Source organism: Rubrivirga marina (assembly GCF_002283365.1).
In the GTDB taxonomy this organism is placed as follows: domain Bacteria; phylum Bacteroidota; class Rhodothermia; order Rhodothermales; family Rubricoccaceae; genus Rubrivirga; species Rubrivirga marina.
Map to the genome: position 1 here is coordinate 889,484 of NZ_MQWD01000001.1, position 213,240 is coordinate 1,102,723.

At 73.2% G+C, this 213,240-nt stretch carries 195 protein-coding genes, 1 tRNA gene, 1 pseudogene and 1 riboswitch (1 of these 198 running past the window's edge); of the genes and pseudogenes, 111 read left to right on the plus strand and 86 right to left on the minus strand.

The genetic code is table 11. The annotated features are described in order from the left end of the window. Together BSZ37_RS03525 and BSZ37_RS03530 are read left to right on the plus strand one after the other, a co-directional pair. On the plus strand, positions 1–579 hold the 3' portion of the coding sequence (locus tag BSZ37_RS03525; protein ID WP_095509211.1) for a ferritin-like domain-containing protein. Its footprint begins 123 nt before the window's first position; the window shows 579 of its 702 coding nt (coding positions 124–702); its start codon lies off the left edge, out of view; it ends in the stop codon at positions 577–579. Positions 580–638: 59 nt separating this feature from the next. Further along, on the plus strand, positions 639–1,448 hold the full coding sequence (locus tag BSZ37_RS03530) for a ferritin-like domain-containing protein (RefSeq protein WP_095509212.1): 810 nt from the start codon (positions 639–641) through the stop codon (positions 1,446–1,448). Positions 1,449–1,553: 105 nt separating this feature from the next. Here BSZ37_RS03530 and BSZ37_RS03535 read toward each other — a convergent pair whose 3' ends face one another. The 3 genes from BSZ37_RS03535 to BSZ37_RS03545 form a co-directional block, all read right to left on the minus strand. After that, positions 1,554–2,051 (minus strand): DUF4126 family protein, encoded by a 498-nt coding sequence (locus tag BSZ37_RS03535; protein WP_095509213.1) that lies wholly within the window; start codon positions 2,049–2,051, stop codon positions 1,554–1,556. Next, positions 2,048–2,263, minus strand: a complete 216-nt coding sequence (locus BSZ37_RS03540) for a hypervirulence associated TUDOR domain-containing protein (protein WP_095509214.1) — start codon at positions 2,261–2,263, stop codon at positions 2,048–2,050. The genes BSZ37_RS03535 and BSZ37_RS03540 overlap by 4 nt, the downstream gene beginning before the upstream one ends. Positions 2,264–2,384: 121 nt before the next feature. Continuing rightward, positions 2,385–3,920, minus strand: a complete 1,536-nt coding sequence (locus BSZ37_RS03545; RefSeq protein ID WP_095509215.1) for a S8 family serine peptidase — start codon at positions 3,918–3,920, stop codon at positions 2,385–2,387. 474 nt (positions 3,921–4,394) lie between these two features. On the opposite strand from BSZ37_RS03545, the gene BSZ37_RS03550 reads away from it, so the two are divergent. The 4 genes from BSZ37_RS03550 to BSZ37_RS03565 all read left to right on the plus strand — a co-directional run bounded on the left by BSZ37_RS03550 (position 4,395) and on the right by BSZ37_RS03565 (position 8,122). Then, positions 4,395–4,853, plus strand: coding sequence for an OsmC family protein (locus BSZ37_RS03550; protein ID WP_095509216.1), 459 nt, complete (start codon positions 4,395–4,397; stop codon positions 4,851–4,853). Between the two features lie 140 nt (positions 4,854–4,993). Then, positions 4,994–6,580, plus strand: a complete 1,587-nt coding sequence (porX, locus tag BSZ37_RS03555; RefSeq protein ID WP_095509217.1) for a T9SS response regulator signal transducer PorX — start codon at positions 4,994–4,996, stop codon at positions 6,578–6,580. A gap of 73 nt (positions 6,581–6,653) precedes the next feature. Next, the gene (locus BSZ37_RS03560; protein ID WP_095509218.1) at positions 6,654–7,511 is read left to right on the plus strand and encodes an FAD-binding oxidoreductase; all 858 of its coding nucleotides are present in this window, start codon (positions 6,654–6,656) and stop codon (positions 7,509–7,511) included. 89 nt (positions 7,512–7,600) lie between these two features. Further along, positions 7,601–8,122 carry a hypothetical protein gene (locus BSZ37_RS03565; protein WP_095509219.1) on the plus strand — a complete coding sequence of 174 codons (522 nt, stop codon included), beginning with the start codon at positions 7,601–7,603 and terminating at the stop codon, positions 8,120–8,122. 2 nt (positions 8,123–8,124) lie between these two features. Here the strand turns inward: BSZ37_RS03565 and BSZ37_RS03570 are convergent, their stop codons facing one another. Together BSZ37_RS03570 and BSZ37_RS03575 are read right to left on the minus strand one after the other, a co-directional pair. Further along, positions 8,125–9,516, minus strand: coding sequence for an endonuclease (locus tag BSZ37_RS03570; RefSeq protein WP_095509220.1), 1,392 nt, complete (start codon positions 9,514–9,516; stop codon positions 8,125–8,127). Next, on the minus strand, positions 9,513–10,775 hold the full coding sequence (locus tag BSZ37_RS03575; RefSeq protein ID WP_095509221.1) for a zinc metalloprotease: 1,263 nt from the start codon (positions 10,773–10,775) through the stop codon (positions 9,513–9,515). Before BSZ37_RS03575 ends, BSZ37_RS03570 begins: the two co-directional genes overlap by 4 nt. A gap of 394 nt (positions 10,776–11,169) precedes the next feature. On the opposite strand from BSZ37_RS03575, the gene BSZ37_RS03580 reads away from it, so the two are divergent. Together BSZ37_RS03580 and BSZ37_RS03585 are read left to right on the plus strand one after the other, a co-directional pair. Beyond that, the gene (locus BSZ37_RS03580; RefSeq protein ID WP_095509222.1) at positions 11,170–12,540 is read left to right on the plus strand and encodes a M16 family metallopeptidase; all 1,371 of its coding nucleotides are present in this window, start codon (positions 11,170–11,172) and stop codon (positions 12,538–12,540) included. 66 nt (positions 12,541–12,606) lie between these two features. Further along, positions 12,607–14,046 (plus strand): M16 family metallopeptidase, encoded by a 1,440-nt coding sequence (locus BSZ37_RS03585; RefSeq protein WP_095509223.1) that lies wholly within the window; start codon positions 12,607–12,609, stop codon positions 14,044–14,046. Between the two features lie 104 nt (positions 14,047–14,150). Here BSZ37_RS03585 and BSZ37_RS03590 read toward each other — a convergent pair whose 3' ends face one another. Both BSZ37_RS03590 and BSZ37_RS03595 read right to left on the minus strand, forming a co-directional pair. Next, positions 14,151–16,934: a S8 family peptidase gene (locus BSZ37_RS03590; protein ID WP_095509224.1), complete on the minus strand. Its 2,784-nt coding sequence runs from the start codon at positions 16,932–16,934 to the stop codon at positions 14,151–14,153. 159 nt (positions 16,935–17,093) lie between these two features. Then, positions 17,094–18,350, minus strand: coding sequence for an amidohydrolase family protein (locus BSZ37_RS03595; RefSeq protein WP_095509225.1), 1,257 nt, complete (start codon positions 18,348–18,350; stop codon positions 17,094–17,096). Between the two features lie 97 nt (positions 18,351–18,447). Between BSZ37_RS03595 and BSZ37_RS03600 the strand changes: the two genes are divergently transcribed. The 6 genes from BSZ37_RS03600 (at position 18,448) to BSZ37_RS03625 (ending at position 23,137) form a co-directional block, all read left to right on the plus strand. Next, positions 18,448–19,836 (plus strand): MBL fold metallo-hydrolase, encoded by a 1,389-nt coding sequence (locus tag BSZ37_RS03600; RefSeq protein ID WP_095509226.1) that lies wholly within the window; start codon positions 18,448–18,450, stop codon positions 19,834–19,836. 103 nt (positions 19,837–19,939) lie between these two features. Further along, positions 19,940–20,269, plus strand: coding sequence for a hypothetical protein (locus BSZ37_RS03605; protein ID WP_095509227.1), 330 nt, complete (start codon positions 19,940–19,942; stop codon positions 20,267–20,269). A 97-nt stretch (positions 20,270–20,366) separates the two neighbouring features. After that, positions 20,367–20,708, plus strand: coding sequence for a hypothetical protein (locus tag BSZ37_RS03610; RefSeq protein WP_095509228.1), 342 nt, complete (start codon positions 20,367–20,369; stop codon positions 20,706–20,708). A gap of 194 nt (positions 20,709–20,902) precedes the next feature. Beyond that, positions 20,903–21,760, plus strand: a complete 858-nt coding sequence (locus BSZ37_RS03615; RefSeq protein WP_095509229.1) for a hypothetical protein — start codon at positions 20,903–20,905, stop codon at positions 21,758–21,760. 140 nt (positions 21,761–21,900) lie between these two features. After that, complete coding sequence (locus tag BSZ37_RS03620) at positions 21,901–22,650, plus strand: SDR family oxidoreductase (protein WP_095509230.1); 750 nt, start codon at positions 21,901–21,903, stop codon at positions 22,648–22,650. A gap of 34 nt (positions 22,651–22,684) precedes the next feature. Continuing rightward, positions 22,685–23,137 (plus strand): DUF488 domain-containing protein, encoded by a 453-nt coding sequence (locus tag BSZ37_RS03625; RefSeq protein ID WP_095509231.1) that lies wholly within the window; start codon positions 22,685–22,687, stop codon positions 23,135–23,137. Between the two features lie 65 nt (positions 23,138–23,202). Here BSZ37_RS03625 and BSZ37_RS03630 read toward each other — a convergent pair whose 3' ends face one another. The 7 genes from BSZ37_RS03630 to BSZ37_RS03660 form a co-directional block, all read right to left on the minus strand. Beyond that, a complete protein-coding gene (locus BSZ37_RS03630; RefSeq protein ID WP_218830386.1) occupies positions 23,203–23,919 on the minus strand; it encodes a PIG-L deacetylase family protein in 717 nt (238 codons plus the stop codon). 84 nt (positions 23,920–24,003) lie between these two features. Beyond that, positions 24,004–24,270, minus strand: a complete 267-nt coding sequence (locus tag BSZ37_RS03635; protein ID WP_095509233.1) for a (2Fe-2S)-binding protein — start codon at positions 24,268–24,270, stop codon at positions 24,004–24,006. Position 24,271: 1 nt separating this feature from the next. Beyond that, positions 24,272–25,372 carry a YncE family protein gene (locus BSZ37_RS03640; protein WP_095509234.1) on the minus strand — a complete coding sequence of 367 codons (1,101 nt, stop codon included), beginning with the start codon at positions 25,370–25,372 and terminating at the stop codon, positions 24,272–24,274. A gap of 15 nt (positions 25,373–25,387) precedes the next feature. Continuing rightward, positions 25,388–27,262, minus strand: coding sequence for a TonB-dependent receptor plug domain-containing protein (locus BSZ37_RS03645; protein ID WP_095509235.1), 1,875 nt, complete (start codon positions 27,260–27,262; stop codon positions 25,388–25,390). A 97-nt stretch (positions 27,263–27,359) separates the two neighbouring features. Next, positions 27,360–27,596, minus strand: a riboswitch (cobalamin riboswitch). Between the two features lie 110 nt (positions 27,597–27,706). Next, positions 27,707–29,155, minus strand: coding sequence for a glutamate synthase subunit beta (locus BSZ37_RS03650; protein ID WP_095509236.1), 1,449 nt, complete (start codon positions 29,153–29,155; stop codon positions 27,707–27,709). A 316-nt stretch (positions 29,156–29,471) separates the two neighbouring features. Continuing rightward, complete coding sequence (gltB, locus tag BSZ37_RS03655; RefSeq protein ID WP_095509237.1) at positions 29,472–34,007, minus strand: glutamate synthase large subunit; 4,536 nt, start codon at positions 34,005–34,007, stop codon at positions 29,472–29,474. 475 nt (positions 34,008–34,482) lie between these two features. After that, positions 34,483–35,841: an NAD-dependent succinate-semialdehyde dehydrogenase gene (locus tag BSZ37_RS03660; RefSeq protein ID WP_095509238.1), complete on the minus strand. Its 1,359-nt coding sequence runs from the start codon at positions 35,839–35,841 to the stop codon at positions 34,483–34,485. Positions 35,842–36,010: 169 nt separating this feature from the next. Here BSZ37_RS03660 and rnc point away from each other — a divergent pair, with 169 nt between their 5' ends. Together rnc and gcvP are read left to right on the plus strand one after the other, a co-directional pair. Next, positions 36,011–36,835 (plus strand): ribonuclease III, encoded by an 825-nt coding sequence (gene rnc / locus BSZ37_RS03665; RefSeq protein ID WP_095509239.1) that lies wholly within the window; start codon positions 36,011–36,013, stop codon positions 36,833–36,835. A gap of 215 nt (positions 36,836–37,050) precedes the next feature. Beyond that, positions 37,051–39,900, plus strand: coding sequence for an aminomethyl-transferring glycine dehydrogenase (gene gcvP / locus BSZ37_RS03670; RefSeq protein WP_095509240.1), 2,850 nt, complete (start codon positions 37,051–37,053; stop codon positions 39,898–39,900). A 47-nt stretch (positions 39,901–39,947) separates the two neighbouring features. On the opposite strand, the gene BSZ37_RS21810 is transcribed toward gcvP, so the two are convergent. Together BSZ37_RS21810 and BSZ37_RS03675 are read right to left on the minus strand one after the other, a co-directional pair. Beyond that, on the minus strand, positions 39,948–40,109 hold the full coding sequence (locus BSZ37_RS21810; RefSeq protein ID WP_179299459.1) for a hypothetical protein: 162 nt from the start codon (positions 40,107–40,109) through the stop codon (positions 39,948–39,950). A gap of 88 nt (positions 40,110–40,197) precedes the next feature. Next, positions 40,198–40,713, minus strand: a complete 516-nt coding sequence (locus BSZ37_RS03675; RefSeq protein ID WP_095509241.1) for a HEAT repeat domain-containing protein — start codon at positions 40,711–40,713, stop codon at positions 40,198–40,200. A 338-nt stretch (positions 40,714–41,051) separates the two neighbouring features. Between BSZ37_RS03675 and BSZ37_RS03680 the strand changes: the two genes are divergently transcribed. The 16 genes from BSZ37_RS03680 to BSZ37_RS03755 all read left to right on the plus strand — a co-directional run bounded on the left by BSZ37_RS03680 (position 41,052) and on the right by BSZ37_RS03755 (position 60,335). Continuing rightward, positions 41,052–41,960 (plus strand): AraC family transcriptional regulator, encoded by a 909-nt coding sequence (locus tag BSZ37_RS03680; RefSeq protein WP_143537552.1) that lies wholly within the window; start codon positions 41,052–41,054, stop codon positions 41,958–41,960. 173 nt (positions 41,961–42,133) lie between these two features. Beyond that, positions 42,134–43,258: a selenium-binding family protein gene (locus BSZ37_RS03685; protein ID WP_218830387.1), complete on the plus strand. Its 1,125-nt coding sequence runs from the start codon at positions 42,134–42,136 to the stop codon at positions 43,256–43,258. A gap of 4 nt (positions 43,259–43,262) precedes the next feature. After that, the gene (locus BSZ37_RS03690; RefSeq protein ID WP_095509244.1) at positions 43,263–44,342 is read left to right on the plus strand and encodes a serine hydrolase domain-containing protein; all 1,080 of its coding nucleotides are present in this window, start codon (positions 43,263–43,265) and stop codon (positions 44,340–44,342) included. After that, positions 44,342–46,039 carry an amidohydrolase gene (locus tag BSZ37_RS03695; protein WP_095509245.1) on the plus strand — a complete coding sequence of 566 codons (1,698 nt, stop codon included), beginning with the start codon at positions 44,342–44,344 and terminating at the stop codon, positions 46,037–46,039. Before BSZ37_RS03690 ends, BSZ37_RS03695 begins: the two co-directional genes overlap by 1 nt. Then, the gene (locus tag BSZ37_RS03700) at positions 46,039–47,127 is read left to right on the plus strand and encodes an amidohydrolase family protein (RefSeq protein WP_218830388.1); all 1,089 of its coding nucleotides are present in this window, start codon (positions 46,039–46,041) and stop codon (positions 47,125–47,127) included. Before BSZ37_RS03695 ends, BSZ37_RS03700 begins: the two co-directional genes overlap by 1 nt. 2 nt (positions 47,128–47,129) lie before the next feature. After that, positions 47,130–49,277, plus strand: a complete 2,148-nt coding sequence (locus BSZ37_RS03705) for a prolyl oligopeptidase family serine peptidase (protein WP_095509246.1) — start codon at positions 47,130–47,132, stop codon at positions 49,275–49,277. Between the two features lie 162 nt (positions 49,278–49,439). Then, the gene (locus tag BSZ37_RS03710; RefSeq protein ID WP_095509247.1) at positions 49,440–50,765 is read left to right on the plus strand and encodes an aminotransferase class V-fold PLP-dependent enzyme; all 1,326 of its coding nucleotides are present in this window, start codon (positions 49,440–49,442) and stop codon (positions 50,763–50,765) included. A gap of 115 nt (positions 50,766–50,880) precedes the next feature. Then, positions 50,881–51,321: a GNAT family N-acetyltransferase gene (locus BSZ37_RS03715; protein ID WP_095509248.1), complete on the plus strand. Its 441-nt coding sequence runs from the start codon at positions 50,881–50,883 to the stop codon at positions 51,319–51,321. 180 nt (positions 51,322–51,501) lie between these two features. Continuing rightward, a complete protein-coding gene (locus BSZ37_RS03720) occupies positions 51,502–52,569 on the plus strand; it encodes a serine hydrolase domain-containing protein (RefSeq protein ID WP_179299461.1) in 1,068 nt (355 codons plus the stop codon). 264 nt (positions 52,570–52,833) lie between these two features. Next, positions 52,834–54,222: a chromate efflux transporter gene (gene chrA / locus BSZ37_RS03725; protein WP_095509250.1), complete on the plus strand. Its 1,389-nt coding sequence runs from the start codon at positions 52,834–52,836 to the stop codon at positions 54,220–54,222. Between the two features lie 147 nt (positions 54,223–54,369). Beyond that, positions 54,370–57,075 carry a DUF5916 domain-containing protein gene (locus BSZ37_RS03730; protein WP_095509251.1) on the plus strand — a complete coding sequence of 902 codons (2,706 nt, stop codon included), beginning with the start codon at positions 54,370–54,372 and terminating at the stop codon, positions 57,073–57,075. A gap of 133 nt (positions 57,076–57,208) precedes the next feature. Then, positions 57,209–57,667: a GNAT family N-acetyltransferase gene (locus BSZ37_RS03735; RefSeq protein ID WP_218830389.1), complete on the plus strand. Its 459-nt coding sequence runs from the start codon at positions 57,209–57,211 to the stop codon at positions 57,665–57,667. Positions 57,668–57,730: 63 nt separating this feature from the next. Next, positions 57,731–58,150, plus strand: coding sequence for a DUF3224 domain-containing protein (locus tag BSZ37_RS03740; RefSeq protein WP_095509252.1), 420 nt, complete (start codon positions 57,731–57,733; stop codon positions 58,148–58,150). A 99-nt stretch (positions 58,151–58,249) separates the two neighbouring features. Then, positions 58,250–59,365 (plus strand): DmpA family aminopeptidase, encoded by a 1,116-nt coding sequence (locus tag BSZ37_RS03745; protein WP_095509253.1) that lies wholly within the window; start codon positions 58,250–58,252, stop codon positions 59,363–59,365. A 78-nt stretch (positions 59,366–59,443) separates the two neighbouring features. Then, positions 59,444–59,689, plus strand: coding sequence for a hypothetical protein (locus tag BSZ37_RS03750; protein WP_143537554.1), 246 nt, complete (start codon positions 59,444–59,446; stop codon positions 59,687–59,689). Between the two features lie 97 nt (positions 59,690–59,786). Continuing rightward, positions 59,787–60,335 carry a dihydrofolate reductase family protein gene (locus BSZ37_RS03755; RefSeq protein ID WP_095509255.1) on the plus strand — a complete coding sequence of 183 codons (549 nt, stop codon included), beginning with the start codon at positions 59,787–59,789 and terminating at the stop codon, positions 60,333–60,335. Between the two features lie 42 nt (positions 60,336–60,377). Here BSZ37_RS03755 and BSZ37_RS03760 read toward each other — a convergent pair whose 3' ends face one another. Beyond that, positions 60,378–62,288 (minus strand): ABC transporter ATP-binding protein, encoded by a 1,911-nt coding sequence (locus BSZ37_RS03760; RefSeq protein WP_095509256.1) that lies wholly within the window; start codon positions 62,286–62,288, stop codon positions 60,378–60,380. A gap of 151 nt (positions 62,289–62,439) precedes the next feature. On the opposite strand from BSZ37_RS03760, the gene BSZ37_RS03765 reads away from it, so the two are divergent. Then, complete coding sequence (locus BSZ37_RS03765) at positions 62,440–62,973, plus strand: hypothetical protein (RefSeq protein WP_095509257.1); 534 nt, start codon at positions 62,440–62,442, stop codon at positions 62,971–62,973. A gap of 116 nt (positions 62,974–63,089) precedes the next feature. On the opposite strand, the gene BSZ37_RS03770 is transcribed toward BSZ37_RS03765, so the two are convergent. The 3 genes from BSZ37_RS03770 to BSZ37_RS03780 form a co-directional block, all read right to left on the minus strand. Next, complete coding sequence (locus tag BSZ37_RS03770; protein ID WP_095509258.1) at positions 63,090–63,935, minus strand: glycoside hydrolase family 16 protein; 846 nt, start codon at positions 63,933–63,935, stop codon at positions 63,090–63,092. Positions 63,936–64,042: 107 nt separating this feature from the next. Then, positions 64,043–64,489, minus strand: coding sequence for a cupin domain-containing protein (locus tag BSZ37_RS03775; protein ID WP_095509259.1), 447 nt, complete (start codon positions 64,487–64,489; stop codon positions 64,043–64,045). Positions 64,490–64,532: 43 nt separating this feature from the next. After that, positions 64,533–66,095 carry a sulfatase family protein gene (locus BSZ37_RS03780; protein WP_095509260.1) on the minus strand — a complete coding sequence of 521 codons (1,563 nt, stop codon included), beginning with the start codon at positions 66,093–66,095 and terminating at the stop codon, positions 64,533–64,535. Positions 66,096–66,183: 88 nt separating this feature from the next. Between BSZ37_RS03780 and treA the strand changes: the two genes are divergently transcribed. The 3 genes from treA to BSZ37_RS03795 all read left to right on the plus strand — a co-directional run bounded on the left by treA (position 66,184) and on the right by BSZ37_RS03795 (position 70,918). Continuing rightward, positions 66,184–67,803: an alpha,alpha-trehalase TreA gene (gene treA / locus BSZ37_RS03785; RefSeq protein WP_095509261.1), complete on the plus strand. Its 1,620-nt coding sequence runs from the start codon at positions 66,184–66,186 to the stop codon at positions 67,801–67,803. Positions 67,804–67,868: 65 nt separating this feature from the next. Continuing rightward, a complete protein-coding gene (locus tag BSZ37_RS03790) occupies positions 67,869–69,197 on the plus strand; it encodes a sugar porter family MFS transporter (protein ID WP_095509262.1) in 1,329 nt (442 codons plus the stop codon). A 77-nt stretch (positions 69,198–69,274) separates the two neighbouring features. Continuing rightward, positions 69,275–70,918, plus strand: coding sequence for a carboxylesterase/lipase family protein (locus BSZ37_RS03795; protein ID WP_218830390.1), 1,644 nt, complete (start codon positions 69,275–69,277; stop codon positions 70,916–70,918). Between the two features lie 62 nt (positions 70,919–70,980). Here the strand turns inward: BSZ37_RS03795 and BSZ37_RS03800 are convergent, their stop codons facing one another. Then, entirely contained in the window at positions 70,981–71,346 is a 366-nt protein-coding gene (locus tag BSZ37_RS03800) for an FKBP-type peptidyl-prolyl cis-trans isomerase (protein ID WP_095509263.1), read from the minus strand. A gap of 78 nt (positions 71,347–71,424) precedes the next feature. Between BSZ37_RS03800 and BSZ37_RS03805 the strand changes: the two genes are divergently transcribed. The 3 genes from BSZ37_RS03805 (at position 71,425) to BSZ37_RS03815 (ending at position 76,373) form a co-directional block, all read left to right on the plus strand. Continuing rightward, positions 71,425–73,287, plus strand: coding sequence for a glycoside hydrolase family 13 protein (locus tag BSZ37_RS03805; RefSeq protein WP_095509264.1), 1,863 nt, complete (start codon positions 71,425–71,427; stop codon positions 73,285–73,287). Between the two features lie 154 nt (positions 73,288–73,441). Beyond that, positions 73,442–73,915 carry a hypothetical protein gene (locus tag BSZ37_RS03810; RefSeq protein WP_143537555.1) on the plus strand — a complete coding sequence of 158 codons (474 nt, stop codon included), beginning with the start codon at positions 73,442–73,444 and terminating at the stop codon, positions 73,913–73,915. 130 nt (positions 73,916–74,045) lie between these two features. Then, positions 74,046–76,373: a M1 family aminopeptidase gene (locus tag BSZ37_RS03815; RefSeq protein ID WP_095509266.1), complete on the plus strand. Its 2,328-nt coding sequence runs from the start codon at positions 74,046–74,048 to the stop codon at positions 76,371–76,373. 93 nt (positions 76,374–76,466) lie between these two features. Here BSZ37_RS03815 and BSZ37_RS03820 read toward each other — a convergent pair whose 3' ends face one another. The 3 genes from BSZ37_RS03820 to BSZ37_RS03830 form a co-directional block, all read right to left on the minus strand. Continuing rightward, positions 76,467–77,867, minus strand: a complete 1,401-nt coding sequence (locus tag BSZ37_RS03820; protein ID WP_095509267.1) for an alpha/beta hydrolase — start codon at positions 77,865–77,867, stop codon at positions 76,467–76,469. Positions 77,868–77,983: 116 nt separating this feature from the next. Further along, complete coding sequence (locus tag BSZ37_RS03825; RefSeq protein ID WP_218830391.1) at positions 77,984–79,657, minus strand: DUF885 domain-containing protein; 1,674 nt, start codon at positions 79,655–79,657, stop codon at positions 77,984–77,986. Between the two features lie 59 nt (positions 79,658–79,716). After that, entirely contained in the window at positions 79,717–80,727 is a 1,011-nt protein-coding gene (locus BSZ37_RS03830) for an LLM class flavin-dependent oxidoreductase (protein WP_095509268.1), read from the minus strand. A gap of 522 nt (positions 80,728–81,249) precedes the next feature. On the opposite strand from BSZ37_RS03830, the gene BSZ37_RS03835 reads away from it, so the two are divergent. Continuing rightward, a complete protein-coding gene (locus BSZ37_RS03835; protein ID WP_143537556.1) occupies positions 81,250–81,783 on the plus strand; it encodes a hypothetical protein in 534 nt (177 codons plus the stop codon). Positions 81,784–81,785: 2 nt separating this feature from the next. Here BSZ37_RS03835 and BSZ37_RS03840 read toward each other — a convergent pair whose 3' ends face one another. The 4 genes from BSZ37_RS03840 to BSZ37_RS03855 form a co-directional block, all read right to left on the minus strand. Further along, entirely contained in the window at positions 81,786–84,308 is a 2,523-nt protein-coding gene (locus BSZ37_RS03840) for a serine/threonine-protein kinase (RefSeq protein WP_095509270.1), read from the minus strand. Positions 84,309–84,441: 133 nt separating this feature from the next. Next, entirely contained in the window at positions 84,442–86,535 is a 2,094-nt protein-coding gene (locus tag BSZ37_RS03845) for a M3 family metallopeptidase (RefSeq protein WP_342761213.1), read from the minus strand. A 184-nt stretch (positions 86,536–86,719) separates the two neighbouring features. Beyond that, positions 86,720–87,607 carry a DUF5715 family protein gene (locus BSZ37_RS03850; protein WP_095509272.1) on the minus strand — a complete coding sequence of 296 codons (888 nt, stop codon included), beginning with the start codon at positions 87,605–87,607 and terminating at the stop codon, positions 86,720–86,722. Positions 87,608–87,681: 74 nt separating this feature from the next. Next, the gene (locus BSZ37_RS03855) at positions 87,682–88,050 is read right to left on the minus strand and encodes an FKBP-type peptidyl-prolyl cis-trans isomerase (protein ID WP_095509273.1); all 369 of its coding nucleotides are present in this window, start codon (positions 88,048–88,050) and stop codon (positions 87,682–87,684) included. A gap of 566 nt (positions 88,051–88,616) precedes the next feature. On the opposite strand from BSZ37_RS03855, the gene BSZ37_RS03860 reads away from it, so the two are divergent. After that, positions 88,617–88,703 (plus strand) — tRNA-Ser (locus BSZ37_RS03860). A 321-nt stretch (positions 88,704–89,024) separates the two neighbouring features. On the opposite strand, the gene BSZ37_RS03865 is transcribed toward BSZ37_RS03860, so the two are convergent. The 3 genes from BSZ37_RS03865 to BSZ37_RS21815 are packed head-to-tail and all read right to left on the minus strand — an operon-like array spanning position 89,025 to position 92,861. Further along, positions 89,025–89,927 (minus strand): hypothetical protein, encoded by a 903-nt coding sequence (locus BSZ37_RS03865; protein ID WP_095509274.1) that lies wholly within the window; start codon positions 89,925–89,927, stop codon positions 89,025–89,027. A gap of 39 nt (positions 89,928–89,966) precedes the next feature. Beyond that, positions 89,967–90,794, minus strand: coding sequence for a hypothetical protein (locus tag BSZ37_RS03870; RefSeq protein ID WP_095509275.1), 828 nt, complete (start codon positions 90,792–90,794; stop codon positions 89,967–89,969). Positions 90,795–90,833: 39 nt separating this feature from the next. Continuing rightward, positions 90,834–92,861, minus strand: coding sequence for an Ig-like domain-containing protein (locus BSZ37_RS21815; protein ID WP_179299462.1), 2,028 nt, complete (start codon positions 92,859–92,861; stop codon positions 90,834–90,836). Between the two features lie 82 nt (positions 92,862–92,943). Between BSZ37_RS21815 and BSZ37_RS03880 the strand changes: the two genes are divergently transcribed. The 3 genes and pseudogenes from BSZ37_RS03880 (at position 92,944) to BSZ37_RS03885 (ending at position 96,019) form a co-directional block, all read left to right on the plus strand. Next, positions 92,944–95,115, plus strand: coding sequence for a BTAD domain-containing putative transcriptional regulator (locus tag BSZ37_RS03880; RefSeq protein WP_095509276.1), 2,172 nt, complete (start codon positions 92,944–92,946; stop codon positions 95,113–95,115). 266 nt (positions 95,116–95,381) lie between these two features. After that, positions 95,382–95,726: pseudogene (locus tag BSZ37_RS22835) on the plus strand (DinB/UmuC family translesion DNA polymerase); the annotation flags it as partial. Positions 95,727–95,776: 50 nt separating this feature from the next. After that, on the plus strand, positions 95,777–96,019 hold the full coding sequence (locus BSZ37_RS03885; protein WP_095509277.1) for a hypothetical protein: 243 nt from the start codon (positions 95,777–95,779) through the stop codon (positions 96,017–96,019). A gap of 207 nt (positions 96,020–96,226) precedes the next feature. Here the strand turns inward: BSZ37_RS03885 and BSZ37_RS03890 are convergent, their stop codons facing one another. Together BSZ37_RS03890 and BSZ37_RS03895 are read right to left on the minus strand one after the other, a co-directional pair. Beyond that, positions 96,227–96,499 (minus strand): GlsB/YeaQ/YmgE family stress response membrane protein, encoded by a 273-nt coding sequence (locus BSZ37_RS03890; protein ID WP_245838596.1) that lies wholly within the window; start codon positions 96,497–96,499, stop codon positions 96,227–96,229. A gap of 748 nt (positions 96,500–97,247) precedes the next feature. After that, the gene (locus BSZ37_RS03895; RefSeq protein ID WP_095509278.1) at positions 97,248–97,487 is read right to left on the minus strand and encodes a hypothetical protein; all 240 of its coding nucleotides are present in this window, start codon (positions 97,485–97,487) and stop codon (positions 97,248–97,250) included. Between the two features lie 345 nt (positions 97,488–97,832). Here BSZ37_RS03895 and BSZ37_RS03900 point away from each other — a divergent pair, with 345 nt between their 5' ends. The 8 genes from BSZ37_RS03900 (at position 97,833) to BSZ37_RS03930 (ending at position 105,435) form a co-directional block, all read left to right on the plus strand. Beyond that, positions 97,833–98,093, plus strand: coding sequence for a hypothetical protein (locus tag BSZ37_RS03900; protein WP_095509279.1), 261 nt, complete (start codon positions 97,833–97,835; stop codon positions 98,091–98,093). Positions 98,094–98,313: 220 nt separating this feature from the next. Further along, the gene (locus BSZ37_RS03905; RefSeq protein ID WP_095509280.1) at positions 98,314–99,771 is read left to right on the plus strand and encodes a TolC family protein; all 1,458 of its coding nucleotides are present in this window, start codon (positions 98,314–98,316) and stop codon (positions 99,769–99,771) included. 70 nt (positions 99,772–99,841) lie between these two features. Further along, entirely contained in the window at positions 99,842–101,272 is a 1,431-nt protein-coding gene (locus tag BSZ37_RS03910) for an HlyD family secretion protein (RefSeq protein WP_095509281.1), read from the plus strand. Positions 101,273–101,327: 55 nt separating this feature from the next. Further along, positions 101,328–102,062, plus strand: coding sequence for an ABC transporter ATP-binding protein (locus BSZ37_RS03915; RefSeq protein WP_095509282.1), 735 nt, complete (start codon positions 101,328–101,330; stop codon positions 102,060–102,062). A 129-nt stretch (positions 102,063–102,191) separates the two neighbouring features. Then, complete coding sequence (locus BSZ37_RS22615; protein WP_281253009.1) at positions 102,192–102,320, plus strand: hypothetical protein; 129 nt, start codon at positions 102,192–102,194, stop codon at positions 102,318–102,320. Between the two features lie 222 nt (positions 102,321–102,542). Then, positions 102,543–103,184, plus strand: a complete 642-nt coding sequence (locus BSZ37_RS03920; RefSeq protein WP_095509283.1) for a MarC family protein — start codon at positions 102,543–102,545, stop codon at positions 103,182–103,184. Positions 103,185–103,225: 41 nt separating this feature from the next. After that, complete coding sequence (locus tag BSZ37_RS03925; protein ID WP_095509284.1) at positions 103,226–103,798, plus strand: hypothetical protein; 573 nt, start codon at positions 103,226–103,228, stop codon at positions 103,796–103,798. An 86-nt stretch (positions 103,799–103,884) separates the two neighbouring features. Further along, positions 103,885–105,435, plus strand: coding sequence for a beta-N-acetylhexosaminidase (locus BSZ37_RS03930; protein ID WP_095509285.1), 1,551 nt, complete (start codon positions 103,885–103,887; stop codon positions 105,433–105,435). Here the strand turns inward: BSZ37_RS03930 and BSZ37_RS03935 are convergent, their stop codons facing one another. Beyond that, the gene (locus BSZ37_RS03935; RefSeq protein ID WP_095509286.1) at positions 105,436–106,191 is read right to left on the minus strand and encodes a winged helix-turn-helix domain-containing protein; all 756 of its coding nucleotides are present in this window, start codon (positions 106,189–106,191) and stop codon (positions 105,436–105,438) included. It abuts the gene before it with no gap. A 150-nt stretch (positions 106,192–106,341) separates the two neighbouring features. Here BSZ37_RS03935 and BSZ37_RS03940 point away from each other — a divergent pair, with 150 nt between their 5' ends. After that, positions 106,342–107,334, plus strand: coding sequence for a hypothetical protein (locus tag BSZ37_RS03940; protein WP_095509287.1), 993 nt, complete (start codon positions 106,342–106,344; stop codon positions 107,332–107,334). Positions 107,335–107,459: 125 nt separating this feature from the next. Further along, the gene (locus BSZ37_RS03945; protein WP_179299463.1) at positions 107,460–109,946 is read left to right on the plus strand and encodes an alpha/beta hydrolase-fold protein; all 2,487 of its coding nucleotides are present in this window, start codon (positions 107,460–107,462) and stop codon (positions 109,944–109,946) included. 58 nt (positions 109,947–110,004) lie between these two features. Here the strand turns inward: BSZ37_RS03945 and BSZ37_RS03950 are convergent, their stop codons facing one another. Together BSZ37_RS03950 and BSZ37_RS03955 are read right to left on the minus strand one after the other, a co-directional pair. Beyond that, positions 110,005–110,637 (minus strand): YbhB/YbcL family Raf kinase inhibitor-like protein, encoded by a 633-nt coding sequence (locus tag BSZ37_RS03950; protein WP_095509289.1) that lies wholly within the window; start codon positions 110,635–110,637, stop codon positions 110,005–110,007. Positions 110,638–110,742: 105 nt separating this feature from the next. Further along, positions 110,743–111,660 (minus strand): SDR family NAD(P)-dependent oxidoreductase, encoded by a 918-nt coding sequence (locus tag BSZ37_RS03955; RefSeq protein WP_095509290.1) that lies wholly within the window; start codon positions 111,658–111,660, stop codon positions 110,743–110,745. Between the two features lie 102 nt (positions 111,661–111,762). Here BSZ37_RS03955 and BSZ37_RS03960 point away from each other — a divergent pair, with 102 nt between their 5' ends. Next, the gene (locus BSZ37_RS03960) at positions 111,763–112,017 is read left to right on the plus strand and encodes a MoaD/ThiS family protein (protein ID WP_095509291.1); all 255 of its coding nucleotides are present in this window, start codon (positions 111,763–111,765) and stop codon (positions 112,015–112,017) included. Positions 112,018–112,054: 37 nt separating this feature from the next. Here BSZ37_RS03960 and BSZ37_RS03965 read toward each other — a convergent pair whose 3' ends face one another. The 9 genes from BSZ37_RS03965 to infC all read right to left on the minus strand — a co-directional run bounded on the left by BSZ37_RS03965 (position 112,055) and on the right by infC (position 120,669). Beyond that, the gene (locus BSZ37_RS03965) at positions 112,055–112,414 is read right to left on the minus strand and encodes a TerB family tellurite resistance protein (protein ID WP_095509292.1); all 360 of its coding nucleotides are present in this window, start codon (positions 112,412–112,414) and stop codon (positions 112,055–112,057) included. A 17-nt stretch (positions 112,415–112,431) separates the two neighbouring features. Beyond that, positions 112,432–114,147: a ribonuclease Y gene (rny, locus tag BSZ37_RS03970; RefSeq protein WP_095509293.1), complete on the minus strand. Its 1,716-nt coding sequence runs from the start codon at positions 114,145–114,147 to the stop codon at positions 112,432–112,434. 477 nt (positions 114,148–114,624) lie between these two features. Beyond that, positions 114,625–114,966 carry a cell division protein ZapA gene (locus BSZ37_RS03975; RefSeq protein WP_095509294.1) on the minus strand — a complete coding sequence of 114 codons (342 nt, stop codon included), beginning with the start codon at positions 114,964–114,966 and terminating at the stop codon, positions 114,625–114,627. Further along, positions 114,963–115,295: a hypothetical protein gene (locus tag BSZ37_RS03980; RefSeq protein WP_095509295.1), complete on the minus strand. Its 333-nt coding sequence runs from the start codon at positions 115,293–115,295 to the stop codon at positions 114,963–114,965. The genes BSZ37_RS03975 and BSZ37_RS03980 overlap by 4 nt, the downstream gene beginning before the upstream one ends. A gap of 95 nt (positions 115,296–115,390) precedes the next feature. Beyond that, complete coding sequence (gene pheT / locus BSZ37_RS03985; protein ID WP_095509296.1) at positions 115,391–117,973, minus strand: phenylalanine--tRNA ligase subunit beta; 2,583 nt, start codon at positions 117,971–117,973, stop codon at positions 115,391–115,393. A gap of 12 nt (positions 117,974–117,985) precedes the next feature. Next, entirely contained in the window at positions 117,986–119,041 is a 1,056-nt protein-coding gene (gene pheS / locus BSZ37_RS03990; RefSeq protein WP_095509297.1) for a phenylalanine--tRNA ligase subunit alpha, read from the minus strand. A 235-nt stretch (positions 119,042–119,276) separates the two neighbouring features. Beyond that, positions 119,277–119,624, minus strand: a complete 348-nt coding sequence (gene rplT / locus BSZ37_RS03995) for a 50S ribosomal protein L20 (RefSeq protein ID WP_095509298.1) — start codon at positions 119,622–119,624, stop codon at positions 119,277–119,279. A 94-nt stretch (positions 119,625–119,718) separates the two neighbouring features. After that, complete coding sequence (rpmI, locus tag BSZ37_RS04000) at positions 119,719–119,913, minus strand: 50S ribosomal protein L35 (RefSeq protein ID WP_095509299.1); 195 nt, start codon at positions 119,911–119,913, stop codon at positions 119,719–119,721. 201 nt (positions 119,914–120,114) lie between these two features. Continuing rightward, complete coding sequence (gene infC / locus BSZ37_RS04005) at positions 120,115–120,669, minus strand: translation initiation factor IF-3 (protein ID WP_342761214.1); 555 nt, start codon at positions 120,667–120,669, stop codon at positions 120,115–120,117. 239 nt (positions 120,670–120,908) lie between these two features. Here infC and BSZ37_RS04010 point away from each other — a divergent pair, with 239 nt between their 5' ends. Next, positions 120,909–121,184 (plus strand): hypothetical protein, encoded by a 276-nt coding sequence (locus BSZ37_RS04010; protein WP_095509301.1) that lies wholly within the window; start codon positions 120,909–120,911, stop codon positions 121,182–121,184. Positions 121,185–121,233: 49 nt separating this feature from the next. On the opposite strand, the gene BSZ37_RS04015 is transcribed toward BSZ37_RS04010, so the two are convergent. Continuing rightward, a complete protein-coding gene (locus BSZ37_RS04015; RefSeq protein WP_095509302.1) occupies positions 121,234–122,367 on the minus strand; it encodes a DmpA family aminopeptidase in 1,134 nt (377 codons plus the stop codon). Positions 122,368–122,413: 46 nt separating this feature from the next. Continuing rightward, entirely contained in the window at positions 122,414–123,172 is a 759-nt protein-coding gene (locus BSZ37_RS04020) for an aspartate/glutamate racemase family protein (RefSeq protein ID WP_095509303.1), read from the minus strand. A gap of 165 nt (positions 123,173–123,337) precedes the next feature. Between BSZ37_RS04020 and ruvB the strand changes: the two genes are divergently transcribed. From ruvB to BSZ37_RS04035, 3 genes are all read left to right on the plus strand, one after another. After that, positions 123,338–124,387, plus strand: coding sequence for a Holliday junction branch migration DNA helicase RuvB (gene ruvB / locus BSZ37_RS04025; protein ID WP_095509304.1), 1,050 nt, complete (start codon positions 123,338–123,340; stop codon positions 124,385–124,387). Positions 124,388–124,439: 52 nt separating this feature from the next. Then, complete coding sequence (locus BSZ37_RS04030) at positions 124,440–124,913, plus strand: DinB family protein (RefSeq protein ID WP_095509305.1); 474 nt, start codon at positions 124,440–124,442, stop codon at positions 124,911–124,913. Positions 124,914–124,978: 65 nt separating this feature from the next. Further along, positions 124,979–125,911 carry a hypothetical protein gene (locus BSZ37_RS04035; protein WP_143537557.1) on the plus strand — a complete coding sequence of 311 codons (933 nt, stop codon included), beginning with the start codon at positions 124,979–124,981 and terminating at the stop codon, positions 125,909–125,911. Here the strand turns inward: BSZ37_RS04035 and BSZ37_RS04040 are convergent. The 4 genes from BSZ37_RS04040 to BSZ37_RS04055 form a co-directional block, all read right to left on the minus strand. Next, positions 125,908–127,128 (minus strand): MDR family MFS transporter, encoded by a 1,221-nt coding sequence (locus tag BSZ37_RS04040; RefSeq protein WP_095509307.1) that lies wholly within the window; start codon positions 127,126–127,128, stop codon positions 125,908–125,910. The genes BSZ37_RS04035 and BSZ37_RS04040 overlap by 4 nt on opposite strands. 64 nt (positions 127,129–127,192) lie before the next feature. Next, positions 127,193–127,435, minus strand: coding sequence for a hypothetical protein (locus BSZ37_RS04045; RefSeq protein WP_095509308.1), 243 nt, complete (start codon positions 127,433–127,435; stop codon positions 127,193–127,195). Positions 127,436–127,487: 52 nt separating this feature from the next. Continuing rightward, a complete protein-coding gene (locus BSZ37_RS04050; RefSeq protein WP_095509309.1) occupies positions 127,488–127,733 on the minus strand; it encodes a CsbD family protein in 246 nt (81 codons plus the stop codon). Positions 127,734–127,829: 96 nt separating this feature from the next. Further along, complete coding sequence (locus BSZ37_RS04055; RefSeq protein WP_095509310.1) at positions 127,830–128,558, minus strand: hypothetical protein; 729 nt, start codon at positions 128,556–128,558, stop codon at positions 127,830–127,832. Positions 128,559–128,648: 90 nt separating this feature from the next. On the opposite strand from BSZ37_RS04055, the gene fdxA reads away from it, so the two are divergent. The 6 genes from fdxA (at position 128,649) to BSZ37_RS04085 (ending at position 134,433) form a co-directional block, all read left to right on the plus strand. Beyond that, positions 128,649–129,011, plus strand: a complete 363-nt coding sequence (gene fdxA, locus BSZ37_RS04060) for a ferredoxin FdxA (protein ID WP_095509311.1) — start codon at positions 128,649–128,651, stop codon at positions 129,009–129,011. A gap of 9 nt (positions 129,012–129,020) precedes the next feature. Continuing rightward, positions 129,021–129,332 (plus strand): hypothetical protein, encoded by a 312-nt coding sequence (locus tag BSZ37_RS04065; RefSeq protein ID WP_095509312.1) that lies wholly within the window; start codon positions 129,021–129,023, stop codon positions 129,330–129,332. A 222-nt stretch (positions 129,333–129,554) separates the two neighbouring features. Continuing rightward, complete coding sequence (locus BSZ37_RS04070) at positions 129,555–130,418, plus strand: ATP-grasp domain-containing protein (protein WP_095509313.1); 864 nt, start codon at positions 129,555–129,557, stop codon at positions 130,416–130,418. A gap of 259 nt (positions 130,419–130,677) precedes the next feature. Further along, on the plus strand, positions 130,678–132,408 hold the full coding sequence (locus tag BSZ37_RS04075) for an aldehyde dehydrogenase family protein (protein ID WP_095509314.1): 1,731 nt from the start codon (positions 130,678–130,680) through the stop codon (positions 132,406–132,408). A 63-nt stretch (positions 132,409–132,471) separates the two neighbouring features. Next, positions 132,472–133,800, plus strand: a complete 1,329-nt coding sequence (locus BSZ37_RS04080; protein WP_095509315.1) for an MATE family efflux transporter — start codon at positions 132,472–132,474, stop codon at positions 133,798–133,800. A 123-nt stretch (positions 133,801–133,923) separates the two neighbouring features. Then, positions 133,924–134,433 carry an ankyrin repeat domain-containing protein gene (locus BSZ37_RS04085; protein WP_095509316.1) on the plus strand — a complete coding sequence of 170 codons (510 nt, stop codon included), beginning with the start codon at positions 133,924–133,926 and terminating at the stop codon, positions 134,431–134,433. Positions 134,434–134,487: 54 nt separating this feature from the next. Here BSZ37_RS04085 and BSZ37_RS04090 read toward each other — a convergent pair whose 3' ends face one another. The 7 genes from BSZ37_RS04090 to BSZ37_RS04120 form a co-directional block, all read right to left on the minus strand. Further along, on the minus strand, positions 134,488–136,089 hold the full coding sequence (locus BSZ37_RS04090; protein WP_095509317.1) for a bifunctional GNAT family N-acetyltransferase/carbon-nitrogen hydrolase family protein: 1,602 nt from the start codon (positions 136,087–136,089) through the stop codon (positions 134,488–134,490). Between the two features lie 93 nt (positions 136,090–136,182). Further along, positions 136,183–136,692: a DinB family protein gene (locus BSZ37_RS04095; RefSeq protein ID WP_095509318.1), complete on the minus strand. Its 510-nt coding sequence runs from the start codon at positions 136,690–136,692 to the stop codon at positions 136,183–136,185. Between the two features lie 57 nt (positions 136,693–136,749). After that, positions 136,750–137,475: a YebC/PmpR family DNA-binding transcriptional regulator gene (locus BSZ37_RS04100; protein WP_095509319.1), complete on the minus strand. Its 726-nt coding sequence runs from the start codon at positions 137,473–137,475 to the stop codon at positions 136,750–136,752. 112 nt (positions 137,476–137,587) lie between these two features. Then, positions 137,588–139,393 (minus strand): endonuclease/exonuclease/phosphatase family protein, encoded by a 1,806-nt coding sequence (locus BSZ37_RS04105; protein ID WP_095509320.1) that lies wholly within the window; start codon positions 139,391–139,393, stop codon positions 137,588–137,590. A gap of 115 nt (positions 139,394–139,508) precedes the next feature. Further along, positions 139,509–140,543 carry an LA_2272 family surface repeat-containing protein gene (locus BSZ37_RS04110; protein WP_095509321.1) on the minus strand — a complete coding sequence of 345 codons (1,035 nt, stop codon included), beginning with the start codon at positions 140,541–140,543 and terminating at the stop codon, positions 139,509–139,511. 112 nt (positions 140,544–140,655) lie between these two features. Next, positions 140,656–141,006 carry a P-II family nitrogen regulator gene (locus tag BSZ37_RS04115; RefSeq protein ID WP_095509322.1) on the minus strand — a complete coding sequence of 117 codons (351 nt, stop codon included), beginning with the start codon at positions 141,004–141,006 and terminating at the stop codon, positions 140,656–140,658. A gap of 1 nt (position 141,007) precedes the next feature. Next, positions 141,008–142,273 carry an ammonium transporter gene (locus tag BSZ37_RS04120; protein ID WP_095512309.1) on the minus strand — a complete coding sequence of 422 codons (1,266 nt, stop codon included), beginning with the start codon at positions 142,271–142,273 and terminating at the stop codon, positions 141,008–141,010. 719 nt (positions 142,274–142,992) lie between these two features. Between BSZ37_RS04120 and BSZ37_RS04130 the strand changes: the two genes are divergently transcribed. Further along, complete coding sequence (locus tag BSZ37_RS04130; RefSeq protein ID WP_095509324.1) at positions 142,993–143,415, plus strand: DUF1801 domain-containing protein; 423 nt, start codon at positions 142,993–142,995, stop codon at positions 143,413–143,415. On the opposite strand, the gene BSZ37_RS04135 is transcribed toward BSZ37_RS04130, so the two are convergent. Continuing rightward, positions 143,403–144,005 (minus strand): TetR/AcrR family transcriptional regulator, encoded by a 603-nt coding sequence (locus BSZ37_RS04135; RefSeq protein WP_179299464.1) that lies wholly within the window; start codon positions 144,003–144,005, stop codon positions 143,403–143,405. The two genes, BSZ37_RS04130 and BSZ37_RS04135, sit on opposite strands and share 13 nt — an antisense overlap. An 87-nt stretch (positions 144,006–144,092) precedes the next feature. On the opposite strand from BSZ37_RS04135, the gene BSZ37_RS04140 reads away from it, so the two are divergent. Genes BSZ37_RS04140 through BSZ37_RS04155 form a run of 4 tightly spaced genes read left to right on the plus strand, consistent with a single transcriptional unit; the run spans position 144,093 to position 146,109 of the window. Continuing rightward, positions 144,093–144,359 carry a hypothetical protein gene (locus BSZ37_RS04140; RefSeq protein ID WP_095509326.1) on the plus strand — a complete coding sequence of 89 codons (267 nt, stop codon included), beginning with the start codon at positions 144,093–144,095 and terminating at the stop codon, positions 144,357–144,359. 3 nt (positions 144,360–144,362) lie between these two features. Next, complete coding sequence (locus BSZ37_RS04145) at positions 144,363–144,809, plus strand: hypothetical protein (RefSeq protein ID WP_095509327.1); 447 nt, start codon at positions 144,363–144,365, stop codon at positions 144,807–144,809. 14 nt (positions 144,810–144,823) lie between these two features. After that, on the plus strand, positions 144,824–145,615 hold the full coding sequence (locus BSZ37_RS04150) for an SDR family NAD(P)-dependent oxidoreductase (protein ID WP_095509328.1): 792 nt from the start codon (positions 144,824–144,826) through the stop codon (positions 145,613–145,615). Between the two features lie 2 nt (positions 145,616–145,617). Next, a complete protein-coding gene (locus BSZ37_RS04155; protein ID WP_095509329.1) occupies positions 145,618–146,109 on the plus strand; it encodes a DUF4188 domain-containing protein in 492 nt (163 codons plus the stop codon). A gap of 7 nt (positions 146,110–146,116) precedes the next feature. On the opposite strand, the gene BSZ37_RS04160 is transcribed toward BSZ37_RS04155, so the two are convergent. Beyond that, on the minus strand, positions 146,117–146,986 hold the full coding sequence (locus BSZ37_RS04160) for a S1C family serine protease (RefSeq protein ID WP_095509330.1): 870 nt from the start codon (positions 146,984–146,986) through the stop codon (positions 146,117–146,119). Between the two features lie 96 nt (positions 146,987–147,082). Beyond that, on the minus strand, positions 147,083–147,664 hold the full coding sequence (locus BSZ37_RS04165; RefSeq protein ID WP_095509331.1) for a helix-turn-helix transcriptional regulator: 582 nt from the start codon (positions 147,662–147,664) through the stop codon (positions 147,083–147,085). Positions 147,665–147,841: 177 nt separating this feature from the next. Here BSZ37_RS04165 and BSZ37_RS04170 point away from each other — a divergent pair, with 177 nt between their 5' ends. Beyond that, positions 147,842–148,384: a DUF3592 domain-containing protein gene (locus BSZ37_RS04170; protein WP_179299465.1), complete on the plus strand. Its 543-nt coding sequence runs from the start codon at positions 147,842–147,844 to the stop codon at positions 148,382–148,384. Between the two features lie 33 nt (positions 148,385–148,417). Here BSZ37_RS04170 and BSZ37_RS04175 read toward each other — a convergent pair whose 3' ends face one another. The 4 genes from BSZ37_RS04175 to BSZ37_RS04190 all read right to left on the minus strand — a co-directional run bounded on the left by BSZ37_RS04175 (position 148,418) and on the right by BSZ37_RS04190 (position 150,395). After that, complete coding sequence (locus tag BSZ37_RS04175) at positions 148,418–148,993, minus strand: hypothetical protein (RefSeq protein ID WP_095509333.1); 576 nt, start codon at positions 148,991–148,993, stop codon at positions 148,418–148,420. A 106-nt stretch (positions 148,994–149,099) separates the two neighbouring features. Beyond that, complete coding sequence (locus tag BSZ37_RS04180; RefSeq protein ID WP_095509334.1) at positions 149,100–149,348, minus strand: hypothetical protein; 249 nt, start codon at positions 149,346–149,348, stop codon at positions 149,100–149,102. Beyond that, positions 149,345–149,554 carry a hypothetical protein gene (locus tag BSZ37_RS04185; protein ID WP_095509335.1) on the minus strand — a complete coding sequence of 70 codons (210 nt, stop codon included), beginning with the start codon at positions 149,552–149,554 and terminating at the stop codon, positions 149,345–149,347. The genes BSZ37_RS04180 and BSZ37_RS04185 overlap by 4 nt, the downstream gene beginning before the upstream one ends. Before the next feature lie 82 nt (positions 149,555–149,636). Continuing rightward, the gene (locus BSZ37_RS04190) at positions 149,637–150,395 is read right to left on the minus strand and encodes a tryptophan-rich sensory protein (protein ID WP_095509336.1); all 759 of its coding nucleotides are present in this window, start codon (positions 150,393–150,395) and stop codon (positions 149,637–149,639) included. Between the two features lie 105 nt (positions 150,396–150,500). Here BSZ37_RS04190 and BSZ37_RS04195 point away from each other — a divergent pair, with 105 nt between their 5' ends. Then, on the plus strand, positions 150,501–151,094 hold the full coding sequence (locus BSZ37_RS04195) for a hypothetical protein (RefSeq protein WP_095509337.1): 594 nt from the start codon (positions 150,501–150,503) through the stop codon (positions 151,092–151,094). On the opposite strand, the gene BSZ37_RS04200 is transcribed toward BSZ37_RS04195, so the two are convergent. Next, the gene (locus BSZ37_RS04200; protein WP_095509338.1) at positions 151,091–151,855 is read right to left on the minus strand and encodes an ABC transporter ATP-binding protein; all 765 of its coding nucleotides are present in this window, start codon (positions 151,853–151,855) and stop codon (positions 151,091–151,093) included. The two genes, BSZ37_RS04195 and BSZ37_RS04200, sit on opposite strands and share 4 nt — an antisense overlap. Before the next feature lie 81 nt (positions 151,856–151,936). After that, the gene (locus BSZ37_RS04205; protein WP_095509339.1) at positions 151,937–152,284 is read right to left on the minus strand and encodes a histidine triad nucleotide-binding protein; all 348 of its coding nucleotides are present in this window, start codon (positions 152,282–152,284) and stop codon (positions 151,937–151,939) included. A 153-nt stretch (positions 152,285–152,437) separates the two neighbouring features. On the opposite strand from BSZ37_RS04205, the gene BSZ37_RS04210 reads away from it, so the two are divergent. Further along, the gene (locus BSZ37_RS04210; RefSeq protein ID WP_095509340.1) at positions 152,438–153,943 is read left to right on the plus strand and encodes a sensor histidine kinase; all 1,506 of its coding nucleotides are present in this window, start codon (positions 152,438–152,440) and stop codon (positions 153,941–153,943) included. 51 nt (positions 153,944–153,994) lie between these two features. On the opposite strand, the gene recG is transcribed toward BSZ37_RS04210, so the two are convergent. Then, on the minus strand, positions 153,995–156,130 hold the full coding sequence (recG, locus tag BSZ37_RS04215; protein ID WP_095509341.1) for an ATP-dependent DNA helicase RecG: 2,136 nt from the start codon (positions 156,128–156,130) through the stop codon (positions 153,995–153,997). Positions 156,131–156,292: 162 nt separating this feature from the next. Between recG and BSZ37_RS04220 the strand changes: the two genes are divergently transcribed. The 3 genes from BSZ37_RS04220 (at position 156,293) to BSZ37_RS04230 (ending at position 157,986) form a co-directional block, all read left to right on the plus strand. Further along, positions 156,293–156,694, plus strand: coding sequence for a hypothetical protein (locus BSZ37_RS04220; RefSeq protein ID WP_095509342.1), 402 nt, complete (start codon positions 156,293–156,295; stop codon positions 156,692–156,694). Positions 156,695–156,813: 119 nt separating this feature from the next. Then, entirely contained in the window at positions 156,814–157,050 is a 237-nt protein-coding gene (locus tag BSZ37_RS04225) for a hypothetical protein (protein ID WP_095509343.1), read from the plus strand. Between the two features lie 78 nt (positions 157,051–157,128). Next, entirely contained in the window at positions 157,129–157,986 is an 858-nt protein-coding gene (locus BSZ37_RS04230; protein ID WP_095509344.1) for a CsgG/HfaB family protein, read from the plus strand. A 24-nt stretch (positions 157,987–158,010) separates the two neighbouring features. Here the strand turns inward: BSZ37_RS04230 and BSZ37_RS04235 are convergent, their stop codons facing one another. Continuing rightward, complete coding sequence (locus BSZ37_RS04235; RefSeq protein WP_095509345.1) at positions 158,011–158,829, minus strand: hypothetical protein; 819 nt, start codon at positions 158,827–158,829, stop codon at positions 158,011–158,013. Next, positions 158,829–159,293 carry a DinB family protein gene (locus tag BSZ37_RS04240; protein WP_095509346.1) on the minus strand — a complete coding sequence of 155 codons (465 nt, stop codon included), beginning with the start codon at positions 159,291–159,293 and terminating at the stop codon, positions 158,829–158,831. Before BSZ37_RS04240 ends, BSZ37_RS04235 begins: the two co-directional genes overlap by 1 nt. A 153-nt stretch (positions 159,294–159,446) precedes the next feature. Between BSZ37_RS04240 and BSZ37_RS04245 the strand changes: the two genes are divergently transcribed. Beyond that, complete coding sequence (locus BSZ37_RS04245) at positions 159,447–159,692, plus strand: hypothetical protein (RefSeq protein ID WP_095509347.1); 246 nt, start codon at positions 159,447–159,449, stop codon at positions 159,690–159,692. A 23-nt stretch (positions 159,693–159,715) separates the two neighbouring features. Further along, complete coding sequence (locus BSZ37_RS04250; protein WP_095509348.1) at positions 159,716–160,066, plus strand: hypothetical protein; 351 nt, start codon at positions 159,716–159,718, stop codon at positions 160,064–160,066. A 312-nt stretch (positions 160,067–160,378) separates the two neighbouring features. Here the strand turns inward: BSZ37_RS04250 and BSZ37_RS04255 are convergent, their stop codons facing one another. Beyond that, complete coding sequence (locus BSZ37_RS04255) at positions 160,379–160,759, minus strand: PRC-barrel domain-containing protein (RefSeq protein ID WP_095509349.1); 381 nt, start codon at positions 160,757–160,759, stop codon at positions 160,379–160,381. Between the two features lie 192 nt (positions 160,760–160,951). On the opposite strand from BSZ37_RS04255, the gene BSZ37_RS04260 reads away from it, so the two are divergent. The 4 genes from BSZ37_RS04260 (at position 160,952) to BSZ37_RS04275 (ending at position 166,639) form a co-directional block, all read left to right on the plus strand. Then, positions 160,952–161,596 (plus strand): M23 family metallopeptidase, encoded by a 645-nt coding sequence (locus BSZ37_RS04260; protein ID WP_179299466.1) that lies wholly within the window; start codon positions 160,952–160,954, stop codon positions 161,594–161,596. A gap of 97 nt (positions 161,597–161,693) precedes the next feature. Next, on the plus strand, positions 161,694–163,352 hold the full coding sequence (gene pgm / locus BSZ37_RS04265; RefSeq protein ID WP_095509351.1) for a phosphoglucomutase (alpha-D-glucose-1,6-bisphosphate-dependent): 1,659 nt from the start codon (positions 161,694–161,696) through the stop codon (positions 163,350–163,352). 302 nt (positions 163,353–163,654) lie between these two features. Further along, a complete protein-coding gene (locus tag BSZ37_RS04270; RefSeq protein ID WP_218830393.1) occupies positions 163,655–165,184 on the plus strand; it encodes an SMP-30/gluconolactonase/LRE family protein in 1,530 nt (509 codons plus the stop codon). 108 nt (positions 165,185–165,292) lie between these two features. Then, the gene (locus BSZ37_RS04275; protein WP_095509352.1) at positions 165,293–166,639 is read left to right on the plus strand and encodes a GntP family permease; all 1,347 of its coding nucleotides are present in this window, start codon (positions 165,293–165,295) and stop codon (positions 166,637–166,639) included. A 266-nt stretch (positions 166,640–166,905) separates the two neighbouring features. Here BSZ37_RS04275 and BSZ37_RS04280 read toward each other — a convergent pair whose 3' ends face one another. Beyond that, the gene (locus BSZ37_RS04280; protein ID WP_095509353.1) at positions 166,906–167,277 is read right to left on the minus strand and encodes a DUF2237 family protein; all 372 of its coding nucleotides are present in this window, start codon (positions 167,275–167,277) and stop codon (positions 166,906–166,908) included. Positions 167,278–167,412: 135 nt separating this feature from the next. Between BSZ37_RS04280 and BSZ37_RS21820 the strand changes: the two genes are divergently transcribed. Together BSZ37_RS21820 and BSZ37_RS04290 are read left to right on the plus strand one after the other, a co-directional pair. Beyond that, complete coding sequence (locus BSZ37_RS21820; protein ID WP_179299467.1) at positions 167,413–168,129, plus strand: hypothetical protein; 717 nt, start codon at positions 167,413–167,415, stop codon at positions 168,127–168,129. 27 nt (positions 168,130–168,156) lie between these two features. Next, positions 168,157–169,113 carry a hypothetical protein gene (locus tag BSZ37_RS04290; protein WP_095509354.1) on the plus strand — a complete coding sequence of 319 codons (957 nt, stop codon included), beginning with the start codon at positions 168,157–168,159 and terminating at the stop codon, positions 169,111–169,113. A 36-nt stretch (positions 169,114–169,149) separates the two neighbouring features. Here BSZ37_RS04290 and asd read toward each other — a convergent pair whose 3' ends face one another. The 4 genes from asd to BSZ37_RS04305 form a co-directional block, all read right to left on the minus strand. Then, positions 169,150–169,974, minus strand: a complete 825-nt coding sequence (gene asd, locus BSZ37_RS04295) for an archaetidylserine decarboxylase (RefSeq protein ID WP_095509355.1) — start codon at positions 169,972–169,974, stop codon at positions 169,150–169,152. Between the two features lie 78 nt (positions 169,975–170,052). Next, positions 170,053–170,208, minus strand: a complete 156-nt coding sequence (locus BSZ37_RS21825; protein ID WP_179299468.1) for a hypothetical protein — start codon at positions 170,206–170,208, stop codon at positions 170,053–170,055. 171 nt (positions 170,209–170,379) lie between these two features. Next, a complete protein-coding gene (locus tag BSZ37_RS04300) occupies positions 170,380–170,751 on the minus strand; it encodes a rhodanese-like domain-containing protein (RefSeq protein ID WP_095509356.1) in 372 nt (123 codons plus the stop codon). A 104-nt stretch (positions 170,752–170,855) separates the two neighbouring features. Next, positions 170,856–171,623 carry a nucleotidyltransferase family protein gene (locus BSZ37_RS04305; protein ID WP_095509357.1) on the minus strand — a complete coding sequence of 256 codons (768 nt, stop codon included), beginning with the start codon at positions 171,621–171,623 and terminating at the stop codon, positions 170,856–170,858. Positions 171,624–171,728: 105 nt separating this feature from the next. Here BSZ37_RS04305 and BSZ37_RS04310 point away from each other — a divergent pair, with 105 nt between their 5' ends. Continuing rightward, the gene (locus BSZ37_RS04310) at positions 171,729–173,396 is read left to right on the plus strand and encodes a glycosyltransferase (RefSeq protein WP_095509358.1); all 1,668 of its coding nucleotides are present in this window, start codon (positions 171,729–171,731) and stop codon (positions 173,394–173,396) included. Between the two features lie 32 nt (positions 173,397–173,428). Here BSZ37_RS04310 and BSZ37_RS04315 read toward each other — a convergent pair whose 3' ends face one another. The 4 genes from BSZ37_RS04315 to BSZ37_RS04330 form a co-directional block, all read right to left on the minus strand. Continuing rightward, positions 173,429–173,821, minus strand: coding sequence for a BLUF domain-containing protein (locus tag BSZ37_RS04315; protein WP_179299469.1), 393 nt, complete (start codon positions 173,819–173,821; stop codon positions 173,429–173,431). 83 nt (positions 173,822–173,904) lie between these two features. Beyond that, positions 173,905–174,201 (minus strand): cupin domain-containing protein, encoded by a 297-nt coding sequence (locus BSZ37_RS04320; RefSeq protein WP_218830394.1) that lies wholly within the window; start codon positions 174,199–174,201, stop codon positions 173,905–173,907. Beyond that, complete coding sequence (locus BSZ37_RS04325) at positions 174,176–174,778, minus strand: pyridoxamine 5'-phosphate oxidase family protein (protein WP_095509360.1); 603 nt, start codon at positions 174,776–174,778, stop codon at positions 174,176–174,178. Before BSZ37_RS04325 ends, BSZ37_RS04320 begins: the two co-directional genes overlap by 26 nt. Positions 174,779–174,790: 12 nt before the next feature. After that, positions 174,791–175,189 carry a BLUF domain-containing protein gene (locus tag BSZ37_RS04330; protein ID WP_095509361.1) on the minus strand — a complete coding sequence of 133 codons (399 nt, stop codon included), beginning with the start codon at positions 175,187–175,189 and terminating at the stop codon, positions 174,791–174,793. 54 nt (positions 175,190–175,243) lie between these two features. Here BSZ37_RS04330 and BSZ37_RS04335 point away from each other — a divergent pair, with 54 nt between their 5' ends. Further along, positions 175,244–175,792: a histidine phosphatase family protein gene (locus tag BSZ37_RS04335; RefSeq protein ID WP_095509362.1), complete on the plus strand. Its 549-nt coding sequence runs from the start codon at positions 175,244–175,246 to the stop codon at positions 175,790–175,792. On the opposite strand, the gene BSZ37_RS04340 is transcribed toward BSZ37_RS04335, so the two are convergent. Continuing rightward, positions 175,752–177,092, minus strand: a complete 1,341-nt coding sequence (locus BSZ37_RS04340; protein WP_095509363.1) for a glycerate kinase type-2 family protein — start codon at positions 177,090–177,092, stop codon at positions 175,752–175,754. The two genes, BSZ37_RS04335 and BSZ37_RS04340, sit on opposite strands and share 41 nt — an antisense overlap. A gap of 157 nt (positions 177,093–177,249) precedes the next feature. On the opposite strand from BSZ37_RS04340, the gene tssB reads away from it, so the two are divergent. From tssB to BSZ37_RS04465, 25 genes are all read left to right on the plus strand, one after another. Further along, positions 177,250–177,768, plus strand: a complete 519-nt coding sequence (gene tssB / locus BSZ37_RS04345) for a type VI secretion system contractile sheath small subunit (protein ID WP_095509364.1) — start codon at positions 177,250–177,252, stop codon at positions 177,766–177,768. Between the two features lie 77 nt (positions 177,769–177,845). Beyond that, positions 177,846–179,375, plus strand: a complete 1,530-nt coding sequence (tssC, locus tag BSZ37_RS04350; RefSeq protein ID WP_095509365.1) for a type VI secretion system contractile sheath large subunit — start codon at positions 177,846–177,848, stop codon at positions 179,373–179,375. Between the two features lie 166 nt (positions 179,376–179,541). Beyond that, the gene (tssD, locus tag BSZ37_RS04355; RefSeq protein WP_095509366.1) at positions 179,542–180,018 is read left to right on the plus strand and encodes a type VI secretion system tube protein TssD; all 477 of its coding nucleotides are present in this window, start codon (positions 179,542–179,544) and stop codon (positions 180,016–180,018) included. Between the two features lie 62 nt (positions 180,019–180,080). Further along, positions 180,081–180,518: a type VI secretion system baseplate subunit TssE gene (tssE, locus tag BSZ37_RS04360; RefSeq protein ID WP_179299470.1), complete on the plus strand. Its 438-nt coding sequence runs from the start codon at positions 180,081–180,083 to the stop codon at positions 180,516–180,518. A 77-nt stretch (positions 180,519–180,595) separates the two neighbouring features. Beyond that, a complete protein-coding gene (gene tssF / locus BSZ37_RS04365; protein WP_095509368.1) occupies positions 180,596–182,368 on the plus strand; it encodes a type VI secretion system baseplate subunit TssF in 1,773 nt (590 codons plus the stop codon). Then, positions 182,365–183,384, plus strand: a complete 1,020-nt coding sequence (gene tssG, locus BSZ37_RS04370) for a type VI secretion system baseplate subunit TssG (RefSeq protein ID WP_095509369.1) — start codon at positions 182,365–182,367, stop codon at positions 183,382–183,384. The genes tssF and tssG overlap by 4 nt, the downstream gene beginning before the upstream one ends. Before the next feature lie 12 nt (positions 183,385–183,396). Then, the gene (gene tssH / locus BSZ37_RS04375; protein WP_095509370.1) at positions 183,397–186,171 is read left to right on the plus strand and encodes a type VI secretion system ATPase TssH; all 2,775 of its coding nucleotides are present in this window, start codon (positions 183,397–183,399) and stop codon (positions 186,169–186,171) included. A 2-nt stretch (positions 186,172–186,173) separates the two neighbouring features. Then, positions 186,174–188,378 (plus strand): type VI secretion system Vgr family protein, encoded by a 2,205-nt coding sequence (locus tag BSZ37_RS04380; RefSeq protein WP_095509371.1) that lies wholly within the window; start codon positions 186,174–186,176, stop codon positions 188,376–188,378. Between the two features lie 11 nt (positions 188,379–188,389). Further along, positions 188,390–188,842 (plus strand): hypothetical protein, encoded by a 453-nt coding sequence (locus BSZ37_RS04385; protein ID WP_095509372.1) that lies wholly within the window; start codon positions 188,390–188,392, stop codon positions 188,840–188,842. A gap of 14 nt (positions 188,843–188,856) precedes the next feature. Next, positions 188,857–189,876 (plus strand): DUF2169 family type VI secretion system accessory protein, encoded by a 1,020-nt coding sequence (locus BSZ37_RS04390; RefSeq protein ID WP_095509373.1) that lies wholly within the window; start codon positions 188,857–188,859, stop codon positions 189,874–189,876. Positions 189,877–189,878: 2 nt separating this feature from the next. After that, a complete protein-coding gene (locus tag BSZ37_RS04395) occupies positions 189,879–190,340 on the plus strand; it encodes a DUF4150 domain-containing protein (RefSeq protein ID WP_095509374.1) in 462 nt (153 codons plus the stop codon). Continuing rightward, complete coding sequence (locus BSZ37_RS21830) at positions 190,340–191,455, plus strand: hypothetical protein (protein ID WP_095509375.1); 1,116 nt, start codon at positions 190,340–190,342, stop codon at positions 191,453–191,455. Before BSZ37_RS04395 ends, BSZ37_RS21830 begins: the two co-directional genes overlap by 1 nt. Positions 191,456–191,459: 4 nt before the next feature. After that, positions 191,460–192,311: a hypothetical protein gene (locus BSZ37_RS04405; RefSeq protein WP_095509376.1), complete on the plus strand. Its 852-nt coding sequence runs from the start codon at positions 191,460–191,462 to the stop codon at positions 192,309–192,311. A 9-nt stretch (positions 192,312–192,320) separates the two neighbouring features. Continuing rightward, positions 192,321–192,902, plus strand: coding sequence for an imm11 family protein (locus tag BSZ37_RS04410; protein WP_095509377.1), 582 nt, complete (start codon positions 192,321–192,323; stop codon positions 192,900–192,902). Continuing rightward, positions 192,902–193,684: an immunity 49 family protein gene (locus tag BSZ37_RS04415; RefSeq protein WP_095509378.1), complete on the plus strand. Its 783-nt coding sequence runs from the start codon at positions 192,902–192,904 to the stop codon at positions 193,682–193,684. Before BSZ37_RS04410 ends, BSZ37_RS04415 begins: the two co-directional genes overlap by 1 nt. Further along, positions 193,677–195,071, plus strand: a complete 1,395-nt coding sequence (locus BSZ37_RS04420; RefSeq protein ID WP_095509379.1) for a HEAT repeat domain-containing protein — start codon at positions 193,677–193,679, stop codon at positions 195,069–195,071. The genes BSZ37_RS04415 and BSZ37_RS04420 overlap by 8 nt, the downstream gene beginning before the upstream one ends. Positions 195,072–195,172: 101 nt before the next feature. Continuing rightward, positions 195,173–196,987 (plus strand): type VI secretion system contractile sheath domain-containing protein, encoded by a 1,815-nt coding sequence (locus BSZ37_RS04425; RefSeq protein WP_095509380.1) that lies wholly within the window; start codon positions 195,173–195,175, stop codon positions 196,985–196,987. Then, positions 196,977–198,761, plus strand: coding sequence for an FHA domain-containing protein (locus tag BSZ37_RS04430; RefSeq protein WP_095509381.1), 1,785 nt, complete (start codon positions 196,977–196,979; stop codon positions 198,759–198,761). The genes BSZ37_RS04425 and BSZ37_RS04430 overlap by 11 nt, the downstream gene beginning before the upstream one ends. A 35-nt stretch (positions 198,762–198,796) precedes the next feature. Next, positions 198,797–199,606 (plus strand): PP2C family protein-serine/threonine phosphatase, encoded by an 810-nt coding sequence (locus tag BSZ37_RS04435; RefSeq protein ID WP_095509382.1) that lies wholly within the window; start codon positions 198,797–198,799, stop codon positions 199,604–199,606. A 78-nt stretch (positions 199,607–199,684) separates the two neighbouring features. Continuing rightward, positions 199,685–201,742: a serine/threonine-protein kinase gene (locus BSZ37_RS04440; protein ID WP_095509383.1), complete on the plus strand. Its 2,058-nt coding sequence runs from the start codon at positions 199,685–199,687 to the stop codon at positions 201,740–201,742. A 12-nt stretch (positions 201,743–201,754) separates the two neighbouring features. Beyond that, positions 201,755–202,879 (plus strand): hypothetical protein, encoded by a 1,125-nt coding sequence (locus BSZ37_RS04445; protein WP_095509384.1) that lies wholly within the window; start codon positions 201,755–201,757, stop codon positions 202,877–202,879. A 44-nt stretch (positions 202,880–202,923) separates the two neighbouring features. After that, positions 202,924–204,201, plus strand: coding sequence for a CsgG/HfaB family protein (locus tag BSZ37_RS04450; RefSeq protein ID WP_095509385.1), 1,278 nt, complete (start codon positions 202,924–202,926; stop codon positions 204,199–204,201). After that, on the plus strand, positions 204,198–205,862 hold the full coding sequence (locus tag BSZ37_RS04455; protein WP_095509386.1) for a T9SS type A sorting domain-containing protein: 1,665 nt from the start codon (positions 204,198–204,200) through the stop codon (positions 205,860–205,862). The genes BSZ37_RS04450 and BSZ37_RS04455 overlap by 4 nt, the downstream gene beginning before the upstream one ends. Beyond that, positions 205,859–206,995: a hypothetical protein gene (locus BSZ37_RS04460; RefSeq protein WP_095509387.1), complete on the plus strand. Its 1,137-nt coding sequence runs from the start codon at positions 205,859–205,861 to the stop codon at positions 206,993–206,995. Before BSZ37_RS04455 ends, BSZ37_RS04460 begins: the two co-directional genes overlap by 4 nt. 144 nt (positions 206,996–207,139) lie before the next feature. After that, positions 207,140–208,039: a phospholipase C/P1 nuclease family protein gene (locus BSZ37_RS04465; RefSeq protein ID WP_095509388.1), complete on the plus strand. Its 900-nt coding sequence runs from the start codon at positions 207,140–207,142 to the stop codon at positions 208,037–208,039. A gap of 69 nt (positions 208,040–208,108) precedes the next feature. On the opposite strand, the gene BSZ37_RS04470 is transcribed toward BSZ37_RS04465, so the two are convergent. The 5 genes from BSZ37_RS04470 to flhA are packed head-to-tail and all read right to left on the minus strand — an operon-like array spanning position 208,109 to position 213,193. After that, on the minus strand, positions 208,109–208,876 hold the full coding sequence (locus BSZ37_RS04470; protein WP_095509389.1) for a sigma-70 family RNA polymerase sigma factor: 768 nt from the start codon (positions 208,874–208,876) through the stop codon (positions 208,109–208,111). Positions 208,877–208,878: 2 nt separating this feature from the next. Then, a complete protein-coding gene (locus tag BSZ37_RS04475) occupies positions 208,879–209,061 on the minus strand; it encodes a hypothetical protein (RefSeq protein WP_095509390.1) in 183 nt (60 codons plus the stop codon). 18 nt (positions 209,062–209,079) lie between these two features. Further along, positions 209,080–209,868 carry a MinD/ParA family ATP-binding protein gene (locus tag BSZ37_RS04480; RefSeq protein WP_095509391.1) on the minus strand — a complete coding sequence of 263 codons (789 nt, stop codon included), beginning with the start codon at positions 209,866–209,868 and terminating at the stop codon, positions 209,080–209,082. Positions 209,869–209,901: 33 nt separating this feature from the next. Further along, positions 209,902–211,104, minus strand: a complete 1,203-nt coding sequence (locus tag BSZ37_RS04485) for a hypothetical protein (RefSeq protein ID WP_095509392.1) — start codon at positions 211,102–211,104, stop codon at positions 209,902–209,904. A gap of 19 nt (positions 211,105–211,123) precedes the next feature. After that, on the minus strand, positions 211,124–213,193 hold the full coding sequence (gene flhA, locus BSZ37_RS04490) for a flagellar biosynthesis protein FlhA (RefSeq protein WP_095509393.1): 2,070 nt from the start codon (positions 213,191–213,193) through the stop codon (positions 211,124–211,126). Positions 213,194–213,240: the final 47 nt, after the last annotated feature.

Consider the following 213,240-nt stretch of genomic DNA (forward strand, 5'->3'; position numbering starts at 1 on the left):
GACCCCATCGACGGCGACGTCGTCACGCTCAACTTCGCCAACGACTTCGGCGTGCTGAACTACGCCTACGCCCTTGAGCAGCTCGAGGCCGGCTTCTACGCCACCGTCATCGGTGACGCCGCGTTCAACGCGACGTTCAACGCCGACGAGCGGGCCATCTTCCAGGACCTCGCCGCCCACGAGGCGATCCACCGCGACTTTTTCGAGGCCGCGATCATGGGCGCCGGCGGCAACCCGATCCCGGACCTCACGCCGGACTTCTCGTCGATCGACTTCTCCGACCGGAGCAACGTGCTCGCCGTCGCGCAGACGTTCGAGGACCTCGGGGTGAGTGCGTACAACGGCGCCGGCAAGTACATCCAGAGCGCTGCCTACCTCACGCTCGCGGGCAAGATCGTGTCCGTCGAGGCCCGCCACGCCTCGGTCATCGCCGGCCTCATCACGCCGAACTCGATCGCCGCCAGCGGCCAGATCGACGCGAACGGGCTCGACAAGGCGCTGGAGCCGAGCGCCGTGCTCGCCGCCGCCGGTGCCTACATCCAGGACGACATCGCCCTGACCAACGTCCCCACGGTCTAGCGCGCCCGCTCGCCGTCCATCGCCCGCGCTCTGTGGGCTCCCTTCCGATTCCCCCTCCGATGAACTCCCTCCTCACCTTCTTCGACACAGAGACGGCCGTGCAGTCGCGCCGCAATGCCCTCGGCACCGTCGGCAAGCTCGGCCTCGGCGCCGCGCTCGCGTCCGTCCCGTTTCTCAAGCCGGGCGTGGCCCGCGCGCAGTCCGGCAGCGGCGACGTCGCCATCTTGAACTACGCGCTCACCCTCGAATACCTCGAGCGCTCGTTCTATCGGCAGGCCCTCGACTCGGGCACGATCCCGGGTGACGTCCGCCCGCTGTTCCAGACGATCTACGACGACGAGGCCGCGCACGTCGACTTCCTCCGCGGCGCGCTTGAGGGCGCCGGCGCCAACCCCGTCGACTACACCGACAGCGACTTCGCGTTCGGCGACTTCGTGACCTCGTTTGCCGGCATCGCCGCGCTCGCGCAGGGCCTCGAGGACACGGGCGTCCGCGCCTACAAGGGGCAGGCCGCCGCGATCTCGACGCCGGCCTACCTCCAGGCCGCGCTCCAGATCCACTCGGTCGAGGCCCGCCACGCCGCGGCGATCCGCCGGCTCAGCCAGAGCCCGGCCGCCCAGGGGTGGATCCCGAACAGTCAGCCCGACGCGCCGGCCCCCATCGCGCCCGTCTACGGCGCTGGCTCCCCCGCGTCGCAGTTCCCCGCCGAGGGCAACACGACCCAGGGTGGCGTCCAGCTGACGACCGCGCTCTCGGGCTACTCCGCCACGGAGATCTCGGCGGCCTTCGACGAGCCCCTCGACATGGACACGGTGCTCGGCATCGCCGGCCAGTTCATCACGGGTAGCGAGGGCGACGGGAACGACTAAGCCCCTGGTCCAGCCGATACACCGAGCGCCCGGCTTCTTCGGAGGCCGGGCGCTCGTCTGTCGTGCCTTCCGACTCCTTCCGCCTCGGCGCCGAGGCGGAGGTGGCTAGCCGACGGCGTCGCGTGCCGCGATCACGCTGATCCCGATGGCGAGTGCGTCCTCGACGATGGCGACCGCCGGGTCCGGCAGGTCGAACTGTTCGCCGGCCCGCTTCCGCAACTCCATCATCGCGAACGAGGAGCCGGCCGCGCTGGCGGCACCGACGAGCGCGGGGAGAATCGGGTTCTGGCGGCGGACGGCGGCGACGGCGGCCCCGGCGAGCGCGCCCGACCCGATCCGGCCGAGGAGCGGCGCGACGTCCGTTCGGGCCGGCGTGATCGGGAGCTTGTCGCCGATGAGCTCGCCGGCTGCGGCCAGCGGGAGAAGCGACGCCGCGCGGTCGGAGCCTAGCGCGGCGGCCGGCTGGCGGCGGCGGCGGGCGAGCTGCGGGATGCGGGGCGTCGACCCGGCGAGCGTCCGGGAGAGGACGGCGAGCGGCATCATGCTGCGCATGCCCGAGGCCCAACCGAGCGCGGCGGCGAGGACGGAGGTCGGCGCGCTCATGCCTTCGAGAGCTCGCTCTCGGACTTCAGGACGTGGTCGCCGTCGTCCTGTTCGACGAGGTAGGCAGGGTTGTCATCGTCGGCGTCGCGGGTGACCTCGGTGCCCTGGAGAGTCCGGGTGACCCGATCGGTGAACGACTCCTGGACGGTGCCCGTCCCGGTGCCGTCGCCCCAATTCCATTGGACCTTGTCGCCTGTGCTGTATGCCGGCATGGTGGGTGTGAGAGTTCGCCCCTCGGACCCGGCGCGCACGGTCGGAGGTCCGCGGCCCGAAACGAATCAGGGCCGGCCCCACGACGGAGCCGGCCCTGACGAGCGGTTCGCCGAGGCGGAGTTACTCGCTGCGGCGGGCCGGCATGGAGGCGCCCGACCGCTGGGCCGCCAACTGGACCGCCGCCGCTGCGTTGACGACGCCGCCGGTCACGGAGAGCGTCGTAAAGGGCACGGCCTCGTCGGCGCCCGGCCGCGTGGCCTCCACCTCGTACGGCGTGACCGAGTCGAGGAGGATCTGGCGGACGTCTTCGGCCGAGAGTTCGGGGAAGTAGGCCATCACGAGCGCCGCGACGCCCGCCACGATCGGCGAGGCGAAGCTCGTCCCGTTGGCCGTCTGGATCCCGCCCCCCGGCTTGAGCGACGTCACGCCCTCACCCGGCGCGAACAGGTCGACACCCGTCTGGCCGTAGTTCGAGAAGCTGGCCGCGAGGGCCGCGTCGCTGGGCGTGCTCGCGCCGACCTCGAGCCAGCCGCCCGAGACCGTCCCGTCGAGGAGCGTCCGCGTCGGGTAGTTGTCCTCGACATCGATGTCCTCGCCCGAGTTGCCAGCGGCGTGGACGAGCAGGACGCCGTTCTCGACGGCGTAGGCCACGGCCGCGTCGACGGCCGCCTTCTGGGGCGAGTAGGCCTTGCCGAAGCTCATGTTGACGACGTCGGCGCCGTTGTCGACGGCGTAGCGGATGGCGTTGGCGACGTCCTTGTCGCGCTCGTCACCGCCGGGCACGGCGCGGAGCACCATGATCCGGGCCGGTGCGATGCCGTCGATGCCGAGGTCGTTGCCGCGCGCGGCGGCCACGAGGCCGGCCACGCCTGTGCCGTGGTTCGGGTCCGGCCCGGCCACGTCGGCGTTGCCGTAGAGCCGCTCCGCGACGTCGGCGTAGTCGTCGCCCACGACGCCACGCGGGTCGTAGTCGGGGTTGAGCCCATACTCGAGCCGGCTCTCGATGCTCTCGGCAAAGTCCTCGAGGTCGGAGAGGCTGGCGCCCTGCTGGGCGAGGAAGGACAGCGCGCGGACGTCGTCGTCTTCGTCGGCGTCGCTGAGGGTGTAGTCGTCGCCGTGCTTCTCGCGCATCCGGGCGTCCTCGGCGCGGGCGGTCGTGAGGAGCGGGCCGAGCTGGACGGCCTGCTGGGCGAGCGGCCGGCGTTCCTCTTCGAGCGCGGCCTCGAGCGTGTCGCAGTCGGAGTAGGTCGCGTCCGGCGTGCCGGCGCGGCAGAGCGCCACGAGGCGGGCGAGCTCGTACGTGTCGTGCTCGACGTTCTCGCCGTCGGCGCCCCCGAGGAAGCTCCACCCGTGGACGTCGTCGACGTAGCCGTTGCCGTCGTCGTCGACGCCGTTGCCGGCGACCTCGTCATCGTTCGTCCAGAGGACCGGCACGAGGTCCGGGTGCGTGACGTCGACGCCGGAGTCGATGATGGCGACGACGACCTCGGAGGGCGCGCGGTCGCCGAGGGCCGCGTAGGCCGCGTCGAGGCTGATGCCGGCGACGCCGTCGGCGTCGCGGTCGAGGAGGTGCCAGTTCTCGGGCGGGGCGTCCTGGGCGAGGGCGGCCGGCGCGGCCAGCGCGAGGGCGCCGAGGACGAGGGATCGGAAGCTCATGGGGTAAGGAGCGAGAGTCGGGAGGCGCCGGCCGCGTCACGGGCGGCGGCGCGCGGAGCACACACAACGGGGCCCCGGCGCATCTGTTACGTGCGCCGGGGCCCCGGAAGATCGCGCCAGACGTCGCCTCCGACTCCGCCCGCCTCGACGTCGAGGCGGGCGGAGTCGGACAGTGGCTTCACCAAATCTGCTCGGTCGTGACGGCTGGTGCCCGGCGTAGCCTTGCCTCATGACCCGCCCCGCTGCTCTCATCGCCTCCACGACCGACCGCCTCGCGGCCGGCATGGCGATGATGTGTCGTGGGATGATGGCCCCCCCGGGGCTGCGCGGGTAAGGGCCGACCGGCCCCGTCATTTTTGGCGCCTGCGCTCCCGGCCGAGCGTGGGCGCTGTCGTTTGATACGGGAGCGGTCATCGAGTCGGTCAGGATCGGAGGCGTCGCCTTCACCCCACACCGCCCGCGAGGGCCCGACCGATGTCCGACCTCCTCACCTTCGCCGTCCGCGGGACGGCCGACACCGCCGCGCGCACGACCGTCCGCGCCCGCGACTTCTCCCTCGTCGTCGACGAGCCGCCGTCGCTCGGCGGCGACGACCTCGGCGCCAACCCCGTCGAGTACCTCCTGGCCGGGTTCGCCGGCTGCCTCAACGTCGTCGGGCACCTCGTGGCCCAGGAGCAGGGGCTCACGATCCGATCGCTCGACGTCGAGGTGTCGGGCCCGCTCGACCCGGCCCGCCTGTTCGGCCAGGACACCGAGGCCCGCGCCGGCTTCCAGCACATCGAGGTCGCGCTCCACGTCGACGCCGACGCCGACGAGGCCGCGCTCGAGCGGTGGGTGCGGACGGTCGAGGAACGGTGCCCCATCTCCGACAACCTCCGCCAGCCGACGCCGGTCCACCTCGGTGTCGTCCGCACGGCCGGCGCGCCGGCCTGACCTGCCGACCCCGCCCGCCTCGACAGCGAGGCGGGCGGACTCGTGGGGGCCGGGCACTCTCCCGGCGGTTGCGGCGTTGAGCCCCCACACTGCCCCCGCGCCTCTCGCTCGTCGCTACGCCCTTCACCTCTGCCAGCCGCATGCCCCGCATCCTCTGGGCCGACGACGAGATCGACCTCCTCAAGCCCCACGTCCTCTTCCTCGAAGCCAAGGGCTACGCCGTCGATACGGTGTCGAACGGCGCCGACGCCGTCGACCGTGTGAAGGCGGGCGGCGGGTACGACGTCGTCTTTCTCGACGAGCAGATGCCCGGCCTCGGCGGGCTCGACGCGCTCCAGGAGATCAAGGGGGCCCGCCCCGAAACGCCCGTCGTGATGATCACGAAGAGCGAGGAGGAGCACATCATGGAGGACGCGATCGGCCGCCAGATCGCCGACTACCTCATCAAGCCGGTCAACCCGAAGCAGATCCTGCTCTCGGTCAAGAAGATCCTCCAGGGCGCCCAGATCCGCGGCGAGGCCGTCCAGCGCGACTACCTCCAGGGCTTCGGCCAGCTCTCCGCCCGGATCGGCGGCGACCTCGACGCGACCGAGTGGACCGAGGTCTACGAGCAGCTCGTCCGCCACGACCTCGACCTCGAAGGCGCCGACGAGGGCGTCCGCCAGATCCTCGATGACCAGTACCGCGAGGCCAACGACCGCTTCGCCGGGTTCGTCGAGGACCGCTACCCGCGCTGGATCGAGGAGGCCCGCGCCGGCGAGAAGCCGCGCCGCGACCGACCGACGCTGAGCCACGAGCTGCTCCCGAGCAAGGTTCTCCCCCACCTCGGCGACGTCGGCAAGAAGCCCGAGCGGCCCGTCGTGTTCTTGCTGGTCGACTGCATGCGGTACGACCAGTGGCTCCTCTTCGAGCGCCACCTCCACGGGCTCTACGACGTCGAGCGCGACTGGCACTTCGGGCTGCTCCCGACGGCCACGCCGTTCTCGCGCAACGCCATCTTCGGCGGGATGCTCCCCATCGACCTCGCCAAGCGGTTCCAGAGCTACACCGTCGACGAGCGCCAGGACGAGTCGTCGCTCAACGCGCACGAGGACGAGTACCTCCAAGACCTCCTCGACCGGAAGCACCGCGGCGACGTCCGCCTCCGCTACGACAAGCTCATCAGCCAGGCCGACGGCGTGTCTTTCGCCGACCGCGTGGCGGACTACCTCCAGCACGACCTCTCGGCCGTCGTCGTCAACTTCGTCGACATCCTGGCCCACTCGCGGAGCGACACGAAGATCCTCAAGGAGATCGCGCCGGACGTGCCGGCCTACCGCGCGCTCACGGGCGCGTGGTTCGAGCACAGCTGGCTGCTGGCGGCGCTCCAGGAGTTCGCCCGCCACGACTGCACGATCGTCGTGAGCACCGACCACGGCGCCGTCCGCGCGCTCCACCCCACGAAGGTGATCGGCGACCGCGAGACGTCCACGAGCCTCCGCTACAAGCACGGCCGGAACCTCAAGGTCGACGGCGACGACGCCATCTTCGTCAAGGAGCCGGAGACCTACGGCCTGCCGCGGCTGGGCATCAACGAGAACTACATCTTCGCCAAGGGCGACTCGTACTTCGTCTACCCGACGAACTACAACCGGTACGTGAACCAGTACCGCGACACGTTCCAGCACGGCGGCGTGACGATGGAGGAGTGCCTCCTCCCAGTGGTCACGCTCCGGCCGAAGGGCTGACCGACCCCGCCCGCCTCGGCAACTCTCCCGAGGCGGGCGGATCGAGACGACGCGCCGTGCCCTACGTTGCGGCATGGACGCCCCGCCTCCCGGCTACCTCGCGGCGACCGTCGAGCGACGCCTCGACGTCACGGACGACCTCGCTGTCTTCTGGCTCCGTCCGCCGGAGCCGCTCGCGTTCCGGCCCGGCCAGTACGTCACGCTCGCCGCGCCGGGCGACGCCGGCCGGCCCGTCAAGCGGGCCTACTCCGTCGTCTCCGCACCGCACGAAGCCCTGGTCGAGCTCGTCGTCGAGCTCGTCCACGACGGGGCGCTGACGCCCGACCTGTGGCGGCTCCGCGCGGGCGACGTCGTGTGGGTCCGGAAGAAGGTCGTCGGGCAGTTCCTCCTCGACGCCGAGCGGACGCGCCATGTCATGGCGTGCACCGTGACCGGCATCGCCCCGTTCCTGTCGATGATCCGGGCCCACGCCGCCGCGCGCGATGCCGGTGCCGAGGTGCCCGACCACCGGTTCCTGGTCGTCCACGGCGCGAGCCGGTCGGTCGAGCACGGCCCGTACCGCGACGAGCTGATGCTGTGCGCCGAGGGCGGCTGGGTCACGTGTGTCCCGACCGTGAGCCGGCCGTGGGAGGACCCCGAGTGGGCGGGCGAGGTCGGCCGGGTCGAGGACGTCCTCCGCAAGCACCTCGACGGCCTCGGGTGGCCGGCGGGCGAGGTCGCCGGCTACGCCTGCGGCAACCCCAACATGATCGAGACCGCGCTCGGCGTCCTCCGCCGGGCGGGCGTCGATCCAGCGCACCTCCACGAGGAGAAATACTTCACCGTCGCCGAGCCCGCGCCCGAGGCGGTGCCCGCTCCGCCGCCGGCGCCCTCGCCGTCCGGGCGCGGACCGGGCTCGATCACGCTCAAGGCCGTGCCCCGCACGCCGTGAGCCCCGTGCCGGCGCGCCGCCGTGGCGAGCAGCCCTTGGAGGCCGCCCTCTCCGAGAGGCATCTTCTCCCCCCTGACTCCCGCCAGCCCATGCGCCTTCTCGCCCTCGCCCTCCTGCTCCCGGCCGTCTCGGCCCAACCGCAGGTCGGCGCACGCCAGCCCGCCGCCGACCCCGCCGACGTGTCGACGCTCGACGGCATCGTCGCGGCCTACTACGAGGTCGTCTCCGGCCCGGCGGGCCAGCCGCGCGACTGGGCCCGCGACAGCACGCTCCACCACCCGGACGCCCTCATCCTGATCCCCGGCACCGACGCCGACGGCGCGACGACGCTGGAGGCGACCGACCTCGCCGGCTACCACGCCCGGAGCGGCGGGATCGCGGAGGCGGGCTTTTTCGAGCACGAGATCGCGCGGCGGGTCGAGCGGCACGGCGCCGTCGCCCACGTCTGGAGCACGTACGAGTGGCGGCAGGCGGCGGACGGCCCCGTCGGCGGGCAGGGCGTGAACAGCATCCAACTGGTCCACGACGGGGCGCGCTGGTGGATCGTGTCGTGGATGTTCGACGGGCGGCGAGACGCCCCGCCGGTGCCGGAGCCGTACCTGCCGCAGTAGCCTCAGCGGCCGGGCGTCGCCGGGGCGAGCCGCCAGCCGCCGGCGGTCCGCTGGAGCGACTGCCCGCGCGGCGTGTCCGGCCCTTCGGCCGCGCCGAGGTCCATCGAGCGGAGGCCGAAGGCCGGGCCGTCCGTGCCCTCGAACGCGCCCTCGTAGCTGAGGAGCTCGGCGACGGCGCCGTCCGGCCCGACGAGCGCGACGCCGTCGGGCGAGCCGTTCTGGAGGCCGGGCGTGTCGGCCCACACCGCGCCCGAGGCGGGCAGGGCGCCGGCCAGCGCGACCTCGTCGTAGACCCGTCCGCCGTTCCCGTTGTAGAGGACGAGCCGCCAGCCGTCGAGCGACGTGCCGGGCGGGCCGGCCACCTCAACCCCTTCGCCGGCGTCCTCGCCTGCGTTGTCGTAGTGGATCTCGGTGATCCGGAGCGGACCCCTCGACTCGCCCGGCCTCGGCGCCGAGGCGGGGGGAGCCGAGGCACCGAGTTGGGATCCGCCGGTCGGGGTCTGCCCTCCCCCGCCCCAGAGCCGGTCCGCCAGCGACGGGTCGAGGACGAACGGGTTCTCCGTTCCCTGGAGCGAGGCGACCCAGGCGCTCCGGGCGCGCTCCCCGGCGTCGGGCGGGTCGAGGCGGTTCCAGGTCAAGAGGTCGGCCTCCATGGCGCGGAAGAAGCTGGGCTCCGCGAGCTCGGGGTAGACGGCCGCGACGTAGAACACGGCCCTCGCCACGTCTCCTTTCTTCGGTTCGGGCGGCTCGAAGCGGCCGGCGCCGCGCTCGGCCCAGGCGTCGCGCTCGGCGTCGGGCGGGCGCGACTGGCTCTGGTCGCGGAGGTACCACGCGTCGGAGTCCTCGTCGTCGATCTCGCCGAACGGGAGGTTGCCACGCGACGAGTTGACGGTCTGGCGGGCCGGAAACAGGTGGTGGAGGTCGCTCTTGAGCGGCTCGGTGCGCGCGCCCATCGACTGCGGCCAGACGTGCTCGGCGTTGATCTCGAGCCGCATCGCCTCGGCCGACGGGTCGCCCGGGGGCAGCGTCACGCAGTAGGCCGAGTAGACGCCACAGAGCGTGCCGGTCGTCTCCTGCTCGTGCGCGTAGAGGACGTCGCGGGCACGCGTGTAGCCGAGCGTCCCGGTGGGGGAGTAGTCGCGGTCGATCGCCGCCGCCAGCGCCTCGGCGCCGAGGCCGGGGAAGAGGCCGCCGTCGACCGCCGCGGGGGCGTCCGCCTCGGTGCCGAGGCGGGCCGAGTCGTCGAACGAGCCGGCCGTCGAGACGCCGTCGTCGCGGAAGGGGCCGGCCGTCTGGGCGCCGTCACCGCCGCAGGCGGCCAGCGCCACGGTCCACAAGCCGAGGGTCGCGGCCCGGCCCCAGGCCCTCCCGCTCATGCCGAGTGCCCCGCTCACGTCTCCTCGTCCACGTAGGCCACGTGGCGGAAGTACGTCTGGTCCTCGAAGCTGCCGCCGAGCGCGCCGACGCCGAGGCCGAGCGCGGCGACGAAGCCGGCGAACGCGAGCACGTCGTCGTGCCCGACCGGGTGCCCCAGCGAGGCGGCCCAGCCGTCGAGGATCGGAGCGTCGAAGAAGAGGGTCCGCAGGACGAGCGTCGTGCCGAAGAGGAGGCCCCACGTCGTGCTCATGCCGAGGCCGAGCGCGAGGAGGATCGAGACGGCCTGGACCACCTGCTGCTCGGTCCGCGCCTGGCCATGACGGCGGGCGAGGAGTCCCTGTTTGCGGACGAGGTACGCGCTCGTCCCGACGATCGCGACGGCGGAGAGGGCGCCGACGAGCGCGAGCGGCTGGCGCGTCCCGAGGTCCCACGCCTCGGCCGTCATCACGAGCACGACGAGCGTCGAGAACGCGGCCGTCGTGAGCTTCGAGAGCTGGAACGGGAACCGCCAGGGCCGGATCTGGACGACCGTGTCGGCGATGTCGGCCCAGTTGAGGAGGACGGCCTTCACGACGAAGGCGGCGTCACTGAGCCGCTCGAACGCCGTCTCCTCTTCCATCCGGGGGTCGGCCACGTCGTGGAGCTCGGCCTCGATCTCGGACCGGTTGGGCTCGGTGAACGAGAGCGACGAGAGGTCGAGGTCCGACGGCGAGCGCGGCGCGTGCATGACGGCGTCCTCGCGGAGTTCGTGGTCGAGCCCGTTGAGGTGGCCGAAAGCGTGGAGCGCGAGGGCGGCCAGCCGGTGGCCCATCCGCTCGGTGCGCTCGGCGTCGGTCATGCCGGAATCGCGGACGCCCGGGTCGATGCGGGCCATCGAAAGGGCGGCCGTGTCGAGCGCCTGCGCCGGCGTCGCGAGGGCGAACGGGCGGAACCGGGCGCGGAGGTCGGTGGCGGTCACGACGAGCGCGAAGTCCCATCCGGCCACGCGACGCTCCGTGACGCCCGCGTCGAGGAGGTCGACCGGCTCAGCCTCGGCGCCGCCCGTCCCGAGGTCGCGGCGGCGGAGGAACGGGAACGACCACGCGAACCCGGGGAGCTCGCGCTGGAGCGCCTCGCGGACGAGCGCGCGGGCCCGGTTGAACGCGTCGCGCTGCGTGTCGTCGAGTGGCCCGGCCTGGACCCACCCCACGACGACGTCGGGCACGTGCAGTGCGGCCGGTGCCGCCGCGTCGACCGCCGCTGCGTCCGCGGGCGTTTCGGGGGGGCTCTTGCTCATGCCCGCAAGATCGCACCGTCGCCCGCCCTCGCCTGCCGGACGCAACCTCACGCCGCCGCAGCCGAATCGCCCGGGTCCATCCGTTCCCACTAGCGAACGCCCGCCACCGGCGGGACCTTCCGACCGTTGGCGGTCTCGACCTCGACGCCGAGGCGGGCCGACCCGGCCTCCTCCCCCCCCCCCGTCTAACCCCTCTCATCCTGAGCAGAGCCGCGAAGTGGCGGAGTCAACCGCAAAACGACGGCGCAGCCACGGGTCCCCGTCGCACACCGCGCTTGGCGACCTCCCTAGGGTCGTGCCCGGCGGAGATCCTTCGACTCGCTCCGCTCGCTCAGGATGACACGCGGAAGGGCCCGTCGCCTTCCTCTTCGGTCGCCAACTCTCTCCTCCATCGATGCGCCGATTGCTCCTTGCCCTTCTCTTCGCCCCGCTAGCGGCTCTCGCCCAGCCGGCGATCTCCGTCGACTACGAGCGGTTCCGGCTCGACAACGGGCTCGACGTGATCCTCCACCGCGACGCCTCCGTCCCGACGGTCACCGTCAACACGTGGTACCACGTCGGGAGCGGGCGCGAGCAGCCGGGGCGGACGGGCTTCGCCCACCTTTTCGAGCACCTCATGTTCGAGGGCTCCGGCCACGTCCCGGAAGGCGCGATCGACACGTGGCTCGAAGAGGCCGGCGGCGGCGCCAACGGATCGACCACGCGCGACCGGACGAACTACACGACCGACGCCGCCGCGAACGGCCTCGAACTGGCGCTCTACCTCGACGCCGACCGGATGGCCTCGCTCCTCGACGCCATGTCGCCCGAGAGCGTCGACGGCCAGCGCGACGTGGTCAAGAACGAGCGGCGCCAGAGCTACGAGAACCGCCCCTACGGGATGGCCTTCTCCGTCCTCGGCCAGACGCTCTACCCGCCCGGCCACCCCTACCACTGGCCCACAATCGGCGCGATGGAGGACCTGACGGCGGCGAGCTACCAGGACGTCGTCGACTTTTTCCGGACCTACTACACGCCGAACAACGCGAGCCTCGTCGTCGCCGGCGACATCGATCTCGAGCAAACGCGCCAGTGGGTCGAGGCGTGGTACGGGGCGATCCCGCGCGGCCCGGAGCCGCCGCTCCAGCCCATCGCCACGCCGACGCTGGAGCGAGAGCGCCGGCTCGTGCTGGAGGACGCCGTCCAACTCCCACGCCTCTACCTCGCGTGGCACAGCCCGGCCCGCTTCGCGCCCGCCGACGCGGCGATGGAGGCGCTCGCGGGCGTGCTCGCGGGCGGCAAGAACAGGCGGCTCTACAAACGGCTCGTCTACGACCTTGAGATCGCGCAGGACGTCTCGGCGTTCCAGAGCGGTGACCTCCACTCGGGCGAGTTCTACGTCATCGCCACGGCCCGTCCGGGCGTCGACCTCGACGAGATCGAGGCCGTCATCGCCGAGGAGATCGCCCGGCTCCAGGCTGAGGCGCCGGACGGCCGCGAGCTTCAGCGGGTCGTGAACGGCGTCGAGGCCGGCTTCCTCGACGCCCTCGAAACCATCGACGGCTTCGCCGGGAAGGCCGACCAGCTCAACAGCTACCTCTTCTTCACCGGCACGCCGGACTACTTCGAGGAGGACCTCGCCCGGTTCCGCGCGCTCGCCCCACGCGACCTCTCGGATGCTGCGTTGACGTTCCTGACGGACGCCCGCGTCGCGCTCTCCATCGTGCCGGAGGGGGCGGCGGCTCTCGCCCTCGACTGCTCCGAGACCGCCGTCCCGCTCTTCTAGCCTCCCCCGCCTCGGCCCCGAGGCGGGCCGGGTCGCCTCTCGATTCCACTGTTCCGAATCCGTCTGATGCGCGCTCTCCTCCTCGCTCTCCTCCTGGCCGGCCCCGCCGTCGCGCAGCCGGCGGCACCCAACTGGGACACGCGCCCGGCGCTTGCCGAGGCGCCCGCCTTCGCCCCGCCCCTGCCCGCCGGGCACTCGCTCTCGAACGGCCTGCCGGTCCTGTTCGTCCAGAAGCCCGGCGTCCCGCTCGCCCAGATCAACCTCCTCGTCAAGACCGGCTCCGTCGACGACGGCGACCTCGACGGGCTGGCCGACTTCGCCGCCGACATGATGGACGAGGGAGCCGGCGAGTACTCGGCCCTCGACCTGGCCGACGCCGTCGACTTCCTCGGCATCAGCCTGGGCACGGGCGCCGGGCTCCACAGCCTGAGCGTCCAGCTCCACGCGCCGCTCTCGAAGCTGGACGAGGGCCTCGCGCTGATGGCCGACGTGGCCCTCCGCCCGACGTTCCCCGAGGCCGACCTGGAGCGCGTCCGCACGAGCCGAATCACGGCGCTCGAGCAGCGGCGCGACGAGCCGCGCGCCGTGGCGGGCGTCGCTCTCGCGCAGGCGCTCTACGGCGACGACCACCCGTACGGCCGCCTCGGACTAGGCGAGCCCGCGACCGTCACCGCGATCTCGCGAGCCGATCTCGTCGCGTTCCACGAACGCGTGCTCCGGCCAGGCAACGCTGCGCTCGTGGTCGTCGGCGCGGTCGACTGGGCGGGGCTCCAGCCGAAGCTGGAGGCCGCGTTCGGCGCCGCGGCGTGGCCAGCGGCCGAGGCCGTGCCGGGCGTGACGGTGCCAGACGCGCCCCAGGTCGGCCCGCGGTCCGTGACGCTCATCGACAAGCCCGGCGCGGCACAGTCCGTCGTCCGAATTGGGCGGATCGGCGCGGCGCGGTCGACGCCCGACTACTACGCGCTGGAGGTCCTCAACACGATCCTCGGGGGGAGCTTCACGAGCCGGCTCAACCAGAACCTTCGCGAGCGGAACGGCTACGCCTACGGTGCCCGTTCGACGTTCGAGTACCGCCCGGCCGCCGGCCCCTTCATCGCCTATGCCGACGTCCAAACCGACGTGACCGCGCCGGCGCTGGCGGAGTTCTTCAACGAGTTCGAGGCCATCGCTGAGGACGTGCCCTCTAGCGAGCTGGCGAAGGCGCGCGACTACCTCGCGCTGTCGTTCCCGGAGCCGTTCGCGACGGTCTCGGGGACGGCGGCCATGGTCGGGAGCCTCTGGCTCTACGGCCTCCCGCCTGACACGTACGCCGAGTACACCACGGGCGTCCAAGCCGTGACCGCGAGCGACCTCGCCCGCGTCGCCCACGAGTACGTCGACCCCGAGCGCGTCGACGTCATCGTCGTCGGCGACCGCGCGGCCATCGAGGCCGACGTTCGGGCCCTCGACCTCGGCCCGGTCACAACGCTGACGATCGCGGACGTGCTCGGCCCGGCCGCCGAGTAGCTCCGCCTCGACATCGAGGCGGGCGGGGCGGCCAGGCGGGCGCACAAAGAAACGCGGGGCGCGACCCGACGGCCGCGCCCCGCGCCTGGCGTCTCGGGGGGAGACTAGCGGGCGACCGTCAGGCGCCCGGTCCGGCTCTCGGCGCCGGCCGTGAGGCGGTAGACGTAGGCGCCCGCGGCGAGGCCCGCGGCGTCGAACGACGCCGTCTGGCGGCCGGCCGGGACCTCGCCGTCGACGAGGACGGCGACCTCGCGGCCGAGCACGTCGTAGACCGCGAGCCGCGCCGCGCCGCCCCGCGTCGAGAACGCGATGCGCGCGCGTCCGGCGACCGGGTTCGGCGCGGCGCCTTCGAGTTCGAGGGTCTCGTCGGCCGCCGTCGCCAGCGCGGGCGTGCCGAGCAGGCTCTCGCCGGCCGGCTCGTACGCGGCGGGGTCCGCGGCGTCGTAGATGCCGAACAGGCGGACGGCCGCGGCGGCGTACTCGGCGCGCGTCACCGCCTTACGGGGCGAGAACGTGGCCGTGATCGTCGGCTCGAGGTCGAACGGGCCCTGCTCGACGGCGAACTGGGCGTTCATCAGGCCGGCGTCGAGCGCGAGCTGGACGTAGCCGCGAAGGCCCGGCGCGATGGCGTTGACGTCGCCGAGCGCGATCCGCTCGCCGTTGAACGTGGCGAACACGGCGCCCTCGTAGTCGGCCGCGACGCCGTGGAGGCCGAGCGCGGCGACGAGGCTGTAGGCCAGTTCCTCACGGCGGACGCGGGTCTCGGGGGCGAACGCGCCGCCGTCGAGGCGGACGAGCCCGGCCGCCTGGCCGGCCTGGTCCTTGAGCGCGGCGCCCTGCGCGGCGACGGCCGCGGCGAACGGCCGGAGGTCGGCCGCGACGTCGCCGAAGGCCGGCACGTCGCCGGGGACGGGCTGGCGGACGCCGGCGCCCATCACGAGGTACTCCGCTAGCTCGCCGCGGACGAGCGCGCGGTTTGGGAAGAAGCGGGTCGGCGAGTCGCCGTCGGCGAGCCGGTCGAGCACGGCGGCCTCGACGAACGCCCGGGCCGGGTGGCCCACGAGGTCGTTGATCCCCGAGAACCCGCCGGTCAGGACGAGTGAGATGGTCGCGTCGACCGTGCCCGGCACAGCGTAGCCGTTCGTCACGCCGAGCGGGTCGACGTCCTGGCCGGAGACGCCGCCGATGCCGCTCACGGAGTACGTCCAGGTGCCGGCCTCGCCCGGCGCCACGACGGCCGCGATCTCACCGAGGACCGGGAGCGTGATGCCCGAGCCGTAGCGCGTGCCGGAGGGCGACGTGAGCACGATGGCGACCGTGTTCTCGGGGACGGTCGCGCGGGCCTTCACGAGCGCCACGTTCTCGCCCACCTCGAACGTCACCGTCTCCGGCTCACCGACGGGCGAGAAGAACACCGAGGCTTCGAACGACGGGCCGTCGACGAGGAGCGCGTTCGCGTCGAACGTCCGGAAGCCGTTGACCGTGGCGCGCGCGCCGGCCGGCTGGCCGAGCACGTGGGCCACGGCGGCGTACGCGTTGACGTAGCCGGCGCCGGTCTCCCAGATCTCGCGGCCCGGCATGTTCGTCGCCGTCGTCTCGAGGATCCGGCGGACGTCGTAGACGTCGAGCGTCGGGTCGGCCTCGAGCATCAGCGCGACGATGCCGGAGACGTGGGGGCACGACATCGACGTCCCGCTGAGCGACGTGTAGAACGGGGCCTGACCCGGCGGGAGGCTCGTCTCGGGCGTCCCGTCGCCGAGCGAGGCCCGCGTCGAGATGATGTCGACGCCCGGCGCCGTGACCGTCGGCCGGTCGGCCCACTCGTAGGTCTCGCCGTCGACGGTGACCGTCCCGCCGTTGCCCGCGAGGCCGCGGCTGGAGAAGTCGGCGAGCGCGCCGAGGTCGTCGCCAGCGCCGACCATCACGACCCACGGGGCCTTCTTGAAGTTGCCCGTGATCGTGCTCTCGCCCGGGCCCGAGTTGCCGGCCGAGAACACGACGACCACGCCGCGGTCGGCGAGCGCCTTCGTCGCGACGTTCGTCGGGTCGTCGGGGTTGAAGTCGGTCCCGACGTCGCCGGTGTTGCCGAACGAGTTCGACACGACGCGGATGTTGTACTCGAACTGGTGGGTCAGGGCGTAGTCGAACCCGCCGATCGTGTCGAGGATGAAGAGCGCGGCGCCCGAGCCGTAGCCGATGAGGTCGGCGCCGGGGGCGACGCCCTCGAACCGGCCGGCGCTCTGCGCGCCCGTCCCGCCGATGATGCCGGCGACGTGCGTCCCGTGCCCGCCGCCGACGTCGGTGTTCGGGTTGTTCTCGACGTGGGTCACCGGGAGGAGCGACGAGAGCGAGTTGAGGTTGATCTGGGCCGAGACGTTCTGGACGACGTGGTTCGGGAACTGGATGTCCGGGTGCGTCCCGTCGACGCCCGAGTCGTTGATGAGCACGCCAATGCCCTTGCCCGAGAACGGGAGGCCAAGCGCGGTCCGGAGGTCGGGGTCGGTCCGGAGCCGGTCGACGCCGGTAAGCGCGGTGGCCCCGTCGTTCTCGTAGTCGAGCCGGTCGTTGTGCCACACCGATCGGACGCCCGGGAGGCCTGCGATGAGCCCGACCTGCGCCGGCGTCGCCAGGACGCCGGCGATGGGCAAGCTCTCCATCGTTACGCCGACCACGCCGACGCTGGCGAGGCGCGTGCGCTGGAGCGCTGTGAGGGGGCCGTCGCCGTCGAACGTGACGATGACTTGGAGCCGCTCGGTCACGAGCGCGTCGGAGAGGGCGTCCTGAAGCGATGGGCCGAGCACGGCCTGCGCGCGGGCGCCCCCGGCGAGGAGGAGGACGAGGAGGGGGAGGAACAGGGCGCGGAGTGCGCCGGCGTATCGGGAGTCCATCCAGGCAGAGGGAGGTGGTGAGAGGGAGTCCTCCCAAGGACTTGTTCTGCCCTCTCGCCTGCCAGCGGCCGCCGCCGGAGGCCGCCGTCGGAAGAACGGCGTGGGTCCGTGTAAGACTTTTCCTACCCTGGCCGGTCCCGTCTCGGCCCCGAGGCGGAGCTAGTCGCGGCGCACGACCGCGCCGCCCTTCATCACAAACCGGACGTCGCGGAGCGCCGCGACATCAGCCAGCGGGTCGCCCGCGACGGCGACGAGGTCGGCGAGGAGACCGGGGCGGACGGAGCCGATCCGGTCGGCCATCCGCAGCATCTCGGCGTTGCCGGCCGTCGCGGCGCGGAGCACGTCGAGGACGGGCATTCCGTAGGCGGCCATCAACTCAGCCTCGACGGCTTGGTCGCCGTGGTCGAACACGCCGACGTCGGAGCCGACGCACATCGGCACGCCGGCCGCGAGCGCTGCGGTGACCTGGCGTCGCTTGACGACGATCCGCGACGGGGCGGGCTCGGAGCCGTCCCACCCCTGGTAGCGCGAGATGGCGTCGACGGCGCCGAGGGTGGGGCAGAGCCAGACGCCGCGCGCGGCCATCTCGGCCCAGACCTCCGGCGTCCCGCCGTCGCCGTGCTCGACCGTCCGGACGCCGGCCCTCACGGCGCGCAGCATCCCCTCGGCCGTGGCCGCGTGGGCCACCACGTCGCGGCCCGACGAGGCCGCGGTCTCGACGATGGTCCGGATCTCGTCCTCCGAGAAGGTCGGCCGGGCCTCGCCGTTGGGCCCCCAGCGGTAGTCGGCGTAGACCTTGACCCAGTCGGCCCCGCCGCCGATCTGCTCGCGGGTCACGCGGACGAGGTCGGCGCCGTCGGCCTCCTGGGCGCCGAGCGGGACCTCCATGTCGGGGCGGAAGCCCTTCGGCCCGTACGAGCCCGTCGCGACGATGGCCGGCCCGGCCACGAGCAGCCGCGGGCCCAGCACGACGCCCTTCTCGATGGCGTCGCGGAGGCCGACGTCGGCGTAGCCGGCGCCCTCGCTGCCGAGGTCGCGCGAGGTCGTCCAGCCCGCCATGAGCCCGGCCTCGGCGTGGACGACGCCCCGCGCCACGCGCTCGGCGACGGACTCGTTGAGGACCTGCTCGGTCCACCCCGTCTCGTCGTACGGGTGGAGCAAGAGGTGGCTGTGGCCCTCGATGAGGCCCGGCATCAGCGTCGTGCCGGCGAGGTCGACCACGTCCGCCTCGGGCGCGCGGGGGAGGGAGCCGGCCGGCCCGACGGCCGCGATCGTGTCGGCGCGGACGAGGACGGCCCACCCCTCGTGCATCGCCTCGCCGTCGAACACCCGGTCGGGGCGGAGGAGAACGGACTGCGCGCTGGCCGACGCGGCGAGCGTGACGAGGAGGAGACCGAGGCGGAGGGGGCGGGCCATGGGCGGGTGGGGGCAGGCCGGAGAAACGTAGCGCCGCCCGGCGGAGCCGATCGGTCTGGGCCCGGTATGTTGCCGCGCACCTCTCCCGCCCGTCCCCATGACCCTCACCTTCTGGGGCGCTGCCCAGACCGTCACCGGCTCCCTCCACTACCTCGAGCTGGATGACGGCACGCGGCTTTTCCTCGACTGCGGGCTGTTCCAGGGCCGCCGCTCGGAGGCCAAGACGCTCAACGCCGAGTGGCCCTGCGAGCCGTCCTCGGTCGACGCCGTGCTCCTCTCGCACGCCCACATCGACCACGCCGGGCTTCTCCCGAAGCTCTGGCGCGACGGCTTCCGGGGCACCGTCTACGCGACGCACGCCACGCGCGACCTCTGCGCGATCATGCTCCGCGACTCCGCCCACATCCAGGAGTCCGACGCCGACTTCTTCAACCGGAAGATCCGCAAGAAGGGCCAGCCGCCGGTCGAGCCGCTCTACGACCAGGAGGACGCCGAGGGCATCATGTCGTGCTTCCACGGCGTCCCCTACGGGACGCCGTTCAAGGTGCCCGGCGGGGTCTCGGTGACGTACCGCGACGCCGGCCACATCTTGGGATCGGCGACGATGACGCTCGACCTGCCGGGCGACAAACGGCTCGGCTTCACCGGCGACCTCGGCAATCCCGGCCGGATCATCCTCCGCGACCCGCAGCCGCTCCCGCCGGTCGACTGGCTGATCTCGGAGAGCACCTACGGCGGGAAGGAGCACGAGCCGGTGGACCGGGCCAAAGAGCGGCTGGCCCAGATCATCACGGAGACGGCCGCGCGCGGCGGGCGCGTCGTGATCCCGGCCTTCGCCGTCGGGCGGACGCAGGAGCTCGTCCACAACCTCGACCAGCTCTGGAACGAGGGCCGGATTCCCCGCATCCCGGTGTTCGTGGACAGCCCGCTGGCGGTCAACGCGACGGCCGTGTTCCAGACGCACCCCGAGTGCTACGACGCGGACCTCCTGGAGTACATGCTGGAGGACCCGAACCCGTTCGGGTTCGAGCGGCTCGAGTACGTCCGCGAGGCGAGCCGGTCGAAGGAGCTCAACGGGCTCCGCGTGCCGTTCGTGGTCATCTCGGCGTCGGGGATGTGCGAGGCCGGGCGGATCCTCTACCACCTCCGCAACACGGTCGAGAGCGACAAGAACACGGTCCTCATCGTGGGCTACCAGGCCGAGCACACGCTCGGCCGGCGGATCGTGGAGCGGCGCGACGAGGTCAAGATCTTCGGCCAGCCGCACCCGCTCCGGGCCCGTGTCGAGGTCATGAACACGTTCTCGGCCCACGCCGACGAGCCCGGGCTCGTGGACTTTATCGGCGCGCTCGACGGGGACCGGCTGAAGACCGTCTTCCTCGTCCACGGCGACCCCGAGCGGCAGGCGGCCCTCACCGACGCGCTCGCCGAGGCGGGCGTCCACGACGTGCAGTCGCCGGCGCGGGGGCACGCGGTCGCGCTCTGAGCGCGACTGCGCGGCCCGGTTCAGTCGGGGGGAGAGGGGGCGATGCCGGAGGCAGCGTTCGCCGCTCGTCCTGCTCGCACCCGGCGGCCTGCCCGCTCTGCCCATGTCCGGAGTCGACCCTCTCCTCCTCGCCCTCGCCAACGTCGCCTCCCTCGCGTTCTGGGGCATCCTGCTGTGGATGCTGGTCCGCCACCTCACGCGGGCCGACCGGGAGGCGAGGGGCCGGGAGGCCGACGCGCTCCGGGCGTCGTTGGCCGCGCTCGAGGCGGACCGCGACCGGCTGACGGCCCGGACGGAGGCCATCGAGGCCATCGTGACGAGCGAGGGGTTCGACCTCGATCGGTCCGCGCGCGAGGCCGGCCTCCTCGACGCCCTCGGCGCGACGCTCGCGGAGGGGCGTCGGCCGGCGGGCCGTGCGCGGGACCGCGTGTGACCGGCGTGCGGCGGCGGCGGCTCCCGCTGCACATCGTCGGATGCGCGCCCTGCCGACCCCGGCGCCGTACGTTTCCGGGTGCGCCACCGATCGACCGATGGAATACGTCGCCTTCATGCCGTTCCTCATCCCCATTGTCGCCATCCTGGCGGGGACGTACTACAACATCGCGAAGATGAAGAGCGAGGCGGCCCGTGAGCTCGGCAAGGCCACGGACCACCTCGAAGACGAGCTCGCGGAGGCCAAGGCCGAGCGTGACCGGCTCCGCCAGCGGCTCGAGGCCGTCGAGGCCATCGTCACGAGCGAGGGGTTCGACCTCGAGCGCGAGGCGCGGCGGGCCGGCATCGCAGAGGCGGCTGACCGGATCGACCAGGCGCTCCTCAACCTGCCCGAGCCCGATGACGTGCGGGCGGCGTCAGACCGTCGCCGCGTCCGGTAGCCCCGCCTCGGCGGCTCCCCGGGCGAAGCCGCCGGCCCCGAGCCTGCCACTTGCCCGAGCCTGTCGAAGGGAGGGGCCGAGGCGGAGGGACCCGGCCACAGAAGTGGGACGGAGGCCGGGCCGAATCGCGACAGATCCGACACAATAGCCGGGTCCCTGCTCCCCACTTTGGCGTCGCACACCCCCGACCCGCCATGACCCGTCTGCTTCCCCTCGCCGCGCTGGCCCTCCTCCTCGCCGCCTGCGACGCCACCGACACGTCCAGCCCGGCCCTCTCCGACGCCGACCTCGACGACGCCGCCACCGTGCTCGCCAGCGCCATCGCCCTGGACGCGGGCGGCCTCCTCGAAGACGTCGCCGCCAGCGCCTCCCTCGCCGCGCCCGCCAGCGGCGACGCCCGGCACCCCGGCCCCGACCGCCCCGGCTGCCGCGCCGACCGGACCTACGACGAGGCCGACGGCCTCTGGACCGCCGTCTTCGACTGCGAGCGCGGCGACCCGCAGGGCCGGTTCTACGCCTCCTTCGAGCGGACCGCGACCTACCGCTTCCTCGACGCCGCCGGCCAGCCGCAACCGGAGCGGGCCGGCGCCGCCTCCGCTGAGTACGCCGTCCTCTCGGCCGAGAACCTGTTCCGCTCGCCCCGTGGCGTCCACGCCCTCCAGTCGCTCACGTCGGACTTTACCGTGACCGACCTCGACACCGAACTCGTGACGGTCAACGGGACTGTCCAGCGGGCGGCGACCGACACGCTCCGCGGCCGGCGCGGCGAGCGGACCCTCGCCTACGAGCTCGACGCCACGCTCGACGACGTCCGCGGCCCGCGCGTGGCGCCGCGCCGCTGGCGCCAGGCCGTCGAGGGCACGATCTCGGGCACGCTCCGCGCCACGCTCACCCGCACGCCCACGGGCGGCCCGAGCTCCTCCGTCGAGATCGACGAGGCGTTCACGATCTCCTTCCCGGTGAGGGCCGGCGGCGACCGCGTCGCGCAGATCGTCCTCGGCGGGCGCCCCTACCGCGCCGATGTCGAGACGGGCGAGGTCGAGGGCCTCTAGCTCCGGCTCCCTCCGTCTCGGCGCCGAGGCGGACCGGTTCAGCGGCCGCCTTCCGGTTCGGGGGGCGGCCGCCGCAGTCAGGAGAACCCCGCCCGGGGGGCGTCGGGTTGGAGGCGCCCCTTCATCCGACCCCTCTGCTCATGCCCGCGCTCTCCGACCACGTCGCCATCGTCACGGGTGCCTCGTCCGGCATCGGCGAGGCCACCGCCAAGCACCTCGCGACGGAAGGCGCGACCGTCGTCCTCGCCGCCCGGCGTGAGGGGCGGCTCAACGACCTCAAGAACGCCATCGAGGCCGACGGCGGCACGGCGCTCGTCGTGCCCACCGACGTTACCGACCGCGACGCCGTGAAGGCGCTTGCGCAGCGGACCGTGGACGAATACGGCCGGATCGACGTGCTCGTCAACAACGCTGGCGTCATGCCGCTGACGTACCTCCACAACATGCAGACGGACGACTGGTATTCGACCGTCGACATCAACCTCTACGGCGTGCTCCACGCGATCGAGGCCGTCCTGCCGACGATGATCGAGCAGGAGCGGGGCCACGTCGTCAACGTGTCGTCGACGGCCGGGCGGAAGGTGTACCCGGGCGGGGCGGTGTACTCGGCCACGAAGTACGGCGTCCGCGCCCTGTCCGAGGGGATGCGCCAGGAGCTCGGCCCGCGCTTCGGGATCCGCGTGACGTGCATCGAGCCCGGGGCCGTCGCGACCGAGCTGACCGACACGATCAGCGACGAGGAGCTCAAGAAGGACTCGGCCAAGATGTTCTCGAAGCTGACGCCGCTCGAGGCGGAGCGGATCGCCGAGTCGATCGTCTACGCCGTGACCGCGCCCGCCTCGGCGACCGTGGCCGAGATCCTCGTGATGCCGACCGACCAGATGCGCTGACCCGCCGGCAGCGCGCGACCAGCCGCCCCGACCCATGCACACCGTCGCCACCATCGGGTACGAGGGCGCGGCCGTCGAGCCGTTCCTAAAGGCCCTCACCGACGCGAATGTCGACCTGCTCGTCGACGTCCGGGCCGTCGCGCGGTCGCGGCGGTTCGGGTTCGCCAAGACGCGGCTGGCCGAGAACGTCGGCGGAGCCGGCATCGAATACGTCCACCTCCGCGGGCTCGGGACGCCGGCCGAGGGCCGCGCCGCCGCCAAGGCCGGCGACCTCGACGGCCTCCGGCGGATCTTCGGCGAGCACCTCGCCACGCCCGAGGCCCAGGCCGACCTCGCGGCCCTCGCCGACCTCGTGGCGTCGGGCCGCCGCGTCGCGCTCCTCTGCTACGAGGCCGACCCGGCGACGTGCCACCGGAGCCAGGTCGTCGACGCGCTCGGCCAGATGGTGCCGCTCACGGTCGAGCACCTGTCGGTGGCGCCGGCCTAGACGCCGCGCGGACGCTCGGCCCCTCCCGCCTCGGTCCGTCGGCGGGCGCACCGAGGCGGGCCGGGTCAGCCCTCGTCGTGGAGGTCGTCGGTGAGGCTGTCGAGCGGCGCGTCGTAGCGCTCCTGGAAGAGGACGAACGCCACGCCGTCGGCGACCTGCCGGAGCGGCTGGTGGGCCTCGACGACCTCCCGGTACGTCTCGTAGCAGGCGAGCGCCGCCTCGCCGGCCTCGCGGTCGGCGTCGGAGAACGGGACGACGGCGCCGATCGCGTCGCGCGGCGAGCCCCGCAGCCCGGCCGGGTTGTCCTCGATCTCGCCCTCGATGAGCGTGAAGAAGGCCAGCCGCCGCGGGCTCCGCCCGGCCATCTCGTCGCACGCCGCGCAGTACGCCCGTTTCACGACGGCGTGCGCCACGAGATGGTCCGGGTGGACGCTGTTGCCGTGCGGCGCGTACGTCACGACGACGTCGGGGGCGACGGCCTCGATCTTCCGCTCGACCACGTGCTCGAGGTCGCGCGGGTCGAGGTCGGCCAGGCCGCCGTCGGGGAAGTCGAGGATCGTCAGCGTCCCGCCGAGGGCCTCGACGGCGCAGGCCGTCTCCTTCGCGCGGACCTCGCCCATCTCGTCGACGCTCAGCCCGAGGTCGTGGCGCACCTTCGTCGCCCCGCCCTTGGTGAGGGTCAGGACATGAACGTCGTGGCCCTCGCGGGTCTGGCGGGCGATGGCAGGGCCAGGCCCGAACGACTCGTCGTCGGGGTGGGGGAAGACGTAGAGGAGAGTCACGAGGTGCGGGAGAGGGGAAGGGCGGAAGAGAAGGGGCGGGCGGGCGTTCAGGTTCCGTCGGTCACCTCCGCCCCCGCGTCTCCTCTACCTCCACACCCCGTCTCCCCCCGACCTCCGTTCCTCCGGTTGACTGGCGCCGGCCTCCGGCTCGTCCGCCTCGGTCACGACCTCGTGGAAGACCGTCTGCCCGGTCCGCAGCATCCGGCGGACGTACGGGTGGCAGAGGGCGCACTTCCGTCCGAAGAGGGCGTGCTCCTGGAGCTCGGCGACGGTCTCGGCGCCCGTCGCGTCGGCGACCTCCGCCAGTTCGGCGAAGGGCTTCCCGAAACAGAGGCAGCGGTCGATGGTCACGCTAAAGGCCGGCGACGAGGTCAGCCGGACCGAACGCCACGTCGGTCGGGATGACGCCGGCGTCGAACTGGTCGATCAGGGACCCCGTCCGGTCGTGGACTGTGACCGTGCCGGGCGAGCCGTAGCCGTCGGCCGCGTCGAGCCGGCCGAGGTAGAACCGCTCGGCGTCGTCGTCGAAGGCGACGGCCGAGATTGGCGGGCCGCCCGGCGTGATCGTCCGGGCCTCGGCGTTGTCGTCCGTGTCGAACGCGACGATCCGGTCGCCGAGCGACACGTAGACCTCGTCGAGCGTGCGGCTCTGCGCAGCGTCCGTCCCGAGCGCGCCGCCGCCGACCTGGGCGTCGAGCGCGAACCGCGCGACCTCCTCGCCCGAGGCCCCGTCGAGGACCACCACGAGCCCGTCGGTCTGGCCGACCACGTTGAAGTCGGCGTCGTAGAGCGTCCGGCCGGTGCAGACGACCCAGACCTCGCCGTCGTCGTCGGCGAGGGCGAAGCGGGGGCCGTCGCAGCCCTCGACCGTGATCGTCTCGACGACCGACCGGCCCGAGGCGCTCACGACCGAGATCGTGTTGCCGGCCCCGAACGTCCCATCATCCGCGCTGAAGTTGGTCACGTACACCCGGTCGCCGACGGCGGCCGCGCCCTCGGGGTTCTGGCCGACCGCGATCGGCGTGCCGGCCGTGTTTGAGGCGAGGTCGACGGGCGTGACGGTCGCGTCGTAGAGGTTCGTCACGAACGCCGTCCGCCCGACGACGGCCCAGGCGCGGGGCGTGCCGACCTCGACCTCGTCGGTGACGGCGCCCGTGCTCGGGTCGAGCACGGCAATCCGCCCGCTTCCCGTCGAGAACGAGTCGCTGAAGTTGAGGAACACGTAGAGCCGGCCGTCCACGACCTCGACGTTCTGGACGAGCCCGCCGAGCGTGGTCACGGCGTCGGGCTCGGCCGCGCCGGTCATCGGGTCGTAGCGCGAGAGCGAGCCGCTCTCGTCGGAGAAGATGCCCTGGTTGCCGACGAGGACGGTGCCGGTCTCGGGCACGTCCTCGGCCGAGTCGCAGCCGGTCGCGACGAGGAGCAGGAGGAGGGAGACGGAGAGGATGCGCATGGGGAAGGGGGAGGGTTAACGAGCCCGGACCGTGAGTCGGAGCCGGGCGTGCCGCGGAGGCATGACGTGGGAGCGGACGATCTCATAGCGGGCGTCCAGGAGGTTGTCGAGGTCGAGGCCGAGCGTGACCTCGGCCGGACCGAGCGCGCGTGCGACGGCCGCGTGCGCCCCGACGACGAGGTGGGCCGGGAGCGGCTGCGTCCCGCCCCGCGTCGTCGGGCGCGCGCCGAGGGCCTGGGCGTCGAGGCCGAGCCGGAGGCCGCTGACGCGGAGCCCGCCCCACGCCTTGGCCGCCCACCGAGGCACGTAGCGGACGGGCGCGTCGGCGTCGAGGTCGCGGGCGTCCGTGACCGTGGCGACCGCCCCGCCGTCGACCAGCGCCGTCGCGCCGCCGAGGCGGACGAGGTGGGCTGCACGGGCCGACACCTCGGCTCCGAGCGTCCGCGTGCGGGCGACGTTCTCGGGGGCCCAGTAGCCGAGCCCGGTCGGCGCCCAGACGATCTGGTCGCGGGCCGTCGTGGCGAACGCCGTCGCCTCGATCCGAGCGCGGCCTCCCCCGACGACGGCGCCGAGGTCGGCGCTCCAGGCGGTTTCCGGGAGGAGGTCGGGGTTGCCGCCGGGGGCCCAGAATCGGTCGTTGAGCGTCGGCATCCGGAAGGCGCGGGCGACGCTCGCCTTGAGGGAGACGAGAGGGGAGAGGCGAGCGTTGGCGCCGAGTTGGGGCGCCAGCCCGAGTCGGGCCTCGCCGCCCGCCGGCGTGTGGAGGTCGGCGCGGAGCGCGGGGAACAGGACGACGGCACCGAGCACGTGCCGTCCCGCCAGGCCGAGGCCGAGCATCCGGTCCTCGGCCGTCTCGGCGAGGCTCGGGTGGGAGGCGCGGCCGAGGGCGCCGGTGGCCTCCGCCGTCCAGGTGCCTGCGCCGCGCGTGTTCGTGGCTCGGAGGGCGAATGCGGCGGTCGTCGTCCGCCCCGTCTCGTCGATGGCGTCGGCCCGGTCGCCGGCCGGGAACGGCGACGCGTAGCGGAGCTCGGCCCGCTGGGCGTGGGCCGTCGCCTCGAGGCGGACGGCAGGGGCGTCGTGGGCGGCGTGGCCGGAGAGCCGAAGCTGGCGGTCCCACTGGCGGGCCCCGACGAGCGCGCCGTCGGAGGGCGATCCGCCCAGGCCGCGCTCGGCGTCGGCGGCCCAGAGGGCGAGGCCGCCGCGTGTCGGGCCGCGCTCGGCCCGGAGGGCGCCGTAGGCCGTCGCCCGCCGGCTGTCCCACCCCTGGCGCGGGACGACCGGCTGCCCGACGCGGCCGAGATCAGCCACGCCGTAGTCGCCATCGGACTGCCCGGCCTCGACGGCGGCGACGGCGGCGAGCGCCCCGCGCTGTCCGCCCGCGAGGCCCGACACGCGCCGCTCGCCCCACGCCCCCACCTCGGTCGTCGCGCGGAGCCCGTCGGTCACCGGGCGGAGATGGACCACGCCGCCCAGCGCGCTCGACCCGTACAACCCCGAGGCCGGCCCGCTCAGCACCTCGACCGCCTCGAGGAGCGCCGTCGGCAGCAGCGTCAGGTCGATCTGGCCGAGCGCCGGGTCGGTGAGGGGCTGGCCGTCGAGGAGGACGAGTGCCTGTGGCGCGCTCGCCCCGCGGATCGAGAGGCTCGACAGTCCGCTCGGCCCGTAGCGCCGGACGTGGACGGGCGCGCGGGCCTGGAGGAGCTCCGCCAGATCGGGCGCGGCCTGGAGCGCCTCGCCGTCGAGGACCGTCACGCGCGCGGGCGCCTCGCGTGTCGCGACGGCCTCACGGGCGGCCGTCACGGTGACCTCGCCGAGCGTCGAGTCGGACGCGGCGGGCTGACTGGCAGCGGCCAGCGGGGCGAGCAGGAGGAGGAGGGCGCGGAGGCGCATCAAAAAACCCCGCGCCTCAAGCAGGCACGGGGTCACGCGCGGGCCCACGCAGTCGGGCCGACGTCGAGCTCACCGCGCCTCTGGTCCCGGAGGCGGTGGGGGGCGTCGCGCTCGGGCAGGTCTCCTGGCTCACGGCCCGGCCGACCGGCGGTGCCGGTCAGCGTGCGTCAGCTCCGCCCCGGCCTTCCCCTCACGAGAGAGTGGCAGCGGGCGTCACGGCCGACGGCGGGCCGCCTACAGTTGCGGGTACAGCTCCGGACTTGCCGCGAACGGCGCACCGGATTCCCTTTTCATCCGCGCGGGGACGCGCGGAACCTGAGGCGGGGCGAAAGAGCAGGCCTCCAAGGTAGAGGCACGACGGGCTGGGCGTGACCCGGCCGCTCATCTTCACGCGCCGGCCCCCTCCGCCTCGGTGTCTCCGGGGAGCGACCGAGGCGGGCGGCGTCAGGCGCGCGGGAGATCGCCGGCGCCCTTCGTCGGGAGCGGGGACGCGCCGCGGAGGTAGACGTCGACGGCGCGGGCGGCCTCGCGGCCCTCCGAGATGGCCCAGACCACGAGCGAGGCGCCGCGCTGGGCGTCGCCGGCCACGAACACGCCGTCCTCGGCCGTCGCGAACTCGGTCGCCTGGACGCGCCCGCGGCCGTCGAGGCCGACGCCCGTCTGCGCCGTGAGGGCCTCGGTCTCCGGCCCGGCGTAGCCGATGGCGATCACCACGAGGTCGGCGTTCCAGAAACGGTCGGTGCCGTCGATCTCCTCGACGTGGAAGCCAGCGGAAAGATCGACCGTCGCGTCGAGCGTGCGGACGCGCTCGACGCGGCCGTCGCCGATGAACTCCTGGGCCGAGACGGACCAGATCCGGTCGCCGCCCTCTTCGTGCGACGATGAGGTCGAGAGCGCCGGGCTTTGGAACGGCCACACCGACCCTCGCGGGACGCGCTCCGGCGGCCGCTCTGTGATCTGGAAGCTGACGATCGACACGGCCCCCTGACGATGCGCCACGCCGATGCAGTCCGACGCCGTGTCGCCGCCGCCGATGACGAGCACGCGCTTACCGGCCGCGCTGATCTCCGGCGCCTCGCAGTCGCCCGCGACGCACCGCGCGTGACTCGTGAGGTAGTCCCACGCCGTGTGGACCCCATCGAGGTCGCGGCCGGGCACGGGCAGGTCGTGGGCCCGTGTCGCGCCGGTCGCGATCACGACGGCGTCGTACGTCTCGCGGAGCTCGCCGTACGTCACGTCTCGGCCGACCTCGACGCCGCACTCGAACGCGATGCCGGAGGCGCGCATCACGTCGATTCGACGCTCGACGACCTCCTTGCTCAGCTTGAAGTCCGGGACGCCGTACCGGAGGAGCCCGCCGGGACGGTCGTCGCGCTCGAACACCGTGACGGCGTGGCCGACCGTTGCGAGCTGGGCCGCCGCGGCGAGCCCGGCCGGACCGCTCCCGATCACGGCCACGCGCTTTCCGGTCGGCGGGACGCCCGTGATCGGCTGGATCCAGCCCTCGTCGAACGCCTGCTCGCCGATCGTCCGCTCGATCTGCTCGATCGTCACCGGCTCCTCGATGAGTCCCAGCACGCACGCCTGCTCGCACGGGGCCGGGCAGATCCGCCCCGTGAACTCCGGGAAGTTGTTCGTCCGGCTGAGGACGTCGTACGCCTCTCGCCAGCGCCCGTCGCGGACGGCCTCGTTGAAGTCGGGGATCGGGTTGCCGAGCGGGCAGCCCGACTGGCAGAACGGGACGCCGCAGTCCATGCACCGCCGCGCCTGGACCGTGACCTCGGGCGCGAGGAGCGGGAGCTCGACGGGAAGGTTATCGGCCAGCCGCTCGTCGACGGCGCGGCGAGGCGCCGTGCGGCGCGGGAGCGAGAGGAAGTCGAACGTGCTGGACATGGCGGTGCGGGTCGGTCGGCCTCGGCGCCGAGGCGGGATGGGCTGGAGGCGTGTGGCGCGGATGGCGTCACCCTCTCCCCGTGTCATCCTGAGCGGAGCGGAGGGCGGAGCCCGGAGCGCAGTCGAAGGATCTCTGACGAGCGGGGCATCGATGCGAGCTTCGGTGACGGCCTGCGGCCTCATCGCACCAGAGACCCTTCGACTCGCGGAGCCTGTGCTGAGCCCAGCCGAAGTGCTCGCTCAGGAGGACGACGAGGGGGAGCGGTGCGAGAAGGGCCGCCTCGGTGGCCCCGGGGACCGACCGAGGCGGGCGGGGTCAGGCGTGTTGGGAGACGTCGGCGGGGGCGGCCGCCTCGGCGGTCGCGGCGGGGCGGTCGGGGGCGTGCTCGATGGGGGCACCGCCCTCGGCCATGAGCGCGCGGCGGTACTCCGTTGGGAAGACGAGGACGAACCGGCGGAGCGCGGCCGGCCAGTCGTCCAGAAGAATCCGGGCCGTCTCGCTGCCCGTCTCGGCCGCGTGCGCCTCGATGAGCTGGCGGAGCTCCTCGGCGTCTTCGGAGCCCCGCGCGACCGGCAGCAGGTCGACCGTCTCCGGGTTCACGCGCCGCGCGACGAACTGGCTGTCGAGGTCGAGCACGTACGCCTTCCCGCCGCTCATGCCGGCTCCGAAGTTGCGGCCCGTTGTGCCGAGGACGACCACGCGCCCGCCCGTCATGTACTCGCAGCCGTGGTCGCCCACGCCCTCCACGACAGCCGTCGCGCCGCTGTTGCGGACGGCGAACCGCTCGCCGGCTCGGCCCCGCGCGAAGAGCGCGCCCGAGGTCGCGCCGTAGAGCGCCACGTTCCCGATCAACACCTGCTCACTCGGCACGAACCCGGCCTCGGCCGGCGGCACGACCACGAGCCGCGCGCCCGAGAGGCCCTTGCCCACGTAGTCGTTGGCGTCGCCTTCGAGGCGGATCGTGAGGCCCTGCGCGCCGAACGCGCCGAGGCTCTGCCCGGCCGAGCCGCGCGCCCGGACCACCACCGAGTTGTCGGCGAGGGGGGCGGCGCCGGCGACGGAGCGCCGCGCGAGCGCGCCGCTGAGCCGCGTGCCGAAGGCCCGGTCCGAGTTGCGGACGTCGAGCGCGGCCTCGGCCCGCTCGCCGCGGTCGAGGGCTTCGAGGATCGAGCGCCGTGCCTCCTGGCGGACGGCCGGCGAGACGGGGCCGCCCTGCGGGTTGTCCTCGAACGGCCGGAGGATCTCAGGTGTCTCGACCTCGGCGAGGACCGCGCCGAGGTCGAGCCCCGTGGCCGCGGCCGCGGGCGACGTCGTCAGGAGGTCGACGCGCCCGCGGGCCTCGGCCAGCGTCCGCAGCCCCAGAGCCGCCAGGATCTGGCGGGCCTCCTCGGCCACGAAATGGAAGTAGTTGACGACGCTCTCGGGCGTCCCCCGGAAGTGCGAGCGGAGCGTCTCGTCCTGCGTCGCGATGCCGACCGGGCACGCGTTGAGGTGGCACTTCCGCATCATGATGCAGCCCATCGCCACCAGCGGCGCCGTTGCGAAGCCGAACTCGTCGGCCCCGAGGAGCGCGCCGATCACCACGTCGCGGCCCGTCTTGAGATGGCCGTCGACTTCGAGCCGGACGCGCTGGCGGAGGCCGGTCGCGCGGAGGGCCTGCTGGACTTCCGCCAGCCCCAATTCCCACGGGAGGCCGGCGTGCGCGATCGACGTCTGCGCCGCCGCGCCCGTCCCGCCGTCCGAGCCCGAGACGAGGATCGTGTCGGCCCCGGCCTTGGCGACGCCCGCCGCGATCGTCCCAATGCCGGCCTCGGACACCAGCTTGACCGTCACGCGCGCCTCCGGGTTGACCGTCTTGAGGTCGAAGATGAGCTGGGCGAGGTCCTCGATGGAGTAGATGTCGTGGTGCGGCGGCGGCGACACGAGCCCGACGCCGGGCGTCGCGTGGCGCGCCTTCGCGATCGGCCCGACCACCTTGAAGCCCGGCAGCTGGCCGCCTTCGCCGGGCTTGGCGCCCTGGGCCATCTTGATCTGGATCTCGTCGGCCGTGCCCAAATACTCGGCCGTCACGCCGAAGCGGCCCGAGGCGATCTGCTTGATCCGGCTGCGGGCCGGGTTCGAGGCCGGGTAGCGCTCCGGCGACTCGCCGCCTTCGCCCGTGTTGCTCTTGCCGCCGAGCCGGTTCATGGCGACGGCCAGCGTCTCGTGGGCCTCCTTCGAGATCGACCCGTACGACATCGCGCCCGTCTTGAACCGCGTCACGATGTCGCCCCACGGCTCCACCTCGTCCGTGTCAACGGGTGTTTCGGCATGGACGAAGTCCAGCAGACTGCGGAGCGTCGAACGCCGCCGCGAGAGGTCGTCGACAGAGGTGGAGAAGGCGGTGAACGAGACGTAGCGCCCGGCGTCCTCGTCGTCGGCGCGGACGGCCTGCTGGAGGCGGACGATGGCCTCGGGGCCCCACGCGTGGCGCTCGCCGCCCCGGCGCCACTGGTAGCGCCCTCCGACGTCGAGCCCGTTCTCAAAAGGGACCTGTGCGTGGCGCTGGCGGAGCTCGGCCTCCAGATCCGCGAACGTCGCGCCGCCGATGCGCGACGGCGTCCCGGCGAACGCCGCCTCGACGACCTCGTCGGCCAGGCCAAGGGCCTCGAAGATCTGGGCGCCCTGGTAGCTGCGGAGCGTCGAGATGCCCATCTTCGAGAGCACCTTCAGGAGCCCCTTGCCGATGGCCTTGACGGTGCGCGCGACGGCCTCGTCCGGTGTGCCCTCGACGTGCCCCGCCTCGGCCAGCCAGCGGACCGTGTCGACGAGGAGCGTCGGGCAGACGGCCGAGGCGCCGTAGCCGACGAGCGCGGCGACGTGGTGGACCTCCCGGGCCTCGCCGGTCTCGACCACGAGCTCGGCGAACGTCCGCAGCCCGCGCCGGATCAGCCCGTGGTGGACCGCGCCGACGGCCAGCAGCGCCGGGATCGGCGCGCGCTCGGCGTTCGCGGCGGAGTCCGACAGGATGAGAATCGAGGACCGCTGCTCGATGGCCGAGGCGGCCTCGGTCACGAGGCGGGCGACGCCGTCGGCGAGCGTCTCGTCGGGGCCGAGCGTCGCGTCGAGCGTGGCCGTCCGGAACGCCGGGTCGCGGTCGCCGAAGGCGCGGACGCGGGCGAGGTCGTCGGGTGTCAACACCGGCTGCTCGAGGCGGAGGCGCCGGCACAACTCGGGCCCGGGCTCGAGCACGTTCTGCGCCTCGCCGAGGTGCGTGATCAGCGACGTCACCAACTCCTCGCGGATCGCGTCGAGCGGCGGGTTCGTGACCTGCGCGAACCGCTGGCGGAACCGGTCGAAGAGGAGCCGCGGGCGGTCGGAGAGGGCTGCGATCGGCGTGTCGTCGCCCATCGACCCGAGGGCCTCCTTGCCGTCGCCGGCCATCGGCGGGATGAGGAGGCCGAGGTCCTCCTGCGTGTAGCCGTAGAGCCGGAGCCGCTCCTCGAAGCTCAGGCCGTCGTTGGCCACAGCGGCCTCGGCCTCGTCGTGGAGGTCGCCGAGGCGGACGAGGCTGCGGGCGAGCCACGCGTCGTACGGCGCGTCGGTGGCGAGGCCGGCCTTGATCTCCTTGTCGCTCACGATCCGCCCCTCGTCCAGGTTGAGGAGGAGCATCTTCCCCGGCTCCAGCCGCCCCTTCTCGACGATCGTCGCCGGGTCGAGGTCGAGCACGCCGGTCTCGGACGAGAGGACCACGAGCCCGTCGGAGGTCACGGTGTAGCGCGACGGGCGGAGGCCGTTGCGGTCGAGGACAGCACCGAGGGTCGAGCCGTCGGTGAACTGGATGGTGGCCGGGCCGTCCCACGGCTCGAGGGCGCAGGCGAACGCCTCGTAGAAGGCCCGCCGCGCGGGGTCCATGTCGGGCGCGTGCTCCCAGGCCTCGGGCACGAGCGCCATGATGGCCTGCGGCAGCGGCCAGCCGGCGTGGACGAGCAGCTCGAGCGCGCCGTCGAGCGACTTCGAGTCCGAGTCGCGGTCGTCGAGCGTGGGCAGGACGTCCTTCAGCCGTCGCCCGAAGGCCGACGAGAAGAACGCGGCCTCGCGCGCGCGCCACGCGTTCCGGTTGCCGAGAACCGTGTTGATCTCGCCGTTGTGGCACAGCGTCCGGAACGGCTGCGCGAGCGGCCACTGCGGCATCGTGTTCGTCGAGAACCGCGAGTGGACCATCGCGAGGGCGCTCTTGAAGCGCGGGTCGCGGAGGTCGGGGTAGAACGCCGCCAGCTGGGCGGGCGTCAGCATCCCCTTGTACGTCGTCGTCCGCGACGAGAACGACACGACGGCGAACGGGTCGGCGAACGTCGCCTCGCGCTCGATCCGGCGGCGGGCGATGTAGAGGGCCCGCTCGACGTCGGCCCCCCGCTCGACGCCGTCGGGCCGGGCGACGACAGCCTGCACCACGACCGGCTGCGACTGGCGCGCGATGGGCCCGGGCACGTCGGCCTCGGTGGGCACCTCGCGCCACCACAGCAGCGGGATCCGCTCCTCTAGGAGGATCCGCTCGACGAGGGCACGGCCTTCGGCGACGGCGTCCTCCGGAAGGAAGAGCATGGCGAGGGCGTAGTCGCCCTGGGCCGGGAGCTCGACGCCCGCCTCCTCGGCGATCGAGCAGAGGAAGGCGTCGGGGAGCTGGACCGTGATGCCGCAGCCGTCGCCAGTCTGTCCGTCGGCCCCGATCGCCCCGCGATGGTCAAGGCGCACCAGGATCTCCAGCCCCTGCGTCACGATCGCGTGCGACGGCAGATTGGTCAGCGTGGCGACGAACCCGACGCCACACGCGTCGTGGTGGTCGGCGGGCGAATAGAGCGTGCGCGACATGGCAGGAGGGGAGTGGAAGGAGCGCGCACGCCGAGGGCCGTCACCCCTCGCTCCGTCTCCCGGGGGCCCTCCTCTGGCGGACCGTGAAGACGAGGCGAACGCGCTCCGCAAGTAGGGTCCGAATCGCGCCAAGCGCCATAGTTTCCGAAGGTTGGAAGTGCTTCCGGTCAGACGGAAGCGCTTTTATTCTCTATCTTACATTATTGATTTAGGCATTTGCAAATCGAATGCCTCATCTCGTGAGGCGTTCGCCGTCCTGTGGGGAAGACGAACCGCCGTGATAGAGTCCCGCGGTGCCGGCTGCACTCCGGGTTAGGGTGGGATTCCGCCCGCCCAGGCGTCGGTGCGGGGCCCTCGGCGGTGCTACCGAGGTGGGGTTGGGGCTTCCGCTGCGAAGGCCGCGCTGCAGGCCGCCGTCGTCCTGGGGAGCATCGCGGCGATGGCGTCGGCGTCATCCGCCGTCCTTCTCCGGACGTCAGTCGACCCAGATCGTCTTGGCGTTGACGAAGGCGTGGATGCCCTGCCGCGCGAGCTCGCGGCCGTAGCCCGAGACGCCGATGCCGCCGAACGGAAGATTCGGGTGGCTCTTCGTCATCTCGTTCACGAACACGGCGCCGGACCGGATCTCGCGTGCCAGCCGCTCTCCCTTGGCCGCGTCCCGCGTCCACACGCTCCCGCCGAGCCCGAACGGCGTCGCGTTCGCCAGGCGGACCGCGTCGTCGGCGTCCTCGGCCGTGACGAGCGACGCGACGGGGCCGAAGATCTCCTCGTCGAACGCCGGGCTGCCCTCCGTCACGTTCCCGAGGACGGTCGGCGGGTAGTAGAAGCCGGTGCCGTCGGGGATCGCGCCGCCCGTGAGGATGTCCGCGCCCGCCTCGGCGGCCCGCTCGACCTGCTCCTGAATGCCCTCGCGGGCCTTGCCGTTCACGAGCGGCCCGAGGTCCACGTCGCACATCGGGTCGCCGACGGTGAGCGCCTCCATCCGCTCGACGAACCGGCGCGTGTACGCCTCCGCGATCGGCTTCTCGAGGATGAACCGCTTGGCCGCGATGCACGACTGGCCGTTGTTCTGCACGCGGGCCGTCACGCCCGTCTCGACGGCCGCGTCGAGGTCGGCGTCGGCCAGCACCACGAACGCGTCGGACCCGCCGAGCTCCAGCACGGACGGCTTGAGCGCCTCGCCCGCCGCCTTCCCGACCGCGCGGCCGGCCGTCTCGGAGCCCGTCAGCGTGACGGCCCGGATCCGGTCGTCGGCGATGGCATCCGCCGCCTGGTCGTGGTCGATGACGAGGTGCTGGAAGACGCCCTCGGCGAAGCCCGCCTCGGCGAACAGCTCGGCCATCCGGTCGCCGCACCCGAGGACGGCCTCGGCGTGCTTCAGAATCCCCACGCCGCCGGCCATGACGGTCGGCGCGGCGAAGCGGAAGGCCTGCCAGAACGGGAAGTTCCACGGCATGATGGCGAGGACCGGCCCCAGCGGCTCGTAGGCCACGAAGCTTCTCGACGCCTCCGTCTCACGCACCTCGTCCGCCAGGAAGCGCTCGGCGTGCTCGGCGTAGTAGCGGCAGACCCAGGCGCACTTTTTCGCTTCGGCGACGGCCTGGTCGAGCGGCTTGCCCATCTCGGTCGTCATGAGGCGGCCGAGGGCGTCGGCACCGTCTTCCAGCAGGTCGGCCAGCCGGCGCATGGCCTCCGCGCGCTGGCCGAAGGCCGACCGGCGGTGTGCCTCGAAGGCGTCGGCGGCCCGGTCGAGCGCCGCGTCGAGGTCGGCGTCGGAGGCGGTCTCGTAGTGGGCGATCTCGGCCTCGGTGGCCGGGTTGACGGTGGTCGGCATGGGAGCGAGCGCAGGGGGCGAGTGGACGAGTCACGGGCGGATAGGCTCCGCGGACGGACCGTCCCTGGGCCCCATCTTCTGGGGTGCGGCGCCGGCACATGAAAACCCGGCCCCCTCGGTTGCCGAAGTTGGCGGAGATAGGGAGATTCCGGGTCCGCCCGCGTTGCCCATGTCGACCTCAGGAACGATTCGCCGTACCGGCCGCCTCGTGCGGTCGTGGCTCGGAGCGTTCCGCACGCCGCCCGAGGCCGGCCCGGCGCCGGTGGTCGACGAGGTGACCGAGCGCGGGGTGGCCCGCCGCGACGTCGAGTCGCTCGTGGGGATGCCCGTCGGCGACCTCGACCTGTACGAGCACGCGCTCCGCCACCGGTCCCTCTTCCGGGGCCTCACGACCGACGGCACCGAGTCGAACGAGCGGCTCGAGTTCCTCGGCGACGCCGTCCTCGGGACGATCGTGGCCGACGTCCTGTACCGCCGGTTCCCCGACCGCGCCGAGGGCCTCCTCACGCGCACGCGGGCGACGCTCGTCAACGGGAAGGCGCTGGCGGGCTACGCCGAGGCCCTCGGGCTCGGACCGCTCATCCTGATGAGTGAGAACATGGACAGCTCGGAGGGCCGGTCGAACCAGACGATCCTCGCGGACGCCTTCGAGGCCATCGTCGGGGCCGTCTACCTCGACCTCGGGTTCTCCGCGGCCCGCCGGTTCGTGACCGACGTCCTCGACCGGTGCGTGGACCTGGAGGAGGCCGCGGCCGACCGGAGCAACCACAAGAGCCGGCTCCTGGAGCACGTCCAGGGCCTCGGCCTCGACCAGCCGACCTACGAGGTGGTCTCGGAGGAGGGCCCGAGCCACGACCGCTGGTTCACGGTCGCCGCCGTCGTCGCGGGCGAGCGGCTCGGGGAAGGCGAGGACCGCTCGAAAAAGGGGGCCGAGCAGGCCGCGGCGCGCGAGGCGCTCGCCACGCTCCGCGATCGAGAGAAGGCCGAAGCGTAGGCCGGCCCCCGCCGCCTCGGCGCCGAGGCGGGCCGGGCCGCCTCGTTCTAGAGGGGTCCGGGCAAGCCCATCCCGGTCCACCCGACGCGTCTCTCCGGTCGATGCCCCGAGGCGGGGCGGGCGGAGCGCCTGGGGAGGCCGGGCGAACTCCCGGTGAGGCGGACCGCTCGCCGCCGGGTTGGCGTTATTTCCGCCCAGCCCCCCACCCGGTCCCGATGGAGACGCTCGCCCGCACCGCCGCCCACCCCGACCGCTTCTCGGATCGCCACCTCGGGCCCTCTCGGGACGAGCGCGCTGAGATGCTCGACCTCCTCGGGTTCGACTCGCTCGACGCCCTGAGCGACGCCGCCGTCCCGAACGACATCCAGCTCGACCGCGCGCTCGACCTGCCGGACGCCCGCTCCGAGCGCGAGCTGCTCGACGAGCTCGCCGGCCTCGCCGCGCTCAACGAGACGACGCGGAGCTACCTCGGCCTCGGCTACCACGGGACGGTCCTCCCGCCGGTCATCCAGCGGAACGTGCTCGAGAATCCGGGCTGGTACACGCAGTACACGCCGTACCAGGCCGAGATCGCGCAGGGGCGGCTGGAGGCGCTCCTCAACTTCCAGACGGTCGTGAGCGACCTCACGGGTCTGCCGATCGCCAACGCGTCGCTCCTCGACGAGGGTACGGCCGCGGCCGAGGCGATGACGCTGTTCGCCGGCGCCCACCGCGGCAAGCGCTCGACGTTCGTGGTCGACGCGCGGTGCCACCCCCAGACGATCGCCGTCGTGCAGATGCGGGCGGAGCCCGTCGGGATCGACGTCGTGGTGACCGACGCCCTCGAGGCCGAGGTCGGCGACGACACGATCGGCGTGCTCGTCCAGTACCCGACGACCGACGGCGAGGTCGTCGACTACGCCGGCCTCGGGGAGCGGGTGCACGAGGCCGGCGGGTACCTCGCCGTGGCGACCGACCTCCTGGCGCTGACGCTCATCGAGGCACCGGGCGCCTGGGGCGCCGACGTGGCGCTCGGGTCGAGCCAGCGGTTCGGCGTGCCGATGGGCTTCGGCGGGCCGCACGCGGCGTTCTTCGCCACCACCGACGGGTTCGCACGCAAGATCCCGGGCCGCATCATCGGCGTGAGCCAGGACCGCCACGGCGAGACGGCGCTCCGGATGGCGCTCCAGACGCGCGAGCAGCACATCCGCCGCGAGAAGGCGACCTCGAACATCTGCACGGCGCAGGTCCTCCTCGCCAACATCGCCGGCTTCTACGCGGTCTACCACGGGCCCGAGGGGCTGACGCGGATCGCCGAGTACGTCCACGGCCAGACGCGGCGCCTCGCGGAGGCGCTGGAGGCCGCCGGTCACGAGGTGCTCCACGACGCGTTTTTCGACACCCTCCGCGTCCGGACCGCCGACGGGCTCGACGCCGTGGCCGTCGCCCGCGACGAGTTCGACATCAACCTCCGGCGCTACGACGACGGGACCGTCGGCGTCGCGCTCGACGAGACGGTCACCGATGAGGACCTCGCCGACCTCGTCGACGCCTTTGGCGGCACGATGCTGCCCGAGGCGGAGGACCTCGCCGAGTACGACGGCCCGCTCGCCCGCCAGTCGGGCTTCCTGGACCACCCGACGTTCTCGAGCTACCACGCCGAGCACGAGATGCTCCGCTACCTCAAGCGGCTCGAGAACAAGGACCTCTCGCTCGTCCACAGCATGATCCCGCTCGGGTCGTGCACGATGAAGCTGAACGCGACGGCCGAGATGATGCCGGTCACGTTCCCCGGCTTCGCCAACGTCCACCCGTTCGCGCCGGACGACCAGACGGAGGGTTACGAGGAGATCGTCGACACGCTCGAGGAGTGGCTCGCCGAGATCACCGGGTTCGACGCCGTCTCGCTCCAGCCCAACTCGGGCGCGATGGGCGAGTACGCCGGCCTCCTCACGATCCGCGCCTACCACCGCGCGCAGGGCGACGACCAGCGGACCGTCTGCCTCATCCCGACGTCGGCGCACGGCACGAACCCGGCCTCGGCGGTCATGGCCGGCATGGACGTCGTGGCCGTCAAGGTGACCGACGAGGGGGAGGTCGACATGGACGACCTCCGCGCCAAGGCCGAGGCCCACGCGGACAAGCTGGCGGCGCTCATGATCACGTACCCGAGCACGCACGGCGTCTTCGAGCGGACGATCCGGCAGATCGCCGACGTGGTCCACGAGGCGGGTGGGCTCGTCTACATGGACGGGGCCAACATGAACGCGCAGGTCGGGCTCTGCCGGCCCGGCGACTACGGGATGGACGTGTGCCACCTCAACCTGCACAAGACGTTCGCCATCCCGCACGGCGGCGGCGGCCCCGGCATGGGCCCGATCGGCGTGGTCGAGAAACTCCAGCCGTTCCTTCCCGGCCACCCCGTCGTGCCGACGGGGGGCGACGAGGCGATCGGGCCGGTCGCGGCGGCGCCCTACGGGAGCGCCCTCGTGCTGCTGATCTCGTGGGCCTACATCGCGATGATGGGCGCCGAGGGCCTGAAGAAGGCGTCGCAGGTCGCGATCCTGAACGCCAACTACATGGCGAAGCGGCTGGAGGGCCACTACGACGTGCTCTACCGCGGGCCGAATGGGTACGTCGCGCACGAGTTCATCCTCGACGTCCGCCCGTTCCAGAAGTCGGGCGTCTCCGCGGAGGACATCGCTAAGCGCCTCATCGACTACGGCTTCCACGCACCGACGATGAGCTGGCCGGTCGCGGGCACGCTCATGATCGAGCCGACCGAGTCGGAATCGAAGGCGGAGCTCGACCGGTTCTGCGACGCCATGATCGCGATCCGCACCGAGATCCAAGAGGTCGAGCTCGGCACCGCCGACGCCGACGACAACGTGCTCAAGATGGCGCCGCACACGGTCGAGGAGGTCACGGCCGACGCGTGGTCGCACCCCTACACCCGCCAGCAGGCCGCCTGGCCGGCGGAGTGGTCGCGGGTCCAAAAGTTCTGGCCGGCGGTCGGCCGTGTCGACAACGCCTTCGGCGACCGGAACCTCGTGTGCTCGTGCCCGCCGATGGAGGACTACGCCTGAGCCGGCCCCGCCCGCCTCGACGCCGAGGCGGGCCGGCCCGGTCCGGTTCAGCCCTCCGTCTCGGCGTCCTCTCGCACGTCGGCCTCGAGCGCGTTGGCCGCCCGTCGGATCGCCTCGGCGAGCGGCCGCTTCCCTTGGGCTTCCAGCGTGATCGCGTACCGCCGGAGCTGGCGGACGTCGGGGTCCTCTCGGTCTAGGTCGTCTTCCATGGTCCCATGTCGTGAGCTTACAGCAACATAGACATGCGCCCCGCCGGCCGAAGCCGACGGGGCGCATTGTTGAAGCAGGGCGGTCGGCCTACGGAGTCCTCTCGGTGAGGGCCCCCTCGATCAGACCCATCAGGGCCGGGTCGTGGCGGAGCGCGTACGTCCCGTAGTGGTCGACGAGGACCGCCGCGAGGAGGCGTCGGACGTTCGGGTGGCCCCGCTGCTCGACCTCAGCCTCGACTTCGGCGCGGAGCGCGGCCATGGCGGCCTCGTCGCCCGACGCCTCGAGCGCACGGAGGGCCATGACGCGGAGCCGCTCGTCGGCGTCGGTCCGGTAGACGGAGAGGAGGGCCGGGACCGCCGGTCGGATGTCGGCGCCCTCGACGAAGCCGAGCGTCGCGACCGCGTGGAGGGCGTCGGTACGGACGCGATCAGACGGGGACTCGAGCGCTTCCACGACGGCGGCGCTGACGCGGAGGGGGGCGTCGGGCGTCCCGGCGAACGGGGCGGCCCCCAGGAAGGTGGACCGGGGGAACGTGTCGGGTTGGGCGTGGGCGGCCCCGACGAGGGTGCAGACGGCGAGCGCTGCGGTAAGGGGGAGTCTCATGGGAACAGGGGGGAAAGGAGAGCGGCCCTACGCCCCCTGCTCCGGTGGGTTACGCTCTGCTGCACGTCGCCGAGCGCAAGCCCGGGACAGGACCCCTCGGCGCCGAGGCCGTGACGGTCCAGCGTGTCGTCGTCCGTACGTTCGCGTCGGCCGCGGCTGTGGGAGTGCGCTCCAGCGGTCGCGCCCATCGTATGGGTTGGTTCCTCGTGCCCCTTGAAGCGCGGGAGAGACGAGGCGTCCGTCAGCCTCCAGAGCGTCCGCGAGGCCGGCGTTGTCGGTTGCCATCGAGTTCAGGCCCCCTCACGAGACGCGGAGGCCCCTCCCCTCTACTCAACCCCATGCCGTTGACCGAGCCGACCGATCCGTTCGCGGAGCCCCAGAGCTTTCGTCTGGATTCGGACGCCCTCCCGGCGGCGCTCCGGCCCTACCTCCGCGAGATCGCCGAGCAGGCGATGCCGGAGCCGATGGAGCCGGTCTCCTTCGCCCTGAGCGCGACGACCCTACCGAACCTCAACGTCACGCTGGAGGGACGCGGCCACGTCGTGATGCCGCCTGCGTACGGCGGACGGACCGTTCCGCTCGACCCGTTCTCGCTGGCGGGCCCTCAGGTACACCCCGTCGTCGTGGAGGTGGCCTCGGCCCTGCGGGGGATGGACGTCCTGTTCTCGCCGGTGGGGCCGTTCGCGCTCCTCGGCGTGGTGGACTACCGGCTCTCGCCCGACGGGCCGCCGCCGCTCCACGAGGTCGTCCGCCCCGACTTGGCGGAGGAGGTTCAGGCGTGGCGTGACGACGTCCTCGCGGCGCCTTCCGCGGGGACCCCACCGGCCGAGGCGTTCGCCGCCCGGGCCGCGCGGATCGTCGCGTTTCTCGAGGCGCGGCTGGACGACGTGCCGCGCGAGGCCGACTTCCTGGGCCGGGCGGTTGACGCCGTCGAGGCCGCCGAGGGGGTGATCGGGATGGCGGCCCTGGCTAGGGAGATGGGCGTGAGCACGGCCACGCTCCGTCGACGCTTCGCCGTCATCGGCCTGCCCCTCAAGCGGTTCTCGGCCGTCGTGAGATTCCGCCACGCCCACCTCTTCCTTGCCACGACGCCGGGCGCGACCTGCGCCGACGCCGTCCACCGCTTCGGCTACGCCGACCAGGCGCACCTCGTCCGCGAGCACCGGCGGTTCTCGGGGGCCCCGCCGACGCGCTGGTCCATCGCCGACCGCTCGTTCGACCGCCTCGGAGGGCCGCCCGACGCGTGAGCGAAATGTTCAAGACCTGAGGAGTCCGGCGCCCGATGTTGCGCGCTTCGTCGGCCACCTCTTGAGGCGCTGTGGGTCGCGTACGTCTCGGCTCTCTCCTCGTGGGTACCGTGGCCGCCATCGGCTGCGCCGTGCCGCCTGCCTCCACCGGGCCGTCTCGAGCGGCGGCCCACGTGTTCGTTTGGACCGGCGACGCCGAGCGGACCGACTCCGACTTCCTCGCCGTCCTCGACGCCGACCCGGCCTCCCCGACCTACGGCGCCGTCGTCACGACGCTGGCGGTCGACGCCGCGGGGACGGATCCGCACCACACCGACCACCAGATGCCGCCCGATGGCGTGCTCTGGGCCAACGGCTTCGGGAGCGGCGACGTGTTCCGGTTCGACCTCCGGGACCCGCGCGCGCCGCGCCTGCTCGGTCGGTTCGTGGTCGACGGCCCGTTCATGCACCCGCACAGTGTCGCACGGCTGGCGGACGGCCGCGTGCTGGCGACGCTCCAGATGCGCGGCCACGCCAACGCCGAGGCGGGCGCGCTCGTGGAGTTGGACGCCGAGGGCCATCTGCTCCGGGCCTCCGATGCCGCGGACCCCGACGCCGACCCGTTCATCCGCCCATACAGCCTCGCCGTGGTCCCGGCGCTCGACCGCGTGGTGACGACCAGCGCGGACATGCACGCGACCGAGCCGAGCCACGTCGTCCAGGTGTGGCGGCTGGGCGACCTGAGCCGCGTGGCGACGGTCCGCCTCCCGCCCGGCCCGCGCGGCGACGAGGGCGTGGACCCGGCCGAGCCCCGGGTGCTCGCCGACGGCCGGACGGTCCTCGTGTCCACGTTCTCATGCGACCTCTACCGCCTCGACGATCTCGACACCGACGCGCCCTCGGCCGACTTCGTCCACGGCTTCGCTGGGACGAACTGCGCGCTGCCGGTCGTGGCGGGGCGCTACTGGGTGCAGACGGTCCCGGACGAGCACGCGCTCGTCGCCCTCGACGTGTCCGACCCCGCCCGCCCGCGCGAGGCCGGGCGGCTGACGCTGGCAGAGACGGACGGGCCGCACTGGATCGCGCTCGACCCGGGCGGCACGCGGATCGTGATCAGCGGCGGCGGCGGCACGCTGGAGCGCCGCGTGCTCCTCGCCACGCTCGACCCGGCGACGGGCGCCCTCGCCCTCGACGACCGCTTCCGCGACGCGGGCGCCAGCGCCCCGGGCGTCTCCTTCGACCGGGCCGGCTGGTCACACGGGGCGACCGGCCCGGCCATCCCTCACGGCGCCGTGTTCAGCCGTCCAGCCTACGAATAGGCCGATGCACAGCAGCCTCTCGCTCATCGCGCTGCTTCTGGGGTTCGTCGTCCGCGCGCAGCCGGCTCCATCAGCGGACGTCGTGGGCGCGCTCGACCGATACGTCCGTGCCGAGATGGAGGCCCGGCACATCCCCGGCCTCGCGCTCGCTGTCGTCCAGGGCGACTCGGTCGTCTATGCCCGTGGCTATGGGTTCGCCGACCTCGCGCACCGCGTCCTGGCGACCGACTCGACCGCCTTTGTGATCGCCTCCATCACAAAGACGTTCACTGCGGTCGCCGTGCTGAGTCTGGTGGAGGAGGGGCGCGTGGCCCTCGACGACCCCATCGGCCGGCACGTCGCCGACCTGCCCGAGGCGTGGCGTGGCGCCACCGTCCGCCAGCTTCTCCAGCAGACGTCGGGCATCAACAGCTTCAACGCTCACGACGCTCCGCCATGTCCATCCGGGGCGACGCTGGGCCCGGGCTACACGACGCGCGACGCCCTCGCCGAGGTCGCTTGCCTCCCACTCGACTTCGCGCCCGGCACGGACTGGTCGTACAGCGACTCCGGCTACCTGCTGCTCGGCCTGCTCCTCGAGACGGTGTCGGGGCAGACGTACGAGGGCCTCCTAGAAAACCGGATCTTCGCGCCGCTCGGGATGACATCCACGCGGCTGCTAGATGCCGGGGCCATCGTTCCGCAACTCGCTCGCGGGTATACCTGGGAGGACGGAGCGTTCCGCAACGGCCCCGAACTCATCGGAGCCGTGGAGTTCTCGACCGGCGGTCTTGTCTCCACCGTCCACGATTTGGCCCGGTGGGCGGCGGCGCTCGGGTCGCCGCGGTTGCTCCAGGCGGCGACGTGGGCCGAGGCCTGGACGCCCGCGCCTGTCGGTGAGGCGGTGTACGGGATGGGCTTCGCGCTGCGACCGGTGGAGGGCCGTCGGCACGTCGGGCACACCGGCGGCGGGCCGAGCGCGGCGACGACCCTCTCCGTGTTCCCCGACGACGGGCTGGCGGTGATCGTGCTCACCAACGCCGACCAGCCGCCCTTCACCATCCGTGACGTCGGCGTCGGCGTCGCTCGCCTCTTCCTCGACTGATGAGACACGCCCTCGCTTCGACGCGTCACCCGGCGCTCGCTATCGCGCTGCTCGTCTTCGCCGCCTGCACCGCTCCGCTCCCCGCCGCGCAGCAGCCAGCGGTGGAGCCCTCCCCTGCGTCCCCGACGCTCATCCTCCACCACGCCGTCGTGTTCACGGCCGACCCGGCGCGGCCGTATGCCGAGGCCGTCGCCATCGCCGGCGAGCGCGTCGTGGCCGTCGGCACCGACGCCGAGGTGCGGGCGCTGGCGGGGCCGGAGACCGAGGTGCTCGACCTCGGGGGGCGGCTCGTCGTGCCCGGCCTCAACGACGCGCACGTCCACGTCGGCCCCTGGCCGGAGGGGATGCACTCCCTCGGGCTGAGCGGGAGGGCCGAGCCCTCGTGGGCCGCCGTCCTCGACTCGGTGCGGGCGGCCGCCGCACGCATACCCGCCGGGACGTGGCTCCAGGGCAGCATCGGTGGGGACGCGCTGGACGCCCCGGCCGCCGGCCGCTTCGCCCTCGACGCGGTCGCGCCCTCCCACCCGGTGATGCTCACGGGCTGGACCGGCCACGGGCTGATCCTGAACACGGCGGCGCTGAATGCCCTCGGCTTCTCGCTGACCGAGCCCGACCGTCCCGGCGGCCTCTTCGGCCGCGTGGCCGGGACCGACACGCTCGACGGGCGGCTGTGGGAGTACCCCCAACTCGACGTCGTCCGCCGTCTGAGCGACCCGCTGACGCGCGCCGACGCCGTCGCCACCTACCGCGCGTTCGCCGACCAGATGGTGCGCTGGGGCGTGACGTCGGTGCAGCAGATGGAGAACGACCGGCCCCTCGCGGAGACGCTCGCCGCGCTCGCCGAGGCCGACGTGCCGCTCCGCTGGGGCGTCTTCGCGTGGCCGATGCCGCTCCGCTCGGTCGACGAGCCGCGCCCCGACGCGACGCGCCCGGCCGGGCTGCCCGCCCGCGTCCGCGTGCTCGGCACCAAGTGGATGCTCGACGGCACGCCCGTCGAGCGCGGCGCCGCGCTCCGCCAGCCGTACGCCGACCGGCCGGACTGGGCCGGGCGTCTCAACTTTACCGACGTCGAGCTGCGGGCGATCCTCCAGAGCGCGCGCGACCGCGACGACCAGACGGCCTTCCACATCGTCGGCGACGCGACGCTCGATCGGGTGATGGACGTGATGGAGGACCTGGCGCCGGCCGAGACGTGGCGCGCCCGACGCGTCCGCATCGAGCACGGCGAGGGGTTGGCGCCCGACCTGCTGCCGCGCGCGGCGGCCCTCGGGATGGTGCTCGTCCAGAACCCCCTCCACTTCGCCATCCCGGACGTGATGGCCGCGCGCTATGGCGCCGACCGCCTGCCCGAGGTCCAGCTCCTCCGCAGCGCCGCCGAGGCGGGCGTGCCCGTCGCCCTCGGGGCCGACGCCGGCGGATCGGGCCGGAACCCGTGGCTCAACCTGATGCTGGCGACGCTCCACCCCGTGAATCCCTCCGAGGCGCTCTCGCGCGAGGCGGCCCTCGTGGCCTACACCCGGGGGAGCGCCGTCGCCGAGCACGCCGAGACCGACAAGGGGACGCTCGCGCCGGGGATGCTGGCCGACCTCGCCGTCCTCTCGCAGAACGTCCTGGATGTACCGCCCGACGCCCTCCCCGACACGGAGAGCGTGCTGGCGGTCATCGGGGGCGTGATCGTCTACCGCACCCTGCCCTGATGTCGATGTGCCCCCCCGCCCACCTCGGCCCACTCACCGACGAGGCCGGCGCCCCAAACCTCCGTCTGCTCCTCGTCGGCTTTCTCGTCTTTTGGGGGTGCGTCTCGCCAGCCGCCGCGCAGGGCGCCGGGCGCCCCATCCTGGACATGCACCTCCACGCTCGGCGCGCCGACTACATCGGGCCGAACCCGCCGCCGATGTGCGCGCCGTTCGCGACGATGCCGCGCTGGGACAACGTCCTGCCTATCGAGGACGGCCTCGACTTCAACGCGCCCCCCTGCGAGGAGCCGGTGTTCGCGCCGGCGACCGACGAGGGCGTCCTGCAGGAGACGCTGGACGCGATGGAGCGGTACAACATCGTGGGGATGGTCAGCGGTGAGCCCGACCTGACAGCGGTCTGGAAGGCCGCCGCGCCCGACCGCGTGATCGTCGGGCTCGACCTCCGCGTGGGCGTGGACGACGCGCAGCCCCACGTGGCGGCTCGGACGCCCGACGAGGTGCGGGCGCTCCACGCCAGCGGCGCCTTCGAGGTGTTGGGCGAGGTGATGGCGCAGTACGAGGGCATCCCGGCCGACGACCCCCGGCTCGAACCGTACTGGGCGCTGGCGGAGGAGCTGGACGTGCCCGTCGCCATCCACCTGGGAGCGGGCGGCCCGGCGGACCCCTACTTCGGGAGCCCCGGCTACCGGGCGCGCGACAGCAGCCCGCTGCGCATGGAAGAGGTGCTGGTCCGGCACCCGCGCCTCCGGGTCTACCTCATGCACGCGGGCTACCCCTTCGTGGACGACCTCCGCGCGCTCCTCTTCAGCCACCCCCAGGTCTACGTCGACGTCGGCAGCATCGTCTACACCGAGCCGCGGGCGGCCTTCTACCGGTTCCTCCAGGAGGTCGTCGAGGCGGGCTACGGGGACCGGGTGATGTTCGGCTCCGACCAGATGATCTGGCCCGGCATCATCGGGCCGTCGGTCCGAGCCATTGAGGACGCGCCGTTCCTGAGCGAGGTGCAGAAGCGGGACCTCTTCTACCACAACGCGGCGCGCTTCCTCCGGCTCGACCCGGAGACCGTCGCCCGCCACCACGCTCGCTAGTCATGCGCCGCCTCCGAACGGTCCTCCTCGTGCTTGCCCTCGCCGCTGTGCCCACCGCCGCGCAGCCAGCCGCGCCGGTGCGCGTGGTCGTGGACACCCTCCACGGCGTCGTGGTCGAGGACCCCTACCGCTGGATGGAGGCCGAGGCCGAGGCCGAGGTGCAGGCGTTCTACCGCGCGCAGGCCGCCCACGCCGACTCCGTCCTCGCCCGGATCCCCGGTCGCGACGCGCTCGCCGCCGAGATCGAGGGCGTGCTCGCCGAGGACACCGGGTTGTGGGGGCTGTGGCCGACGGCCGGCCCGCTCGTCACCCGCCGTCTCGTCCCGGGCGCCGACGAGCCGGCGCTGTTCGTGCGCGACACGCCCGACGCTCCCGAGCGCCTGCTCCTCGACCCCTCCACGCTCACGCTCGGCGGGCGCCGGTTCGACTTCCGCGGCCTCCACCCCGCCCCCGACGGGCGGCACGTCGCCCTCAGCCTCGCCGCCGACGGCGACACCGAGCCGACGCTCCTCGTGCTGGACGTGGCGACGGGTGCCTTCGAGGACCGCATCGGGCCGGTGCTCTGGGGGAGCAGCAGCGGCTTCGGCGCCGCGTGGCTGCCCGACGGCTCCGGCTTCTTCTACACGACGAACGACGCCACGCCCGACACGCCCGAGACCGAGCGCTACTGGCGCGGGCGCGTCGTGCTGCATCGACTGGGCACCGACCCGTCCGAGGACGTGGCGGTGTTCGGGCACGGCCTCTCGGAGGCGGTCCCGTTCGAGCCTCATTTTACCCCGTTCGTCTCGACGGGCGCGGCCTCGGGCCACGTCGCCGTGCGCGTGTGGCGCGGTGGGCCGACGCAGGAGGTCTGGACCGCTCCGCTCGACGCCCTCGACGGGCCGCGCACGCCCTGGCGGCAGGTGATCCCCCCGACCGACGTGCTGGAAGGGGTCGCCCTCCACGGTGACGCGCTCTACGTCATGACCGCCGACGGCGCCCCGCGCTACCGGATCGTCCGGCTCGCCCTCGACGGCTCGGGCCGCGCCGACGAGGTGCTTCCTGAAGGCGAGGGCGTGCTCCTCGCGATGGCGGCCGCCCGCGACGCCCTTTACGCCGTCCGCCGCGAGGGCGGCACGTCGAGGATCCTCCGGGCGCCCCACGACGGCAGCGCCGTCACCGAGGTGCCGCTGCCCGCCCCCGGCCTCGCGCGGCTGACCGCGTTCCCCGGCCGCGACGGCACGTTCGTGCGCGTCCGCTCGTGGATCGAGCCGGACCGCGCCTACCACTACGACCCGTCGACGGGCGCGCTCGTGCTCGCTGGGCTGGAGCCGGAGCCCGTCTTCGACCCGTCGCCCTACAGGGTCGTGAACACGCACGCCCCGGCGGCCGACGGGACGAGGATCCCGCTCACGCTCGTCCACCGTCGCGACCTCGCGCTCGACGGCGACCGGCCGGTTCATCTCTACGGCTACGGCTCGTTCGGGTCGTCTGTGGATCCGTACTTCGCGCCGTTCCTCTCGACGTGGCTCGACCGGGGCGGCGTCTATGCCGTGGCGCACGTTCGGGGCGGCGGCGAGGGCGGCGAGGCGTGGCACGAGGCGGGACGCGGCGCAAACAAGCCCGTCGCCGTGGCCGACTTCATCGCGAGCGCCGAGCACCTCGTCCGCGAGGGCTACACGCGGCCGGGGCGGATCGGGATCGAGGGCGCGAGCGCGGGGAGCGTGCTCATCGACAACGCCGTGATCGACCGGCCCGACCTGTTCGGCGCGGCCGTGTTCGCCGTCGGCGTCGGCGACGAGGTGCGGGCGTACTACACCGCCGGCGGGGCGCGCAACCTGGCCGAGTTCGGCTCGCTCGACAGCGCCGACGGCGTGCGGTCGCTGCTGGCCGTGAGCGCGCTCCACCGCGTTCGCGACGACGTCGAATACCCGCCGGTACTCTTCGTGAGTGGGGCGACGGACTACGTGCTCCCGCTGTGGCAGACCGGCAAGCTCGTCGCGCGGATGCAGGCGGCGCAGGCCGGCCCGGCCCCGCTCCTCTGGCGGATCGACTGGCAGGGCGGACACTCGGGGGGGTCCTCGAACGCCGTGTTCGCTCGCGAAACCGCCATGCTCTACAGCTTCCTCTTCTGGCGCCTCGGCCACCCCGAGTTCCAACCCGCCCGATGACCGTCGGGCCCACGCGCGTCCACCGCGACGCCGCCGGCCGCCCCCCCACCTCACGCTCGACGCGACGCGCGTCCAAGGAACGCGCTGCACCCGACACCCTGTGCTCCCACCCGGCGCGCCTCCTCAGCCACCCCGCTCCTCCGGCCGCTGGCACCCGACACCATGACCGACCGCCGCACGTTCCTCGCCCACACCGCCGGCACGCTTGGCGTGCTCGCGCTCGCTCCCTCGGCGTGGGGCGCGGCCCACGAGGCCGCGCGGACGCTCACGTCCCGCCTCGACGTCGCGCTCGACCGACTCGGCCGGCCCGGCCCCGCCCGCCTGGCGGACGACGAGGCGTTCTGGGCCGAAGTCCGCGAGGCCTTCGACCTCGACGCCACGCTCATCAACCTCGACCACGGGTGGTCCAACCCGGCCCCGCGCTCGGCCGTCAACGACCTCGTGTCTGGGGCCCGCTCGCTCGAAGCGCTCCCCTCCGAGGTCCTCGAAACGCTCTGGCCCACCGTCACCGACACGGCCGTCCGCGCCGCCCTCGCGGAGGCGATGGGCGTTCCGGGCGACCAACTCGCCCTCGTCCGCAACGCGACCGAGGCGCTCGACACGGTCCTCCTCGGCGTGCCGCTGGCGCCCGGCGACGAGGTCGTCTGCTCGTCGCACGACTACTACGCCATGCTCGACGCGCTCGAGCAGCGCCAGCGCCGCGACGGCGTCGTGCTGCGGTGGGTGGACCTGCCCGTCCCGGCCCCGTCGCTCGACGCGCTGGCGGAGGCGTACGAAGCCGCCCTCACGCCGCGCACGAAGCTCGTCCTGCTCACGCACCCGAGCAACCTGACCGGCCAGCTCCTGCCCGTCCGTCGCATCGCCGAGGCGGCCCACGCCGTCGGCGCCGGGGTCGTCGTGGACGGGGCGCAGTCGCTCGGGCTCATCCCCGAGTCGCCGGCCGACCTCGGGGCCGACTACTACGGGGCGAGCCTCCACAAGTGGTTCGGGGCGCCCGTCGGGATGGGCGTGTTGTGGATGCGGCCCGAGCACGTGGAGACGGTGTGGCCGCTCGTGCCGTCGCCGCCGTGGGTGGACGGCATGGGGCGGTTCGAGTGGATCGGGACGAGCCCCGAGTACGTCGGCCCGGCGGTGCTTCCGGCGCTGGCGCTGCACGCCACGCTCGGCCCGGAACGCAAGGCGGCGCGGCTTCGATACCTGACCGGCTACTGGCGCGAGCGGGCCGCCGCCGCTCTCCCCACGGCTCGCTTCTACAGTCGGCCGGACGAGGAGATGAGCCTCGGACTCTGCACCATCGAACTGCCTGGGCTGGACGCCGAGGCGGTCAAGGAGCGCCTCCAGCAGGAGCACGGCCTCGTGGTGCAGCCGATGGGCGGGTTGGGCCGGACGCCCCACATCCGCGGCGTGCGCGTGAGCCCGAACGTCTACACCACCCCGGCCGAACTCGACCGGCTCGTCGCCGCCCTCGTCGCTGTGGCCGCCTCTTGAGGTTGCCCCCGGACGCGGTGTGCCGGCGACGTCCAGTCGCAAGGCGAGGCCGCTCTCGAGGACGTCGAGAGGGCGGAACCGGCGGGGAGCTGACGGTCGCCGCGTACACTGGGGCATGGCCGGCTCCGACCTCTCCGTTCGTCCCGCAGCTCTCGATGATCTCCCGTTCGTTTCTCAGGACGGCTACCTCCCGGGGGGCGTCGCCCGGCGGAAGGTGGAGGACGGCGACGTCTTCGTCGCGTGGCGTGGAGACGAGCGCGTCGGGTACCTCCGCCTGGAGTGGCTGTGGTCGGCCGTCCCGTACATCGCACTCGTTCGCGTGCCGGCGCTCCACCGCCGGCATGGGGTCGGACGGGCGCTCCTCGCGGCCGCTGAAGCCGAGGCGGCCCGGCGCGGTCAGCCGGCTCTCTACAGCTCGTCGCAAGCCGATGAGCCAGAGCCCCAGGCGTGGCACCGCCACGTCGGGTTCGAAGAGTGCGGTCTGATCGCGGGACTCAACGAGGGCGGGGTCGGGGAGGTGTTCTTCCGAAAAGCCGTTGCCGGGGCGGCTCGCTAGGTGGCGTTCCCTGAGGCGCCGACCCCTTCCGCCTCGGGGCTGAGGCGAGAGGGGCATGGGCTCGGGGCGTCAGGGAACCGTCAGGGCGGCAGACGTGGCGCGGGGCGAAGTTCTGCGCTCCTCTCCCCAACGTCGTTCCTCGCCATGCGGTGTATCGTCCTTGCCCTGTTGTGTCTGCTCGTGGCGCTCGCCGCTCCCCGCGCCATCGCCCAGATCGATCGCCCCACGCCCGATGAACTGGCGGCCTTCGACGCCTTCGCCGACTCGTTCCTGACCGAGCGGACCATTCCCGGCGCGCTCGTCGCCCTCGCCTCGGGCGGCGAGGTCGTGCTGACGCGGACGTACGGCCTGGCCGACGTCGAACTGGCCGTGCCCGTCAGCGACAGCACGGTGTTCGAGATCGGGTCGATCAGCAAGCAGTTCGTCGCCGTCGCGGTGATGCGGCTGGTCGAGGAAGGCGCACTCGGCCTCGACGACCCGATCCAACAGCACCTGCCCGAGATCCCGAGCGAGTGGTACGGCGCGACGGTCCGCCAGCTGCTCACCCACACGTCGGGCATCCCGGACTACGAGGAGATCCGGAGCTACGACGTGTACCGGTTCCGGCTCACGCCGGAGGAGATCATCCAGATCGCCCACTCGCGGCCGATGGACTTCCCGCCGGGGACCGGCTGGTACTACAGCAACACGGGGTACGTCCTCCTCAGCCGGATCGTGGAGCGGGTCGAGGGCCAGCCGCTCGGGCGCGTGCTGGCGACCCGCATCTTCGGGCCGCTCGGCATGACGCAGACCCGCCTCGCCGACCCCGAGGCCATCATCCCCCATCGGGCCTCGGGCTACTGGGTCGACCGGACGGGCGCCCTCATCAACCGCCCGCCGACGGAGACGTCGTCGACGTTGGGCGCGGGCGGGCTGCTGTCGTCGGCCCGCGACCTCGCGCGTTGGGACGCGGCCCTCGACGGCGCCGCCCTCCTCTCGGAGGCGTCCAAGGCCGAGATGTGGGCGCCGGTCGCGGCCCCTGGCCTCGAGGCGCCCGAGTACGGGTTCGGGTGGGAGCTCGCGCCGTACCGCGGGCTCCGGACGCACCGGCACAGCGGGCAGGTGGCCGGCTTCACGGCCTACTTCGCGCGCTTCCCCGATCAGGACGCGGCGGTCATCGTGTTCCTCAACCGGTACCAGGCGCAGTCGTGGCCGCTCATCGAGCGGGCGCTCGACACGCTCGTTCCCGGACTCGACCCCCCGGAGTAGGACGCGGGCCCTGTCCACCTCGGCGCCGAGGCGGGCGAAGTCGCGAGGGCACGAGACGAGGGCGGCTCGTCCGGCCGGCCCTCGTTCGGCTGCCGCGGTAGGCGGGGGCGGAGAGTCCCACGTGGGGGCAGGAGGCGTAACCTCCGGGCACTCGCATCGAGGCGGCCCCGGAGATCGATCGGTCGTTCTCCGGCGTCCCGCGCTCCTCTCGAGGTCAGGGCGCCCGACCCGAGCGGTCCTCCCACAGGCTGAAGTCGACGACCCATGATCCAAGAGACCCCGGGGACCCCGAAGGACGAGCGGGCCTCGCACGGCATCCCATTCGGTGAGGCCGTCCGCGTGTGGGTCCGGGTCGCCCTGTACAGCTTTGGCGGGCCGGCGGGCCAGATCGCCGTGATGCACCGCCTCCTCGTCGAGGAGAAGCGGTGGGTGAGCGAGGACCGGTTCCTCCACGCAATGAACTACTGCATGCTGCTCCCTGGGCCCGAGGCCCAGCAGCTCGCCACCTACGTCGGGTGGCTGCTCCACCGGACGAAGGGCGGGCTCGTCGCTGGGGGGCTCTTTATCCTGCCCGGGTTCGTCTCGATCCTGGTGCTCAGCGTGCTGTACGCGGCGTTCCAGGAGACGACGCTCGTCCAGGCGCTCTTCTACGGGCTCAAGCCCGCCGTGCTGGCGGTGGTCGTGGAGGCCGTCGTCCGCATCGGGCGGCGGGCGCTCAAGAACGGGGTGATGGTCGGGCTGGCCGCCCTGGCGTTCGTGGCCATCTTCTTCCTCGACGTCCCGTTCCCGGTCATCGTGCTCGGCGCGGGGCTCGTCGGGTTCCTCGGCAGTCGGTTCCGCGAGGACCTGTTCCTCGTGATCCGGGGGGCCGAGGCGAAGGAGGGGGACTCCGACTCGTTCGCCACCGATGGCCTGGTCGAGGCGACCCGCCCCCCGATCGCGCAGACGGTCCGGACGGCGGGCGTCTGGCTGTTCGTTTGGCTCGCCCCGCTGGCCGTGATGGCGGCGGTGCTGGGGACGTCGAACGTGTTCGTCCAGGAGGGGCTGTTCTTCAGCAAGGCGGCCGTCGTGACCTTCGGCGGGGCCTACGCCGTGCTCGCCTACATCGCGCAGCAGGCCGTCGACACGTACGGGTGGCTCCGGCCGGGCGAGATGCTCGACGGGCTCGGGATGGCCGAGACGACGCCGGGCCCGCTCGTCCAGGTCGTCCAGTTCGTCGGCTTTATGGGGGCCTATCGCTTCGCGTCCGGGCTCGACCCGGTGGTGGCGGGCGTGATCGGCTCGGTCGTCACCACGTGGGTGACCTTCGCGCCGTGCTTCCTGTGGATCTTCCTTGGCGCGCCGTACATCGAGTATCTGCGTGGCAGGAAGGCGCTCACGAGCGCGCTCTCCGCCATCACGGCCGCCGTGGTCGGCGTGATCCTGAACCTCGCGGTGTGGTTCGCGCTCCACACCCTGTTCGGTGAGGTCGACGAGGTGGTCTGGAACGGCGTCCGGCTGTTCCGGCCCGTGTGGGCGTCCGTAGACCCGGCCGCCGTCGTCATCGCCGTGCTCTCGGCCGTCGCGCTCTTCCGGTTCAAGGTGGGCATGATCCAGACGCTGGGCCTGAGCGCCGCGGCAGGGATCGTCTACTACTGGACGTTCCTCGCGTGAGGCGGCGGACGGGGGCCTCCGCCTCGCCGACGTCGACCGGACCCTGGGCCGCCGCAATGAGGGGGTGCGATTTTTTTAGCAGTCGGTGTAACCCTCGGCCCGGTCCGTTCGTCGGGCTGGCGTCCTCTCTCGCCTGCCTCTCGACTCGTGGTCACTCTCTACCGTCTGGTCCTCGCTGTCCTCCTGCTGGCGCCCTCCCTCGCGGTCGCTCAAGGCACCCGGCCTCCCGCTGACGACCTCGCCCTCCGGGCGGTCCCCGTGGGGAAGGCCGACGAGCCTCGCGTCGACGGGCGCCTCGACGAGGCCGTCTGGGCCACGGCCCCGAAGGCCGGCGACTTCGTCCAGCGCGTCCCGAACCCCGGCGACCCGGCCAGCGAGCGGACCGAGGTGGCCGTGCTCTACGGCGATGCCGCGCTCTACGTCGGGTTCACGTGCTGGGTCCGGGACCCCGCGACGATCGTCGCGCGCCTCGCCCGCCGCGACGAGTTCGTCGGGAGCGACCTCGTCGCGGTCATGTTCGACTCATACGACGACGACCGGACGGGCTTCTTCTTCGGCGTGACGGCGGCCGGCGTCGAGCAGGACCTCCTCCTGTACAACGACACGAACGAGGACAGCTCGTGGGATGCCGTCTGGGACGGGAAGGCCGCTCGCTTCGAGGACGAGACGGGCGCCGGCTACACCGTCGAGATGCGGATCCCGTTCTCGCAGCTCCGCTACCAGACGGGCCCCGGGCCCGAGGTCTGGGGCGTCGAGTTCCAGCGCCGCGTGCCGGCCACGGGCGAGGACACGTTCTGGGCGCCGATCCTTCCCGACGTCGACGGCGTCGTCTCGCGGTTCGGCCGGCTCGACGGGCTCGACGTCCAGCGCGCGCCGCGGCAGGTCGAGATCCTGCCCTACGCCGTGGCCCAACTCGACCGCGCGCCGGGCGACGTCGCCGACCCGTTCTACTCCGAGAACGACGTGTCGCCGAACGTCGGGTTCGACGCCAAGGTCGGGCTGACGTCGAACCTCACGCTGACGGCCACGGTGAACCCGGACTTCGGGCAGGTCGAGGCCGACCCGGCCGTCGTGAACCTGTCGCAGTTCGAGGTCTTCTTCGACGAGCGCCGGCCGTTCTTCGTCGAGGGCGTCGACATCTTCAACTACGGCCGGACCCTGACGAATAACGTGTCCTATCGGCCGACGTTCTTCTACTCGCGGCGGATCGGGCGGTCGCCCGTACGCGACGTGGGCGGGCCGGGCATCGCGTACGTCGACAGCCCCACGCAGACGCCGATCGCGACGGCGGTCAAGGTGAGCGGGAAGATGGGCCCGTGGTCGGTCGGCCTGCTCGATGCCGTGACGCTGGAGGAATCCGCCCGCTACGTGACGTCCGACGGGGACCGGCTCACGACGCCGGTCGAGCCGCTCTCGAACTACCTCGTCGGGCGCGTCCGCCGCGACTTCCGGCAGGGCGGGACGGTCGTCGGCGGGATCGTCACGGCCGCGAACCGGCGGATGGGCGGCGAGGGCCTGTTCGACGCGCTCACGCCGTCGGGCGCGTACCTGGGCGGGGTCGACTTCGAGCACCGGTTCGCCGAGCGGCGGTGGTCGGTGAGCGGCGTGGCCGCGGCCTCGACCGTCCACGGCGACGCAGCCTATCTCACGCGGGTCCAGAACGGCCCCCAGCGCTACTTCGGCCGCCCCGACGCCGACCACCTCGAGGTCGACCCGACGCGGACCTCGCTCAGCGGGTTCTACTCTGAGCTCTCGGTCCAGCGGAGCGTCGAGAGCTCGTGGGACGCCTCGCTGACGGGCAACGTGGTCACGCCGGGCTTCGAGATCAACGACCTCGGCTTCCAGTCGCGCGCCGACGTCGCGACGCTCAACTACTTCGTGGGCCGCCGCGAGGCGGAGCCGGCCTGGCTCCGCCAGTACAGTCTCTACCACTACGGTGGGGCCGGGATGAACTTCGACGGAGACCGCGTGCAGCACTACTACGGGTTCGGCAGCTACGCCGAGTTCCCCAACCGGTGGTCCGCCAACGCCGGGCTGCAGTTCACGGCGCCGCAGCAGAACGACCGGCTCACGCGCGGCGGCCCCATCGCCGCGCGCCCGCCCGACTGGGGCCTCGACCTCGGCGTCTCGACGGACGAGAGCAAGAAAGTCTCCGGTGGGATCTCGGGCGGCTACCGGACCGAGTTCGCCAACGACTACGCCGGCGCGCCGCCGGAGTACGACCAGTACGTCGGGGCCGAGCTGACCGTCCGGCCCAGCAACGCGCTCTCCATCTCGATCGAGCCCGAGTACAGCCGGGAGCTCGACACCGACCAGTTCGTCCGGTTCGTCGAGGCCGCCGAGGCCGCGTCCACGTTCGGCACGCGGTACGTCTTCGCCGACATCCGGCAGGAGGCGTTCAGCCTCGGCCTCCGCACGAACTGGACGTTCACGCCCGACCTCTCGCTCCAGCTCTACGCCCAGCCGTTCGTCCTCTCGGGCCGGTACTCGAACTACAAGGAGTTCACGACGCCGGGCTCGTACGACTTCGACGTGTACGGCGTCGTGCGCGGCTCGGCCACGCCGGTCACGAACGACTCGGGCGCCGTGACGGGCTTCACCATCGACCCCGGCGACGGCGGCGACCCGTTCGAGGTGGAGGACGTCGACTTCAACTTCCGCTCGCTACGCGGCAACGCCGTGTTGCGGTGGGAGTACCGGCCGGGGAGCACGGTCTTCCTCGTGTGGCAGCAGCTCCGCAACGAGTCGGCGTTGTACGACGGCTTCGGCGTGGGGGAGGAGTTGGGCGAGGTGTTTCGCGCGCCGGTCCAGAACGTGTTCCTGATCAAGGCCTCGTACTGGTTCGGGCTGTGACTCCCTCCGCCTCGGTGCCGAGGCGCGGCACCCACCGCCGGTAGGGGCAATTCGCCGAGTCGCCCCTGCGGGGAGGCGCGGGCGTTCCGGTGAGTGGATCGGCCCGACCTTGCCGCCGACCGCCCGATCCGCCGTGCCCTCGATTCGCCCTGCCCGGCCCGCCGAGGCCGACCGACTGACGGAGATCGCCCTCGCGGCGAAGCGCCACTGGGGCTACCCGGAAACGTGGATGGACGCGTGGCGCGACGCCCTCGCGTTCACGCCGGATGGGGTCGAGGCCCACCTCGTCCACGTCGCCACCGAGGCGGACGACGTCCCGGTCGCCTGCGTCGCGCTGTCGGTCGATGGCGACGCGGTCGAGCTGGAGCACCTCTGGGTCGAGCCGGCGGCGATGGGCCGCGGCCTGGGGCGGGCGCTGTTCGAGCACGCCGTGCGGGTCGCTCGCGACGCTGGCGGCACGGCCCTCTTCATCGACTCCGACCCGTTCGCGGAGCCGTTCTACCAGCGGATGGGCGCCGAGCGCGTCGGGTGGACGCGGGCCGACGTCCTCGGCGAGCGGCGGGAGCTGCCTCGGCTGCGGTTCGACCTGTGAGCCGGCCGCGACACACGGGCGTCACACGTTCGCCGTAGCCTCCGGCGCCTTTCCGCCCCCTCCATGGACCACCCCGCGCCCCTCACCTCCGCCTTCGACGTCACCGGTTGGGACGAGACCCCGACCGACGAGCCCTCGACCGGCCCCCGCCTCGCCCGCGCCACCGTCCGCAAGACGTTCCGCGGCGACCTCGACGGCGAGAGCGTGGCCGAGCTCCTGCTGTGCCAGGAGGACCCGTCCGACCCGAGCGCCGGCGCCGGCTACGTGGCCTCCGAGGTCGTGACCGGGAGGCTTGCCGGGCGCGCGGGGACGTTCGTCGTCCAGCACGGCGGCGTGGTCGGCGGGGGCGACCCGCCGCGGTCGTTCGGGAACGTCGTGCCCGGGTCCGGGACGGGCGAGCTGGCGGGCCTCTCCGGCACCGTGACCTACGCCGCCGACGCCGACGGCCACCGCGTCACGCTCGACCTCCGCTGGCCCGACTGAGCCGGGTCTGTCCACCTCGGGACCGAGGTGGGGGTGGCGACCGGCCTCGCGGGGCGGGCAGAGGGAGCGGTGTATCCTTTTGGACCCGCCGCTGACGCCATGCCCCGCTTCGTTCCTTTCCTGCTCGTCGCGTGGGTGATGGGCGCCCTCGCCCCGCTCGCCAGCGGGCAGGACGTGCGCGCCCGTGACCTTGGCATTCCGTTCGAGGGCGTCCCGGGGCCGCTCAACGCGATCACCGACGTGCCCGGCGTCGAGGTCGGCCACGCCACGATCATCGAGGGCGACGGCCCGCTCGTCAAGGGGGAGGGGCCGGTGCGGACGGGCGTGACGGCCCTCCTCCCGCGCGGCCGGGCGTTCGACCCCGTCTTCGCCGCGACCTACGCGCTGAACGGGAACGGGGAGATGACGGGCGTCCACTGGATCGAGGAGTCCGGCTACCTCGAGACGCCGATCACCATCACCAACACCTTCAGCGTCGGCGTCGTCCGCGACGCCGTCATCGCGTGGATGGACTCGACCGGGCTCAACGCGGACCCCGAGGGCGGGCTCTGGTACACGTACCCGCTCGTGGCCGAGACGTACGACGTGCTGAACGACATCCTCGGCCAGCACGTCACGCGGGCCCACGCCTTCGAGGCGCTCGACGCCGCGGCGGGCGGGCCGGTCGCCGAGGGGAACGTGGGCGGCGGCACAGGGATGATCGCGCACCAGTTCAAGGGCGGGATCGGGACGGCCTCCCGGCTCACGGGGAGCGGCCACACGCTCGGCGTCCTCGTCCAGGCCAACTACGGCGGCCGGGCCCGGTTCACGGTCGCGGGCGTGCCGGTCGGACGCGAGATCCCGGACCTCATGCCGAACTACGACGTGCTCGCACGCGGCTCGATCATCGTCGTCGTGGCGACCGACGCCCCGCTCCTCCCGCCCCAACTCCAACGGCTCGCCGAGCGGGTCCCCCTCGCGATCGGCCGGCTCGGCGGGCTCGGCTCGAACGGCTCCGGCGACATCTTCGTCGCCTTCTCGACGGGCAACCCGGGCGCGTGGGCGGCTCGCCCGACGGCGACGCTCGACGTGCTCCCCAATGACGAAATGGACGGGCTGTTCGAGGCCACGGTCGAGGCGACCGAGGAGGCCATCCTCAACGCGATGGTGGCCGCCGAGACCATGACGGGACGGGACAGCTTGACGGCCCACGCCCTCCCGCACGATCGGCTTTAGGACGCGCTCCGCGCGTACGGCCGCTACGTCGACCCGGCCACGCTCCCCCGTGCCGCCGCGGTGGACGCCGCCGGCCTCATGGCGTTGGCAGGCACGTACGCCGGGTCCGGTTCCTTCGCTGAGACCGAGATCCACGCGGTCGGCGGTGCCCTGTACCTGAGTCGGGGCGCGGACCGTCGCCGGATCGTCCGCCTCGCGGATGGGCGGTACCTGCTGCTCGGCACGAGCGGGCTCGAGATCGACGCGTCCGACGCGCCCGCCCGGCTCCGGCTCGTCCGCGGCGACCGAGTCCTCGCCGAGCTGGAGCGAACCGGGGACGAGTAGCTCTCCCGCCTCGACGTCGAGGCGGGCGGAGTCGCAGAGGTGACAGGCGAGGTGGCACCGGCCGCGTGAACCATGCGGCGTTCCTCCCCACTCGCCCATGAAGACGCAGTACTACACCGCGACCAGCCTCGACGGCTTCATCGCCGACCCCGACCACTCGCTCGACTGGCTCCTCCAGTTCGGCATGACCGACGACTACCCCGACTTCATCCGGGACGTCGGCGCCGTCGCGATGGGCTCGACGACCTACGAGTGGGTCCTGGCCGACCTCGGAGGGGCGGAGACAGGCACGCCGTGGCCGTATGAGCAGCCGACGTGGGTGTTCACGTCGCGCGACCTCCCCGCGATCCCGGGCGCCGACGTGCGCTTCGTGCGCGGGGACGTCCGCCCGGTCCACGAGCAGATGGTGGCCGAGGCCGGTGGGAAGAACGTCTGGCTCGTCGGGGGCGGCGACCTGGTCGGGCAGTTCTGCGACCACGGCCTCGTCGACGAGTTGATCGTGACGGTCGCGCCGGTGACGCTGGGCGCGGGCGCTCCGCTCCTCCCGCGGCGGATCGCGACGCCCCCGCTCCGGCTCGTGTCGGCGACGACCCACAACGACACGTTCGTCCAGCTCCGCTACGAGGTCCCACGGGAGCGCGAGTGACAGACGGCCTCCTCCGCCTCGGCGCCGAGGCGGGCGGAGTCGCTAGCGGTAGCCCTGGGCCTGGAGCTCGAACAGCTCGGCGTAGCGCCCGCCGGCCGCGAGCAGCTCCTCGTGCGTCCCGACCTCCTCGACCTCGCCGGCCTCCAGCACCAGGATCCGATCGGCCATCCGGACGGTCGAGAACCGGTGCGAGATGAGGACGGCCGTCTTGCCCTCGGTCAGGTCCTTGAACCGCTCGAACACCTCGTACTCGGCGCGGGCGTCGAGCGCGGCCGTGGGCTCGTCGAGGATCAGGAGCTGGGCGTCGCGCATGTAGGCCCGGCCGAGGGCCACCTTCTGCCACTGGCCGCCCGAGAGCTCCGTGCCCTCGGAGAACCGCCGCCCGAGGACCTGCGCGTAGCCCCCCGGCAGCGACTCGATCACGGCGTCGGCGAGGGACCGCTCGGCGGCGGTCTCGATGCGGGCGTGATCCGAGCGCTCCGCGATCCGCCCGACGGCGATGTTCTCGGACGCCGTGAGGTGGTACCGCACGAAGTCCTGGAAGATGACGCCGACCGCCGAGCGGAGGCTGTCGAGGTCGTACTCGCGGAGGTCCCGTCCGTCCAGCAAGATCCGCCCCTCGTCGGGGTCGTAGAGGCGGGCGAGGAGCTTGACGAGCGTCGTCTTGCCGGCCCCGTTCTCGCCGACGAGCGCGAGGGCCTCGCCGGCCCGGAGCGTGAACGAGAGGTGCCGCACGGCCCAGTGGTCGGAGCCGGGGTACCGGAAGCCGACGTCCTCGAACGTGAACCCCTCCCGGATCGGCTCCGGCACGGGCGGCGCGTCGGGTGCGGAGACCACGCGCGGCTCGATCTCGAAGAACGAGAACAGGTCGGCGAGGTAGAGCGCCTGGCCGGAGACCGTCGAGAACGCCTGGAGCATCCCCTCCAGCAATCCGCGCATCCGCCCGAACGAGCCGGCGAGGAACGTGAGGTCGCCGATCGAGAAGGCGCCGGCGGCCGTCCGGTACACGATGAACGCGTAGGCCCCGTAGTAGCCGAGGCTCCCGACGGCCGAGAGCGCCGCGCCCCACGACGCGCGGCGGACGGCGAGCGTCCGGTTGGCGAGGTAGTAGGCGTCGGCGAGCTCGCGGTAGCGCTCTGCGAGGTAGCCGTTGAGCCCGAACACCTTGACCTCCTTCGCCGTCTCGTCGCTGGCGCCGACGTAGCGGAGGTAGTCGAGCTCGCGGCGCTCGGGCGTCCAGGAGTAGGCGAGCGAGTAGCTCTGGGCGTTGAAGTGGGCCTCGCCGAGGAACGCGGGCACGAGGGCCACCACGAGCAGGAACAGGAGGCCCGGCGCGTAGGCCGCCAGCCCGACCGCCAGCGAGGCGACCGTGATCGAGTCCTGGACCTGGCCGAGAATCTGCCCGAGGAGGACCATCCGGCCGGTCGTCTGCCGCCGCGCCCGCTCCAGGTGGTCGTAGAAGTCGGCGTCCTCGAAGTGGGCGAGGTCGAGGGCCGCCGCGTGGCGCATGAGGCGGACGCTCGTCTCGTTCGTGAACAGGTCGCCGAGGAGCGAGTCGCTGAGGGCGACGGCCCGGCCGAGGAGCTCCGACAGGACGGCCAGCCCGAGCTCGGCGGCGAGCAGCCACGCCAACGGTTCCAGCGCGCCGCCCCACGCCGCGACGCCGCCCAGCGCCGGCTCTGCGCCCGCCACGCGGACGACCTCGTCCACGATCAGCTTGCCGACGTAGAGCATCGACACGGGCACGAGGGCCCGGACGAGCCGGAGCACGAGGCCGGCGGCGAACAGCGGCGGGCTCGTCTGCCACACGAGGCGGAACAGCGGCGGCACGTTCCGCAGCGCCCCGAGCCGCTCGCGGACGGAGAGGTCCGCCTCGGCGGCGCGGCCGCCGCGGCCTTGCGCGCGACGGGCGGCCCGGCGGTCGCCCCGGGCCCCGGTGGAGTGGATCGGCATGTCCCTGCCACGCCGCCCCGCGTGCCGGGTTCGCCCGCCTCGGTCGGTCCGAGGCGGCGCCCGAGGGAAGGACGCCGGGTCCGGGGCACGTCACGACATTCCGCTGTCAGCCGTGTGCCGTATCCACCCTCCGCACCCGCCCCTCGTCCCGATGCGCCTCCTGCTCCTCGCCCTCCTCGTTTCGTTCGCCCCGACCGTCGCAGCCCAGGAGTGGGAGCCGGCCGAACAACTCGCCCCCCTGGCGCCGCTCGTCGGGGCGCCGTGGCGGGGGACGTTCGAGCAGGACGGCCAGTCGGTCACCGACGTCTCGCGCTTCGAGTGGGCCATGCGCGGGCAGGCGCTCCGCAACGTCCACACGCTCGAGGGCGGGGGCTACGGCGGCGAGACGCTGATCTGGGCCGAGGGCGACTCGCTCCGGTTCGTTTACGTCACGTCCGGCGGGTTTAGCACGTCCGGCACGGGCAGCGTCCGCACCGACGGCGCGCTCGTGGTCGAGGAGGCCGTCGAGGGCCACCCCGAGATCGACCGCGTCCGCTCGGTCTCGCTCGTCGACGCCGAGGGCCGTCTCCAGACGATCACCGAGTTCCGCCGTCAGGGCGCGTGGTCGCCGGGCCGCTCCGTGATGTACGTCCGCACGCCCGAGGCCGCGCTCGCGCCGGGCTACGCGCCGGCCTGCGAGGGCTGACCCTGTCCGCCTCGGCGCCCTGTTCTACAGACGGGGCCTCGACCACGGTGCCTGGGCCGAGTAGGCGCCGCCTCGGCGCCTGGCCTGAGCGTGCCGAAGGGCCGAGGCGGATGAGGTCAGGGCGCGGTCACCAGAACCCAGTCCACCAGCACCTCGCCGCGGCCGTCGCGGATCAGGTCGACGGTCGGCTGCGGGAGGCCAGGGTAGGGCTCCGTCACGCCGTTCGTCTTGACCGGGTAGGCCCCGCCGAGGGCGAGGTTCAGGATGAGGTACTTCGGGTTGTCGAAGGCCCACCGCCCGTAGTGCTCGACCATCGGCCGCGTGGTCCGGTAGATGAGGCGCCCGTCGAGGCGGAAGAGGAGCGCGTCGTCGGTCCAGTCGACCGAGTAGACGTGCCAGCCGTCGGAGCCCTCGCCCTCGGGGAAGAACGCCTTGTTGACGAGCGGCGTCTCGCCCGAGTAGCCCGGCCCGTGGAGCGCGACGCCCGTCCAGTCCGTCTCACCGACCGACTCCATGATGTCGATCTCGCCGGTGTCGGGCCAGCGGCCCTCGCCGAGCGCCCAGAACGCGGGCCAGAAGCCGGTCCCGGCCGGCAGCTTCATCCGCGCGGCGGCCGTGCCCCGCGTGAACGTGAACCGCTCGCTCGTGTCGATCCGCCCCGAGGTAAAGTCGAACGTGCCGTCGCGCGTCTCCGTCCCGGGCCGGTAGTTCGCTCGCAGTCGGAGCACCCCGCCCTCGGCGCCCTCAGCGGCCGGGAGGAGATCGATCGTCGAGGTCGAGTCGACGTACGCCTGCTGCTCGTCGTTGACGACGCCGAACGACTCGCCGGTCACGCGGACGAACCACTTCGACCGGTCGAGCGCGTCGCCGTCGAAGCCGTCGAAGAAGAGGGTGTCGGCCGGCGCCTGGGCCGAGGCCGGAAGCGCGGCGAGGGCGAGGGCGGCGAGGAGGAGCGGGCGCATGGACTCGGCTGAAAAGGTTTTCGCAGGGGGGCGAGTCTACGACCGATCCGGCCGACTCCCTCCGCCTCGGCCTTGCGACAGGTTGGGGACCGGCGCCGAGGCGGGCGCTACTGCGGGTCCGCCGGCGGCTCGACGCCCCGGCCGCTCCACTTCCACACGACGAACCGGAGCGGCACGTCGCCCGTGTTCGTGATGCCGTGGACGTCCCACGGCGCGGCGTAGAGGAGGTCGCCGGCGCGGGCCGGCCGCTCCTCGCCGAGCAGGTGCCACGTGCCCTCGCCCGCGACCACCATCAGGAACTCCTCCTCGGCGTGCCGGTGCGGCGGGTGGATCTCCTGGCCCGGGTCGATCACGGCCACGCCCGCCAGCCCGTCGACGGTCCCGTGCGTCTCGCCCTCGTGGTAGGTGTAGAACGTGCCCCAGTCGGCGTCCTCGCGCGCGGCGTCGGCCTCGGAGAGGATGAACGACGGCGGGCGGAGCGGGCCGAGGCCGACGGTGGCGCCGGCCGCCCAGGCGAGGGCGAGCGCGGCGGCGAACGCGAGAGGACGACGCATAGGGGAGGGGAGCGGGCCCGCCTCGGGACCGAGGCGGATGGGGCTAGGGGGCGAGCGCGGCGGGGAACGGCGCCTCGAACGTCTCGGACGGCACGTCGTAGTGGTCGCGCAGGCGGAGGTACTCGGCTTCGAGGGCGGCCTGGACGTCGGCGTACTCGGGGTCGCCGTGGACGTTACGGAGCTCGTGCGGGTCGGCCACGAGGTCGTAGAGCTCCCACGTGTCGTCGGTGTAGAAGTGGACCAGCTTGTGCATGTGGGTCCGCACGCCGGCGTGGCGGGCCACGCGGTGGAGGCCGTGGTCGTAGTAGTGGTAGTACACCGAGCGCCGCCAGTCGGGGGGCGCGACGCCGTCGAGGAGCGGGGCCAGCGAGACGCCCTGCATCCGGTCGAGCGGGTCGAGGCCGGCCGCCTCCAGGAAGGTCGGGGCGAGGTCGATGTTCTGGACGAGCGCCTCGACGCGCGTGCCGGGCGCGATCCGGGCGGGCCACCGCATGAGGAGCGGCATCCGCATCGCCTCCTCGTACATCAGCCGCTTCTCGGCGTAGCCGTGCTCGCCCGTGAAGTAGCCCTGGTCCGAGGCGTAGACGACGATCGTGTTCTCACGCAACTCGGGGTCGGCGTCGACCCGGTCCAACAACCGCCCGACGTTCTCGTCGAGCGCGTCGACGATGCGGAGGTAGTCCTTGATGAACCGCTGGTAGTGGTACGCCCGCATCGCGCCCTGCTCGTCGAGGGCTCCGGACTCGCGCAGGCGCCGGTACTCCGCGTTCTGCGGGTCGACGGCGGCGTGGTAGGCGGCGAACTCGGCGTCCGTCATCCGCTCGAAGTAGATGCCGCGGCGGTCCGGCGTGTGCTCGGCGAGGGGCGGTTCGTGCCGGAACTCGTCGAGGAAGAAGTTGACGTCCCCCGCGTTGTGCGTCCGCGTGGCGAGGTCGTCGTAGAGCGTCGGCGGCTCGGGGATGGTCGCGTCGCGGTAGCGGTCGAGGAGGCGGAGCGGCGGCATCCGGGGGACGTGGACGGCCTTGTACTGGACGAGCAAGAGGAAGGGCTCTTCCGCCTCGGCGTTCCGGTCGAGCCAGTCGATCGAGAGGTCCGTGACGACATCGGTCGAGTAGCCCTTGATCGTCCGCGTGCCGCTGTCCGGCGAGTACACCTCCGGGTTGTAGTAGAAGCCCTGCTTGCCGGCGCCCGTCAGGATCGTGTACGCGTCGAACTCGTCGGCGGGCCTGCTGTTGAGGTGCCACTTGCCGAAGAGCGCCGTCCGGTAGCCGGCCTGTTGCAAGAGGCGCGGGAAGACGGCCTGCGTGCTGTCCCACGGCTGGGCGTTGCCCGTCACGCCGTTGACGTGGGCGTGCGTGCCGGTGAGGATCGCCGCCCGGCTCGGCCCGCAGATCGAGTTGCCGACGAACGCGTTGGCGAAGACGGCGCCCTCAGTCGCGATCCGGTCGAGGTTGGGCGTGTCATGGAAGCCGCGCCCGTACGCCCCGATCGTCCGCAGCGCGTGATCGTCCGACATGATGTAGACGATGTTCGGCCGCCCGGTCTGAGCCGCGGCGCCGACGGCGAGCACCGCCAGGAGAGCGAGGGCGAGAGGACGGTAGCGCATGCGATCAACCTAGCGCCGAGCGCTTCCGAGGAGGCGATGAAAGCGCTACCGCGGTAGGTTGCCGGGCGCTCATCCCCCCCTGTCTCCGATGCCGATCCGCCGTCCCTCCACCGGGCCGTTGCTGCTCGCCCTCGCCGCGCTCCTGGCCGCGGGCTGCCAGACGGCCGCCGTCCGCGAAGCGCCGGCTTCGCCCGCCTCGGTGGCCGACGGGCTGTACCTGCCGGAGCGCGACCTCGGCCCGCTCTTCCACGACGTCCAGCTCGCGCGCGTGTTCGAGGACTCGAAGACGTTCGCCGACGCCCGGCCGCTGCGCGCGCCGGCCGAGATCGTCGCCGCGTACGAGGCCCAGAAGACCGCGCCCGGCTTCGACCTCGCGGCGTTCGTCGACGCGCACTTCGCGGCGCCGCGGCCCGTCGGTGAGGGGTACGAGAGCGATCCGTCGCAGACGATGGAGCAGCACATCCGCGCGCTGTGGCCCGTCCTCACGCGCGAGCCCGACGACCCGGACCTCGTCACGTCGCTCATCCCGCTGCCGAACGCGTACGTCGTGCCGGGCGGGCGCTTCCGGGAGGTCTACTACTGGGACTCGTACTTCACCTTCCTCGGGCTGGCGGAGAGCGGGCGGACCGACCTCATGCGGAGCGTGCTCGACAACTTCGCGCACCTCATCGAGACCGTCGGCCACGTCCCCAACGGCAACCGGACGTACTACCTCGGGCGGAGCCAGCCGCCGTTCTTCGCCGCGATGGTCGGCCAGTACGCCGCGGCGACCGACTCGACGGAGGCGCTCCGCTGGCTCGACGCGCTCGAGGCCGAGCACGCCTTCTGGATGGAGGGCGCCGACGGCCTCGCGCCCGGCGCGGCCCACCGCCGTGTGGTGAGGCTCGACGACGGGACGGTCCTCAACCGCTACTGGGACGATGTCGCGGCGCCGCGGCCGGAGTCGTACCGCGAGGACTACGAGCTGGCCCAGAGCCTGCCCGAGGCGGAGCGCCCCGCGCTCTACCGCAACCTCCGCGCCGCGGCCGAGAGCGGATGGGACTTCTCGAGCCGCTGGATGCGCGACCCGAGCGACCTCCGCACGCTCGAGGTCACGGCGCTCGTCCCGGTCGACCTCAACAGCCTGCTGGTCCACCAGGAGCGGACGATCGGCCGGCTCCATGCCATCGCCGGCGACGCCGCCGAGGCCCGCCGCTGGGCCGCCCTCGCCGACGCCCGCCGCGCCGCGCTCCGCCGCGTGGCGTTCGACCCCGAGGCCGGCGCCTTCTTCGACGTCCGCTGGCGGACCGGTGAGCGGGTGACGGACCGCCCGACGCTGGCGATGGCCGCGCCGCTCTACTTCGGCGTGGCGAGTCCCGAGGAGGGCGCCGCCACGGCGGCCGTGCTGGAGCGCGACTTCCTCGAGCCGGGCGGGTTCGTCACGACCCGGATCGCCTCGGGGCAGCAGTGGGACGCCCCGAACGGCTGGCCCCCGCTCCAGTGGCTCACGGCCGAGGGCCTCCGTCGCTACGGCCGCGCCGACGTCGCCGACGAAGCCCGCGACCGCTGGCTCGCCCTCAACCGCCGCGTCTACCAGGCCACCGGCAAGATGACGGAGAAGTACGACGTGGCCGACCTCAGCCGCCCGGCCGGCGGCGGCGAGTACCCCAACCAGGACGGCTTCGGCTGGACAAACGGCGTCGCCCTGGCCTTCTCGGCGCAGGAGTAGGCGCCCCTGCCCGCCTCGGTGCCGCCGCGGACCCGCCGAGGCGGGCACCCACACGCCCCACCCCCATGGTCTCCCAACGCCGCCTCGTCGGCTGGTCGCTGGCGGTCGCCCTCGGCGGCTTCCTCTTCGGGTTCGACACGGCCGTCATCTCCGGCGCGGAGCAGGAGATCCAGACGCTCTGGGGCCTGAGCGACGCGCTCCACGGGTTCGCCGTCGCCGTCGCCCTCTACGGCACCGTCATCGGCGCCCTGTTCGGCGGGATCCCGGCGGACCGGCTCGGGCGGCGGTCGACGCTCCAGATCATCGGCGTGCTGTACCTCGTCTCGGCGGTGGGCTCGGCGTTGGCGCCGGAGGTCGTCTCGTTCATGGTCTTCCGGTTCATCGGCGGGCTGGGCGTGGGCGCCTCGTCGGTGGCCGCGCCGATGTACATCTCCGAGATCGCGCCACCGGACCGCCGCGGCCGGCTCGTGGCGCTGTTCCAGTTCAACATCGTGCTGGGCATCCTCCTGGCGTACGTCTCGAACTACGTCCTCGGCACGCTCGGGCTCGACTGGCGGTGGATGATGGGCGTCGAGGCGGTCCCGGCGCTGGCCTTCGTGTACTTCATGACGTGGGTCCCGATCAGCCCGCGGTGGCTCGTCGTGCAGAAGGGGCGCGTGGACGACGCCCGCGCCGTGCTCGCCCGGGTCGGCTGGTCGCCGGACGAGATCGACCGCCAGATCGCCGAGATCCAGGCGTCCGTGGTCACGGACGCGCCGGGGCGCCGCGCCGGCCTGTTCTCGCCGCAGTTCCGTCGGCCCGTGGTGCTGGCCGTCCTGTTCGCCTTCTTCAACCAGCTCTCGGGCATCAACGCGATCATCTATTACGCCCCGCGGATCTTCGAGATGACCGGCCTCGGTGGCAGCGCGGCGCTGCTGTCATCGGCCGGCATCGGGCTCGTGAACCTCATCTTTACGATGCTCGGGCTCGTGGTGATCGACCGGTTCGGGCGGCGGAGCCTGATGCTCGTCGGCTCGGTCGGGTTGATCGCGGCGCTGGCGAGCACGGCGTGGGCCTTCTCGACGGAGACGTTCGCGATCGTGCCGGCCCTGCTGTTCGTCTACATCGCGTTCTTCGCGCTCTCGCAGGGGGCCGTGATCTGGGTGTTCATCTCGGAGATCTTCCCCAACCAGGTCCGCGCCGGCGGCCAGTCGCTGGGGAGCTTCACGCACTGGATCCTGGCGGCCGTCGTGGCCAACGTGTTCCCGATCGTGGCCGCGCGGGTGGGCGGCGGTCCCGTGTTCGCCGTGTTCTGTGGGATGATGGTACTCCAACTCCTGTTCGTGTGGTTCGTGATGCCGGAGACGAAGAACACGTCGCTGGAGGCGCTGGAGCACGACCTCGTGGTGCCCTGACGCGCGCCGGAGGCCGTACTCTCCTGCTTCCGGGCACCCGCCTCTCCGGTCGCCCGCCGGCTCCTTCCCCCTCCACGATGTCACGCACGCTAGTGCTCGGCGCCGCCCTGTTGCTCGGCGCCTGCGCGCCCACCATGACGACGCCTGTCGCCAGCGACCCGGACGCGCCAGCCTCGGCCCCGTCCGCCTCGGCCGTCGTCCGAACCACCGCCGGCCCGGTCCGCGGCGACGCCGAGGCGGACGGGCTCCGGATCTTCCGTGGCGTCCCGTTCGCCGCAACGCCCGTCGGCGGGCTCCGCTGGGCGCCGCCCCAGCCGCCCGAGGCGTGGACGGACGTCCGCGACGCGACGGCGTTCGGCGACCGGTGCATGCAGGCCGACATCTTCGGGGACATGGCCCCGCGCGCCGAGGGCATGAGCGAGGACTGCCTCACGCTCAACGTCTGGGCGCCGGCGGGCGCCGAGAGCCTGCCCGTCCTCGTCTACTTCTACGGCGGCGGCTTCGTGGCCGGCGACGCCTCCGAGCCGCGCTACGACGGCGCGGCCATCGCCCGCGAGGGGACCGTCGTGGTGGTCCCGAACTACCGCCTCGGCGTGTTCGGCTTCCTCGCCCACCCCGAACTGACGGCCGCGTCGGGGTACGGCGGGTCGGGCAACTACGGGCTGATGGACCAGACGGCGGCGCTCGAGTGGGTGAGGGACAACGTCGCGGCGTTCGGGGGCGACCCCGATCAGGTCACGATCGCGGGCGAGTCGGCCGGGTCGATCTCCGTGAGCGCGCAGATGGTGGCGCCGGCCGCGCGCGGGCTGTTCCACCGGGCCATCGGCGAAAGTGGGTCGGCGCTGGGCGCGCTCCCGCCCGTCTCGCTCGACGACGCCGAGGCGGCGGGGGTGCGGTTTGCCGAGTCCGTCGGCGCCGCGGCGCTGGCGGAGCTCCGGGCCGTGCCCGCCGCGGACCTGCTGGCGGCGGCCTCGGCGCCGGGCGTCCCGTGGTTCTCGGCCACGCTCGACGGCCGCGTCTACCCCGAGCCGCCGGCCGAGACGTTCGCCGCCGGCCGCCAGGCGCAGGTCCCGCTCCTCGTCGGCTGGAACTCGGAGGAGATGACGTGGCGGATGATCCTGGGCGGCGCCGAGCCGACGCCCGAGGCCTACGCCGGGGCCGTCCGCTTCCTGTACCCGGACCACGCCGACGAGGTGCTCGCCCTCTACCCGGGAACGACCGAGGCGGAGGTGGTCGAGTCGGCGACGGCGCTCGCGGGCGACCGGTTCATCGCCCACAGCACGTGGCGCTGGTTCGACCTCCACCGCCGGACGGGCGGTGCGCCGGTCTACCGCTACTACTACGCGCACCCGCGCCCGCCGCTCCGGGGCGGCGGCGCCTCCGGGCTGGCCGGCGGCGTGGTCGAGGGCGCCGAGGCGCCGCCGCCGGCCACGGGCGCCGTCCACTCGGCCGATATCGAGTACGCCCTCGGCAACCTCGACACGCACCCCGTCTACGCCTGGACCGCCGACGACTACGCCGTCTCCGAGACGATGATGGGGTTCTTCGTCCGCTTCATCCACACCGGCGACCCGAACGGGCCCGGCCTCCCGGCGTGGCCGGCCGCCAGCGCCGCGCCCGACGGCACGTCGGCGGTGATGGTGATCGACGTCGAGTCGGACGCGATCCCGGAGCCGGACCGCGCGCGGTACGAGCTGCTCGAGCGGATCGCGGGCGAGTAGTCCCGCCTCGGGGGCCCGGTGGACCGACCGAGGCGGGACGCCTCGGCGTCGGGCGGTTCGAGCTACTGGACGTCGAGGAGCTCGACGTCGAAGTAGAGCGTCACGTTCGGCGGAATGCCGGGTGGCGGGTTGGCACCGTAGCCGTCCTCCGGCGGCACCATCAGCGCCTTCGACTCGCCGACGCGCATGCCCGAGATGCCGTCGCGGAAGCCGGGGATGACCTCCTGGAGGTTGAACGTGGACCGATCGCTCTGGTCGAAGACGGTCCCGTCCTCCAGGCGGCCCTTGTAGGCGACGGTCACGGTGCTCGTCGGCTCGGCGACGGCGGCCTCGCCGGCGGGCGCGACCTCGGCCGGCTCGGCGGACGTGTCGTCGGACTCGCAGGCGGCGAGGGGCAGGAGTAGGGCGGCGAGGATCAGGAGGCGCATGGCGAGGCGGAAGGCGTCGGGGCGGTACCCTCACCGGCGCCCATCGTTTCTTCCCTCCGCCGGTCCGCTCCCATCTCGATGCGCCACGCCCTCCTCGCCCTCTCCCTCCTCGCCCCGCTCGTCGGGGCCGCCCAGACCGTCGAGCGGGTCGAGCCCGCGTTCTGGTGGGCCGGGATGCACCACCCGGAGCTCCAGGTGATGCTCTACGGTGAGGACGTCGGCCGGGCGCGCGCGACGCTCGCCGAGACGCCCGGCGTCACGCTCGACCGCGTCGTGGCCGTCGAGAACCCGAACTACCTCTTCTTGGAGATGACGGTCGGGCCGGACGCCGAGGCGGGCCCCCTCGCCCTCACGCTGGAGGGGCCGGACGGGACGCAGACGCTCGACTACGAGCTCCGCGAGCGGTCGCGCCGGCCGGGCTCCTACGCCCAGGGCTTCTCCTCCGAGGACGTCATCTACCTCATGATGCCCGACCGCTTCGCGAACGGCGACGAGTCCAACGACTCCATCCCCGGAATGCTCGAAGGGGCCGACCGCTCCGACCCGAACGCCCGCCACGGCGGCGACTTCGCGGGCGTCCTGGAGCACCTCGGCTACATCGACGACCTCGGCATGACGGCCATCTGGTTCACGCCGGTCTTCGAGAACGACATGACGCCGGCGTACGGGGCCTACCACGGCTACGCCGCGACGGACATGTACGCGACCGACCCGCGCTTCGGGACGACGGACGAGTTCGTCGCCCTCGTCGACGCCGTCCACGGGCGGGGCCTGAAGGTGATCATGGACATGATCCACAACCACGTCGGCGACCGGCACTGGTGGATGGACGACCTCCCGACGTCCGACTGGGTCCACGACTGGGAGCGCGTCGGACAGACCAACTTCACCGGTCCGGCGGCCATCGACCCGTACGCCTCCGAGGCCGACCGGCGCCAGCTCGTCGACGGCTGGTTCGTGCGCGAGATGCCGGACCTCAACCAGCGGAACCCGCTCCTCGCGCAGTACCTCCTCCAGAACACGGTCTGGTGGATCGAGCACACGGGCATCGACGGCATCCGGATGGACACGTACCTCTACCCGGACAAGGCCTACATGGCGCGGTGGGCGCGCTACGTCCTCGACGCCTACCCGGACTTCAACATCGTGGGCGAAAGCTGGGTCACGAACGTCCCGCACGAGGCCTACTGGCAGGACGACTTCGCGGCGCCCGGCGACGGCTACGACTCGGACCTGCCGAGCGTGACCGACTTCCCGCTCGCCTTCGCCCTGCGCGGCGCGTTCACGGGCGGCGGCCCGTACGCGATCTACGAGACGCTGGCGCAGGACCACATCTACCCGGACCCCAACGGGATGGTGACGTTCTTCGACAACCACGACCTCGACCGCGCCTACTCCGACGCGGACGACCTGAGCGCGCTCGCGCTCGGCTACGCCTTCCAGATGACCACGCGCGGCATCCCGCAGGTCTACTACGGGACCGAAGTGGCGATTCCGAACGGGCCGCGGACGGGCGGCGACGGCTACAAGCGGCTCGACATGCCGGGCGGCTGGCCGGGCGACGCCCGCTCCGTGTTCACCGAGGCGGGCCGGACCGAGCGCGAGCAGGAGGCGTTCGAGGTCGTCCGCGCGCTGTCCCGCTGGCGCCGCACGGCGGACGTGATCCACCACGGCCGGCTCACGCAGTTCATCCCGCGCGACGACGTGTACGTCTATTTCCGCTGGGACGAGGACCCCGGGTCGGAGCCCGGGGCAGGCTCGACGGTGATGGTCGTGCTCAACGCCGCCTCGGAGGGCCGGACGCTCGACCTCGGGCGCCTCGCGGAGCGCCTCGGCAGCGTCGCGACTGGGCGCGACGTCGTGACGCGCACGGTCTACGACCTCACCCGGCCGACGTTGGCGGTCCCGGCTCGGACGGCGCTCGTGCTGGAGGTCCAGTAGTCACAGTCAGGTACGGATCGGGGCGTTTGCGCTAGGTGCGGCCATGCCGACGCCACGCCGTTCTCGACTCCCCAAGGCCGTTGCCCCGAACGGGCACGCACCGCTTGGGCGGGTGGTGCGATGAGCGACGTCCCGACTCTGCCCACCGCCAGACATGCCGCCCCCTCCGCCGCGCCCCAGGGCGGGAACCATCCTCGGGCTCCTGTCGGAGGCGGTGCGCCAGCAGGCCCGGTTGGCCGTCGCACTGGAGTTCGCCACCGTCGTGCTCGGCGTCGTGATCGGTCTCCAGGTGACCGCGCCCACGCAGGCCCGCGCCCACGCCGACCGCGAGGCCCATTTCCTCCGCCAACTCCACGCCGACGTCGTCGAGACCGAGCGCGACGGCCGGCGGGTCGACTCGCTGATGGCGCCCCAGGCCCGCTCCGGGACCCGGCTCGTGCGCACGTTCTTCCTCCCCGGAGACGCGCTCATCGAGTGGTTCGGGGGCCACATGGCCCCCCTGCGTCCGCCCGGTCGCGGCGGCGGAGGAGGCGCTCGTCTCGCCCCGCTCGCGCTCGAGACCCACGGCCGGACGCCGGACCAGGTCGACTCGCTCCGCCCGCAGGTCGAAGCCGAACAGGCCCCATGAGCGACACGCCCGCCCCACCCGCCTCGGGGCACGAGCGGAGGCGGTCGGATCGTCTATCCCCTGCGGCCGACCGCCCGTAACCGTAACGGGCCGTCGGCGTAGCCGCTTCGTCTCCCATCACCCCCGCCCGATGCCCCGTTCGCTTTTTTCGCTCCTCCTCCTGCTCCTCGCCCCGCTGGCGCTCGCCCAGAGCCCGGTCGGCATGTGGACCATCGACCTGCTGCCACCGAGCGGTGGTGACCCCTTCGACTCCGGCTTCCTGACCGTCCCCGCCGAGGGCGAGACCGGCCGGTTCGTCCTCCTCAACAACCAGATCGACTCCGAGGTCGGCGGCGTTGAGACCACGACGAACGGGGCCGACTTCACGGCCACGGGCCAGCTCACGTCGCTCGGCGCGCCGTTCGCCTTCGAGGGGACGCTCGACGGCGACGCCGTCGAGGGCACGTTCGGCATCGGGGGAAACACCTTCGGCATCCGCGGGACGCGCGCCGAGGCCGGCGCCCTCGCCGACTACGAGGCCCGCCAGGACTCGCTCCGCCTGGCGAACGCGCCCGAGCCCGTCGACCTCTTCGAGCCGTTCGACCTCCCGACTCCGAACTCGTACCGGACCGCCAGCGGCCGGCCGGGCCCCGACTACTGGCAGCAGCGCGCCGACTACGACCTCGAGGCGAGCCTCGACGACCAGACGCACACGGTCACCGGCACGGTCCGCCTGACGTACACCAACAACAGCCCGGAGGCCCTCGATTACCTCTGGTTCCACCTCGAGCAGAACCTGTTCGACGCCAATAGCCGCGGCGGCCCGATCACCGGCCGCGCCGCGTCGTCGCTCGACGAGGAGCACGGCTACCGCCTCGGCACGATCACGGTCGACGGCCGGACCGTGGCGCCGCTCGTCACCGACACCCGGATGCGGCTCGACCTCCCGTCGCCGGTCGAGGCCGGCGGCGGCCGGGTCGAGGTCGAGATCCCGTACTCGTTCGTGATCCCGGGCTCGCCGGGCACGCCGCGGATGGGCCGCCTCGAGACCGAGCACGGCTGGGTCTACGCGATGGCCCAGTGGTTCCCGCGCGTGGCCGTCTTCGACGACGTCAACGGGTGGAATCACATGCCGTACCTCGGCTCCGGCGAGTTCTACCTCGACTACGGCGACTACGAGATGACGCTGACGGTCCCGGCCAGCCACACCGTCGTGGCGACGGGCACGCTCCTCAACGAGGACGAGGTCTACACCCGCGAGCAGCGCCAGCGGTTGGCGGCGGCCCGCGAGAGCGACGAGGCCGTCCTCATCGTGACCGAGGCGGACCGGGACGCGGCGGCCTCGGCGACCGGCACCAAGACGTGGCGCTACCGCGCCGAGAACGTCCGCGACGTGGCCTGGGGCTCCTCGGCCGCCTTCATCGTCGACGGCGCCAACGCCGCCGTGCGGATGGACGACGGGAGCACGAACGACGTCCTGATCCTCAGCGCCTACCCGGAGGAGGGGGTCTCCGACGACCCCGAGAACCCCGGCTGGGAGGAGGCCACGCGTTACGGCCGCGCGTCGATCCTCAACAACTCGTACTGGCTCCCCTACCCGTACCCCGTCGCGATCTCGGTCGCCAGCCACATCGGCGGGATGGAGTACCCGATGCTCCACTTCTCCCGCGTGACGGCCCGCCACTTCAGCCTGTTCGGGGTGATCGACCACGAGCTCGGCCACAACTGGTTCCCGATGATCGTCGGCTCCGACGAGCGACGCCACCCGTGGATGGACGAGGGGTTCAACACGTTCATCAACGGCCCGTCGAACCTCGCGTTCTACGACGAGGGCGACGACCCGTCGCTGCCGGGCTACGGCACGGGGGCCACGACGCGCGCCTCCCGCGTCTTCCCCGAGAACATCGCCGACGCCTTCCGGGCCAACGAGATCTCGGTCGACGACGAGATCATGACCTACCCGGACCAGCTCGAGGGCAACGAGATCGGGTGGAACGCCTACACGAAGCCGGGCGCCGGGCTCTACTACCTCCGCACGGCGATCCTTGGCCAGGAGCGGTTCGACGCGGCGCTCCGCGAGTACATCCGGCGCTGGGCCTACAAGCACCCCCAGCCGGCCGACTTCTTCCGCACCATCGAGGACGTCGCGGGCGAGGACCTCGACTGGTTCTGGCGCGGCTGGTTCGACACGCGCCACCCCTACGACGCCGTCCTCGAGTCGGTCACGACGGCGGACGACGTCGTGAGCGTGACGGTCGGGCAGAACCGGGGCCTCGTCTTCCCGACGACCGTCGAGGTCACGTTCACCGACGGCTCGACGGCGCGCGCGAGGGTCCCCGTCGAGGGCTTCGCTCGGACGGAAACGCTGACGGTGACGGTCCCCGCGGCGGGCCGCACGGTGGAGCGCGCCGTGCTCGACCCGGATGGGCTCCTGCCGGACGTCGACCGCGACAACGACGTGGTCGAGATCGGCCAGTAGGCCCGCCTCGGGAGGTCGGCGGGGCGCTCCGGTTCGGCCGGGGCGCCCCGGTTGTCGTTTCGCGAGGTCGCCGGGCGCCCGGCCGAGGTGGGCCTACTCCGCGGGGAAGAGGAACCGGAGCATGTCGGGCGCGCGCTCGGCCCAGGCGCGCTCGCTGTGCCCGGCGCCCTCGGCCTCGACGTAGCGGACGAGCGCCTCGTCCCACCCGGTCTCGACGAGGAGCGCCGCGAGGCGTCGGGCATCGGGGACCATCGAGCCGCCCTCTTCGGTCCCGACGTCGACCCAGACGCGCTGGCCGGGCGGCGGCGTGGCCGCGGCGACGGCGTCGAGGATCGCCTTGTCGTCCCACCAGACCGACGGCGAGGCGACGATCAGCCGGCCGAACACGTCGGGCCGGGTGATCCCGAGGTGCATCGTGACGAGGCCGCCGAGCGACGAGCCGCCGAGGCCGGTGTGCGCGGCGTCGGGGAGCGTCCGGTAGCGGGCGTCGATGAGCGGCTTGACGACGTCGGTGAGGAGCCGGCCGTAGGCGTCGCCGAGGCCGCCGGCCGGGGGGCGCGTGGCGATGAGCGTCGCCGTGACGCCCTGTGCGTCGCGCTCGACCTCGACCGTGATGTCGGGCTCGATGTGGTACGTCCCGTCGGGCCGGGGCGTGACGGGAGAGACGCCGCCTGGGATCTCGGCGACGAGGCCGCCCTCCGTCTCTCGAATCACGACGACTTCGCCGGCGTCGGTGGCGAACGGGCCGGTCGACGGGGCCAGCGGGCCGTCGCCGGTGGGCGGGCCGCTCCGGTTCATCACGCGGCGCCAGGCGCGGCGCGTCGGCGTGTACTCGTCCGTCCGCCGGTTCGTGTTGGCGACGCCGACGAGGATCAGGGGCTCGATCTCGCCCGCCTCGATAAGCGCGGTGGCCGCCTCGTCCAGGCCCCACTCGGCGCCGGGCTGGGTCCCGAACACGCCCGCGCCGTCGTGGAGGTAGAGCACGGGGTAGCGGCGGCCGGGCTCGTCCTCGTAGCCGGGCGGAAGCCAGACGTAGCCAGAGCGCGGCGCGAGGCCGGCGCCCTCGACGCCCTCGATGGTGTCGACGCGGCCGGTGACGACGCCGGGCGCCGGCGCGACGCGGTCGCCCCACGCGAGCTCGAGGTCGGTCCCGCCGCGCCGGACGACGACGCGGTGGTTCTCGCCCTCCTGCCACCCGTCGTTCGGGTTGCCGGGGCCGTCGACCTTGATCTTGAGGTCCACCACGAGGCTGTCGCCTTCGACGGCGATCGGGACGGCGGCCGTGTAGAGGCCGTCGCCGTCGGGGTCGGCGGCCTCGAACGTGCCGCCCCACGAGAGCGGCGCCCGGTCGCCGCGCAGGCCGACGGTGTCGGCGGTCGGGTCGAGCCAGCCGTCGGCGAGGGGCTGGCGGAGGTCGAGCGTGGCGCGGAGCGTGTCGGGCTGCGCCACGGCCGAGGCGGTGAGGAGGGCGACCAGGAGACCGAGGCGGGGCATGTCGGAGCGGACGGGTTGTCAGAGGCTACGCCGGAGGCTCTCCGCATCGGGACCCGACGCGGCATCGGGTGTCACTGGGGTCGGCGGCTCTGGCCTCGGCGTCGAGGCGGGCGGGGCTACCGCTCCCGCGTGATGCGGCGGACGTCGTCGTCGAGCCCGGTCATCTCCCAGCGGCTCAGCGAGATCGGGATGCTGCCGACGGCGTTGAGCTCGTCGAAGAACGCCCCGAGGCGGACGCCCTTGCCGCGCTCGTCGGCCTGGCGCATGACGTCGGCGAGGGCGCGCTCGAGGAGGTACTTGCCGGTGACGTAGCTCGTGCCGTAGCCCGGCTGGCGGAGGTAGAGGTGCTGCTCGAACAGCAGCAGCTCCTCCTCCGTCTCCATCCACCCGCGCGGCGTGCCGGCCTGGTGGACGCGCCCGGCCTCCTCCATCGTCATCTCGTTGGCGTGGGCGTAGAGCGAGCCGAGCCCGCGGGCGGCCCGCTGCGCCAGCATGATCCAGACGATCTCGCGCGAGCGGGGACTGTCGTCGTAGAGCCCGGCGTGGAGGAACATCTCCTCGACGCCCGTGGCCGTGCCCTCGTTGCGGCTGTCGAAGATGTTGTACAGGAGCGGCCCGCGCATCGGGCTCGGGTGCGGCTCCGTGTCCATCCGCGCCAGCTCGAACCAGTGGTACCAGTGGGTGGTGAGCGGGAGCGGGTCGTAATGGGCCCCGATCTGGAAGAAGTTGCGCTCCGCCTCGGGCACGAAGCCGATGCGGTGGGCCTCCAGGGCGGGCTCCAGGTAGTCGGTCCACGTGAGCACCTCGCCGTCGCGGAGAAAGGCGACGAAGCGGGCGATCGCGTCGTCGTTCTTGGCCTCCATCTCCTCGGGCGTCGTGGCGGCCTCGAGCGGCGGGAGGTCGCGGTTGCGGTGCTCTTCGAGCGCCAGCGACGCCCATGCGCGGTCGAGCTCGCGCCGGAGCAACCGGACCTCGTCGTCCCACGTCATCGGCACGAGGTGGACGTTCTGCTGGTACCACGTGTAGTTGTCCTTGCCGATGCCGGAGGGGCCGTCCTTGTGCGCGGCTTCGGCCTCGAGCCACGCCACGAGCGCGTCCGTCTCCACCTCCGCCTCGGCGATCACGGCGAGAAGGTCGGCGCTCGCCCCGGCGCCGGCGCGGTCGCGGATCGTCCCGAGATTCTCGCGCTGCGCCCGGAGGTTGCGGATGCCGGCGATCCAGAGCTCGCGTGCGTTGCCCGTCAGGTTCTGCCGCGCCTGTCGCATCAGCGGCGGGATCACGCGCAGGTCGGCGACGAGGCGGGCCTCCTCGGAGGCCGAGAGGGGGAAGTCGTACGTCCAGAGCTCCGTGACGGCATGGTGCGTCGGCCCCTCGTGGGCAGGCACGTCGCTCCGGTACAGCCAGACCGACTGGTAGAAGGCCGGGTCGCGGGCCCACGGCATGAGCACGCGGCGGTTGAAGTCGTACCCGTTCATCTCGGCGCGCACGAGGTGCCAGTCGACCTGTCGCGGGACCGACCAGCCGGTCGTGTCGATCCCGTCGAGGCGTGCGCGGAGGGCCCGGAAGTCGCCGTCGCGCGCGACGAACGTGGCGGCGGTGTAGTCGGGCGCGCCGTCGCGCATCGGCGGTCGCTCGAACGCGCGCCAGTCCTCGAACAGATCGAACAGCTCCCGTGCGCCGCTGTCGGCCTGCCCGTGAGCGCCGGGCGTGATGGCCGCGAGAGCCAGGACGGAAAGGGCGAGCCGGCGCAGGTGGAGCATGGCGGAGAGGCGAGCGAGAGGGGACGGCATCAAGGTAGATCCGCGCCTCGCCGCCTCGGCGACCCTGCCGACCGGCCCGCCGAGGCGGGCTAGGCGGCGACGGCCGGCGCGAGGTCGAACGCCTCGGCCACCAACTCGAACGAGCGGAGCCGCGCGGCCGGGTCGAACACGTTCGTCGTCAGCATCACCTCGTCGGCTCCGGCGGCCTCGGCGCGGCGCGTGAGCTCGGCGCGGACCGTCTCCGGATCGCCCACGACCGACAGCTGGCGGTAGAGCTGGACGGCGTGCTGCTCGGCTGGTGAGTAGTCGTGGGCGAGGGCCTCCTCGGGCGAGGGCAGCGTCTCGAACCGGCCCGTCCGGATCCGGGCCCAGGCCAGCTCCATCGTGCTCGCGAGGCGGCGCGCCTCGGCGTCCGTCTCGGCGCAGACGACGGCCGCGGCCAGGATCGCGTGTGGCTCCGGGAACGCCTCCGACGGCGCGAACGCCTCGCGATAGGCGCGGAGCGCGGGCGCGGCCGGAGTCGGCGAGAAGTGGCTGGCGAAGGCGTAGCCCAGCCCGTTCGTGCCGGCGAACCGGGCCGAGGCGCCGCTCGACCCGAGCAGCCAGATCGGCGGGAGCGAGACGCCGCCGGGCGTGACCGTGACGTCCGCGAACGGGTGGTCGGCAGCGAAGCCACCGCGCGAGAGCGTGACGAGCTCGGCCAGCTGGTGCGGGAACTGCTCGGCGTCGAACGAGCGGAGCGCGCGGATGTGGGTCGGGTCGGTGCCCGGCGCGCGGCCCAGCCCGAGGTCGATCCGCCCGGGGAACAGCGCCTCGAGCGTGTGGAACCGCTCGGCGACGAGGAGCGGCGCGTGGTTCGGCAGCATCACCCCGCCCGAGCCCACGCGGATCCGCTCCGTCGCCCCGGCCACGTGCGTGATCACGACCTCGGGCGACGAGCTCGCGATGCTCGGCATCCCGTGGTGCTCGGCGAACCAGAGGCGCGTGTAGCCGAGCCGATCGGCGAGGCGGGCGAGGTCGACGGTCCGGCGGAGGGCCTCGGAGGCCGTGCTCCCGGACGTGATGGGGACGAGGTCGAGGACGGAGAGGGCGAGGGACATCGGTCGATCGTTCATCTCGACGGCGAACGCGCCTCGACGTGCCGTCGGTCCCGCCGTCCGGCCGGCGGTCGCGAGGAACCGGGTAGCAGGAGGCCGCCCAGTAGCCGAAGGTGGGGGGCCGTAGGGCGGCCGGAAGGACGTCGGGACCGGGGAGATCCCGAGCTCTGCGACGGGGGATGCCGAGGCCTCGGTTCATTCGAGGCCATTCTGCGTCCCTGGGGAATCTCGGCGGCGCGCGCTCCGTTAAGATTTGCACACGACGGCTGAAGCTCGCGCACGAACGCGTCAGTCGTCGCGTTCGACGCGCCGTTCGATCTGCCGCGACGAGCCACTGCACCGCCGTCCGGCACCGCCGCCGCCGCTCGCGCGCCTTCGGGGATGGAGGTGCTCGGGAGGCGGCGGCGCTCGTTTGGGTGGAGGAGACGGCTGGGGTGCCGAGGCGGGTCGGGTGGAGGTGACAGGGCACGCGGCCGTTTGTTGTAGTCAGGGCGGACCCCCAGCCTCCACTCCCAGCTACACCTCATGTCCCGTTTGTCCCTCTCGCTCCTCGCGCTGGCCCTCGTGCTCGGCGCGTGCGACTCCGCCACCCCGTCGTCCTCCGTAGACGCGACGGTGTCCTCGGCCCCGACGGCCCACGCATCGGCCGAGGGCCGCTTCGTTGTGTCTGAGGCTGTCCAGATCGAAGCCGTCGGCGAGGCCGTCCTCCTCCACGTCGACGGCGAGACGTTCGCCCTCAGCCCGAACGACGCCTACTTCGCAGGCGAAGCCCTCTCCCGAGCCGGCCACGCGACGCTCGACCCGAAGGCTGCCGAAGCGATCGGGCCCGGCGGCGACCGCTGCGAGCCGCCCCCGCCGGGCAGCTTCGTGCCCCGCCGCGGTGAGGAGGTCTTCGCGTACGGAGGAGGCGGAGGCAAGTGCCCGCCGCCGCCGCCGCCGCCGTTCGACGAGTACCGGGCGGCTCGGGCTGCGTACGGCGACGGCGTCGAGTTCGTCCGGGTCGAGGACGGCCTCGGTTGGGCCGAGCCCGTGCCCGGCCTCTTCGTGGCCCGGCCGTAGGGCTAGCCCGAACTCCCCTCCGCGAGGGCCGCTCGCCGCTCGGCGACGGCCCTCGCGTCCGTTTCACGGCCGGCCCCGCGCAGGGCCGTCGCCAGCTTCTCGAGCAGGGCGAGGTGGAAAGCTCCGCCCGGCTCTTGCTCTCGGAGCTTGGCATCGACGTCACGGACGATCGGTAGCCCCCTGTCGACGCGGCCGGTCTCGATGAGGGCGAGCCCCCACCCGGCTCGCGCCTGGAGGGTCCGCACGTCGTCAGATCCGAGCTGGTCGGCGAACGAGGCCGCTCCGTCTTCGAGGAGTGGGGCCGCCTCGGCCGGCCGGCCGAGCTGGCGGAGCAGGCCGCCGAGCGCGACGCGCGTGTACTCGGTCCAGAGGTGGTCGCTATCCAACGTCGATCGCTCGAAGGCCTCAAGCGCTTCGCGGTAGTGCCGTTCGGCGAGGTCCGGGCGTTGGGTGTGGTAGAGGACGGCTAAGGTGTAGAGGCTCGTGGCTGTCCGGTAGTCCCCGTGGCCGTACGCACGTTCGTACGTGCGGAGTGCCTCTTCGTGGAGCGTCGCCGCGCGGGCCGTGTCCCCGGTAGCGAGGAGCGTCTCGGCGTACCCGTACAGTGCCTCGGCCGTGCGCGGGTCTCCGGGGCCGAACGATGCCGTCGCGAGGTCGACGGCCTGGCGGTAGGCCCGGAGTGCGTCGGTGGGGCGGTCATCGGCGAGCACGCTGCCGATGCCGGTGAGCGCAGACACGCGGAGGCCGGGGGCGTCTGCAATATCGAGGGCTGAGCGGTAGAGGACCTCGGCTGCGGCGGAGTCGTTGCGGCGGTAGCGGACGCCCCCCAGAGTGACCTGGGCCCGGGCGAGGCGGTCGCCGTCGTCCGTGTCCTGTAGGAGCGCCACAGCCTCCTCGCCGGCCTTGATCGCCTCGTCGTACCGGCGCTGCTCCGTGAAGGACTCGGCGAGCAGCGTGAGCGGCGCCGCGAGGTCCGGGTGGTCCGCCCCCTGCACGCGGCGGCGGACGGCGACGGCGCGGCCGAGCACGGAGTCGGCCAGGGCGAACTCGCCGAGGCTGACGCCGAGGCGGCCGAGGCCCTCCAGCAGCGACGCCTGCACGAGCGGCTGGCCGTCGAGCGCGGCAGCCTGGCGGAGGCCCGGTGCCAGGAGGTCGGCCGGGCGGAGCTCGCCGCCCTCGAGCTCGACCGGGTCGACGGCCTCGAACATGCCGAGGATGTAATCGAGCGTGGCGTTCGCACGCGTCGCCTCGCGGGCCGTCTCGCGGGCCTGCCACAAGACGGCCGCCGCCCCACCGACGAGCGCGACGACCAGCGCCGCCGCGGCGGCCACGCCAGCCCGGTGCCGCCGCACGAACCGCGACGTGCGGTAGCCAAGCCCGTCGCCCCGCGCCTCGACCGGGCGGCCCTCGACGTGCCGGCGGAGGTCGGCCGCGAGTTCGCCGGCGGTGGCGTAGCGTCGGTGCGGCTCCTTCCGCAGCGCCTTCAGGACGATGGCGTCGAGGTCGCCGCGGAGCGTCTTTGGGGGGGCCGACCACGCCCCCGAGGCGGCCGGCCTCGGCGTGCCACTCGTGGGGGTCACGGCCGTGCTCGGCCGCGTCGGCTGGGACTCGCGGACGACGCGGGCGACCTCCGCCAGCGCCCGGCTGGGGAACGAGTACGGCCGGCGTCCGACCAACAGTTCGTACAGCATCACGCCGAGCGCGTAGACGTCGGTCGCGGCGGTGACCGGCTCGCCCTCAACCTGCTCCGGGGCCGCGTAGGCCGGTGTGAGCGCGGCTCCCGTCCGCGTGAGGACATCCTCGTCGTCCTCGTCGAGCGCCTTGGCGATGCCGAAGTCGAGGAGCTTGACGTGTGGCACGCCCGTCTCGTCCTCGGTCACGAACACGTTCGACGGCTTTAGGTCCCGGTGGACGATCAGGAGCCGGTGGGCGTGGGCGACGGCGTCGCAAGCGTCGAGAAAGAGCGCCAGCCGGGCGCCGAGGTCGAGGTCGTGGGCCGCGGCGTAAGCCGTGATCGGCTCGCCGTCGACCCGCTCCATGATGAAGTACGGCCGGCCGTCGGGCGTGACGCCGCCGTCGAGGAGCCGCGCGATGCCGGCGTGGTCGAGCCGGGCCAGCACGCGCCGCTCGCGCGCGAACCGCCGCGCGGACTCCTCCGACGCCTTGCCCGACTGGACGAGCTTGAGCGCGACCGTCTTCTCGAACGACCCGTCGACCCGCTCGGCGGCGTAGACGACGCCCATCCCACCGCGCCCGAGCTCATGGAGGACGCGGTACCCGCCGACGGCCTCGACCTCCGGAGGCGCCGTGTCCAGCAACCCGCCGACGCCGCCGTCGAGGAGGGTGTGCGAGCGCTCGTCGAAGGCGAGGAGGTCCTCGACCGCGAGGCGGAGCGCGTCGTCGCCGTCGCAGGCCTCGGCCACGAATGCCGGCCGGTCCTCGGGCGCCACCTCGTACGCCTCCCCGGCGATCTCGAGCGAGCGCCGGAGACGCTCGGCGGCGGGCGTGGGGGCGGGGTCGGGCATGGTCCGTGTCAGGGACCCGCAGTATCGCGATCGCCGCCGAAACCGCCAACCGCCCCGAACGATCGCGGCCCCGCCCGCCTCGACGCCGAGGCGGGCGGGGCCGGGGGGCCTCCCTGCGGCGTGCCCCGGCGACCTACTCGGTGCCCTCGGGGACCGGGAACCCGCGGTCGCGCATGAGCGGCGCGATGTCGGCGTCGCGCCCGCGGAAGAGGCGGTACGCCTCGCCCGGGTCGATCGCGTTGCGCGGCGCGAAGAGGTAGCGCACGAGCCGGTCGGCCATCTCGGCGTCGTAAAAGCCGCCCGGCGCCTCCGCGAAGGCCTCCGCCGCGTCGCTCGTCAGGACGTCGGCCCAGAGGTACCCGTAGTAGCCCGTCGCGTACCCCTCGCTCGAGAAGACGTGCGCGAAGTGGGGCGTCCGGTGGCGCATCACGAGTTCGCTCGGCATCCCGATCTCGGCGAGGTACTGGCGCTCGAACGCGTCGGGGTCCACGTCGCCCGGGTTCTCCATCGTGTGGAGCTTCATGTCGACAAGCGAGCTCGCGAGGTACTCGGTCGTGGCGAAGCCCTGGTTGAACGTCGCCGCCCGGCGGATCTTCTGGACCAGCTCGTCCGGGATCGGCTCGCCCGTCTCGACGTGGACGAGGTACCGCTCGATCACCGGGTCCGTCAGCAGCCACCGCTCCAAGAGCTGGCTCTGAAACTCGGTGTAGTCGCGCACGCCGTTGTCGAGCGTCGGGTACGCCACGTTCGAGGCGAGGAAGTGGAGCGCGTGGCCGAACTCGTGGAACAGCGTCTCGGCGTCGTCCAGCGAGATGAGCACGGGTTCGCCCGGGGCGCCCTTGACGAAGTTCGAGTTGTTCGAGGCGAGGACCGTCTCCAGCCCGTCGAACGTCGTGTGCGAGCGGTAGGTCGTGGCCCACGCGCCCGACCGCTTCCCGGGCCGCGCGAACGGGTCGAGGTACCACAGCCCGACGTGGTCGCCGCTCTCGCGGTCGGTCACCTCGTAGACCGTCACGTCCGGGTGGAACACCGGGACCGAGCCCTCGGGGACGGGCTCGAAGGCGTAGCCGAACAGCTCGCCGGCCACGTAGTGGAGCGCGTCGGTGAGGTTGTCGAGCTGGAGGTACTGCTTGACCTCGTCGGAGTCGAGGGCGTAGCGGTCCTGGCGCACCTTCTCGGCGTAGTACCGGTAGTCCCACGGTTCGATGGTGACGCCGTCGCCGCGCTCGTCGGCGACGGCCTGCATGTCGGCGACCTCCTCCTCGACGCGGGCGACGGCGGCGGGCCAGACGGCCATGAGCAGGTCGAGGGCCCGCTCGGGCGTCTCCGCCATCCGGTTCTCGAGCCGCCAGCTCGCGTAGTTGTCGTAGCCGAGGAGCCCGACGCGCTCGTCGCGGAGCGCCAGAATCTCGGCGATGAGCGCGTTGTTGTCGTGCTCGCCGCCATTGTCGCCGCGGTCGTAGTACGTCCGCCAGACGCGCTCGCGGAGGTCGCGCTCGTCGGAGTACGTCAGGAAGGGGTCCATGGAGGACCGCGTGTTGGTGATGGCGTACTCGCCGGGGCGCCCGCGCTCCTCGGCCGCCGCCGCGGCCGCCTGGACGAACGAGGCCGGGAGGCCCGAGAGCTGGCTCTGGGTGATGTAGGTCACGTAGCCCTCCTCATCCGCCAGGACGTTGTTGCCGAACCGGGTGTGGAGCTCGGCGAGGCGCTGGTCGATCGCGGCGTAGCGCTCCTTCGCGTCGCCCTCGAGCGTCGCGCCGTTGCGGGCGAACCCGTCGTAGACGAGCTCGACGAGCCGGACCTCGTCGTCGCGGAGGCCGAGCGACTCGCGGTCCTCGTAAACGGCGCGGACGCGGTCGAAGAGGGCGGCGTTCTGGGTCACCTTCGAGCTGTACTCGGCGAGCCTCGGCGCCAGCCGGCCCTGGATCTCGCGGAACTCGGGCGACGAGAGGTTCGACGACCAGATGCCGTAGTACGTGAACGCGCGCTCGATGGGCTTGCCGGCCCGCTCCATCGCCACGATCGTGTTCTCGAACGTCGGCGGCTCGGGGTTCTGGGCGATGGCGTCGATCTCGGCGAGATGCGCGGCCATGCCCGCCTCGATGGCCGGCTCGAGGTCGTCGAGCGCCATCCGGTCGAAGGCCGGGACGCCGCCGTAGGGGCCGGTCCACTCCTGGAGCAGCGGGTTCGTCTGGAGGATGTCCGCAGTGGCGGAATCAGTCGTCATCGAGTCGGGGGCCTCGGTGGGGGAGGAGGAGGCGCAGCCGGCGAGCGCGAGGGCGCCGGCTGCGGCGAGAACGGGGAGACGCATGCGGGAGAGGAATGGATCGGTGGAGAGTACGCGAGGCGGTGGGCCCGGCTCCGCCCGCCTCGGCCCTTCGGCTTCGCTCAGGGGAGCCGCCGAGGCGGGGCTAGGCGAGCGGCCGGGCGACGGTCACGTGGAAGCACGGCTGGCGGACCTCGCGGAGCGCGAGCAGCACGCCGTCGTCTTCGAGGTCGACGAGGGCGCGGCCGAGGAGCGCCTCCAGGCGGTCGGCGTGCTCGGCGGCCATCCGCTCGCCCCAGGCGCGCTCCTCGGCGTCGAGCTGGGCGGCGAGCCACAGCTGCGCGAGCGTCGAGAGCTCGTCCGGCATCTCCGGGCGCTCGACGGTGCCGTAGCCGGCGTCGCCGTCGAACCGGTACCGCGTGTAGGCGATGTCGAACGTCGTCCCGTACTCGTGGCTCGACCGGCCGCGCGCCGCGTTCGCGTTGACGCCGCGGAGCCGGTTCTGGTGCTCGGCCGTCCGGAACGCCGACGAGACGACGAAGCGGAACGGCGGAAGCCCGGCCTCCTCCAGCCGCTCGTGGAACCGCTCGCCGATGGCGTCAAGCGCCGCGAGCGCGTCGGGCGTGAGCGGGCCCGTCCGCCAGCGCATCGTGTAATACGGGCTCTGCTCATCGAGCGGGCGGAGGCCATCGGCGAAGGCGAGCGCCGAGTCGGTCGGGACCGGAGCTACGCCAAGGCGGGCGGCCGTGGACACGTGGGCGCGGTTGAGCGACCGCCGGAGCTGGCCCGTCTCACGCACGGAGAGCGTGTCGACGGCTTCGACGTCGGCCTCGCGCGCCGCCAGCGCGGCGGCGAACTCCGTCCGGACCTGCTCGACGGCTTCCCGTTCTGCCTCACTCAGCGACGCCTCGACCGACAGCGGCACCGCCACCGACGGCGACGACCCCGCCCAGCCGACGACGGCGACGACGAGCGAGAAGAACACGGCGAGGGCGGCGACGGTGCGGGCGGCGGAGCGGGTCTCGGAGGGCATGCAGACAGACAATCATGAGCTGTCTGGGTAACGGGTGTGACCTATGTGTCCGTGCCCCTCGGGCGGCCCTCGCGTTACCGGATATCGAGGATCGTCACGTCGAACGTCAGCGTCGCGTTCGGCGGGATGATCACCTCGCCGGTGTTCGGGTTCACGACGCCGCCCGCGCCATATGCCTGCTCTGGCGGAATGACGAGCGTCTTGCTCTCGCCGATCATCATCCCGAGGAGGCCGTCGTAGAACCCGGAGATCAGGCCCGGCTGCCCCGGGGCCGCCTCCCGAACGACGAACTCCGCCCCAGCGCTGGAGTCGAACACGTCCCCATTATCGAGACGGCCTTCGTAGGCCACGAGGACCGTGACGCCGTCCTCGACGACGCTCGGGCTGGAGTCGCACGCGGCGACGGCGAGGACGAGGAGGGAGAGGAGGGCGAGTCGGTGCATGGAGATCGGTTGGGTGTGCCGACCAAGCTACCGAGGCCGTCCGCCGACGGGTCCGAATTGCCCGTGGCCGGTCGGAATCGCCGGGTGAAGAGATCGGAGAGAGGCGGGGTGCGGCATCGCACGCATCGCCTTCCGTCTCTGCTCCTACTCTGATGCGTCCGCTTCTCGTCGGCCTCGGCCTTCTCGTCGCCCTTCCACCCTGGCCCAGGCGGGGCCGCCGACGCGATAAACGGGGTTGAGGCGCTCGCGACGGGGGACGCGCCGAGCCAGGGCACTGCGATGGTCGTCGACGACGTCTCAGCTGGGGTTCGCTGTAGGCCGGCGGCTCGGCCTGCCGGTGTTCTTCAGCGACCGCGAGTTCAGGCTCTGGCCCCGGCCCAGGACCTCCGATGCCACGTCGCTGGAACTGCCCGTCGTGGGCGACGCAGCGGCGAGCGCGGCGTTCGCCTCCGAGTAGGGGCGCGCCGCCGGTTCGGGGGTAGATTTGGCGAGACGCTCGAGTCGGCGTCTCGCCGGTTGATGCCCGTCCTTCGCGGCGTGCGAACGGCGGACCTGTCTCCCGCACCGGAGAGGTGGCAGAGTGGTCGAATGCGCCGGTCTTGAAAACCGGAGTGCCCTCACGGGTACCGTGGGTTCGAATCCCACCCTCTCCGCTACAGGGTCCCAATTCTGGCCATTGAGTGCTGAAATCGAGGCCTGTGCTTGTTGGGCTGCCGGAAATACTGCCGGTTCCGTCGTGAACTGGACGTCGACGTGCGCACGGTCCTCCCCGTGCTGGCGGGGAGAGGTCCTCCTCGACGCGGTCGGGCCTTCGTCGGCCGCCCCTCGGGCGCCCGCGCCTGGCGCGCTTGGCTGACCTGGGACGGGCCCGACTGACTCCCGATCGTGGCGGTTCGAGGGGGCCTGCCGGGCTCATGTGGCCGGGCCCGCTCGCAGAATCGGATCAGGCGCGTCGGCCTGGGGCGGCCAGTCCGCTACTCGTCGCTGACGGTGAACGGGACGTACATCCCCTTCCCGACCGGGTCCGGCACCTCGGCGACCCAGGCGTAGTCGCCGGGCTCGAACGTGGCCGTAAAGTAGGCCGTCGAGCCGGCCGGGGCCTCGTGGGTGCCGCCGAGGAAGGTGACCGGCGGGGGCGTGTCGAGCCCGTCGCGGCTACTCCAGTCCATCCAGGCCCCGAGCGCGTCGGGATCGACCTCGTCGTCGAGCCTGGCGAGGTGGACGTCGTGGCCGAGGAAGTGCTCGTGGGGCCCCTGGTCGCGGTACGCCACGGCGACCGTGTGGACGCCGGGTGCGGGCGGGTCGCCGGCCTCGATGCCGTCGGCCGAGACGGCCAGCCGGTAGGTCGGCTCGGGGGGCGGGGCCCCGGTCGGCGCGCCTGTCACGGTGATCTGGTGGGCCATCGGATGGAAGGCCCCGTTCGTCTTCACGTAGCACTCGACGACGTAGGTCCCCGGGGCGAGGTCGAGGGTGGCCTCGGCGACGTGGCCCGGCGACAGGAGCCCGGGGCCGCCGACGTAGACGGCCCCGCCGTACCACTCGGGGAGCCGGGCGAACACGGCCCCGGCCCCCTCGGCGTCGCCGTCGTAGAGGCGCTCGGCGCCCTCGACGAAGACCGGGACGACGTCGCGGAGCTGGTCCTCGAGGGTGTACCCGTCGGGGAGCCGGTTGACGAGGGCGAAGTGGGTGACGGCGTCGCGGTTGTCGAGGCGGATCGTGGTCCACCCGGGGCGGAGGGTGTCGGGGCCGGCGAAGGCCATGTCCTGGGTCACGAGCTCGGCGACGACGGGCCCGTCGGGCGGGGCCTCGGCCGGGGCGTCGGGGGCGTCGGCGCAGGCGACGAGGGCGAGGGCGAACAGCGAGATGACGAGGCGCATGGGATAAGGGGATCGGGACATGGGGTGAGGGGGAGGCCCTCAGCGGCGCTCCTCGAACAGGACGATAAGCGGCGTCGACCGCATCCCCTCGGCCCGTTCCCACGCGGCCTCGGTCGGGACGAGCAGGAGGAGGAGGGCGTCGGCGCCCGGCCGGCCGGCGGCCCGGCGCGCGGCCTCGACGGCGCCCGGCGCGTAGTCGACGGCGAAGACCCCGTTGATGACGAAGGGCTCGCCGGGGACGAGGTGGTCGACGGCCCCGAGCGGCCACCCCGGCAGGTCCGGGTCGCGGGGCAGGAACCGATCACCCGGGCGGAGCGGCCCCGACGTGAACCGCTCGACGACGTGGTCGTCCTCGACGCGGGCGGCGAGGAGGGCTAGCGGCGGCACGTCGCCGGTGCCCTCGACCGTGAGGAACCGGCCGAGGGCCGCGAGCGGCTGGCCGTCGAACGAGACGCAGTCGGGGACGGAGAGGGCCACGGCGGCGTCCGAGGCGGGCGGCCCCGACGTCCGCTCTCCGACCCAGGACCGCGTCAGCTCTCCGTCGCAGTGGTTCCACCGGCCCTCGAAGCGGCCGGCCTCAGAGAACGCGAACCGCAGCCGACCCCAGTAGGCGGTCCCCCCGCGGACGTCGGGGCACTGGCGCGCCGAGCGTGGCTCGTACCAGGTCCCCTCGAGGACGCCGTCGCGGAGCGTCCCCTCGAGGCGGGAGCCCCCGTCGTGGGCGTAGGTCCCGCTGACGGACGGGCCCTCGGAGTGGAGGGTCATCGCACCATAGGTCGTCGCCCACGTGCCGTCGACGGCGGTTCCGGGCTGTGCGGCGACGGGGAGGACGAGGAGGGCGGCGAGGAGGAGCGCGAGGCGGGGCATGGGATCGGAGGAGAACGGGACGGGGAGCGGCGGCGGGGCCTAGAGGCAGTGCTGGCCGTAGGTCGAGCCCGTGGGGATGGAGACCGGCACGAGCCGGCCGCACCCGGTCGCCGTCGTCGCCCCCGGCCGGAACTCGAGGCCGACGGCCGCGCCGGTCTGCGACGTCCCCGGGCCGAGGTCGGCGTGGGCGGGGTCGCCCGAGGCGGCCGTGAGGGTGAGGGCGGCGGGGTCGCCAATCGAGCCCCAGCTCGAACTGCCGGCCCCGTCGATCGCGACGTGGGTGAGTGTGCCGGTGCTCCGGAGCAGTTCGATCCCCTTCCACGCCCCGTCGTCACCCGCGAGGCGGATAGGGGCGGTCTCGGTGCCGGCGAGCGTGAGCACGCCGCCGGTGACGCCCAGCCCGATGTCGCCCTGGAACAGGATCTCGACGCCGCGCCCGACGGTGAATGCGGCGCCGTCGACGGCCAGGCCCACGGGCGTGTCGGTGATGACGTACGGGACGCCGAGGTCCCGCCACTCCGTGTCCTCCGTGAGCACGGAGACGTACGCGTAGACGTCGACGACGTCGCGGCCGTTGCCGGTGTAGCTGGACGCCGCGTCGAGGTCGTCGGCGACGGTGGCCCGGACGTGGGCGGCGCCGAGGGCGTTGTCGGTGAGGGCGTTGCGCGCGAACCCGGGGAGCGAGACGCCCTCCATCGCCACGAGCCCGTAGCCGGCCCCGCCGCGGAGGGTCGAGTCCGTGACCCGGACGGCCGCGTCGGTGGCGACGAACACGTTCCCGGGCTCGACCGAGCCGGAGTGCGTGTCGCTCCCGCCCCCCTCGACGACCGTGTGGGCGAGGCGGTTGTCGGCCGCGGAGAAGACCCGGAGGCCGCGCCAGCTTCCCCGGCCGGCCATGGCCCCGGTGAGGACGACGGGCTCGGCGGCCGTCCCCTCGGCCCGGAGGCGCCCCCCGGCGGCGACCGTCATCGCCATGTCGTCCTCGAACGCGATCCGGACGCCGGCCGCCAGGCGGAGGTCGCCGTCCGGCCCGGCCACGTCGAACGCGTACCGGTCGGACTCCTGCTCGACGAGGTACCCGTCGCCCATCGGCACCCACGTCACGGCCCCCGTCACGTCGTCGGCGTCGACGGCCACGAGGTCGACGTCGTTGCCGTCGGCCGTCGACGTGGCGTCGAGGAAGTGGGCCTGGGAGGCGGAGACGTGGGCCGGGCCGGCCGCGTTCGCCGTATACCGGTTGCGGCCGTGGGCGCGGAGCGCGGCGCCCGACGCCATGCTCAGCCCGAACGCGCTCCCCTCGCGGAGCGTCGCGTCGAGGAGCGTCGACTCGGCCCCGCCCGTTATAAGCAGGTTGCCCCGCGTAATCGACCCCGAGAACGACCCGCCGCCGCCGTGCTCGATCGTGACGTGCTCGAGCCGGTTCTCGGCGTGGTCCGCACCGTCGAGCCAGACGGCGCCCCAGTGGCCGCGCCGGGCCTCGGTCCCGGTCAGGACGATGGGCTCGGTGGCCGTCCCGGCGGCCCGGAGGCCGCTGGCGGCGCCCCGGACCACGAGCGTGACGTCCTCGGCGAACGCGGCGCGGACGCCGGGCTCGATCGCGAGGAGCCCCTGCGTCGTGACGTTCCGCGTCACGACGTAGTCGACGCAGGCCGGCGGGTCGATCCAGTTCTCCCACGTGGCGCCGCCGCTCAGCACGCCGCCGGCCTCGCGGGGCGACGGGCAATCGGAGACGGTGATCTGGACGGCCGCGCTCCGGGTCGGGTCGGCCGTGCTCGTCGCCGTGATCCGGGCGGTCCCGGAGGCGACCCCCGTTACCCGGCCGGCCCCGTCGACGCGAGCGACGGCCTCGTCGTCGGACGCCCACGTGACGCCCTGCGGCGCCGACGCGGGCCGGACCTCGGCCTCGAGCCGGAGCGTCTCGCCCATGGCGACCTCCGCGACCGCGGCGACGATCTCGACGCCGGTGACGACAGAGCCGCCGGGGTCGGTGGGGCCCATCGAGTCGCACGCGACGAGGGCGAGCGCGAGGGCACACAGCGCGAGGGCGCGTGGGGCGGAGCGGGGCATGAGAGGGGAGGCAGGGGGGTGCGCCCGTGAGGTACGGGAGGGCTCTTGGCTGGTCGTTAGCCCCCTCTTAGTTTGGTCTTAGATGAGTGCCCCGTCACGAATCCGGTTGCTCGGCCCCGCGGACACGACGTGCCCGCGGGCGGCCACGCTCCTGGTCGGCCCAAAGCGGGTCGCGCTCCTCGCGTACCTCGCCCTCGCACGCCCCCGCGGCTTCCAGCGGCGCGACACGATCCTCCCCCTCTTCTGGCCCGACCACGGGCAGGCGGCCAGCCGGAACGCGCTGAGCAACCTGCTCTACCACGTCCGCCGGGGCCTGGGGCCCGGGGCCGTCGTCAACCGGGGGGCCGAGGAGGTCGGCCTGGACCCCGGTCGGCTCTGGGTTGACGTGGTCGAGTTCGAGGAGGCCGCCCGGCGGGGCGAGTTCGCCCGGGCCCTCGACCTCTACCGTGGCGACCTGCTCGAGGGGTTCTTCGTCCGCGGCGCCGCGCCCGAGTTTGAGCGGTGGCTCGACGACGAGCGGCGCCGGCTCCGGCGCCGAGCGAGCGAGGCCGCGTGGGCGCTGGCCGACGCCGCCGAGGCCGACGGCGACGCGCCGACCGCCCGCGCCGCCGCCCGCCGCGCGGCGGCGCTCGCCCCCCCCTCCGACGAGGCGCACGTCCGGCTGGTGGAGACGCTGGGGCGGACGGGCGACCGGGCCGGCGCGCTCGCCGCCCACGCCGCGTACTGCCGGCGGCTGACCGACTACCTCGGCCTCGGCCCGTCGGCGGCGGCCTCTGCGGCCGCAGCCCGACTCCGGCGGGCCGTCCTCCCGGCCGCCCGCCCGTCGCCCCCCCCCACGCGGCGGATCGCGGTCCTCCCGTTCCAGGCGCTGGGCGCCGACGCGCCGAGCGCGTTCGCCGACGGCGTCCAGGTCGGGCTCATGGCCCGGCTCTCGGCCGTCGGCGGCCTTGACGTCATCTCGCGGACGTCGGTCCGGCGGTTCGACCGGCCGGCGGCGGTCCCGGAGATCGCCGCCGCGCTCGGCGTGGGGTGGGTGCTTGAGGGCGAGGTCCTGGAGGGCCCCGCCGGGGTCCGCCTCGCGGTCCGCCTCGTCGACGCGCCGAACGACCGGCAGGTGTGGGCAGGCGACTTCCGCCGGCCGCTCGCGACCGAGGGCGTGTCCCAGATCCAGGCCGAGGTCGCGCGCGAGGTGGCCGGGGCGCTCCGCATCGAGGTCGGGGCCGCGCCCGACGAGCGGCCCCACACGCCGAGCCTCGACGCCTACCGGTTCTGGGCCGAGGGCCGGCGCCGGCTCGACGAGCGGACGGAGGCCGGCATGCGGGAGGCCGTCCGGCTGTTCCGCCAAGCGCTCGCCGCAGATCCTCAGTACCCGCTCGCCCTCGTCGGCCTGTCCGACGCGCTCGGGCTGCTCTACGACTACCGCCACGAGCCGGACCCGTCGGTGCTCAAGGAGGCCGAGGCCGCGGCCCGGCGCGCGCTCGCCGCGGCGCCCGACCTCGCCGAGGCCCACGCCTCGCTCGGGGCCCTCAGCGTGGCCCGCCGCGACGGCGTCGCCGGGCTCTACGCCTTCGACCGGGCCGTCGAACTCCGGCCGGACTACGCCGAGGCCCACAACTGGCGGTCCTACGCGAGCGCCATCCTCGGCCGGCCGGAAGACGCGCTCGCGAGCGCCCGCCAGGCCGTCGCGCTCGACCCGCTCTCCCCCGAGGCCGTGATCAACCTGGGGTTCGCGCTCCTCATCACGGGGGAACCCGAGGGCGCGCTCGCCGAGGCCCGCCGCGTCCGGGAGCTGAGCCCGGGCTTCGTGACCGGCGCGTTCTACGAGGGGCTCCCCCTGCTCGCGCTGGGCCGGCCCGCCGAGGCCGCGGCCGTGCTCGAGGGCGTCGAGGAGCCGTGGAGCGGCCTCGGCCCGCAGACGGCCCGGGCCGTCGCGCTCGCCGCCCTCGGCCGGTACGACGAGGTGCGCGCGGCGCTCGCCATGTTCGAGGCTGAGGGCGACGCGTTCGCCGCGGCCGTCGCCCACCTCGCCCTGGGGGACGTGCCGACGGGCGAGGCCGCCCTCGGCCGGGTCCGCGAGTGGGGCGCGTGGACGGCCGTCGCCGTCCACCACCTCTTCGGCCCGCTCTGGGCCACCCTCCCGCCCCGCACGCTCCGCGAGGCCAGGGCGCGCGCCGGTCGAGCCTGGGGGGCCGTCGGCGCCGGAGGGCGGGCGTTGGCGTTCCCCGGCGAGGTGGCGCCCTCCCGTGGCTCGTAGACCAAGGGCAGGGGCGGCCGGCGCACTCGCCTCCTGCCCTCCCGGGGCTCGGTAGCCGCGCCCGTTGCTTCGTCGGCCACCCCGACCGGGCGGCGTTCCTCAGCGGGCTCGACGTCCGGGACGTGTGAGACGTCGGCAATCGCGAAGCTCGCGGCCATGAACGACGAAGTCATGTGGCGGAGGCTCGACGTCGTCCCCTCCGGGCGGTCTGCGAGATCCGGGGCGTCCCGTGCGTCCGGGACGGGGGACGGGCCGAGCGGCAGACGATGGACCGGTCGCGGAGCTTCGGCGAGCCGGTCGAGGACCTCAGGACGATCCGGCGGGCCGTGGCGACGCACGCGGCGCGAGCGGCCGAGAAGCTCTGGGCCGGGAGGCTCGTGGCCGCGCGGGTCGGCGCGTCCTGCACGACAAAGGGATATGGCGACGGGCCCCACACATCGGGGGGGGTCGAGCGCGACCTCGCCGTGGCGCCGCCACGGACGCCCGACCTGCCCCGGGCCACGCTCCTCGTGCTCGGCCAGGCCTACGAGGCCCGCCACGCCGAGGGGCAGCCGTCCCCGTACTGGAAGGCCGGCGTCGTCCTCGGCGAGCCGAGGCGGGCGGGGACCGAGCAGAGGTCCCTCTTCGACGCGACGAACAGACGCCTCAGCAGGGCCGGCTCATGGACGCGGTCAACGCGTGTAACCGGGGGATCGGGAAGCGGGCCCTGGCCGTCTGGGGCAGCGAGGTCACGCCGGGGAGCTACGCCGGGACCTGGTACCTCTCGGGCGCCGCGGACGGTGGCCTCGGCGGTGACGATTACATCAGCTACACGTACACCGAAACGGGGGCGCTCACCTGCGACAGCCCGGGGTCCACCCTGGACGCCTTCGTGCTGTACCGCGGCCAGGTCCGCGTCCGGTAAGACCGGCGCCCGCTTCGAGGCGCCCCCGACGGCCCCGGCTGGCGGGGGCGCTCCGACGCGTGTCCCCCGGGTTGCCCCCGGCCTTCGCCTCCTCCGTCGGCCTGCTAGGCCGGCCCGACGACGCGGACGTAGACGTGGGCCGCTCGCGGGAGCCCGGCGCTCCGGAGCGCCCGGTGAGACCCCTCACCGGGCGCCCGACTGGCTCCGCTAGACGGCCCGACGGCGGCCCCTGAACAGGCTGACCACGAACAGGAGGAGGCAGGCCCCGACGAACGAGACCGCCACCGCCCCGAGGCTCAAGGAGTCCGTGAGGTCCGGGACCCCGACGAGTGGGCTGATGACGAGCCCGGCGAGGAAGGCCCCAATGATGCCCACGACGACGTTGAGGAGGATGCCCTGCTGGGCGTCGGTCCCCATGACCTTGCTGGCGGCCCACCCGATGAGCCCGCCGATGACGAGGAACAGGATGAAGTTGATCATCTCAGGGAGGGATTGAGGCGAGAGGCGGCCCCGAAGGGCCGGCTGGCCGGAAGGCCGAGCCCCCATTCAACTCGCCGCTCCCGGGCAGTTCCACCGAGGGACGAGACCCGGCGGACCCCTAGGCCCCTCCTGCCCCGGGGCACCGCGACGAGTCCGGGTGAGACCGCGCGCGCTCCCGGGTTTCGGGGGCCGCCCGGAGCCCTGAAGACGCCGGCCGTCGGCTCGGGCCCGGCCGCGACGGTGCATCGAAACAGGGCGACGGCCGCGACCGGAGCGCCGGATTGTCTCCCCGGGAATCCCGGAGATCGGGGCCGCGCCGGAACGGCCCGGCATAACAGAGTTAGAATGAGCCATCTCGTAGGCCGACACAGTCGGTCCTGGCAGGGGGAGGGCTAGGCTCTCCCTCCGCTCGGGCCTCGCGGGGTCGGCCTCCTTCCCCGGGCCGGCCCCGCCGTCGTTCGGGCCTGTCAGGCCGCCGCCGGCGGTCACAGAACGGCCCCCGAGCCCGCGGGGCCCGAGCGGTAGGGTCCGCACCGAGGCGTCCGCCCAAGCGAACGCGACTGTTCGCGTTCGACGTACGCCGAGTCGGGCCACGTACAGAGGCAACAAATCGGCGCAAGTGGGTTGAGATCGTACCGACACCGCCGATGAACCGACCGTCGGGGCGAACGACCGGCGGTGGTGTGCCGGGGGGTGCCTCGGGGACCGGGGCGCTCTTCTGGGGCGCCCCGATCCCGTTCGCAGCCGCTCACTGCGGGCTCGCCCGCCCCCCGAGCGCGACGCCCCCTACGCAACGCGACATCTCGACGGGCCGGCCGCCAAGACCGGCCCCGCCCGCTTGGTCCTCCACACAGACCCCGGCGACCTCCACGTACGCCGCCGTGGGCGGGGGACCGGGCTCGGCGGCCGGCAGGACGGCGGGGGCCAGCAGCGGGGCGGCCAGGGCACAGAGCCCGTCGAGGGCGACGAGGACGAGGAGGCGGCGCATGTGGTGGGGGTCCGCGGGTGGTGGGGTCGGACCGGCCCCCTGTCCAACCCCGTGCCGACGCCTCCCGGGACCGGTCTGCTTGGAGATCCGGTCACCCGAGCGTTCCGGCGAGGCGGCACGCCCCCCTCGCCGTCTCAGTTCGAGCCGCCCGTCGGAGGGTGCGATCGCCGACGAGGCAGGGACGCCGGCCGGCTACGGTCCGTGCGTCGCGTGGGGCCACGGAGTCGCGCTGGCGCCGATGGCGCGGGCCGACGTCGTCCCGTCGTACCCGTGCGGGTGGGTGACCGAGGCCGGCGGCGCCCCGGCACGCGTCTCCGTGCCTACGGGAGACCCCTCCCCGCTCCCATGGCCACGTTCGACAGAGACCCCGGCGTCCCCTTCCCGCACCGCATGCGCGCGTTCGCCGACGCGCTCGAGGCTGAGGGGCGCCCGACGACGGCCGCCCACGTCCGGGCCGCCGTCGACACCCACGAGATGTTCGTCGCCGAGGGCCGCCTCGGGGAGGGGCAAGCCCACCTCGTCCGGGCCCTGACCGGATTCGTCCCGGCACGAGTCCTCAAGGAGATCGAGGCCGGCCCCCATCAAGGCAACGCCGAGGCAGGGTAGGGCCTGCGGGCACGGACAGCGAAGGGTATCTCGGCGGCCCTCTCCCTTGCACGTGCGTGTCGGACCCGTTCGGTCTTAACCCGGTCCACCTCGCGGACCCACCCTCTCCGCCTCGGGCGGCCGTCGGCGGGCGGCCTGACGCGACGCCCGAGGCGGGCGATCTTGGTGCAACCCGCCGCCGGGCCGCCCGTCAAGCGACGCCGCCCCCCGACCCCGACCGATGCGCCTCGCCGTCTTCGCCGCCCTCGTCCTCGCCGCCCCCCTCCAGGCCCAGGACTCGACCGCGGTCACGCTCGCCGACGCCGTCCGCATCGCCGTGGACGAGAGCCCGGAGGTCCGCCGGGGCGAGGCGATCGGGCGGGGCGAGTCGGCGGCCGTCCGCGCCGCGCGCGCGGGCCGGCTTCCGACGCTCGACCTCCAGGTGGCGCCCCAACAGCGCTACGGCCTCGGGTTCGACCAGACGACGGGTGAGGTCGTGTCGCAGACCGTCGAGACCATGTCGGTCGGCGTTGGCGCGTCGCTGCCGCTCTACGACGGCGGACGGACGCGGTCGCTCGTCCGCGAGGCCGAGCTCCGGCGCCAGTCCTCCGAGGTTGGGCTCCAGCGGACGCGCCAGCAGGTCGCGCTCGACGTGGCCCAGCAGTTCCTCACGCTCTTGCTCGACCGCGAGATCGCTGGGATCGAGGCGGAGAACCTCGACGCGGCGCAGTCGCAGCTGGAGCGCGTCTCCGAGCTAGTCGAGGCCGGCGCCCGGCCGCGCGGCGACCTCTTCGCCCAGGAGGCCGTCGTCGCCCAGCGGCGGACGGCGCTCGTGGTCGCCCAGGGCGCCGTCGAGCGTGATGAAGTCATCCTGATCCAGCTTGTGGGGCTCGACCCGCTCGGGGCGTACCGGTTCGTCGGGCCCGACCTGGAGCGGCTGGAGGCGTCCGGCCTCCTCGACGCGCCGCTCGCGCCGCTCGTCGAGCTCATCGAAGCGGCCCGCGAGACGCGTGCCGACCGCCGCTCGCAGGAGCTGGCGATCCAGGCCGCGGAGGCGTCCGTGGGGAGCGCCCGCGCGGCCGGCCGGCCGTCGGTCACGCTCAGCGCGAACGCCGGGACCGGCTACTCGAGCCTCCAGCAGCAGGTCGTCGGCGAGCCCCCCGTGATCCCGGTGACCCTGGCCGACGGCTCGCCGATCCTCCTCGGCGGCCAGCCGCTCACGTTCCCAGGCGACCCGACGCTCGAGACGACGCCGGTCTTCAGCCAGTTCAGCGACAACCGGAGCGGGTCGCTCGGCCTCGTCCTTACCGTCCCCATCTTCGACCGGTACCAGACGCGGCGGGCGGTGGTCGAGGCTCAGATCCAGGCCGAGACCGCCCGGATCCAGCTCGACGCGCTCGACCGACAGGTCGCGGCCGAGGTCCAGCAGGCCGTCGTCGAGGCGCGGACGGCGCGGGCCCAGCTCGACGCCGCCGAGGCCCAGGTCAGGGCGGCCGAGGAGGCGCTCCGCGTCGAGGGCGACCGCTACCGCCTCGGGGCCGGCACGCTCTACGACGTGGCCGAGGCCCAGACCCGCCTCGCCGAGGCGCAGTCGCAGCGGGCGCAGGCGGCCTACGGGCTCGCCTTCCGCCGCGTCCTCGTCCGCCTCGCCGTCGGCGACACCGACCCGGCCGAGCTCGCCGCCCTCATCAGCGAGTGAGCGCGCCCCGCGTAACCTCGGCCCGCCGATCCCGTCCCACCCGCTGACCCGACCCACCCGTCCCCCCGCGATGTCCCCCACGAAGAAGATCCTGATCGGCCTCGGCGTATTGCTGGTCGTGTTCATCGGCGTCGCCGCGATGCTCGGCGGCGGCGAGGAGGGCATCGAGGTCGAGACGGCCGAGGCCCGCGTCCGGACGATCACCCAGACCGTGACCGCCTCGGGCACCGTGGCCTCCGAGGTCGAGGTGCCCATCTCGTCCGACGTCTCGGGTGAGATCATCTTCCTGGCCGTTGAGGAGGGCGACCGAGTGAACCAGGGCGACCTCCTCGTCCGCATCCAGCCGGACTTCTACGTGACCGAGGCCGAGCGGGCGCGCTCGCAGATCGCGACGGCCCAGAGCGGCGTCGGCGAGGCGCAGGCGTCGGTCGTCGAGGCCCAGCGGTCCGTCGAACAGGCCCGTGCCGACCTCGCCCGCGCGACCGCCGAGCGGGAGCGGGCCGAGCGCGCGCTCGAGCGCCAGCAGGACCTGTTCGACCGCGACGTGGCGCCGGCCATGGACCTCGAGGCCGCGCGCGGCGCGTTCGAGGTGGCCCGGGCCGCCGAGCAGGCCGCGCGCCAGGCCGTCTCCGGTGCCGAGGCCCGCGTCGGGAGCGCCCGCCAGCGCGTCCAGAGCGCGCAGACGCAGGTCCAGAGCGCCCGCGCCGGCGCCCGCCGCGCCAGCCAGGAGCTCGCGCGGACGGCCATCTACGCGCCGATGTCCGGGACCGTCAGCCAGCTCAACGTCGAGCTCGGCGAGCGCGTCGTCGGGACGGCCCAGATGTCGGGCACGGAGATCATGCGGATCGCCCGGCTCGACGCCATGACCATGGAGATCGACGTCAACGAGAACGACGTGGTCAACGTCGAGGTCGGCGACTCGGCGCGCGTCGAGGTCGACGCGTACCCGGACGAGGCCCTCGGTGGGGCGGTGGCCCAGATCGCCAACTCGGCGCGGATCCAGAACGCCGGGACGGCCCAGGCCGTGACCAACTTCCCCGTCGTCGTCCGGCTGGCCGCGGCGGGCGCCTCGGCCGAGGACGCCGAGCGCGCGCCCGAGGAGGGCGTCCCCAGCGCGCCCGGCCCCATCCTCCGGCCCGGCATGAGCGGGACCGTCGACATCTACACGCGGTCGGTGCCCGAGGCCGTCGTCGTGCCCATCCAGGCCGTCACCGTCCGCGACATCAACGAGGTCGAGCGGGAGCGCCGCCGGAAGGCTCGCGCGGGCGGCGACGAGTCGGCCGATCCCGACGCCGTGTCCGAGGAGGAGGACCTCCGCCGCGTCGTGTTCGTCGTGGAGGACGGCGCGGCCGTCATGCGCGAGGTCCGGACCGGCATCGCCGACGACACGCACATCGAGATCCGCGAGGGGCTCACGGGCGGCGAGACCGTCATCACGGGCCCGTTCCGCCTCCTCCGCACCGAGATCGCGGACGGGGACAAGGTCCAGAGCGACGACTAGCGAGACTCGCCTCCCTCCACCCGCCCGTTTTCGCACCCGTTCTCCCGCCCCCCGCATGGTCATCGACATCGCCGACGTCTGGAAGACCTACCGGATGGGGACCCAGGAGGTCCACGCGCTCCGGGGGTGTTCGCTGGCGGTCGAGCGCGGCGAGTACGTCGCCATCATGGGGCCGTCGGGCTCGGGCAAAAGCACGCTGATGAACGTGATCGGCTGCCTCGACGTGCCGACGAAGGGGACGTACGAGCTGGAGGGCCGCGACGTGGGGCGGCTCACCGACGACGAACTCGCGGAGGTCCGCAACCGCGAGATCGGGTTCGTCTTCCAGACCTTCAACCTGCTCCCGCGCCAGGACTGCCTGCAGAACGTCGAGCTCCCGCTCGTCTACGCCGGCGTCGGGCGCGCCGAGCGGAAGGAGCGGGCGACCGAGGCGCTCCGCCGCGTCGGGCTGGGCGACCGACTCGACCACAAGCCGAACGAGCTGTCCGGCGGCCAGCGCCAGCGCGTGGCGGTCGCCCGCGCGCTCGTCAACCGCCCGGCCATCCTCCTCGCCGACGAGCCGACGGGCAACCTCGACTCGACGACGTCGGAGGAGATCATGCGCCTGTTCGAACTCCTCTACCGCCAGGGCAACACGCTCCTCGTGGTCACGCACGAGGACGACATCGCCGCGCACGCCCGCCGCGTCGTCCGCCTCCGCGACGGCGTCGTCGAGACGGACGAGCCGGTCGCGGGACCGGCGCTGGCGGGCGTCTCCGAGGCCGAGTTGGAGGCGACGGCCGCGGCCTGACCCTGCCGCCTCGGTCGGCCCGCGAGACCGAGCCGCCGGCGTTTCTTTTGCTGCGCTTGTCGGCGCGGGGTGGGCGTCGTCTACCTTCGCCCGGTTCGATCCCCACATCCGACCCGGAGGGGTCCCGCCATGGGTGACAAGTCTCCCAAGTCCACGTCCAAGAAGACCCACCAGAAACAGAACGCGGCCGCCGCGGTGGCCGCGAAGAAGAAGGCGGCGCAGGACGCCAAGCACGTCGTGCCGCCCACCAAGAAGTAGGCACGGCCGCGGCGGAGGTCCCGACGGAGTGCGCGGCGGAAGGCCGAGGGGGACTGCCTCGGCGAGCGCGTCGGCCCGGGCGCCGTCGCGGGGTGAGGCGCCACGCAGTGCTCGCGGGGCGGAGGCCGGTGAACGGCCGATGAGTTCGGCGGGGCGCATGGAGTCGTCACGGGTTCTGGCCCGTTGTTGGCAGATCATCGGCCCTTCCCTACCGCCCGGTCCGTGCCCGACTTCGCCGCCGCCCTCGTCGCGGCCTTCCTCCCGCTCTTCGTCGCGATCAACATCCCCGGCATCCTCCCGCTCTACATCGGGATGACGGAGACGTTCACGAACGACGACCGCCGCCAGCTCCTCATCCGCGCGCTGCTCGCGGCGCTTGTGCTGGCCGTGCTCATGCTGTTCGCCGGGCAGGTCATCTTCGACACGCTCGGCATCACGCTCAACGACCTCCGCGTGGGCGGCGGCCTCATCCTGCTCGTGATCGCCGTGACCGACCTCGCCTTCGGCGACACGAAGGACCGGCGCGGCGGCAAGAAGAAGGACCGCGAGAAGCTGACCGACCGCGAGGAGGGCGAGCCGGTGGATCTGCCCGTCGTCCCGCTCGGCATCCCGCTCATCATCGGGCCGGGCGCCATCACGACGATCCTCATCACGGACGGGGCCTACGGGTGGCTCGTGACGCTCGCGTCGATCATCCTCAACATGGCCCTCGTGTTCGTCGCGTTCACGTTCGGGCCAGCGCTGCTCAAGCTGTTCGGACGGGGCACCTCGAAGGCCGTCGCGAAGGTGGCGAGCCTGTTCCTGGCGGCCATCTCGGTGGCGATGATCCGGGCCGGCATCCTCGGCATGATCGGGGCGAGTTGAGGCGCGCGGGAAGGGGATGAGGGATGAGGCGTAGGCGGCCCATGCCCCCTTCCTCCTCCCCCATCCCTCCGCTGCGCACCACCGAGGCCCGCTGGTTCCTGCGCGGCGAGACGCCGGCCGAGGTGGCGGCGTGGTTCGACGCGCTCGGCCCGCCCGTCGAGGGGTCGTCGCGGACGGACCGCTACCTCGCGCCCACGAGCGACGCGCTCGGCGTCAAGCTCCGCGAGGGACAGATCGAGGCCAAGCGCCTCGACGGCCCGGCGGGCACCCTGGACGCCGGCCGCGCCTCGGCCCCGCTCGAGACGTGGACGAAGTGGTCGTTCGCTCTCGCGGAGGACTCCGTACCAGAGGACGGCTGGGTCGAGGTTCGCAAAACGCGGCGGCAGCGGGAGCACGAGGCCGGCGGCGGGACGTGCCGGCTGGAGCTGTCCGAGGTGACCGTCGATGGCGACGTGTGGTGGTCGGTGTGCCTCGAGGCCGAGGGGCCGAGCGCCGGGGCCCGGCAGCGTGCGCTCGCGACGGCCGCCGCGCGCTGGCTCGGCCGGCCCGACGCGCCGGCGCTCCCGGCCGAGGCGGCGATGGGCTACCCGGCGTGGCTCCGCGCCGTCGGCTGAGCCCGCCTCGGCGCGCCGGCGGAGGCCCCGAGGCGGACGGAGCCGGGCGGCATGTCCGACATTAGGGCGTCGCCACCACGCACCCGATGCGCCCTCTCGCCCTCCTTGTCCTGGCCGTGACCGTCGCCCATGCGCAACCGCCGACGCCTGCGCTGATCCCGCTGCCGGCAGAGGTCGAGACGCGGGACGGGCCGCCGTTCGTGATGACGGACGCGACGCCGCTCGTGGTCGACCCCGGCGACGCCGAGGCTCGGCGCGTCGCCGGCGTGTTGGCGGCGCTCGTCGGCAACACGGTCGAGACCACGCCCCCGATCGTGGAGGCCGCGCCCGCGGGCGTCCCGGCCGTCCGCCTCCGCATCGACGCCGCGGCGGGCCACGGCGACGAGGGCTACGCGCTCGACGTCGCTTCCACCGGCGTCGACCTCGTGGCGAGCGCGCCGGCCGGGCTGTTCTACGGCGTCCAGACGCTCCGCCAGCTGCTGCCGGCCCGCGTCGAGTACGAGGCCGCGCTGTACGCGCCGCTCCCGGTCCCGGCCGTCCGCGTCGTCGACCGGCCGCGGTACGAATGGCGCGGGATGATGCTCGACGTGGCCCGCCACTTTTTCGAGGTCGAGGACGTCGAGCGCGTGATCGACCTCATGGCGCTCCACAAGCTCAACCGCCTCCACCTCCACCTGTCGGACGACCAGGGCTGGCGGATCGAGATCCCGTCGCGTCCCGCCCTCGCGCGCGTCGGGGGGCGGACCGAAGTCGGCGGCGGGCCGGGCGGGTACTACACGGTCGAGGACATCGCCCGGATCGTCCAGTATGCGGCCGAGCGGTTCATCACCGTCGTCCCCGAAATCGACCTGCCGGGGCACACGAACGCGGCGCTCGCGGCGATCCCCGAGATCAACTGCGACGGCCGCGCGCGCGCGCCGTACACCGGCACGAACGTCGGCTTCAGCACGGTGTGCGTCGAGCGGGAGGAGACGTGGGCGTTCGTCGAGGACGTCGTGGCGTCGCTGGCGGAGCAGTTTCCCGGCGAGACCATCCACCTCGGCGGCGACGAGGTCGAGGAGCTGACGGCGGATCAGTACGCCGCGTTCGTCACGCGCGCCCAGGCCATCGTGACGGCCGCCGGCAAACGGTACGCCGGGTGGGACGACGTGGCACACGCGGGCCTCGCGCCGGGCGCCGTGATCCAGGTCTGGCGCGCCCAGCGGGCGGACGTCGCCCGGCAGGTCGAGGCGGCCGTCGCCAACGGCGCCGCGCTCGTCCTCTCGCCGTCCGACCGGATCTACATCGACATGAAGTACGACGAGTCGACGGTCCTCGGGCTGACGTGGGCCGGCCTCAACGGCGTCCGCGACGCCTACGACTGGGACCCCGGGGTGCTCCTCGACGTGCCCGAGGCGGCCGTGCTCGGCGTCGAGGCGCCGCTGTGGGCCGAGACGCTCTCCACGATCCGCGACGTCGAGTTCATGGCGTTCCCCCGGCTGGCGGGCGTCGCCGAGATCGGGTGGACGCCGCAGACGGCCCGGTCGTGGGGCGGCTACCGCGCCCGCCTCGGCGCGTTCGGCCCGCGGTGGACGGCGCTCGGCGTCCACCACTTCCGCTCGCCCGAGGTCGACTGGACGCTCGGCGGCGTCGAGTAGTCACTCGCCGAACTGGGCGGCGGCGTAGAAAAAGACGGACTCCGCCGAGTCGGCCGCCGTGCTCCCGGTCGTCGTGTGCTCGGCCAGGACCGCGCCGCCGCGACGCACCGTCACCGCCAGTCGGACGTCGGCCTGCGCGGACCGGCCTCGGAGGCGAACCTCGACCGTCCCCGACCGGCGCTCCCCGAAGTCGACGGTCCGGGTGAAGGGGAACGACGCGATGGGCTCCTCGACCGGCGTGCCGTCGGCGCCCGTCGTCGTCACGCGGGCGTCGGCGATCGGGCCGGCCACGTCGACGCGGTACTCGACGCGGGTGGGGGCGGAGGGGCCGCGCCAGAGGACGGGCGCCACGACGAGGACGAGGGCGACCGCCAGCCCGAAGAGCACGAGCGCTCGGCGCTGGGACGCCGGGCCGGGGTCGGGAGGCTCCGCCTCGGCGACGTCGTCGGGCGGGTGGAGGCGGTAGCCGACCTTGGGGACCGTCTCGATGAGGCCGGCGCCGCGCGCGTCGTCGCCGAGCGCCTGGCGGAGCTGCGAGACGCACCGCGTCAGCGAGGCGTCGGTGACGACCACGTCGGGCCAGACGGTGTCCATCAGTTCGTCGCGCGTCACGACCTCGCCGGCCCGCTCCGCGAGGAGGACGAGGACGGCCACGGCCTTCGGCTCCAGGCGCACCGCTGCGCCGTCGCGCCGGACCTCGTTGGCGACGGGGTCGACGGTCCAGGGACCGAGGGCGAACGCGGTGGCGGGCGGCATCGGGTTGGCGGAGATGGGTGGAGGCTAGGCGTGGGAGGCGTCCCTCTGTCGGAGGAAGATCGGAGGTCGCGACCTCCGACGGACCTTCGAACGCCCTGAGGGCTCTAGCGGGCGATCGCGGCGATGCTCCGGCGTCCCACCCCACGCCCGATGAAGCCCGTCCTCCTGGCCCTCGTGCTCACCGCCACCGCGCCCCTGTCCGCCCAACCCCCCGCCGACCTCTGCCCGCCGCTCGCCGAGGCGGACCGGGTCGCGCTGGCGGAGGCCTTCCGCCTCGGCGCAGCCGTAGACCCGCTGCCCGGTTGGCACGACGCGCCGTCCGCCGTCCTGCTGGTCGCCGGCGACCGCGAGGTGCTCGTCCGCCACCCGCGCCCGCCGGACGGCTTCGCCCTCGCCGTCCCGTTCGACTCGCTCCTCGGCGGCCCGGTCTACGTCCGCGACCGGCAGTTCCAGCCGGACTTCCTCGCCACGTTCCCCGTCGGCGGCGTGCCGACGGTCGTCGTGGGCACGCCCGGGCAGACGGGCCTGGGGCCGACCGACTGGGTACTGACGCTGCTCCACGAGCACGTCCACCAGGTCCAGATGGCCCAGCCGGAGTATTTCGACGCCGTCGCTGCGCTCGGCCTCGCCCGCGGCGACACGACCGGGATGTGGATGCTGACCTACCCGTTCCCGTACGACGAGCCGGCCGTCGGCGAGCGGTTCGACGCCTACCGCACGGCGCTGGCGGACGCGCTGGCGGACCCGACGCCGGCGGCACTCGCGGAGGTCCGAACAACGCGGGCCGCGCTCCGCGACAGGCTGGGCCCGGCCGACGACCGCTACCTCGCCTTCCAGCTGTGGCAGGAGGGCGTGGCCCGGTACGTCGAGGTCCGGGGGGCCGAAGCGGCGGCCGAGGCGGGCGGGGCGCTCCCCGCCTTCCGCGCCCTCCCCGGCGCGGTCCCGTACGGAGTGGGCGCGGCCGGTCTCCGTGAGCAGGTCGCGAACCAACTCCGCGGGCTGGAGCTCGCGGGGGCGAGGCGGAACGTCGTCTACCCGGTCGGGGCGGCCGAGGCGCTCCTCCTCGACACGGCGCGGCCGGGCTGGCGCCACCGGTACCACGCCGAGCCGTTCGACCTCTCGCGCTACTGGGTCCGGCGCTGAGCAGGTCCGCCTCAGGACCGGGGGGATGGCTGGGGCTGTACCGGGCATCACGTGGCGCCGCCGAAAGCGCTTGCGCCCGGCCCGCACCACGGCGACCATGGGGAGGCCACCACGTCTCGATGTCCATGCGGTTCGCTCTCTTCGCCGTCGCTCTTCTCGCCACCGTCGGCACGGCGTCCGCTCAGTCCGAGCGGTTCGAGCGGCTCGAACGGACCTCGAACGGTGTCACCATCACGTACGGTCTGTTCGTGCCGGAGGACTACGACCCGACCGTCGCGTACCCGCTCGTGATGGCCCTCCACGGCGCCGGCGAGCGCGGCTCCGACTACCGCAACCTGACCGTCGGCGACGCCGCGACGAACGGGCTCACGACCTGGGCCACGCCTCAGGTCCAGGACGAACACCCCGCGTTCGTCCTCGCCCCGCAGGTCCCGTCGGACCGCCGCTGGAGCGCCGAGACGGACCCCGACCAGTCTGACCTCACGGCCGTCCAACTCACGACGCTGGAGATCCTGGAGTCCGTCGAGGCCGAGTACTCCATCGACCCGGACCGGATCTACGTTGCTGGCCTGTCGATGGGCGGGCACGGGACGTGGGACTTCGTGTCTCGCCTCCCCGGCCGGTTCGCCGCCGCCGTCCCGATGAGCGGCGAGGGCTTCCCGTCCCAGGCCGAGACGCTGCTCCACCTCCCGATCTGGGCGTTCACCGGCGAGTCGGACACGGTCGTTCCGCCGGGCGAGACGCGCCGCGTGATCCAGCGGCTCGAAGACCTCGGCCGAGACGTGATCTACACGCACTGCCGCCGGTCGCCGATTGGCGCGCGGGCCTACGGCTGCCCCGGATACATCGGCACCGACTCCCTCGCGGCGGCCCTCGACGCCCACGCCGACCTGATCTACTGGAGCGAACCGAGCGTCGGGCACGGGCCGTGGGGGCCGTGGTTCCGAAACGGGTTGATGCAGGACTGGCTGTTCTCGAAGGTCCGCCAGGACCCCGACGCCGTGACGATCACCGCGCCCGCCTCGGGCGCGCGCTGGGCCGGGACGGAGACGGTCACCTGGACCACGACGCGCTCGACGGCCGACGTCGTCGAAGTGTGGCTCAACCGGACCGACGACCCCGCCAGTTGGCAGAAGCTGGGCGAGGCGCCCATCGCCGCCGGCACGTTCGAGGTCGACACCGAGGCGGCCGAGGACGCCGCCCGGGCCCGCGTCCGCCTCTGGGTGCGGAACGCGGACGGGCGGATCGCTGGCCGGGCCACGAGCGCGCCGTTCGCCCTCGACAACCCCGGGGACGCGTCGCCGGAGCTGACGCTCCAGGCCGAGGGCCTCCGCTTCGACCCGCGCCTCGGCGGCACGGAGTACACGCTCTCGTTCCTCGCCGCCGACCCCGACGGCGACGCGCTCACGGCCGAGGTCGCCTACAGCCTTGACGGCGGCCAGACCTACACGGTCATCGACACGCCCGACCTCGGCGCCGGGGCGGAGCAGGCCGTCGAGATCGACCTGGCGGCGCTCCCGAACTCGCGCGAGGCCCGCTTCCTCGTCTCGCTCTCCGACGGCACGACGACCGTTTCGGAGGAGACGGTCTCGTTCCTCAAACAGACCCCGCGTGACGAGAACACGTTCGTTCAGCGGGTCGCAGGCGACGGCGAGGGCACGGTCACGCTCCACTTCGTGGACCCGGCGGCGCTCACGGGCCACGAGTACCGGATCTCGATCGCGGTCGCCGAGGACGGGACCAAGACCTACGACGTGACGGACGTGGATGAGGGCGAGACCGTGCTGGAGGGCGTCCCGCTCTCCGACGGCATCCTCGAGAGCCCCGTGTTCGACGGGATCGCGCTCGTGGTCGAAGACCTGGACGAGGGCCGTGCGAACCCGGAGCAGACGGGCTGGGTCGCGGGCGACACGGACCTCGGCGTGACCGTCTCCGGCGGCACGGCGCGCGTCGCGATTCTGACCATCGACCTCCTCGCGACGGAGACCGACTACGAGGTCACGGTCGCCGACGAGGTCGTCGGCCAGTCGACGGCGATCTACACCTTCCCGGCGACCGACGTCCGGTTCACCGTCACCGGTGACGGCGGGCAGCCCCGCGAGGTCGCCTTCGACGACGCGGACGATGACGGCCAGCTCGGCGACGGCGACGTGCTCTACATCCTCGAACCCGACGCCGCGGGCGAGCTGGAACTCGCGTGGAAGCTGGAGTTCGAGGACGGCGAGGTCGCCCCCGAGGCCGGCGACGTGTTCCGCCTCGTCCCGGTCCGCTCGCTCGGCGCGGGCGACGTGTTCCAATTCGAGGGCCGGTTCAACACGACCGTCGAGGCGTCGCCCGAGACCGCGTCGCTGGAGGCGTTCCCCAACCCCTTCGGCGACCGGCTGACGGTGGCTTACCGGCTGGCGGCGCCCGCCGCCGTCCGCGTCGAGGTGTTCGACGCCCTGGGCCGCCGCGTGGCGCTCCTCGTCGATGGCCCGTCGCCCGCCGACGGGCAGGTGCGGTGGAACGCGCGCGGCGTGGCGAGTGGCGTCTACGTCGTCCGCCTGACGACCGAGGCGGACGGGGCCGCGCCCGCCTCGGTGCGCCGGTCGGTGGTGCGAGTGGGGCGGTAGCGCCGTGGCATCCGGTAGGGGCGTATCGCAATACGCCCCTACGCCGTCGGTGGCGGTGTCAGCCGACGTCCGGGTTCGTCGTGTACGTCCCGACGATCTCGGCCTGATCGAGGACGTGGCCGTCGAGGGCGTCGAGCACGTCCGGCCCGCGCCAGTCGCCGTCCTCGCTCAGCCCGAGGCTCTCCGTGTCGAGCGCGTAGACGGTGAAGTGGTAGTGGTGGACGGCCTCGTCGTTCCAGGGCGGGCAGGGGCCGTCGTAGCCGCCGTAGGTGCCCTCCATCGGCGAGCCCGCGAGGAAGCCGGTGAAGTCGTTGGTGCCCTCGATGCCGTGCGTCGTCCGGCCCGGCTTCCGACCGTTTTGGACCACGCCGTCGGACAGCGCGCCCTCGGCGATCTCGCGGATCTCGGACGGGACGTCGACGAGGAGCCAGTGGAAAAAGTCGGTCCGCTCGGCGTCGGGAGGGATCGTCTTGCCCTCGGTGTTGGCGTCGGACGCGTCGGCCGGCACGTCGGGGTCGTGGACGACGACGGCGAACGACTTCGTGCCCTCGGGGACGCCGGACCACGCGAGGTGCGGGTTCCGGTCGTCGCCGTGCGTGGTGTGGTCGCCGGAGTCCGGCGCGGCGGTGCAGAAAGCGAAGGTCGGCGCGATGCGGGCGCCGTCGGCGAGGGAGGTGCTGGTGAGGAGCATGACACTGGGGGAGAGGGGCTGAAACCAACGCGCCCGCCCCGGCGCGGTGCCGGGGCGGGCGGTGAGTCGGTCCGCCTCGGGCCCGAGGCGGTCGGTGGCAGGGGCCTAGGTCGAGGGCGCGTCGGCCGGGTCGGAGGCGCGCTGGAACCGGAGCGTCAGCTTGCCCTCCGGCTCCTGGCGGATCTCGTCGGGGACCTGCTTGCCCGGGAGGCCGTGGACGATCGTCGTCGCGCCGTCGACGAGCCAGAGCGCGCCGGTGACGTAGCTGGCCTCGTCGGAGGCGAGGAACGCGTAGACGTTGGCGATCTCCTCGGTCGTGCCGCGGCGGCCGAACGCGGTCGAGAAGACGATGGTCTCCTCGGCGTCGGCGTCCATCGGGCCGGTCTCCTTGTGCGTCCAGCTCGTGTCGACGGGGCCGGGGCAGACGGCGTTGGCGCGGACGCCGTACTGGCCCTGCTCGCCGGCCACGCCCTTCATCAGCGCGTGGATGTACGCCTTCGTCGGGCCGTACGGGGCGAACTGGGGCGACCCGTTCCACCCGGCCTCGGAGCCGGCCGAGACGATGTTGCCGCGCGTCTTCTGGAGCTCGGGCAGCGCGGCCCGCGTCATGTGGAACGCCGTGTAGATGTTGTTGTGGATGAGCTTTTCGAAGTCCTCGACGGGGTACTCGTGGAGCTCGGCCAGCTTCGGCAGCACGCCCGCGTTGTTGACGAGCACGTCGAGCTTGCCGAACGCGTCGACGGCGGCCTTCACCGCAGCCTCGGCGTTCTCCTGCACGCCGAGGTCCTTGGCGAACGTCTCGACGGCCGTGCCGGGGTACTGCTCTTCGATGTCGGCCTTGACCTCGTCGAGCGGGTCGTCGGGGAGGCCGGCCAGGAGGAGGCCAGAGGCCCCCTCGTAGGCGAACTTGTGGGCGATGGCCTCGCCGATGCCTTCGCCGGCGCCGGTGATGAGCGCGACCTTGCCGTCGAGCTTGCCGGCCCGCTGGGCCTGGCCGTTGGAGGAGCCGTTGGTGGATGCCATGGGGGGAGGAGAACGGTGAGAAAGGACGGCTTGGATCGAGTCGTCCGGAGCGCCGTTCCAGCTTCACCGGCCCTCCCCGCGATCTCAAGCCTTTCCCGACCCGTGCCCGACCTGTCCGTCCGCGTCCTCCTGTTCGACGTGCTCCGCCGCGAACTCGGCGCGTCCGAGCTGGACGCGGCCGTGCCCGCGGGCGCGACGGCCGGCGACCTCCTCGACCGGCTCGCCGAGGCGCACGCGCCCGTCGCGCGGCACCGGCCGGTCATCCGCCTCGCCGTCAACCGCCGCTACGTCCCGGCCGAGACGGCGCTCGACGACGGCGACGAGGTCGCGCTCATCACCCCGGTGAGCGGCGGCTGAGTCGGTCCGCCTCGGCGTCGAGGCGGGGGACTCGGCCCTACGCCTCGGCCGACTCCGGCCCGAGCGCGCGCTCGATGAGGTGGATCAGATCCTCCTCGCCCTGCGTCACGCGGCCGTCGGCGCGGGCGACGCGGCGGAGGTCGGCGAGGACCTGGGCGCGGCCTGACGCGCCGAGTCGGTTGCGGACGCGGTCGAGGACCGCCTCGAGCGCCGTGCGGCGGGCGTCGACGAGAGCGGCCTCGCGCAGGGCATGGTCGACGCCCGCGGGATCTTCGCCGGGCGCCCACGCCTCGAGCGCCGTGCGCATGGCGTCGGACTCGGCGGGGTCGAGGTCGCCGTCGGCGCCGAAGGCCAAGGCGCGGTAGAGGACGGCGAGGTCGAGGAGGAGGGGGGCCATGGGAACGTCGGGGTCGGCTAGCGGGCGACGGCGACGGCACGCACCTCGCGGATGACCGTCACCTTGATCTGCCCAGGGTACTCCATCTCGCGTTCAATCCGACGCGAAATGTCTCGGGCCAGCGTCTCGGCGACGGCATCGGACACCCGTTCGGTGTCGACCACGACGCGGATCTCGCGGCCCGCCTGGATGGCGTAGGCCTGGAGGACGCCTTCGAAATCGGAGGCGATGCCCTCCAGCCCTTTGAGGCGCTGGACGTACCGTTCGAGGGCCTCGCGACGGGCGCCGGGGCGCGCGCCCGAGGCGGCGTCGGCGGCCTGGACGATGGGCGCGATGGGGGTCGCCATGGGCACCTCGTCGTGGTGGGCGCCGACGGCGTTGGCCACGTCCGGGTGCTCCTTGTACTGGCGGGCCAGCTCCATCCCCGCGATCGCGTGCGGCTGCTCGAGGTCGCCCTCGATCACCTTGCCGATGTCGTGGAGGAGGCCGGCGCGGCGGGCCTTCCGGGCGTCGAGCCCGAGCTCGGCCGCCATCAGCCCGGCCAGCTTGGCCGTCTCGACGGAGTGCTGGAGGAGGTTCTGGCCGTAGCTCGCGCGGTACTTCATCCGCCCGACGAGCCGGATCAGCTCGGGGTGGAGCCCGTGGATCTGGAGGTCGAGCGCGGCCTGCTCGCCGGCCTCGACGATCTCGGCGTCGATCTCCTCGCGCGTCGCCTCGACGACCTCCTCGATCCGCGCCGGGTGGATCCGGCCGTCGTCGAGGAGGCGGACGAGCGCGAGCCGGGCCACCTCGCGGCGGACGGGGTCGAACCCGGACACGAGCACGGCGTCGGGCGTGTCGTCGACGATGACCTCGACGCCCGTCGCGGCCTCGAACGCGCGGATGTTGCGCCCCTCGCGGCCGATCACGCGGCCCTTCATGTCGTCGCTCTTGAGCGGGACGGCCGAGACGGTGTGCTCGATGGTGGCCGTGGCCGCGAGCCGCTGGATGGCCTTCAGGATCACCTTCGTGGCCTCGCGCTGAGCCGTCCGCTTGGCCTCGTCGCGCGCGTCCTTGACGGCGCCGGCCGCTTCGAGCTTGGCCTCGCGCGTGAGCTCGGCGACGAGCCGGTCGCGGGCCTCCTCGCGCGAGAGCGACGCCGTCTGTTCGAGCTTGGCGAGGTGCTCCTTTACGAGCTGGTCGAGGCGGGCGGTGGCCTCGTCGAGGTGGGCCTGGAGCTCGTCGACCTCCCGCTCGCGGCCGGCCAGCTCCTGCTGGCGGCGGCCGACGGACGTGGCGAGGCCCTGGACCTGCTCGCGGAGCGTGTCGGCCTCGGCGCGGCGGCGTTCGGCGGCGGCGGTGAGCGCGTCGAGCGCGTCGGCGGCCGTCTCGAGCGCGCTCTCGCGGGCGGCGACCCGCTTGGCCTTCTTGTCGACGCGGGCGCGGGCGGCGTCGAGCTTGTCGCGCGTCTTCTGGTGGCGCTCCTTGACCTCGGCCACGCGGGTCTCGAGGCGGGCCCGGCGGCGGCGGACCTCGTCGCGGGCGGTGGCCAACTCGCTCTGGGCGGCCTCGGCGCGCTCCTGGAAGCGGTCGGCCTCGGCCTCGGCGCGCGCGGCGACGTCCTCGGCCCGGCGGGCGGCGGCCTCGAACTGGGCCGCCGCGGTCCCGCCGCTCCTCACGCGCCCGCCGATGAATCCGACGGCCAGCGCTAGGACGACGCCGGCGGTGGCGAGGGCAAGCGTGATCGGGTCCATCAGCGGTGGAGGCGACGGGAAACGGTGCGACGCGAGCGCCCCGGGGGCTCCCCAGGGCGCTCGCGCAGGGACCCGTCCAGGGGCGGCGGAATCCCGCCGTCCGTCCGGGTCGGACAGAGGCACCAGCCTGCAGCGCTTGACGAGAACCTTGCTCGTCTGACAATGTGGAGACCCCTCGGACCCTCTCGCCTTCCGCGGCGGGGCGCCGGAGCGCCCCAACCCGGGACGGGGACCGTCCGCGGGATGCGGCCTGATGGTCAGGTCCTAAATGGAGCCTCCGCGGTAAACGCTGTTCAGGTTCCCATGCGGTGGCTACAAGCCGGTGGGCGCGGTCGGGGGGTTGGCCCGAGCCGCGCGGTCCCCAATATCGCGCTGGCCGGTGTGTCGTTCCGAGAGAGACCGCGAATTCCCCCGGAGCCGCCGAGGCGGCCCGCCTCGGCAGGCCGGTGAGAGGAGTCGCAGCGTCCGGCCGGCTCCTTACTCCTCAGGCGCCTCGGGTTCGGACCCGGCCGAGCCGTCGCCTCCACCGAGGACCGCCTCGATCTGCTCCGACAGCGACGCCGCTTCGATCTCGAGGCGGGCCCGGAGGCGGTCGGTCTCGGCGCGCGCGGCGTACAGCTCCTCCGCCAGCTCGAGCGCGACGAGCACCGCGTGCGTCATGTCGGGCTGCGACGGGAGCTGCTGGCGGAGCCGCCGGAGCCGCTCGTCGACGCGGGCCGCGAGGTGGACCGTGTAGTCCTCGTCGCCCGGCGCCACGCGGAGCGGGTAGTCGCGGTCGAGGATCCGGACGCGGACGGAGACGGGGAGGGCGGAGCTCATGCGGCCGGGGGCGGGTCGGCGCTGCCGTCGCCGCCGGCGCCCTCGCCGGCTTGGAGCAGCCCGTCTACGAGGTCCAAGAACCCCTGAACGCGGGCCTTGAGCGCCGCCGGGTCCTCGCCCTCGCCGAAGGCGAACGACGGAGAGCTCCCGCCGGCGCCGGTCTCCTGGATCTCGAGGAGCCGCTTGGCGAGCGCCGCGTTCTCCGACCGGAGCCGCTCGATCTCACGCACAGCCGCGTCCACGCGGTCGCGGAGATGGCTCAGCGACCGCCACTCGGGCCGAGGGTCGGGACGACCCGGCTCGGCCTCGGACGGGGCGGTGGGCTCCATGCGGGCAGGCGGTAGGAGGTCAAGATAGACACGAACCGTTCCGGGGGATCCCCCATCCGCCGGCTATGCACTTGTTGATCAGGCCGTAACGGCCGCTAGGACCGGAGCGTGGCACCGTGCTGACTCTCCAGCGCCTTCACGATCCGCCGCACACGGCCGTCGACCTCCTGGTCGCGGAGCGTCTTGTCGGCCCCGAAGCGGAGCGCGACGGCGAGGCTTTTCTGGCCCCCCGCCACGCCCTCGCCGCGGTACACGTCGAACACGCGGACGTCCTGGAGGAGCGGCTTGCCGGACTGGCGGATCGTGTCGAGGAGCGGCCCGGCCGCCTGCGCCTCGGGGATCATGAGGGCGAGGTCGCGCTCGACCGTCGGGAAGCGCGAGATGGGTTGGTAGCGCGCCGGCTCGTCGCGGTCGGCGAGGCGCGCGAGCGCGTCCCAGTCGAGCTCGGCGACGAAGAGGGGCTCCTGGAGCTCGGCCGCGTCGCCGACCCCGTCTGCGAGGCGGCCGAGGCTGCCGAGGCGGACGTCGCCGAGGTGGAGGTCGAGGGCGTAGGCCGTGAGGCCCTCCGGCGCCGGCCGCGGCGTCTCCGTCACCCCGTCGATGCCGAGGTCGGCGAGGACGTCCGTCACGACGCCTTTGAGATCGTAGACATCGGCGGCGCGGGCGGGGCCGTTCCAGGTCGCCGGCGTCTCGCCGCTCATCCCGAGCACGAGCGACGTGTGCTCGTGGTAGCCCTCGACGAGGTCCGTCGCGGCGTGGGACTGGCGGTAGACGTGGCCGGCCTCGAACAGGCGGAGGGCGCCAGCGCCGCGCGCCTGGTTGTAGCTCGCGACGGCCACGAGGCCGGGCAGCAGCGACGGCCGCATGGCCGCCATCTCCTGCGAGATCGGGTTGAGCGTCTCGACCGGGCCGCCCTCGCGGCCCGTCCACGCGGCGTCGGCGAAGGCCTCGGCGGTGGGCTTCGGGACCAGCGAGTTGGTGTACAGCTCGCGGAAGCCGAGCGCGGCGAGCCGCCGCCGCACGCGGGCCAGCAGCCGGGCCGACGGCGTGTCCGAGGCGGGCACGAGCGGGACCGGCGTCGAGGCCGGCGTGGGCAGGTGGTCGTAGCCCCACAGCCGCGCGACCTCCTCGATCACGTCGACCTCGCGCTCCACGTCGGGGCGGAACGGCGGGATCGTGACGCGAAGGCCGGCGTCGGCGGCCTCCCTGGCCGCGGCCTCGACGCCCTCCTCGCGCATGGCCGCCTCGGCGAACGCGTCGAGGCGGCCGGCCTCGGCGTCGCTCACCTCGAACCCGATGGCTCCAAGGAGCCGGACGATCTCGTCCTCGGGGACCTCCACGCCGAGCACCGCCGCCACGCGCGACGGGCGGAGCGTGACGGTCCGCGCCTCGTACGGGGTCGGGTGCTCGTCGATCAGGCCGGGCACGACGGTTCCGCCGGCGACCTCCGCCAGCAGTTGGGCCGCGCGGGCGGCGGCGCGCGCCTGGCCCGTCGGGTCGACGCCGCGTTCGAAGCGGTAGCTCGCGTCGGTCTGCAGCCCGAGCGCCTTCGACGTTTTGCGGATGCGCGACGGGTCGAAGTAGGCGCTCTCGATCAGCACGTCGGTCGTGGATCCGCTCACCTCCGAGTTGGCCCCGCCCATCACGCCGGCGACGGCGACCGGCTTCTCGTGGTCGCAGACGAGGACGGTGCCCGCCGGCACCTTGCGCTCCTGGTCGTCGAGCGTCGTCACGACCTCGCCCGCCTCGGCGGCGCGGATGACGAGGCCGCCGCCCTCCAGAAGGTTCAGGTCGAAGGCGTGGAGCGGCTGGCCAAGCTCGTGGAGGACGTAGTTCGTCACGTCCACGACGTTGTTGATCGAGCGGACGCCGATCGCCTCCAGCCGCTCGCGCATCCAGTCCGGCGACGGCCTGACGGTGATGCCGCGCACGACCATGGCGACGAGCCGGTGGCAGCCCTCGGCGTCCTCGATCCGGATCGATGCCTGCGAGGCGGCCTCGCCGCCCGCCTCGGGGACATCCACCTTGGGTAGTGTGAGCGGCTGGTCGGTGAGCGCCGCCACGTCGCGGGCGACGCCGACGTGCGAGGTCGCGTCCGGCCGGTTCGGCGTGATGGCGATGTCGAGGACCGTGTCGCCCGGAAGCGCGTCGCGCTGCCGGAGGTAGTCGGCGAAGTCCTGCCCGACGGCCGCGTCCTCGTCGAGGACCATGATCCCATCGTGGCTGTCGCCGACGCCCAACTCGTCCTCGGCGCAGATCATCCCGTTCGAGACCTCGCCGCGGATTTTGCCCTTCTTGATCGTGACCGGCTCCAGCTGAGACGGGTCCTTCCGCGACGGCAGCATCAACTCCGTGCCGACGGTCGCGACCGGCACCTTCTGCCCGGCGGCTACGTTGGGCGCGCCGCACACGATCTGGACCGTTTGGCTGCGCCGACCTTCCGGTTCACCCGCCTCGGGCGCGGCGTCGCCGAGGTCGACGTCGCAGACGCGGAGCCGGTCGGCGTTGGGGTGCGCGCGGACGGACACGACGTGCCCAACGACGACGCCGTCGAGCGACGGCCCGCCCGTCGTGACCTCCTCGACCTCGAGGCCGGTCATCGTCAGGAGCTCCGCGAGGGCGTCGGGCGCGAGCCCGTGCTTGACGTAGTCGGAGAGCCAGTTGAGGCTGATGTTCATCGTCGAGGCGGTTTAGAACTGCTTCAGGAAGCGGACGTCGTTCTCGTAGAGGAGCCGGATGTCATCGATGCCGTGGCGGAGCATGGCCATCCGCTCGACGCCCATCCCGAAGGCGTAGCCCGTGTAGCGCTCCGAGTCCACGCCGACGTTCTCGAGCACGTTCGGGTCGACCATGCCGGAGCCGAGGATCTCCATCCAGCGCCCGCCGCCCGGGAGGCTCTCGTCGGCCCACCACACGTCGACCTCGGCGCTCGGCTCGGTGAACGGGAAGAAGGACGGGCGGAACCGCATCTTCGCCTCGCGCGCCGGCCCGTCGGAGGCGCCGAAGAGCGCCTTCGCGAACGCCGTCAGCATCGCCTTGAGGTCGGCGAACGAAACGCCCTCGTCGACGACGAGGCCCTCGACCTGGTGGAACAGGCAGTAGCTCTTGTACGAGATGGCCTCGTTCCGGAACACGCGGCCCGGCGCGATCACGCGGATCGGCGGTTTCTGGCGCTCCATCACGCGCACCTGGACCGGCGACGTGTGCGTGCGGAGGAGGACGCCGCGGCCCTCGGGCGGAGGCGGTTCGAGGAAGAACGTGTCCTGCATGTCCCGCGCCGGGTGGTCGGGCGGGAAGTTGAGCGCCGAGAAGTTGTGCCAGTCGTCCTCGATCTCCGGCCCACGCGCGACGGCGAAGCCGAACGACTGGAAGATGGCCTGGATGTCCTCCAGCGTCTGCGTCAACACGTGCAGACTCCCGCGCTCGACCGGCGCCGGGACGCGGCCGGGCAGCGTGAGGTCGAGGTCGGTCGCGCCGGCCTCGGTGTCACCGGCGAGGGCCTCGGTCGCGGCGTCGAGGCGGGCCTGGGCGGCCTGCTTCAGCGCGTTGAGCCGCTGGCCCACGGCCCGGCGCTCCTCGGGCGGGACGGTCCCGATCTTCGAGAACAGGTCCGTGATCACCCCGGCCTTCCGGCCGAGGAAGCGAACGCGGTAGGCCTCCGCCTCGTCGTCGGTGGTGAGCGGGAGCGTGTCGATCTCGGCCTGGACGGCCTCGATCTCGGCGTCGAGCGTCGTCGTCTCGGACATGGCGCGGGGGCTCATCGTGTCATCCTGAGCGAGGGGGGCGAGCCGATGGATCTCGGGTGCGACCCGGTCTCGTGCCGGCATCGAGCGCGCTGCGCGGGCGTCGTGCTCGCCAGAGATCCTTCGGCTCCGGGCTGCGCCCTCCGCTCAGGATGTCGGGAGGTGAAGGGCGGAGCCAACCAAAAACTCCCGCCGGGCCGGGGCCGGGCGGGAGTCGTGGTCGAACGGGTCCGGGGCGCTAGGCCGCGGCCTGCTCGACCACGGCGGTAAAGGCGGCCTTGTCGTGGACCGCGAGGTCCGCGAGGACCTTCCGGTTCAGGGGGATGTCGGCCTTCTTGAGCCCCGAGATGAGGCGCGAGTAGGTCGTCCCGTTCTGACGGGCGGCGGCGTTGATGCGGGCGATCCAGAGCCGGCGGAACTGGCGCTTGCGGGCGCGGCGGTCGCGGTAGGCGTACTGGAGGCCCTTCTCAACGGTGTGCTTAGCAACGGTGTGGACGTTGCCACGGCGGCCCCAGTAACCTTTCGCCTGCTTCAGGAGCTTGCGGCGACGGCGACGGGCAGCCACGAGATTTTTTGCTCGGGGCATTTTGGTTCCGTGGTGAGGGTGTCGGGGTGCCGGCCGAGGCCGGCGCGATCGGTGGGGTGCTGGCGGGCCAGCGGCTGGCCGAGGCCAGCGGGCGCTACTTGACGATCAGCTTCTTGATCCGCTTCTCGTCGGCCTTATCCACCAGCGTCGTCTCGCGGAGGTCTCGCTTCCGCTTCGGCGACTTCTTGGTCAGGATGTGGCTCGCGAACGCCTTCTTGCGCTTGACGCGACCCGTCCCGGTCAGCGAGAAGCGCTTCTTGGCGCCGCTGTTCGACTTCATCTTCGGCATCGGTCTCTTCGGGTGTTCGGAAGGGCCGGACAAGGGACCGCCCATCGCGTGGCGCCAACGGCGCTGTGCGACGGGCGGGGGGACAGGGAAGCTAGGGGCGCTCCGGGGCCGCGCCAACCGCGGCCTCGGGTCTTCGCAGAGTGTTCGGGCGCGTTCTGCGGTCGGGGCGTCCCGCCTCGGCGCCGAGGCGGAGGCGCTCGCCTACCGCTTGTCCGGCGTGAGCATCGTGGTCATCCGGCGGCCCTCCATCGTGGGGGCCTGGTCGACCTTGGCGATGTCGGCGAGGTCCTCCGTGAACCGCTCGAGCATGTCGAGGCCCTGGTCCTTGTAGATGATGTCGCGGCCGCGGAACTGGACCCACGCCTTGACCTTGTTCCCCTTCTCGAGGAACTCGCGGGCGTGCTTCAGCTTGAACTCGTAGTCGTGGTCGTCGGTCCGCGGGCGGAAGCGGACCTCCTTGAGCTCGCCCTGGCCGGCCTGCTTCTTCCGCTGCTCCTTGGCCTTCTTCTGCTGCTCGTACCGGTACTTCCCGTAGTCCATGATCTTGGTCACGGGCGGGTCCGAGTTGGGCGAGATCTCGACGAGGTCGAGGCCCATGCTGCGGGCCATGTCGATGGCCTCGTCGGTGGCCATCACCCCTTTCTGACCCTCGCCGTCGATGACGACGCGGACCTTGTTGGAGCGGATGTTCTCGTTGATGTTGACGTCGGGCTCGCGGCGGGCCGGCTGCGGGCGTCGGGATCTGCGTCGGGCTATGGTAAACCTCTGAGGTTGTGGAAAAGGGTAAGGCCCCGTAGGGGCATGGTCGTGGGGGAGATACGACGGAGGCGGCCGCGGGTTCGGGCGCCGAGTGCGAAATCCGGCCGTCCGGGCCGGTTTTTCCCGTCGCTCCATCCGACGAGCCTCTCTCGGCAGAGAATCGGAGCCCGTTACCACCGGCGCCGTAGGAGACGCCGCAGCGGGCCTAGCTTGCGGCCCGCACCGCCGCCGCCCCCATGGACTTCACCGCCGTCGACCTCCGGGTCGGGACCGTCGTCGAGGCCGTCGTCGAGGGCGACGCGCTCCGCCTCACGATCGACCTCGGGGGCGTCCAACGCGAGGCGACGACGCACGTGACCGAGAACTACGGGCCCGACGACGTGCGCGGGACGCAGGTCGTGGTCGTGACGAACGGCCCGGAGCCCGTGGTGCTGGCGGCCGTGAGCCCGAGCCAGGGCGCCGTGCTCCTCCGCCCCGACCGGCCCGTCGCCGACGGCACGCAGGTCGTGTAGCCGAGTCGCCTCGGGGGGTCTCTCTGCCTCGGCGCCGAGGCGGGCGGGGTCACTCGCGCCCCGGCGGGAGCGACCGGTCCCAGCCGCGCACGCCGTAGGCGTCGAGGACCTCGACGACGCGGTCGAGCGGCAACGACTCGATCGTCCCTCGGTGCCCCGTCACGGTCGTCGCGCGGAGCATCGAGTTGTAGATAGCCTCCTCCGTGGCCTCGGCGACGGCCTGGAAAAGGGGCGACATGGCGTCGTTGGGGACGAGCGCGTCGCCGTCGCGGTCGGTCGAGAACGCGATGACGTAGTCGCCCGAGCCGTTCGTGAAGGCGGCGCCGGTGCGGGCGAGCCCGGCGAGAGCCCGGTGCGCCAGCCGCTCCAGCAGCCGGGCGTCGAGCGGGGCGTCGGTCGCGACGACGATCATGACGCTGCCGTCGGCGCTCTCGCCGAGCGCCTGCTGGAAGGCGAACTGGCCCAGCTCTCGGCCGACCGGCGCGCCGTTCATCGTCAGGACGCCGCCGAAGTTGGACTGGACGAGGACGCCGACGGTGTGCCCGCCGAGGGTCGCCGGAAGCGCCCGGCTGGCGGTCCCGATCCCGCCCTTCCAGCCGAACGCGACCGTGCCGGTCCCGGCGCCGACGGACCCTTCGGCGACCGGGCCACCGGACGCCGCGCCGAGCGCCTCCGCGACGTGTTCGGGCCGGACCGGCCGGCTCCGGATGTCGTTCAGGACCCCGTCGTTCGTCTCGCCCACGACGGCGTTGATCGAGCGGACCTCCTCCATCCCCGGCTGCTCCAGAAGGATCTCGACGAGGGCGTCGGCCGCGCGCCAGACGCAGAGCGTGCACGTGAGGAGGATCGGCGTCTCGATCTCGCCGAGCTCGCGGATCTGCGTCACGCCGAGCAGCTTGCCGTACCCGTTGCCGACGGCGACGGCCGCCGGCACGCGCTCCGCGTAGACGTTGCCGCCGTGGGGGAGGATGGCCGTCACGCCCGTCCGCACGGCGTCGCCCTCGACCACGGTCGCGTGGCCCACGCGGACGCCCGCGACGTCGGTGATGGCGTTGAGCGGGCCCGGCGGGAGGATCCCGACGGCGAGGCCGAGGTCGCGCGCCCGAGGCCGGTCCGCCTCGGGCGACGGCTGAGCGTGGGCGGCGAGCGTCGCCGCGAGGGCGAGGAGGACGAGGCGCAGCATGAGCAGGGGAATGGCGGTCCGTCAGTCTACAGAGCGTCCTCGCCGCTCACGCCTCGGTGAGCACCTCCGGGCAACTCCGGCGCACGAGCGCGCGGGCCAACACCCGCGTCGCGTCGAGCATCGGGACGCCGCCGACCTCCGTCATCGACAGGGCGAGGGGGATCTCGGTGCAGGCGAGGACGACCACCTCGGCGCCCGCCCCGACGAGGTGGTCGAGGCCGGCCCGGAGACCCGCCACGGCCCGGTCGTTGACCGGTGCGGACACGCTCTTCACGCCGTACGTCGGGTCGTAGATGGCGGGGTGGACGTCGGTCTCTTGGACCGACGGGGGCGGGGCGATCACGTCGAGCCCGAGCGGGCCGAGGCGGTCGGGGTAGACCCGGGCCGCCAGTGTCCCCGTCGTCGAGAGGACGCCGACGCGGCGGGCGTCCGGAAAGCGGTGGCGGATCTCGTCGGCCACGGCCTCGATCAGGTCCACGAACTCGGCCCGGCCGCCGATTCGCTCGCGGACGCAGGCGATGATGGCCGGCGCGTGGGCCGTGTTGCAGGGGATCCCGATGATCTCGGCGCCGCCCGTGATGAGGGTGTCGGCGAGGTCGGCGAGCGCGAGGCCGGGGTTGATGGCGGTGCGGCCCAGCAGGAAGTCCGTCCGGTCGGCGATCCGGTGCGGGTGCGAGACGAGCGTGACCGGCAGGTGGTCCTGGTCGCAGCGCGCGCGCGTCGCGGCCGTGATCTTGCGGACGAGGTCGAGGCCGGCCATCGGGCCGACGCCGCCGACGATGCCGATGGGGCGGGGGGAGGGCATGCCCCCGAGACGTTTGGTCCTGGCAGCGGATCCCGCCGGCCCGCGTCCCGCCACGTCTTGCGGGGCTGCCCGCAGCCGGGTGGGTCCACCTCGGGCGCGAGGTGGGGTGGGTGACGGGAGCTGTCATACCTCGGCCCTACCTTGCGGGAAACCGACTCCGAACGCATGGACTCCGCCCCCCGCGACGCCTCGGCCCCCTCGGGCCAGGACGCCGACCTCGAGAAGGCCCTCCGGCCCCGCGCCCTCGACGACTTTATCGGCCAGAGGAAGATCAAGGACAACCTCCGGGTCTTTATCACGGCCGCCCTCCAGCGCGGCGAGGCGCTCGACCACGTCATCCTCTCGGGCCCGCCCGGGCTCGGCAAGACGACGCTCGCCCACATCATCGCCGAGGAGATGGGCGCCGAGGTCAAGACGACCTCCGGGCCCGCGCTCGACAAGCCGGCGAACATCGCCGGCCTGCTCACGAACCTCAACGAGGGCGACGTCCTGTTCATCGACGAGATCCACCGGCTCTCGCCCGTCGTCGAGGAGTACCTGTACTCGGCGATGGAGGACTACGCCATCGACATCCTCATCGACTCGGGGCCGAGCGCGCGGAGCGTCCGGATCGCGCTCCCGCCGTTCACGCTCATCGGCGCGACGACGCGGAAGGGCCTCCTCACGGCCCCGCTCCGCGCCCGCTTCGGCGTCGACTTCCGGTACGACTACTACGACGTCGACACGCTCCACCGGATCGTGCTCCGGAGCGCGAGCCTCATGAAGGTGGCCATCGACGAGGACGGGGCGTTCGAGATCGCGCGCCGCAGCCGGGGCACGCCGCGCATCGCCAACAAGCTCCTCCGGCGGACGCGCGACTTCGCCGAGGTCGAGACCGAGGCCGGGCCGGGCGACGGCCGCGTCACGCGCGCCGTGGCCGACCACGCGCTCAACGCGCTCGACGTCGACGAGGCCGGGCTGGACGAGATGGACGCCCGCATCCTCCTCGCGCTCATGGAGAAGTTCGACGGCGGGCCCGTCGGCATCTCGACCATCGCGGTCGCCGTCGGCGAGGACGCCGGGACGGTCGAGGAGGTCTACGAGCCGTACCTCATCCAGGAGGGCTTCATGGCGCGGACGCCGCGCGGCCGCGTCGCCACGCGCCGCGCGTACGACCACTTCGACGTGGTCCCCCCGCTCAAGCAGTCCGACATCTTCGACGAGTTGATCGGGTAGCGGCCGCCGACTCCTCCTGCCTCGGCGCCGAGGCGGGAGGAGCCACACACCGATGACCGACCCGCGGATCGCCCTGCTCCTCCACGCGCTCGACCGGTCGTTCGACGGGACGGGTTGGCACGGGCCGACGCTCGTGGGCGCGACGCGCGGGATGGACGAAGACGCCGCGAGCTGGCGGCCTGCGCCCGACGCGCACAACGCGTGGGAATACGTCGTCCACACCGCGTACTGGACGTACCGCGTCCTCCGGCACGTCGCCGAGGAGCCGCCCGCCCACTTCGACGAGGCGGGCTCCAACTTTTTCGAGCGCCCCGCCGAAGGGAGGGCGCTGGCCGACGACCTCGACCGGCTCCGCGACTGGCACTACCGGCTGGTCGAGGCCGTCGAGGCGTTCGACCCGGAACGGCTGGACGAGACGGCGTACGACGACTACTCCTTCGGAGACGCCATCGCGGGGATCGCGGCGCACGACGCGTACCACGCGGGGCAGATCCGCCTGCTCCGTCGCCTCCAGGGCGATCTGTAGTCGCCGAGGCAAGGATGCGCGAGCGGGAGTGCGAGGCGTTCTTCGAGGCGTCCACCCGTTCGCCGATGCGCACGCTCGTCCTGCTCGCCGCCTTCCCTCTCGCGGTCTCCGCCCAGTCCGTCGGTTCGTTCTCGGAGCCGGTGACCGAGTCGGACGCGCCGCCGCGCGTCTGCGTGGACCTCGAAAGCACGCAGGTCTGCCGCACGGTCGATGACGACGGCGAAGGCGTCATCGAGGTGGAGGGGGCTGGGTTCGGAGGCGCATTGTGGCGAGCGTCGGCGCCGGGTATCGTCGACGACGTCCGCGCGTTTCGGGTCGTGTGGGGGGATGGGCGGAGCGCGCTCGCCGTCGCCGTGTTGGAGGGCGTCTCCAACGGCCTCGGCGTCGCCACGTGGTCGGTTCACGTCGTCCCCGAGGGGGCGGATCAGCCGGCGTACGGGTTCATCGCGCGCGACTTCGACCCCGAGGGCGGCAGCTTCGCGACGTGGGGCGGCGAGCCCGTCGTCTGGGCCACGGAGTGGATGGAGGCCGAGGACCCGGCCGGGCGCCGCGGCACCGGCATGTACCTCGTCGGGCGCCCGTTTTTCATCGGCGCCGACGGGCTGGCGCCGGCCGCCGACCTGCCGATCCGTGCGCGGCGTCTTCTAGCGGAGTTCCGAACCGAGCCCGGCGGGCCGGTCGGCTGGCTGTCGAGCCGCGCGGCCGAGACGCGCCGCCAGGACCCCGCGCGTTCCGGGGCGCCGGGGGGCGACGCCGGCCGGATCACGTCCGTCCGCCCCGGCCCCGACGGCTTCCGCGTGACCTGGACCGACGGCGCGACCGAGCGCGCGTTCGTCGTCGACCCATGGAGCCCGCCGGCCGACGCCGAGGCGGCCCGCCTCGGCGACCGCGCCACGGGCCGGCTCTACCCTCTCGCGTACCGCCCCGCCGACCTCGATGGCCGCGCCGCCACCCTCGGGATGGGTGCCGGGGGGACCGTCACTCTCTGGCTCGACTAGGCTGGCACGCTCGTCGAGGCGGGCGCCGTTGCAAACCGGCGGCGGAGGACAGGGAGCAGCCCGAGCAAGACGACTGCCGCCACCCCAGCGAGGCCGCCGGCCCCGAGCCACAGCTCCTCCGACCCGGCGGCCGTGAGCACAAGCCCGCCAAGCGCAGGGCCGACGGTCTTCGACAGGCCCCAACTCGCGTGGTAGACGCCCTGGTACGAGCCGCGGAGGTGCGCCGGCGCCAGCCGCGACACGATGGTCGGGACGACGGGGAGGAACGCCATCTCGCCGAGCGTCCAGATCACGGCGAAGGCGGCGTAGGCCCAGAACGTCTCGGCGGTCGCCGTGAGCGCGAGGCCGATCGCGACGAGGGCGACCGCGCCCGGCACGAGCACCGTCGTCAGCCGGTCGCCCACGTACGCGGCCACGGGCAGCCCGATGAGCACGATCAGCCCGCCGTTGACGGTCACGACGAGGCCGAACTCGAGCTCGTTCAGCCCGTCGGCGGCCATGGTGATCGGGAGCGACGAGAACAGCTGGAAGAACCCGATGCCGACGAGGAGGACGGCGACGGCCAGCGCGGCGAGCGCTCCGTCGCGGGCGAGAGGGCGGAGCGACAGCGTCCGCGCCGCGCTCTCGTCCGATAGAGGCCGCGTTTCGGGAACGGCTACGAGCACGATCGCGGCGTAGCCGAGGAGCGTCGCGCCTTCCAGCCAGAACAGCCCGGCGTACGACCGCGCGGCGATGAGCCCGCCGAGCGCCGGCCCCACCGCTGCGCCGAGGTTGATGGCCCAGTAGACGATGGCGTAGGCCCGCGGCTGGCGCTCTTCGGGGAGCATGTCGGCCACGGCCGCCGAGACGGCGGGCCGGTACATCTCAGCCAAGAGCCCGAACGCGAACGCCAGCGCCGCGATGGCCGCGTAGGTCGGCGCGGCCGGGAGGAGAGCGACGGGCACGGCGGCCCCGGCGAGGCTCGCCAGGAGGACCGGCCGTCGCCCGATCCGGTCTGAGACCCAGCCGCCCGTGAAGCCGCCCACGAACGAGCCGGCGCCGTAGAGCGACACCGCCAGCGTCGCCTGCGCCACGCTGAATCCACGTTGGCCGTGGAGGTACAGCGCGAGGAACGGCAGGACGACGAGGCCCGTCCGGTTCACGAACGTGCCCACGACGAGCATCCAGAACGGGCGGGGGTAGGCCGCGTAGGCGGCGCGCAGGCGAGTTCCGGTCACGCCCGAACGTACCGCGCCCCGGACAGCCGGGGCCGTCCGGGGCGCGGAGAATCGAGAGGCGGGCCTACTTCTTCTCGAGCTTGTCAGCCGCCTTGCCGAGGAGTTCCGTCGCCTTCGACGCCGCCTTGTCGGCGAGGTCGCCGGCGGCGTGGGCCGCCTTGTCGGCCGCCTTCTTGGCCTGCTGCTTCACGGCGTCCGGCGCGAGGTCCGACGCCTTGTCGGCGAGGGTCTTGGCCGCGCCCTCGGCCGAGTCGGCGGCCTTCTTGGCGAGGTCGCCCGCGCCGTCTTTCAAGCTGTCGAGGTTCATGGCGGTGGGGGTGGGTGGTCGAGGAGTCTACGGCCCAGCCCCCAGCCGGGTCCTAGTCGATGGCGTCCTCGGCCCGGTCGGCCGCGTCGGCGTAGGTGTCGCCGGCCTTCTTGCGGGCCTTCCCGCCCATCTCCTCGGCCGCGCCTTCGGCCTGCATCCGCTCGTTGTCCATCGCGTCGCCGACGGCCTTCTTGACCTTGCCCTTGACCTCGTCGAAGGCGCCGGCCGCCTGCTCCTTGCGCCCGCGGGCTTCCTCCTTGTGGAGTTTGCGCTGCGCGTCGTTGGTGATGTCGTCCATGGTGGGGGAGGGGGAACGTGAAAGGACGGCTTAGACGGAAGCGCTTCCCGGACGGGTCCGCCGCCGGGCCGTCTTTGCTCTGGCCCGTGGATTCCCCTACTCCACCTCGGCGGCCCGCTCGCGGTAGGCGTCGCGCGAGCGGACGTAGTCGTCGGCGAGGCGGTCGGTGATCCGCTCGGCGGCGAGGTCGGCGAGGCGGCCGAGGCCGGTCGCCATGTCGCGGGACGAGAGCGAGGCGAGGGCCCGGCCTGTGATGACGTTGCCGGCCGCGAGCGGGAGCCCGAACAGGGACCGGTCCACGACCTCGCGCTCGCGGAGCTCGGCGTCCCACAGCGACGCGCCGGTCCGGGCGTTGAGGAGGTGGACCTCACCGATCAGAATGAAATAGACGGCCCCCTCGTACGAGTCGGCCACGAGGGCGTAGTCGGCGATGCGGAGGTCGAGGACGAAGTCGGACGCCTCGGGCGTCGGGGCGGGGGCGAAGCGGAGGAGCGAGGCCGTCCGCGCCAGCGACTGCCGCGCGATCCGGTCGGCCACGTCGACCGTGGCCACGACGCTGTCGAGGCGGGCCTGGGCGCGACGCGCCTGCCGACGCTTGTCGAGCGACGTCCCCACGCGCACGGCCGTCCCGACCGGGTCGTACGGGTCGATCCCCGACTCGATGGGGCTGCCGGCCTGGACGCGTGGGGCCGGCGGGATGGCGGCGGTCACGGCCACCCGGCGGCCGTCGAGCGAGACCTCGTCGAGCCGGTTCGAGGTCCCGCACCCCGAGGCGGCCAGGAGGACGGCGGCGAGGGCGGCGAGCAGGCGGGGGCGGGGGAACACGGTCGAACGCGGTGGGTGAGCGGTGGGCCTCTCGGAGGCCCTAGCTTAGCCGCTCCTCCCCCGGCCTCGGTAACCCCCGGTCCCCTCGTCATGCCCTACGTCGTCGCTCAGCCCTGCATCAACTGCAAGCACACGGACTGCGTCGAGGTCTGCCCCGTCGACTGCTTCTACGAGGGCCCGAACTTCCTCGCGATCCACCCCGACGAGTGCATCGACTGCAACGCCTGCGTGCCGGCGTGCCCTGTCGAGGCCATCTACGCCGACGACGAGCTCCCGGAGGAGTGGGCCCACTACACCGAGTGGAACGCGTACCTCGCCAACCAGTGGCAGGCCCTCGGCTACAACATCACGGAGAAGAAGCCGGAGCTCCCGGACGCCGAGACGTGGGCCTCGCCGCCGGAGTCGGAGACGAAGAACGAGGAGGACATCCTCACATGGGAGGGCGCCGAGTAAGCGCTCACGGTGTGGTCCTGGCGGTGCGGCCTCGGCGCGACGCTTGTCACGTTCGCCGTCCAGTACGTCGGCCCGGTCGTCCGCGTCAGAAACGAGTGTGAGCCGCGCGATGCCCCGGCGTGGGTCGGGCCGGTTCTCGCCGCCGGCCTCCCGCTCTACTGGGTCTCGGACAGCCCCTGGATCTCGGCGGTCAGCTCCCTCACCCCGTTCGTCGAGGCCCCCGTCCGATGGTGGGCGCTCTTGGCGGATGCCACGTTCGGGGGCGTCGCCTTCGCCGTCGTGGCGAGAGCGCGAAAGAGCCGGACGCGTCAGTCGACCTAGAGGACGACCGCCAGCATGGCGACGGCGAGCACGGTCGACACGAGGGCCGAGCGGATCGCGGAACGGGAGGGGAAGTAGGGCACGGTCGTGGGGACCAGGGTGGCCCCAAGGTGCTGGACCCGGGCGGTTTAGGTCAAGAGTGTGCCCATGATCGTTTCCTGATGGTTTGCCTGAGATCTGGGTCAAGAATGCGACATTAGGCGTTCCACTGGCCGCCTCGCGATGCCCACCTGCGCCTTCCTCACCACCGACGACCTCGACGCCTTCGTGACGTACGACGCCGAGGCCGTGGCGCCCCTCGCCGCGCTCGGGTGGACCGTCGAGGACGTCGCATGGCGCGCCGAGGCCGACTGGGACGCCTACGACGCCGTCGTCGTCCGGTCGCCCTGGGATTACCAGGACGCCCCGGATCACTTCTTGGAGGTGCTCGGCGCCATCGACCGGTCGTCGGCGCGGCTGGAGAACCCGCTGCCGGTGATCCGCTGGAACCTCCGCAAGACGTACCTCCGCGACCTGGAGCGCGCCGGCGTGCCCGTCGTCCCGACGCGCTGGGCGGAGGACGGCCTGACCGCCGGCACGCTGGCCGCGGCCTTCCGTCAGTGGGACGTGGCTGGGGTCGTCGCCAAGCCGATCGTCAGCGCCAACGCTGACGGGACGTTCCGCCTCGGCGCCGAGGCGGACGGGGTCGAGGCGCTGTCGGCGCTCGCTGACCGGCCGTCTCTCGTCCAGCCATTCGTGCCGGCGGTCGTGGAGGAGGGCGAGTACTCCGTCTTCGCGTTCGGCGGGGCCGTCAGCCACGCGATCCTCAAGACGCCGGCTGCGGGCGACTTCCGGGTGCAGGAGGAGCACGGCGGCGTGATTCGCGGCGTGGAGCCGGAGCCCGCGCTCCTCGACCTCACGCACCGCGCGCTCGCCGCCGTGCCCCACGACCGCCCGCTCCTTTACGCCCGCGTCGACGCCGTGCGGATGCCCGACGGCGCGTGGGCGGTGATGGAGCTCGAACTCATCGAGCCGTCGCTGTACTTCTCCTATTCGGAGGGATCGGCCGCCCGCTTCGCCGCGGTCCTCGACGCGCTGTGCCGATGAGCCCGCGTCGGCGGTGCCGCTGATCCGGCCTGTCCCTCCTGTCATCCTGAGCAGAGCGAAAGATCTCGTGTCGGCTGACGGTTCGCGGTCGCGAGCGCGGCACGCGAGTCCGACGAGATCCTTCGACTCCCCCGCTGCGCGGCTCCGCTCAGGATGACGGGCAGGTGGGGAGGTGAGCGACCGAGGCGGGCGGTCCTCCGTCTCGGGAGGGCACCCGTGCGGCGCGTCCGCGTACGCGGACGCCCCCGATCCCCCCACGATGCAGCCACCCCAGAGCCCGCCCGACAGCACGCCCGCCGAGATCGACGCGGCCCTCGCCGACCTCCAGGCCCACGCGACGGAGTGGGCCCGCCTGCCGATCCCTGCGAAGGTCGACCTGTTGGAGACGATCCTCCCTCGCATCGCCGACGTCGCCGGCCGCTGGGTGACGGCGGCGTCGCGCGCGAAGGGGCTGGCCGTCGGCTCGCCGCTGCGGGCCGAGGAGTGGACCTCCGGGCCGTGGGCCGTCGCCAACTACGTCGGGGCGCTGGTGGAGACGCTGCGGCACATCGAAGCGGGGACGGTCGCCGAAGCGCTCCGCGGACGCGTCCGCCAGCGGCTCGACGGGCAGGCCGTCGTGCGTGTGTTGCCGGACGGGCTGTACGACCGCGTCCTCCTGAACGGCGTCGAGGCCGACGTGTGGATGCAGCCGGGCGTGGCGGCGGCCGAGGTCCCGGAGACGGTCGGGCGGTTCTACCGGGAAGAGGACCCGGAGGGAGCGGTTGCGCTGGTCCTCGGCGCGGGCAACATCGCGGCGATCCCGGCGCTCGACGTGCTCTACAAACTGTTCGCCGAGGGGCAGGTGGCCCTGCTCAAGATGAACCCGGTGAACGGCTACCTCCAGCCACTCTTCGAGACCGTGTTCGGCGCGTTCGTCGAGGCCGGATACCTCCGGTTCGTGGCCGGCGGCGCGGACGTCGGGGCGTACCTCACCGGCCACGACGCGGTCGACGCCATCCACATGACGGGGAGCGCAGCGACGCACGATGCCATCGTCTACGGGACGGGCGCGGAGGGGGCGGGCCGGAAGGCGCGCGACGAGCCGCGAATCGAGGTGCCCGTGTCGAGCGAGCTCGGCGGCGTGAGCCCGTGTCTCGTGGTCCCGGGTGACTGGTCGGAGCCGGACCTCGTGTTCCAGGCGGAGAACGTGGCGTCCCAGAAGCTCCACAACAGCGGGTTTAACTGCATCGCCAGTCAGGTCCTCGTGCTGGCCGACGGGTGGCGTCAGCGGGGCGCGTTTCTGGGCGAGCTCCGCCGCGTGCTGGCGTCGGTCGAGGACCGTCCAGCCTACTACCCCGGCGCCCAGGAGCGCCTCGACGCGTTCGCCGAAGCGTACCCGACCGCCGAGCGCCTCGGCGACGACTCCCAGCGCCTCCTGGCGACCGTCTCGTCTGAGGCCGGCGAGCCCGCGTTCGAGGAGGAGGTCTTCGGCCCGGCCCTCGCCGTGACCGACCTCCCCGGCGGCGACGACCCCGCCGACTGGCTCGACCGCGCCGTCGACTGGGGCAACGAGACGCTCGCGGGCACGCTCGGCGCCACGATCCTCATCCACCCGCGGACGCGCAAGGCGATGGGGGCGCGATTCGACGACGCCGTCGCGCGGCTCCGCTACGGGACGATCGGCGTCAACGTGTGGTCGGGCGCGGGCTTCTTCGTGGCGCAGGGCGCGTGGGGCGCGTTTCCCGGCCACACCCGCGACGACGTGCAGAGCGGGATCGGCGTGGTCCACAACAGCTGGCTGTTCGAGCGGCCGCAGAAGACGGTGCTCTCCGGTCCGTTCGCGCCGTTCCCACGCTCGCTCCTCCTCGGCGAGACGCACACGGCCCCGACGCCGCTCTACTTTGTGACGAACGAGACGGCCGAGACGACGGCCCGCCGCGTGACCGAGTTCGCGACGGCGCCGAGCCCGGCCAAGCTGCCGGCGATCGTGGCATCCGCGCTCCGCGGCTGAGACCGCCCGTGGCTGAGTCCCTCCGCCTCGACGCCGAGGCGGGCGGGGGCGAGGCCGGCCCGCATGGCCCCGACCGAGCACCCGTTCCACCGCCGGCCGCACCGGACGCTCCTCGCGCTGGGGCTCCCCGTGCTCGGGTCGCTCGTGGCCGAGCCCCTCACCGGGCTCGTCGACACGGCGTTCGTGGCGCGGCTCGGGACGGCGCCGCTCGCCGCGCTCGGCGTCGGGACGATCGTCCTCTCGGCGTCGCTATGGATCTTCAACTTCCTCGGCGTGGGCACGCAGACGGCCGTGGCGCAGGCGCTCGGCCGCGGGGAGCGGGAGGCGGCGGCGTCCACGACGGCCCACGCGCTCGCGTTGGCCATCGCGTGCGGCGTCGGCGTGGCAGTGCTCGGATGGTTCGGGGCGGTCCCGGTCTCCCGGTTGATGGGCGCGGAGGGCGCCATCACCGACCTCGCCGCCGCGTACGTCCGCATCCGCGTGCTGGGCGCGCCGGCCGTGCTGGTGACCGTCGCCGCGTTCGGCGCGCTGCGCGGGCGCGAGGACATGACGACGCCGCTGTGGGTGGCCGTCGGCGTCAACGTGCTGAACGCGGTGCTGGACGGGCCGCTCGTGTTCGGGTGGGGCCCGGCACCGGAGCTCGGCGTCGAGGGGGCCGCCTGGGCGAGCACGGTCGCTCAGTGGCTCGGCGCGGGGTGGGCCGTGCGGGCCGCGCTCGTGCGCCTCGGCCGGCCGGGCGCGCTCGCGTGGGCCGAGGTCGGGTCGCTCGTCCGCGTCGGCGGCGCCCTGTTCGTGCGGACCGGCCTGCTGACGCTCTTTCTCCTCCTCGCCACCCGCGCGGCGACGCAGGCCGGCGCCGAGGCGGGCGCGGCGCACCAGGCCATCCGTCAGGTGTGGGCGTTCACGGCCCTCTTTCTCGACGCCTTCGCCGTGACGGGCCAGAGCCTCGTGGCCGGGTTCGTGGGCGGTGGCACGCTCGTAGCGGCCCGGCGGGCGGCCCGCGTCGTGCTGGGGTGGAGCGCGGGGGTCGGCCTCGCGCTCGCGCTCGTCCTTCTGGCGGCGACGCCCATCGTGGGGGCGCTCCTCGTGCCCGAGGCGGCACGGCCCGTGTTCCGGACGGCGTGGCTCGCGTCGCTCGTCTTCCTCCCGGTCAACGGGCTCACGTTCGGGACCGACGGCGTCCACTGGGGGACGGGCGACTTCCGGTACCTCGCCGTCGCGGTCGCCGCGGCGACGGGGCTCGGCGCCGCCGGGCTCGCGCTCGTCCGTCCCGAGGCGCCCGACGCGCTCGCCCTCATCTGGTGGGTCACGGGCGGGTGGATCGTCGTCCGCGCTCTGTTCGGCCTCGTGCGGATCTGGCCGGGCGTCGGCCGCGCCCCGCTCGCCGGCTAGGTCCGCCTCGGCGCCGAGGCGGACCCCCTCACGGCCGCCGGCCGTAGGCCCCGGCGGAGGGGCACACCCGCGCGGCGTGCCCCTCCGCCCGTTTCCGACCGCTGACGGTACTCCCACACGGCCATGTCCGACAACGTCCTCCGAACCTCCGACGGCGAGCCCATCGACCTCGACGCGGTCGATTACCACGAGATCGCTCGTAGCGGCGACGCCGACGTGCTCGAAGCCTTCCTCCAGGCCGGCATCGACCCCGACCGCCGCGACGAGACGGGCCACACGCTCCTCATGATCGCGGCCTACGCCGACCAGGAGCCGACGACGACGCTGCTCCTCAAGCGCGGCGCCGACCCCGACGGGCCCGACGGACAGGGCAACACGCCGCTCATGGCGATGGCCTTCAAGGGCTACGTCGAGCGCGCCCGCCAGTTGTTGGATGCGGGCGCTCAGCCCAACCGGAAGGGGCCCGGCGGCGCGACGGCCCTCCACTACGCGGCCCGGTTCGGCCAGCTCGACATGGCGGCCCTCCTCGTCGCCCGCGGCGCCGACACGGAGGCCACCGACGACGAGGGGCGGACGCCCGCCGACCTCGCTCGCGAGAACGGCCACAGCTTCTTGGCCGGCCGCCTGAGCTGACTCCCTCCGCCCCGGCGTCGAGGCGGGCCAGGTGGCCGCGCTGTCGCGTCGCGGTCAGCCGGTCTCGACGGAGCCGGTGACGGGGACGCCCTCGATCGGGAGTGTGGGCTGGGGCGGGCTCGGCTCCTTCTCGACCACCTCGTAGAGGTCGAGCCGCCGGTCGGTCCAGGGGCGGACGGTCCCGGCGATCCGGTTGCGGCGCGTGAGCTCGAGGTCGAGGTCGGCCACGACGATCGCCTCGATGTTCGGTTCGCACTCGGCGGCCACGCCGTCGCGCGCGAACGGGAAGTCGCTGGGCGTGAAGACGCCGCTCTGGGCGTAGTTCACGTTCATGTTGTCGACGTCCGGGATGAGGCCCGTCACGCCGGCCGTGACGACGTACATCTGGTTCTCGATGGCCCGCGCCTGCGCGCACAGCCGCACGCGGAGGTAGCCCTGCCGGTTGTCGGTGCAGAACGGGACGAACAGGATCTGCGCCCCCTTCTGCGCCGCGATCCGCGCGACCTCCGGGAACTCGACGTCGTAGCAGATCGAGATGGCCACGCGCCCCCGGTCGGTGTCGAACACGCGGACGCCGGCGCCGGGGCGGACGCCCCACCAGCGGGCCTCGCTCGGCGTGATGTGGAGCTTCTTCTGCGCCTCGATCGTCCCGTCGCGCCGGAAGAGGTACGCCACGTTGTAGATCCCGTCGTCCTCCTCGACGTAGGTGCTCCCGCCGACGATGTTCGTGTTGTAGCGGACGGCGAGGTCGTGGAACAGGTCGAGGTAGTCGGGCGCGAGGGCGGCCAGCTGGCGGACGGCCTTCCCGCGGCGCGCCGTCGGCAGGAACGACAGGAGCTGGAGCGTAAAGATCTCCGGGAAGAGGACGAAGTCGGCCCGGTAGCCGCCGGCGGCGTCGACGAAGAACGTGACCTGCTTGGCGAACTCGTCGAACGACGCGACCGGCCGGACCGGGTACTGGACGGCGCACACCCGCACCGGGAACGTGCTCCGCGTCCGCTCGGCGGAGTCCGGCTGGTAGTGGAGGTTGACCCACTCCATGATGACGCCGTGGCCGAGGCTCTCCTCGTCGTCGGGGAGGTAGCCCTTCACGACGCGCTTGATGGCGAACCCGTTGGCGAGCTGGAAGCTCAGGACGGGCTCGACGAGCTCGCGTGCGACCACGGCCTCGACGTACTCCTGGGCCGTCATCTCGTCGGCCACCTTGTAGTACCCGGGCAGCCGCCCGCCGATCACGATCCGCTTGAGGTTCAGGCGGCGGCAGAGCACCTTCCGCTCCTCGTAGAGCCGCCGCCCGATCCGCATCCCCTGGAACGCGGGGTCGACGGCGACCTCGATGCCGTAGAGCGAGTCGCCGTCGGGGTCGTGGCTCCCGGCGAGGTCGTCGTGGACGACGTCGTCATAGACGTGGCTCGGCCCGTACTCGTCGACGTCGACCTGGAGGCTGAGGGCCGTCGCCACGAGGCGGCCGTCGATCTCGACGCCGATCTGGCCCTCGGGGAACCGCTCGGTGAGCGCGTCGAGCTCGCGCTCGGACCACGTCTCCATGCCGGGGAAGCACAGGCCGTGGAGGCGGACGATGGCGTCGTGGTCCGCCGGCGTGAGCGGGCGGACGCGGAGCTGGGTCTGGAAGTCGTCGAGGTCGATTTCGGGCACAGAGGTGGAAGGCGGCGTCCGCCTTGAACCGCCGCCGCCCGCGACGGCTCCCTCCGCCTCGGCGCCGCGACCGAGACACCGAGGCGGGCGGGGTCAGCCCGCGGCCGTGAGCACGCGGACCGTCACCAGCAGCTGCCCCACGTGCCGCTGGCTGTGCTCCGCGGCGTGGACGAGCAGGCCGAGCACGGTCGACGGAAGCCCCTTCCGTCCGACGCCGCGCGGCTCGGTGAGCGTGACGGGGTCGGTCGCGCGGAGCTGGGCGAGCGCGGCGTCGACGCGGGCGGTGAAGGCATCGGCCAGCGCGGCGGGCGTGAGCGCGTCGTCGGGGGCGCCCTCGGCGCGCAGCGAGGCGAACTGCCGGTCGGTCAGCGCCTCGCCGCGGGCGTAGGTCAGCATCCGGTCGAGGACGCCGTCGAGGTGCTGGAGGTGGAAGCCGGCCGAGGCCACGCCGCCGGGGCGCTCCCAGAGCTTGCTGGCGGGGAGCTCGGCCGCCAGCGCCGCGGCGTCCTCCCGCGCCTGCAGGAGCGCGTGCGCCACGGGCTGGAGGAGCGCTGGCACGCCCTCGACCGGTCCGCGGAGCCAGACTTCGGGCCGATCGGCCATGGGTTGGGGCGTCTGCCTCGGCCCGTCGGCTTCGCTCAGGAGCGCCGCCGAGGCGGGCTAGGCCAGGTTGTGGAAGACGCGCTGGACGTCCTCGTCGCCCTCGATCTTCGCCACCAGCTCGAGCACGGCGTCGGCCTGCTCGTCCGGGAGCTCCGTCGTGGTGGAGGGGACGTACTCGACCTCGGCGGCGATCGGCTCGATGCCGCGCGCCTCGAGCGCCCGCTGCATCTGGCCGAAGTCGGAGAACGCGCAGCGCGCGAGGAGCGCGTCGCGGCCGTCCTCCGTCGTCGTCTCGGTCAGCTCCTCCAGCCCCTCGTCGATCAGCTCCAGCTCGAGCTCGTCGCGGTCGCCGACGGCCTCGGGGTCGAGCGTGAACGCGCCCATCTTGGTGAACTGGAAGGCGACCGAGCCGCTCGTGCCGAGGTTGCCGCCGCCGCGCGAGAGGAGGGCCCGGAGGTTGGCGACGGTCCGGTTCACGTTGTCCGTCGCGGCCTCCACGAGGAGCGGCACGCCGTGCGGCGCGTAGCCCTCGTAGAGGACCTCGTCGTAGCTCGCGGTGTCCTTGCCGAGCGCCCGCTTGATGGCCGCGTCCACCTTGTCCTTGGGCATGTTGACGCCCTTGGCGTTCTGGATGGCCCGGCGGAGCTGGGGGTTGAGGTCGGGGTCCGGCCCCCCGGCCTTGACGGCGATGACGATGTCCTTCCCGATCCGGGTGAACTGCTTCGCCATCCGGTCGTAGCGCGCGAACATCGTGTGCTTGCGCTTCTCGAACATGCGGCCCATGCGTGCGGGGGCTTGGTGAGGCGCGGAAGCTAGCGGCCCGGCCGTGGAGCGCCCGCGAATCGGACGCGGGGTGCCCGTCTCGGCGCCGAGGCGGAGCGAGCCGAGCGAGCGCCTAGCGGCGGACCACCGTCCCGCCGGCCCCGCCCGCCTCGGTCGTCACGCGGAAGAGGTAGACGCCGGGCGTCAGCGCCGTCGCGTCGAACGGGAGCCGGTGCGCGCCGGCCGCGAGCCGCCCGTCGAACGCGACGGCCACGCGCCGGCCGAGCACGTCGAACACCTCGACGGTCACGGCGCCCGCGCGGGGCAGGGTCACGCGGAACGCCGTCGGGCCGTCGGACGGATTGGGCACCGGCGCGGCGACCTCGGCCCCGTCCGGCACTTCGTCCGGCGCCGCCGTGGTGCGGGCCGGGACGAAGTCGGCGACGAGCGGGAGGTGGTCGGAGGCCACGCCCGTGTCGGTCGCGCGGAGGCCGGCCGTGGCGAGCGCGTCGGCCGAGAGGTGCGGCGTGAACAGGACGAACGCGTTGTCGAGGTCGAGCGCGCTGTCGGTGTAGACGACGAAGTCGAGCCGGCCGGCGGGGAAGTCGCTGCCGGGGTTGTACCACGTGAAGGACGCCGGCGCGCCGACGTGGAGCGGGAGCGCGTCGGTGAGGTCGGTCCCGTCGAGGTCCGGCGCGAAGTCCGGCCCGAACCGGGCGTTGTCGACGAGGTCGCCCGTCAGCATCGTCTGGAGCGGCCGGTCCGTCCCAACCATGTTGAGGTCGCCGACGATCGCGACCGGCGTCTCCGGGTCGACGCCCGCGACGCTCCCCTCGCCGACCTCGCGGACGAACCGCATGAACCGGTCGGTCTCTTCGATCCGCCCGCTCTCGTTGGTGCAGCACGGCGTGTGCGCGCTGATGACGAGGAGGTCGCGCTCCCACTCGCCCGGCGTCTCGACCACGAACGCGCTGTTGCCCCCGAGGTCGCGCTCGAGCGTTACGGGCCAGCGGCTCACGAGGAGGTTGTCGGAGCCGGCGTCGCCGCTGTACCACGTGCCGCCGAGCGCCTCGGCCACGAGCGCCGCCGCCTCGGCCCCCGAGTGGTCGTAGATCTCCTGGAACGCGACGACGTCCGGCCCGATCGCCCGGATGATCCTCGTGAACGCCGCCTTCGGCGCGCCCTCGAAGACGCTGTCGAACAGGACGTTGTAGCTCAGCACGCGGACGGCCCCGTCGCGCCGGTCGAGCGCGGGCCCCTCGTAGGGGGGGAGCGCCGTCGTCCGGTCGAGGACGTAGGCGACGCCGGCCTCGGCCTGCGGCAGCCGCTCGCCGCCGGCGGTCGCCAGCGCCACGAGGACCGTGTCACCCGGGAACAGGCGGGCTCCGCCGACTTCCATGTCGAGGGCGATCTCGACCTCGTACTCCGCGGACGCGTACGTCGGCGCCCACACGAGGCCGAGGTCGGCGTGCTCGACGGGGATCTGGCGACCCTCTGCGTAGACCGTCCCGGAGCGGGCGCCGAAGGCGAACACGAGGTCTGCCCCCATGCCCGGCGCCGCCCGGCCGGTCGCGGCGTCCGCGTCCGTGTCGAGATACAGGACGAGGTCGTTGTCCTGCTGGAGCAGCAGGACATCGTCGAACGTGAGTCGGAGGCGGAGCGCGCGCTCGTCGTTCGTGATCGAGAGGGCGCGGAGGTCGACCTCGCCTGCCGGCTGGTCGGCCGGGTCGAGGGCGATCGGCTCAACGTCGTTCCAGTCGTCGAACCGGCCATCCGGGATGATCCGTGCGGCGCCCGAGGCGGCCACCCTCGTGCCCCACGTCGCGCTCGGTCCGCGTCCGGCCGCGCCTTCGGTGTCGACGGGAGTCTGAGCGAGGGCCGGAGGGAGGAGCGCCGCGACGGCGCAGAGCACCGCGAGGCGGAGGAAGGACAGAGGCAACGGTCGGGGGACGGTCTACACAGACGGCCGAATCTAGGGCCCCAGATGTGTGGACCGTGTTCAGACCTCAACCGTCGGCGACAGATCTGGCGACGCGGCTCCCACGGTGTCGCCGCTAGAAATGAGCGTTGGCGAACGGGAGCAGCCGCTTCCAGCCCCGGTTGTTGCCGGCCCAGTTGAGGAGCCCGATCTGGACGCCGTGGAGCGACCCCGCGATGTTGACGATCCCGATGCTGAGCCCGCGCATCTCGCCGCGGACGTTCGAGTACGGGCTAATGGCGACGCCGCGGAGCACGCCGTCGCGCGGGACCCGGACCGTCGCCCCCGCCACGAGAAGGCCTCGCCCGTCGGCGGTGCCGGCGCCGAGCCCGCCGATCGCCACGCCCCGGAGTTCGGACGCCCCGGCCCCGAGGCCGCCCACGAGGAGGCCGTCGGCCCGCCCGCCCACGCCGGCCCCGAGGCCGCCGACGCCGATCCCTCGGAAGTCGCCCCCGACGCCGACGCCCGCGCCGCCAATCAAGAGTCCGTCGGCCCGCTCGCCGACGCCCACGCCGAGCCCGCCGACCGCGATGCCCGTGACGTCACCCCCCGCCCCGATGCCGAGGCCGCCGACCCAGAGGCCGACCACGTCGCCGCCCGCGCCGACGCCCAGCCCGCCCGCACCGACTCCGACGAGGTCGCCGCCCGCTCCGATCCCGAGTCCGCCGAGGCCGATGCCCTGAACGTCGTCGCCCGCACCGACGCCGAGCCCGCCCACCACGAGGCCGCGCACGCTTCCGCCCGCGCCGACGCCGAGGCCGCCGAGGGCGATCCCGTCGAGCCGGTCCGTGGCGCTCACGCCGCCCAGGCCCACCGCGATGCCCTCCACCTCGGCGGCGCCCGTGAGCGGGAGGCCGAGGGCGAGGCCGGAGATCCGCCCGACGCTGTCGGCCGGCGCCTTCGGCGCGAGGACCGTCGCGTTGATCCCGACGACCCGACGGAGCGCGCGGTCGCGGACGTTGAGCCGGAGCCCGGTCACGTGTGGCACGTCGCCGATCCCGATGCCGACGCCCTCGGCTCCGATCAGGACGCCGCCCGACGGCGGCGGGTCGGCCGGCTGGGCCGAGGCGGCGACGGACAGCAGGGCGGCGGCGAGAAGGGCGAGGCGCATGGGGCGGTGGGAGACGATCCGACCGCCTACGGCCGTGTCGCCCGCCGGTTACGCCCGCCTCGGCGACCCGGCGGGCCCGGCTCGCCCCGAGAACCGCCCGAGGCGGTCGCGGTCAGCCCACCGGCGTGACGGCCGCCCGGTCCTCCTCGCCCGTCCGGATCCGCACGACGCGCTCGATGGGGAGCACGAACACCTTCCCGTCGCCGACCTCGCCCGTCCGCGCGGCGCCGACGATGGCGTCGACGGTCCGCTCGACGAACGGGTCGGAGACGGCGACCTCGAGCTGGACCTTGTCGTGGAGCTCCATCTTGACCGTCGTCCCGCGGTAGGTCTCGACGGTGTCGAGCTCCCCACCGTGGCCCTGCACGCGGTTGACGGTGACGCCGCGGACGTCGGCCTGGAAGAGGGCCTGGAGCGTGGCGGAGAGGCGCTCGGGACGGATGACGGCGAGGACCAGCTTCATCTCAGACGGTGGCAGGGGTGGGAGCGGCGACGGCGGCCCGGACGTCGGCCGGCGCCTCGGCGTCGAGGACGAGCACGGCGCCCTCGCCGCGGGCGTAGGCCTCCTCGCCGTGGTCGCCCACGTCGAGGCCCGCGCCCTCGTACGCGTCGCTCGAGCGGAGGGCCGTCACGAGCGAGATTCCCTTGAGGATGACGAACGAGAGCGCGCCGCTGTAGGCGGCCACGGCCACGATCGAGAGGAACTGCGGCCAGAGCTGGCCCGGGTTGCCGAAGAGGAGGCCGTCGGCCCCGCCACCCCAGGCCGTTGAGGCGAACACGCCCGTCAGGAGCGCCCCGACGGCGCCGCCGAGGCCGTGCGCCGCGACCACGTCGAGCGAGTCGTCGAGCCGCGTCCGCGTGCGGTAGTGGATGGCGAAGTAGGACGGGAACGCGCCGATGGCGCCGATCGCCATAGCCCCGAGCGGCGGGACGTGGCCGGCCGCCGGCGTCACGGCCACGAGCCCGACGACGATGGCCGTCGCGGCGCCTACGGCCGTGACCTTCCGCCCGTACCCGAGGTCGAGGAACGTCCAGACCGTGATCGTCGCGGCCGGCGCCAGGAACGTGTTGGCGAAGGCGAGCGCGGCCGAGGTGTTCGCCCCGAGTGCGCTTCCGGCGTTGAACCCGAACCACCCGAACCACAGGAGCCCGGCCCCGAGGAGGACGAACGGCACGTTGTGCGGCACGATGGCCTGCCGCCCGTAGTCCTTCCGCGGGCCCACCACGAGGGCCGCCACGAGGGCCGCGGCCGCCGCGTTCACGTGGACCACCGTCCCGCCCGCGAAGTCGAGCGCGTCGATCCCGAAGATCCAGCCGTCGGCCGACCACACCCAGTGGGCGACCGGCGCGTAGACCACGAGGCTCCAGATCGTGATGAAGGCGAGGTACGGCACGAACCGCATCCGCTCGACGACGGCCCCCGAGATGAGCGCGGCCGTGATTACGACGAACGTCCCCTGGTAGATCGCGAACAAGAGGTGCGGGATCTCGCCGGAGGCCTCGAGCCCGACGCCGTTCAAGAACGCGTACCCGAGCCCGCCCGTGAACGGACCGCCGCCCTCGCCGAATGCCAGCGAGTAGCCCAAGAGCGCCCATCCGACGGCCACGATTCCCATCGAGGCCACGCTCATCATCATCGTGTTGAGCATGTTCTTCGCCCGCACGAGCCCGCCGTAGAAGAAGGCGAGGGCCGGCGTCATGAGGAGGACGAGTGCGGCGGCGGCGAGCATCCAGGCCGTCGAGGCCGGGCTGATCTCGGCGTCCTGGGCCGACGCCGCCAGCGGCGCGAGCAACAGGGCCACGGGGAGGAAGCGACGGAGCACGGGGGCGATCGGCAGTGAGAGCGAGAAGATGCTGCCGAGATGAAGCGTCGGCAAGACCCTTCCCTCACTTTATGAGGCGAAACATCTTGTAACCGCTTCCAATTTCAGATCGACTATCAATTTGCCTGGACTGGGTCGGATGATGAGGAGGTGCTCCTCATCCCTTGCCAGTCGGGGCGCGGAGGACGAGCCGTGGGGCGACGTCGGCGTCGCGGTGCTCCAGGAGGACCGCGAGGAGCGCGTCGACGTAGGCGTTGTAGGGCGTCCGCCGGTGTGCCTGGAGTGTGCTGACGAGTCCGGGAGAGGCGACCCCTGTGACCCGGACCTGGGCCGCCTCGGGTGTGACCGCTGCGACGTCGAGGCGGAGGGTGCGGGTCGCGTCGACGAGGATCGCCAGCGTGGGTGACGTGCTCGGCGCTGGCTCGGGGATGGCGGGGTACGGGAGGTGCGCATGGCGGTAGCGCGGGTGTCCCGAGGAGGCACCCGACCGCCTCGCCCGTCGTCCTCGGTCCGTCGCTCCCGGCCCGCTCCGCCTCGGGCATCTCCATCTCGGGCATCGAGGCGGTCCGGGTGACCGGCGGCTGTCGCCGGGCAGGGCGTACCCTGGGGGGACAGCCGCACCGCCCATGTCCGACCTCAAGACCCAGCCCACCGGCGCCTCCGTCGACGCGTTCATCGATGGGCTCGACAGCGAGCGCCGCCGCGAGGAGTCCCGCCGCCTCGTGGAGATCCTCCGCGACGTGACCGGCGAGGAGCCCGAGATGTGGGGCGAGAAGATCGTCGGGTTCGGGCGGTACCACTATCGCTACGCCTCCGGGCATGAGGGGGACTGGATGCGGATCGGGTTCGCCCCGTCGAAGCGGCACCTCTCGCTCTACTGCATGGGCGGGGCCGCCGACGCGCACGCCGACATCCTGGGGCGCCTCGGCCCGCATCGGACGGGCTCGGGCTGCGTCTACGTCACCCGCCTCGACCGCGTCGACGAGGGCGTGCTGCGGGAGCTGTTCGAGGCCAACCTCGCCCGGCTAGCGGCGACCTACGACGACTGACCGGGCGCGGCGAGGACCGTCTCTGCCAGCGCCCGGACGCGGTCGCGGTCGGCAGCGAGCGCCCGGAGCGGGCCGTCGACGAGGAGCGCCGCCAACCCATGGGCGTGGCTCCAGGCCCCGAGCGCGACGACGGCCTGGCGGTCGGCCTCGGGCTCGAGGTCGCGGACGACGGCCACGAGACGCCGGAAGCCCACGACGTCCTCCGGCAGCCCATCCGTGTCGATCTCGCCGAACGGATCGCCCATCTCGGGCCGGAAGGCGAGGCGGAACCGCTCGGGGTGGTCGACCGCGAAGAGGACGTACGCCACGCCGATCGCGCAGAGCCTCTCATGCGGCTCACCACCGGCCGCTTCGGTCTCCCCGTCCGCCTCGGCGAGCGCGGCGTCGAGGTCGGCCAGGGCGTCCTCGGCGAGGGCGGTCACGAGCTCGGCCTTCCCGCGGAAGTGGTGGTACGGCGCCGTCGCGCTGACGCCGGCCCGCCGGGCGAGGTCGCGGAGCGAGAGCGCGCCGACGCCGTCGGCGTCGAGGACGGCGGCGGCCTCGTCGAGGAGCGCGCGGCGGAGGTCGCCGTGGTGGTAGGCATCGGACACGGGCTTCGGGGGGGCGGGTGAAACTTCGCGGTGCTCAGATGGTACAGAACTAAGCACCCGTCAGATTGCCGCCTTCGCGGCCCGGCCATGACCCGCCTCCAAACCGCCCTCCTCCTCGTCCTCCTCGCGTTGGCGTCGCTCGTCGTCGGGCGCGCCGCGTGGGACCTCGTCGCCGACCCACTGTGGGCGGCGCTCACCGTGCTGCCAGCCCTCGCCGCGTCGGCCGCCCGCTCCGTCCCCGAGTGGGTGGGGTGGGTCGCGTTCAGCTCGATCTGGTGGCTCCCGTGCGCGCTCGGGAAACGTCGCTGGGCCTGCGGGTCGCGCGCGTGCATCTCCCGTCCTTCCGCCGCCTGAGCCATGACGTCGTCTCCGAGCCGCGCCACCCTCTGGCTGACCGGCCTCCTGCTCCTCGCCGTCCCGACCATCCAGTACGGCGGCTATTTCCTCGTTACCGTCGTCAGCGGTTGGTCGGACCTCGCGCTGACGGACTTCCAGCGGGCCTTCTTCCGCGCCGGCCACGCGCACGCGGGCGTCCTCGTGATCCTCGCCCTCGTGGGCCTCGTGCTCGCCGACCACGCCGCGCTCCCGGCCGGTTGGCGGTGGACGGGACGGATCGCCCTGGTCCTCGCGCCGATCCTGGTGAGTGGGGGCTTCTTCGCGTCCGCGATCGGCGAGGGCGTGACCGAGCCGCCCGGCGGCATCGCGCTGCTCTGGATTGGCGTCGCCGCGCTCGCCCTCGCCATGCTGACGCTGGGCGTCGGCCTGCTCCGCGCGGCCCGCCGGGCGCCTGTCGGAGCCACGTGATCCCCACCCGACCCATGGCAGACTTCCAGACCACCTACGGCCCGTGGGCCGTCGTCACCGGCGCGTCGTCGGGGATCGGGCGCGCGTTCGCCGAGGCGCTCGCCACGCGCGGCCTGAACGTGGTCCTGACCGCCCGTCGGGAGGCCGCGCTCGCCACGCTGGCGGAGGCCCTCCGCCAGACCCACGGCGTCGAGGCGCGCGTCGTCCCGGCCGACCTCGGGACCGAGGCGGGCGTAGCCGCGGTCGAGGGAGGCAGCGCGGACCTCGACGTGGGGCTCCTCGTGGCGTCGGCCGGCTTCGGCACGTCGGGCGCGTTCCTCGAATCCGACCTCGGCGACGAGATCGCCATGCTCGACGTGAACGTCCGCGCCGTGGCCCGGCTGACGCACGGCGTCGGGCGTCGGCTGGTGGCGCGCGGGCGCGGCGGGATCGTCCTGCTCGGCTCGCTCGTCGGGTTCCAGGGGACGCCGTTCGCGGCCCACTACGCGGCGACGAAGGCGTACGTCCAGACGCTCGGCGAGGCGCTCCACGTCGAGCTCGCGCCGCGCGGCGTCGACGTGGTGGTCAGCGCGCCGGGGCCCGTCGACACCGGGTTCGCCGAGGTCGCCGACATGCAGATGGGGGCGGCCCTCACGCCCGACGCCGTCGTCGGGCCGACGCTGGCGGCGCTCGGGCGGCGCCAGACGGTCCGTCCCGGCCTCCTCACCAAGGTCCTGACGGCCGGGCTGTCGCCGCTGCCGCGGTGGGCGAGGGTCCGCGTGATGGGCCGCGTGATGGGCGGGATGACCGAGCACCAGCGCGCCTAGCGATGCCGTACCCCGACCGCACCGCCGCCCACACCGAGGGCGACGTCGTCGTGTTCCTGATCGGGACCCGCATCAACAAGCTCCACCGTCCCGACAAGTGGGTCCCGGTCGTCCGCGCGATGGGCCGGGCGATGGCCGAGCTCTCGGCGCACCCGGAGCTCGGCCTGCTCGGCTCGCGGTTCCGCCGCGCCGGCCGCTGCGTCGACGCCGTCCAGTACTGGCGCTCGTTCGATCACCTCCACGCCTACGCCCGGGCCCGCGACGCGGCCCACCTCCCGGCGTGGCAGGCCTACAACCGGGCCGCGCGCGGCAACGACGCCGTCGGCGTGTGGCACGAGACGTTCCTCGTGCGGGCCGGCGAGTACGAGGCCGTGTACCGCAACATGCCGACGTACGGGCTGGCGAAGGCCGCCGAGGCGGTCCCGGCCGTCGGGGCGTGGGAGGGCACGGCCGGCCGCCTCGGGCGCGGCGTCGAGCCCCTCGCCGGGTCCTAGGCGCCGGCTACCGCGACCCGATCTCGACCTCGACCGCCTGGCGCTCGCCGCCGCGGACGACGTCGAGCGTCCGCGTCTGCCCCGCCGCGTCGGCGAGAGCGGCGACGAGGTCGTGCGGCCCTTGGACCGGCTCGCCCCCGACGCCCACGATCACGTCGCCGACGAGGACGCCCGCGGCCTCAGCCGGGCCGTCTTCGGTCACGTCGAGGACGAGGAGGCCGGCGGCGCCGTCGCGCAGGCGGACCGGCTGCGTCGACACCCCGAGGAAGCCGTGCGGGACGTGGCCGTGCTCCTGGAGCGCCTCGGCGACCCGCCGGAGCGTGCCGACCGGGAGCGCCAGCGCCGCGCGCCGGCCGAACCACGACGTTCCAAGCCCGACCACGCGCCCGTGAGCGTCGGCGACGGCGCTCCCCGAGAACCCGGGGTAGACGCGGATGCCGGTGTGGACGAAGGCGTCGACGCGGCCGCCGGTGCCCGTCCGCCACGCGCCGCCGCGCTGCTCGACGACGCCGAGCGCCGTCTGCGCGCCCTCGTCGTGGCGGCCGATGGACAGGGCGAGGTGGCCGACGCGGACGGTGTCCGCCTCCGCCCACTCGGGTGGCGCCAACTCGGTGTCCGCCCGGAGGAGGGCGAGGTCGGTCGCCGGGTCGCGCCCGACGAGCTCGGCCTCGACGACGTCGCCGGAGGGGAGCCCGAGGCGGAGGTCCTCGTCGCGCTGGACGGTGTGGTCGGAGGCGATCACGAGCCCGTCGGCGCTCCAGGCCACGCCGGAGGCGTTCCCGCGGCGCCGGGCCTCGACGCGGACGACGGATGGGGCAACGGACTCGACCACGGCGGCGAGGCTGTCGGAAAGCTGGGCGAACGGGGAGTCGGGCATGGGAGGACGTGGAGTGGATCGGTCTCAGGATCGGCCGAGCGGCGGCGGCGGCGCCTCGGCCGAGCGGCCGCTCGGCGCTGGCGCTTCGGCCAGGCGCTAGAGCGCGACGAGGCCGAGGCGGGCGCCCGTCACGACGGCCTCGGTCCGGCTCTGGGCGCCCAGCTTGGCGAGGATTTGCGCGACGTGGTAGCGCGCCGTCCGCTCCGTGATGCCGAGGCGGTCGGCGACGAGCTTGTTGGGGAGGCCCTCGGCGAGGAGGGCGAGCACCTCGCGCTCGCGGTCGGTCAGGGGCTCGACGCCGTCGGGGACGGCGCCGGTCGGGGCGCCGAGGGCGTCTTCGAAGGCGGGGTCGACCACGAGGAGGCCCTGGGCGACGGCGCCGAGCGCGGCGAGGAGCGCGTCGCCGTCGGCATCGCGGGGGAGGAGGCCGCGGGCACCGGCGAGCCAGGCCGCGCGCGCCGCATCGCCGTCGGCGACGAGGGCGACCGTGGGGAGGTCGTCGTCCGGGGCGCCGGCCGCGTTCGCGAGGAGGACCACGTCGGCCTCGGCCGCGTCGGGGACGACGTCGGCCCCCGCCGCGACGAGGAGCGCCGGGAGCGCGGCCCGCACGAGCGGGTCGGCGGCGTCGACCCGGACGCGGAGCGGGTCGTGGGTGGACGGCGTGACCGACAGGATCATGCCGCGGCAACCCGCCGCCGCGCGCCGGGGTCCAGCCCCTGGCCGAAGCGCCAGCGCCGCTGGCCGCCCGGCCATGCCTGCGGCTCCGTCGAGGCGGACTGAGTCGGCGGAGCTCGGGCGGCGGTGACCTCCCCGGCCGGCCGTTCACGCATGGAGAGACGTCCCGCCCGTCTCGCCATGGCCTCCGCTCCGCCCCCCCACCCCTCCGCCATCGCCCTCATCGGGCTGGGCGCCGTCACCCTCTTGATCGGCGCCGCGGGCCTCTGGGCCGCCGCCAGCCTCGCCGTCAGCGGCGACGCCTCGACCGCGTGGGTCGAGGTAAAGGGCGAGGTCGTGGAGTCCGGCGTCGACACCCGGCGCTCGGTCCACGCGAGCGACCTCCGGGACCCGTACGGGCCTCCGACCTACGAGCACCGGCCGGTCGTGCGCTACACCTACGCCGTCGACGGGCGGACATACACGGCCGACCGCGTCCACTTCGGCGAGAAGAACGCGGCGGACGGCGACCGGGGGCGCGACCGCGCGCAGGCTGAGGCGGACCGCTACCCGACGGGCACGCCGGTCACAGTCTACGTCGACCCGGCGGACCCGACCGACGCCGTGCTCGAGCCCGGCCGCCAGTCGACGCCGTGGATGATCGGCGTCGGGGGGATCGCGTTCCTGGGCGGGATCGCGCTCGTCGGTCTGGGCATCCGTGCGCGGCGCGTAGGTCCGCCCTGAAGTCGCTCGGTCTGCCCCGGTCGGCGGCCGGGCCTAGCGCGCCGAGCGGCGCGGCGGTCGCCAGCCCGACGTCGCGCGACGCGACGGCTCGCTCTGCGGCAGCGGTCCGAAGGCTCCATCGCCGGAGGCGGACGGGGCCGCTCCCCCGCGGGCCGTCGGAGCGTCCGCCGCGGTCTCGGTCGCGAGCACGTCGCGGAGCTGCGTCAGGAGGCGGAGGAGCGCCTTCCGGTTGTCGATCGTCCGGTAGACGACGAGCGTCGCCTGCGCCGCGAGCGCGCGGCACTCGATGACGGCGAGGTTGCCGTAGGCCACCTCCGACATGGCCTTCGTGATCTTGGCGTGGTCGTCCTTGACCGACTGCCGGTAGTCGGCGTACTCGCGGGCCGTGTCGTCGTCGAGTTCCACGCCGTGGGCGTCGAAGAACGCGTCGACCTTGCCGACGACGTCGAGCGCCTCTTGGAGCAGGAGGCTGGCCGTGTGCGTCGAGGAGAGGGCGACCGCGCGATGCTTCTCCCGCTCGAGTCGCCGGTTCTCGGCGAACACCAACAGCGCGAACACGAAGCTCGCGACGGAGACGAGGAGGGCGATTGCCGCGGTGAGCACGGGCATCGGAGACCGCCCGAGGGCGTGTCGATTCAATCCCGTAGCGTACTCGGTGGCGAGTCCATGCGCAACCCCGAGATCTCCCCACTTCCTGCGTGGGGCCGCCGGCTGCTCAGCAGGCCGACGTCACGGCGACGCCGCCCACGCGCACGAGCCGGTCGGCGCGGACCTCGGCGCCGGTCCCGAGGCGGACCCAATCGGCCCCGCCGCGGGCGTACACGTCGGCGATGGTCGTGGACTCCTGGCGCTCGGCGTCACCGTCGCGCCAGACGACCTCGACCGTGTCGCCGCGGACGGCCCAGTGCTCCAGCCTGTCGTGGACGCCGCACGCGATGAGCGTGTAGCCGGCGGCGTTGCTCACGCCTCGCCGGTCGTCTGGCCGAGCACGTCGAGCGGGATGAGCTCGAGGTGGATGCCGCGGTCGCCGGGGTAGCTCGAGGTGTGGGCGACCTCGTTGGTCCAGATCTCGTCCGGAATCCCGCCCGGGAAGGCGTCGCAGTGCGGATCGGCCTCGGCCTGGCGGTCGAGGTGGGTGCAGGCGGTGCACTGGGGCTGTGGGGCGATCATGGTGGTGCGGGGTGGTTCGCTCGGTAAACCCGCTGTCGCCTCGAGAAGGTCCGCCTCGGGCTGACATTGGACGCGGTCCAGATCAAGCCGGCGCCGCGTGGGCCGTCGGGAACGGACCGTACCGGCGGGCACCCCGCACGGCCGTGGTGATCACAACGAGCGCGCCGACGCCGAGGCCGATCAGGAGCGTCGCCCGATCCGGGTGGGCCGCCGCGATGGCGCCGAAGGCCCACAAGACGACGAGCGCGGCGGCCGCGTCGCCCGTGCGCGCGAGCCACGCGCCGGCGATGGCCGCGACCGTGAGGACGAGCGCGATCGGCCAGAACGTCCCGGCGGGCGTCCAGCCGAGGTCGCGGAGCCAGACCGTGACGTTGAGCGGGGCCGCGACCGTGATCCACGCCAGGAAGAGCGCGGCGGGCACGCCGAGCGCCCACCGCTCGGCCCCGCGGAGCCCCATCCGGTCGAGGCGCACGTAGAGCCACACCAGCGACGCCAGGATCCCGACGATGACGAGCGCGGCGAGGCCGAACCGCTCGGCGAGCCACGGGATCTGCCAGAGCCCGTTGAGGAGGTTGGCCGCGACGAACGGCGCGCCGAGGCCGTCGTAGCGGGGCCCGCGCCGGGCCGGGAGCGCCTGCCACGCGGCGAACGCCAGCACGCCGACGAAGATGACGGACCAGATCGAGAACGCCCAGCCGGCCGGCGTGATCGGCGTCGGGTGGGCGTCGGAGACGGCGCCGGTCGGGGTGCCGAACAGGACGCCGGCCCCGGCGAGCGCGTTGAGGCCCACGTTCGCGAGGGCGGCGAGGACAACGGCGAGCTGACGGGCGGCTCCGTGCATGGCGGGCGGGGTGGGGGAGTCCTCTACTCCGGCCAGCGCGGGCGGCTCCGCCGGACCTGCCCGGCCGCGCGCCCGTTCGTCCCGGTCCCTGGCCTCCGTCGCTCCATGCTCCACCTTTCCGACCTCACCCCCGGTGACCAACACCAGCTCCGCGCGGACCTCCGGATCGCCCTCACGGGCGGGCTCTTCGCGGCGGCCGCGATGGCCGCCGTCGTGATCACCGTCGGGAGCGTCGGCGCGGGCGAGGCCCGGTCGCTGCTCGAGAGCTCGACGCCGACCGTCCGCTCGTTCTGCTCGACGGTCATGGTCGTCAGCGCGTCGACGCTCGCGCTCATGCTCACGCTGCTCGGCCTGACGACCGACACCGAGGAGGACATCAAGGGCAGCCACTTCGAGCGGATCCGCCAGATCGCGTTCGTCGACGCGGCCGTGTTCGCGGGCGCGACGCTGCTGCTGCTCGTGCTCATCGTCCCGATCAACGACGCCACGGAGATCCCGGCCAGGTGGTACGTCGGGATCTACTTCGCCTCGACGCTCATCGCGACGGTCCTCGGCGGGGCGGTCATCTCCGTCATCATCCTGCTCTACGCCGCCATCCGGGACCTCGTCAAGACGTTCGGCCCGGGCGAGGAGAGCCCGCTGCTGGAGGACGACAGCTCGGGGAGCGAGCGCGCCGAGGCGGAGGGGGCCGAGGGCTAGGCGAACGCCTCGGCCACGAGCGCCTCGGCGAGGTCGTAGGCGTCGGCCGCGGCCGTGAGCTTGCCGAAGGCGTCCTCGAGCGAGACGCCCCCGCCCGACGCCGTGATCTCCTCCGGCGAGCCGACCTGGAGGATCTGCCCGTCGCGGATGACCACGACGAGGTCGGCGACTTTCTCGACGGCGTCGAGGAGGTGCGACGAGTAGAACACGGTCCGCCCGCGGGCCGCGAGCGTGCGGAGGAGCGCCCGCGTCTGGAGCACGGCGTGGGCGTCGAGCCCGCCGAGCGGCTCGTCGAGCAGGAGCACCGGCGGGTCGTGGAGGAGCGCGGCCGAGAGGAGCACCTTCTGCTTCATCCCCTTCGAGAAGCCGACCATCGAGCGGTCGGCGCTGTCCGTGAGGCCCCAGAACTCGAGGTGGGCCGCGGAGCGGTCCCGGATCCGGGCCTCGTCCAGCCGGTGCATCCGGCCGATGAACGTGAGGTACTCGTTCGGGGTGAAGCTCTCGTAGACGTGGCCGTGCTCGGGGACGTACCCGAACCGCCGCTTGGCCTCGACGGGGTCCGCCACGACGTCGACCCCGCCAACCTCGACGCGCCCGGCGTTCGGCGGGAGGCCGCCCGTGAGCAGGCGCATCGTCGTCGTCTTGCCGGCCCCGTTCGGCCCGACGTAGCCGGCCACGACGCCGTCGCCGACCTCGAACGAGATCCCGTGGAGGATCTCCGTGCCGTCGATGGCGACGCGGACGTCGGTGACTCGGATCATGGGGGACTGGGGACTAGAGAGTCAGGGGACGGGGGGAGGGAGTGGCGAGCGCACAGTCCCCAGTCCCCACGTCGCCAGTCCCTAGCCGGGCGGCCACTGGAAGTCGCGCCCGCCGAGGAGGTGGACGTGGAGGTGGAACACGGTCTGCCCCGCTCCCTCGCCGTTGTTGACGACGAGGCGGTAGTCGCTCAGTCCCTCCGCCTCGGCGACCGTCCGGGCGACCGTGAACAGGTGCCCGATCACGGCCTCGTCCTCCGGCTCGATGGCGTCGGCCCGCGGGATCGGCTGGCGGGGGACGACGAGGACGTGCGTCGGCGCCTGCGGGTGGATGTCGCGGAACGCGATGGCGCGGTCGTCCTGATAGACGAGGTCGGCCGGGATCTCGCCGTCGGCGATCTTCTGGAAGAGCGTTTTGTCGGAGTCGGCCACGGGCGGGGTATCGGCGGGGCGAACCGCAAGCTAACCGGGCCGGCCACCGCGCACGCGCGGAGGCGCGTACGTGAAGAATGACGGGCAGGGCGCCACCGGGCCGTACCTCGCCGCCCGTGCTCTACGTTCGACGGCAATCTCGCCGCGTGTGGCATGCGCCCTGCACCGGTCCACCCTCTCACGCTCCGGTTCCACGACCGGACCACCGAGGTCGCCTTCCTGGCGGCTTACCGGGCGCGGTCGTGGCCGCTCGTCCGGGCTGCGCTGGTGCTCGGCCTCGTGCAGTACGCCGCGTTCGGGTGGCTCGACGAGTGGGTCGCGACGGCCGCCTTCGCGGAGGTGCGGATGGTGCGGGTCGTGGTCTGCGTCGTGGTGGCGGCGAGCATCGGCGTGACGTACCTGCCGCGGGTCCGCCGCTGGGTCCGGCCAGCGGCGACGGCGGCCCTGGCGGGAGGGCTCGGCGTGGTCGCGATGGAGTGGTTCGTCTTGGAGGCCGCCCAGACGGCGGGGGCGCTGTCGGCGGAACGGGACGCGCTCCTCCTCGACGGCTACTATTACAGCGGGATGATGCTCATCCTGATCTACGTGCACGTGCTGCTCCGCATGCGGTTCGTCGTGGCGTCGGCCATCGGGGGCGTCCTCGTCGTGCTGTTCCTCGCGGCCGCCGCGCCCTACACGCCGCCCCTCGCTCTCGCGAACGCCGCTCAGTTCCTGCTCTCGACCCAGTTCAGCGGGATGATCGCGTCGTACGCGCTGGAGCGGTACGCCCGGTTCGAGTTCGCGCACGCGCGCCGCCAGGCCGAGAGCCATGCCATTCTGGAGACGGCCCTCCGCGGGCTGACGGCGGCGCAGGACCGCCTCGTCCACGCCGAGAAGATGGCGTCGCTGGGACGCGTCACGGCCGGCGTCGCCCACGAGATCCAGAACCCGCTCAACTTCGTGACCAACTTCGCCACCCTGGCCGGCGACCGCGTGGCCGAGCTCCGCGCCCACCTCGGCGACCTCGACGCCGAGGCGGCCGAGGCCCTCGACGACATCGCGCTCGGCGTGGCGAAGGCGGCCGAGCACGGGGCGCGGGCCAGCGCTGTGATCCGGAGCATGCTCGACCACAGCCGCCGCGGGCCGGCGGCCGAGGCCGCCGTCGACCTCAACGCCCTCGTCCGCGAGCACGCCGCGATCGCGGAGCACACCGCGGCCGCCCGGGGGGGCGAGCCGCCGCCCGTCACGCTCGACCTCGACCCCGCCGTGGGGACCGTCGTCGTCGTCCCGTCCGACCTCGGGCGCGTGGTCCTCAACCTGATCGGGAACGCGTACTACGCGCTCGGGCAGCGGGGCGACCGGCCCGACGGTCCGCTCCTCACCGTCGCCACGCGACGCCGGGGCGACGCCGTCGAGATCGAGGTGGCCGACCGCGGCGTGGGAATGTCGGAGGAGGCGGCCGCCCGCGCGTTCGAGCCGTTCTACACCACCAAGCCGACGGGGGCCGGCACCGGCCTCGGGCTCTCGCTCGCCTACGACATCGTGACGGGGGGGCACGGGGGGCAGATCGCGCTGGAGTCGGTCGAGGGGGAGGGGACGACGGTCCTGCTGACGATCCCGGCGCCGCCCGTCGCGGAGACGCCGGAGGCGGAGCCCGCCGTCGCGCTGGAGCCGGCGTAGCGCTCCGCCCGACTCGCCCCGCCTCGGCGCCGAGGCGGATGGAGCCGGCGATCAGCCGACGCGCGCGAAGCCGAGCGACCGCGGGGCCGTCTTGGCGAAGTGCGCCCGCGTGCCGGCGTGCGCTGCGTCGGCCAGCCCAGGGTCCTCGTCTGCCAGCGCGAAGGCCGCCTCGCGCGCCTCGGACAGGATCTCGGCGTCCTTGACGAGGTCGCCGATCTTGAGGTCCGGCAGGCCCGACTGGCGGGTCCCGAAAAAGTCGCCGGCGCCGCGCAAGTTGAGGTCGATCTCCGAGATCTCGAATCCGTCGGTCGTGTCGGCCATGGCCTGGAGACGCTCCTCGGCGTCGGCCGTGCGTTTGTACGCGGCCATCAGGAAGCAGTAGCTCTGGTCGGCGCCGCGCCCGACGCGCCCGCGGAGCTGGTGGAGCTGAGACAGGCCGAACCGCTCGGCGTGCTCGATGACCATGACCGTCGCGTTCGGCACGTCGACGCCGACCTCGATGACGGTTGTCGCCACCAGCACGTCGGTCTCGCCGGACTTGAACCGGTCCATCGCCTCGTCCTTCTCGTACGAGAACATCCGGCCGTGGACGAGGTCGACGCGGTACGGGCGGAGCGCCTCCATCAACTCGGCCGCGCCGTTCTCGGCGTCCTTCACGTCCGCCAGCGTCTCGGACTCCGACTCCTCCACGAGCGGATACACGACGTAGGCCTGGCGGCCTTCGCGGAGCTGGCGCTTGACGAAGTCGAGCATCTCGTCGCGCCGTTTTTCGGAGTAGACGCGCGTGTCGATCGGCTTCCGCCCGGCCGGGAGCTCGTCGATGGCGCTCACGTCGAGGTCGCCGTAGACGGTCATCGCGAGCGAGCGCGGGATGGGCGTCGCCGTCATCATGAGGACGTGCGGGCGCTGGCCCTTCTTGAACATCTTCGCCCGCTGGACGACGCCGAACCGGTGCTGCTCGTCGACGACCGCCAGGCCGAGGTTCTGGAACGCCACTTTGTCCTCGATGACGGCGTGCGTCCCGACGACGACGTGGGCCGTCCCGTCGGCGATCTCGGCCAGGATCTCGTCGCGGAGCGTTTTTCGTTGGCCGCCGATGAGGAGATGGGCCTTCAACCCGAGCGGCTCCAAAAACCGGCGGATGTTGGCGTAGTGCTGCTCCGTCAGGATCTCCGTCGGCGCCATGAAGGCCGCTTGGTAGCCCGCGTCGACGGCCATCAGCATCGCCGCCACGCCGACGACGGTTTTTCCGGAGCCCACGTCGCCCTGGACGAGGCGGTTCATCTGGCGGCCCGAGGCGGTGTCGGCCGCGATCGTGTCGAGCACGCGCTGCTGCGCGCCCGTCAGCTCGAACGGCAGGACGTCGTCGAGGAACTGCCGGCCGTACGCGCCGAGGCCGTCGAGCGTGATGCCGGGCTGGCGCTCCTGCTTCCCCTTCGTGAGGGCGAGCAGGAGCTGGAGGAAGAAGAACTCCTCGAACTTGAGCCGGCGGACGGCCCGCCCGCGCTCGGCGACGTCCTTCGGAAAGTGGACGGCCCGGAGCGCGACGTTCCCCTCCATCAGCCCGTACCGCTCGCGCACCGAGGCGGGGAGGACCTCGGGGATGGCGAGGCCGTGCTCCTTGAACATCCGGTAGATCAGCTTCCGGAGCGTCCGGCTGTTGAGCCCCACTTTCTCAAGGGCCGCGCCGCCCGGATACAACGGCACGATCCGGCCCGTCGTCAGCGCCGCGCTCGCGTCGTCGAGCTTGTCGGACTCGGGGTGGGCCATCGAGAACTGGGACCCGTACTGCTCGGCCTTCCCGTGGAAGGCGTAGAGGTCGCCGCGGTTGTAGAGCCGCTGGATCCAGTTGGCGCCGCGGAACCAGACGCACTTGAGCGTCCCGCCCGAGTCGTCGGTGACGCGGAGCTCGAACCGGCTCCGCCCGCCGCGGCCGGGGATCATCCCCTTCGACGTCACGGTCCCGACGACGGTGTACGGGCCGGCCTCGCGGATCTCGCGGATGGGCGTGACCGTGCTCCGGTCGAGGTAGCGCCGCGGGTAGTAGCGCAGGAGGTCGCCGTAGGTCTTGACGCCGGCCTTCCGCAGCGGCTCCGCGCGCCGCTCGCCCACGCCGGGGAACTGCTCGATGTCGGTGTCGAGGACGGCGGGGTCGGTCGGGTTCGTCGTGGTCGTCTCGGCGGCCATGCCGGAAGCTAGGCCCGCCGCGGTGACGACTGGGGCGTCACGGCCCCGCCCGCCTAGGTCGCTCCACCGAGGCGGGCGGGCTCACGGTCCGTCGACGCGCAGGAGCGTCCCGCAACCCCACACGCCATTCTGAGTCTCCCCCGCCTCACCCCACCCCTCCCTATGCTCCGCCCGTTCGCCCTCCTCGCGCTGGCCGCGCTCGCCGCCAGCGGTTGCGTCACCACCGCTTCGGTCCCCGATCAGAGCGCCCTCGTCGGGCGCTGGGACATGGAGTCGATCGTCGACGACGGCACCGACGTGTCGGCCGAGGCGAACCCGGCCGGCGACCGCTACATCGACCTCCGCGCCGACGGGACGTTCGTGAGCGGGGGCCAGCCGTACGGCCGCAACACGGGACGCTGGGTCTACAACCCGCGGACGCGCCGGCTCGGCCTCGACAGCGACCTCGGCCCCGACGACGACAGCGTGTGGAGCGTGACGATCCGCGGCGACGTGATGAGATGGAGGGGGGAGGGCTCGGACTACGCCCGCCGGTTCACGATCACCTCTCGGCGGGCCGACTGACAGGCCGGAATCGGACGGCGGAGAGGACAGTCTTCACTTGATCGTAAATAAAGTAATGCATAAATTCAAATGAGCCTTAAAAATTACGGCTCGCGACCGACTCCCCCACCGGCCGACCCATGGTGACCCTCGCACCGCCCGCCCTCTCCGCCCCGCACTCCGTCGCCGACGAGGCCTGCGCGCTCGCCGAGCGCGTCCTCTCGTACCTCGATGCCGAGCGCCGGCTCGTCCAGAACCACATGGTCCGCGACGCCGTCGACGACGGCTACCTCGCCTACGCCGACCGCGAGTTCGCGGCGTTCCGAGCGCAGATCGAGGGCGAAGTCCGCGAGCTCCGTGCGCGTGCGATGGGGTAGGGTGACGCCGGAGGTCACGGCCGGCGTGATCCTTGCCGGGAGCGACTGACGCAGGGAGGGGACACAGGCTCTCCTCCGATGTCCTCCCGCCACCTCCTCGTCCTGCTCGCCGTGCTGGCCGTCGTGACCGGCTGCGGCTCCGTCGATGGCGCCCGTGCGCTGTTGGCCGGCCCTGAGCCGGCGCCTGCGGTCCTGCCGGACTCGCTCGACGCGACACTGGCCGTCCTCGCCTTCTCCAACGACACGGGCGACCCGCGCTACGACCCGCTCGGCCGCGGCCTTGCCTCAATGATGACGAGCGACCTCGCGGCCGTCTCCACGATCCGCCTCGTCGAGCGCGACCGGATCCAGGCCCTCGTCGACGAGCTCGACTTCCAACAGACCGCGTACGTCGACCCTGAGACGGCGCTTCAGGTGGGCCTGTTCGTGGGGGCCGACCACGTGGTGGTGGGCTCGCTGACGGCCGTCCGCCCCGAGATCCGGCTCGACACGCGCGTCGTCCGCGTCGAGACGTCGGAGATCGTCCAGACGGCGAGTGTGACCGGACGGGAGGACGCGCTCTTCGAGCTCCAGCAGGCCCTCGCGGCGTCGCTCATCGACGGGATCGACGTGGTGATGTCGGACGAGGCGCGGGCGGCGCTCGCGGCGCAGCAGGAGGCCAACCGCCTCGACGACGTGGAGACGGCGCTCGCGTTCTCGCAGGCGCTCTCGCTCTACGACCGGGGCGAGTTCACGCTCGCGGCGACGCAGCTCTTCGAGGTCCAGCAGCGCGCGCCGTCGTCGCAGCTCGTGTCGGTCGCGCTCGGGCTGGCGCGGGAGGCAGGGCAGCGGGCGCTCACCCGCGAGGCCGGCCGCCAGGTCCGCGGGCGGCTCGACGGCTGGCTCCGCGGCCGCCTCGACCGGAGCGCCGAGGCGGACACGACCGGCGGGCGGTAGCGCGGCCTCGGCGTCGAGGCGGAGCTACTCGCTCGCGGCGACGCCCTCGGCCCAACGGCGCGGATCGAACAGGACCGGGTCGAGGTCCGGGTCGGCGACCATGTCGGAGTAGGTCTCCCAGAACACGAGGCGGTCGTCCTGGAAGACGGCGACGTAGGGCGCGATCCAGCCGCCGCCGAGCCGCTGGTAGTTCTCGAACCGGACGTCCTGGAGGCCGCCGCTCTGCGCCGGCTCCACGAGGCGGACGAACAGGAGCCGGTCCTGCTCCACCCAGACCTCGCCGCTCTCGGGCGCGCCGAGGACGTACATCGGCCGGTTCTCCCACACGTCGGTGCGGAACGCGCCGAGGTCGAGGCCCTCGGCCTCGAGGATGCGGAGCGTCTCGGCCGGGTCCTGGCGGTACACGTCGAAGCCCCACAGCAGGAGCGGGTTCCGGTCGGCGCGGGCCGCGGTGAGCTGGCCGTCGCGGTAGATGTAGGTCGTGTCGCCGACGAAGAGGGCGTCGGTGCCCGTCATCGGGTCGTCCATCTCGATGCGGAGGCGGCCCGGGACGGCGGCCCACTCGCGCCACGTCTCGACCGAGACGGAGCCGTCGGGGAGGCGGCGGTTCGTCTGTTGCGTGAACGAGAGCGTCTCGTACCACGTCTCGGCGTAGCGGTCGTGCATGGCCGCCACGAGTGTGGCGGCGTCGTAGACCGGGTCGGCGCGCATGGGGCCGGCGAAGACGGGGCCCATCCGGGGCGGGCCGGCCGTCGTGTCGGGCGCGGCGTCGGCGTCCTCGGCGGACGGCGGGGCGGAGGCGCAGCCGGAGACGACGAGGGCGAAGAGGAGGGCGAGGCGCATCAGGGGGCGGGCTCGCCGGAGCGGGCCCAGAAGATGAAGTCGAGGGCGCGGGGCGTGGCGCCGGCCGCGCGGAGGGCGGCGTTGGCCTGTCCGCGGTGGTGGGCGGCGTGGAGCAAGACGTGGTCGAACACGTCCCGCACCGCGCTCTCGAACGGCTCGCCGCGCGAGTTCTGATACACGGCCGGGCCGTCGAGGTCGAGCGGGCCGGCGAGGAAGGCCTGCCAGTCGTCTGTCGTCTCCTGGAGGAGAGCGCGGCAGCCGTCGACGTCGAGCGCCGGCCAGATCTCGAGGCCGTCGGTCGGGGCGCCCGCCAGGCGGTGGTGCCAGACGCGGTCGGCGGCGAGCGCGTGGGCAAACGGACGGAGCGCGTCGGGCGCGGGGTGGTCCGCAATCACCCCGAGGAGGGTGGACCCGGCCCACACGTGGTGACGGAAGCGACGGCGGACGGCGTCGGGCGCGGTCATCGCAGATCGTTTGAGGGGGCGAATGGTAACGCGTGGGTTCCGCCTCGCCCCGCCGATGGGCCGAATTGGACCTGCGCGAGCCGCCGACGGGACGGAATCGGCCGGTTGGCACGTGACTTGACGAAGGACGTGTCAAGCTCACCCCCACTGGCCATGTCCCAGGTTCTCACCGCCCGCCCCTCGATCTTCACCGCGCTCCTCGCCGGCTACGTCGCCGGCGACGTCAGCGACGACGCGATGGCCCGCTTCGACGACCTCTTCGAGGACGCGTCGGCCTCGGCGCAGGAGCGGCTCGCGTTCGCGCGGTTCTACCTCGACGTGCTCGCGGCCGGCGACGACGCGGAGGCCCTCCCAGACCCCTCCGAGGTCGGCGGCATCCTGTCCGCGGTCCGGGCGTAGGCGGCGGGCACCGCGCCCGCCCCATGTCCGCCTGCCCCGACCACCTCCCGTCGACGCCCGACGGCCGCTACTTCGTCCACGGTGGGCGCCTCTGGCGGTGTTCGAACCCGGATCTCTCGGACGACGAGCGCCAGCGGCTCACGGGCGAGCTGATGGACGCCCGCCGTGCCGTCGGCGCCGCCAAGCGATCCGGCGACAGCGAGGCCGAGCGCGCGGCCCGGGCGCGCGTCCATGAGGCCAAGGTGGCCCTCGGCGAGCGCGGCCCCACGTGGTGGGACTCCGACGAGGACTACAACCGGCACGCCCCTAAGAACACGCCCTACGCCGACTGGTGGGCCAGCCTCGGCGATGCCGAGCGCGAGGCGGGGGAGTAAGGACGGCAGAGCGGAGTTCGTGCCACCGTTCCTCTTGCCCTCCTGAGCGAACGCGACCCCGCTGGGGCTGCCGGCACGTCACCGGTGTGCCGACGCGGGAGAGGCGAGGCCCCTCGTCGCATCGCTTCTCGGGATGACACGAACAGGACGAGTCGCTCGGACCCGTCCAATTCGGCGCATCCTCCAAACACAGGCCGCCCCGCTGGCGAGGTGCGGGCGCCAGCGGGGCGGACAAAAAAGAGGGCCGCCCAGTGCCGAGGATTCGGGCGGCCCCTTTGCGCCCCATCCACGGGGCGCGACTACGTGCGGCGATCAGTTAGCCATCGCCGGCTCGTTCACGCGCGTCCTGAGGTAGGTGTCGCGGTGACCGTAGAAGTCGTACACACCCTCGGAGAACTCGCGGTTCGCAGTCTCGGGCCAGTTGTTCTTGTCGAACCCGGGCGCGTCCTCAAGGCGGTCCTTGGTCACGTCGACGACGAACCGCTCGTTGTTGCGGTCGATCTCGAAGGCCTGGAGCGGCACGGCGAACAGCTTGTCGCCGATCCCGAGGAACCCGCCGAAGTCGAGCACGACGTACTCGACGCGGCCGCTGTCGGGGTGGAGCATGATGTCCTCGATGGACCCCAGCTCGTCGCCCTGACGGTTCACGACGGTGGTGTTGCGGATGGTGGAAGTGGAGAGGAGGGTATTCATAATCAGAGTAGGATTCGAAAGAGATAGACTCGGCGGGGCGCTCCCGGCGGGCAATGGGTGGTATAGAACGGAGCGTGTCGTGTTTTCAACTGCGGATGAAAGCCCGGGGCCGCGGCGTTGGGACACCGTTGTCCACATGCTTATCGTGGGCTCGCAACTGGCCGATGCTAGATGGCCCCGCCCCATCGTGTTATGCGCGTCTCGCTCTCGACCGCGACGGTCCTCCTCGCCGCCCTCACCCTCTCTGCCTGCGCCACCACCGGCGGATCGCCGAACGGCTGGGGGGCGCCCCGTAGCGGAAACCGTACGCCCGTCGCCGAACGCCCGGCGCCGCGCCCCGAGCGTCCGCCCCTGGCTGAGCGCCCCGACCGCCGTCCCGAGGCGGACCGGCGGCCGAGCACGGCGTCCGGCCTCGTGATCCCCGTCGTCGGGGTCGAGGGCCACGACCTCCGCGACTCGTTCACCGCCGGCCGCTCTGGCGGGCGGACCCACAACGCCATCGACATCGCCGCGCCGACGGGCACGCCGGTCGTCGCCATCACCGACGGGACCGTCTCGCGGAAGCACTGGAACGCCCTCGGCGGCCGAACGCTCTACCTCACCTCCGCCGACGGCCGCTACGACTTCTACTACGCTCACCTCGACAGCTACGTCGACGGCATCGAGATCGGGAGCCGCGTCCGGCGCGGGCAGGTGCTCGGGGCGGTCGGGTCGACGGGCAACGCGCAGGGGCCGCACCTCCACTTCCAAGTCCTCGACAAGCGCGGCGGTGGGCGCGGCACGCCCGTCAACCCGTTTGACCTCCTGCGGACCGCGGAACTGGCCATCGCCGACTAGGTCCGGCGTGCACCCGAGGCGGTCCGCCTCGGCGAACTCCGTGGCGGACCCGAGCGCGGGCGGTGGGGTAGACTGACGCCCCTCTCCGCCCGACCCTATGTCCGTCGACCCGCTGGCCGGCCAGCCCGTCCCCCCGAGCCGCCTCCCCAACGTCCCGCGCATCGTCGCGGCCTACTACACGCTCGCGCCCGACCCCGAGGACCCCGGCCAGCGCGTGAGCTTCGGGACGTCCGGCCACCGCGGGCGCTCCGTCGACGGCGCGTTCAACGAGGCGCACGTGCTCGCCGTCAGCCAGGCGCTCGTGGAGCACCGCGCCGAGGCGGGCATCACCGGGCCGCTCATCGTCGGGTTCGACACGCACGCGTTGTCGGAGGCGGCCTTCGGGACGGCGCTCGAGGTCTTCGCGGCCAACGGCGTCGAGACGATCATCCAGCAGGGCCGCGGCTACACGCCGACGCCGTCTGTCTCGCACGCCATCCTCGCCTACAACCGGGACCGGAGCGACGGGCTGGCGGACGGCGTCGTCATCACGCCGAGCCACAACCCGCCCGAGGACGGCGGCTTCAAGTACAACCCGCCGACGGGCGGCCCCGCTGGGGGCGACGTCACGGGGCCGGTTCAGAAACGGGCCAACGCGATCCTCGAAGGGGACCTGAAGGACGTCAAGCGGACGACGCTCGCTCGCGCCCTCGCCGCCGACACGACGCACGAGCGGGACCTCGTCGGGCCCTACGTCGACGACCTCGGGGCGGTCCTCGACCTCGACGCGGTCCGTGAGGCCGGCGTCCGGATCGGCGTCGACCCGCTGGGCGGGGCCGGGATCGGCTACTGGGCACCCATCGCCGAGCGCTACGGGCTCAGTCTCGAGGTCGTCAACGAGCGCGTCGACGCGGCCTTCGGGTTCATGCGCCTCGACCGCGACGGGAAGATCCGGATGGACTGCTCGTCGCCCTACGCGATGGCCGGCCTCGTCGAGCTGAAGGACCGGTTCGACGTGGCCGTCGGCAACGACCCCGACGCCGACCGGCACGGGATCGTGACGCCGAGCGCCGGGCTGATGAACCCGAACCACTACCTCGCCGTCGCCGTCGAGTACCTGTTCCAGAACCGCCCGGACTGGCCCGCCGAGGCGGCGGTCGGAAAAACGCTCGTGTCGTCGTCGATGATCGACCGCGTCGCGAAGTCGGTCGGCCGGCGGCTGGCCGAGGTGCCGGTCGGGTTCAAGTGGTTCGTCGACGGTCTCCTCTCGGGCGACTACGGCTTCGGAGGCGAGGAGAGCGCCGGCGCCTCGTTCCTCCGCAAGGACGGGAGCACGTGGACGACCGACAAGGACGGCATCCTCCTCGCGCTGCTGGCGGCCGAGATCACCGCCGTCACCGGCGACGACCCGGGCGTGCGCTACCGCGCGCTCGAGGAGCGGTTCGGGAGTCCCGTCTACGCCCGCATCGACGCGCCGGCGAGCCGCGAGCAGAAGGCGATCCTGAACGACCTCTCGCCCGACGCCGTCACCGCCGACACGCTCGCGGGCGATGCCGTGACGGCGACGATGACGCGGGCGCCGGGCAACGATGCGCCGATTGGGGGGCTGAAGGTCCAGACCGAGGCCGGCTGGTTCGCCGCGCGGCCGTCGGGCACCGAGGACATCTACAAGATCTACGCCGAGAGCTTTCGCGGCGAGGACCACCTCGCGAAGCTCCAGGCCGAGGCCCAGGAGATCGTCTCCGACGCGTTCAGGAGCGCCGGTGTGGGAGGCTAGGGACGCAACGGAACCTCTGTGCCTCTCGCTCCTATCGTCCTGAGCGAGCGGAGCGAGTCGAAGGATCTCCGACGTGCGCCACGCTCGGGCGGTCTCCTGTGCGTCGTGCCCGCCAGAGATCCTTCGGCTCCGGCCGTTGCGCGGCCTTCGTTCAGGACGACGCGTTGCGAGCGCGGTGCGCACCGGCACCCTGCCTGCCTCGGCACCGAGGCGGAGGGAGGCGGCCGCAGGACGCGCCCGTCGGGTTCGTCCATTCGATAGAGGATGCGGTGTACGTTCTGGGCCGGAACCGCTTCCCATCTATGCGCCCCCTCCTCCTCGTCGCGGCCGTCCTCGCCGCCTCCGCCAGCGCGCAGCCCGACCTCGGGGCGTTCACGGCTCACGCCGACGTTGGCGACGTCCGGACGCCCGGGACGGTCGCCTACAGCCCGGCCTCCGCGACGTACACGATCTCGGGGTCGGGCACCAACATGTGGGCCACGAGCGACGAGTTCCACCTCGTCTACCGGCGGATGACGGGCGACTTCGTCCTCACCGCCGACATGGCGTTCGTGGGCGAGGGCGTCGACCCCCACCGGAAGATCGGCTGGATCGCCCGCGCGTCGCTCGATCCGGGGGCGCCGTACGTCGACGCCGCGCTCCACGGCGACGGGCTCATGTCGCTCCAGTACCGGGCCGCCGCCGGCGACTCGACGGTCCAGGTCGTGAGCGACTCGTCGGCGAGCACGGTCCGGCTGGCGCGGCGCGGCGGCGTGTACTCGATGTCGGTGGCGAGGGCCGGCGAGCCGTTCACGACGGTCGAGCTGACCGAGCCGGTCGACCTCGGCGACGAGGTGCTCGTGGGGTTGTTCGTCTGCGCCCACAACCCGGACGTGGTCGAGACGGCGGTCTTCTCGAACGTCCGCGTGGCGGTCCCGGTCACGTCCGGCATCGGCGACCTCGTCCCCGCCGACGCCGAGGTGGAGGTCCTCGCCGAGGGGTTCACGTGGTCGGAAGGGCCCGTGTGGCGCCCGGCCGAGGGCGACCTCCTGTTTTCGGACGTCCCCGAGAACGTGGTCTACCGCTGGTCCGAGAGCGACGGCCTGTCCGCCTTCCTCCGCCCCGCCAGCCGCGCGTTCGGGAGCGCGACGCCCGGCGAGGCGGGCAGCAACGGGCTGATCCTCGACGCCGACGGCCGCCTGCTCCTGGCCGAGCACGGGACGCGCGCCGTGATGCGCCTCGGCGACCGCTTCGTCCGCGACACGCTGGCGGCGCGCTACGACGGGCGCCGGCTCAACAGCCCAAACGACCTCGTGCTCCACTCGTCGGGCGCCCTGTTCTTTACCGACCCCCCGTACGGGCTGGCCGGTCAGGACGGGTCGCCGCAGAAGGAGCTCCCGTTCAACGGCGTCTACCGCCTCGACTCGGACGGGACGGTCACGCTCATCGATGACGGCCTCTCGCGGCCCAACGGGATCGTCCTGTCGCCCGACGAGCGGACGCTGCTCGTGGCGAACTCGGACCCCGCGCGGGCGATCTGGATGGCGTACCCGGTCGCCGAGGACGGCTCGGTCGGGGAGGGGACGGTCCTGTTCGACGCGACCGAGTGGGTGGGCCCCGACCGGCCCGGCCTCCCGGACGGGATGGCCGTCGACGCAGACGGGAACGTGTTCGCGACGGGGCCGGGCGGCGTCCTCGTGTTCTCGGCCGCGGGCGAGTACCTCGGCACGATCGAGACGGAGAAGGCGACGGCCAACGTGGCCTTTGGCGACGCGGACGGCCGGGCGCTCTACCTCACGTCCAGCGACCAACTCCTCCGGCTCCGCGTCGCCACGCGAGGGCTCGGGTTTTGACAGCGTTCTCGCCTCCGACCCGAGCGACCGCGGCGACCGACCCGGCCCGCCTCGGCGCCGAGGCGGGGGGAGCCGGCCGGCTGTGATCAAACCGCTCCCGTTCGCTCCATGCACCCGCTCCTGATCCTGGCCGTCGGCATGGCGACGGTGCTCGGGCTGATCGTCGCTGCGCGCGTCCACGCGTTCCTGGCGCTGCTGGCGGCGGCGCTCGTCGTGAGTCTGCTCGCTGGCGGGGCGACCGGCGAGGCCGTCACGCGTGTGGCCGAGGCGTTCGGGGCGACGGCGGCGAGCGTCGGCATCGTGATCGCGTTCGCGGCCGTCATCGGGAAGGCCATGACCGACAGCGGCGCGGCCGACCGGATCGTCCGCTCGATGACGGGGACCGCCGGCGACGGGCGCGTGGCGCCGGCCCTCGCCGGGAGCGGGGCCATCCTCTCGATCCCGGTCTTCTTCGACACGGTCTTCTACCTCCTCGTGCCGCTCGCGCGGTCGGCCGCGCGGGCGTCGGGGCGGCGCTACCTCCGCTATCTCCTGGCCGTCGCCGGCGGCGCCGTCGTGACGCACGCGCTCGTGCCCCCGACGCCCGGCCCGTTCGTGACGGCCGCCGAGCTCGGCGTCGACCTCGGCACGATGATGATCGTGGGCCTCGTGATCGCCGTCCCGTGCACCGCCTCGGTCCTCCTCTTCGCCAAGTGGGCCGACGACCGGGTGCCTGTCGAGCTGCCCGACCACGACGACCCGGCCGCCGCCGGCGTCCCCGAGGTGGAGGCGCCGCCACCCGTCCTCCCCGGCCTCGGCGCGTCGTTGGCCCCCATCGTCCTGCCCGTCGTGCTCATCACGGCGGCGACGATCGCGAACGCGCTCGAGCGGCCCCTTGCGTGGCTCGACGCGCTCGGCAACCCGAACCTCGCGCTCGGGCTGGCGACCGTCGCCGCGCTCGGGGTCTACGTCCGCCAGCGGCGGCCGAGCCGCGACGACGTGGCCGAGGCGGTCGAGGAGGCGCTGATGTCGGCCGGCGTCATCATCCTCATCACGGCGGCCGGCGGGGCGTTCGGGGCGATGCTGCGCGAGGCCGGCGTCGGCGACGTCCTGGCGGCGCTGGCGGGCGGCGGAGCGGGCGGGTTCGCGCTCCTGGGCCTCGCCTTCGGCACGGCCAGCCTCCTGAAGATCGCGCAGGGCTCCTCGACGGTCGCCATGATCACGACGGTCGGGCTCGTCGGCGCGGCCGTGGCCGGCGCCGACCTCCCGTTCCACCCGGTCTACCTCGCGACGGCGATCGCGTCGGGCTCGCTCGTCGGCTCGTGGATGAACGACAGCGGCTTCTGGATCTTCGCCAAGATGGGCGGCCTCTCGGAGGTCGAGACGCTCCGGACGTGGACGCCGCTGCTGGCCGTCGTCGGGCTCGTGGCGTTCGCGATGACGCTCGTGCTCGCGCTTGCGGTGCCGCTCGTCTAGCGGGCGGGCAGAGAGCGGGTCACGGTCTGGACGACGTGGCGGAGCCAGTCGCTGAGGGGGACGGGGGTCATGGAGACGAACATGGCGGTGGGAGCTGGGGGACGGTCACAGAGTAGGGCCTGGACCGGCCGTATCAGATCACCGAAACGCCACCTAAGCGCTTCCGGCACAACGGGAAGCGCTTTTTGCCCGAGGCGAAGCGCTTTCCTCCACGAACCCTCCACGGGCCATTCGCTGGCCCTCCCCGCCTCGGTGTCGAGGCCGGCCTACTGGGCCTGGTGCTGGCGGAGGTCGTCGAGCGAGACCACGTCGAGCGCCCGGGCGTGCGTCGCCTCCAGCACGACGGGCGGAGCCACCCCGGCCTCGAAGGCCTCGCGCCACCGGCTCACGCAGAGGCACCACCGGTCGCCGGGGGCGAGGCCGGGAAAGCGCATCTCGGGCCGCGGCCTCGAGAGGTCGTTGCCGCGGGCCCGGGTAAAGTCGAGAAACTCCTCCGTCATCACGGCGCAGACGACGTGCGTGCCGAGGTCGTCGGGGCCGGTCTCGCAGCAGCCGGACCGGTAGAACCCCGTGAGCGGATCGCGGCCGCAGTCCTGGAGCTCGCCGCCGAGGACGTTCGTGAGAGGGACGACTTGCATGGGGCCGGTCGGAGTGTGCGCCCTGGCAACGGACGCGAGCGGGAGTCGGGTCCTCCGGGACGGCCTGAACGCGAGCGACAGACGGAACGGCTCCGGACGCTCGGCTCGTTCGCACGGCCCACCTGTCCCATCCGCATGGCTGAAAAAACGATCGACGACTGGCTCGACGAGACCTCCATCGACGCGTCCGACATCCCGGACCACTATCCCGACGACTACACCGACCCCGAGCTCCGGTGGCGGCTCAAGGAGGCCATCCAGGCGTCCGGGAAGGGCGGCGACGAGGGGGAGTGGTCGGCCCGGAAGGCGCAACTCCTCACGCAGGCGTACGAGAAGCGCGGCGGCAGCTACATCGGCGAGAAGTCCGAGCGCCAGACGAGCCTCGAGGACTGGACGGAGCAAGACTGGCAAACGGCCGACGGCTCGGCCGACGCGGCCTCGGGCGACCACATGGACCGCTACCTCCCGCGCGACGCCTGGGCCCTCCTCTCCGAGTCCGCCCGGAATGAGGCCGAGCGGACCAAAGAGCGGGCCGACGACGCCGGCCGCCAGGTGGCCGACTGGCCGGAGGCCGTCCGCCGCGTCATGGCGGAGCTCGGCTACGCCGACGGCGGCGAGGGCCTGACCAAAGAGATGCTCTACGACCGAGCCCAAGAGCTCGACGTCGAGGGCCGCTCCGACATGACCAAGGGCGAACTGAAGGCGGCCATCCTCGACGCCTATCGGTCCGAGCACGGCGAGCCGACCAAGGACGAGCTGATGACGCGCGCTCAGGCCCTCGACGTCCACGGGCGCAGCGACATGACCAAGAGCGAGCTGCAGGACGCCCTCGACGGCGCCACCGACCGCTGACTCGGCCCGCCGCGGTGGGACTCCCACATGCCCGACCAACCCGCCCTCCTCGTCCACGCCGACTGGAGCACGGCCGCGCGCAAGCGGACGATGGCCGTCGCCCGCCGCGCCGGCGACGTCTACCACGTCGCGGCGCCCGAGCCCGTTGGCGACCTCGGCACGTTCTGGGACCGGCTCCGGGATCGGTCTGACGGGGGCAGGGCGCTGGTCGGGTTCGACTTCCCCATCGGGCTTCCGGCCGCCTACGCCCGCGCGGCCGGCATCGACGACTTTCGCTCCGTGCTTCCCGATCTGGGGCGGGGCGACTGGGCCGCGTTCTACGACCTCGCCACGGTGCCCGATGAGATCGACCTGCGGCGGCCGTTCTACCCGGGCGGAACCGGGACGGGCACGCGGCGAACCGACCTGACGGACGCGCTCGGCGTGGGCTCGTTCGACGCCCTCCGCCGCCGCTGCGAGCAGGCGACGCCGACGCGCGGCTCCGCCTCGCCGCTGTTCTGGACCGTCGGCGGGCAGCAGGTCGGGCGGGCGGCCATCGCCGGCTGGCGGGACCTTCTCGCGCCTGCGCTCCGCCGTGACCCGGGCGCCCTCGCGCTGTGGCCCTTCGACGGCGATCTCTCGGACCTCCTCGCGGGCGACGTGCCGGTTGTGGCCGAGACCTACCCGGCCGAGGCCGGCCTCCACGTCGGGCTTCCGCCGCCCGGCCGCGGGTGGAGCAAGCGCCGCCGCGACGGCCGCTGCGCCCAGGGCCCGGCTCTGTTTCGATGGGCCGCCTGCCGCCCCGTCGTGTTCTCGAGCCAACTCTGCGCGCTCATCGAGGACGGCTTCGGTGAGGCCGCGACGGGCGAGGACGCCTTCGACGCGGCCGTCGGCCTGTTCGGGATGATCGAGGTCGTGCTCGGCCACCGCCCGCCGGGCGCGCCCGGCGCCCCTGACGTCCGCGGGGTCGAGGGGTGGATCCTCGGGCAGTCCCCGGACGCCTGAGTCCTCCCGCCTCGGCGCCGAGGCGGAGGGGGCGGGTCAGATCGCGCGCCCGATGGCCTGCCCCATCCGGAGGGTGTGGCCGGCCGCGACGGCGTCGTCGAGGGTTACACGGTCGCGCTCGAAGGCGAGCACGACGCTGCTGCCGAGCAGGAACCGGCCCATCTCCTCGCCTTTCTCGAACGGCCGGTCGTGTTCGACCGCCACGCGCTCGCGGTACGGCGACGCCGGGCCGTCCCACACCGTCTCGATGCTGGCCACGATGAGCGCGCCGACCATCACGGCGAGGACCTTCCCGTGCTCCGTTTCGAAGAGGCACGCCAGCCGCTCGTTGACGGCGAACAGCCCGTCGACGTGGGCCTCGGTCGTGGCGTTGACCGAGAACAGCTTGCCGGGGATGGCCTCGGTCCGCACGAGCCGGCCCGCGAGCGGGACGTGGACGCGGTGGTAGTCCTTGGGCGAGAGGTAGACCGTGCAGAACGGGCCGCCCTCGAAGGCCGGGTCGGCGCAGCTCCCGGCGAGCGCCTCGAGGGAGTAGCGGATCCCCTTGGCCTGGATGAGGTGGCCGTCGGCGACGGTCCCCGCTTGACTCACGACGCCGTCGGCCGGGGAGGCGACGGCGTCGACGCCCGGCGCGATGGGGCGGGCGCCCTCCGCCAACGACCGGGTAAAGAAGTCGTTGAACGACCGGTAGCTCGCGAGCTCGGTCCGCTCGGCCTCGTCCATCTCGACGCCGTAGACTCGCGCGAAGAGGCGGACGAGCGGGTCACGGAGCCACGCCCTCTCCGACGCCGCCAGCCGGCCGACGCTGCGGGAGAGGAGGTGGTGGGGGAGGAGGCGCTGGAGGGCGACGAACGGGCTCATGCGACGCCTACGGCGTGGCACGGCGGAGAGGTCCGCCCGCCTCGGCAGGCTTGCGGGACGGCCGACGCGTTTCGTGGACTAGAGGCCGAGGTCGTCGCAGGTCGCGTCGACCGTGCCCGTGTCGGTCGCGCCGTCGGTGAACTCGCTCCGGGTGAGCTCGACGGCGAGCTCCTCGGCGCTGCCGCAGCCGGCCAGGACGAGGAGCGCGGCGAAGAGAAGGAGAGGGAAACGCATGGGGAAGGGGGGACATAGAGAGGACGGTGATCACGGACAGCGCCCTCAGCCGTTTCGCGCCGTCCCGGTCCCGCCCTCTCCCCCATGGCTTCCTGGGACGACGCCCGATGCGGATCCAGAAGACTCCCCGCTCGCCTTGGCGTGCCCGCGGACGGACCGAGGCGGGCGGAGCTAGTCGGTTTCGGTCGGGTAGCCGGCCTCCGTCCACGCCCGCCAGCCGCCGTCCATCGATCGGACGTTCGCGTAGCCCATCTGCTCAAGCGCCCGGGCCGCGAGCGCCGAGCGGTAGCCACCGCCGCAGTACAGCACGAGCGGCGCGTCGGGGTCGGGGAACGCCGCCTCGATGTCCCGTTCGAGGACCCCGCGCGGCATCGCGACGGCGCCCGGCAGGTGTCCCCGGTCCCACTCGTCCGGCTCCCGGACGTCCACCAGAACCATGTCCTCGCCGGCCTCCATCCGCTGACGGACCGTCGCAGGGTCGGTCTCCGTGATCTCGGCGCGTGCGGCGTCGACGAGCGCGAGGAAGCGGGGGCTGTGGGTCATGAGGGAGGACAGGGTCGGTCGAGAGGATTCCTTCAGCGTGTCGATCACGCTCCGCCCGTTCCCGGTTCCCGTAAACCGCAGGTCGGCGCAGCCGACGCAGCGAGCTATCGGAAGTCCCCACTGGCGACGACTTCGTTGGCCTTCTCGAGCCGCTCCAGCGTGCCGACGTCGAGGAATCGGTTCGGCGTCGCGTCGGTCCCGTCGAAGGCCGCGATTCGGGCGCCGTCCCGGGCCTGGGCGAGGTAGACGTCCATGACGGAGAACTTGGCCTCGTCGCGGGCGCAGATGGGGTCGAGGAGGGCGGGCGCGCAGGCCTGGACGCCGCAGAAGTCGACCACGCGGCCTTCGCCCTGCGCGTCGCGCATCCGCTTCGGCTCGCCGCCGTCGAGCGTGTAGCCCGCCAGCCCGCCGTCGTCGAAGAGGAGCGCGCGGTCGGTCTTGGCCTCGGCCACAGCGAGCGTCGCGAGGCGGCCGTCGTCGGCGTCGCGCTGGGCCTCGTAGAGCGCGCGGAGGTCGACGTCGGTGAGGATGTCGGCGTTGTGGACCAGGAACGGCGCGTCGCGGCGGAAGAAGCCGGCGGCCTTCTTGATGCCGCCGCCGGTCTCGAGCGGCCCGTCGGGCTCGTCGGAGATCACGACCTCGACGGGGGCGCCCGCCTCGGTCCGCCAGTCGGCCGCCTCGACGTAGGCCTCGACCTGGTCCGAGAGGTGCGACACGTTGACGAGGATCCGGTCGGCCCCGGACGCCAGAAGGCGCCGCGCGACGCGCTCCAGCATGGGGACGCCATCGACCTCGACGAGCGGCTTCGGCGTGTGGTGCGTGAGCGGGCGGAGGCGCGTGCCGAGGCCGGCCGCGAGGATCATGGCGTCCATTCGGAGGGATGCGGGGTGAGGGAAGGCGGGATGGGCAGAACTGGCACCCCGGGGCGGCCGTTACGCATCCGCCCCTCCGACGGTCCCCTGATTCCCCCATCCCGCATGCCCCATCCCTCCTCCCCTCCTCTCGGCGTCGTTCATGGCTACGGCCTCGCGGGCGCGGGGTCGAACCTGTGGACGCGGGCGATCCTGCGGGCGCTGGCCCAGGGCGGGCACGCCGTCCACGCCGTCTGCCAGGAGAGCCGGCCCGAGCGGTACGACTTCGTGGCGAAGGCCGTCGCGTACGCCGCTGACGGCCGGCCCGAAACGCTCTTCGAGCGCGAGACGCCGTACCCCGGTTCCGTCACCGTCCACCGGCCGGAGCTCGACGTGCTGCCCACGTTCGTCCGGCCGAGCACGGCGAGCGAGTACGTCGTCTACATCCCCGACCTCGACGACGCGGCCGTGACGGAGTACGTCCGGCGGAACGCCTGGGTGCTCGAGGCGGTCGCCGAGGCGGAGGGGGTCGCCGGGTGGGTCGTCAACCACGTCGTGCTGATGGCCGTCGCGGCGTACCGGGCGCACGAGGCCGGCGGGGCGCCGTATGCCGTCCTGCCGCACGGGAGCGCCATCGAGTACGTGGTCAAGAAGGAGGCACGGTCGCGGGCCCTCGCCGAGACCGCGCTCCAGGGCGCCGTGCGCGTGTTCGCGCTCAACGGCGAGATGGAGGGGCGCATCCACGACGTGTTCGGCGCCGTGCCGGGCGTCGACAAGAAGGTCGGGCGGATGCCGGTCGGGACCGACACGTCGGTGTTCGACCTGGTCGACCGGAGGGACCGGGCGGCGACCGTCGAGCGGATCGCCGAGACCGTGGTCGGCGTCGACCGCGGGCGGCCGGAGGACGCCACGGCCGCGCTCCAGGCCCGCCTCGGCGCGCTCCCGGACGAGGCCAGCGATGAGCAGGTGCTGGAGGCGCTGAGGGCCGACTACCCGCGTTCGGCGCCGGACGAGGACGTCGAGGCCAAGCTCCGCGCCGTGGACTGGGACGACGCCAAGACCGTCGTCTACGTCGGCCGGCTGATCGCGGCGAAGGGGCCGGCCGATCTCGTCCTCGCCCTCCCGCTCGTGGCCGAGCAGCACCCCGAGGCCGTCGCGCTCGTGGCCGGGACCGGCGGCCTCCGCGAGGGGCTGGAGGCGCTCGTGTGGGCGCTCGCCGAGGGCCGCGGCCCTCTCGTCCGCCGGCTCGTCCGCCTCGGCGGCGCGCTCGAAGGCGGCGGCGGCCTCGACGCCGATCCGTTCTTTGCGGGGCAGGCCTTCCTCGACGGCCTCGACGCCGAGGGCGCGTTCGACGACTACCTCGCGACGGCGCGGCGCGTGCTCACGCCCGACTCCGTCGTGTTCACCGGCTTCCTCGACCACGACGCGCTCGGCCCGCTCTACGGGCTAGCCGACGCCGGCGCGTTCCCGTCGGTCGTCCGCGAGGCGAGCCCGCTCGTGGTGCCCGAGAGCGCCGCGGCCGGCGTCCTGCCCGTCGGCCCCGACATCGGGGGAATGGGCGACAGCCTGCGGACCCTCGCGGAGGGCCTCCCCGACGCCGCTCGCGATCTCGTCACGACGCGGCCCGAGGCCGAGCACCGCATCCCGGACCTCGCCGACCGGTTGGCCCAGGCCCTCGACGCGCCCCGTCGGTTCGCGCCCGAGCTGCGACGCGAGGCCGAGGCCCGGTTCGACTGGCGCGCCATCGCCGAGCGACTGGCCGGCGAGCTTGAAGCGATGGGCGCCGATCGCTGACCTGCTCCGCCTCGACTCCGAGGCGGACCGAGCTAGACCTCCGCCACCGCCTGCGCGACGACCCCGTCGAACGTCGTGGCCGAGGCCGGATGGATGGCCATGTCCCACCCCGGGAACCGCCGCGCCGCGACCGGCCCGCTCCGGATCACCTGGAGGTCGGCGTGTCGCGTGTCGCTCTCGATCCGCTCGACGCAGAGGGCCAGCGCGCGGGCCGGCCCCTCGATCCACTGCGCGAACCGCGTGACCCCATCGTCGTCCTCCAGCACGACCAGCTTGCCCGTCACGTCGCGCGCGGCGTTGAACCGACGGGCGGAGCGGAGCAGGTCGTTGAGCGCATCGTCGGAAAAGGGGACGACGGGCGTCGAGAGGTAAGCAAACGCGCGGAGCGGCTCGCTCTCGACCCCGAGGACGTCGATGTCGGGCACCGGGCGAACGGGAGGGTGGGACGCTGGACGGGGAGAGTACAGAGAAGGCCTCACGCGCCTCCTCGGCCGATCCCCGGGCCGCGCTAGGTGGATTCCCCTGCCCCCACCAGCTGCGGGGCGGCCTCGGCGCCGAGGCGGAGGGTCTCGACCGTCGCGAAGGCGTCGGTGCTCACGAGGAGAGCCAGCGGATCGCCCTCGGTCAGCAGGAAGTGGATGACCGTGAGCGCCGCGCGCTCGTCGCGGCCGTCGTCCGGGCGGACGGTTCGGGGCGAGCGGAAGACCTCACGGTAGTGGCCGCCCTCGGGGTGCGGTTCGAGACCGAGTGTCTCATGAGGCGGGCGGCCCAGGCGACATCTACAGGTCCTTCCGGTAGCGGGCAACCATGTCGTCCTGTGTCTCGACCGGCCCCTCCCCGCCGACCTGGTCGCGCAGCATCTCGCCCATCGTCGGGAGGACCGACCGGTCCTGGCGGCTGGCGGGGTCCCAGAGGCGCGAGCGCATAAGGGCCTTGGCGCAATGGAGGTAGGCTTCCTCGACCGTGATCTCGACGACGACCCGCGGCGGGCGGCGCGCGTCGGCGAACGGTGCGAGCGCCTCGGCATCATCGCGGAGGCGGGCCGTCCCGTTGACCCGGAGCGTCTCGTCGACGCCGGGGACGAGGAAGAGGAGGCCGGCGCGGCCCGTCTCGGCGACGTTCGTGAGCGAGTCGAGCCGGTTGTTGCCGCTCGCGTCGGGCAGCCAGAGCGTCCGGTCGTCGGCGACGTGGACGAAGCCGGGGGCGCCGCCGCGCGGCGAGGCGTCGGCGCGGCCGTCGGCGCCCGCGGTCGCGAGGACAAGGAACGGGGCGAGCCCGATGAACCGGCGGGCGTGGACGTCGAGCCGGTCGAGCGTCTTGCGGACGGCCCGGCCGGACGGGGTGGGGTAGCGTTCGCGGAGGGCGTCGACGGACTCGATCATGGCACGCGGGGCTCAGTCTCCGCCGCTCGACAGGTCGTCGGCGGCCCGGGCGAACGTAGCGCCCGAGGCCGGCTGGATGGCCATGTCCCAGTCGGGGAACCGCCGGGCCTCGACGGGCCCCCGGCGGCGGACGTCGATCGCGTCGTGCCGCGGGTCGGCGACGATCCGGCGGATGCAGGCCTCGAGCGCGTTCCGCGGCCCCTCGATCCACTGGGCGAAGCGGACGATCTGGTCGCCGTCTTCCAGCACGACGAGCTTTCCGGTCACGCCATGGGCGGCGTTCCACCGGCGGGCGGCGAGGAGGAGGTCGCTGAGGTCGCGGTCGGAGAACGGCTCGGTCGGCGTTGAAACGTAGGCGAGGCCGTGGAGCGGGTCCGGCGCGTGGCCGACGACGTCGAGGGGATCGGACATGGGGACGGAGGCAGCGGCCCCGTCGTATCTCTGAGGCCCGCCACTCGTTTCCCCATGCGCCGACTCCTCGCCCTCGTCGTCCTGTTCGTCGTCCTAGGCGCGTGCCGGACCGCGGCCCCGCCGCCCGCCCCGTCGCTCGAGGTCGTCCTCGTCCGCCATGCCGAGAAGGCCGACGACGGGACGCGCGACCCCGACCTCACCGACGCCGGCCGCGCACGGGCCGCGGCCCTCGCCGAGCGCCTCACCGGCGAGCGCCTCGTCGCCGTCTACGCGACGGAGTTCGTCCGGACGCAGGAGACGGCTCGGCCCACCGCCGAGGCGGCCGGCCTCGACGTGACGCTGGAGCCAGTCGGCACCGACGGTGTGCCCGCGTTCACGGCCCGGATGGCCGAGCGCGTGCGGAGCCACCTCTCGCCGGACGGCGGGACGGTCCTCGTCGTCGGCCACAGCAACACGACCCCGGACCTCGCGGCAGCGCTCACCGGCCAGCCCGTCGAGCCGATGCCGGAGACCGAGTACGACCGCGTGATGGTGGTGACGCTCGACGCCGACGGCGGCCGGCTCACGACGTCGCGCCTCGCGGTGCCGTCAAGCCCACGATGACGTCGGCGACGTTCGTGTGCGTCGGGCCGGTGCGGACGAGCGCGCCGGCCGCGTCGAGCGCGGGGTAGGCGTCGTTGTCGGTGAGGCGCTCGGCCGGGTCGAGGCCCGCCTGCCGGATGGCGTCGGCAGTGCGCGGCGACGCCCAGCCGCCGGCCGCGTCGGTCGGCCCGTCGACGCCGTCGGTGCCCCCGCTGAGGACGACCGCGTCCACCTCGGGCGCTCTATCGAGGTAGAGGGCGGCAGCGAGGGCGACCTCCTGGTTCCGCCCGCCGCGGCCGGTGCCCGTGACCGTCACGGTCGTCTCGCCGCCCCAGAGCCGGCACGTTGGGCGGCCGGGGTTCACTGCGAGCGCGGCCTCGGCGACGCGCCGCCCGATGGCGCGGGCCTTGCCCTCGACCTCTCGTTCCACCCGCTCCACCGCGTACCCGAGGCGGGCGGCCTCGCGCGCCGCCGCGTCGAGCGCCGTCTCGTTCGTTCCGATCACGTACGTCGTGACGGCGCCGAACGCCGGATGGTCGGGGCCGGGCGTGTCGGCGACGTCGCCCGCTGCTCCCGCGTCGAGGTGCCGGCGGACGGGTGAGGGCACGGCGCCCATCAGCCCGGCGTCGCGGAGGACGGCGAGCGCGTCGGCGAACGTCGTCGGGTCGGGGACGGTCGGGCCGCTGCCGATCACGGCCGGGTCGTCGCCCACGACGTCGGAGAGGACGAGGGCGAGCACGCGGGCGGGCGCAGCGGCGAGGGCGAGCCGCCCGCCGGAGATCCGCGAGAGGTGTTTTCGAACGGTGTTGATGCCCCCGATGGGGACGCCGCTTTCCAAGAGTAGCCGCGTCGTCGCGCGGACGTCGTCGAGCGAGACGCCGACGGGCGGGAGGCCCCACAGTGCCGAGCCGCCCCCGGAGACGAGCGCGACCACGAGGTCGTCGGGCCCGGCCGCCTCGGCGAGCGTGAGCGCCGCGCTGGCTGCCGCTGCGCTGGCGGGCGTCGGGACCGGGTGCCCGGCCTCGGTCACGGCGATCCGCGACGGGCGCGGGAGGTCGGCCGGCACCGTCGCCGCGTAGCCCGTCGGCACGACGACGGCGCCGTCGACCCGGACGTCCGCTCCGATCCGTGCGTCGAGCGCTCCCGCCAGGGGGATCGACGCCTTCCCGGCCCCGACGACGATCACGCGGTCGAACGACGCGAGGGGGCGGCCGGCGAGCGCGTCGAGGTCGGGCGCGTCGAGCAGCGCCGGCGCCTGGACGGCGCGGACGGCGGCGTCGAACACGCGGCGGGCATCGTGGGCGAGATCGGGACGGGGCATCACCCCGACAAGTTCGGCGTCGGGGGCCGTCCGCGACGGCCCCGAGGCGGGCGGGCTCGGCGGGCGGCGAAAAAAATGGGGGGCCCGCGACGCGCCATGACGCTCGACGGCAGGCTTTCCAGTAACACTCAACTAGACGCCCCTCCCGCCCCCGCCGATGTCCCAGAGTTTCCAGCACGAGAAGCCGCCCGCCCGCGTCAACCTGTTCCTCGAGGTCGCCAAGGGCGATGCCAAGGAGCGCGTCGAACTCCCCATGCGAATGCTCGTCATGGGTGACTTCACCAACCGCGAGGACGGCACGCCGCTCGAGGACCGGGAGGTGATCAACCTCAACAAGGACAACTTCGAGGACGTCCTCCAGTCCCAAGACCTCCGCGTCAAGACGGCCGTCGAGAACACCCTCACGGGCGACGGCGACCTCGCCGTCGATCTGAAGTTCGACTCGATGAAGTCGTTCAACCCGGAGCAGATCGCCAAGCAGGTCCCCGAGCTCTCGCGGCTCCTGGCCACGCGGAACCTCCTCCAGGACCTCCGCAACCGGCTCATCTCGGCCGCCGACTTCCGCAAGCAGATCGAGTCGGTCATCAACGACCCCGAGGCCCGCGAGCAGCTCCTCGCCGAGCTCGACACGATCATCCAGGAGGACGCCCCGGCCGGCGACGACGCCGAGGCGTAGTCCCGCGCGCCGCGCCTAACCCCGAACTGCAGCGCCCCGCGCGCTCCCTCTCTCACTCCCGATCCCGTACCGTTCCTATGGCTGAGGCCCAGACGCAGACCGACGCCGCTGCCGCCGAGACCACCGAGGCCGAGGGCTCCCTCCTCGACTCCATCCTCGCCAAGGTCGACGTCCAGAAACCCAAGGGCGACGTCCGCATTGACGCGTTCTCCGACGCCGACGCCGTCGGCGGGCAGGACCGCGGGGCCATGATGTCGGCCGCGCTGCGGGTGTTCGTCGACGCCGTGACCAAGAGTGGCGAGCCGGTCGCGAAGATCGACAAGCACCTCGTCGACAGCCTCGTCTCCGACATCGACGCGACGATCTCGAAGCAACTCGACAAGATCCTCCACAACAAGGAGGTCCAGAAGCTCGAGTCCGCCTGGCGCGGGCTGAAGTTCCTCGTCGACCGGACCGACTTCCGCAAGAACGTTAAGATCGAGCTCCTCAACGTGTCGAAGGACACGCTCCGGGAGTCGTTCGAGGACTCGCCCGAGCTCATCCAGAGCGCGCTCTACCGGCACGTCTACTCGAACGCCTACGACCAGCCGGGCGCCGACCCGTACTCGGCCATCGTCTCGAACTACGACTTCGGCGCGTCGCCGCAGGACATGGCGCTCCTGGCCGACATCTCGAAGGTGGCCGCCTCGGCGCACGCCCCGTTCCTGGGCGCCATCGGGCCCCAGTTCTTCGGGAAGGAGTCGATGGAGGAGTGGAAGAAGATCCCCGACCTCTCGGCCTACATGGAGCTGGCGGACTTCACGAAGTGGAACGCCCTCCGCGACACCGAGGACGCCCGCTACCTCGGCCTGACGTTCCCGCGCTTCCTCCTCCGGTTGCCCTACGGACAGGACACGGTCCCCGTGAAGTCGTTCAACTACGAGGAGTCGGTCACCGGCGACGACCACGACCGGTACCTCTGGGGCAACTCGTCGTTCGCGTTCGCCTCCAACATGGTCCGCGCGTTCCAGCGCGACGGCTGGAGCGTCCAGATCCGCGGGCCCCAGTCCGGCGGCAAGGTCGACGACCTGCCCGTCCACCTCTACGACGTGGGCAAGGGGAAGCAGGCCAAGATCCCGACGGAGGTCCCGATCTCGGAGACGCTCGAGTTCGAGGCGGCCAACCTCGGGTTCATCCCGCTCTCGCACTACCAGGGCCGCGACTTCGCCTGCTTCTTCTCCGCCAACTCGACCCAGCGCCCGAAGCTCTACGACGACGACGCGGCGACGGCCAACAGCCGGATCAACGCCCGCCTCCCGTACATCTTCCTGGCCTCCCGGATCGCCCACTACCTCAAGGTCCTCCAGCGCGAGAACATCGGCGCGACGAAGGACGCCGGCGCCATCGAGGCCGAGCTCAATAAGTGGCTCAAGGGGCTCGTGACGGAGATGGACAAGCCGAGCGCCGAGCAGGTCGCGAAGTACCCGCTCAAAGCGGCCGAGGTCACCGTGGTCGAGCTCGACGACAACCCGGGCTTCTTCCGCGTCCAGACCGCGATCAAGCCGCACTTCCAGATCGAGGGGATGGACATCAGTCTGTCTCTCGTGGGCAAGATGCCCAAGAAGTAGCGGGGTAGCCGACGGGCTGCCCCACCGCCCGGCCGGCGGCCCCGACGGGGGCCCGACCGGGCACCTCCCGCCACGACCCCAACCGCCCGCCCGCGGCGGCTCCGGCGACCCGCCGGCGCGCTGCGAACGGGATCCCTATACCCCACCGCTCCACAGGAGCACTGCCATGCCCACTCCCATCTACATGTCCATCAACGACGGCAGCGTCCAGGGCTCCGTCGACATCGCGGGCCGCGAGGGCACCGTCGAGATCATCGAGATGGACCACAACGTCCACATTCCGACCGACATCCACTCGGGCCGGTCGTCGGGCGTCCGCCAGCACGGCCGGATGACGGTCCGCGCGGCCATCGACAAGGCCACCCCGTACCTCTACAAGGCCGTGACCGAGGGCGAGACCTACGACACGGTCAAGTTCAGCTTCTTCCAGATCGACGACACCGGCACCGAGGTCGAGTACTACACGATCTTGATCGAGCGCGTGAAGGTCGCCGAGGTCAAGCTCGACGTGCCCAACGTCAAGAACGTCGAGAAGGAGCACTACCCGCACATGGTCGAGTACAGCTTCGTCTACGGCAAGATTACCTGGACCTGGAACGACGGGACGCTCGAGCACACCGACGACTGGGTCGCGGCCCGCTAGCGCGAGAGGCAAGGGGGACGGGGCATAGGGCAAGGGTTTCGGCTCGTGCCGCCTCGTGCCCCTTGCCTCACTCCCTTGTCCCGATGGCGATCCGCCTCGCGCTGTTCGACGTCCTCGAAGGCCGGTTCGGCGGGGGCGGTCCCCTCGTCGACACGGTCTCGTCCGACGAGCACCGCGTTCACAGCATCGTGGGCAACCTCCAACGGCTGCTCAACACGCGCCAGGGGTCCGTGCCCCACCTCCCAGACTACGGGCTCCCCGACCTCTCGTCGATCCGCCGAGACGGGGCCTACGACGACCTCCGCAAGGCGATCCGCCAGGCCGTCCTCGACTACGAGCCCCGGCTGGCGCGCGTGCGCGTCGAGCCCCGCGACGCCGACCCGTACAAGATGCGGGTCACGTTCGTGATCTCGGGCGAAGTCGAGCGCGGCCTGCGGATCCAACTCGAGACCACGTTCGGCTCGCAAGAGCTCACCGACGTCCGCCCGACGGGGGGATGAGGGCGGGGAACGGGTGATGGGTTCGCCCTCGCCCCGTGCTCCGCTCCTCACCCCTCGCTCTTCACTCCTCATCCCGGATGCTCCACCGTCACTACGAGAGCGAGCTCCGCTACTTCCGCGAGGGAGGGGCGGCCTTCGCCGAGGCGCATCCGGATCAGGCCCGGATGCTCCGCCTCGACGCGCTGGAGGACCGGGACCCGTACGTCGAGCGGCTCCTCGAAGGCGTCGCGTTCCTCTCGGCGCGCGTCCAAGAGCGGCTGGACGACGACCTCCCGGAGTACACGCAGCGCCTCGTCGGGCTGCTGTACCCCCATTTTCTGACGCCCTTCCCCTCGTGCTGCGTCCTGGCCTTCGACCCGAAGCCGGGGCTGGTGCAGGAGACGACGATGATGCCACGCGGGACCGAGGTGCTGTCGGCGCAGGTCGGGCCGGAGCGCGTCCCGTGTCGGTTCCGGACGGCGCAGGACGTCCGGCTCCATCCGCTGAGCGTCCAGTCGCTGGAGCTCCGCTACGACCCCGACGAGACGAGCCGGCTCCGCCTCGTGTTCGCGCTCCACAAGGGGGCGACGCTGGAGTCGCTCGACCTCAGCCGGCTCCGCCTGTTCCTCCACGCGGAGGGCTCGGTGGCCTCGACAGCACACCTGCTCCTGACGCGGCATGTCACGCGGATCGAGGTGCGCGCGGGCACCGGCCTCTCGGCCCGGCCCGGCGACGGCGACGCGCCCGAGGTCGTGGTCCGCGGCCAGGACGGCGTGCGGCCCGCCGGGCTCAGCCCCGACGAGGCGCTCCTCCCGCACGGCGACGCGCTGCCCTCTGGGCTCCGGCTGCTGCAGGAGATGCTCCTGTTCCGCCGCAAGTTCTGGCAGGTCGACCTCCTCGGCCTCGACGCGCTCGCCGAGGCAGAGCCGGGCGCCGAGGGGTTCGCCGTCGACCTCGTGTTCGACCGGCCGTACCCGGAGGACCGCCGGCTCAAGGCCGAGCACGTGGTGCTCCACTGCACGCCGGCCGTCAACCTGTTCGAGCACGACGCGGAGCCGGCCCGGGCCGAGCACACCTGGGCCGAGCAGCGCGTGATCCCCAGCCTCCGCCACCGCCAGTCGATCGAACCCTACGACGTGACGAGCGTCGTGAGCATTGAGGAGGGGACGGGCCGGCGGCGGACGTACGCACGCGCGTTCGGGCTGTCGGCCGACGCGGAGCGGTCGTACGACGTGCTCCGGCGGCCGGGCTCGGGCGCGGCCCACGATGTGTATCTCCTGCTCGCGAGTCCCGACCTCGACGCGGGCACGCCGACGCCCGAGTCGCTCTCGGTTTCGCTCCGCTGCACGAACGGGTCGCTGCCCTACGAGGCGCTCCAGCCGGGCATGGTCGATCGGCTCTCGCCGAGCGCGCCGCAGATCGCGAGCGTGAAGAACCTCGACCGGCCATCGCTCACGCGTCGCCCGCCGCTCGACCGGCAGCCCGGCCTGCTCTGGGCGCTCCTCGCGCAGTGGTCGTTCAGTCACGGCTCCGTCGCCACGCACGACGCCCTCGTGGGGCTGCTGGAACTCTACGACTGGGCCGACACCGAGGCCAGCCGGCGTCGCCGCCGCGGGCTCCAGAAGGTCCGCTGGGAGCCGGCCGAGATGCTCCGCCGCGGGTCCGTGCGCCGCGGGGCCCACGTCACGGTCGAGGTCGCCGACGGCCACTTTTCCGACGACGGGGACCTCGCGCTCTTCGGGCTCGTGCTCAGCGAGTTCCTGTCGCTCTACGCCACGATCAACGCGTTCGTCCACCTGACGATCGAGAGCACGCCTTCGGGCCGGACGATGACGTGGGCACCCGACCGCGGCCAGCGCCCCCTCGTATGACCTCGCGCCGCCCCGACTCCGACCGCCTCGGCGGCGCCCCCGAGGCGCACGCGGACGAGACGCTGGACCGGATGGTCCGCGAGGGGCACCGGTACGGGTTTTTCCAGGCCGTGCGCTTGCTGGCGGCGGCGCGGGGCGGGCCGCACACGGTGGGCGGGCCGGAGCCGAGGCGGGAGGCCGTCCGCGTGAGCCCGGACCCGTCGAGCGTCTTCCCCGCCTCCGACGTCCGGCACGTTCGCGCGCCCGAGGCGCCGACGGAGCCCGTCCCGGTCGAGGTCGGCTTCGGCGGCCTCTTCGGCGTCGACGCGGCGCTGCCGAGCGCCTTCCATGAGCGGATCTCGAAGCAGGAGGCCGAGACGCGGCCGCTCCGCGACTTCCTGGACCTGCTCGGTCACCGGCCCTACGCCCAACTCTGGCGGGCGTGGGCGAAGTACCGCCCCGAGGTCCGCTCGTGGGCCACGGACCGCCGCAACCCGCACGCGACGCGCGCCGGGGCCCTCAGCGGCATCGCCGCGACCGACGACACGCCGGTCGAGCCGCGCACGCTCCTGCCGCTGGCGGCCCGCTTCTCCGCGTGGAGCCGCAACGCCGAGGGGCTGAGGGCGCTCTTGGAGCACGCGACCGGGCTGGCGGTCCGCGTGATCGAGAACGTCCCGCGGCTCGTCCGCCTCGGCGACCGGCCCGCGCTCGGCGCCGCCCGCCTCGGGCTCGACGCCGTCGTGGGCGAGCGCATCTACGACGAGTCCGGGATGTTCCGGATCGAGATCGGGCCGCTCGGGCGCGAGGCGTTCCGCGACCTCCTCCCGGGCAAGGGCGGCGCCAGCCGCGTCGCCGCGCTCGTCCGCCTCTACGCCTCCGACGCGCTCGACTACGACGTCGACCTCCTGCTCCGGTCCGAGGAGGCGCCCCCGCTCGTCCTCGGCGACGTCGAGAGCGCCCGGCTCGGCCGGAACGCCCACCTCGGCACCCCCCGAACGCCGCTCGTCCGCCGCCGCGTCCGCTACGTCGCGGCCTAGCCCCTTCCCCCGATGATCTCGAAAGACGTCAAGCGCCTCCTCCTCAAGCTCAACGACCCGATGACCCGGGCGCTCGAAGGCGCCGCCGGGCTGGCGGTCGGCCGCGGCCACTACGAGGTGACCGTCGAGCACCTCCTCCTGAAGCTGTTGGAGGACGGGACCGGCGACGCCGCGCTCGCCCTCTCCCGCCTCGGCGTTGAGCCGGGCCGAGTGGGCAAGGCGCTGACCGACACGATCGAGGGCTACCGGACCGGCAACGCGGGCCGGCCGGCGTTCTCGCCGCTCCTGCTGGACCTCGTCGAGCGCGCGTGGGTGGCCGGGTCGGTTCACCATGGCCTCGGCGAGATCCGGTCCGGCTCGTTCCTCGAGGCGTATCTGGAGAGCGACGCGCTCGCCACGTCGCCCGCTCGCGAGGCCATGAGTGAGGCCAAGGCCGACGACCTCCGCGACCGGTTCTTCGAGCTGATCGAGGGCTCCGACGAGAACCGCGCCTCGGCCCGCGGTGGCCGGCCCCTCGCGGACGCGAGCGGGAAGGAAGGCGAGACGGCGCTCGACATCTACACGCACTCGCTCACGCAGCAGGCCCGCGACGACGGCATCGACCCCATCTTCGGGCGCGACCGCGAAATCCGCCAGGTCATCGACGTGCTCTCGCGGCGGCGGAAGAACAACCCGATCCTGGTCGGCGAGGCCGGCGTGGGCAAGACGGCCGTGGTCGAGGGGCTCGCGCTCCGGATCGTGGCCGGCGACGTGCCCGACAGCCTCAAGGAGGCCGAGATCGCCGCGCTCGACCTCGGCGCGCTCCAGGCGGGCGCCGGCGTCAAGGGCGAGTTCGAGGCCCGCATGAAGGCCGTCATCGACGCCGTCAAGGACGCGCCCAAGCCGACGATCCTCTTTATCGACGAGGCCCACACGCTCGTCGGCGCCGGCGGCGCGGCGGGCACCGGCGATGCGGCCAACCTCCTCAAGCCCGCACTCGCGCGTGGCGAGCTCCGCAGCGTCGCGGCCACGACGTGGAGCGAGTACAAAAAGCACATCGAGAAGGACCCGGCGCTGGCGCGGCGCTTCCAGATGGTCAAGGTCGACGAGCCCGACGTCGAGACGGCCGTCGTGATGATGCGCGGCGTGCGCGACCGCTACGAGGACCACCACGCCGTCCAGATCACCGACGCCGCCGTCCGCGCCGCCGTCGAGCTTTCGGACCGCTACCTCTCCGGCCGCCAGCTTCCCGACAAGTCGGTTGACCTGATCGACACGGCCTCCGCCCGCGTGCGGATGTCGCAGGACGCCACGCCGGCCGCGCTCGACGACCTCGGCCGCCGGCTCCACGAGATCGAGACCGAGCTGACGGCCCAGCGCCGCGACGCCTCCGCCGGCCTCGGCACGGGCGAGACGCTCGACGACCTCGAGGCCGAGCGCGACCGGCTGAACCAGCGGCGCGAGGCGCTCGAGGCGCGGTGGAAGGAGGAGCAGTCGCTCGCCCGCGAGCTGGAAGGCGCGCGGAGGGCCGCGGCCACGGCCGGCGGCGACGTGCCCGCGGGGGTCCGCGACCTCCACGCGCGACTGGAGCAACTGCAAGAGGCCAACGGCCCGCTCGTCCACGCCGAGGTGGGCCAGCGCGTCGTCGCCGAGGTCATCGCCGACTGGACGGGCATCCCCATTGGCGACATGATTAAGGACGAGGCGCAGCTGCTCCTCGAGCTCGAAGACCGCCTGACATCGCGGATCCGGGGCCAGGACGGCGCGCTCGTCGAGATCGCCGACGCCATCCGCACGGCGAAGGCCGGGATGCGGAAGGCCGACGCGCCGATCGGTGTGTTTCTGCTGGTCGGCCCGTCCGGCGTGGGCAAGACCGAGACGGCGCGGGCCCTCGCGGAGCTCCTGTTCGGCGGCGAGCGGTTCCTCGTCTCGATCAACATGAGCGAGTACCAGGAGAGCCACACGACGAGCCAGCTCAAGGGCGCGCCCCCCGGCTACGTCGGCTACGGCGAGGGCGGCGTGCTCACCGAGGCGGTCCGCCAGCGGCCGTACTCCGTCGTGCTGCTCGACGAGGTCGAGAAGGCGCACATCGACGTGATGGAGCTGTTCTACCAGGTGTTCGACCGCGGCATCCTCCGCGACGGCGAGGGCCGCGAGGTCGACTTCTCGAACACGATCATCCTCTGCACCTCGAACGTCGGGAGCGACCTCGTGCAGCAGGCGTCGATGGCCGAGGAGGCGCCCACCCTCGACAGCCTCCGCGACCTCATCCACGAGCCGCTGGCGTCACACTTCCAGCCGGCGTTGCTCGGGCGGATGAACACGATCCCGTTCCTCTCGCTCGATCGCGACGCGATGGCCCAGATCGCCCGGCTCAAGCTGGGCAAGGTCGACAAGCGGCTCCGCGCGAATCACGGCATCCGGTTCACATTCACCGACGAGGTCGTGGAGACGATTGCCGACCGGTGCACGACGATCGACGCCGGCGCCCGCAACATCGACGCGATCATCGACCGGACCGTCCTGCCCGAGGCGAGCCGTGCGCTCCTCACGCGGCTGGCGGAGGAAAACCTCCCGGCCGCGCTGGAGCTGGGCCTCGACGAGGCCGGCAACTTTACCTACACGTTCGTCGAGCCCGGCGAGCGGCCCGACCTCGAGGTCGCTGCCAACGACACCGAGGCGCTCGCCGAGGGGGCCGACCTCGGCGGCGATGGTGCCTCCCTCGACGCCCCCCAGACCGCGCCCGAGGCGGACGGGGCCGCGCTCGACGGGGCCACCGAGGCCGACGACCCCGAGCCGACCGCGTAGCCATGCCCACCCTCCACCGCATCGCCCGCCACGAGTTCGCCTGCAGCGCGCTCGGCCCGGAGACCTTCCGCGTCGTCCGCTTCGAGGGCACGGAGGCCATCTCGCGGCCCTACCGCTTCGAGGTGGAGCTCGTCTCGGACGACCCGGAGGTGGCCTTCGAAGACGTCATCGACAAGCCGGCCACGCTGACGATGTACCGCGGCGACGACCCGTCCGAGGTCGACGGGATCGTGGTCGACTTCGAGCAGTCGCACGAGGCCGGCGGGCAGTCGGAGTTCCGATACGCCTACCGCGCCGTCCTCGTCCCGCGGCTGTGGCGGCTCGGGCTCTCGTTCCAGAGCCGGATCTTCCAGAACCTGACGGTCGAGGAGATCGTGTCGAAGGTGCTCGACGACGCGGGCGTCGACTACCGGTTCAAGCTGTCCGCGTCCTACGACCCGCGCGAGTACACGACGCAGTACAAGGAGACCGACCTCGACTTCGTCCAGCGGCTCCTCGAGTTCGAGGGGATCCGGTACTACTTCACGCACGAGGGCGGGGCCGAGACGCTCGTGATGAGCGACGACGCGAGCGACGCGCCCGATGTCGAGGGCGACCCCGTCGTGGGATACAGCCACGCCGACGGGCTCCGGCCCAGCGACAGCCTCGAGACGATCCGCGACTTCCTCGCGCGCCAGCGGCTCGTGACGGCCAAGGCCGAGATCAAGGACTACAACTACCGGACGCCCGAGACCGAGCTGTTCTCGGAGACCGAGCACGGCCAGAAGCCGGCCCTCGGCGTCCACTCCGACTCGGCCGTCCACATGATGGACGGCGGGCGGGGTGGCCAGCTGGCGAAGGTCCGGTCGGAGGAGATCGAGACGACGCGGCTGACGATGACGGGCACCGGCGACTGCCTCCGCTTCCGCTCCGGCCACCGGTTCTCGCTGACGGACCACTACCGCGACGGGCTCAACCAGGACTACCTCCTCGTTGAGGTCCAGCACCTCGGGACGCAGCCCGACGCGGCCGAGTCGCACGGGACCACGACGCGGGCGGCCGACGAGGCGCCGCCGGGTTACTCGAACGCCTTCACGTGCGTCCCGGCTACGACGCCGTACCGGCCGCCGCGCCTCACGCCGGAGCCCAAGCTGCCGGGCGTCCTCACGGCCAAGGTCGAGAGCGCCGGCGGCACCTACGCGCCGGTCGACGACCAGGGCCGGTACCGCGTCCGCTTCCCGTTCGACATCGGGGACGCGGGTGACGCCGGCGCCACGAAGCCCGTCCGCCTCGCCCAGGGGTACACCGGCGGCGGGTACGGCATGCACTTCCCGGTCCACAAGGGGGCCGAGATGGTCGTCGCCTGCGTCGACGGGAACGTCGACCGGATCGTCGGGCTCTCGACGGTCTACAACCCCACGCAGTTCTCGCCGGTCACGAGCAGCAACCCGTCCGAGAACGTCCTCCGGTCGTGGGGCGAGAACGAGCTGACGTTCGACGACAAGCAGGGGGAGGAGCTCGTGTTCATGCACGCGACGAAGGACCACCTCTGCGAGGTCGTCGATAACCAGGAGAACCACGTCGGGACGAACCGGGCGCAAACGGTCGGCAATGACGAGACGCTCTCGGTCGGGAACGACCAGAAAGAGACGGTCGGGCACGACAACGAGTTGACGGTCGGGAACGACCAGATGCTCACGGTCGGCGTGAACCGGACGATCACCGTCGGCGGGAGCCACACCGAGAGCATCGGGTCCAGCCAGTCCGTGACGGTAGGCGTCGCGGCCAGCGAGTCGGTCGGCGCCGCGAAGACGGTGAGCGTCGGGGCCGCCTACGCCGTGACCGTCGGGGCCGGGTACCAGATCAGCGTCGGCGCGGTGAGCTCCGAGTCCGTGGGGGGCGCGAAGTCGCTCACCGCCAGCGGCCCGATCTCGAACAGCGCCGGGGCCGCCTACGAGGTCACCGCCGGGGCCGACCTCACGTGGGAGGCCGGCAAGGACGGGAAGATGACGATCGGGAAGAAGCTGTTCATCGAGAGCGGCGACGCCCTCAGCATCAAGGGCAAGAAGAAGGTGAACATCGAGGCCGCCGACCAACTCACGCTCAAATGCGGGAGCGCCGAGATCATCCTGAAGAAGAACGGCGACATCAGCCTGAAGGGGAAGAAGATCGATATCAAGGGGTCGGGGAAAGTCACCATGAAGGGCTCCCAGATCGCCGAGAACTAGCCACACCGCCCATGTCCATCGCCTTCGATACGTCCACGCAGGAGGCCCGCGTCTGCGACGTCGACGCGCTCCGCGTCTCGTTCGACGACGGGACCGAACTCCCGTGCCGGCTGCTCCAGACGAGCGCCGGCCCCCCGCTCGCGCTCGCCGTCGGCGACGTCGTCCTCGTTACCTGCCCGCCCGGCGCCGGGGTCGGCTACGTCCTCGGGCGCGTCGAGGCGGCCGCCCCGCCCGACGGTGAGCCCGCCTCGGACGTCCGGATCACGATGCCGGGGAAGGTCGACACCGTCCGGATCAACGGGAAGCGCGTCCACATCCAGGCCGACGAAGAGGTCGTGCTGGAGTGCGGCGACGGCCGGATCCGGATCGACAAGCGCGGGAAGGTGACCGTCCTCGGCCGCGACGTGACGAGCCGGGCCCGCCACTCGCACAAGATCAAGGGCTCCAGCGTCGCCATCAACTAGGCCGCGGCCCCGCGATGGAGATCGTCAACCCCACGCCGTTCGCCGCCGCCCCGGCCGCCGTCGCCGACCTCGACGGGGCCGACCTCCTCGTGGTCATCGTCAAGGCGACGTACGCGCTCGACGGGCAGGGGGGGATGGCGCCGGCGGAGGCCCAGCGCGAGGTCCAACTGGCCGACACGTTCGTCGGCGAGGAGGGCGCGTCGAGCGTCGCCTACGCCTCCGACCTCGCCATCGGGAAGACGTCGACCGACGTCGTGCTGACGGGCGCGGCGTACCCCCGGCGCCCAGGCGACCGGGAGGGGGAGGTCGGGGTCCAGGTCGGCGCGGCGAAGGCGTCGTTCCGCGTGTTCGGCGAGCGCGAGTGGCAGTCGGCGCTCGGCGTGACGCGGATGTCGCGGCCGGAGCCGTTCGAGCGGATCCCGCTGGGCTACGAACGCGCGGCCGGCGGCACCGACGCCTCGCCGAGCGCCGAGCGCGACCACGACTTCGACGCCCGGAACCCGGTCGGCGTCGGGTTCCGAGCCAAGCGGACCCGCCGCGTCGTCGACGCCTCGCCGCTCCCCAACTTCGAGCGCCCCGATGCGCTCGTCCGCACGCCCGACGACCGGCCGCCGCCGGCGCCTGTCGGGTTCGTCGCGCCCGGCTGGCAGCCGCGCGCCGCCTTCGCGGGGACCTACGACGCCGCCTGGGCCGAGACCCGGAGCCCCCGCCTCCCGACGGACTTCGACGTCCGGTTCTTCGACGTGGCCCCAGACGGGCTCACGGTCCCCGGCCGGCTGCGGGGCGACGAGCACGGGGCCGCGCTCGGCGTCTCTCCGCAGGGCCTCCTCCGGTTCACGCTGCCCGGGCTGGCCCTGACGGCCGAGGTCACCAGCCGGGCCGGAGGCGTCCTGCCCATCGACCTCGGGCTCGACCGCGTCGTCGTCGACGGCGACGCGGGGCTCCACGGCGAGGTCGTCCTCGTGTGGAGCGGGGGCCTCCGCCCGCCGCGCGACCTCTACGACCTCGGCCCCATCACGCTCTCGACCCCGTAGCCATGCCCTCGTCCGTCGGCGTCAACTTCCTCTCGGTCGTCCACAAGTCGAGCACCGGCACGACGATCGCGTTCCCCGACGTCTGCAAGACGCCGAGCCCCGGCGGCCCCATCCCGATCCCCTACCCGAACGTCGCGATGTCGACGGACACGGCGAAGGGGAGCAAGAAGGTGAAGATGGACGGCAACCCGATCTGCACGAAGGACTCCAACTTCCGCATGAGCACGGGCGACGAGGCCGGGTCGGCGGGCGGCGGCGTCGTCAGCAACAAGATCAAGGGGAAGGCCGAGTTCGTGATGTTCTCCTTCGACGTGAAGGTCGAGGGGAAGAACGTGGCGCGGGCGTTCGACATCATGCTCCACAACGACAAGAACACGCCGCCCTTCCCGGTCCTCCAGCCCCCGGTCGTCGCCATCGGGATGCCGCCGCGGCCGGAGTGCCTGTTCTGCGGGAAGCCGATCTGATGCGCGCCGACGACGTCCGGCTCTCGGTGCGTGGCGTCGGGCTCGCGTGCAGCCTCGGCCTCGGGGCTGTCGACGCGTGCGCGGCGGCGTTCGCCGGCATCACGCGGCCGACGCCGATGCCCGGCGTCGACGTGTTCGACCCCGAGGAGGCCGAGGGCGTCGACCTCGCCGTCCACGCGGCCCCGTTCGTGACCGAGGGGTTCTCCGGGGTCGCCCGGATGGCGCGCCTCGCCGGGGCCGCCCTCGACGACCTCGCCTCCCGCGCCGACCTCCCCGACGACGGCCGGACCGGGATCTGCGTCGCGCTCCCGAGCGGGTACCACCTCCGCCGCCTCGAGCAGGCCGAGGCGGCCGAAGACCCCGACCCGCCCCCGACGCCCTACGCGCTCGAGGCCGACGTCCGGGTCGAAGAGCTCCGCGACCGGCTCGTCCCGACGATCCGCCGGTTTTCTAAGGTTGCGCTCCACCCGGGGCCCGGCGCGACGCTCTTCGAGGACGAGGCCGGCTTCGGCGCGCTCCTCCGCACGGCCGACCTCGCGCTCCGCGGCGGCGCCATCCGCCGCTGCCTCGTCGGCGGCGTCGACTCGCCGCTCGACCCAGCGACCATCCGCGCGCGCGACCGCGCCGGTGTCCTGTTCACCCCCGAGAACTCGGGCGGGGCCGCGCCGGGCGAGGCCGCCGCCTTCGTCCTCGTCGAGCGGGCCGACGACCGGGCCGACGGGCTCACGATCTCCGGCGTCGCGCAGGGGCGGGACGTCCCGTTCGTGCCCGACGGCGAGGACCGGCCGGCGGGCGTCGGGCTCTCTCGGTGCCTCGCCGCCACGCGCGCGGCCGAGCCCGGCCCCATCGGCGCGGTCTACACGTCGCTCAACGGGGCCGCCCACCGGGCCTACGACTGGGGCTGCGCCCTCGTCCGGCTCGCGGCCGACGGCCCGTTCGAGCCGGAGGCCATCCACCCCGCGACGATGGTCGGCGCCGTCGGCGCGGCGACGGGCCCGGTCGCCGTGGCCCTCGCCGAGCACGCCCGGTGGCGCGGCTGGGGGCCCCCGGCCGCGGCCGTCTGGCTCGCCAGTGACGCCGGCCCACGCGCTTCATTTCGCCTCACCGCATCCTGATCCTATGGGTGGCCCCAGCGCCGAAGACAAACACGTCGCCGCATCCGTCAAGCCCCGTAAGGGGTTCTACCGGAAGGAGGGCGACGGCCAAACGAAGGACTACGAGAAGACGTGGGCGAAGAACGGCTACAAGAAGCTGATCTACCAGATCCACCACATCATCCCGGAGGACGCGATCTACAACAAGGCGGTCGACAAGATCAAGAACGACGACAAGCGGCGGCTCGTGAAGGTGTCCATGCTCCGCTCGAAGTGGAACATCAACGACCCGGACAACCTGATCGGGCTCCCCGACCTGTACTCCTTCCTCATCTACTTCGACCGGAAGCGGAAGTCCGCCTCGGACACCTCGGTCGACGCGTCGCATGTCAAGGGAAACCAAGACGGGGGCTACATCCTGCGGAAGATCAAGCGGCTCAACCAGCGGTCTAGCAACACCAAGGACTTCATCGACCTCCCGAGCCTGTTCGGCCAGACCAGCGCCGCGGACGCGAGCCCCGAACGCTACCCGGTGCACCTGCCCGTAAGCTGGGGCCACACGAAGTACAACTACGCCGTCGCCGACGACATCCAGAGCGACGTGATCAACACGATCGAGGAGACCGCGGAGGAGCACGAGTTGGACTTCGTCGACGTGGCGTCCGAGTTCGAGACCATCGCGAGCGACCGGAAGACGTACCTCCTCGACCGAGCCGCGACGGCGACCTACGAGCTGTGGCAGAAGCGGTATGAGGGCGTGGCGGAGAGCACCTGGCGGACGCCGTTCACCATGGCCGAGCCGAGCTCCCCGCTCAAGAAGCCGAAGAAGCGGAAGGCCAGCTCGTCCTCGCCCGCCAAAAAGCGGAAGACCAAATAGCCCCGACCCATGGACCTCGTCTACGCACGTCACGCGCCGTCTCCCCACGCCGGCGTCCTCGGACCCATCCAGGAGGTCGAGCGGGCGTTCCAGCTCTCCCGCGGCGTCCCGCGCCTCGAGGGCTGGCCGTCCGACGCGCACTTCGAGATGGACGACGAGTTCGGCATCCGGCTCGACGACGTCATGAAGTGCCTCGGGTCGCTCCTCGTCGTCTCCGACACCCTCCGTCAGTTCCTCGAGGCGGAGGAGGTCCCCGACACCGAGATGCTCCCGGTGACCCTCATCGACCTGAAGGGGCGGCCGGTCGAGGCGCCCTACTACGTGGTCCACTCGACGCACCTCCCCGCCGCCCTGGACGCGGAGGGCTCGGGCGCCCGGTTCAACAAGATCAAGCCCGACCTCGTCCGGTCCGTCGAGCGCCTCGTGCTCCGCCCCGAGGCCGTGCCGTCCGACCGGCCGCTCTTTCGGTTGCACGAGTACCCGAAGCCGGTCCTGTTCGAGGCCGGGCTGGCAGAGCGGATCGAGGCCGAGGGGTTCACCGGCATCGCGTTCGTCCCCATCGCCGACTTCGACCGCTACTCCCTCCTCTGATGCCCTCCGCGCCGCTCCCCGTGGCCGTCGAGCGGGAGACCCGCTACGCCAACGTCCTCATCCGGGCGGCCAACGAGGCCGGCCGCGACGAGGTGGGCGGGGCCGTCTACAACGAGCTCAGCGAGCGGTACCGGAACATCGGCGTCTCGTTCCTGCTCCTCGACGCCGACCTCGACGCGTTCGCGCACTGCCTCATCGACAGCGGAATCACGCGGCGGACGCTCCTGCGGCGCGGGCTCCCGGACGAGCCCGAGCACGCCTTCCGCGCCAGCTTCGTCGACCCGGTCCACGACGCGCTTGCCGTCGGCCAGCTCGGGCTGGCGGCCGAGATCGGGCGGCTCTCGCCCGCGACGTGGTACGAGGACTTCGAGTACGAGGAGGACTTCGTCTACGCCCACCTCCTGTTCGGCCTGGCCCAGGGGGCCGACCCGGCGCCGCTCACGGCGCTCGTGGATCGGCACGAGGTGGCCCTCCGCGGCGTCGACGACCCGCGGAACGCCGTCTGCCGCGCGCTCATCGCCCGGGACGAGGTCGCGTTCTTGGAGTCTTTCGAGGCGTTCGTCGAGGCTGAGGCCGCGCGGATCGCAGAGGCGCGCGTCGCGTCGTACGAGTTCTACGACTTCCAAGAGGTCTCTGTTGAGGGCCTCGCGCTGCTCAAGCTGGCCGAGCTCGCCGGGCTCCCGACCGAGCGCGAGTACCGGCACTGCCCCGCGTGGGCACGACTCGAGGATTACGCCCCGTACGTGCCCCAGTCGTTCCCCGAGATCGCCCTCGATGCCTGAGCGCCGCCCCGGTTCCGAGGTCCCCCTCCCGCCCGTGCTCCAGTCGGGCCCGTCGCTCCGTGGCTTCCGGATCGGGCTCTACCTCGAGCACCTTGAGGAGGCCGCGTCGCTCTGGGAGCAGCGGCCGGCGGACCGCGAGAACCCGGAGCTCGCGTGGCACGACCTCGGCGACGACCAGGCCCGCCTCGAGGCCCACCTCGACGCGCTCGTGCTCGGCGCCGACTTGGCCCTCGCCGTGTGCCGCCAACAGGCGCTGGAGGGCGACGCCGGCGAGCTCCACGCCGCCCTCCGTGTGTTCTGCCGCCAGGGCCGGAGCGACCTCGTCGGCGTGGCGATGGAGGGGGTCGACCCCGAAGACGAGGAGGCGCTCGATGCGATGTCGGACGCCCTCGTGGCCGAGTTGCCGAGCGAGTGGGAGGCCGGCGCCCTCCGCGCCGACCGGCTCGGCGACCCGCGCCGCCTTCGTCTCGCGGCCGACCTCGTCGCCCACCGCCAGTTGCCCGGCCGCGACACGCTCCTCGACGCCCTCCCGGAGGCGCCGCCGTCGCTCCGCGCCCGAATCGTCCGCGCCCTCGGGCGGACGGCCGACGGCATCGTCGAGGGCACGGTCCGCTCGCTCCTTGATGACGAGGACCCGGCGGTCCGTCTCGAGGCGGCCGTGGCGCTCCTGCGGAGCGGGGCCCCCGAGGCGCCCGCGGCCGTCCTCCGCGAGGCCCGCACCGACCCCGCGCTCGTCCCCGCACTCGCACTCGCCGGGCACGGCGGCGTCGTGCCGTGGCTCCACCAGGTGCTCGCCCACCCACCGAGCGCGGCCATCGCCGCCGACACGCTCGGGCTCCTGGGCGACCCGCGCTCCGTCCCGCCCCTCATCGACGCGCTCGCGACGGACGCCGCCGCGGAGGCCGCCCGCGCGCTCGACATGATCACGGGCGCCGGCCTCACCGATGAGGAGTTCGTCGAGGACGTGCCGGACGACGACGAGTTGTTCGAGGACGAGAAGGAGCGCGTCGCACGCGGCGAGCCGCTGGTGCCGCCCGACCAACCGCCGCGCGGGACGACGATCGTGCTGCCAAGCACGGACGCCGAGCGCTGGCGGGCGTGGTGGGACGAGCACGCCGACCGCTTCGCTGAGGCCGACCGGTTCCGCCTCGGTCGGCCCGCGGGCCCGGAGGCGCAGGTCGCGTCGCTCGCGGCCCCGTTCGTGCCGCACCGGCTCCGGCGGTGGATCGCCGACGAACTGGCGGTCCGCTACCGGATGGCGGTCCCGTTCGACGCGGGGTGGGAGGTCGGGCGCCAGCGGGCGGCCCTCGAGGCGATGGCCGGGTGGGCGGAGAGCGCGAAGGCGGTGCCCGGCCGCTGGTACGTCGCCGGGCACTACGCGAGCTAGGCCGCCCGGCCGGTTCGGGATGACCGAGGGGGCGCACGTTTCCAGTGTATAGGGGCAGTCGGCCGCCCCACGCCCGGGGCGGCTCCGGTCCCCGTTGCGCCATGCCCGAGTCCCCGTCCGTCGGCTTCCAGATCACGTCCGACCCGGACCTCACGACGGCCGAGGCGCCGACGGCCGGCGCGGCCGTCCGCGAGCGCGGCGGGGCCTACCGCCTCGTGCTCGTCGCCGACCTCGATCCGCAGGCGCCGGTGCCCGACTGGGAGGCCGGCGACCGCGTCTGGGACGTCGACGCGAACACGTTCGCCGACCGGATGAAGGCGCACGGTCCCACGCTGAGGGTCTCGGTGCCCGGCCTCGACGGCGAGCGCACCGAGCTCGAGTGGACGGCCGCCGCGCTCGACGCGTTCACGCCGGCCGGCATCGCCGAGCGCGTGCCGGCGCTCCGGGCCGCCGCCGCCGCGCAGGCCGCCCTCGCGGACGCGCCCGGCGGCTCGCTGGACGACCTCCGCACCAAGCTTCGAGCGACCGGCGTCGCCGGGGCCGACGCGCTCGCCGCGGCCGTCGCCGCCGGCCCGTCCGCTGGGTTGGCCTCCCGCCCGAGCGACGACGACGGCAGCCTCGATAACCTCCTCGGCCTGGTCGCCCTCGACGGCGACGACACGTCGGCGCCGCCCAAGAACTCCGCGCTCGGCGCCCTTGTGGACGCCGCATCGGAGCCGGCGGGAGGCGTCGACCGTGCGGCCGCGCAGCGCGCCTCGGACAACCTCGCCAGCCGCCTCCGCCAGACGCTGGCGGCCGTCGTCGAGCACCCGGACGTCCGCCGCGCCGAGGCCGCGTGGCGCGGGCTCCGGATGCTCGTGAAGCGGATGGCATTCCGCGACGGCGCGCGGCTGTCGGTGCTGGCCGCGCCCAAGGGCGCGCTCGCCGAGGCCGTCCACTTCCAGGTCCTCCTGCCCGAGTACGAGCACGGCTCCGAACGAACGCCGCTCGCCGCCGTCCTCCTCGACCACGCCGTCGAGGCGACCTCGGCCGACCTCGCCGCGCTGGGCGACCTCGCCGCGTCGGGCGCCAGTCTCCAGGTGCCGGTCGTCGTGAGCGCCGCGCCGGCCTTCTTCGGGCTCGACGCGCCGACCGATTTCTCGAAGCTCCCCCCGGCCACGGCCCTCCTCCAGCAGCCCGAGTACGCTGCGTTTCGGTCGCTTCGCACGCGGCCCGACGCGGCGTTCCTGTCGCTCGCCGTCCCGCCCTTCCTCATTCGCCATGCCTACGGGGACGACCATCCCGACAAGGTCCACGGCGTTGCGGGCGGCGAGCGGCTGTGGGGCGGGGGCGCGCTCCTCGTCGGGCTGGCGATGGCCGAGGCCCACAAGTCGCGCGGCTGGCCGACCGCGGCGGCAGGGCAGGCCGTCGGCGACCTGCCGGTCCGGGCCACGCGGATGGGCGCGATGCCGCTCGCAGCGACGTTCGGCGACAGCGTGCTGAACGACCTCGCGCGAGCCGGCGTCCTGGGGTTCTCGGGCCCCCTCCGCACCGACCGCGCCGTGATGGGCCCGCCCGCCTCGGCAGCCGTCGCGGGTGACTCGGAGAGCGCGGCCCAGACCAGCTTCTCGGCGGCCGTCATGACGGCGCTCGCCTCGCACCGGGCGCTCGTGATCGGCCCGGCGTGCGCCGGCCTGGAGCCCGACGCGGCACTCCAAGAGATCGACCGCCGCTTCCGCGCTTTCCTCCGCGGCGACGGCGGTCCCGTGGACGGCGACGCGGTGACGGTCCAGTACCTCGACGAGCACGACACGGAGACCTCCCGGACGTACGGCGTTCGCCTCCGGCCGCCGCGGGAAGTCCTGCCGCACCCGGTCGGGATCGTGTTTGGGGTCGAGGTGCCAACGACGCCAGCGGAGCCCGCGGATGCCGCCTGAGCCCCCCGGACCGTCGGTCGCGCCGCCGCCCCTCCGCGTCGAAGCGGAGGGGGAGGCGTGGACGTTCGACCGGCCCTTCACGGTCGGCCGGGAGGACTGCGACGTGACGCTCGACGAGGCCCGTGTGAGCCGGCGCCACCTCGAAGTCACGCCCGCCGACGCCGGCTGGTGGGTCGTCGACCTCGGCAGCGCCAACGGTACGCTGGTCGATGGCGAGCGCGTCGAACGCGTGTGGGTTGACGGCCCCCAGGCGGTGCAGGTGGGGGAGGGCGGCCCCGTCCTCCGGTTCGCGCTGGCGGCCGGCGCCGGGCCCGCCCGCCTCGGCGCCGCTCCGCCCGAGGCAGACCCGGCCGGGGTGCCCGACCCTTTCCGCCCCGACGAGGTCGAGTTCGGCGATCCGGCCCCCGAGCCGGCCGAGCGCCCTGATCTCTCGGACGCGGCTCCGGCCTCCACCGAGGCGGAGGCCCCAGGCCCGCCCCCTCCCGGTGGCCGGCGCGAGCCGTCGGCGGGCGGCGACGGCGAACTGTCCTACGACGCCGTCGTCGACCGCTACTTCGGTGGCGGCGAGGACGATGAGAACGTCGGCGAGCGGACGCGCTTTATCCGTCGGGCCTACGAGGACCTCCAGCAGGCCCAGCAGGAGGTCCAGAAGAAGGAGCGGTCGAAGTACCGGACGCTCATCCTCGCCGCGCTCGGCGTGAGCGTGATCGCGATCAGCTACGCCGGTTACCTCCAGTACCGCGCCGTGCAGTACCGCGCGCAGGCGCAGGAGCTGTTCTACGAGCTCAAGACCTATGAGATCGACGTGGCCGAGCAGGTGGCGTCCCTGGAGCGGCAGATCGAGGACAACCCAGGGGCCGCCGACAGCCTCTCCGTCGACCTTGAGCGCGCCCGTGCGGCCCGCCAGCGGACGGCCGCCCGCTACGACCAGTTCGTCCGCGCGCTCGGCGTCTACGACGGGCTGTCGTCGGAGGAGGAGGCCATCTACCGCGTCGCGCGCAACTTTGGCGAGAGCGAGATCGCGATCCCGGACGCGTTCGTCGACGAGGTCAAGGTGTACGTCGCGAAGTGGCGGCGGAGCGGGCGGTTCCAGCAGGCGGTCCGCCACGCGCAGGTCAACGGGTTCGATGTCCTCGCCGTCAACGCGCTGCGCCGCAACGGGATGCCGACGGAGTTCTTCTACCTCGCCCTCCAGGAGAGCAACTTCGACACGCGCGCGGTCGGGCCGCCGACGCGCTACGGCCACGCGAAGGGCGCCTGGCAGTTCATCCCCGAGACCGGCCAGCGCTACGGGCTCGAGCCGGGCCCGCTCGTGGCGACGAGCCAGTACGACCCGCTCGACGAGCGCCACGACTTCGGGCAGGCCGCCGACGCCGCCGGGCGGTACCTCCACGACATCTACACCCACCTCGCGCAGGCCAGCGGGCTCCTCGTCTGCGCGAGCTACAACTGGGGCGAGGGCCGGATCAAGAACCACATGCGTGGGATCGCCAACGACCCCCAGCACCGGACCTACTGGCGGTTCCTCACGGAGTACCGGAGCCGGATGCCGGCCGAGACGAAGGACTACGTCATGAACATCTTCGCCGCGGCCGTGATCGGGCAGAACCCGCGGATGTTCGGGATCGACATGGACCCACCCGTGCAGGTCGCCCTGGCCGGCGGGCGCGGCGGCATCCGCACCGAGGCGGAGCCGGCCTCCGGGCGGGCCGCCCGCCTCGGCACCCGCGCCGTCGACCGCGAACGCGCCGAGACGGAGCCCGCCGCCGACTAGACGACGCCGACTCGCCCACCCACGCTCCCAGCGCCGTGGACCCCAGCCCTCGCCCCTCGACCGTCCCGCCCGTCGCCGCCCAGACGCTCCGCCTCGCCGCGGGGGCACGGACCGATGTGGGCGCCGTCCGGAGCGAGAACCAGGACGCCTTCGGCGTGCTCCCCGCCCTCGCCATCGCCTCGGGCGACGTGCCCGGCCGCGTCGTGCCCCAGCCGGCCGTGTTCGCCGTGGCCGACGGGATGGGCGGCCACGAGGCCGGCGCCGAGGCGAGCAACGTGGCCGTCGACGCCATGATGGGGGCCTTCGGGCCCGATTTCCGGACCCAGTCCGACCGGCTCGCGCTCATGCGTGCGGCCATCACGGTGGCCAACGAGGCCGTCTGGGCCCGCGCCAACGCCGGCTCGTACCGCCGCCAGATGGGGACGACGTGCACGCTCCTCCTCATCGCCGACGGCCAGGCCTACCTCGGCCACGTCGGCGACAGTCGGGCCTACCGCGTCCGCGGCGAGCGGATCGTCCAGATGACGACGGACCATACGATCGGCGAGGCGGCCCGCCACGACCCGGCCCTCGCCGAGATCGCGCGGACGCGGGCCCACCACCTCACGCGCGCCATCGGCATCCGCGAGGACGTCGAGGTCGACGCGATCCAGGCCGGGGCCATCCAGCCCGGCGATCGGTTCGTCCTCTGCTCCGACGGCCTCGCGCCGGTCGGGCCCGACGAGCTCGTCCGGACGGTCCTCGCCTACACGCCCCAGGACGCGGCCGACTGGCTCGTGACGCGGGCCAGCACGCTCGGCAGCCGCGACAACGCGACGGCCGTCGTCGTCCAAGTCGCGCCATGACCTCCGCCCTGCGACCGCATCCGACTCCGCCCGCCTCGGCGCCGAGGCCCATGGAGTCGACGCCTTTCCCCCCGCCCCATGAGTGACGTCTCTCCCCCAGCCGACCCGCTGATCGGCGCCCGCGTCGGCGAGTACCACATCCAGGGCGTGCTCGGGCGCGGCGGGATGGGCGTGGTGTACCAGGCCGAGGACACCGCGCTCGGCATCCCCGTCGCGCTCAAGTCCATCACGGCCGGGATGACGACTGACGCCGCGTTCGTCCGTCGCTTCCGGACGGAGGCCCGCGCGATGGCCCGCGTCGCCAGCCCCCACATCGTCCGCGTGATGGCGCTCCGCGAGACGGAGCACGGGCTGTTCATCGTGATGGAGTACGTCGACGGCGGGAGCCTCCACGACCGGATGGCGAATGGGCCGATGCCGTGGGAGACGCTGTGGCCGCTCCTCCGGCAGATGCTCCTCGGGCTCGAAGCGGCCCACACCGTGGGCGTCGTCCACCGCGACATCAAGCCGCGGAACGTCCTCCTCACGACCGACGACACGGTCAAGCTGACCGACTTCGGCCTCGCGCGCCTCAGCGACACCGACGCCACGCGGACGCAGGCCGTGGCCGGCACGCTGGCCTACATGTCGCCCGAGCAGGTCCGCTCGCTCCCGACGCTCGACCACCGGAGCGACCTGTTCTCGCTCGGGCTGACGGCCTACGAGGCGCTCGTCGGGCGGCTCCCGTTCGACCGCGACGGCGGCGACTTCACCATGATGCGGGCCATCGTGGAAGACGCGTTCCCGCCGCCGACGAGCTTCAGCGAGCGCGTCACGGGCGGTGTGGCGGCGGCCCTCATGAAGTCGCTCGAGAAGGACCCCGCGGCGCGGTACCAGTCGGCCGCCGAGATGCGCGAGGCGCTCGCCGCCGCCGGCGACGACCCGACGCCGACGCTCACGCGCGTGCCGCGCCTGCCGGTGGTAGCGCCCCCGCCCACGCCTTCGGACGACGGCGACCCCGAGGCGCCCCCGTCGAGTCCGGCGCGGCAGGGACTCCCCGTGCCCATCGGTCTGCTGGCGCTCGTCGCGCTCGCCCTGCTGGGGCTCGGAGCCGGGGGCTGGTGGCTGACGCGGCCCGGTGCGCTCGCGCTCGTCCCGGCCGAGGGCGTCCGCTACTTCCTCGACGGCGAGCCGGTCGAGGGCACGCTCGAGCTGGACGCCGGGACGCACCAGGTCCGCTGCCTCGCCAACGACATCTCGGCCACGGCCGAGGTCGAGGTGACGCGGAACGCCACGCGACGCGTAGCCTGCCTCCCGCACGACCAGGCCGTCGACGTGTCGGCCTCGTGGAACGGGTCGGCCGAGCCGGCGGCCGTCATGGTCGACGGGGCGGAGGGGATGGCCCTGCCGGCGCGGCTGTCGCTCTCGACGGGCCGCCACACGCTCCGGATCGTGTCGCAGCGGATCGACAGCGTGGTCACGGTCGACGTCCCGCCGACGTTCGACCCCGAGCCGCCGCCGCCGCAGGCGCTCGCCATCCGCGCGGGGAGCGCGCCGGCCGAGCCGCTCGCCGGCGGCACCGAGGTGGGGCCAGTCACGCAGCAGCAGGGTGGGGGAGACGTGCCGCCGGTCCAGCCGACCCGCCCGCCGCCGCAGATGGGGCCGCAGACGCCGGGGCCGACCGGTCCGGCCGCGCCGCAGGTCGGGTTCGTCGACGCGTCGCTGGCGCCCGGCGTGACGCTCTCCATCGACGGTTCCGGTATCTCTAGTAACGGGAGCCGGGAGCTTCGGCCCGGCACCTACACCGCCCGCTGCCAAGCGGGCCCGCTCTCTGAATCGACCCGGATCACCGTCTCGCCCGGCCAGCGGACCCCCGTCGCGTGCTACGCGCCGGCCCGCGTCGTCCGCGTGAGCGTGACCTCGACCGACGCCGAGCGCCCGTGGATGTCCGTCGTCGTCGACGGGCAGGCCCAGGGCCAGACGCCGACGCAGGTCACCCTCCCGGTCGGGCGGCACACCGTCATCGTCCGGCGCCGCGGCTACGAGGTCGTCGGCGAGGACATGGTGACGGTCGACGTCCCGCCGCGCTTCTCCTCCGACCCGCTTCCGCCCGTCCCCCTCACGTTCCAGGTCCGCGCCGCGCAGTCCGGCTACTAGGCCCCTCCTGTCATGACCCGATTCTCGGCCCTCTTCCTCTCCGCTTTCGTCGCCGTCGGGTTGGCGGGCTGTGGCGGGTCCGGCGCCGCCGCGTCGCCGACGGGCAGCATCGCCGCCTGCGACGCTCCGCGTGAAACGACGACGGCCACCGCCAGCCTCGAACCGCCGCCGCCGGCCGACCCGCCGGCCTACGAGCCCGGATATGCCGCCGTCCGAGGCCAGAGCGCCGCGCTCGACGCGGCCGTCGCGGCGTACGACCAAGCGGACTTCGAGGCCGCCTCCAGCCAGTTCGACGCCGTCGCGACGTCCGCCAGCGGCGACGTCCGTCGCGTGGCCCTCCGGATGCTCGGGCGGACCCGCCTCGCGCTCGGCGACCGCGCCGGCTCCGCCGAGGCCCTGCGCCGGCTCGTCGCGACCGAGCCCCCGCTCGTCCGCCTCAACCCCGACGTCGAGCCGCTCGCGCTCCTCGAGACGTTCTACGAGGTTCGCCACGACCAGGACGGCTCGTACGCCGTCCAGACCGACCGCGGCCGGACGCTGGCTATCGCCGACTTCACCAACGGCTCGATCACCGACTTCCAGCAGGTCGACCCGCTCCGCCTCGGGTTCGCCTCGCTCATGATCGACCGGATGCGGAATTCGACCGACCTCGAGCTGGTCGAGCGCGTCCGCCTCCAGTGGCTTCTCGACGAGGCGGCGCTGGGCACGGGCGAGGCCGCGGGCCGCGAGGCCGGCCGCCTCCTCGGCGCCGATCAGGTCGTGTTCGGGACCTACATCAAGAACGGCAACGACATGCTCCTGACGGCCCGCGTGGTAGACGTCGAGACGGGGCGGATCCTGATGGGCGAGCGCGTGGAAGGCCGGGCCTCGCAGTTTGACGCGCTCGTGTCGTGCCTCAGCCAGCTCGTCGCCGAGGCCGTCGACGCCCGCCTTCCGGCCGAGCCGACGTCCCAGGCCTCGACGGAGTCGCTCGACGCCGTGATCGCCTACGCCCGCGGGCTGGCCCTGGAGGAGACGGAGGACTACGGCGCCGCGCTCGAGCAGTACCAGCTGGCGCTCTCGCTCGACCCCGACTACGAGCCGGCGCAGCTCCGCATGGACGAGGGCGTCATGCCGCTCATGGCCGCCAACAACTAGGCCCGCCGGCCACTCTCTTCTGGAGGCTCCCGCTTCCCGCCCCTGTGCTCCGCCTCTTTCTTTTTGCTGCCGCGTGCGCGCTCGGGCTGGTCGCCTGCGCCGGCCCCGTCGCCGTCGCCCCGACCCGCGCCCAGCTCGAAGCGCGCGTCGCCGAGAACCCACGCGACGTCGAGGCGCTCCGCGACCTCGGCGCGATCCTGGCCGTCGAGGAGGACTACGGCCCGGCCCTCGGCGCCTTCGCCCGTGCGCTCGCCGTCGACCCGACCGACGGGCAGACCCTCTACTTCGCCGGCCTCGTCAGCGAGGCGCTCGACCGGCCCGCCGAGGCGGAGGACACGTACGCCCGCTACCTCAATGTCGATGCGGGCGACGTCTACCGCGACTCGCTGCGGGCGCGGCTCAATGGGCTCGTCCGCGCGCGACTCCAGCGCGAGTTCGCCGAGGCGCTCGCGGTCGAGGACTCCGTGACGACCGGCCCGGCCGGCGATGCCGTCGGCGTGTTGCCATTCGCGTACCGGGGGGACAACGCGGAGTACCAGGCGCTCGGCCGCGGGCTGGCGGAGGTCTTGTCGATCGACCTCGCGTCGGTGCAGCCGCTGGAGGTGGTCGAGCGGGCGCGGCTCCAGGCGCTCCTCGCCGAGTACGACCTCGCCCGGCAGGGCATCCTCGACCCGCGCACGGCGCCGAGGACTGGGCGCCTCCTCCGCGCCGGCCGCCTCGTGGGGGGCGAAGTCGACGTGCAAGGCGAGGCGCTCCGCGTCGAGTCCGCCGTGTGGGCCGATTCGCTCCGGCAGCTCGAGACGACCGAGGGCGGCGTCGAGGACCTGTTCCGCGTCCAGAAGTCGATCACGCTCGACGTGCTCGAGGCGCTCGGCGTCGTCGTCTCTGAGACGGAGCGCGCGGAGCTCATGGAGGCCCCGACGGCAGACCTCGTCGCGTTCCTCCTCTACAGCCGCGGGCTCCTTCGAGAGGACGACGGCGACTTTGTCGGGGCCGCTCGGCTTTACGACGAGGCGTTCCAGCGGGATCCGACGTTTGCGCTCGCTGCGCAGGCACGGGAGGGCGCCGCGCTCTCGGCCGCCACGTCGGTCCCGCCCGGTCCCGCCCTCACGGCCGCGGCGAGTGCCGCGCTCGAGCCGGTCCCCGTCGAGGGGTCGTCGGCCGTCCAACGCGTCGCCGACGGGCTCCGTGAGACGCTGGTCGGCCACGTCGCGCCGGGCGAGGGCTCGCGTGAGCCCGGCGTCGAGGGGAGCCAAGCCGGCGCGCTCGGCCCGCTCCCCGATCCGCCTGCGCCGCCCCCAGCTGGGCAGAACCTCCCATGACGCCCCGTCACGTCCTCCTCCTCGCCGCGCTCGTACTGGCGGCACCCGTTACCGCTCAGGCCGGCCGCGTCGAGATCCGCCTCGACCCGACCATCCCCATCGCGGGACGGTCCGCCACCGTGACCGCCCGCTTCCTCGAGGCGCGTCCCGAGGCCGCGTCCCTCTTCGTCCGCGCCGTCGGTGAGACCACGTTCCTGGAGCTCGTGGCCTCGGAGCAGACCCCGAGCCTTTGGTCGGTGGCCGCCCCGTTCGACATCCCGCGGCAGGGCGTCGAGGTGTACGCCCAGTATCGGCTCGATGGTGAGACGTTCACCGAGCCGGTCCAGGCCCCGCAGGAGATGCCGTTCCGTGTGCCCTCCTTCGTGCCGGTGACCAGGTCGGACGTCACGCTTCCGGTCCGTCAGTACCGGATGGTCTCGGTCCCGCTCCACCTCGGTGAGGCTCCGGGCGTCCCCGTTACGCTGGGCAGCGACGACCCGGTCGCCGTCTTCGGCGACGACTTCGGCGACGACGGCGACCCGGCACAGTGGCGCCTGCTCCGGTGGGACCCGCTCGCCGAGGCGTACCGTGACGCCGTGCGCGACGCTGCCTCGTTCGATCGGGTCCGTCCCGGGGCGGGCTACTGGCTCATTACGAGCCGAATCGGCACGTTCGACGTGGAGAACGGGTTGTCGACGGGAGCCGCGATCGTGGACGGCGCGCCGCGGGCGGCCGATGTGACGATCCCTATCCAGACGGGGTGGAACCAGATCGGGAGCCCGTTCCTCTTTCCCATCCAGTGGGCCGACGTGGGCCGCCCGGCGGGCGTCGAGGACCCGGTCGCCTTCACCGGCACGTTCGTGGGCGGGCAGGCGACTCTCCGTCCGTGGGAGGGCTACTTCGTATTCAATCCCGGCCCCGAGGGGGTCCTACGATTCCGCGCGCGCCCGGGGGAGGGCGGCGCGGCGCGGACGGTGGCGGAGCGGGTCCAGGAGCGGGCCGGGGTGGGGGCGGGCGTCCTCCACGTGACGGCCTCGCAGGGAGGCGTCACGGACGAAGTCGTGCTCGGCGTCGACGGATCGGCGGCGGGTACCGTCGGCGGGCCGGTTGACCTCCGTAAGCCGCCCGCCGTTGACAGCGGGCTCCGGCTCTCGGCGCGGGCCGATGGTGAGGAGTGGATCAGCCGGTTCCAGCCGCGCGACGCGGCGGTGTGGACGGTGACGGTCGCGGCGGACGACGACGTGGACCTTGACTTCACCCCGTACGGCGACTGGCCGGACGGGCTCGTCGTTGAGGACCTCGACCGGGGCGAGGCGCTCGCGGTCGTGGGTGATCGCGTCCGCGTCGAGGCGATCGACGGGGCGCCCATCCGCCGGCTGGCGGTCCGCGCCGGCACCGGTCTGACCGCAGCGCCGGCTGGGCCGTCGTTCGGCACGCCCCGGCCCAACCCGACAACGGGCGCCGTGACGGTCCCCGTGACGCTCCCCGGCCCCGCCCGCTTCGAGGTGGTCGACGTGCTCGGCCGCGTCGTTCGCGCGACGCGGCTGGACGGGACCGAAGTCGTCGTCGGCTGGGACGGCCAAGACGGGGCCGGCTGCGCGGTCGCGGCCGGCGTCTACCTCCTCCGGCTTTCGTCCGCGTCGGGCTCCGCTGCCGCGCGCGTCACTCTCCTCTCTCCATGACCTGTCTGCGCCGCTCGGCCGTCCTGTTCGCACTCGTCACGGCGGGCGTCGCCGCCCAGCCGTCGCCTCGCGTCGTCGTCGAGGCCGGCGCCGTGTCGCAGACCTATTCGACGGGGGACGAGCGGTCGGTCAGCGAGGTCGTCGTTCCGATCTCGGCCGCAGCCGAGGTGGTGCCCGGGTTGTCGGTCGGCGTCCAGGCCGTCTACGCGACGGTCAGCGGCGACGGGTTGGAGTCACTGAGCGGGCTGGGCGACACCCAGCTCAGCGTGGGGTACCGGCGCCCGCTCGGGGCCGCCATCGTCGACCTCCTGGTCGCGTCGAGCCTCCCGACGGGCCAGACGGCGCTGACGGTCGAGCAGTTCGCGACGTCCGCCGCGCTCGCCGTCGACGACTTCGCGTTTGCGCTGCCGACGCTCGGGCAAGGGGCCGTGGTGTCGCCTGGGATCGCGCTGGCGGTCCCGGCGGGCGAGGGGATGGCCGCCGGGTTCGGGGCCGCGTACTCGGCCCGGTCAGCCTACACGCTCTTTGCGGGCGACACGTCGGCCTACGCGCCGGCCAACGAGGTCATCCTGACGGCTGGCGTCGACGCCTCGATCGGCGGCGCCTCGTCGTTCCGTCTGGAGGGCTCGTACGTGCTCTACGGGGACGACGGCTACAGGGGCCAGACCTTCAGCCCCGGTGATCGGGCGGTGGTCACGATGCTGGCCGACCTGGCTGGCCGATACGTCCGGAGTCAGATCCTCGCGCGCTATCGCCACGTGTTCGACGGTGCGATCGGCGAGGAGGCCCCTCGACCCGTGGCGTACCTGCGGCCGTCGCAGGCGAAGGTGGCCGTCAGCCTCGGGTTCGGGCCGGAGACCGCCGAGGTCGCGCTCTCGGCCGGCGCGCGGTACTACGGCACCGGCGTCGGCTTCTACGGCTCGGACTCGGGCGAGGACATCATTCGGACTGCGCCCGCCGCGCTCGCCGAGCAACAGGTGCTCGTGGACCTGGGCGTCGCCCCACGATTCGCCGTCGGAGCGAACGCACTCGTGCGCGGGAGCTTCGTCTATACGCTCGGGGTCGCCGAGGCCATCGGGGCGCCGCCGCTGACAGGCTATCGCGTCGGCGCCAGCGTTCGCGTCGGCTTTTAGGTCGGCCCGCCTCGGGGCCGCGGTCGGGGGGCGGCGGTGCGCCCGAGGCCGAGCGGGTCGGTGCAGTCTCCGTGGCGGCACGGTTTCGTCACAGGACGTGGGGCGAGTGTGGCGTTACCCTCTGCCCGCATCCACCACGTGCCCATGCCTCGCCTCGCGCTCTGCGCCCTCGCCGCCGTCGCGCTCTCCGCGTCCACTCCGGTCCCGCCGCCCTCCGCGCCCGCCGTCCGCTGGGGCGAGCACGGCCACCGGCTCGTCGGCCGCGCCGCCGCCGACGCGCTCCCGGACTCGATGCCGGCCTTCTTTCGCGACGCCGCCGCCCAGCTCTCGTACCTCAACCCGGAGCCCGACCGCTGGCGCGACCGGACCGAGCGCGACCTCGACCGGGCCATGGACGCCGCCCACGCGCCCGAGCACTACATCGACCTCGAGCTCGTCCCGGCCGGCGTGCTCGACGCCCCCGACCGCCTCGCCTTCGCCGACTCGCTGGCGGCCCACGGCGGGGACGCCAAGACGGCGGGCGTCCTTCCGTACCAGATCCTCGAGCTCACGCAGCGGATCCGCGTCGGCTTCCGGAACTGGCGGGCGGCCGAGAGCGATGAGGAGCGGGCTTACATCGAGGAGCGGATCGTCAACGACGCCGGCATCCTCGGCCACTACGTCGCCGACGGCTCGAACCCGCACCACACGACGATCCACTACAACGGGTGGGCCGGGGACGACGGCCGATTCGCGACGCTCGAGCGCGGCTTCCACGGCCGGTTCGAGAGCGCCTACGTCGAGGCGAACGTCAGCCTCGGCGACGTCGAGGCCGCGCTCACGGCGCCGGCCCGCGACCTCGGTCCGCTCCGCCCGGCGGTCTGGTCGTACGTGGCGGACACGCACGCGCTCGTGGAGCGGCTCTACGAGCTCGACGAGGTCGAGACGTTCGGCCCCGACACGCAGGGCGCGGACCACAAGGCGTTCGCCGTAGACCGGTTGGCGGCCGGTGCGGCCATGCTCCGCGACCTCTGGTGGACTGCCTGGGTCACCAGCGCCGAATAGCCCCGAGCCCGACCGAGGCGGGCGGAGTCGGTCCGCCTCAGGGGCGTCCTGCCCCACCTCTCGCGCGCGTCAGGCGACGGCCGCCTCCACCTCGGCCTCGAGGCGGGCGCGGATGGACAGGAGCGTCCGGCCGAGGATCTGCGAGACCCGGGCCTCGCTGACCTGGAAGACGGCCCCGATCTCGCGGAGCGTGAGCCCCTCGTCGTAATACATGCCCACCATGGCCCGCGTCCGCGAAGGGAGCCCTTCGATGACCGTCCGGACCTGGCCGAGCGTGTGGGCTTGGTCGGCCGTGTCAAACCCGGCGCCGGCGCCGTCGTCGCCGACCACGTCGTGCAGCGACTCGTCCCGCTCGGGGCCGGCCGGCGCGTCGAGCGACAGGGCGAACCGAGCCTGGGCCTCGACCATCAGCTGGTCGTAGTCGGCGAGGCCGAGACCGAGGCGGTCGGCGATCTCGCGGTCGGTGGGCTCCGCGCCGAGCTCCTGGCGGAGGGCCTCGGCCACGCGGCCGGCCTCGGCGACCCGCTTCCGCTTGGCCAGCGACAGGACGTCGAGGGAGCGGAGGTAGTCGACGACGGCCCCGCGCACCCGGAGGTAGGCGAACGTCAGGAAGGACGCGCCGGCCTTGGGGTCGTACCCGTTGAGGGCCTCGACGAGGCCGACGAGGCCGGCCCCCTCGAGGTCCTCGCGGCTGGCCAGCGGGTGGGCCGGCACGGGCACCTTCCCCACGATCGAGCGGACGAGCGGGACGCCGGCCAGCACGGCCGCCTCGCGGCGGACGGCGGAGGGGTCGGCGAGGTAGCGCTCGACGAGAGCCTGGAGGTCGGGAGCGGGCACGGCTAGTCGCGGGCGGGGGCGAGGAGGCGGCGGAGGGCCGGGCGGCCCAGGGTGAGCACGCCGTAGACGATGAGGCCGACGCCGCCCGCGGCCGAGAGGTCACCCGGCGAGAGCGACAGCCCCCGGCCGAGGAGCACGGCCAGGAAGGCGAGGAGTGCGGCGGAGCGGGCGAGACCGTGGGACATCGGAGCGGGCGGAGAGCGTCAGGCGGCGGCCGAGGTCGTCGGAGCCGGGAGCAGCGGGGCGAGCGCTCCCGCGAGGCCTGCGAACGCCGTGCGGAGAGAGGCGGAGCGCCGGACGGCGGGGACCTGCGCGCGCGCGGCGGCCCGGACCTGGGCGTCGTACGGGAGCCACCCCACCGGCGACGGCGACTGCCCCAGGAACTGGGTCGTCAGCTCGGCGAACCGCTCGGCCGTCCGGACCGCGTCCGCGTCGGTGTCGGCCGCGTTGACGACGGCCAGGAAGGGGTACGTCGGGGCCACGTGCCAGACGGCCTTCGCGAGGGCGTAGGCCCCCGTCACCGCCGTCGGTTCGCCAACGACGACGAGGAGCCCCGCGTCGGCCCGGTCGAGCGCCCACCGGACGAGCCCGTCCAGCCCGGCCGGTGCGTCGATGAGGACCACGTCGTGCGTGGCCGCGGCCAGGTCGATGACGGCGTCGAACGCTTCGTAGAGCGCCGGGCACACGTCGCCGGGCCGGGTCGCAGAGCCGCCGACGACCAGCGAGAGGCCGCCCGCGGTCTGGTGGAACGCCCGCTCGGCGGGGACGGCGCCGCTCGCCACGGCGAGGACGCTCGCCCGCGGCTCCTCGTTGAGGAGCGTCGCGCACGAGCTCTGGCAGGGGTCGGCGTCGAGGAGCGCGACCGACCGGCCCGCCTCAGCCAGCGTCTCGGCGAGGTTGACGGCGATGGTGCTCTTGCCCGTGCCCCCCTTGCCGCTGACGACCGCGAGGACGATGCCGTGCGGCGAGGAGGGAGTGGGGAGAGGAGCCATGGTGCGGAGAGGGTCCATGAGAGGGGGGAGGGGCTAGGCGCTGACGGGGCGTGCGCGTGCGGGACTCTCGGAGAGGACGGTAGAGACGAGCGAGTGGAGGTCGAGCCCGACCGCGCGGCCGTCCGGCGCCACGGCTGCGCGGCGAGGCTCCGGGGGCGGGGAGGCCGATCGGGCCGGCGGCGGTGCGGCCGGTCGAGTGGTCTGGTGATCGGCCCGTGCGAGGTCGGAGGGAGCGGATCCCGAGGCCGCGAAGCGGAGCGGGAGGCCGAGGACGTCGGTCCAGACGTCGCCGGCGGCCGGGGCCTCGTCGAGCCGCGTGAGCGCCAGCGCGTCGGGGCGGAGGCCGAGGGCCGCGACGGTCGCGGCGGTCAGCGTCGCCGGCGCCCGCGTGGCGTCGACGGCGAGGTGGACCTCGGCCCGGCCGAGCGGGGCCAGCACCTCGCCGAGGCGGGCCACGACGGGCCGCGCGCGGTCGGCGGCGAGGGGGAGCGCCGGCGTGTCGACCACGACGAAGTCGGCGCCGGTCTCGGCGAAGCGGGCGAGCGCCTCGGCGGTCTCCTCGGCCGTGTGGACGACGGCCACGGGGACGCCTGCGGCCCAGAACACGGGGGCGGCGTCGGGGGCGTGGCCGCCTTCCGGGGCCACGATCAGCGCTGCCGGCTGCGACGCGCCGGCGAGCGCAGGCGCCAGCGCCAGCCGGAGCGCCAGCGACGTCTTCCCAGCCCCGGCCGGCCCAACGAAGACGACCGGGGTGGGACCGGTGGGCGCGGCGGGCGCGAGGCGGGCGAGGGCGGACTCGAGCGTCGCCAGCCGTGCGCGGAGCGCGGCCACCTCGGCGGCCGTCGCACCGGGCTCCGTCGCGGGAGCCGACGGGGCGATCAGAGGCGTCCAGGCCGGAAGGGCGGGCCCCGCCGGCTGGGCCGGCGCGGAAATCGGTTCCGTCGGCTTCGGACGCACGTTCCGGGCCGCCCCGTAGCCGTAGGCCCGGGGAGCGGCCTTGGCGACCGGCTCAGGGACTGCGGGGGGCGGCGTCGGCCGGGGCGCGGGCGCCGACGCCGGCCGGGCCGCCGGTGTGGGCTTGGCGACCGGCGTGTCGTCGAAGGCGACCGTCACGGACGCCGGTCTGCCGGCCGCGCCGGGCGTCGACTGGAGCATCACCACGTCGCGGCCGAACAGGCGTCGCGCGTCGGCGAGGGCCTCGCGGATGGAGGGGCCGGTGACGGTCTTGAGGGTCATGAACAGGCCGAGAAGGGCGCTACGGGAGGCTCACCTGCCCCTCCACGTCCACCGGCGCCTCGGGCACGAGGTCTTGGTAGGACAGGACCGCGACGTCCGGGAGGACGGGGTCGAGGAAGGCGAAGAGGGTGGCGCGGAGCACGGGGGAGGTCAGGAGGACCGGCGGGTGGCCGGCGGCGATCAGCGGTTTCAGCCGGGCCTCGGCCTCGGCCTGGAGCCGAGCGGCCCGGTCGGGGTCGAGGCCGAGCGTGCTCGGGTTGAGCTCACCGGTCTGCGCCCTCTCTAGCAAGTGGTGTTCCAGGGTCGGGTCGAGCACGACGGCGTGGAGCCGGCCGTCGGGTCCGGAGAAGTGCCGCGTGAGCGTGGGCGCGAGGGCGGCCCGCGCGAACTCCGTCAGCACCTCCGGACTCTTCGTCGAGGCCGCTCGGTCGGCCAGGGCTTCGAGGATCAGGACGAGGTCGCGGATCGGGACGCGTTCCTGGAGCAGCCGCTTCAGCACGCGCTGGACGCTGCCGACCGAGAGCTGGTCGGGCACGAGCTCGCCCACGAGCGCCGGGGCCGACTCCTGCACCTTGTCGAGCAACTCGCGCGTGCCCTGCCGCGTGAGGAGCGCGTGGGCGTGCTTGCGGAGCGTCTCCAGGAGGTGCGTCGCGATGACGGCCGGGGCCTCGACCGTCGCCAGCCCGAGGCGCTCGGCCTCGGGGAGCGACCGGTCCGCGACCCACACCGCCTCGAGCCCGAATGTTGGGTCGACGGTCCGGATGCCGGGGGGCGCCTCGTCGTTCCCGTCGAGGAGAAGAGCGAGGTGGTAGCCCGGGAGGGCCTCGCCGCGCGCCACGTCGTTGCCGCGGAGCTTGACCACGTAGGCGTTCGCGTCGAGCGCCACGTTGTCGCGGATCCGGACGGGCGGGACCACGATGCCCATCTCGGTCGCCAGCTGGCGGCGGAGCATCGAGATCCGCTCGAGGAGGTCGCCGCCCTGGGCCGGGTCGACGACGGGGATGAGGCCGTAGCCGATCTCGAGCTCCAGTTCGTCGACCAGGAGGAGGTCGGCCGGTTCGGGCTCCGGCGCGGGGGCCGTCTCGGCGGGCCGGGCCGCTTCCTCGGCCTCGTCGGCGATCGTGCCGGCGCGGCGGAACGCGACGAACGCGAGGCCCCCCGCGAGCGCCCAGAATGGGACGATCGGGAGGCCCGGCAGCACGCCGAGGAGCGCCATGAACCCGGCCGTCACGAACAGGGCCTCCGGCTTGCCGAACAGCTGCGACTGGGTCTCGGACGAGAGGTTGCCCTCGCCGGACGCCCGCGAGACGATGAGGCCGGCGGCCGTCGAGATGAGGAGCGCCGGGATCTGGCTCACGAGCCCGTCGCCGATCGACAGCAACGTGAACGTCTGGGCGGCCTCGGCCGGCCCCATCCCGTACTGCGCGACCCCGATGATGAGCCCGCCGACGATGTTGATGGCCGTGATGACGAGCCCGGCCATGGCGTCGCCGCGGACGAACTTCGAGGCGCCGTCCATGGCCCCGTAGAAGTCGGCCTCGCGCGAGACTTCGGAGCGGCGGCGCTTGGCCTCGCCCTCGTCGATGAGCCCGGCGTTGAGGTCGGCGTCGATCGCCATCTGCTTGCCGGGCAGGGCGTCGAGCGTGAACCGCGCGCCGACCTCCGCGATCCGCCCCGAGCCCTTCGTGATGACCACGAAGTTGATGAGGACGAGGACGAGGAAGACGATGGCGCCGACCACGTAATTCCCCGACACCACGAACTCCCCGAACGCCTCGATGAGCGCGCCCGCCTTGGCCTCGCCCAGGATGAGCCGCGTCGAGGCCACGTTGAGCGACAGCCGGAACAGCGTCGTCACGAGGAGGAGCCCCGGGAAGATGCCGAAGTCGAGCGGGCGCTCGGCGTAGAACGCCGTGAGGAGGACGGCCAGGCTGATGGCGATGTTCGTCGCCAGCAGGAGGTCGAGGAGGAACCCCGGGAGGGGCACCACCATCACGAACAGGACGAGGACGAGCCCGGTGGCGGCCAGGGCCTCCCCGTTCAGCGTGAACGCGGGCGGTCGGGCGGCGGGGACGGCGGCGGCGGACATGGCTTAGAGGCGGGCCGACGAGTCCGCCCGCCTCGGCGCCGAGGCGG

What these genes read in the sequence shown, in the direction of transcription:
- pheS (WP_095509297.1), bottom strand. Translation starts at nt 119,041, where the DNA reads ATGTCCGAGACGACGACGCTCGACGCCGAGATCGAGGCCGTCCAGGCC.
- BSZ37_RS04185 (WP_095509335.1), bottom strand. Translation starts at nt 149,554, where the DNA reads ATGATCGCCCCACAGCCCCAGTGCACCGCCTGCACCCACCTCGACCGC.
- BSZ37_RS03930 (WP_095509285.1), top strand. Translation starts at nt 103,885, where the DNA reads ATGCGCCCTCTCGCCCTCCTTGTCCTGGCCGTGACCGTCGCCCATGCG.
- BSZ37_RS21810 (WP_179299459.1), bottom strand. Translation starts at nt 40,109, where the DNA reads ATGGAAGACGACCTAGACCGAGAGGACCCCGACGTCCGCCAGCTCCGG.
- BSZ37_RS04430 (WP_095509381.1), top strand. Translation starts at nt 196,977, where the DNA reads ATGCCGCCTGAGCCCCCCGGACCGTCGGTCGCGCCGCCGCCCCTCCGC.
- BSZ37_RS04100 (WP_095509319.1), bottom strand. Translation starts at nt 137,475, where the DNA reads ATGGGCCGCATGTTCGAGAAGCGCAAGCACACGATGTTCGCGCGCTAC.
- BSZ37_RS03850 (WP_095509272.1), bottom strand. Translation starts at nt 87,607, where the DNA reads ATGCCCTCCGAGACCCGCTCCGCCGCCCGCACCGTCGCCGCCCTCGCC.
- BSZ37_RS03800 (WP_095509263.1), bottom strand. Translation starts at nt 71,346, where the DNA reads ATGCGCCTCCTGATCCTCGCCGCCCTACTCCTGCCCCTCGCCGCCTGC.
- BSZ37_RS03915 (WP_095509282.1), top strand. Translation starts at nt 101,328, where the DNA reads ATGGTCATCGACATCGCCGACGTCTGGAAGACCTACCGGATGGGGACC.
- BSZ37_RS03765 (WP_095509257.1), top strand. Translation starts at nt 62,440, where the DNA reads ATGCGCCTCCTGCTCCTCGCCCTCCTCGTTTCGTTCGCCCCGACCGTC.
- BSZ37_RS03535 (WP_095509213.1), bottom strand. Translation starts at nt 2,051, where the DNA reads ATGAGCGCGCCGACCTCCGTCCTCGCCGCCGCGCTCGGTTGGGCCTCG.
- BSZ37_RS04410 (WP_095509377.1), top strand. Translation starts at nt 192,321, where the DNA reads ATGGACCTCGTCTACGCACGTCACGCGCCGTCTCCCCACGCCGGCGTC.
- BSZ37_RS04230 (WP_095509344.1), top strand. Translation starts at nt 157,129, where the DNA reads ATGTCCTCCCGCCACCTCCTCGTCCTGCTCGCCGTGCTGGCCGTCGTG.
- BSZ37_RS04150 (WP_095509328.1), top strand. Translation starts at nt 144,824, where the DNA reads ATGGCAGACTTCCAGACCACCTACGGCCCGTGGGCCGTCGTCACCGGC.
- BSZ37_RS04380 (WP_095509371.1), top strand. Translation starts at nt 186,174, where the DNA reads ATGCCCACCCTCCACCGCATCGCCCGCCACGAGTTCGCCTGCAGCGCG.
- gltB (WP_095509237.1), bottom strand. Translation starts at nt 34,007, where the DNA reads ATGTCGCGCACGCTCTATTCGCCCGCCGACCACCACGACGCGTGTGGC.
- BSZ37_RS04310 (WP_095509358.1), top strand. Translation starts at nt 171,729, where the DNA reads ATGCCCCATCCCTCCTCCCCTCCTCTCGGCGTCGTTCATGGCTACGGC.
- BSZ37_RS04170 (WP_179299465.1), top strand. Translation starts at nt 147,842, where the DNA reads ATGGCCTCCGCTCCGCCCCCCCACCCCTCCGCCATCGCCCTCATCGGG.
- ruvB (WP_095509304.1), top strand. Translation starts at nt 123,338, where the DNA reads ATGGACTCCGCCCCCCGCGACGCCTCGGCCCCCTCGGGCCAGGACGCC.
- BSZ37_RS03870 (WP_095509275.1), bottom strand. Translation starts at nt 90,794, where the DNA reads ATGCCCCGCCTCGCGCTCCTCCTCGCCGCCCTCCTCGTCCTCCCCGTC.
- BSZ37_RS04325 (WP_095509360.1), bottom strand. Translation starts at nt 174,778, where the DNA reads ATGATCGAGTCCGTCGACGCCCTCCGCGAACGCTACCCCACCCCGTCC.
- BSZ37_RS03565 (WP_095509219.1), top strand. Translation starts at nt 7,601, where the DNA reads ATGCGCCTTCTCGCCCTCGCCCTCCTGCTCCCGGCCGTCTCGGCCCAA.
- tssC (WP_095509365.1), top strand. Translation starts at nt 177,846, where the DNA reads ATGGCTGAGGCCCAGACGCAGACCGACGCCGCTGCCGCCGAGACCACC.
- BSZ37_RS04390 (WP_095509373.1), top strand. Translation starts at nt 188,857, where the DNA reads ATGGAGATCGTCAACCCCACGCCGTTCGCCGCCGCCCCGGCCGCCGTC.
- BSZ37_RS03845 (WP_342761213.1), bottom strand. Translation starts at nt 86,535, where the DNA reads ATGACGACTGATTCCGCCACTGCGGACATCCTCCAGACGAACCCGCTG.
- BSZ37_RS03625 (WP_095509231.1), top strand. Translation starts at nt 22,685, where the DNA reads ATGCACACCGTCGCCACCATCGGGTACGAGGGCGCGGCCGTCGAGCCG.
- BSZ37_RS04220 (WP_095509342.1), top strand. Translation starts at nt 156,293, where the DNA reads ATGCTCCGCCCGTTCGCCCTCCTCGCGCTGGCCGCGCTCGCCGCCAGC.
- BSZ37_RS04335 (WP_095509362.1), top strand. Translation starts at nt 175,244, where the DNA reads ATGCGCCGACTCCTCGCCCTCGTCGTCCTGTTCGTCGTCCTAGGCGCG.
- BSZ37_RS04050 (WP_095509309.1), bottom strand. Translation starts at nt 127,733, where the DNA reads ATGGACGACATCACCAACGACGCGCAGCGCAAACTCCACAAGGAGGAA.
- BSZ37_RS03855 (WP_095509273.1), bottom strand. Translation starts at nt 88,050, where the DNA reads ATGCACCGACTCGCCCTCCTCTCCCTCCTCGTCCTCGCCGTCGCCGCG.
- BSZ37_RS04095 (WP_095509318.1), bottom strand. Translation starts at nt 136,692, where the DNA reads ATGGCCGATCGGCCCGAAGTCTGGCTCCGCGGACCGGTCGAGGGCGTG.
- BSZ37_RS04460 (WP_095509387.1), top strand. Translation starts at nt 205,859, where the DNA reads ATGACCTGTCTGCGCCGCTCGGCCGTCCTGTTCGCACTCGTCACGGCG.
- fdxA (WP_095509311.1), top strand. Translation starts at nt 128,649, where the DNA reads ATGCCCTACGTCGTCGCTCAGCCCTGCATCAACTGCAAGCACACGGAC.
- BSZ37_RS03620 (WP_095509230.1), top strand. Translation starts at nt 21,901, where the DNA reads ATGCCCGCGCTCTCCGACCACGTCGCCATCGTCACGGGTGCCTCGTCC.
- BSZ37_RS03710 (WP_095509247.1), top strand. Translation starts at nt 49,440, where the DNA reads ATGACCGACCGCCGCACGTTCCTCGCCCACACCGCCGGCACGCTTGGC.
- BSZ37_RS21815 (WP_179299462.1), bottom strand. Translation starts at nt 92,861, where the DNA reads ATGCCCCGCTCCGCCCCACGCGCCCTCGCGCTGTGTGCCCTCGCGCTC.
- BSZ37_RS03910 (WP_095509281.1), top strand. Translation starts at nt 99,842, where the DNA reads ATGTCCCCCACGAAGAAGATCCTGATCGGCCTCGGCGTATTGCTGGTC.
- BSZ37_RS03605 (WP_095509227.1), top strand. Translation starts at nt 19,940, where the DNA reads ATGTCCGGAGTCGACCCTCTCCTCCTCGCCCTCGCCAACGTCGCCTCC.
- BSZ37_RS03590 (WP_095509224.1), bottom strand. Translation starts at nt 16,934, where the DNA reads ATGGACTCCCGATACGCCGGCGCACTCCGCGCCCTGTTCCTCCCCCTC.
- BSZ37_RS04465 (WP_095509388.1), top strand. Translation starts at nt 207,140, where the DNA reads ATGCCTCGCCTCGCGCTCTGCGCCCTCGCCGCCGTCGCGCTCTCCGCG.
- BSZ37_RS04480 (WP_095509391.1), bottom strand. Translation starts at nt 209,868, where the DNA reads ATGGCTCCTCTCCCCACTCCCTCCTCGCCGCACGGCATCGTCCTCGCG.
- BSZ37_RS04165 (WP_095509331.1), bottom strand. Translation starts at nt 147,664, where the DNA reads ATGATCCTGTCGGTCACGCCGTCCACCCACGACCCGCTCCGCGTCCGG.
- BSZ37_RS03795 (WP_218830390.1), top strand. Translation starts at nt 69,275, where the DNA reads ATGTCACGCACGCTAGTGCTCGGCGCCGCCCTGTTGCTCGGCGCCTGC.
- BSZ37_RS21820 (WP_179299467.1), top strand. Translation starts at nt 167,413, where the DNA reads ATGGCTGAAAAAACGATCGACGACTGGCTCGACGAGACCTCCATCGAC.
- BSZ37_RS03835 (WP_143537556.1), top strand. Translation starts at nt 81,250, where the DNA reads ATGTCCCGTTTGTCCCTCTCGCTCCTCGCGCTGGCCCTCGTGCTCGGC.
- BSZ37_RS03740 (WP_095509252.1), top strand. Translation starts at nt 57,731, where the DNA reads ATGGACCACCCCGCGCCCCTCACCTCCGCCTTCGACGTCACCGGTTGG.
- BSZ37_RS04160 (WP_095509330.1), bottom strand. Translation starts at nt 146,986, where the DNA reads ATGCCCGACTCCCCGTTCGCCCAGCTTTCCGACAGCCTCGCCGCCGTG.
- BSZ37_RS04260 (WP_179299466.1), top strand. Translation starts at nt 160,952, where the DNA reads ATGCGCGTCTCGCTCTCGACCGCGACGGTCCTCCTCGCCGCCCTCACC.
- BSZ37_RS21825 (WP_179299468.1), bottom strand. Translation starts at nt 170,208, where the DNA reads ATGCGTTTCCCTCTCCTTCTCTTCGCCGCGCTCCTCGTCCTGGCCGGC.
- BSZ37_RS04455 (WP_095509386.1), top strand. Translation starts at nt 204,198, where the DNA reads ATGACGCCCCGTCACGTCCTCCTCCTCGCCGCGCTCGTACTGGCGGCA.
- BSZ37_RS03760 (WP_095509256.1), bottom strand. Translation starts at nt 62,288, where the DNA reads ATGCCGATCCACTCCACCGGGGCCCGGGGCGACCGCCGGGCCGCCCGT.
- BSZ37_RS04485 (WP_095509392.1), bottom strand. Translation starts at nt 211,104, where the DNA reads ATGACCCTCAAGACCGTCACCGGCCCCTCCATCCGCGAGGCCCTCGCC.
- BSZ37_RS04115 (WP_095509322.1), bottom strand. Translation starts at nt 141,006, where the DNA reads ATGAAGCTGGTCCTCGCCGTCATCCGTCCCGAGCGCCTCTCCGCCACG.
- BSZ37_RS21830 (WP_095509375.1), top strand. Translation starts at nt 190,340, where the DNA reads ATGCGCGCCGACGACGTCCGGCTCTCGGTGCGTGGCGTCGGGCTCGCG.
- BSZ37_RS03780 (WP_095509260.1), bottom strand. Translation starts at nt 66,095, where the DNA reads ATGCGCTACCGTCCTCTCGCCCTCGCTCTCCTGGCGGTGCTCGCCGTC.
- BSZ37_RS22615 (WP_281253009.1), top strand. Translation starts at nt 102,192, where the DNA reads ATGGGTGACAAGTCTCCCAAGTCCACGTCCAAGAAGACCCACCAGAAA.
- gcvP (WP_095509240.1), top strand. Translation starts at nt 37,051, where the DNA reads ATGGAGACGCTCGCCCGCACCGCCGCCCACCCCGACCGCTTCTCGGAT.
- BSZ37_RS03925 (WP_095509284.1), top strand. Translation starts at nt 103,226, where the DNA reads ATGCCCCCTTCCTCCTCCCCCATCCCTCCGCTGCGCACCACCGAGGCC.
- BSZ37_RS03955 (WP_095509290.1), bottom strand. Translation starts at nt 111,660, where the DNA reads ATGGCATCCACCAACGGCTCCTCCAACGGCCAGGCCCAGCGGGCCGGC.
- tssH (WP_095509370.1), top strand. Translation starts at nt 183,397, where the DNA reads ATGATCTCGAAAGACGTCAAGCGCCTCCTCCTCAAGCTCAACGACCCG.
- rplT (WP_095509298.1), bottom strand. Translation starts at nt 119,624, where the DNA reads ATGCCCCGAGCAAAAAATCTCGTGGCTGCCCGTCGCCGTCGCCGCAAG.
- BSZ37_RS03965 (WP_095509292.1), bottom strand. Translation starts at nt 112,414, where the DNA reads ATGGCCCCCCTCCTCCTCGACCTCGCCGTCCTCTACCGCGCCTTGGCC.
- BSZ37_RS03595 (WP_095509225.1), bottom strand. Translation starts at nt 18,350, where the DNA reads ATGGCCCGCCCCCTCCGCCTCGGTCTCCTCCTCGTCACGCTCGCCGCG.
- rpmI (WP_095509299.1), bottom strand. Translation starts at nt 119,913, where the DNA reads ATGCCGAAGATGAAGTCGAACAGCGGCGCCAAGAAGCGCTTCTCGCTG.
- BSZ37_RS03600 (WP_095509226.1), top strand. Translation starts at nt 18,448, where the DNA reads ATGACCCTCACCTTCTGGGGCGCTGCCCAGACCGTCACCGGCTCCCTC.
- BSZ37_RS04330 (WP_095509361.1), bottom strand. Translation starts at nt 175,189, where the DNA reads ATGTCCGATCCCCTCGACGTCGTCGGCCACGCGCCGGACCCGCTCCAC.
- tssF (WP_095509368.1), top strand. Translation starts at nt 180,596, where the DNA reads ATGCTCCACCGTCACTACGAGAGCGAGCTCCGCTACTTCCGCGAGGGA.
- tssD (WP_095509366.1), top strand. Translation starts at nt 179,542, where the DNA reads ATGCCCACTCCCATCTACATGTCCATCAACGACGGCAGCGTCCAGGGC.
- BSZ37_RS04445 (WP_095509384.1), top strand. Translation starts at nt 201,755, where the DNA reads ATGACCCGATTCTCGGCCCTCTTCCTCTCCGCTTTCGTCGCCGTCGGG.
- recG (WP_095509341.1), bottom strand. Translation starts at nt 156,130, where the DNA reads ATGGCCGCCGAGACGACCACGACGAACCCGACCGACCCCGCCGTCCTC.
- BSZ37_RS03755 (WP_095509255.1), top strand. Translation starts at nt 59,787, where the DNA reads ATGAAGACGCAGTACTACACCGCGACCAGCCTCGACGGCTTCATCGCC.
- BSZ37_RS04395 (WP_095509374.1), top strand. Translation starts at nt 189,879, where the DNA reads ATGCCCTCGTCCGTCGGCGTCAACTTCCTCTCGGTCGTCCACAAGTCG.
- BSZ37_RS04440 (WP_095509383.1), top strand. Translation starts at nt 199,685, where the DNA reads ATGAGTGACGTCTCTCCCCCAGCCGACCCGCTGATCGGCGCCCGCGTC.
- BSZ37_RS04245 (WP_095509347.1), top strand. Translation starts at nt 159,447, where the DNA reads ATGTCCCAGGTTCTCACCGCCCGCCCCTCGATCTTCACCGCGCTCCTC.
- BSZ37_RS03865 (WP_095509274.1), bottom strand. Translation starts at nt 89,927, where the DNA reads ATGCGCCTCGTCATCTCGCTGTTCGCCCTCGCCCTCGTCGCCTGCGCC.
- BSZ37_RS04020 (WP_095509303.1), bottom strand. Translation starts at nt 123,172, where the DNA reads ATGCCCTCCCCCCGCCCCATCGGCATCGTCGGCGGCGTCGGCCCGATG.
- BSZ37_RS04175 (WP_095509333.1), bottom strand. Translation starts at nt 148,993, where the DNA reads ATGCCCGTGCTCACCGCGGCAATCGCCCTCCTCGTCTCCGTCGCGAGC.
- BSZ37_RS04425 (WP_095509380.1), top strand. Translation starts at nt 195,173, where the DNA reads ATGCCCGAGTCCCCGTCCGTCGGCTTCCAGATCACGTCCGACCCGGAC.
- treA (WP_095509261.1), top strand. Translation starts at nt 66,184, where the DNA reads ATGCCGATCCGCCGTCCCTCCACCGGGCCGTTGCTGCTCGCCCTCGCC.
- BSZ37_RS03610 (WP_095509228.1), top strand. Translation starts at nt 20,367, where the DNA reads ATGGAATACGTCGCCTTCATGCCGTTCCTCATCCCCATTGTCGCCATC.
- BSZ37_RS04045 (WP_095509308.1), bottom strand. Translation starts at nt 127,435, where the DNA reads ATGAACCTCGACAGCTTGAAAGACGGCGCGGGCGACCTCGCCAAGAAG.
- BSZ37_RS04195 (WP_095509337.1), top strand. Translation starts at nt 150,501, where the DNA reads ATGCTCCACCTTTCCGACCTCACCCCCGGTGACCAACACCAGCTCCGC.
- BSZ37_RS03815 (WP_095509266.1), top strand. Translation starts at nt 74,046, where the DNA reads ATGCCCCGTTCGCTTTTTTCGCTCCTCCTCCTGCTCCTCGCCCCGCTG.
- BSZ37_RS03890 (WP_245838596.1), bottom strand. Translation starts at nt 96,499, where the DNA reads ATGATCAACTTCATCCTGTTCCTCGTCATCGGCGGGCTCATCGGGTGG.
- BSZ37_RS03650 (WP_095509236.1), bottom strand. Translation starts at nt 29,155, where the DNA reads ATGTCCAGCACGTTCGACTTCCTCTCGCTCCCGCGCCGCACGGCGCCT.
- BSZ37_RS03880 (WP_095509276.1), top strand. Translation starts at nt 92,944, where the DNA reads ATGAGTGCCCCGTCACGAATCCGGTTGCTCGGCCCCGCGGACACGACG.
- BSZ37_RS03585 (WP_095509223.1), top strand. Translation starts at nt 12,607, where the DNA reads ATGCGCGCTCTCCTCCTCGCTCTCCTCCTGGCCGGCCCCGCCGTCGCG.
- BSZ37_RS04110 (WP_095509321.1), bottom strand. Translation starts at nt 140,543, where the DNA reads ATGCGCCTCGCCCTTCTCGCCGCCGCCCTGCTGTCCGTCGCCGCCTCG.
- BSZ37_RS03640 (WP_095509234.1), bottom strand. Translation starts at nt 25,372, where the DNA reads ATGCGCATCCTCTCCGTCTCCCTCCTCCTGCTCCTCGTCGCGACCGGC.
- BSZ37_RS03975 (WP_095509294.1), bottom strand. Translation starts at nt 114,966, where the DNA reads ATGAGCTCCGCCCTCCCCGTCTCCGTCCGCGTCCGGATCCTCGACCGC.
- BSZ37_RS04015 (WP_095509302.1), bottom strand. Translation starts at nt 122,367, where the DNA reads ATGCTGCGCCTCGTCCTCCTCGCCCTCGCGGCGACGCTCGCCGCCCAC.
- BSZ37_RS04405 (WP_095509376.1), top strand. Translation starts at nt 191,460, where the DNA reads ATGGGTGGCCCCAGCGCCGAAGACAAACACGTCGCCGCATCCGTCAAG.
- BSZ37_RS04420 (WP_095509379.1), top strand. Translation starts at nt 193,677, where the DNA reads ATGCCTGAGCGCCGCCCCGGTTCCGAGGTCCCCCTCCCGCCCGTGCTC.
- BSZ37_RS03660 (WP_095509238.1), bottom strand. Translation starts at nt 35,841, where the DNA reads ATGCCGACCACCGTCAACCCGGCCACCGAGGCCGAGATCGCCCACTAC.
- BSZ37_RS03675 (WP_095509241.1), bottom strand. Translation starts at nt 40,713, where the DNA reads ATGAGACTCCCCCTTACCGCAGCGCTCGCCGTCTGCACCCTCGTCGGG.
- BSZ37_RS04240 (WP_095509346.1), bottom strand. Translation starts at nt 159,293, where the DNA reads ATGACCGCGCCCGACGCCGTCCGCCGTCGCTTCCGTCACCACGTGTGG.
- BSZ37_RS03770 (WP_095509258.1), bottom strand. Translation starts at nt 63,935, where the DNA reads ATGCGCCCGCTCCTCCTCGCCGCCCTCGCCCTCGCCGCGCTTCCGGCC.
- BSZ37_RS03615 (WP_095509229.1), top strand. Translation starts at nt 20,903, where the DNA reads ATGACCCGTCTGCTTCCCCTCGCCGCGCTGGCCCTCCTCCTCGCCGCC.
- BSZ37_RS04300 (WP_095509356.1), bottom strand. Translation starts at nt 170,751, where the DNA reads ATGACCCACAGCCCCCGCTTCCTCGCGCTCGTCGACGCCGCACGCGCC.
- BSZ37_RS03820 (WP_095509267.1), bottom strand. Translation starts at nt 77,867, where the DNA reads ATGCCCCGCCTCGGTCTCCTGGTCGCCCTCCTCACCGCCTCGGCCGTG.
- BSZ37_RS03530 (WP_095509212.1), top strand. Translation starts at nt 639, where the DNA reads ATGAACTCCCTCCTCACCTTCTTCGACACAGAGACGGCCGTGCAGTCG.
- BSZ37_RS04155 (WP_095509329.1), top strand. Translation starts at nt 145,618, where the DNA reads ATGCCGTACCCCGACCGCACCGCCGCCCACACCGAGGGCGACGTCGTC.
- BSZ37_RS04130 (WP_095509324.1), top strand. Translation starts at nt 142,993, where the DNA reads ATGTCCGACCTCAAGACCCAGCCCACCGGCGCCTCCGTCGACGCGTTC.
- BSZ37_RS03825 (WP_218830391.1), bottom strand. Translation starts at nt 79,657, where the DNA reads ATGCCGTCCCCTCTCGCTCGCCTCTCCGCCATGCTCCACCTGCGCCGG.
- BSZ37_RS03575 (WP_095509221.1), bottom strand. Translation starts at nt 10,775, where the DNA reads ATGAGCAAGAGCCCCCCCGAAACGCCCGCGGACGCAGCGGCGGTCGAC.
- BSZ37_RS04340 (WP_095509363.1), bottom strand. Translation starts at nt 177,092, where the DNA reads ATGCCCCGTCCCGATCTCGCCCACGATGCCCGCCGCGTGTTCGACGCC.
- BSZ37_RS03900 (WP_095509279.1), top strand. Translation starts at nt 97,833, where the DNA reads ATGGCCACGTTCGACAGAGACCCCGGCGTCCCCTTCCCGCACCGCATG.
- BSZ37_RS04225 (WP_095509343.1), top strand. Translation starts at nt 156,814, where the DNA reads ATGGTGACCCTCGCACCGCCCGCCCTCTCCGCCCCGCACTCCGTCGCC.
- BSZ37_RS03905 (WP_095509280.1), top strand. Translation starts at nt 98,314, where the DNA reads ATGCGCCTCGCCGTCTTCGCCGCCCTCGTCCTCGCCGCCCCCCTCCAG.
- BSZ37_RS04190 (WP_095509336.1), bottom strand. Translation starts at nt 150,395, where the DNA reads ATGCACGGAGCCGCCCGTCAGCTCGCCGTTGTCCTCGCCGCCCTCGCG.
- BSZ37_RS03810 (WP_143537555.1), top strand. Translation starts at nt 73,442, where the DNA reads ATGCCGCCCCCTCCGCCGCGCCCCAGGGCGGGAACCATCCTCGGGCTC.
- BSZ37_RS04010 (WP_095509301.1), top strand. Translation starts at nt 120,909, where the DNA reads ATGGACTTCACCGCCGTCGACCTCCGGGTCGGGACCGTCGTCGAGGCC.
- BSZ37_RS04475 (WP_095509390.1), bottom strand. Translation starts at nt 209,061, where the DNA reads ATGTCCCACGGTCTCGCCCGCTCCGCCGCACTCCTCGCCTTCCTGGCC.
- BSZ37_RS03645 (WP_095509235.1), bottom strand. Translation starts at nt 27,262, where the DNA reads ATGCGCCTCCGCGCCCTCCTCCTCCTGCTCGCCCCGCTGGCCGCTGCC.
- BSZ37_RS03715 (WP_095509248.1), top strand. Translation starts at nt 50,881, where the DNA reads ATGGCCGGCTCCGACCTCTCCGTTCGTCCCGCAGCTCTCGATGATCTC.
- BSZ37_RS03790 (WP_095509262.1), top strand. Translation starts at nt 67,869, where the DNA reads ATGGTCTCCCAACGCCGCCTCGTCGGCTGGTCGCTGGCGGTCGCCCTC.
- BSZ37_RS03680 (WP_143537552.1), top strand. Translation starts at nt 41,052, where the DNA reads ATGCCGTTGACCGAGCCGACCGATCCGTTCGCGGAGCCCCAGAGCTTT.
- porX (WP_095509217.1), top strand. Translation starts at nt 4,994, where the DNA reads ATGCCCCGCATCCTCTGGGCCGACGACGAGATCGACCTCCTCAAGCCC.
- rny (WP_095509293.1), bottom strand. Translation starts at nt 114,147, where the DNA reads ATGGACCCGATCACGCTTGCCCTCGCCACCGCCGGCGTCGTCCTAGCG.
- BSZ37_RS04290 (WP_095509354.1), top strand. Translation starts at nt 168,157, where the DNA reads ATGCCCGACCAACCCGCCCTCCTCGTCCACGCCGACTGGAGCACGGCC.
- BSZ37_RS04255 (WP_095509349.1), bottom strand. Translation starts at nt 160,759, where the DNA reads ATGAATACCCTCCTCTCCACTTCCACCATCCGCAACACCACCGTCGTG.
- BSZ37_RS03545 (WP_095509215.1), bottom strand. Translation starts at nt 3,920, where the DNA reads ATGAGCTTCCGATCCCTCGTCCTCGGCGCCCTCGCGCTGGCCGCGCCG.
- BSZ37_RS03745 (WP_095509253.1), top strand. Translation starts at nt 58,250, where the DNA reads ATGCCCCGCTTCGTTCCTTTCCTGCTCGTCGCGTGGGTGATGGGCGCC.
- BSZ37_RS03885 (WP_095509277.1), top strand. Translation starts at nt 95,777, where the DNA reads ATGGACGCGGTCAACGCGTGTAACCGGGGGATCGGGAAGCGGGCCCTG.
- BSZ37_RS04415 (WP_095509378.1), top strand. Translation starts at nt 192,902, where the DNA reads ATGCCCTCCGCGCCGCTCCCCGTGGCCGTCGAGCGGGAGACCCGCTAC.
- chrA (WP_095509250.1), top strand. Translation starts at nt 52,834, where the DNA reads ATGATCCAAGAGACCCCGGGGACCCCGAAGGACGAGCGGGCCTCGCAC.
- asd (WP_095509355.1), bottom strand. Translation starts at nt 169,974, where the DNA reads ATGAGCCCGTTCGTCGCCCTCCAGCGCCTCCTCCCCCACCACCTCCTC.
- BSZ37_RS03540 (WP_095509214.1), bottom strand. Translation starts at nt 2,263, where the DNA reads ATGCCGGCATACAGCACAGGCGACAAGGTCCAATGGAATTGGGGCGAC.
- BSZ37_RS03805 (WP_095509264.1), top strand. Translation starts at nt 71,425, where the DNA reads ATGCGCCACGCCCTCCTCGCCCTCTCCCTCCTCGCCCCGCTCGTCGGG.
- BSZ37_RS03580 (WP_095509222.1), top strand. Translation starts at nt 11,170, where the DNA reads ATGCGCCGATTGCTCCTTGCCCTTCTCTTCGCCCCGCTAGCGGCTCTC.
- BSZ37_RS03550 (WP_095509216.1), top strand. Translation starts at nt 4,395, where the DNA reads ATGTCCGACCTCCTCACCTTCGCCGTCCGCGGGACGGCCGACACCGCC.
- BSZ37_RS03750 (WP_143537554.1), top strand. Translation starts at nt 59,444, where the DNA reads ATGGCGTTGGCAGGCACGTACGCCGGGTCCGGTTCCTTCGCTGAGACC.
- rnc (WP_095509239.1), top strand. Translation starts at nt 36,011, where the DNA reads ATGTCGACCTCAGGAACGATTCGCCGTACCGGCCGCCTCGTGCGGTCG.
- BSZ37_RS03945 (WP_179299463.1), top strand. Translation starts at nt 107,460, where the DNA reads ATGCGGTTCGCTCTCTTCGCCGTCGCTCTTCTCGCCACCGTCGGCACG.
- BSZ37_RS04035 (WP_143537557.1), top strand. Translation starts at nt 124,979, where the DNA reads ATGCGCACGCTCGTCCTGCTCGCCGCCTTCCCTCTCGCGGTCTCCGCC.
- flhA (WP_095509393.1), bottom strand. Translation starts at nt 213,193, where the DNA reads ATGTCCGCCGCCGCCGTCCCCGCCGCCCGACCGCCCGCGTTCACGCTG.
- pheT (WP_095509296.1), bottom strand. Translation starts at nt 117,973, where the DNA reads ATGAACATCAGCCTCAACTGGCTCTCCGACTACGTCAAGCACGGGCTC.
- BSZ37_RS03705 (WP_095509246.1), top strand. Translation starts at nt 47,130, where the DNA reads ATGCGCCGCCTCCGAACGGTCCTCCTCGTGCTTGCCCTCGCCGCTGTG.
- BSZ37_RS03950 (WP_095509289.1), bottom strand. Translation starts at nt 110,637, where the DNA reads ATGCTCCTCACCAGCACCTCCCTCGCCGACGGCGCCCGCATCGCGCCG.
- BSZ37_RS03700 (WP_218830388.1), top strand. Translation starts at nt 46,039, where the DNA reads ATGTCGATGTGCCCCCCCGCCCACCTCGGCCCACTCACCGACGAGGCC.
- BSZ37_RS04120 (WP_095512309.1), bottom strand. Translation starts at nt 142,273, where the DNA reads ATGCTCGCCGCCGCCGCACTCGTCCTCCTCATGACGCCGGCCCTCGCC.
- BSZ37_RS03940 (WP_095509287.1), top strand. Translation starts at nt 106,342, where the DNA reads ATGAAGCCCGTCCTCCTGGCCCTCGTGCTCACCGCCACCGCGCCCCTG.
- BSZ37_RS04280 (WP_095509353.1), bottom strand. Translation starts at nt 167,277, where the DNA reads ATGCAAGTCGTCCCTCTCACGAACGTCCTCGGCGGCGAGCTCCAGGAC.
- BSZ37_RS04385 (WP_095509372.1), top strand. Translation starts at nt 188,390, where the DNA reads ATGTCCATCGCCTTCGATACGTCCACGCAGGAGGCCCGCGTCTGCGAC.
- BSZ37_RS03690 (WP_095509244.1), top strand. Translation starts at nt 43,263, where the DNA reads ATGCACAGCAGCCTCTCGCTCATCGCGCTGCTTCTGGGGTTCGTCGTC.
- BSZ37_RS04235 (WP_095509345.1), bottom strand. Translation starts at nt 158,829, where the DNA reads ATGCGCCTCGCCCTCCTCTTCGCCCTCGTCGTCTCCGGCTGCGCCTCC.
- BSZ37_RS04270 (WP_218830393.1), top strand. Translation starts at nt 163,655, where the DNA reads ATGCGCCCCCTCCTCCTCGTCGCGGCCGTCCTCGCCGCCTCCGCCAGC.
- BSZ37_RS04030 (WP_095509305.1), top strand. Translation starts at nt 124,440, where the DNA reads ATGACCGACCCGCGGATCGCCCTGCTCCTCCACGCGCTCGACCGGTCG.
- BSZ37_RS04075 (WP_095509314.1), top strand. Translation starts at nt 130,678, where the DNA reads ATGCAGCCACCCCAGAGCCCGCCCGACAGCACGCCCGCCGAGATCGAC.
- BSZ37_RS04140 (WP_095509326.1), top strand. Translation starts at nt 144,093, where the DNA reads ATGACCCGCCTCCAAACCGCCCTCCTCCTCGTCCTCCTCGCGTTGGCG.
- pgm (WP_095509351.1), top strand. Translation starts at nt 161,694, where the DNA reads ATGTCCGTCGACCCGCTGGCCGGCCAGCCCGTCCCCCCGAGCCGCCTC.
- BSZ37_RS04085 (WP_095509316.1), top strand. Translation starts at nt 133,924, where the DNA reads ATGTCCGACAACGTCCTCCGAACCTCCGACGGCGAGCCCATCGACCTC.
- BSZ37_RS03560 (WP_095509218.1), top strand. Translation starts at nt 6,654, where the DNA reads ATGGACGCCCCGCCTCCCGGCTACCTCGCGGCGACCGTCGAGCGACGC.
- BSZ37_RS04145 (WP_095509327.1), top strand. Translation starts at nt 144,363, where the DNA reads ATGACGTCGTCTCCGAGCCGCGCCACCCTCTGGCTGACCGGCCTCCTG.
- BSZ37_RS03895 (WP_095509278.1), bottom strand. Translation starts at nt 97,487, where the DNA reads ATGCGCCGCCTCCTCGTCCTCGTCGCCCTCGACGGGCTCTGTGCCCTG.
- tssB (WP_095509364.1), top strand. Translation starts at nt 177,250, where the DNA reads ATGTCCCAGAGTTTCCAGCACGAGAAGCCGCCCGCCCGCGTCAACCTG.
- BSZ37_RS03840 (WP_095509270.1), bottom strand. Translation starts at nt 84,308, where the DNA reads ATGCCCGACCCCGCCCCCACGCCCGCCGCCGAGCGTCTCCGGCGCTCG.
- BSZ37_RS04305 (WP_095509357.1), bottom strand. Translation starts at nt 171,623, where the DNA reads ATGGACGCCATGATCCTCGCGGCCGGCCTCGGCACGCGCCTCCGCCCG.
- BSZ37_RS04070 (WP_095509313.1), top strand. Translation starts at nt 129,555, where the DNA reads ATGCCCACCTGCGCCTTCCTCACCACCGACGACCTCGACGCCTTCGTG.
- BSZ37_RS04200 (WP_095509338.1), bottom strand. Translation starts at nt 151,855, where the DNA reads ATGATCCGAGTCACCGACGTCCGCGTCGCCATCGACGGCACGGAGATC.
- BSZ37_RS03935 (WP_095509286.1), bottom strand. Translation starts at nt 106,191, where the DNA reads ATGCCGCCCGCCACCGCGTTCGCCCTCGGTCCCTGGACCGTCGACCCC.
- BSZ37_RS03980 (WP_095509295.1), bottom strand. Translation starts at nt 115,295, where the DNA reads ATGGAGCCCACCGCCCCGTCCGAGGCCGAGCCGGGTCGTCCCGACCCT.
- BSZ37_RS04210 (WP_095509340.1), top strand. Translation starts at nt 152,438, where the DNA reads ATGCGCCCTGCACCGGTCCACCCTCTCACGCTCCGGTTCCACGACCGG.
- tssG (WP_095509369.1), top strand. Translation starts at nt 182,365, where the DNA reads ATGACCTCGCGCCGCCCCGACTCCGACCGCCTCGGCGGCGCCCCCGAG.
- BSZ37_RS03695 (WP_095509245.1), top strand. Translation starts at nt 44,342, where the DNA reads ATGAGACACGCCCTCGCTTCGACGCGTCACCCGGCGCTCGCTATCGCG.
- BSZ37_RS04250 (WP_095509348.1), top strand. Translation starts at nt 159,716, where the DNA reads ATGTCCGCCTGCCCCGACCACCTCCCGTCGACGCCCGACGGCCGCTAC.
- BSZ37_RS04275 (WP_095509352.1), top strand. Translation starts at nt 165,293, where the DNA reads ATGCACCCGCTCCTGATCCTGGCCGTCGGCATGGCGACGGTGCTCGGG.
- BSZ37_RS03775 (WP_095509259.1), bottom strand. Translation starts at nt 64,489, where the DNA reads ATGCGTCGTCCTCTCGCGTTCGCCGCCGCGCTCGCCCTCGCCTGGGCG.
- BSZ37_RS04080 (WP_095509315.1), top strand. Translation starts at nt 132,472, where the DNA reads ATGGCCCCGACCGAGCACCCGTTCCACCGCCGGCCGCACCGGACGCTC.
- BSZ37_RS03830 (WP_095509268.1), bottom strand. Translation starts at nt 80,727, where the DNA reads ATGTCCCTCGCCCTCTCCGTCCTCGACCTCGTCCCCATCACGTCCGGG.